The 208879-nt window shown below is 56.7% G+C and carries 177 protein-coding genes and 4 pseudogenes; 79 read left to right on the forward strand and 102 right to left on the reverse strand.

The annotated features are described in order from the left end of the window. Positions 1 to 285: 285 nt before the first annotated feature. The gene (locus TU76_RS16085) at positions 286 to 981 is read right to left on the reverse strand and encodes a pirin family protein (protein WP_048352092.1); all 696 of its coding nucleotides are present in this window, start codon (positions 979 to 981) and stop codon (positions 286 to 288) included. A gap of 266 nt (positions 982 to 1247) precedes the next feature. On the opposite strand from TU76_RS16085, the gene TU76_RS16090 reads away from it, so the two are divergent. Beyond that, complete coding sequence (locus tag TU76_RS16090) at positions 1248 to 3710, forward strand: UvrD-helicase domain-containing protein (protein ID WP_048352093.1); 2463 nt, start codon at positions 1248 to 1250, stop codon at positions 3708 to 3710. A gap of 73 nt (positions 3711 to 3783) precedes the next feature. Then, the gene (ggt, locus tag TU76_RS16095; RefSeq protein ID WP_048352094.1) at positions 3784 to 5616 is read left to right on the forward strand and encodes a gamma-glutamyltransferase; all 1833 of its coding nucleotides are present in this window, start codon (positions 3784 to 3786) and stop codon (positions 5614 to 5616) included. A gap of 134 nt (positions 5617 to 5750) precedes the next feature. Here the strand turns inward: ggt and TU76_RS16100 are convergent, their stop codons facing one another. Then, positions 5751 to 6029 carry a DUF1652 domain-containing protein gene (locus TU76_RS16100; protein ID WP_019822869.1) on the reverse strand — a complete coding sequence of 93 codons (279 nt, stop codon included), beginning with the start codon at positions 6027 to 6029 and terminating at the stop codon, positions 5751 to 5753. A 242-nt stretch (positions 6030 to 6271) separates the two neighbouring features. Between TU76_RS16100 and TU76_RS16105 the strand changes: the two genes are divergently transcribed. Genes TU76_RS16105 through TU76_RS16120 form a run of 4 tightly spaced genes read left to right on the forward strand, consistent with a single transcriptional unit; the run spans position 6272 to position 10052 of the window. Beyond that, a complete protein-coding gene (locus tag TU76_RS16105; protein ID WP_046810095.1) occupies positions 6272 to 7090 on the forward strand; it encodes a helix-turn-helix domain-containing protein in 819 nt (272 codons plus the stop codon). Between the two features lie 47 nt (positions 7091 to 7137). After that, positions 7138 to 8544 carry an NAD(P)/FAD-dependent oxidoreductase gene (locus TU76_RS16110; protein ID WP_048352095.1) on the forward strand — a complete coding sequence of 469 codons (1407 nt, stop codon included), beginning with the start codon at positions 7138 to 7140 and terminating at the stop codon, positions 8542 to 8544. A 32-nt stretch (positions 8545 to 8576) separates the two neighbouring features. Next, positions 8577 to 8918, forward strand: a complete 342-nt coding sequence (locus TU76_RS16115; protein WP_048352096.1) for a cupin domain-containing protein — start codon at positions 8577 to 8579, stop codon at positions 8916 to 8918. A gap of 54 nt (positions 8919 to 8972) precedes the next feature. Further along, on the forward strand, positions 8973 to 10052 hold the full coding sequence (locus TU76_RS16120) for a polyamine ABC transporter substrate-binding protein (RefSeq protein ID WP_019822861.1): 1080 nt from the start codon (positions 8973 to 8975) through the stop codon (positions 10050 to 10052). Here the strand turns inward: TU76_RS16120 and TU76_RS16125 are convergent, their stop codons facing one another. From TU76_RS16125 to TU76_RS16150, 6 genes are all read right to left on the reverse strand, one after another. After that, on the reverse strand, positions 10053 to 11027 hold the full coding sequence (locus tag TU76_RS16125) for an NAD(P)-dependent oxidoreductase (RefSeq protein ID WP_037031806.1): 975 nt from the start codon (positions 11025 to 11027) through the stop codon (positions 10053 to 10055). A gap of 20 nt (positions 11028 to 11047) precedes the next feature. Then, positions 11048 to 12343, reverse strand: a complete 1296-nt coding sequence (locus tag TU76_RS16130; protein ID WP_019822857.1) for an MFS transporter — start codon at positions 12341 to 12343, stop codon at positions 11048 to 11050. A 66-nt stretch (positions 12344 to 12409) separates the two neighbouring features. Further along, positions 12410 to 13363 (reverse strand): sugar kinase, encoded by a 954-nt coding sequence (locus TU76_RS16135; RefSeq protein WP_019822855.1) that lies wholly within the window; start codon positions 13361 to 13363, stop codon positions 12410 to 12412. Then, positions 13356 to 14138, reverse strand: coding sequence for a sugar phosphate isomerase/epimerase family protein (locus TU76_RS16140; RefSeq protein WP_046810081.1), 783 nt, complete (start codon positions 14136 to 14138; stop codon positions 13356 to 13358). Before TU76_RS16140 ends, TU76_RS16135 begins: the two co-directional genes overlap by 8 nt. Before the next feature lie 84 nt (positions 14139 to 14222). After that, positions 14223 to 15248, reverse strand: a complete 1026-nt coding sequence (locus tag TU76_RS16145) for a LacI family DNA-binding transcriptional regulator (protein WP_048352097.1) — start codon at positions 15246 to 15248, stop codon at positions 14223 to 14225. Positions 15249 to 15521: 273 nt separating this feature from the next. Beyond that, complete coding sequence (locus TU76_RS16150) at positions 15522 to 17156, reverse strand: methyl-accepting chemotaxis protein (protein WP_048352098.1); 1635 nt, start codon at positions 17154 to 17156, stop codon at positions 15522 to 15524. Between the two features lie 283 nt (positions 17157 to 17439). Between TU76_RS16150 and TU76_RS16155 the strand changes: the two genes are divergently transcribed. Together TU76_RS16155 and TU76_RS16160 are read left to right on the forward strand one after the other, a co-directional pair. Next, positions 17440 to 18270, forward strand: a complete 831-nt coding sequence (locus TU76_RS16155) for an undecaprenyl-diphosphate phosphatase (RefSeq protein ID WP_048352099.1) — start codon at positions 17440 to 17442, stop codon at positions 18268 to 18270. Positions 18271 to 18305: 35 nt separating this feature from the next. Then, positions 18306 to 18704, forward strand: a complete 399-nt coding sequence (locus tag TU76_RS16160; protein WP_048352163.1) for a DUF1294 domain-containing protein — start codon at positions 18306 to 18308, stop codon at positions 18702 to 18704. A gap of 3 nt (positions 18705 to 18707) precedes the next feature. Here the strand turns inward: TU76_RS16160 and TU76_RS16165 are convergent, their stop codons facing one another. Together TU76_RS16165 and TU76_RS16170 are read right to left on the reverse strand one after the other, a co-directional pair. Then, entirely contained in the window at positions 18708 to 19052 is a 345-nt protein-coding gene (locus tag TU76_RS16165) for an MmcQ/YjbR family DNA-binding protein (protein ID WP_048352164.1), read from the reverse strand. Between the two features lie 5 nt (positions 19053 to 19057). Continuing rightward, positions 19058 to 19966, reverse strand: coding sequence for a LysR substrate-binding domain-containing protein (locus TU76_RS16170; RefSeq protein ID WP_048352100.1), 909 nt, complete (start codon positions 19964 to 19966; stop codon positions 19058 to 19060). A gap of 125 nt (positions 19967 to 20091) precedes the next feature. On the opposite strand from TU76_RS16170, the gene TU76_RS16175 reads away from it, so the two are divergent. Both TU76_RS16175 and TU76_RS16180 read left to right on the forward strand, forming a co-directional pair. Further along, on the forward strand, positions 20092 to 20703 hold the full coding sequence (locus tag TU76_RS16175) for an FMN-dependent NADH-azoreductase (protein ID WP_019822840.1): 612 nt from the start codon (positions 20092 to 20094) through the stop codon (positions 20701 to 20703). A 157-nt stretch (positions 20704 to 20860) separates the two neighbouring features. Next, positions 20861 to 21892, forward strand: a complete 1032-nt coding sequence (locus TU76_RS16180; protein WP_048352101.1) for an alpha/beta hydrolase family protein — start codon at positions 20861 to 20863, stop codon at positions 21890 to 21892. A gap of 1 nt (position 21893) precedes the next feature. On the opposite strand, the gene TU76_RS16185 is transcribed toward TU76_RS16180, so the two are convergent. The 3 genes from TU76_RS16185 to TU76_RS16195 all read right to left on the reverse strand — a co-directional run bounded on the left by TU76_RS16185 (position 21894) and on the right by TU76_RS16195 (position 25602). Continuing rightward, on the reverse strand, positions 21894 to 23081 hold the full coding sequence (locus TU76_RS16185; protein WP_019822836.1) for an MFS transporter: 1188 nt from the start codon (positions 23079 to 23081) through the stop codon (positions 21894 to 21896). A gap of 161 nt (positions 23082 to 23242) precedes the next feature. Next, positions 23243 to 24478, reverse strand: coding sequence for a saccharopine dehydrogenase family protein (locus TU76_RS16190; protein WP_019822834.1), 1236 nt, complete (start codon positions 24476 to 24478; stop codon positions 23243 to 23245). Positions 24479 to 24504: 26 nt separating this feature from the next. Then, positions 24505 to 25602 carry a carboxynorspermidine decarboxylase gene (locus tag TU76_RS16195; RefSeq protein ID WP_046810086.1) on the reverse strand — a complete coding sequence of 366 codons (1098 nt, stop codon included), beginning with the start codon at positions 25600 to 25602 and terminating at the stop codon, positions 24505 to 24507. Between the two features lie 271 nt (positions 25603 to 25873). On the opposite strand from TU76_RS16195, the gene TU76_RS16200 reads away from it, so the two are divergent. After that, positions 25874 to 30580 carry a dermonecrotic toxin domain-containing protein gene (locus tag TU76_RS16200; RefSeq protein WP_048352102.1) on the forward strand — a complete coding sequence of 1569 codons (4707 nt, stop codon included), beginning with the start codon at positions 25874 to 25876 and terminating at the stop codon, positions 30578 to 30580. 76 nt (positions 30581 to 30656) lie between these two features. On the opposite strand, the gene TU76_RS16205 is transcribed toward TU76_RS16200, so the two are convergent. The 4 genes and pseudogenes from TU76_RS16205 to TU76_RS16215 all read right to left on the reverse strand — a co-directional run bounded on the left by TU76_RS16205 (position 30657) and on the right by TU76_RS16215 (position 35863). After that, a complete protein-coding gene (locus tag TU76_RS16205; protein WP_048352103.1) occupies positions 30657 to 32810 on the reverse strand; it encodes a TonB-dependent siderophore receptor in 2154 nt (717 codons plus the stop codon). A 407-nt stretch (positions 32811 to 33217) separates the two neighbouring features. Continuing rightward, complete coding sequence (locus tag TU76_RS16210; protein ID WP_082113439.1) at positions 33218 to 34804, reverse strand: ABC-F family ATPase; 1587 nt, start codon at positions 34802 to 34804, stop codon at positions 33218 to 33220. 12 nt (positions 34805 to 34816) lie between these two features. Continuing rightward, a pseudogene (locus TU76_RS25970) lies at positions 34817 to 35051 on the reverse strand (site-specific integrase); the annotation flags it as partial. Positions 35052 to 35233: 182 nt separating this feature from the next. Beyond that, positions 35234 to 35863: a YajG family lipoprotein gene (locus tag TU76_RS16215; protein ID WP_019822824.1), complete on the reverse strand. Its 630-nt coding sequence runs from the start codon at positions 35861 to 35863 to the stop codon at positions 35234 to 35236. A gap of 303 nt (positions 35864 to 36166) precedes the next feature. Here TU76_RS16215 and TU76_RS16220 point away from each other — a divergent pair, with 303 nt between their 5' ends. The 3 genes from TU76_RS16220 (at position 36167) to TU76_RS16230 (ending at position 37745) form a co-directional block, all read left to right on the forward strand. After that, positions 36167 to 36466, forward strand: a complete 300-nt coding sequence (locus TU76_RS16220; RefSeq protein ID WP_019822822.1) for a hypothetical protein — start codon at positions 36167 to 36169, stop codon at positions 36464 to 36466. 112 nt (positions 36467 to 36578) lie between these two features. Further along, the gene (locus TU76_RS16225) at positions 36579 to 37103 is read left to right on the forward strand and encodes a hypothetical protein (RefSeq protein WP_403212623.1); all 525 of its coding nucleotides are present in this window, start codon (positions 36579 to 36581) and stop codon (positions 37101 to 37103) included. Between the two features lie 297 nt (positions 37104 to 37400). Continuing rightward, on the forward strand, positions 37401 to 37745 hold the full coding sequence (locus TU76_RS16230) for a hypothetical protein (protein ID WP_037031803.1): 345 nt from the start codon (positions 37401 to 37403) through the stop codon (positions 37743 to 37745). 69 nt (positions 37746 to 37814) lie between these two features. On the opposite strand, the gene dapA is transcribed toward TU76_RS16230, so the two are convergent. Further along, on the reverse strand, positions 37815 to 38690 hold the full coding sequence (dapA, locus tag TU76_RS16235; RefSeq protein ID WP_019822818.1) for a 4-hydroxy-tetrahydrodipicolinate synthase: 876 nt from the start codon (positions 38688 to 38690) through the stop codon (positions 37815 to 37817). Positions 38691 to 39126: 436 nt separating this feature from the next. Between dapA and TU76_RS16240 the strand changes: the two genes are divergently transcribed. The 5 genes from TU76_RS16240 (at position 39127) to msrA (ending at position 44623) form a co-directional block, all read left to right on the forward strand. Then, the gene (locus tag TU76_RS16240; RefSeq protein ID WP_019822816.1) at positions 39127 to 39711 is read left to right on the forward strand and encodes a DUF6630 family protein; all 585 of its coding nucleotides are present in this window, start codon (positions 39127 to 39129) and stop codon (positions 39709 to 39711) included. A gap of 477 nt (positions 39712 to 40188) precedes the next feature. Further along, the gene (locus tag TU76_RS16245; protein ID WP_088500115.1) at positions 40189 to 42177 is read left to right on the forward strand and encodes an ATP-binding cassette domain-containing protein; all 1989 of its coding nucleotides are present in this window, start codon (positions 40189 to 40191) and stop codon (positions 42175 to 42177) included. Between the two features lie 39 nt (positions 42178 to 42216). Next, positions 42217 to 43242 (forward strand): ABC transporter substrate-binding protein, encoded by a 1026-nt coding sequence (locus TU76_RS16250; protein WP_019822814.1) that lies wholly within the window; start codon positions 42217 to 42219, stop codon positions 43240 to 43242. Beyond that, positions 43239 to 44159 carry a homocysteine S-methyltransferase family protein gene (locus TU76_RS16255; RefSeq protein WP_019822813.1) on the forward strand — a complete coding sequence of 307 codons (921 nt, stop codon included), beginning with the start codon at positions 43239 to 43241 and terminating at the stop codon, positions 44157 to 44159. The genes TU76_RS16250 and TU76_RS16255 overlap by 4 nt, the downstream gene beginning before the upstream one ends. Continuing rightward, positions 44156 to 44623, forward strand: coding sequence for a peptide-methionine (S)-S-oxide reductase MsrA (gene msrA / locus TU76_RS16260; RefSeq protein ID WP_048352105.1), 468 nt, complete (start codon positions 44156 to 44158; stop codon positions 44621 to 44623). The genes TU76_RS16255 and msrA overlap by 4 nt, the downstream gene beginning before the upstream one ends. Positions 44624 to 44660: 37 nt before the next feature. Here msrA and TU76_RS16265 read toward each other — a convergent pair whose 3' ends face one another. The 3 genes from TU76_RS16265 to TU76_RS16270 all read right to left on the reverse strand — a co-directional run bounded on the left by TU76_RS16265 (position 44661) and on the right by TU76_RS16270 (position 46526). Continuing rightward, the gene (locus TU76_RS16265; RefSeq protein ID WP_019822811.1) at positions 44661 to 44873 is read right to left on the reverse strand and encodes a hypothetical protein; all 213 of its coding nucleotides are present in this window, start codon (positions 44871 to 44873) and stop codon (positions 44661 to 44663) included. 349 nt (positions 44874 to 45222) lie between these two features. Further along, entirely contained in the window at positions 45223 to 45390 is a 168-nt protein-coding gene (locus tag TU76_RS25410) for a hypothetical protein (protein ID WP_162837096.1), read from the reverse strand. Between the two features lie 173 nt (positions 45391 to 45563). After that, positions 45564 to 46526, reverse strand: a complete 963-nt coding sequence (locus TU76_RS16270) for a LysR family transcriptional regulator (protein WP_048352106.1) — start codon at positions 46524 to 46526, stop codon at positions 45564 to 45566. 130 nt (positions 46527 to 46656) lie between these two features. Between TU76_RS16270 and TU76_RS16275 the strand changes: the two genes are divergently transcribed. From TU76_RS16275 to TU76_RS16295, 5 genes are all read left to right on the forward strand, one after another. Beyond that, positions 46657 to 46932: a DUF2798 domain-containing protein gene (locus TU76_RS16275; RefSeq protein WP_048352107.1), complete on the forward strand. Its 276-nt coding sequence runs from the start codon at positions 46657 to 46659 to the stop codon at positions 46930 to 46932. A 142-nt stretch (positions 46933 to 47074) separates the two neighbouring features. After that, on the forward strand, positions 47075 to 48112 hold the full coding sequence (locus TU76_RS16280) for a zinc-dependent alcohol dehydrogenase family protein (RefSeq protein ID WP_019822808.1): 1038 nt from the start codon (positions 47075 to 47077) through the stop codon (positions 48110 to 48112). A gap of 250 nt (positions 48113 to 48362) precedes the next feature. After that, the gene (gene hdeA, locus TU76_RS16285) at positions 48363 to 48677 is read left to right on the forward strand and encodes an acid-activated periplasmic chaperone HdeA (protein ID WP_019822807.1); all 315 of its coding nucleotides are present in this window, start codon (positions 48363 to 48365) and stop codon (positions 48675 to 48677) included. A gap of 244 nt (positions 48678 to 48921) precedes the next feature. Further along, positions 48922 to 49380, forward strand: a complete 459-nt coding sequence (locus TU76_RS16290) for a hypothetical protein (RefSeq protein ID WP_019822805.1) — start codon at positions 48922 to 48924, stop codon at positions 49378 to 49380. Positions 49381 to 49907: 527 nt separating this feature from the next. After that, positions 49908 to 50996 (forward strand): PQQ-dependent sugar dehydrogenase, encoded by a 1089-nt coding sequence (locus TU76_RS16295; RefSeq protein ID WP_231984402.1) that lies wholly within the window; start codon positions 49908 to 49910, stop codon positions 50994 to 50996. Positions 50997 to 51056: 60 nt separating this feature from the next. Here the strand turns inward: TU76_RS16295 and eco are convergent, their stop codons facing one another. Continuing rightward, complete coding sequence (gene eco / locus TU76_RS16300; RefSeq protein WP_019822802.1) at positions 51057 to 51539, reverse strand: serine protease inhibitor ecotin; 483 nt, start codon at positions 51537 to 51539, stop codon at positions 51057 to 51059. Positions 51540 to 51735: 196 nt separating this feature from the next. Between eco and pgm the strand changes: the two genes are divergently transcribed. Continuing rightward, positions 51736 to 53376, forward strand: coding sequence for a phosphoglucomutase (alpha-D-glucose-1,6-bisphosphate-dependent) (gene pgm, locus TU76_RS16305; RefSeq protein ID WP_019822800.1), 1641 nt, complete (start codon positions 51736 to 51738; stop codon positions 53374 to 53376). Positions 53377 to 53440: 64 nt separating this feature from the next. Here the strand turns inward: pgm and TU76_RS16310 are convergent, their stop codons facing one another. The 4 genes from TU76_RS16310 to TU76_RS16325 all read right to left on the reverse strand — a co-directional run bounded on the left by TU76_RS16310 (position 53441) and on the right by TU76_RS16325 (position 57403). After that, the gene (locus tag TU76_RS16310) at positions 53441 to 55312 is read right to left on the reverse strand and encodes a DUF3857 domain-containing transglutaminase family protein (protein WP_019822798.1); all 1872 of its coding nucleotides are present in this window, start codon (positions 55310 to 55312) and stop codon (positions 53441 to 53443) included. A gap of 175 nt (positions 55313 to 55487) precedes the next feature. Next, complete coding sequence (locus TU76_RS16315; protein WP_019822796.1) at positions 55488 to 55961, reverse strand: YbaK/EbsC family protein; 474 nt, start codon at positions 55959 to 55961, stop codon at positions 55488 to 55490. A gap of 80 nt (positions 55962 to 56041) precedes the next feature. After that, the gene (locus TU76_RS16320) at positions 56042 to 57052 is read right to left on the reverse strand and encodes a zinc-dependent alcohol dehydrogenase family protein (RefSeq protein WP_048352108.1); all 1011 of its coding nucleotides are present in this window, start codon (positions 57050 to 57052) and stop codon (positions 56042 to 56044) included. A gap of 54 nt (positions 57053 to 57106) precedes the next feature. Further along, positions 57107 to 57403, reverse strand: a complete 297-nt coding sequence (locus TU76_RS16325; RefSeq protein ID WP_019822791.1) for an ArsR/SmtB family transcription factor — start codon at positions 57401 to 57403, stop codon at positions 57107 to 57109. 319 nt (positions 57404 to 57722) lie between these two features. Between TU76_RS16325 and hemB the strand changes: the two genes are divergently transcribed. After that, complete coding sequence (hemB, locus tag TU76_RS16330; RefSeq protein WP_019822789.1) at positions 57723 to 58697, forward strand: porphobilinogen synthase; 975 nt, start codon at positions 57723 to 57725, stop codon at positions 58695 to 58697. 66 nt (positions 58698 to 58763) lie between these two features. Then, the gene (gene surE / locus TU76_RS16335) at positions 58764 to 59540 is read left to right on the forward strand and encodes a 5'/3'-nucleotidase SurE (RefSeq protein WP_019822787.1); all 777 of its coding nucleotides are present in this window, start codon (positions 58764 to 58766) and stop codon (positions 59538 to 59540) included. On the opposite strand, the gene TU76_RS16340 is transcribed toward surE, so the two are convergent. Further along, positions 59537 to 60472, reverse strand: coding sequence for a LysR family transcriptional regulator (locus TU76_RS16340; protein WP_019822785.1), 936 nt, complete (start codon positions 60470 to 60472; stop codon positions 59537 to 59539). The two genes, surE and TU76_RS16340, sit on opposite strands and share 4 nt — an antisense overlap. A 349-nt stretch (positions 60473 to 60821) precedes the next feature. Here TU76_RS16340 and TU76_RS16345 point away from each other — a divergent pair, with 349 nt between their 5' ends. Then, positions 60822 to 62105 (forward strand): Wzz/FepE/Etk N-terminal domain-containing protein, encoded by a 1284-nt coding sequence (locus TU76_RS16345; protein ID WP_048352109.1) that lies wholly within the window; start codon positions 60822 to 60824, stop codon positions 62103 to 62105. On the opposite strand, the gene modC is transcribed toward TU76_RS16345, so the two are convergent. The 6 genes from modC to TU76_RS16370 form a co-directional block, all read right to left on the reverse strand. Then, on the reverse strand, positions 62097 to 63182 hold the full coding sequence (gene modC / locus TU76_RS16350; RefSeq protein WP_048352110.1) for a molybdenum ABC transporter ATP-binding protein: 1086 nt from the start codon (positions 63180 to 63182) through the stop codon (positions 62097 to 62099). The genes TU76_RS16345 and modC overlap by 9 nt on opposite strands. Positions 63183 to 63184: 2 nt before the next feature. Beyond that, on the reverse strand, positions 63185 to 63865 hold the full coding sequence (gene modB, locus TU76_RS16355) for a molybdate ABC transporter permease subunit (RefSeq protein WP_048352111.1): 681 nt from the start codon (positions 63863 to 63865) through the stop codon (positions 63185 to 63187). Next, positions 63866 to 64633 (reverse strand): molybdate ABC transporter substrate-binding protein, encoded by a 768-nt coding sequence (gene modA, locus TU76_RS16360; RefSeq protein WP_048352112.1) that lies wholly within the window; start codon positions 64631 to 64633, stop codon positions 63866 to 63868. Positions 64634 to 64776: 143 nt separating this feature from the next. Further along, entirely contained in the window at positions 64777 to 65433 is a 657-nt protein-coding gene (gene alkB, locus TU76_RS16365) for a DNA oxidative demethylase AlkB (protein ID WP_048352113.1), read from the reverse strand. A 5-nt stretch (positions 65434 to 65438) separates the two neighbouring features. Further along, on the reverse strand, positions 65439 to 65606 hold the full coding sequence (locus tag TU76_RS25415) for a hypothetical protein (protein WP_019822775.1): 168 nt from the start codon (positions 65604 to 65606) through the stop codon (positions 65439 to 65441). Between the two features lie 18 nt (positions 65607 to 65624). Beyond that, positions 65625 to 65927 carry a DUF1883 domain-containing protein gene (locus TU76_RS16370; protein ID WP_003445729.1) on the reverse strand — a complete coding sequence of 101 codons (303 nt, stop codon included), beginning with the start codon at positions 65925 to 65927 and terminating at the stop codon, positions 65625 to 65627. A 208-nt stretch (positions 65928 to 66135) separates the two neighbouring features. Between TU76_RS16370 and TU76_RS16375 the strand changes: the two genes are divergently transcribed. The 3 genes from TU76_RS16375 to TU76_RS16385 all read left to right on the forward strand — a co-directional run bounded on the left by TU76_RS16375 (position 66136) and on the right by TU76_RS16385 (position 68246). After that, positions 66136 to 66489 (forward strand): hypothetical protein, encoded by a 354-nt coding sequence (locus TU76_RS16375; RefSeq protein ID WP_019822771.1) that lies wholly within the window; start codon positions 66136 to 66138, stop codon positions 66487 to 66489. A gap of 183 nt (positions 66490 to 66672) precedes the next feature. Beyond that, complete coding sequence (locus TU76_RS16380; RefSeq protein WP_019822769.1) at positions 66673 to 67323, forward strand: c-type cytochrome; 651 nt, start codon at positions 66673 to 66675, stop codon at positions 67321 to 67323. After that, positions 67320 to 68246 carry a c-type cytochrome gene (locus tag TU76_RS16385; RefSeq protein WP_019822768.1) on the forward strand — a complete coding sequence of 309 codons (927 nt, stop codon included), beginning with the start codon at positions 67320 to 67322 and terminating at the stop codon, positions 68244 to 68246. Before TU76_RS16380 ends, TU76_RS16385 begins: the two co-directional genes overlap by 4 nt. A 58-nt stretch (positions 68247 to 68304) precedes the next feature. On the opposite strand, the gene TU76_RS16390 is transcribed toward TU76_RS16385, so the two are convergent. Then, the gene (locus TU76_RS16390; RefSeq protein ID WP_019822766.1) at positions 68305 to 68586 is read right to left on the reverse strand and encodes a hypothetical protein; all 282 of its coding nucleotides are present in this window, start codon (positions 68584 to 68586) and stop codon (positions 68305 to 68307) included. Between the two features lie 33 nt (positions 68587 to 68619). Beyond that, positions 68620 to 68802 (reverse strand): hypothetical protein, encoded by a 183-nt coding sequence (locus TU76_RS16395; protein ID WP_019822764.1) that lies wholly within the window; start codon positions 68800 to 68802, stop codon positions 68620 to 68622. Positions 68803 to 69028: 226 nt separating this feature from the next. Between TU76_RS16395 and galU the strand changes: the two genes are divergently transcribed. Both galU and gorA read left to right on the forward strand, forming a co-directional pair. Continuing rightward, entirely contained in the window at positions 69029 to 69868 is an 840-nt protein-coding gene (gene galU / locus TU76_RS16400; RefSeq protein WP_019822762.1) for a UTP--glucose-1-phosphate uridylyltransferase GalU, read from the forward strand. A gap of 134 nt (positions 69869 to 70002) precedes the next feature. Then, on the forward strand, positions 70003 to 71361 hold the full coding sequence (gene gorA, locus TU76_RS16405) for a glutathione-disulfide reductase (protein ID WP_019822760.1): 1359 nt from the start codon (positions 70003 to 70005) through the stop codon (positions 71359 to 71361). 114 nt (positions 71362 to 71475) lie between these two features. Here gorA and bcsC read toward each other — a convergent pair whose 3' ends face one another. The 9 genes from bcsC to bcsE are packed head-to-tail and all read right to left on the reverse strand — an operon-like array spanning position 71476 to position 85325. Beyond that, the gene (gene bcsC, locus TU76_RS16410; RefSeq protein WP_019822758.1) at positions 71476 to 74994 is read right to left on the reverse strand and encodes a cellulose synthase complex outer membrane protein BcsC; all 3519 of its coding nucleotides are present in this window, start codon (positions 74992 to 74994) and stop codon (positions 71476 to 71478) included. After that, positions 74982 to 76094: a cellulose synthase complex periplasmic endoglucanase BcsZ gene (gene bcsZ, locus TU76_RS16415; protein WP_019822755.1), complete on the reverse strand. Its 1113-nt coding sequence runs from the start codon at positions 76092 to 76094 to the stop codon at positions 74982 to 74984. The genes bcsC and bcsZ overlap by 13 nt, the downstream gene beginning before the upstream one ends. A 4-nt stretch (positions 76095 to 76098) precedes the next feature. Beyond that, positions 76099 to 78426, reverse strand: a complete 2328-nt coding sequence (bcsB, locus tag TU76_RS16420; RefSeq protein ID WP_046809369.1) for a cellulose biosynthesis cyclic di-GMP-binding regulatory protein BcsB — start codon at positions 78424 to 78426, stop codon at positions 76099 to 76101. Then, the gene (bcsA, locus tag TU76_RS16425) at positions 78423 to 81026 is read right to left on the reverse strand and encodes a UDP-forming cellulose synthase catalytic subunit (RefSeq protein ID WP_053070223.1); all 2604 of its coding nucleotides are present in this window, start codon (positions 81024 to 81026) and stop codon (positions 78423 to 78425) included. The genes bcsB and bcsA overlap by 4 nt, the downstream gene beginning before the upstream one ends. Further along, the gene (gene bcsQ, locus TU76_RS16430) at positions 81023 to 81745 is read right to left on the reverse strand and encodes a cellulose biosynthesis protein BcsQ (RefSeq protein ID WP_019822751.1); all 723 of its coding nucleotides are present in this window, start codon (positions 81743 to 81745) and stop codon (positions 81023 to 81025) included. The genes bcsA and bcsQ overlap by 4 nt, the downstream gene beginning before the upstream one ends. Continuing rightward, a complete protein-coding gene (bcsR, locus tag TU76_RS16435; protein ID WP_019822749.1) occupies positions 81742 to 81978 on the reverse strand; it encodes a cellulose biosynthesis protein BcsR in 237 nt (78 codons plus the stop codon). The genes bcsQ and bcsR overlap by 4 nt, the downstream gene beginning before the upstream one ends. Further along, positions 81948 to 83594, reverse strand: a complete 1647-nt coding sequence (bcsG, locus tag TU76_RS16440; protein ID WP_048352167.1) for a cellulose biosynthesis protein BcsG — start codon at positions 83592 to 83594, stop codon at positions 81948 to 81950. The genes bcsR and bcsG overlap by 31 nt, the downstream gene beginning before the upstream one ends. After that, positions 83581 to 83781 carry a cellulose biosynthesis protein BcsF gene (gene bcsF, locus TU76_RS24845; protein ID WP_082113398.1) on the reverse strand — a complete coding sequence of 67 codons (201 nt, stop codon included), beginning with the start codon at positions 83779 to 83781 and terminating at the stop codon, positions 83581 to 83583. The genes bcsG and bcsF overlap by 14 nt, the downstream gene beginning before the upstream one ends. Beyond that, positions 83778 to 85325, reverse strand: a complete 1548-nt coding sequence (gene bcsE / locus TU76_RS16445; protein WP_046809370.1) for a cellulose biosynthesis protein BcsE — start codon at positions 85323 to 85325, stop codon at positions 83778 to 83780. The genes bcsF and bcsE overlap by 4 nt, the downstream gene beginning before the upstream one ends. 541 nt (positions 85326 to 85866) lie before the next feature. On the opposite strand from bcsE, the gene TU76_RS16450 reads away from it, so the two are divergent. Both TU76_RS16450 and TU76_RS16455 read left to right on the forward strand, forming a co-directional pair. After that, complete coding sequence (locus TU76_RS16450) at positions 85867 to 86103, forward strand: HP1242/YdcH family protein (RefSeq protein WP_019822745.1); 237 nt, start codon at positions 85867 to 85869, stop codon at positions 86101 to 86103. Positions 86104 to 86129: 26 nt separating this feature from the next. Continuing rightward, on the forward strand, positions 86130 to 86426 hold the full coding sequence (locus TU76_RS16455) for a putative quinol monooxygenase (RefSeq protein WP_019822743.1): 297 nt from the start codon (positions 86130 to 86132) through the stop codon (positions 86424 to 86426). A gap of 66 nt (positions 86427 to 86492) precedes the next feature. Here TU76_RS16455 and TU76_RS16460 read toward each other — a convergent pair whose 3' ends face one another. Continuing rightward, positions 86493 to 88265: an acyl-CoA dehydrogenase C-terminal domain-containing protein gene (locus TU76_RS16460; protein ID WP_048352114.1), complete on the reverse strand. Its 1773-nt coding sequence runs from the start codon at positions 88263 to 88265 to the stop codon at positions 86493 to 86495. A 41-nt stretch (positions 88266 to 88306) separates the two neighbouring features. Continuing rightward, positions 88307 to 89929, reverse strand: coding sequence for an acyl-CoA synthetase (locus tag TU76_RS16465; RefSeq protein ID WP_048352115.1), 1623 nt, complete (start codon positions 89927 to 89929; stop codon positions 88307 to 88309). 180 nt (positions 89930 to 90109) lie between these two features. Here TU76_RS16465 and TU76_RS16470 point away from each other — a divergent pair, with 180 nt between their 5' ends. Both TU76_RS16470 and TU76_RS16475 read left to right on the forward strand, forming a co-directional pair. Further along, positions 90110 to 91921 carry a PAS domain-containing sensor histidine kinase gene (locus TU76_RS16470; protein ID WP_048352116.1) on the forward strand — a complete coding sequence of 604 codons (1812 nt, stop codon included), beginning with the start codon at positions 90110 to 90112 and terminating at the stop codon, positions 91919 to 91921. Beyond that, a complete protein-coding gene (locus tag TU76_RS16475) occupies positions 91918 to 92553 on the forward strand; it encodes a response regulator transcription factor (RefSeq protein ID WP_046809374.1) in 636 nt (211 codons plus the stop codon). Before TU76_RS16470 ends, TU76_RS16475 begins: the two co-directional genes overlap by 4 nt. Here the strand turns inward: TU76_RS16475 and TU76_RS16480 are convergent. Further along, positions 92540 to 93943 (reverse strand): aminotransferase-like domain-containing protein, encoded by a 1404-nt coding sequence (locus tag TU76_RS16480; RefSeq protein WP_048352117.1) that lies wholly within the window; start codon positions 93941 to 93943, stop codon positions 92540 to 92542. The genes TU76_RS16475 and TU76_RS16480 overlap by 14 nt on opposite strands. Positions 93944 to 94090: 147 nt before the next feature. Between TU76_RS16480 and TU76_RS16485 the strand changes: the two genes are divergently transcribed. Further along, positions 94091 to 94726 carry a LysE family translocator gene (locus TU76_RS16485; RefSeq protein ID WP_048352118.1) on the forward strand — a complete coding sequence of 212 codons (636 nt, stop codon included), beginning with the start codon at positions 94091 to 94093 and terminating at the stop codon, positions 94724 to 94726. A 190-nt stretch (positions 94727 to 94916) separates the two neighbouring features. After that, complete coding sequence (locus TU76_RS16490; RefSeq protein ID WP_082136552.1) at positions 94917 to 95762, forward strand: site-specific integrase; 846 nt, start codon at positions 94917 to 94919, stop codon at positions 95760 to 95762. A gap of 86 nt (positions 95763 to 95848) precedes the next feature. Here TU76_RS16490 and TU76_RS16495 read toward each other — a convergent pair whose 3' ends face one another. Together TU76_RS16495 and TU76_RS16500 are read right to left on the reverse strand one after the other, a co-directional pair. Further along, the gene (locus TU76_RS16495) at positions 95849 to 96937 is read right to left on the reverse strand and encodes a polyamine ABC transporter substrate-binding protein (RefSeq protein ID WP_048352119.1); all 1089 of its coding nucleotides are present in this window, start codon (positions 96935 to 96937) and stop codon (positions 95849 to 95851) included. 50 nt (positions 96938 to 96987) lie between these two features. After that, the gene (locus tag TU76_RS16500) at positions 96988 to 98289 is read right to left on the reverse strand and encodes an NAD(P)/FAD-dependent oxidoreductase (RefSeq protein ID WP_048352120.1); all 1302 of its coding nucleotides are present in this window, start codon (positions 98287 to 98289) and stop codon (positions 96988 to 96990) included. Positions 98290 to 98447: 158 nt separating this feature from the next. Here TU76_RS16500 and TU76_RS16505 point away from each other — a divergent pair, with 158 nt between their 5' ends. Together TU76_RS16505 and TU76_RS16510 are read left to right on the forward strand one after the other, a co-directional pair. Next, complete coding sequence (locus TU76_RS16505; RefSeq protein WP_019822724.1) at positions 98448 to 99320, forward strand: LysR substrate-binding domain-containing protein; 873 nt, start codon at positions 98448 to 98450, stop codon at positions 99318 to 99320. A gap of 279 nt (positions 99321 to 99599) precedes the next feature. After that, entirely contained in the window at positions 99600 to 101162 is a 1563-nt protein-coding gene (locus tag TU76_RS16510; protein ID WP_048352121.1) for a TerC family protein, read from the forward strand. An 87-nt stretch (positions 101163 to 101249) separates the two neighbouring features. Here the strand turns inward: TU76_RS16510 and TU76_RS16515 are convergent, their stop codons facing one another. The 6 genes from TU76_RS16515 to TU76_RS16540 all read right to left on the reverse strand — a co-directional run bounded on the left by TU76_RS16515 (position 101250) and on the right by TU76_RS16540 (position 108322). Then, positions 101250 to 103670, reverse strand: coding sequence for a glucose/quinate/shikimate family membrane-bound PQQ-dependent dehydrogenase (locus tag TU76_RS16515; protein ID WP_048352122.1), 2421 nt, complete (start codon positions 103668 to 103670; stop codon positions 101250 to 101252). A 301-nt stretch (positions 103671 to 103971) separates the two neighbouring features. Beyond that, the gene (locus TU76_RS16520; protein ID WP_048352123.1) at positions 103972 to 104490 is read right to left on the reverse strand and encodes a cysteine hydrolase family protein; all 519 of its coding nucleotides are present in this window, start codon (positions 104488 to 104490) and stop codon (positions 103972 to 103974) included. Positions 104491 to 104718: 228 nt separating this feature from the next. After that, positions 104719 to 105201, reverse strand: a complete 483-nt coding sequence (locus TU76_RS16525; RefSeq protein WP_019822716.1) for a cupin domain-containing protein — start codon at positions 105199 to 105201, stop codon at positions 104719 to 104721. 327 nt (positions 105202 to 105528) lie between these two features. Further along, entirely contained in the window at positions 105529 to 105957 is a 429-nt protein-coding gene (locus TU76_RS16530) for an N-acetyltransferase (protein ID WP_046809381.1), read from the reverse strand. A gap of 701 nt (positions 105958 to 106658) precedes the next feature. Continuing rightward, positions 106659 to 107627, reverse strand: coding sequence for a hypothetical protein (locus tag TU76_RS16535; protein WP_048352124.1), 969 nt, complete (start codon positions 107625 to 107627; stop codon positions 106659 to 106661). Next, a complete protein-coding gene (locus tag TU76_RS16540) occupies positions 107618 to 108322 on the reverse strand; it encodes a YaaW family protein (RefSeq protein WP_048352125.1) in 705 nt (234 codons plus the stop codon). Before TU76_RS16540 ends, TU76_RS16535 begins: the two co-directional genes overlap by 10 nt. Before the next feature lie 203 nt (positions 108323 to 108525). On the opposite strand from TU76_RS16540, the gene TU76_RS16545 reads away from it, so the two are divergent. Further along, a complete protein-coding gene (locus TU76_RS16545; RefSeq protein ID WP_231984099.1) occupies positions 108526 to 108786 on the forward strand; it encodes a hypothetical protein in 261 nt (86 codons plus the stop codon). A gap of 964 nt (positions 108787 to 109750) precedes the next feature. Further along, complete coding sequence (locus TU76_RS16550) at positions 109751 to 110620, forward strand: hypothetical protein (protein WP_048654706.1); 870 nt, start codon at positions 109751 to 109753, stop codon at positions 110618 to 110620. A gap of 229 nt (positions 110621 to 110849) precedes the next feature. Here the strand turns inward: TU76_RS16550 and TU76_RS16555 are convergent, their stop codons facing one another. Both TU76_RS16555 and TU76_RS25265 read right to left on the reverse strand, forming a co-directional pair. Continuing rightward, a complete protein-coding gene (locus TU76_RS16555; RefSeq protein ID WP_048352126.1) occupies positions 110850 to 114674 on the reverse strand; it encodes a hypothetical protein in 3825 nt (1274 codons plus the stop codon). 423 nt (positions 114675 to 115097) lie between these two features. Next, positions 115098 to 115253: pseudogene (locus TU76_RS25265) on the reverse strand (IS66 family transposase); the annotation flags it as partial. Positions 115254 to 115850: 597 nt separating this feature from the next. Here TU76_RS25265 and TU76_RS25480 point away from each other — a divergent pair. Beyond that, positions 115851 to 115943, forward strand: a pseudogene (locus tag TU76_RS25480) (LysR family transcriptional regulator); the annotation flags it as partial. A gap of 15 nt (positions 115944 to 115958) precedes the next feature. Here TU76_RS25480 and TU76_RS16565 read toward each other — a convergent pair. Further along, positions 115959 to 116861 carry a LysR family transcriptional regulator gene (locus TU76_RS16565; protein ID WP_048352128.1) on the reverse strand — a complete coding sequence of 301 codons (903 nt, stop codon included), beginning with the start codon at positions 116859 to 116861 and terminating at the stop codon, positions 115959 to 115961. A gap of 150 nt (positions 116862 to 117011) precedes the next feature. Here TU76_RS16565 and TU76_RS16570 point away from each other — a divergent pair, with 150 nt between their 5' ends. From TU76_RS16570 to TU76_RS25655, 4 genes are all read left to right on the forward strand, one after another. Continuing rightward, entirely contained in the window at positions 117012 to 117209 is a 198-nt protein-coding gene (locus tag TU76_RS16570; protein ID WP_003445639.1) for a tautomerase family protein, read from the forward strand. An 86-nt stretch (positions 117210 to 117295) separates the two neighbouring features. Further along, the gene (locus TU76_RS16575; RefSeq protein ID WP_019822615.1) at positions 117296 to 117649 is read left to right on the forward strand and encodes a putative quinol monooxygenase; all 354 of its coding nucleotides are present in this window, start codon (positions 117296 to 117298) and stop codon (positions 117647 to 117649) included. A gap of 69 nt (positions 117650 to 117718) precedes the next feature. Further along, complete coding sequence (locus TU76_RS16580) at positions 117719 to 118333, forward strand: nitroreductase family protein (RefSeq protein ID WP_048352129.1); 615 nt, start codon at positions 117719 to 117721, stop codon at positions 118331 to 118333. Positions 118334 to 118740: 407 nt separating this feature from the next. Then, positions 118741 to 122178, forward strand: coding sequence for an autotransporter outer membrane beta-barrel domain-containing protein (locus TU76_RS25655; protein ID WP_231984448.1), 3438 nt, complete (start codon positions 118741 to 118743; stop codon positions 122176 to 122178). Between the two features lie 189 nt (positions 122179 to 122367). On the opposite strand, the gene TU76_RS16595 is transcribed toward TU76_RS25655, so the two are convergent. Continuing rightward, positions 122368 to 122547, reverse strand: a complete 180-nt coding sequence (locus tag TU76_RS16595; protein ID WP_019822609.1) for a CsbD family protein — start codon at positions 122545 to 122547, stop codon at positions 122368 to 122370. Between the two features lie 369 nt (positions 122548 to 122916). Next, positions 122917 to 123864, reverse strand: coding sequence for a LysR family transcriptional regulator (locus TU76_RS16600; RefSeq protein ID WP_048352131.1), 948 nt, complete (start codon positions 123862 to 123864; stop codon positions 122917 to 122919). 103 nt (positions 123865 to 123967) lie between these two features. On the opposite strand from TU76_RS16600, the gene araD1 (TU76_RS16605) reads away from it, so the two are divergent. From araD1 (TU76_RS16605) to TU76_RS16620, 4 genes are all read left to right on the forward strand, one after another. Continuing rightward, complete coding sequence (gene araD1 / locus TU76_RS16605) at positions 123968 to 124966, forward strand: AraD1 family protein (RefSeq protein WP_019822604.1); 999 nt, start codon at positions 123968 to 123970, stop codon at positions 124964 to 124966. A gap of 69 nt (positions 124967 to 125035) precedes the next feature. Further along, entirely contained in the window at positions 125036 to 126355 is a 1320-nt protein-coding gene (locus TU76_RS16610) for an MFS transporter (protein WP_019822602.1), read from the forward strand. 50 nt (positions 126356 to 126405) lie between these two features. Further along, entirely contained in the window at positions 126406 to 127962 is a 1557-nt protein-coding gene (locus tag TU76_RS16615) for a UxaA family hydrolase (protein WP_046809386.1), read from the forward strand. 116 nt (positions 127963 to 128078) lie between these two features. Continuing rightward, positions 128079 to 129665 (forward strand): aldehyde dehydrogenase (NADP(+)), encoded by a 1587-nt coding sequence (locus TU76_RS16620; RefSeq protein ID WP_048352132.1) that lies wholly within the window; start codon positions 128079 to 128081, stop codon positions 129663 to 129665. 237 nt (positions 129666 to 129902) lie between these two features. Here TU76_RS16620 and TU76_RS16625 read toward each other — a convergent pair whose 3' ends face one another. Genes TU76_RS16625 through TU76_RS16645 form a run of 5 tightly spaced genes read right to left on the reverse strand, consistent with a single transcriptional unit; the run spans position 129903 to position 135296 of the window. Beyond that, positions 129903 to 130814, reverse strand: a complete 912-nt coding sequence (locus TU76_RS16625; protein ID WP_019822594.1) for an SMP-30/gluconolactonase/LRE family protein — start codon at positions 130812 to 130814, stop codon at positions 129903 to 129905. Positions 130815 to 130829: 15 nt separating this feature from the next. Then, positions 130830 to 131792: an ABC transporter permease gene (locus tag TU76_RS16630; protein WP_048352133.1), complete on the reverse strand. Its 963-nt coding sequence runs from the start codon at positions 131790 to 131792 to the stop codon at positions 130830 to 130832. Next, the gene (locus TU76_RS16635; RefSeq protein ID WP_019822590.1) at positions 131789 to 132775 is read right to left on the reverse strand and encodes an ABC transporter permease; all 987 of its coding nucleotides are present in this window, start codon (positions 132773 to 132775) and stop codon (positions 131789 to 131791) included. The genes TU76_RS16630 and TU76_RS16635 overlap by 4 nt, the downstream gene beginning before the upstream one ends. Continuing rightward, positions 132772 to 134226, reverse strand: a complete 1455-nt coding sequence (locus TU76_RS16640) for a sugar ABC transporter ATP-binding protein (protein WP_048352134.1) — start codon at positions 134224 to 134226, stop codon at positions 132772 to 132774. The genes TU76_RS16635 and TU76_RS16640 overlap by 4 nt, the downstream gene beginning before the upstream one ends. Positions 134227 to 134273: 47 nt before the next feature. After that, on the reverse strand, positions 134274 to 135296 hold the full coding sequence (locus tag TU76_RS16645; RefSeq protein ID WP_019822588.1) for an ABC transporter substrate-binding protein: 1023 nt from the start codon (positions 135294 to 135296) through the stop codon (positions 134274 to 134276). Positions 135297 to 135572: 276 nt separating this feature from the next. On the opposite strand from TU76_RS16645, the gene TU76_RS16650 reads away from it, so the two are divergent. Both TU76_RS16650 and TU76_RS16655 read left to right on the forward strand, forming a co-directional pair. Further along, positions 135573 to 136835, forward strand: coding sequence for a GAF domain-containing sensor histidine kinase (locus tag TU76_RS16650; protein ID WP_019822586.1), 1263 nt, complete (start codon positions 135573 to 135575; stop codon positions 136833 to 136835). Then, positions 136835 to 137593 (forward strand): response regulator transcription factor, encoded by a 759-nt coding sequence (locus tag TU76_RS16655; RefSeq protein WP_019822583.1) that lies wholly within the window; start codon positions 136835 to 136837, stop codon positions 137591 to 137593. Before TU76_RS16650 ends, TU76_RS16655 begins: the two co-directional genes overlap by 1 nt. A gap of 248 nt (positions 137594 to 137841) precedes the next feature. Here TU76_RS16655 and TU76_RS16660 read toward each other — a convergent pair whose 3' ends face one another. Then, the gene (locus tag TU76_RS16660) at positions 137842 to 138243 is read right to left on the reverse strand and encodes a VOC family protein (RefSeq protein WP_048352135.1); all 402 of its coding nucleotides are present in this window, start codon (positions 138241 to 138243) and stop codon (positions 137842 to 137844) included. 17 nt (positions 138244 to 138260) lie between these two features. Beyond that, a complete protein-coding gene (locus tag TU76_RS16665; protein WP_019822579.1) occupies positions 138261 to 139004 on the reverse strand; it encodes an SDR family NAD(P)-dependent oxidoreductase in 744 nt (247 codons plus the stop codon). Between the two features lie 138 nt (positions 139005 to 139142). On the opposite strand from TU76_RS16665, the gene TU76_RS24855 reads away from it, so the two are divergent. Continuing rightward, positions 139143 to 140027, forward strand: a complete 885-nt coding sequence (locus tag TU76_RS24855; RefSeq protein ID WP_019822577.1) for an AraC family transcriptional regulator — start codon at positions 139143 to 139145, stop codon at positions 140025 to 140027. Positions 140028 to 140051: 24 nt separating this feature from the next. Here the strand turns inward: TU76_RS24855 and TU76_RS16675 are convergent. Then, positions 140052 to 140573: pseudogene (locus TU76_RS16675) on the reverse strand (LLM class flavin-dependent oxidoreductase); the annotation flags it as partial. 449 nt (positions 140574 to 141022) lie between these two features. Between TU76_RS16675 and ycaC the strand changes: the two are divergent. Next, positions 141023 to 141649, forward strand: a complete 627-nt coding sequence (ycaC, locus tag TU76_RS16680; protein WP_019822574.1) for an isochorismate family cysteine hydrolase YcaC — start codon at positions 141023 to 141025, stop codon at positions 141647 to 141649. Between the two features lie 332 nt (positions 141650 to 141981). On the opposite strand, the gene TU76_RS16685 is transcribed toward ycaC, so the two are convergent. After that, a complete protein-coding gene (locus TU76_RS16685) occupies positions 141982 to 143256 on the reverse strand; it encodes a glucarate dehydratase family protein (RefSeq protein ID WP_019822573.1) in 1275 nt (424 codons plus the stop codon). Beyond that, complete coding sequence (locus TU76_RS16690; protein ID WP_048352136.1) at positions 143253 to 144608, reverse strand: MFS transporter; 1356 nt, start codon at positions 144606 to 144608, stop codon at positions 143253 to 143255. Before TU76_RS16690 ends, TU76_RS16685 begins: the two co-directional genes overlap by 4 nt. Before the next feature lie 107 nt (positions 144609 to 144715). On the opposite strand from TU76_RS16690, the gene TU76_RS16695 reads away from it, so the two are divergent. After that, a complete protein-coding gene (locus TU76_RS16695) occupies positions 144716 to 145618 on the forward strand; it encodes a LysR family transcriptional regulator (RefSeq protein WP_048352137.1) in 903 nt (300 codons plus the stop codon). A gap of 93 nt (positions 145619 to 145711) precedes the next feature. Here the strand turns inward: TU76_RS16695 and TU76_RS16700 are convergent, their stop codons facing one another. From TU76_RS16700 to TU76_RS16710, 3 genes are all read right to left on the reverse strand, one after another. Further along, complete coding sequence (locus TU76_RS16700; protein WP_048352138.1) at positions 145712 to 146872, reverse strand: L-talarate/galactarate dehydratase; 1161 nt, start codon at positions 146870 to 146872, stop codon at positions 145712 to 145714. A gap of 27 nt (positions 146873 to 146899) precedes the next feature. Continuing rightward, positions 146900 to 148213 (reverse strand): MFS transporter, encoded by a 1314-nt coding sequence (locus tag TU76_RS16705; protein ID WP_088500116.1) that lies wholly within the window; start codon positions 148211 to 148213, stop codon positions 146900 to 146902. A 254-nt stretch (positions 148214 to 148467) separates the two neighbouring features. Then, entirely contained in the window at positions 148468 to 149520 is a 1053-nt protein-coding gene (locus TU76_RS16710; protein WP_037031773.1) for a LacI family DNA-binding transcriptional regulator, read from the reverse strand. 239 nt (positions 149521 to 149759) lie between these two features. On the opposite strand from TU76_RS16710, the gene TU76_RS16715 reads away from it, so the two are divergent. Both TU76_RS16715 and TU76_RS16720 read left to right on the forward strand, forming a co-directional pair. Further along, positions 149760 to 150200, forward strand: coding sequence for a nuclear transport factor 2 family protein (locus tag TU76_RS16715; RefSeq protein WP_019822564.1), 441 nt, complete (start codon positions 149760 to 149762; stop codon positions 150198 to 150200). A gap of 82 nt (positions 150201 to 150282) precedes the next feature. After that, positions 150283 to 151203, forward strand: coding sequence for a LysR family transcriptional regulator (locus TU76_RS16720; protein WP_048352139.1), 921 nt, complete (start codon positions 150283 to 150285; stop codon positions 151201 to 151203). A gap of 92 nt (positions 151204 to 151295) precedes the next feature. Here TU76_RS16720 and TU76_RS16725 read toward each other — a convergent pair whose 3' ends face one another. The 8 genes from TU76_RS16725 to TU76_RS16760 form a co-directional block, all read right to left on the reverse strand. After that, positions 151296 to 152399 (reverse strand): alkene reductase, encoded by a 1104-nt coding sequence (locus TU76_RS16725; RefSeq protein ID WP_048352140.1) that lies wholly within the window; start codon positions 152397 to 152399, stop codon positions 151296 to 151298. Positions 152400 to 152892: 493 nt separating this feature from the next. After that, a complete protein-coding gene (locus tag TU76_RS16730) occupies positions 152893 to 153591 on the reverse strand; it encodes a DUF4225 domain-containing protein (RefSeq protein ID WP_037031692.1) in 699 nt (232 codons plus the stop codon). A gap of 20 nt (positions 153592 to 153611) precedes the next feature. Further along, the gene (locus tag TU76_RS16735) at positions 153612 to 154097 is read right to left on the reverse strand and encodes an Hcp family type VI secretion system effector (RefSeq protein WP_019822546.1); all 486 of its coding nucleotides are present in this window, start codon (positions 154095 to 154097) and stop codon (positions 153612 to 153614) included. A gap of 309 nt (positions 154098 to 154406) precedes the next feature. Next, the gene (locus tag TU76_RS16740) at positions 154407 to 156521 is read right to left on the reverse strand and encodes an EAL domain-containing response regulator (RefSeq protein ID WP_048352141.1); all 2115 of its coding nucleotides are present in this window, start codon (positions 156519 to 156521) and stop codon (positions 154407 to 154409) included. 9 nt (positions 156522 to 156530) lie between these two features. Further along, on the reverse strand, positions 156531 to 156920 hold the full coding sequence (locus tag TU76_RS16745; RefSeq protein WP_048352142.1) for a response regulator: 390 nt from the start codon (positions 156918 to 156920) through the stop codon (positions 156531 to 156533). After that, positions 156905 to 158635 (reverse strand): PAS domain-containing sensor histidine kinase, encoded by a 1731-nt coding sequence (locus TU76_RS16750; protein WP_048352143.1) that lies wholly within the window; start codon positions 158633 to 158635, stop codon positions 156905 to 156907. Before TU76_RS16750 ends, TU76_RS16745 begins: the two co-directional genes overlap by 16 nt. 163 nt (positions 158636 to 158798) lie before the next feature. Next, complete coding sequence (locus TU76_RS16755; protein ID WP_048352144.1) at positions 158799 to 160286, reverse strand: MFS transporter; 1488 nt, start codon at positions 160284 to 160286, stop codon at positions 158799 to 158801. A 347-nt stretch (positions 160287 to 160633) separates the two neighbouring features. After that, entirely contained in the window at positions 160634 to 162529 is a 1896-nt protein-coding gene (locus tag TU76_RS16760) for a sigma-54-dependent Fis family transcriptional regulator (protein WP_048352145.1), read from the reverse strand. A 243-nt stretch (positions 162530 to 162772) separates the two neighbouring features. On the opposite strand from TU76_RS16760, the gene TU76_RS16765 reads away from it, so the two are divergent. Further along, a complete protein-coding gene (locus TU76_RS16765) occupies positions 162773 to 164596 on the forward strand; it encodes an NAD(P)/FAD-dependent oxidoreductase (RefSeq protein WP_082136551.1) in 1824 nt (607 codons plus the stop codon). 70 nt (positions 164597 to 164666) lie between these two features. Here TU76_RS16765 and TU76_RS16770 read toward each other — a convergent pair whose 3' ends face one another. Both TU76_RS16770 and TU76_RS16775 read right to left on the reverse strand, forming a co-directional pair. Then, positions 164667 to 165380, reverse strand: coding sequence for a FadR/GntR family transcriptional regulator (locus TU76_RS16770; RefSeq protein ID WP_019822535.1), 714 nt, complete (start codon positions 165378 to 165380; stop codon positions 164667 to 164669). Positions 165381 to 165487: 107 nt separating this feature from the next. Then, positions 165488 to 167224: an IlvD/Edd family dehydratase gene (locus TU76_RS16775; protein WP_048352146.1), complete on the reverse strand. Its 1737-nt coding sequence runs from the start codon at positions 167222 to 167224 to the stop codon at positions 165488 to 165490. Positions 167225 to 167414: 190 nt separating this feature from the next. Between TU76_RS16775 and TU76_RS16780 the strand changes: the two genes are divergently transcribed. The 8 genes from TU76_RS16780 to TU76_RS16815 all read left to right on the forward strand — a co-directional run bounded on the left by TU76_RS16780 (position 167415) and on the right by TU76_RS16815 (position 178310). Then, a complete protein-coding gene (locus tag TU76_RS16780) occupies positions 167415 to 168737 on the forward strand; it encodes an MFS transporter (RefSeq protein WP_048352147.1) in 1323 nt (440 codons plus the stop codon). 16 nt (positions 168738 to 168753) lie between these two features. Continuing rightward, the gene (gene araD1 / locus TU76_RS16785; protein WP_048352148.1) at positions 168754 to 169746 is read left to right on the forward strand and encodes an AraD1 family protein; all 993 of its coding nucleotides are present in this window, start codon (positions 168754 to 168756) and stop codon (positions 169744 to 169746) included. A 13-nt stretch (positions 169747 to 169759) separates the two neighbouring features. Then, a complete protein-coding gene (locus TU76_RS16790) occupies positions 169760 to 171343 on the forward strand; it encodes an aldehyde dehydrogenase (NADP(+)) (RefSeq protein ID WP_048352149.1) in 1584 nt (527 codons plus the stop codon). Between the two features lie 294 nt (positions 171344 to 171637). After that, positions 171638 to 172201, forward strand: a complete 564-nt coding sequence (locus TU76_RS16795) for a nucleotidyltransferase family protein (RefSeq protein ID WP_037031770.1) — start codon at positions 171638 to 171640, stop codon at positions 172199 to 172201. 41 nt (positions 172202 to 172242) lie between these two features. Then, on the forward strand, positions 172243 to 173247 hold the full coding sequence (locus TU76_RS16800; RefSeq protein WP_048352150.1) for an XdhC family protein: 1005 nt from the start codon (positions 172243 to 172245) through the stop codon (positions 173245 to 173247). Between the two features lie 281 nt (positions 173248 to 173528). Next, positions 173529 to 176462 carry a xanthine dehydrogenase family protein molybdopterin-binding subunit gene (locus tag TU76_RS16805; RefSeq protein WP_048352151.1) on the forward strand — a complete coding sequence of 978 codons (2934 nt, stop codon included), beginning with the start codon at positions 173529 to 173531 and terminating at the stop codon, positions 176460 to 176462. Between the two features lie 2 nt (positions 176463 to 176464). Then, positions 176465 to 177004, forward strand: a complete 540-nt coding sequence (locus tag TU76_RS16810; protein WP_231984400.1) for a (2Fe-2S)-binding protein — start codon at positions 176465 to 176467, stop codon at positions 177002 to 177004. A 10-nt stretch (positions 177005 to 177014) separates the two neighbouring features. Further along, positions 177015 to 178310: a cytochrome c gene (locus tag TU76_RS16815; protein ID WP_048352152.1), complete on the forward strand. Its 1296-nt coding sequence runs from the start codon at positions 177015 to 177017 to the stop codon at positions 178308 to 178310. Between the two features lie 81 nt (positions 178311 to 178391). Here the strand turns inward: TU76_RS16815 and TU76_RS16820 are convergent, their stop codons facing one another. Continuing rightward, the gene (locus TU76_RS16820; protein ID WP_088500117.1) at positions 178392 to 178691 is read right to left on the reverse strand and encodes an ArsR/SmtB family transcription factor; all 300 of its coding nucleotides are present in this window, start codon (positions 178689 to 178691) and stop codon (positions 178392 to 178394) included. Between the two features lie 83 nt (positions 178692 to 178774). On the opposite strand from TU76_RS16820, the gene TU76_RS16825 reads away from it, so the two are divergent. After that, on the forward strand, positions 178775 to 179866 hold the full coding sequence (locus tag TU76_RS16825) for an NADH:flavin oxidoreductase/NADH oxidase (RefSeq protein WP_019822517.1): 1092 nt from the start codon (positions 178775 to 178777) through the stop codon (positions 179864 to 179866). A 132-nt stretch (positions 179867 to 179998) separates the two neighbouring features. On the opposite strand, the gene TU76_RS16830 is transcribed toward TU76_RS16825, so the two are convergent. From TU76_RS16830 to TU76_RS16840, 3 genes are all read right to left on the reverse strand, one after another. Beyond that, the gene (locus TU76_RS16830) at positions 179999 to 180628 is read right to left on the reverse strand and encodes a glutathione S-transferase family protein (protein WP_046809624.1); all 630 of its coding nucleotides are present in this window, start codon (positions 180626 to 180628) and stop codon (positions 179999 to 180001) included. A 72-nt stretch (positions 180629 to 180700) separates the two neighbouring features. Next, positions 180701 to 181378 carry a type 1 glutamine amidotransferase domain-containing protein gene (locus tag TU76_RS16835; protein WP_019822513.1) on the reverse strand — a complete coding sequence of 226 codons (678 nt, stop codon included), beginning with the start codon at positions 181376 to 181378 and terminating at the stop codon, positions 180701 to 180703. A gap of 162 nt (positions 181379 to 181540) precedes the next feature. Then, on the reverse strand, positions 181541 to 183073 hold the full coding sequence (locus TU76_RS16840) for an MFS transporter (RefSeq protein ID WP_048352153.1): 1533 nt from the start codon (positions 183071 to 183073) through the stop codon (positions 181541 to 181543). Positions 183074 to 183189: 116 nt separating this feature from the next. Here TU76_RS16840 and TU76_RS16845 point away from each other — a divergent pair, with 116 nt between their 5' ends. Continuing rightward, on the forward strand, positions 183190 to 184077 hold the full coding sequence (locus tag TU76_RS16845) for a LysR family transcriptional regulator (protein WP_048352154.1): 888 nt from the start codon (positions 183190 to 183192) through the stop codon (positions 184075 to 184077). 99 nt (positions 184078 to 184176) lie between these two features. Here the strand turns inward: TU76_RS16845 and TU76_RS16850 are convergent, their stop codons facing one another. Then, entirely contained in the window at positions 184177 to 184935 is a 759-nt protein-coding gene (locus TU76_RS16850; protein WP_048352155.1) for an SDR family NAD(P)-dependent oxidoreductase, read from the reverse strand. 157 nt (positions 184936 to 185092) lie between these two features. On the opposite strand from TU76_RS16850, the gene TU76_RS16855 reads away from it, so the two are divergent. Beyond that, positions 185093 to 186004, forward strand: coding sequence for an AraC family transcriptional regulator (locus TU76_RS16855; RefSeq protein WP_048352156.1), 912 nt, complete (start codon positions 185093 to 185095; stop codon positions 186002 to 186004). A gap of 50 nt (positions 186005 to 186054) precedes the next feature. On the opposite strand, the gene TU76_RS16860 is transcribed toward TU76_RS16855, so the two are convergent. The 7 genes from TU76_RS16860 to TU76_RS16890 all read right to left on the reverse strand — a co-directional run bounded on the left by TU76_RS16860 (position 186055) and on the right by TU76_RS16890 (position 193388). After that, entirely contained in the window at positions 186055 to 187395 is a 1341-nt protein-coding gene (locus tag TU76_RS16860; RefSeq protein WP_048352157.1) for an MFS transporter, read from the reverse strand. A gap of 157 nt (positions 187396 to 187552) precedes the next feature. Next, a complete protein-coding gene (kce, locus tag TU76_RS16865; protein WP_048352158.1) occupies positions 187553 to 188485 on the reverse strand; it encodes a 3,5-dioxohexanoate:acetyl-CoA acetone transferase in 933 nt (310 codons plus the stop codon). Positions 188486 to 188577: 92 nt separating this feature from the next. Next, on the reverse strand, positions 188578 to 189366 hold the full coding sequence (locus TU76_RS16870) for an SDR family oxidoreductase (RefSeq protein WP_048352159.1): 789 nt from the start codon (positions 189364 to 189366) through the stop codon (positions 188578 to 188580). Further along, complete coding sequence (locus TU76_RS16875; protein WP_048352160.1) at positions 189363 to 190085, reverse strand: GntR family transcriptional regulator; 723 nt, start codon at positions 190083 to 190085, stop codon at positions 189363 to 189365. Before TU76_RS16875 ends, TU76_RS16870 begins: the two co-directional genes overlap by 4 nt. A 212-nt stretch (positions 190086 to 190297) precedes the next feature. Further along, entirely contained in the window at positions 190298 to 190957 is a 660-nt protein-coding gene (locus TU76_RS16880) for an ankyrin repeat domain-containing protein (RefSeq protein ID WP_048352161.1), read from the reverse strand. 112 nt (positions 190958 to 191069) lie between these two features. After that, positions 191070 to 192440: a metal-dependent hydrolase family protein gene (locus TU76_RS16885; RefSeq protein WP_019822505.1), complete on the reverse strand. Its 1371-nt coding sequence runs from the start codon at positions 192438 to 192440 to the stop codon at positions 191070 to 191072. 258 nt (positions 192441 to 192698) lie between these two features. Next, entirely contained in the window at positions 192699 to 193388 is a 690-nt protein-coding gene (locus tag TU76_RS16890) for a GntR family transcriptional regulator (RefSeq protein ID WP_019822504.1), read from the reverse strand. A gap of 140 nt (positions 193389 to 193528) precedes the next feature. Between TU76_RS16890 and TU76_RS16895 the strand changes: the two genes are divergently transcribed. From TU76_RS16895 to TU76_RS16925, 7 genes are all read left to right on the forward strand, one after another. Then, positions 193529 to 194614 carry an ABC transporter ATP-binding protein gene (locus tag TU76_RS16895; protein ID WP_046809627.1) on the forward strand — a complete coding sequence of 362 codons (1086 nt, stop codon included), beginning with the start codon at positions 193529 to 193531 and terminating at the stop codon, positions 194612 to 194614. 1 nt (position 194615) lies between these two features. Continuing rightward, a complete protein-coding gene (locus TU76_RS16900; protein ID WP_019822501.1) occupies positions 194616 to 195533 on the forward strand; it encodes an ABC transporter permease in 918 nt (305 codons plus the stop codon). Further along, positions 195530 to 196318: an ABC transporter permease gene (locus TU76_RS16905; RefSeq protein WP_019822500.1), complete on the forward strand. Its 789-nt coding sequence runs from the start codon at positions 195530 to 195532 to the stop codon at positions 196316 to 196318. The genes TU76_RS16900 and TU76_RS16905 overlap by 4 nt, the downstream gene beginning before the upstream one ends. Before the next feature lie 32 nt (positions 196319 to 196350). After that, entirely contained in the window at positions 196351 to 197403 is a 1053-nt protein-coding gene (locus TU76_RS16910) for an extracellular solute-binding protein (protein ID WP_048352172.1), read from the forward strand. A 106-nt stretch (positions 197404 to 197509) separates the two neighbouring features. After that, entirely contained in the window at positions 197510 to 198706 is a 1197-nt protein-coding gene (locus tag TU76_RS16915) for an amidohydrolase family protein (protein ID WP_048352162.1), read from the forward strand. Between the two features lie 11 nt (positions 198707 to 198717). Then, positions 198718 to 200205 (forward strand): amidohydrolase family protein, encoded by a 1488-nt coding sequence (locus TU76_RS16920; RefSeq protein ID WP_048352173.1) that lies wholly within the window; start codon positions 198718 to 198720, stop codon positions 200203 to 200205. A 12-nt stretch (positions 200206 to 200217) separates the two neighbouring features. Continuing rightward, the gene (locus tag TU76_RS16925; RefSeq protein ID WP_019822496.1) at positions 200218 to 200880 is read left to right on the forward strand and encodes a flavin reductase family protein; all 663 of its coding nucleotides are present in this window, start codon (positions 200218 to 200220) and stop codon (positions 200878 to 200880) included. Between the two features lie 90 nt (positions 200881 to 200970). On the opposite strand, the gene TU76_RS16930 is transcribed toward TU76_RS16925, so the two are convergent. From TU76_RS16930 to TU76_RS16945, 4 genes are all read right to left on the reverse strand, one after another. Next, positions 200971 to 201993 carry a histone deacetylase family protein gene (locus tag TU76_RS16930; RefSeq protein WP_046810736.1) on the reverse strand — a complete coding sequence of 341 codons (1023 nt, stop codon included), beginning with the start codon at positions 201991 to 201993 and terminating at the stop codon, positions 200971 to 200973. A gap of 88 nt (positions 201994 to 202081) precedes the next feature. After that, positions 202082 to 203014, reverse strand: coding sequence for a 2-hydroxyacid dehydrogenase (locus tag TU76_RS16935; protein WP_046810737.1), 933 nt, complete (start codon positions 203012 to 203014; stop codon positions 202082 to 202084). 2 nt (positions 203015 to 203016) lie between these two features. Next, entirely contained in the window at positions 203017 to 203772 is a 756-nt protein-coding gene (locus TU76_RS16940; protein WP_019822491.1) for a class II aldolase/adducin family protein, read from the reverse strand. After that, positions 203769 to 205082: an MFS transporter gene (locus TU76_RS16945; protein ID WP_019822490.1), complete on the reverse strand. Its 1314-nt coding sequence runs from the start codon at positions 205080 to 205082 to the stop codon at positions 203769 to 203771. The genes TU76_RS16940 and TU76_RS16945 overlap by 4 nt, the downstream gene beginning before the upstream one ends. Positions 205083 to 205234: 152 nt before the next feature. Between TU76_RS16945 and TU76_RS16950 the strand changes: the two genes are divergently transcribed. Then, positions 205235 to 206212 carry a LysR family transcriptional regulator gene (locus TU76_RS16950; protein WP_019822488.1) on the forward strand — a complete coding sequence of 326 codons (978 nt, stop codon included), beginning with the start codon at positions 205235 to 205237 and terminating at the stop codon, positions 206210 to 206212. Between the two features lie 129 nt (positions 206213 to 206341). Here the strand turns inward: TU76_RS16950 and TU76_RS16955 are convergent, their stop codons facing one another. The 3 genes from TU76_RS16955 to TU76_RS16965 form a co-directional block, all read right to left on the reverse strand. Continuing rightward, positions 206342 to 206950, reverse strand: coding sequence for a dTMP kinase (locus TU76_RS16955; protein ID WP_019822487.1), 609 nt, complete (start codon positions 206948 to 206950; stop codon positions 206342 to 206344). A gap of 193 nt (positions 206951 to 207143) precedes the next feature. Continuing rightward, positions 207144 to 208028 carry a homocysteine S-methyltransferase family protein gene (locus TU76_RS16960; protein WP_173667398.1) on the reverse strand — a complete coding sequence of 295 codons (885 nt, stop codon included), beginning with the start codon at positions 208026 to 208028 and terminating at the stop codon, positions 207144 to 207146. Positions 208029 to 208118: 90 nt separating this feature from the next. Beyond that, a partial coding sequence (locus tag TU76_RS16965) for an amino acid ABC transporter permease (RefSeq protein ID WP_048352174.1) occupies positions 208119 to 208879 on the reverse strand: 761 nt, incomplete at its 5' end.

Raw genomic sequence — 208879 nt, forward strand, 5'->3', positions numbered from 1 at the left:
CGGCCTTCTGTGATGGGCATTCGCGTCGTCTGGACATTCGTGTGGCTCCAGCAAAAGCAAAATGCATCGCAGACGTCACAGAACCCTACGAAAAACGGTTTAGCGCCAACATACAAGCCGCTGACGAGTGGAACGAGGCTGCGATCGGCTGCAGAGCAGTCGTAAAACCATGGTTCGCGATTCTTCAGGTAGCACGCGATTGCCGGGTTTTGCGAGGAGTGCCTCCTCGATCGCAGCCTCGCACGGCTCGTCAGCGGCTACAGGTTTGGTGGCGTAGCAGGTGGATCAGGCCACATCCACCAGCACGACTTCGCTGTCTTCAATGGCTGTCACGCGCAGTAACGACTCGTCGACGACCGCTATGCCGTCCCGTGCGTTGGCCCGCAGGCCATTGACCTCGATCAGTCCTGTGGCGGGTACGAGATAGGCCCGGCGGCCACTGTCTAGGCGGTATTCGGCAGTTTCTCCGGCCTTAAGGTTTGCAGCGACCAGTCGTGCGTCGGCGCGAATGCCCAGGCTTTCGTTATCTCCCTCTTTGCCGCTGGCCAGCGTCACAAAGCCCTCGCGCTGCCCTTGTGGGAAAGGCTTGGCGCCCCAGGCGGGTGCCTCACCTTCTTTGTTGGGGATGATCCAGATCTGAAAGATCTTGGTCGGTGTCGACTCCAAATTGTATTCGCTGTGCGCAATCCCGGTGCCCGCACTCATTACCTGTACATCGCCTGCTTCAGTTCGGCCCTTGTTGCCCAGATTATCCTCGTGGCTGATTGCGCCTTCACGGACATAGGTGATGATTTCCATGTCGCGGTGCGGGTGCTTCGGAAATCCGGTGCCCGGGGCGATGACATCGTCATTCCACACCCGCAGGTTGCCCCAGTTCATGCGGGACGGATCGTAGTACTCGGCGAACGAAAAGTGATGATGGGCATCCAACCAGCCGTGGTTTGCGCCGCCCAGGGTAGTGAAGGGTCTGAGTTCAAGCATGATAGGTCTCCTGTTCAGGTTGCCCGTGGATGTGAACGGCTACCCGATTGATGATGGGATGATTCTCTGTCAGGAACATATCGATAAAAAGCTTAAAAAGTGCGTGAATCTGATCTAATAATTAGATGTTTGATGTTGCCGCCGAATAGTCTTTACCTTCACTGCATGGCCTAAACGGCTGATGCTCAAGCAATTAGCTAGATCTCTGTGCGTAATGGCGCGACCATAGCCCATCCACCCGGACAGCCTCACACTCTGGAGTCAGCGTGCCGCAACACAATCCCGAACTGCCTGATGAACTCGCGCCCCTTACCCAATTGCCATTGTTCAAGCGCCTGGCGGCGCGATTATTTGGCAGTGGTTTGAGTCGTTTGCGTGCACAACATGCCGCGTCATGGCTACAAGGCCAGGCAGACGGCTTTCGCAGCGGGCACAGTGCCGGGGTCGATTACGGCTTTTCAGAGGGCCATGCCGAAGGGCTTGAAGAGGGGCGTCAGGTGCTGTTTATCAGCGACACGCGCCCGCGAGAGCTGCGGGCGCCCGGGATCGATGACCACCTGTTCGATGACTGGCGACTGCCGCTGGGGCCTGAGCTGAAAAAGCAGATCAAGGCGGACGTGGCCGCGATCCTGCCCGGGCACGCTCAGCCCAGTGCCGCACAGTGGAAGATGATCTTCAGCGATACGCCGTCTACCTCAGTGGTTGCGGGGGCCGGGGCAGGGAAGTCGACGTCACTGGTGTTGCGGATTCTACTGTTGACCCACTACCTGGGTTTTGAACTCGATTCGATGACCGTGGTGACCTTTACCCGGGAGTCGCGCAAGGACTTCATCAAGAAGCTGCAGGAGATTTTTGCTTTGTGGGGCCGCACCCTGTCCCTCAAGGAAGCCCGGGATGTGGTGCGCACATTCCACTCGCGGATTTTGCCCATGGTGCGCAGTTTGCCCGGCTACTCCCAGTTGCAAGCGTTCGAGACTCTGAACACCCGTAGCCTGCTCAACGACGACGATACCGACAGCAATCCGTTTGACCTGCGTATCAACGATGCTCAGCGTCAGCAGCTCAATGCCTGCTTCCACGGGCTGTACAGCCGCGATGAGCGCTTCCGTCAGACCTTGGCACCTCTGCGCATGCACGCCTTGCAACTCAAGGAACTGGAGCGCGACCATCCCGATGTGCAAAAGCGCATGGCCGTGACCGAACTGGCCGCCAAGCGCGATGAAGAACTCTGCGACACCCTGGAGGACCTGTGGTTTGCCGCCGGGGCGTGGCCGATCAAAGGCATCGAACCCAATCGCGAAACCGTCGAGATCAATGGCTCGCAGTTCCATTGCCACGGTTACATTGCCGAGCTGGATGCCTGGGTCGTGCTGGGGTTCGATCCGCGGGAAAACCCTCAGATTTGCCGTCCCGGTGCCCGGCTCAGTGTGCGTGCCGAGTGGGCAGTAAAGCGCACACTGTTTCGAGCTTTCTGCGGTAAGCCATTGATCTGGTTGGATAGCTATGAGTCTGCCAAACGCGTCATCAGCTCGATGGCGGGTGATGCCAGTGCAGGCCCGGGTTTTGATTACAAGCTCAAGGGTGAGTTGGGTTCAGCGCCGTTGCTCGACAGTTTTGTGGCGGCGGCCAGCTTTATCGAGAACCTGGGGCTCGACGTTGCGGCAGCCGTGGCCGACATGCGCTTTGCCAAGGACGATCCGGACCGTTTCTTTTTTGAGGCCTTGAGCCTCTACTGGCGGGCGCTGGAGGATCATTTGCTGGCCCAGACTCCCCCGGTCATGACCTATAACCGCATGTTCTCCCTGTTTGGCGAGAACACCCCGCAGAACTTCAAGCTGTTAAGCCATGAGCAACTGCGCCCACTGTCGCACTTGATGATTGATGAGTTTCAGGACGTCTCGCCGCAGATAGTGTCCTGGTTGCGTGCCAGCCTGCGCGAAATCCGTAGCCGAGGCCCTGCGATGCATGTGGGGCGTGGAGCCCAGCGCTCCTCGCTGCTGTGTGTCGGGGATGACTGGCAATCGATCTACGGCTGGCGGGGCAGTTCGCCCAAGTACTTCATGGAGTTCAACAAGGAATTTCCGTCCCCCGCGACCACGCGGGTGATGCTCAGCGACAACTTCCGCAGCCATCAGTACATCATCGATGCGGCCGAACATATCGTGCGCGCCGCGCCGTCCATCACCGGTAAAAAGGCCAAGGCCAGCGGAGAGCCCAAGACACCCGTCCCGGTCAATGTCCTGCATCGGGACGATCAGGGTTTGGCTGCGCGCTTGATCGAGCATTACAACGCAGGCGACAGCATCTTGATGTTGTATCGAAAAAGCAGCGATAAGCTATTGATAGAAAAGGATATACAGTTAGTAGTTAATGTTGATTCTAGGTTGGCGCCTGAAGATCGCCGGCTCAAGCAACTGACCTATCACAGCTCCAAGGGTTTGCAGGCGGATGCAGTGTTCTTGCTGGGTGACTGCCAGCACCTGACGTCTTCACCCTACAAGAATCAGGTGTATCGCATGGCCGGCCTGGGCAAGGACGCCGACCCTGAGCCGTACGATAACGCGCAGAAAGACGAAATTCTGCGTCTGGCCTATGTGGGCATCACCCGGGCAGTGACGCACTGCTACTGGTATCTGGAAAATCAGGATGCCCACGGGCCAAACGTTCCCAAGGCTTCTGATCGCGTGCCCCAGGGCAAGCCGTTCTTTGAGGATCTGCGTGTCACGTGAGTCGCAACAGGCGCCTGATGCGTCAGGCGTGAATAACAACAATGTTTGGCTTTGCCAGTAGAAGGAACTTCTTTTGATCACTACCTTGTTTGCCAAAACCAACAGCGCCCGTGTCATCGGTTTATCGGCTCTGGCCCTCTTGATCGGGGGTTGCAACAGTGGGCACCAAGCGCTTGATAAAACCCCCGAGTTGCCGCCCGCACCCGAGATATCCTCGGGCTTTCGTGCGGACATGGCCCCCGTGCATGCGCAGCGGCACATGGCCGCCGCAGCCAACCCATTAGCGACCGCTGCAGGGCAGCAGATGCTGCGCCAAGGGGGATCTGCAATCGATGCCGCGATCGCCATGCAAGCCGTGCTCGCACTGGTAGAACCTCAGGCAAGCGGTATCGGTGGCGGTGCTTTCATTGTGTACTGGGACGGTAAGCGGGTTCAGGCCTTCGATGGTCGTGAAACAGCCCCGTCCGGTGCTAACAGCCGTATGTTCCTGGGTAAAGATGGCCAGCCGATCCCTTTTACGGATGCTCAAATAGGCGGGCGTTCAGTGGGCGTCCCTGGTGTGCTCAGAGCGCTGGAAATGGCCCATCAGCAACATGGCAAACTGCCTTGGCGTGACCTGTTCCAGCCTGCCATTGAACTGGCGCGTGAAGGGTTTCCAGTCTCCAGGCGTTTGCACACGCAGATCGCTGCTGACAAATTCATTGCTACTTCGCCGCAAATGGCCAAGTACTTTTTGACCGAACAGGGGCAGCCTCTGCCGGTTGGGACTCTGCTTAAGAATCCTGAATTGGCACAGACCCTGGATGCCATCGCTACACAAGGTGCAGACGCTTTCTACCAGGGTGCAGTCGCACAGGCGATGGTTGATCAGGTCAGGTCCCACGCCAATCCCGGCACTCTGTCCCTGGCCGATATCAGCCGTTACCGGGCCAAGGAGCGTGAGCCCGTGTGTGGTGACTACAAACAATGGCAAGTGTGCGGCATGCCACCGCCATCTTCGGGTGGTGTAGCGGTGCTGCAGACCCTGGGGATTCTCGACGCCCTGCAGAGCAAATCACCAGCGCTGGACCTGGCAGCCCTGGCACCTGTGCCAAGCACCACGGGAGCACGCCTGGAACCCTCGGTTAAAGCGGTTCACCTGATCTCGGAGGCAGAGCGCCTGGCTTACGCTGACCGGGCGTTGTATCTGGCAGATAGCGACTATGTGCCGGTCAATGTGAAAGGGCTGACCGATAAAGCGTATCTGCAGGCCAGGGCATCACTTGTCAGCGAGCAAAGCATGGGGCGTGCCCAGGCGGGGACTCCAGCGGGGATGAACCTTGCGTTGGCGCCGGATCGCTCACCTCTGCGTATTTCCACCTCGCAAATTGCCGCCGTTGACGATCAGGGCGGGGCGATATCGATGACCACCTCGGTTGAGGCTGCGTTTGGCTCGCATGTGATGACCAATGGCTTCATCTTGAACAACCAGCTCACCGACTTCTCATTTGTCCCTGAAGAAAACGGTAAACCGGTGGCCAACCGAATCGAGCCAGGCAAGCGACCTCGTTCCTCAATGGCCCCGACGCTGGTATTTGATCGCAAAAGCGGCGAACTGGTCGCCACCGTTGGTTCTCCGGGTGGTTCACAGATCATCGAGTACGTGAACAAGGCAGTGATTGGGCTGGTGGACTGGAAACTCGATCCTCAGCAGGCAATCAGCCTTCCCAATTTCGGCAGTCGCAACGTGGGCACTGAAGTCGAGGCCGGTCTCGTGAGCCCTGCACTGATTCAGCAGTTGAAAGATCGTGGACACGATGTGTCTGTCATCGACATGACCAGTGGCACCCAGATTATCGCTCGAGATAAAAATGGCTGGGCCGCCGGGGCCGACCCTCGCCGAGAAGGCACTGCACTGGGGGATTGAACCCGCTGAGGGAGCGAGCCTGCTCGCGATGCAGGCGCTGCGGTCTGTCAGTCGAACCGCAGGGATGCCATCGCAGGCAAGCCAGCTCCCGCAGGTACTTTTGGGCTCATTGATGAATCCGCTGCAGGCGCAGATCAGGCCTGCGCTTGCCAGGCCTGGGGCGGTACGAAGCTCTCGAGTTCGTCCTCCACGACCTGAATGATGCGCCCCAACTGGCCCAGGCTCATGACCGTGGCGCAGGGTATGCCGGCAATGGCGATTACGGTTTCGCCACTGGCGCGGTCAAACAGTCGGGCGATCATGCTGCTCGGCGCGTCCATGGTCGCCTCGAAGCCCATCGGGTGAAAATGCCAGCGCATAAGTTGGCAGGCGTTCGGGAAGGTGACTTTATTGATGTTTCCCTGCGAGTACATAGAGCAATTCCTTTAGCTCAAGTGGCGTGCGCGGCACGGTTCTGGCCGCGTGTGTTTGCAAGTATTTCGTGTTCAAAGCTATCACCCAAGCATGATAGCGATAAGCCTTTTTTTGCCCGCTAGCCAGTTGATTGACCAGGTTTTGATGTGAATCATGCACTTAGGCTATTTATCTCCTGTGCATGCCCATTGAAGCCAGCGCGCAAACTCGGCACTCTCTGTTTTTTGCCTTCGAGCATTTTATGTCAGCCTCAGACGACGGCCCCGAGCACACCCGCGCCACTGGCGAAGCCGTGATGCGCTATCACCTGTGCTGGAAGCACCGGGACCTTGATGGGGTAATGGCGCTTTACCATCCCGATGTGACCTACAACGACTTTTTCCAGAATCGGGTCATGACCCTCGATGAGCTGCGCGAGTATGTGCAATCGTCCATGCCCAGGGAGCCGGATGAAGCGCTCGAGCACAGCGATCGCATCCGCCTGGATGGCAATACCGCCTTTATCCAGTACCGCATGACTCTGCGCGGCAGTCAGGGCCTGGTGTCTTTCCGGGCCAGCGAAGCCATTACCGTGCGTGATGGTCTGATCTGGCGGGTCAATGAGTACGCCTCTCTGGTTCACGAAACGCCAGCCAACTCTGCACGTCAGGGCTCATTGCGGCCTGCGGTCAGCCGTCTTGGGCTTTCGGCCCGGCAGTTGAGTTTTATGGCCCAGGACCTGCAAACCTACTTTGAACGCCAACAACCCTGGCTCGATCCCGATCTGGATTTGCAGCAAGTGGCCCAAGCCTGCGGCTATACCCGCAATCAGATGTCGTATTTGCTCAATCAGGTGCTGGGGCTCAGTTTTTATCGCTACGTGAATCAGGCGCGGCTGCGCCATGTATTGGCCGCGATGGATGTGGCCGCAACACCTGTCAAAGTCGATGAGCTGGCTTTTTCGGCTGGGTTTAACTCGATATCTGCGTTTTACAGCTGTTTTCGCCAGCACACGGGGCAATCGCCCAAGGCCTACGCCAAACAAATTTCTTTGCGGGTACGCACGCAAGACGCGCCTTAGGCCAACGACTAGGATCGAGCCATTCTTGGATCGGTGTGGAGTCGGTAATGCCAGCATGGCGCTCAATCAGTTTATGGATGGACCAGCTTGGGGAGGAACTCGCACCTCGGCCGTCCCTGGAGCACGACCTGGATGTCGATGTCGTCATCATCGGTGCCGGTTATACCGGGCTCTGGACGGCGTATTACCTCAAACGCCATGCGCCTGAACTGAGTATCGCCATCGTTGAAGCCCAAACAGCGGGCTTCGGCGCTTCCGGGCGCAACGGAGGATGGTTGATGGGCAACCTGCTGGGTGAGGATCGGTTGCTCGCAGGCCTGTCTATCGAACACCGGCGTGAATCCTTCGACTTACTGCACGGTATTCCCGACGAAGTTAAGAACGTCATTGATCGTGAAGGCATCGACTGCGATTACCGAAAAGGTGGCGGGTTATATTGCGCGGCACGCTATCCGGAGCAGGAAACCAGCCTGCGCCGGTATCTGGCCAGCCTTTACGCCGAAGGCTTGAACGAGTCCGACTACCGCTGGTTGAGCCCCGCCGAGCTGGCACAGCAGATCCGCATCGCCAAACCCTATGGCGGGATTTTCACGCCCCATATTGCAACCATTCACCCTGCCAAGCTGGTACGCGGTCTCGCCCGTGCCGTTGAGCGTATGGGGGTGAAGATTTTTGAACAAAGCCCGGTAACCGAGTGGCGCGCAGGGGTTGCCCGCACCCACAAGGCGCAGGTGCGCAGCCGTTGGGTGGTGCCTGCCGTGGAAGGCTATGCCAACACTCTGGCGCCTCTTGGGCGCTATCAATTACCGGTACAGAGCCTGCTGGTGGCCACCGAACCTTTGCCGCAAACCACGTGGGACGACATTGGCCTGTCCCAGGGCCAGGCCTTCAGTGAAAGCAGCCGTCAGGTCACCTATGGCCAGCGCACTGCAGACAACCGCCTGGTGTTTGGGGCCCGGGGTGGTTATCAGTTTGGCGGACGCTTGCGCGAGAACTTTGATCTGAGCAAAGACGAAGTCGAACTGCGCCGCTACCTGTTTGGGGAGCTGTTCCCGCAGCTCAAAAACGTAGAGATCAGTCACGCCTGGGGCGGCAACCTAGGAATGTCGCGACGGTTTCAGCCGCACATGCTCTGTGATCGCCAGCAGGGAATTGCGTTGGCCGGTGGTTACGGCGGAGAGGGCGTAGGTGCCAGCCATTTGGGCGGGCGCACCCTGGCTGACCTGATTTTGCAGCGCGACACCCTTGAAGTCAGGCAGCCGTGGGTGTTGACCGAAGGCGGGCTTGGCGCACTCAAGGCCTGGGAGCCCGAGCCGTGCCGCTGGCTCGGTTACAACGCGATCATTCGCAGCTTTGTGTACGAAGACAAAACCTTGGCCAATCCTGACAGCCCGCCCTGGCGTCGGCAGTTTGCCAGCCGCATGGCCGGATTTATGGAAAGTTTCATGCATTAACCAACACTGGCACGCTTAACAGGAAGCATCCCATGAGCATCACTCAGTTCAAAAATACCCTCCACGTGGCTTTGCAGGAGTCTTTTCCCGTAGCCGTGCCGCTCGGTACGCCGGTGGCGGTGACGTCAGTCACCTGCGTTGAGCGCAACGACGGCGTCGAGACCGGCATCTGGGAATGCACCCCGGGTCGCTGGCGTCGCCAGATCGTGGAGCAAGAGTTCTGCCACTTCATCCAGGGCCGCTGCACGTTCACCCCGGATGACGGTGAAACCCTGACCATAGAAGCAGGCGACGCACTGATGTTGCCTGCCAACAGCACCGGAATCTGGCATATCCAGGAAACCGTGCGCAAGACCTACGTTTTGATCCTTTGATCGCCGAAACCTGCCCATAAAAACAGCTGCCCAAAACATGCAAGGAATCGACTCATGATCCGTATGACCCTGTTGCCCCTGATGCTGGCCGGTACGCTGTGTCAGGCCGCCGAAACTGTGAAGGTCTATAACTGGTCGGACTACATTGCTCCCGACACGATGAAGAACTTCCAGCGCGATACCGGTATTGCGTTCAGCTATGACGTGTTCGACAGCAACGAGACGCTGGATGGCAAGTTGATGACGGGCTCATCGGGTTATGACGTGGTGTTCCCATCCAACCACTTCATGGCGCGGCAGATCCAGGGCAAGGCCCTGAAGAAACTCGACAAGAGCCATTTGCCGAACTGGAAGAACCTCAACCCGGTGCTGCTCAAGGCGCTGCAGGTCAATGATCCGGGCAACGAGCACGGGTTTCCCTACCTGTGGGGCAGTACCGGGATTGGCTACAACATCGCCAAGGTCAAGGCCGTGTTGGGTGACGATGCGCCGGTGGATTCCTGGGACTTGATCTTCAAGCCCGAAAATATGGAAAAGCTCAAATCCTGTGGTGTCGCGATTCTCGACAATGGCCCGGAAATCCTGCCTGCGGCGCTCAACTACCTGGGCTTGCCCCATCACAGCAAGAACCCCTCCGACTACAAAAAGGCTGAAGAGCTGCTGCTCAAGGTCCGCCCTTATATCAGCTATTTCCATTCATCGAAGTACACCAGTGACTTGGCCAACGGCAATATTTGCGTGGCAGTCGGCTTCTCGGGAGACATTCTGCAGGCCGAAACCCGGGCCAAAGAGGCCAATAATGGCGTGCAGATCGGCTATTCGATCCCCAAGGAAGGGGCTGCCATCTGGTTTGACATGGTTGCCATGCCCGCCGATGCTCCGGACGAAAAAGCCGCTTACAGCTTTATGAACTACCTGCTGCGCCCGGACGTGATGGCCGGTATCACCAACTATGTGCATTACGCCAATGGTAACGAGCAAGCCGATGCCTTGGTCAGCCCTGAAATCAAGGCTGACACCAAGGTCTACCCAACCCCTGCAATGATGGACAAGCTGTTTGCACTGGAAGCCATGCCGCTGAACATTGATCGCACCCGCACACGCGTGTGGACCACGATCAAGGCCGGCCGCTAATCAGCGCAGTGCTTGCGGGTTCACCAGGTTGGCCGGGCGCTCACCGGCCAATGCCGCCAGGAGGTTATCGACAGCGCAGCGCGCCATGGCTTCGCGAGTTTCGTGAGTGGCCGAACCGATGTGCGGGGTGGCCACCACGTTATCCAGCTTTAGCAAGGGCGAGGTCAGTTCCAGTGGCTCGCGCTCGAACACGTCGAGCCCGGCGCCCCGTATCTGGCCTTGCTGCAAGGCGTTGATCAGCGCCGCTTCGTCCACCACCTTGCCGCGAGAGATATTGATAAAGATGCTCTCGGGGCGCATCAAGGCAAATTGCTCAGCACCGATCAGGCCTTCGGTCTGGGCAGTCAGGGGCAGGGTCAGGCAGATAAAATCGGCTTGCTGCAATAACTCATCCAGGCTGCGGTACTGTGCGTTGAAGCGTGCCTCGACAGCGGGTTTGGGCGAGTTGCTGTGGTAAATCACCGGCATCCCGAAGCCAAAGTGCCCGCGCTGGGCCAGGGCTTCGCCAATACGGCCCATGCCGATAATACCCAGGGTTTTGCCATGCACGTCGGTGCCGAAATGCTCGGGGCCGACGTTTTTTTGCCATTGGCCATTACGCACCAGATTAGCCAGTTCCACCACGCGGCGGGCGCTGGCCAGCACCAGGGCAAAGCCGGTGTCGGCCGTGGTTTCGGTGAGCACGTCCGGGGTGTTGGTGAGCAGGACCTTGCGCTCGGTCAGGTAGTCGATGTCGTAGTTATCGACACCCACCGACACGCTGGCCACTGCCTCGAGCGTTGGCGCCAGATCCAGCAACTGCGCATCCAGTTTCAGGCTTGCTCCCAGTATGCCTTGCGCCTGGGGCAGGGCTGCCCGCAGTGTGTTCATGCCGTCGGCGTCCAGGCGCTCGATCAGGGTGACATTGGCGTGGGCTTCAAGGCGCTGCATCAGCGCCGGGGACAGTTCTTTGTAGAGCACGACATTCTTTTTCAAGGGAATCACCAACGTTGAATTCAAGAGTGGGCCAGGCGTTGCGAAGTACTGTGTTGCGGCGCTGCAGGATCTTTGGCAGCGGGTTTGAGCATCAATGTCAGCAGCACCGAAATCATCAGGGCACCGCTCATCAGCAGGAAGGAAGCGCCCGTTGAGCCGGTGGAGCTGTTCAGATAGCCAACCAGGTACGAGCCGGCAAATGAGCCCAGCGCGCCCATGCTGTTAATCAGGGCCATGGCGCCACCGGCCACGTTGGAGGGCAGTATTTCCGGGATGATGGCGAAAAACGGGCCATAGGGTGCGTACATGCAGCCGCCGGCAATCACCAGCAACGCGTAGGACCACCAGAAGTGTTCGGCACCCAGCATGTAGGAACCATAGAAGGCGATGGAAGCGATCAGCAGCGGTGGCCAGACAAAGCGTTTGCGCTTTTGCAGTTTGTCCGAGCCCCATGACACCACCAGCATGGCGATGACTGCCGCCAGGTAGGGAAGGGCCGAAAGCCAACCGGCCTCGACCATGTCCATCTGTGCACCCTGCTTGAGAATCGACGGCAGCCACAGCACAAAGCCGTACACCCCGATGCTCCAGCAAAAGAACTGCATGGCCAGCAGGATAACGGCAGGTGAACGAAACGCGGCCGCGTAGTTTTTTACCGGCTTCATGCCCACTTGCTCGGCATCTAGCGCGCTTTGCAGGTCCAGCTTTTCCTGGTTGCTCAGCCATTTTGCTTCGCTTGGACGGTCATCGGCCAGACGCCACCAGATAAACGCCCAGAACACGGCGGGCAGGCCTTCGACGATAAACATCCAGCGCCAGCTGTAATGTTGCACCAGATAGCCCGAAACCACGGACATCCAGAGCATGGTCACCGGGTTGCCCAGGATCAGAAAAGTGTTGGCACGGGAGCGTTCGGCACGGGTGAACCAATGACACAGGTACACCAGCATCGCTGGCATCACGGCGGCTTCAACCACTCCGAGCATGAAGCGGATCACGATCAGCCAGTAGGCACTGGACACCACGCCGGTCAACGTGGCGAGGCTGCCCCAGAGGATCAGACTGACAAAAATCAGTTTTTTGACGCTGTTTCTTTGCGCGTAAATCGCCCCGGGTACCTGAAAGAAGAAGTACCCGAGGAAGAACAGCGCGCCCAGCAGCGACGACAGGCCGGGCGTGATATTGAGGTCTTCGGCCATCCCGGAGGCAGCGGCGAAGCCATAGTTGGCACGGTCAAGGTACGCCAGGCTGTAGGTGATAAACACGATCGGCATGATGTACCACCAGCGACGGGCGGCGAGTTTTAGCGATTGCATGTGGGGTGCTCCTGAGCTTGTTTTTGTTTTTTCGCAGCAGGTGACGAGTCAAGTGAGTAACGGTGTTTAAAGGGACGCGGGCAGCGCGTTGTATTCGTTCAGTTCGGCACGGTTCGGCAAGCCTTCCATGTCGCCACGGCTCTGCACGGCACGACTGCCGATCCAGTTGGCTCGTTGTACGGCCTGGTCAAATCCGAGGTTTTCGAGCAGGGCACTGACCACGCCGACGGCAAAGCCATCACCGGCACCTACGGTGTCGATGACGTTGGCGACGGGCACAGCCGGGACAAACTGTTGATCCTGGGCCGTGCGATAGAACGCGCCTTTGGCTCCCAGCTTGATGATTACCGCTTCAGCACCCTGGTCGAGGTAGAACGCGGCAATATCAGCCGGATCGTCGTAACCGGTCAGTAACCGGCCTTCGCTCAAGCCCGGCAGCACCCAGTCGGCACTCGCGGCGAGGGCGTTGATGTCTCGAATCATCTGTTGCTCGCTGGCCCACAGCGAAGGTCTCAGATTGGGGTCAAAGGACACGCTGTTGCCTGCGGCACGCATCGACTTCATCAACTCAAAGGACAATTCATTGCAGCTCGGCGAGAGTGCAGGGGGAATGCCGGTGGCGTGCAAGTGCCTGGCACTGAGCAACTGCGGGTTGAGTGCAGAGCTGCTCAGGTGGCTGGCGGCCGAGCCGCGGCGGAAGTATTCGACCTGCGGGTCGCTGCCATCATCGACGCGGGACTTGAGCTGAAAGCCTGTGGGGTGCTGCGGATCGATCTCGACGTGCTGACAATCCAGACCTTCGGCTTGCAGCGTGTTGAGTACAAAGCGCCCCAGGGAGTCGGCGCCTACGCGGCTCAGCCAGGCGACATTGAAACCCAGGCGGGCAAGGCCAATGGCTACGTTGCTGTCCGCCCCGGCGATACGCTTGTGGAACTGCTCAACCTGCGCCAGATCGCCTGTGTGGTCGGCGACCAGCATGGCCATGGTTTCGCCAAACGACAACACATCCACCTTAGACATGGCTCAGCTCCTGTTGCTTTTGGCTCAAGCGCGCCAGCACGGCAACATGCTCTTGGGTCAGTCCTTCGAGATCTGCGCCCTGCAGCGGATATTCAATGGCCCGTGTCAGGCCGTGGGGCATGTGGGTCATCAGGTGTTGCCACTGTTGCAAGTCGATGGCGGTCGGCGGCGTAGCGACCAGCTTGCCGTCCGGGCGCCGGACCACGCCTTTACAGTGCAGGTAGGTGACGTATCGGCCCAGCAGGCGGGCGGCGGTGCTGGCCGACTGATCCTGCCACTGCCAGTTGCCGATATCGAACGTCATGCTGATGGGCGCTTGTTGCTGTTCAACCTGATCGAAAAAGCGCTGCATGGGTTCAATGCGGCCGCCGTAAGAGGTCTGGTCGTTTTCCACCAGCAGACGCACCGGTTGCTGGTTGAGGCAGGCTGCGAGGTTTTGTAAGTCACAGTGTTCAGTGAAGTAGCCCAACGACACTTTCAGCCATTGGGCGCCGAACGCATGGGCCCGCTTCAGGGTGGCCAGCAGCTGGGTATTGGGCCGTGACTGGCCGGCTTCCCACAGCTCCAGTGGCGAGGAGAATACGCACTCCAGCCCCAGTTGCTGTACGGACCGGCTGAAGGCGAGCGGATCCTCTGTGGTCAGCAGTTCTTCGCGCAGTTCGATGCGGGACACGCCCGCATTGGCCAGCAATTCAATGAAGCTGTCTTGTCCGCGCTGGCGAACCAGATCGGCGCCGTAGCTCGACAGGCTGATGGAAACGGGGAATGTAGTCATTGTTATTAATCTCTGAAACCGGTTTCATTTTATTGTGCGTTAAACGGCTGGGGACCGGTTCAAGGGTTACCAGCCGCTAAAGTGTCAGGCCGTCAGGGGTTGTGTTGAGCCGCGAATAATCAGTTGCGCTGGAAAATCCAGCGCCCGGGCCGGTGACGTATCACCGCCCAGGCGTTTGAGCAGGCAGTCAAAAGCACTTGCGCCAATCTGTTGCGTGGGCTGGGCCAGGGCGGTGATGCCGCTGCCCACCAACGGGAACCACTCCAGGTCATCGAGGGCAATCAGGCCCACATCTTCGAACAAGCGGCAGTTCAACTCGCGTAACACCTGGGTGCACGCCAGCGCGGCGAGGCCGTTGGCGCAAAAAATCGCTTTGGGGCCGTGGCCGGGTGTTTGCAGGAAAGTCTGGAGGTCGGCGCGCAGGCCTGAGCCGGTTTTAACCACGGCGCCACGCAGGGCAGGGCGTGCAGCCAGTTGCCCGGTAAAACTGTTGATACGTTCGGTCCTCGAACTCGTGCCATCAACCGGCTCGCTGACCAGCAGCACGTCGCGATAACCCTGCTGCTCAAGATGCTCCAGTGCCATGCGCACTGCTTCGGGGTTGTCGAGGCCGACCAGATCCGTGTGCAGTTGCTCGACTTTGCGATCGATCAGCACGATGGGCATTTCTTGATGCAGTTCTTTTAGCGCGTCAGGGTCATGGCCAAGGGTGTTAAGGATCAGGCCCTCGATATTGTAGGAGCGCAGTGCTGCCAGATGTTGGCGCTCCTGCTCGTCATTACGGTCGGTGTTACAGACCACCAAGTTGTAACCGTGCAAACGGCAGGCGGTTTCGACGCCGTGCATGATCGCAATTGAATAGGGGTTGCGAATATCGGCCACCAGCATCCCGATCAGCCGGGTGCGACCACGCTTCAGGCCTCGGGCCATTTGATTGGGCCGATAGCCCAAATCGTTGATTGCCCGCTCGATACGCTCGGCAATGGCTTCGGACAGCAAGGCGCGGTCTTCGCCAATAAAGCGCGACACGCTGGCCTTGGATACGCCGGCCCGCTGGGCAACATCGAGCATGGTCACGCGGGTGCGCTGGGCTGCTGAAAAACTGTTCACGGCCTGAAACCTTTTATTTGAGTTATCGCAGGCGGTTTCGCATTAGGTAGCTGAAACCGGTTTCATGGGAACTCAAAAGGGTCGGTCTAGTCAAGTCTCGTCTTTAAACAGTCATGTATTGCAATGGGGCGGTTCGAGGTGGCGCCATCTCGAGCGCGCTCGCTCCCACAGGGACTTCGGCGCCAACAGAATTTGAGCCTTGCAGGGATTATCGTGGGAGTGAGCCTGCGAGGATCAGGTTTAGAACGCTCCGAAACACCTGTGGGCGCTGGCTCACACTCTGAACTGGCGCAGCAACCCATTGAGTTGCACGCTCAATTCCTTGAGGTGGGCACTGGCGGCGCTCGACTGCTCTGCCGCCTGGGCGGTGCCCTGGGATAGCTCGGCGGCCTGGGTCACGTTCTGGTTGATGTCTTCCACCACGTGGGCCTGCTGCAAGGTGGCACTGGCTATGGACGCATTGAGATCGTTGAGATTGCTCAGCGCATGGCCAATGCTGGTCAGGCTTTGTCCCGCCTGGGTCGCCTGTTCGATGGTCAGCGCAGAGGCCCGGCTGCTGCTGCCGATCACAGTGACCGCGGCTTCGGAATGCTTCTGCAAGCCTTCGATCATGGTCTGGATTTCAGCCGTGGATTTTTGCGTGCGCTGGGCCAGCAGTCGAACTTCGTCAGCCACAACCGCAAAACCACGACCCTGCTCGCCTGCACGAGCCGCTTCGATTGCTGCGTTGAGCGCCAGCAGGTTGGTTTGCTCGGCAATCGAGCGGATCACTTCAAGTACGCTGCCAATCTCGCTGCTTTGCGTGGCCAGGGTCCGGATCACTTCCACTGCCTGATTGATGGTGCCGGACAGTTGGTCGATCTGTTGCAGGCTGCTGTCGATGTTTTGCTGGCCAAGCTCGGCTTGGGACTGGGCGCCACGCATCTCACTGGCGGCGTGTTCGGCGTTTTTAGCCACTTCTTGCACGGCGTACGTCACTTCGTTGATGGCCGTGGCGACCTGATCCATTTGCAGGGCCTGCTGCTGGCTGCGCTGCTGGGCGTCGGTCGCGTCATTGCCCAGCTCAGTGGAGGATTGCTCCAGTGCAGTGGCAGTGGACTGCAGATGGCTGATCACATTGCGCAGTTTGGCGGTAAAGGCATTGAAATGCTGAGCCAGGAGGGTGACTTCATCTCGGCCGTGGGTATCGAGGCTACGGGTCAGGTCGCTTTCGCCACTGGCAATATTGGCCATGGCCTGAACGGCCTCTTGCAAAGGTCGTACGATGCTGCGGGCAATCAGGGTGACCAGCAGCGCCATGATCAGCGCTATGCCAAGACCCGCCCAACTGGCTTTCCAGGCCTGAGCGCGAAACTCGGCCTGCATATCGTCTATATAGACACCAGAACCAATGACCCAACCCCAAGGCTCGAACAGCTGCACATAGGAGGTTTTCTGCACCGGTGCCTCGGCGCCGGGTTTTGGCCAGCGATAGTCGACCATGCCCGCGCCTCTGGTTTTGGCCAGATTTGCCATTTCGTTAAAAATCCCGAAGCCGTCAGGGTCCTTGATGGCCGACAGGTCTTTGCCGTCGAGCTTGGGGTTGGTGGGGTGCATGACCATGTAAGGGCGCAGGTCGTTGATCCAGAAATAGTCATCATTGTCGTAACGCAGTTTGCTGATAACGCTCAGAGCCTGTTGTTGGGCGGCTTCACGGCTCAAACTGCCGGCCGTTTCCAGCCCCTGGTAGTAACTGAGCACGCCACTGACGGCCTGCACCACATGTTGGGTCTTCTGGGCTTTGCCTTCATACAAATCGTCATGTATCTGCTTTAGCATCAACAAGCCCAACGCCAGCAGCATCGCCATTGCAACGATCAGAATCAGCCATAAACGTCGACTGATGGACAACCCGCGCAGGGTATTCATAAAGGGTGACTCCTTGTTTTTCTTTTTGTGGTGTTTCGTAGAACAACTTTTTTCAGACTTGCCTGTCAGACGAAACCGAAGTCATGTCATAGCAGCGAAAGTAGAACGTGTCTGATAGGATCTCGGCCGAAATTGGCAAAGCTTCATCTTTATTGATTTCTGACAGTTTTTTCACACCGTTCCGGGGAACATCCCGCACCTGAAATCGACTTCAGGGCAGCGGTGGCAAACACTAAATCAAGACTAATCAGCTCTGCATGAGGCAGGGCTTTATGGGGGAATAATGGATCTTTGGACTGCCGCTCAGGCGTTGATACTTGGCGTCGTTGAGGGCTTGACGGAGTTTTTGCCGATCTCGAGCACCGGCCACCAGATTATTGTGGCCGACTTGCTGAACTTCGGCGGCGAGCGGGCGATGGCGTTCAACATCATCATCCAGCTGGGCGCCATTTTGGCTGTGGTCTGGGAATTTCGTCGCAAGATCATCGACGTTGTCGTCGGTTTGCCCACTAAACCAGAGGCTCGCCGCTTTACCACCAACCTGATCATTGCCGTGATGCCTGCGGTGGTGTTGGGGGTGATTTTTGCCGATGTGATTCACGAGTACCTGTTCAACCCGATTACCGTTGCCACGGCCTTGGTGGTAGGTGGTGTGATCATGTTGTGGGCTGAACGTCGCCAGCACGTGATTCGTGTGGAAACAGTGGACGACATGAACTGGAAAGACGCGGTCAAAATCGGCTTTGCGCAATGCCTGGCGATGATTCCCGGTACTTCGCGCTCTGGCTCGACCATTATTGGCGGCCTGCTGTTTGGCTTGTCGCGCAAGGCGGCGACCGAGTTTTCATTCTTCCTGGCCATGCCAACCATGGTCGGTGCAGCGGTGTACTCGGGCTACAAATACCGTCATCTGTTCCAGCCTGACGACTTGCCGGTGTTCGCGATTGGTTTTGTGACCTCGTTTATCTTCGCCATGATCGCGGTACGGGCATTGCTGAAGTTTATTTCGAACCACAGTTATGCCGTGTTCGCCTGGTATCGCATTGGGTTTGGCCTGCTGATTCTGGCCACGTGGCAGTTCGGCTGGATCGACTGGTCAGCGGCTTCCGCGTGAAAAACAAGGTTAAGGATCGGCGCGAATCAGCCGGCATGCGTGAGCCCAAGGGCGCCTCGATTCGTGGTGTGAAGCTCAAGCTGCTGGTATTGGCGTTGCTCTGTGCGTTGCCGCTGGGCGGTTCGGTGAACCTGCTGTTCTCCGGGGGCAGCCGCATGCCCTTGCTGGCTTACACAGTTGCCAGCCTCGTGGCGTTTGGCCTTTATTGGTACGACAAGCAGCAGGCCAGGACTGGCCAGTGGCGCACCCCGGAAAACGTCCTGCACGGGGTTGAGCTGCTGGGCGGGTGGCCGGGAGCCTTGGTGGCGCAACAGGTGTTTCGCCACAAAACCCGCAAGGTGTCTTACCAGGTATTTTTCTGGCTGATCGTGGCTTTGCACCAGGTGATCTGGATTGACGTTCTGTTCGTGAAAATGACCTTTGCGAACCTGTAGCGACTAAAGCAACAAGCCGATCTGACGTTTTTTGGCCAGCTTGCTGACCACCAATTGATGGGAGCGGCGTAACAGGTCTTGCAGTTCTGCAGCGTCCATCGGGTAGGGCGCTTGCATGTTGATCCAGAACGCCCGCGCCAGATACGGCGACGGGCGTATGCCTGGACGGTCGACATACCCCAGAAACAACTCTTTCTCGACCTTGAACGAGAGCCCGTCACGGTTCAGGTTGAACAGGGCAAACATCTTGCTCTCGTCAACATAAAACACCTGAACACCTCCCCATTTCACGTCTTCCTTGACGCCCGGCAGGCTGCGGCAGAATTCAGCTACGTCATGTTTGGTCATCTGGGTCATAGCAGTTTGTCTCCACAGCTTTCAAATGACTCGACCAAGTGGTCGATCCAGGCCCTGACGGCAGGCATCACGCCGCGTCGATGGGGGTATACCGCATGCAGCCAGCCACCTGGCAGTGTCCATGTGGGCAAGATCTGAACCAGCTGCCCGTCTTGCAGTTCCTGTTCGCAATACATCATGGGCAGTACCGTAAAGCCCAGGCCGGACAGGGTACAGGCTTTGCGCACGACAAAATCGTCGATACCCAAACGCGCTTCGAGAACCAGGTTACAGGCCTTGCCCTGTTCATCGAGCATGCGCAAATGAACCATGCGATCCGCCTCAAGCGCCCCCAGCAGCGGGACGTTTTTCAAGTCTTCGGGGCTCTCGACAGGCCACTGACGGGCAAACTCGGGGCTAGCCACCATCACGGTGCGGGCCTGACGCAGGCGTCGCGTGACCAGCAACGGGTCTTCATCGCCTTCTTCGCGAACACGCAAGGCGACGTCAATGCCTTCAGTGACCAGATCGACGCGCCGGTTAAGCAGGCTGACTTCCAGTTGCACAAGAGGGTAGGCCTGCAGAAATGAGCTGATTACGCTGGGCATGAATTCATGTGCCAGGCCCACAGGACACGTCACGCGCAAGCGTCCCCGTGGCTCGCTGGACATACTGGCGACAGCCTCATCGGCCATTTCGGCCTCAAGCAACATGGCCTGGCAATGGCGCAGGTAGCGTTCACCCACCGCCGTAAGCTTGAGTTGACGTGTCGTACGCTGCAGCAGGCGGGCGCCAAGGCGCTCTTCAAGCTCGGCCACCCGGCGCGACAAGCGTGACTTTGGAATCCCCAGCAGCCGACCCGCCGCGGCAAAGCCACCGGCTTCGACCACCTTGGCGAAGTAATACAGGTCATTCAGGTCTTGCATGGCGGGCTCACTGTCCTATGGATGGGACGAACTATCGCACGATGGCTAACTTATCGTCGATTGCTTTCATAGGTAGCATCTCCTCCATCAGATCGCCCAGTAGCGGTCCTCATTTGGAGATCACCATGAAACTGTTGCATATCGATTCGAGCATCCTGGGCGACAACTCGGCTTCCCGTCAGTTGAGCCGTGACGTGGTAAAGGCCTGGCAGGCTGCCGATCCAGAGGTTGTAGTCAGCTATCGTGATCTGGCTGGCGAAGCGATCGAACACTTCTCGGCAGCAACTCTGGTGGCCGCGGGCACACCTGCGGAACTGCGTGATGCGGTTCAAAAACATGAGGCTCAATTGAGCGCAGACACCCTTGCGCAGTTTCTGGCAGCTGACGCCGTCGTGATTGCTGCACCGATGTACAACTTCACCATTCCGACCCAGCTCAAGGCCTGGATCGACCGCATTGCCGTTGCCGGTCAGACCTTTCGTTACACCGAAGCGGGTCCTGAAGGCCTGTGCGGCAATAAAAAGGTGATAGTGGTATCGACCTCCGGAGGTCTGCATGCTGGCCAGGCCACAGGCGTAGCCCATGAAGATTACTTGAAAGTGATGCTGGGCTTCATGGGCATCACCGATGTCGAGTTTGTTCGTGCCCACGGCCTGGCCTATGGCGACGAAGTTCGCACCAAAGCCATGAACGATGCCCAGGTGCATATTAACCAGGATCTGTTCAGCGCCGCGTAAGTAATCTGGACTGTTTCACCGACTAAACTCTGTACTCTGGATGTCTTCAAAGACCGGAGTACGGAGTTTTTTGCGTTTGGCTTGGGTTATGCAGAGCTGATGGATAGATGCCCTGCATTACCGGATTCGAGTCACGTGCCATATAAGGTGAGCCTCCATGTTACGTCTGAGTGCGGTACTGGTTTTGTTACTGGGATGTTGCCCCGCCATGGTGCTGGCCGAACCCGCCATGCAGTGGGGCGTGGGCTTTCATCGCCTGAACTTTCTCGACCCTCTGGACGATCAGCCGATGCGTGCGATCGCCTTTTATCCGTCCAATCAAGCCCGGGGGCTGACCAAAATGGGCGGTTATGAGGTCGAGGCGACAGAAGAGGCCAAAATCGCCATGGGCCATTACCCGTTGTTGATGCTGTCCCATGGCAACACCGGGACCCCACTGGCCCTGCACGATCTGGCTACATCCTTGGCGCGCAAGGGCTTTGTGGTGGTGGCGGTGTTGCACCCGGGTGACAACTACAAAGATCACAGCCGCCTGGGGACCCTGAGCAACCTGTACGGGCGGCCGATGCAGATATCAGCCGCCATCAGCGCGATGCTGGCTGACCGCGAATTGTCACCGTACGTGCATGACGATCAGGTGGGGGTCATCGGGTATTCGGCAGGTGGCGAAACAGCGTTGATCCTGTCCGGAGCCCAGCCTGATCTGGATCGCTTGCGGCGCTATTGCCAGGAGCGTCCTGAAGACCGTGATGCCTGTACGACACAAGGCGAGCTGATAGCCGATCGCGATGACCTTGTGCCCGTGGCGGATCCCCGGGTTCGTGCATTGTTGCTGATGGCTCCCTTGAGCCTGATGTTTGGCCGGCAAACCCTGGCGGATGTGCATGTGCCCGTGCTGCTGTACAGCGGCGATAACGACAAGCTGGTGTTCCCCGACAAGAATGCCGATGCACTGGCGCGCAAGCTGCCGGTTGAGCCTGAGTTCAAGGTGATTCCAGGTGCCGGGCATTTCGTGTTCATGGCGCCGTGCACCGAGGAGCAAATGGGCGCAATGCCCGGCTTGTGCACGGACGCGCAAGGGGTGGACCGCGAGGATGTCCATCGCGATCTGATTTATGAGGCGGGACGGTTTTTCAGCAAGACACTGCAAGTCGGCCAGCACTCGGGGTTGCGTACCGCCGATCACTGATTTAACGGGATGCGCGGCGCGCGAGGGTCACGCTTAGCAGCAAGCCCAGGCAGCACATCACTGCGGCGCTGAAGAAAATCCACGGGTAACCCATGTTCAACGCGATTGCGCCCATGATCGGGCCCGCGATGGCCAGCGCCAGATCGAAAAACACCGCATAGGCACTCAAACCCGCGCCCCGGCTGGAGACCGGCACCTGCTTGACCGCCTCCACGCCCAGCGCCGGGTATACCAGTGACAGGCCAAAGCCGGTCAGGCCAGCGCCTACCAGGGCGTACGTAACGGAGGGTGCCAGCCACAATAATGTCAGGCCAACGGTTTCGATCGTCATGCAGACAATCGCCACGCTATAGCCGCCAAAACGGCTGATGCTGTTGGTGAAAATCAGGCGCGCAAGGATAAAGCACACGCCGAACACCGACAGGCAATACGCGGCTCCGACCCAGCCTCGGTCGATATAGAAAAGTGTTATGAAAGTGGTCAGCGTGCCATAGCCAATTGAGGCAAGGGTCAGGCTGATGCCAAAGGGCGCGATCAGGCCAAACACAGACCAAAAGGGCAGGCGCACGCCGCTGATCACCGGGATTGAAGGCTTTTTACGAATAAGCAGCAGCGCGAACAGCGCCAGCAGCAACAGCGTCACCCCCAGACTGAAAAACCCAAGCTGATCGATCATTACCACACCCAGCGGCGCACCAATGGCGATAGCGCCATAGGACGCAATCCCGTTCCAGCCTATCGCTCGGGCGGTGTGTTGAGAGCCGACCTGAGCGATCCCCCAACTGATAGTGCCGACACCGATCAAGCCTTGGGCAATACCCAGGAAAATCCGCCCCGCAATCAAAATGCACAGGCTAAGCAGTGGCCAGTCTTGCACTGCCACTGCCAGGGAGGTGAGTACACCGCTTATGGCGATCCCGATCAGGCCATACACGATGGCGGGCTTGGTCCCGAGGCTGTCTACCAGTCGCCCGGCCGAAGGGCGGCTCAGCAGGGTTGCGAGGTATTGCGAAGCAATGGTCAAGCCTGCGATTACGGCACTGAAACCCAGTTGGTCGTGGACATAGCCGGGCAACACGGCAATCGGCAAGCCGATGCAGATAAACGCGATAAAGGTGTAAAACACGATCGAAAGGATTTGCAGGGTGACCGACAGGGAACTCTCGCAGGGGGGTTGTTGCGCAGGCATAGACAGTGAATCCGGCTGACGGTCATAGACCCTCATGATGGCGCGGCTTCAGAATAAATGAAAGCAGGCTAACGGTTTTGTCAGAAGGGCAAAAAGCCAATGCCCCGAGATGTCGGGGCATTGGCTAAAGTGTGAAACACACATTACCTGTCAATCAGGCTTCAGTTCCAGGGACGATCGCCGTTCTCATCCTTGATGCGAGTCGGCAGGCCCATCACGTCCAGCGCCTTGAGGAACGGCTCTGCTGGCAGTTCTTCAACGTTGACCATGCGTTTCACGTCCCACTCGCCGCGAGCGACCAGCAAGGCAGCTGCCACGGGCGGTACACCCGCGGTGTAGGAAATGCCCTGGCTGTCAGTCTCGGCAAAGGCGTCCTCGTGGTCGGCTACGTTGTAGATGAACACCTCGCGCGGCTGACCGTCCTTGGTGCCTTTGACCAGATCACCGATGCACGTCTTGCCCGTGTAACCGGGGGCCAGCGAGCTCGGATCAGGCAGTACTGCCTTGACCAGCTTCAGTGGCACGACTTCCAGGCCCTCAGCGGTCGTGACCGGCTGCTCGGAAAGCAGGCCCAGGTTCTTCAGGACCGTGAACACATTGATGTAGTGCTCACCGAAGCTCATCCAGAAACGTACGTTGGGCACGTCGAGGTTCTTCGACAGGGAATGAACCTCGTCATGACCGGTCAGGTACAGGTTCTGCTCGCCGACGACCGGCAGGTCGTCGGTGCGCTTGACTTCGAACATGCTATTGCTGGTCCACTGGCTGTTCTGCCAGCTCCAGACTTGACCGGTGAACTCGCGGAAGTTGATTTCCGGGTCGAAGTTGGTGGCGAAATACTTGCCGTGGGAACCGGCATTGACGTCGAGAATGTCGATGGAATCAATGCGGTCGAAATACTGTTGTTGCGCCAATGCGGCATAGGCATTGACGACACCCGGGTCGAAGCCTACGCCGAGGATGGCGGTGATGTTTTTCTCTTTGCACTCCTCGATGTGGTTCCACTCGTAGTTGCCATACCAGGGCGGCGTTTCGCAAACCTTGCCCGGCTCTTCGTGAATGGCGGTGTCAAGGTAAGCCACGCCGGTATCGATGCAGGCACGCAGCACCGACATGTTGAGGAAGGCAGAGCCGACGTTGATGACGATCTGCGATTCAGTTTCAAGAATCAGCGCCTTGGTCGCTTCGACATCCAGAGCGTTCAGCGAGAAGGCTTTGATGTCGGCGGGCTGCTTGAGGCTGCCCTTGGCGATGACGCTGTCGATGATGGCCTGGCATTTGGAGATGTTGCGCGACGCGATAGCGATACGACCAAGTTCATCGTTGTGCTGCGCGCACTTGTGGGCCACCACCTTGGCGACACCTCCTGCACCAATGATAAGAACGTTTTTCTTCAATTTGTTTAAATCTCCCTTCTGCCAGATTACGAGAGGCTGGACAGGTAGTCGTTGAAATCAAACTCGCGAACCACTTCGACTGTACCGTCGAGTTGTTTCACTACGATGGACGGCATTTTCAGACCGTTGAACCAGTTTTTCTTGACCATGGTGTAACCCGCTGCGTCGATAAACGACAGCCGATCGCCGATGGCCAGCGGACGATCAAATTGATACTCGCCGAAAATGTCCCCGGCCAGGCACGACTTGCCGCACACCATGTAGGTGTGTTCGCCTTCGCTCGGGGCCAGTTTGGCATTCAGGCGGTAGATCAGCAGATCGAGCATGTGGGCTTCGATGGAGCTGTCTACGACCGCCAGGTGCTTGCCGTTGTAGAGCGTGTCGAGCACGGTCACTTCCAGCGAGGCGCTCTGGGTGATGGCAGCTTCGCCTGGTTCCAGATAAACCTGCACCGCGTATTTTTGCGAGAAGGCCTTCAGGCGTGCGCAGAAAGCATCCAGTGCATAGTCTTCACCAGTGAAGTGGATACCGCCGCCCAGGCTGACCCATTCAACCTTGTGCAGCAGTTCGCCGAAGCGTTCTTCAATGGTGCACAACATCTGGTCGAACAGGCCGAAGTCACCGTTCTCGCAGTTGTTGTGGAACATGAAACCGGAGATCTGGTCGATGACCTGTTCGATCTTCACCGGGTCCCATTCGCCCAGACGGCTAAACGGACGTGCGGGGTCGGCCAGCAGGTAGTCGGAGCTGCTCACCTGCGGGTTGACCCGCAGACCGCGCACTTTGCCGGCAGAAGCCTGGGCATAACGCTGCAACTGACCGATGGAGTTGAAGATGATCTTGTCGCTGTTCTCGAGCATCTCCTCGATCTCGTCGTCGGCCCAGGCCACGCTGTAGGCGTGAGTCTCGCCGGCGAACTTTTGTCGACCGAGTTTGAGTTCATACAGCGACGACGACGTGGTGCCGTCCATGTATTGCTGCATAAGGTCGAACACCGACCAGGTGGCGAAGCACTTGAGTGCCAGCAGGGCCTTGGCCCCGGACTGCTCGCGTACATAGGCGATCTTCTGCATGTTCGCCAGCAGCTTTTGTTTATCAATCAGGTAGTACGGGGTTTTGATCATTTCGAGGCGCCTGCGGCATGGCCAGCCAAAAAAGGATGCGCATTGTGCCTTCACTGACCGCAGATCGAAAGAGCAGAACGCCAAGTTTGATCGGCGGCACCCGTACCGCAAGGCTCAAAGCTCAAATAATTCAGTGAACAGATGCGGCATGCAGCCATCACCCAGCCTATTTATATAGGGCATGGAGCGGCATTAAATTGTTTCAAATCCCGTCTTTGTGCATGCACAGGTTTTTCAGGCATGCCTCCTTTGACGAAGACGGATCTGCCCCATGAATTCGACCCGATTGCCCCCTGATTATCTCAGCCGATTCGATGTGCTCAGCAGCTTCAAGCACACTGAGTTTTCTGCTTTGCCGACCCTTGAAGCAGTGGTTTCGCGGACCTTTGAAGAAGTGCTCAATGAGCAGCGCCCAAGTCTGGGCATTCATCCGGGCGCGACCCTCAAGGTTGCAGTGCCGTTGCGCATTGCGCAATTGCCCGTTGATCCGGCCCGGCGCTTTCACTTTATGACCCCGGCACAACTGATGATCGAACGCTTTACCGGGCTGTCCGAGAGAACCCTGAGGCAAGGTGCTCACTGGTTGAGTACCGAAGACAATATTGAGGCGCTTAGCCTGCTGACTGTGAACATGCGCGATATTGAAGTGATTGCCAGTGAGTGGAGCCCCCAGATCCCGACACTGTTCAAACAGGCACTCGCGTGCTTCTGGGGGCAAGTATCCGGTGCAGGCCACAGCCCCTTGAGCTGGCTGGCCCGTACCTTGAAGGCCGGCCTTTACAGTGCTGCCTTGAATACCCAGCGCGTACCTGCCTTGACTCAAGAGCAGGTCAGCCTGGCGACCGAGGTCACGCTGGCGAGTCACAAGCAGCACCGTTTGCGATCACCGGGCGAGGGGGGCAATCGCGCCTATGTCGTCAATATAGATACCACCCGCCTGGGAGAACCCCGTTATTTTCGACTGCCCGGGGTGGCTGTTCTTGAGCGTTCTGAAGACCAGCAAACCACTCTTCTGGCCTGGTCGCTTGCGGGGGGGATCGAAGCGTTTGACTCGCTGCAGGCCTTCGGTGAGACCCTCGCCAGCCGGCTGGAGCCGCCTCTGTCCGAGCATGCCAGCTGGAGTCTGGACGAGCCGGAAGACGAGTTTTTTGTCGCCCTTGCACATACCCTGCTGGATAAGCAACTTGAGGACATTGATGCCATGTTTGCGACTGCCCGGGTGCAGCGATGGAGTGCCGAACGACTGGAGCACGGGCTGCTCAACCTCACCCAAATGCCTGATGTGTTCAGTGCCCGCGAACGCAGTCAGTTTGAACAGGTGGCCGATCAATTCCCGGCCTGGCTTGAGGAGGGGAGTGCCGATGATCAGTTGGCCTACAGTGCCTTGCTGGCTGCTGAGATCACCCGACAAAGTGAAGCGCGAGGCCATTCCTTTCTGGACGATGTGGCCCCGTTGCCCGATTACGCCAGCCACCAGCTGCGCACGCGCATTCTTCAGGATCACCCGCACGCCACCTCAGTGAATGTGGACGATATTGAAGTGCATGATTTAAGTATCGAGAACTTGCAAATGGCCTGGATGACCGATGACGTCATGTCTCTGGTCGACCTGTCGCTGACTTACATCGGTGGCAAACCGCCCGGGTTCCTGTCTGTCAGGGGGCGTAATGGCGTGACCCTGCCGCAGTGGATGAATGCAGGCTACGTCAAGCAACTGGTGCAGGAACTGGACGTGGGCAGTTCTTACATTGCCCTGCTCAGGCGTCTTCTGATTGAAGATGAACAGGTGGCCAGAACCCGGCGTGGATTGTTCAAGGCTCAATTGAGGAATCAACTGCCCATGCTCGCGCTGGAAAAGAAGATCAAAGGCGAGTCAGCGATCACCTCGCGCAGTGTCGAAATCATTCAGCAATTGATGCACCAGGACCGGCTCACAGCCCATGACAGTGTGGTGATCAGGCCGCTTGAGTTGTCACCCTATGAAGGGGCTAAGGTGGATACCGTGCTCAATATGTTCATCTTTGGCCCAAGGCAAAAATCAGTAGGGCCTTTCGTGCTGTACAGCCCTTTCAATAGCGAGGTACTGCGCGAATTCGTCAGTTGGCAAGCGCTGTTGACGGCGATCAAGCAAGCAGGACCCTTGAACGACCAGGTCCTGGAATGGATGCCGCAAAAAAGCCGTGGGTACTATGTGGAGGGCGGTTTTGACAGGCCCCACCTTGAGAGTGTGCTGTTGGAAGGTGAGCTCGCATTGTTGCCACGTCGCCCGGCAACGTTAAGTGAGCGGGTGTTGGAAGGTGATCATTTTGAGTTTCTGTTCGATGCCAACACGGGCGCATTGATTGCGCTGGCTGATCGACAGTCAGTCAGCGTTTCGGAAAGGCGCTGGAGCTTTTTCAAGCAATGCGCCTGGACGTTATTCAACGGCCTCACGTTTTTCGTCAGTGGCCCCCTCGCCAAAGCCGCCTGGCTTTTTCAGGTACTGCTCAGTATCGATACGGGGCTGCAGGCGCGCATCGAGCGCGACAAGGCTGCGGCTTCGCAATCGGTGCTTGATCTGTTGTTTATCATCAGCCTGACCCTGTTGCACCGCGGGCTCACGTTTCAGTCTGAACGGACTCAAAAGGCGCGACTCAAAACGGCGGTGGACGAGCCGTTGTTCAGCGTCCCTGAGCCGATAAAACCCCGTACCGCACCGGTAAGGCTTCAGCCCAGAACTCCCGGCACGGTGCCAGCCCATGGCCGAGAGGATTACTCGCCGCTGGATTTCTCATGGTTTGGTGCCAGCCCTCAAATGACGGCCAACCAGAGCGTGGCTATTGCAACCTTCAAGGTTGCTGTAGACCTGAGCAAGGCCTCGAAAATAGAGGTCGGGCCCTTCAAAGGGACTTACACCTATCAAGGCAAGTACTGGGTCAAGATCAAGGATGCTGTGTATCGGGTCAGCCGGGAGCAGGACGGTCTGGTGATCCAGGACGACAGAAATATCCTGCGCCTGGGGCCCTGGCTGATGACCGATGGACAGGGGAGTTGGGACTTTGATTTGCGCCTTCGCCTGCGCGGTGGCGGACCCAAAAAAACCGTGCAAGCCCTGCGCGCAGCGAAAGAAAAACAAATCAGTGAATTCAACACTCAACGGGTCGCCCTGATCGCCCAAAAACAAACAATACAAGGTGTGATGGAACTGACATTGACGCTATTAAAATCGGCCACTTCAAGGCGTGTCGAATTAATCGGGCGGCTGGAGCTTGAGTTTGAGCGTTGGTACAAAAAACAGGCCGAGTTACTTGAATTGCTCCATCAAATGAATAACTTCAGCCGCATTGCCAATTATGAAACTGAAAAGCTCTATGGTTTGGCGGCAGTGCTGAAGTTTGCGTTTGATGTGCAAGTATTAATTGAGGGCGAATATCGCCAGCTAAAAGGTAGCTCCCTGTCAGTCGGATTTTCCGACGCGAAGTTTCAGGCCCTGGAATCCCTGGCAGGTGGGGAAAGTGAGCCCTATGAGAAAATGATTGCCGACCTGAAAGTCACCGAGTCATGGGAAAAAAGGCTGGTGAGGACTTCCGAATTAACCTTCGATGCTTTGCAGGAAATCGGCAACGTGGATGCAGGCAATGACAGCAACTTGAAGCGTATTACCGAGATTGCGGATCTGGACCCGGCTTGGCGTTACTGGAATGTTGTGTATGTAAAGACGTTGCTTGAATTGTTGGTAAAGGATGAAGTCAGTGAGTTGACACCCCTTGAGCTGGACTGCATCAATTACTTTGATAATTCGAGGTTGGCAACCGTGGCCATGTCCCAAGCCAGTATTGTGCTGGATGGCAGGATTTCAACGGCTGAACGTATAACGTTCTTTGATAGCGCGCTGCATGCGTACGAGGTGGCAAGGTTGCAATGCCGTGGCCTTTTGGCCCTGCAATCCAATGCTTTTCGAAATGAATACGTCATCTCACTGGATCGGATGCTTGAGCGGCTAAGCCATTTTGCAGAGGTCATTTTCAGCAACGCTATCAAGGCCATCGAAAACGTTGAAGTGGAGGAACCCGCTCCCTCTTCAAGCCAGCAGGCCGCCAGAGCCGAGAGCAGACCGCATTCTTCGACCAGACCCAAGAAGGTATTCAAGACCGACAAGCAACAAGTGTTGGTCGGGGTGGTGCGCGACCCCGTTGCCGGAGAGACAGCAGAGGTGGTTGATGTTATCGATTCGATGAGCAATATGAAGGTCAGCAGCTACAGGAATACGGGAGGAGAAAGCTGGATTGAAGTTGAGAAGCCAATTCCGACAGTGCCCAGGCGCGCTAACCAGAGGCGGGCTTTGTCCCGGCTGGAATCCCAGGCGAGCGAGCAGTTGGAGCAAGTGGAAAGCACTGTCCAGCTGATCAAGTCCCAAGCCAAAACCGCGAAAATCCCGCTGGAAATCGAAGACATCCTGGTTCGCAAGTCCCAGGCGCTAGCGGATACCGCACGGAGTATGCAGGACATATTGACGGGCGCAGATGTGGCCGAGGGTCACATTTCTGACGTCAGGGCCAGCGCTGTCAGGGGGACGATTGCCGAACTGGAATTGAACGCCGAGCGGTTGAAACAGGAAGGCAGACAGATCCGGATCGAGATGATCAAGGAGCAGTATCCCACTGAGGAGCGGGTCGACTACCTGATGACCCAGGGCGAAATCGGCATATCGAGGCTGGGGCCCAGACGATCGCTGTCCAAAGGGGTGCGCAGGGACTATCTCCAGGAATATGAAATCAAGGACAAGTCGGGCGCTGTGCTCTGGTATGCACACTTTCATTACGACACCCAGGATGCCGCACCGCAGTCCTACACCGCAGCGCATTTGAAAACCCTGGAGCAACGTACGATGAGTGAGCGAGCGCTGTACATGAAAGCGAGAAACAGCACCGATGTGATTGAGGTTTACCGGGGCAAGATCAACGCCGCCTTGGCTGGCAAGTTGTTTATCAACCTTTGAGCGAATTAGGGTGGCGTGCGGCGTATCGGTACCGCCTGCCACCCTTGAGCCGGTGCAGCGCAGCAGCTGTCAGGTGTTACAGCGTCCACTTCAGCGAAAACATTAGGTTGCGCGGATCGCCGTAAGTCCCTGAACCGCTGGCGGTAGGGATGCCCTGCCAGTATTTTTGATCCAGCACGTTGTTCAAGTTAACCCGTGCATCCCAGTGCTCATCCAGGCGATAGCCAGCCATCAAGCCAACCACGGCATAAGGGTCTTGCTCGGCATGACCGTTGCCGACCCGGCCATAGGTTGCGCTTTGCGCCAGCACGTCAGCGCCAATTCGGACTTTTTGCAGATCGCCTTGCAAGTGATAGGTGGTTGCAGCTTTGAACAGATGCTTGGGCTGGTTGGGTGCGAACAGGTTGCCTTTGTCAAAAGCCTTGTCCTTGACGAACTGGCTCAGCACCAGGGTATAGGCGGCGGAAGCCTGCCAGTCAGGGGTGATGGCACCGCTGATTTCCGCGTCCAGGCCACGGCTGCGGACTTCACCTGCGGCTTCATAGCAAGTGCGGTTGGTGGCAAGGCAACTGGAGGGCTGAGTATCGAGCGCATAAGCACGGTTTTCCTGGGTCATGTCGAACAGAGCCACGGATGCGTTCAGTTCACCGTTGAAGTACTCGCCCTTGATCCCGACTTCGTAACTTTCCCCTGTCATCGGTTTGAGCACCGAACCTGCGACATCCTGTTGGGTTTGCGGCTTGAAAATTTCGGTGTAACTGGCATAGACCGAGTAAGTGTCGTTGATGTCGTAGACCACGCCCGCATACGGCGTGACTTGCTGAGTGACCTTGTAATCGCCGGTGCCCGAGCGGTTGTCGTATTTGTACCAGCTCAACCGGGAGCCGATGATCACGTGCAGCGGGTCGAACGGGTTGAAGCGAGCGGCGGCATAGACGCCTTCTTCTGTCGCGGTGTTTTGGCTCTGGTACGGGGTACGGTCAGCAATGTCCGGCTTGGGAATCACGCCCGGGTCGAAATTGTAGATGTCGATCGGCGTGGCCTTGGCCCAGAAGCCGCCTTTCTGGTCGAATTTTTCCTGACGACGGCTTGCACCCACCGTCAGCTCATGTTCGCGGCCAAACAAGCGGAATGGGCCCGAGAGCGAGCCATCGAGGTTGGTCTGTACATCGGTGGTGTCGTACTGGCCGGAGGACTGGGTAAACCCGCCGCCCTTGGCTGCGCTCAAATAGCTGGAGAACGTGTTGGACTCGGCCCAGATCTTGGCGAAGGCCAGCCTGGAGGTCCAGCCGTTGTCGAAGCGGGTGGTGAGGTCGGTGAACAGGCTGACGTTGTCCCGATCCCAATAGGCCCAGTCGTTGCTCAAGAATGTTGAACGCGACAAGTGCAGGTCTTCACCATTTGGACCTGCTGGCAGGCTGCCCCAGTCCGAGGTGGCGTCGTCGCGTTGCTTGGAGGCGCCGAGGGTCCAGGTGGTTGCATCGCTCAAGTCTGCTTCAATCACGCCGTAGAACGTTTGGCGCTGTTTATCGCGCTCGTCGATGTAGCTCTTGTCATCTTCATAGGCCGCCACCACGCGGCCGCGCAGGCTTCCCGCTTCATTGAGCTTGTTCGACGCGTCCACCTCGGTGCGGTAACGATCCCAGCTCCCGGCGCTGGTGGTGATACTGACCTGCGGCGTAGCGGTAGGGCGCTTGCGCACCAGATTCAGGGTGGCTGACGGGCTACCGGCACCGCTCATCAGGCCCGTGGCGCCGCGTACGACCTCTACGCGGTCATACATGGCCAGATCCGCCCCGGCGATGGTGTCCAGGGTGAACGTACTGAGACTGGTGGGCAGGCCGTCGTACATCAAGTTGTCAATGATAAAACCGCGTGCGAGGAACTGTTGGCGATCCCCACCGAACTTGCGAAGGGTAATACCCGGTGCGTATTTGACCACGTCGTTGAGGTCATTCATGCCCTGATCATCCATGCGCTGACGGGTAATGACGCTGACCGATTGCGGTGTTTCCCGGATCGATAACGGCAGGCCGACAGCCGTGCTCATTGCACCGGTGGTGTAGGAGCCGCTGCCTTCGGTGGTGGCGTTATCGGTTATCACGCTTTGGGCATTGATGTTCACCTCACCGAGGTTCAGCGGACCTGGACTGGTGGTGGCAGCCAGGGTTGCAGCAGAAAAACCCAGCGCCAGGGCACCGGTCAACGAAGAGGTAAAGGGAAGGGGCATCACACAGATCCTGCAGAAGAAAAGATTCGTATCGGCTTTTCAGACAAATCGCAGTGACTGAAGCTCGTTGTCTGACAACGGACTACGCTATTGCGTCGATACTAAAGACTTATTCTCATCTGTAAATAGCAATTGTTATCAGATGCGCTGGATTTGTATTTGCACTTGAGGTTAATGCGCTTGTCCTCTATGCCCATTCACTCTGGATTAGCTGGACGAAAAGGGTGGTCAAAGGAGCGATAGCCCAATGGAAGCAGGGGGATGTGTTCATAGCCCCTTGAGTTTTAGATTCCAGAAAAACAAATGCCCCGACACGTCGGGGCATTTGTTTTCGATCCTGATCAGGCTATGTTTTCACATGCTCTGGCCAGCATGGGGTATTGCGCGACGACGCGGGGTGCCTTTAATCAGAACACAACGCCCTGGCTACGCAGGTAGTCATCGTATGTGCCGCTGAAGTCAATCACGCCACTTGGGCTCAGCTCGATAATACGAGTGGCCAGCGACGATACGAACTCACGGTCATGGCTGACGAATACCAGAGTACCCGGGTAGTTCTCGAGTGCCAGGTTCAGCGCCTCGATGGATTCCATGTCCAAGTGGTTGGTCGGTTCGTCCATGATCAGTACGTTGGCTTTTTGCAGGATCAGCTTGCCGAACAGCATGCGGCCTTGCTCACCACCGGAAATAACCTTGACCGACTTGAGGATGTCATCGTTGGAGAACAGCATGCGGCCCAAAGTGCCGCGTACCATTTGCTCGCCTTGAGTCCACTGGCCCATCCAGTCGAACAGGGTCATGTCGTCTTCGAAGTCGTGGGCATGGTCCTGGGCGTAGTAGCCCAGTTCAGCGGCATCTGTCCACTTCACAGTACCGGCATCCGGGGTCAGTTCGTTGACCAGGGTGCGCAGCAGGGTGGTTTTACCGATACCGTTCGGGCCAATGATTGCAACGCGCTCGCCGGCTTCAACGGTGAAGCTGAAGTCCTTGAACAGAATCTTGCCATCAAAGCCTTTAGCCATTTGCTCGACCATAACGGCCTGGCGGTGCAGCTTTTTGTTCTGTTCAAAGCGAATGAACGGGCTGACACGGCTCGAAGGCTTGACCTCGGCCAGGGTGATCTTGTCGATCGCCTTGGCGCGGGAGCTGGCCTGCTTGGATTTCGAGGCGTTGGCCGAGAAGCGGCTGACGAACGCTTGCAGTTCGTTGATCTGCGCTTTCTTCTTGGCGTTTTCGGAGAGCAGTTGCTCGCGCGACTGGGTCGCGACGGTCATGTACTCGTCATAGTTGCCCGGGAACAGACGCAATTCGCCGTAGTCCAGGTCAGCCATGTGGGTGCAGACACTGTTCAGGAAGTGCCTATCGTGAGAGATGATGATCATCAGGCTGTTGCGCTGGGTCAGAATGTTTTCCAGCCAGCGGATGGTGTTGATATCCAGGTGGTTGGTTGGTTCGTCGAGCAGCAGTACTTCAGGATCCGAAAACAGTGCCTGGGCAAGAAGAACACGCAGCTTCCAGCCCGGTGATACTTCGCTCATCGGGCCGTTGTGCTGTTCGATGCCGATACCCAGGCCCAGGAGCAATTCGCCGGCACGGGATTCAGCGGTATAACCGTCCATTTCTGCGAACTCGGTTTCGAGCTCGGCAACGGCCATGCCGTCATCTTCAGTCATTTCAGGCAGCGAATAGATGCGATCGCGCTCGGCCTTGACCTTCCACAGCTCTTCGTGACCCATGATCACGGTGTCGATTACGGTGAATTCTTCGTAAGCGAACTGGTCCTGGCGCAATTTACCCAGACGCACGTTCGGCTCCAGCATGACCTGGCCGCCAGATGGCTCAAGATCATCACCGAGGATTTTCATGAAGGTGGACTTGCCGCAACCGTTGGCGCCGATCAAACCGTAACGGTTACCTGCACCAAATTTTACTGAAACGTTCTCGAATAGCGGCTTTGCGCCGAACTGCATCGTGATATTTGCTGTGGAGATCAATTACTTTACCTATCAATAGCTTAGAAAGCGCGAATTTGGACCGGGACCAATTTTTGACCCCTTTGGGAGCTCTTCAAGCTCACTCCGATCTGAGCTTGAGTTGATCCATCGCGCATAAGTCGACAGCAGCATCTGCACGTTATGGCCGAGCTGCTGGGAAATAAATGCGGGGGTTCATGCCAGACATATTGCGTATTGTCTCATAGGTGTGCCGGCAGTTGTACGGTGGTCTGTACCGTATCTTCAAGGCGCTGATGGTCGGCTTGCAGGGTTTGAGCCCGTCATAGGGTCGCGTCACGCATTTAATGGGGCTTTGCGCCCCGTTTTGCACTCGTTATCCATCCCGGCAGTGACCGAATACATCCATGAACAGCCGTGAGCTGGTACTTGAAATAGACGGTCACTGACCTGTTGTGTCCCGCAAGTCGCTTAAAGCTGTTTCAGGGTTTCCTGGGTAATGGCTTCAAGACCGGCTTCGGTGATTTTCTTCCAGTCGGTATCTGTCGGCACTTTCAAGTTCTCGCTGACCAGCGTTTTCACGAAGTGTTCAGGCTTGCCTGGGGTTTTTATCTGCAAAAAGGACTTGTTGCGTAGCACTTTATCGAGCACGCCTTCAGCCGTGTACCATGACCAGAATTCAATGATGTTTACGTTCACTTGTCTGACATCAAGGGCTCCAGGAGCGCTGACCACCTCATAGCCTGCCTGGCGGTAAGCGGTGGCAACGGCATCGCCTACCAACCCTGAAACTGTACGGCCCTGTGGCAACAGCACGTCGCCGATGGCCATATTGAAGTTATTGCGTTTGCGCGCAATCGCCCGCTCGGTTATCGACGTGTCGTCGATGTCGTCGTACTTCAGTGACGGTATATCGAATCTGGAAGGCTTGATCTCAAAAACACGACTATCAACGGTACTGATGTAAACCTTTTTGCCATTGCTGGGGGCCGGTGTCTCAGTATTGCCTGGTGGCAAAACATCCACATTCACTTCTGCCCTGTTAGTGGCGCAACCTGACAACAGCACCAATGCAGCAACCGCCAAAATTTTGCGAACCATCTTCAATACTCCCTCTTATAGTGCGCCTTCATAGGCATGACCCAAAACTGGCCAAAAAGAGTGTAGAAGACAAATCGCAGCTCTACTGCTGGGATATTTCACGGGGTTGAACGCAAAAAAATCGGCTCAGATTCAGGCCGTCATTGCAGTCGTTGAATCGCGTAATTGTTGTGTGTGACGCCTGTTATTGCTCAGTGAAAATACGCTTGCAACCCCATGGCAGGCACCTTGCACCGAAGCGTGATGTGTTGAAGTGAGCTAAAGCAGTGCTTTAGGCTATCGACCTATTCAGGAGGTTTTTAAATGAAACAGTTACTGTTAGGTGTTCTGCTGGCTTCGAGTGCTGGCCTTGTACATGCCGGGGTTCCGTTAGTTAACGCAACCTGTCCAGGAGGCACTGAGGTCCACGCCGATCAGGGTGGTCCCATTTATATCAATGGCAAAGAGGCCACGCTGAAGAAGTTCAGTGAAACCTATTTCGAGGCCAAGGGCAGCGGTATTACGATTTCGTTGATGATCAATCCAGACGGCTCTGCAAGTGTTTCATATACAGGTAAGGCCAGGGCTAATGGGATCTGCCAGGTAAAAGGGCAGGACACCTGACAACAGCGCCACTTCAGGTGTTTGTGGAACGCTCGCGGGATAAATCAAATGAACCCCTGAGGGAATTGGACTCTAAGTAAATTCAATCCCACGGAAATTTACTGTGTCCAAGATCATTACCGAGGATGTTCACGTTCCAAGGGAGTCTGCCGAGGACGTATTTCTATTTGGTACTCCGAAAGACCGTCTGGATTTCTATCGACGAGAGATCCAGTACGAAACCTCCTTGCTGTCCAATCGTACGAACGCCTATTTGACGGCTCAGTCGTTTCTGGTCATCGCGTTCGCTTCCTCAATGGCCAACCTGAATCCTGCGTGGGGTGAGTTGTTCACTCTGATAGTGCCCACCTTGATGGCGGTTCTGGGCGTTGTGAGTTCACTGAATGCCTGGCCAGGATTTAAAGCGTCGAATGTCATTATTGATCATTGGCATTTCAAGCAAAGCCATTTGCTCAAAAGTGATCCTGTGATGGGAAATGCCTACGATGATTCCCCTTTGTTCAACGAGACTGAGTCCAGTCACAAGGGGTATAGAAAGTCTCTGATGTTCTCCATGAGAACGCCCTGGTTATTCATGTTTTTTTGGCTGGTCCTAGGAAGCTTTTGTATCTGTGTTCAGCTCTCCAATGCCAGTTGAGGCGCTGCACACAGTGCTTTGTTCGTCGTTGCGAGGCTAGCCCTTCACGCAACGTATACGGGCCCGCTATAGGCGTACGTTCAACTGCTACGCTAATGATCTGCAGTGCCTGACGGCTCAAATAAGTCTCTGACACTCAACCCTCGATTGTGAAGCGTGCTAACAGAATGGGGTTGAGGAATGCAGGGGCTGTCGGCGAACAGGCGTGGGATGCCCTGCACGAATAACCAGTATATGAATTCAACCGAGATACAGCTCACGTCAGTTATCGAGGCTTCATTGTTGAGGTGTTCGTCCATGCAAAGACTTTGGAAGCGCTATCAGCAGTTGCTGGAGAACGATCTCAGTACGCAGATCTTCGACAACGTTAAAAACCTGGTCGTGTGCGCACTTCTTTTTGCAGCGGGGACCGATGCCCTGAGAGGCACACATGATCTGTTCATGGGGCTCCTGGCATCCAGCATGGCAGGGTGGGGCCTTGTTGCATTATCGACAATCCTTCTGGTACTGAATGTGAGTGACGGCATTCGCCGGCTCGCCACTCTTCGCTACCACTTGCTCCTCCAGGCATCCCTCATCCTGATTTACGTGGTGATCTCGATGCGTGTTGTCGAAATCGTCTGGGGCTTTCGATCTTCCTGATAACACTCCAACGGCCTGAAGACCGCCCATGTGCCGGGCGGCCATGACTGTGCCTGGGTCCTTGGCAATCTAACAGTCGCTGTTTTTCAGGACGTTCACTATGCCCTGCAAACGCAGCTTCATGGCTTCACTGCTACGTTGCATCGGCGCTCGCAACTCGTCATTGATCAGGCCAGCAAGCGCCAGGGCGGATTTCACCGGAGCAGGATTGGGTTCGATGAACAGGCTGTGAATCAACGGTACTAATCGAAAAAACGTCGCACGGCCCTCGGCCAGCTGGTTATCGCGAATTTGCTGATACAGGGCCACGAACAGCTCTGGATGGACGTGTGCAGAGGCAGCAATTGCGCCAGATGCCCCGAGGCACAATGCACTGAATATCTGGTTGTCTTCGCCGCATAACACATCCACTTTTTTACTGGCCAGAAGCGCCAGTGTGTTGGCCTGATTGCCGCCGCAATCCTTGATAGCGACAATCTGCTCATGCTCGACAATGTTGAGCAAGGTCGTTTGTTCGAAGGTCACGCCGGTGCGATAGGGGATGTCATAGAGAATGATCGGAACGCTTGAGGCATCGGCGACGGTATTGAAAAAACCTTCAAGCCCCGCTTGGGACGGGCGGATGTAGTACGGCGGCGGGACCAGTAAACCTGCCACGGAGCGCTTGAGGATTTCACTCTGAAAACACAGCAATTCGGCCAGGTTATTGCCGGCCAGCCCCATGACCACCTGCGCTGATGGTACCTGTTCGAGCACCGCATCAAGCACATCCAACTGCTCACGTTTGCTCAGCGCAGCTGCTTCGCCCGTGGTACCACAGACCACAATACCGTCGATTCCACTTGCCAGCAGATGACTGACCAGCCGCCGAAGTGCGACAAAGTCGATCGCGCCGTTATGGAAAGGTGTAACGAGTGGAATCCAGATCCCTTGAAACGATGACATGTACTTTCTCCTGAGGGTTGACCGATTTAGTCACCGCCAGAAGTGCAGAAGGGAACAAAGCAAGGGAGGAAGTCCGTAGCGCTCATGTCCTGTCAGCCCATCTGACGGGACAGCGCGCCCCGGTCAAATGAGCGACTGTTTCTTGGATTTGGAGGCGAAGCAGGCACGACCCGACGCATCAGCATTTAAGCCGATATTGCGCAGCAAAAGGTCGGTGATTAGCAACATCAGGGGGTTCGCCTTCAATCAATGACCCCTTTTTTAGAAGTTTGCCGCGCAGATGTCAACTGGCCATTGGACCTTGGCCTGAAATGGTCGGGAAGCTATCAGCAAGGCAGTTGATCGACAATTATCACCTTGCGCCCGTAAGCTCATACGCGGTACGGCACCCAGACGTGGACGTGATGGTTATCCTCAATGTGAAACAGGGAGTGACATGGGCTTTTTAGATCGGCTGTTTGGTGGACGCTTCACCATGCCTCCACCCGAGGAAACCAACCTCAGCGCTTCAAAAATCATGAAAGAACTGCGACCCGAGGGGCACGATCCCGCCCAGAAAAAAGCACTTGAGGCTTTTGCTAATGAGCTGGTAGCCCTCATTCCACAAAAGGAAGGTGCCAGGCTTGTGCGGCGTGTGATGCGTCGATACGCGATGGGAGATGACGCACCCAGCGCTCTCACAGAGGGGTTCTTGAATGACCCCAAGGGACAAAAACTTGAAACCCTCGTTCTGCTTAGCGTGGACTGGAGGGGGTATGACGTTTTCGAGTATCAGGCGCCCTATTTGGTGAACGCCAGTGGTTTGAACGAACCCTACGTCTATGTCCATGAAGGCACCTCATCCATGCCCGAGGTTCTCGGCAACCTTGATCAGTGGTTGGCCCGGTTAGGTAAGCGTTATCTTCACCTGGATTCAGGAGGGGATAATTACGACGGTTTCATTGTTGATGCTGATCGGGTACCCGTGATTATTGAGTTGGCGGGGCGTGCCGGGATCAAAGTCAGCCTTGAGAGTTTCTAGACACTTTGCAGAGTGATGATGGGCGAGGGGCTGCTGGCCCATTATTCAGTCGCGATACCTGGCGGTTTGACCTGATCAGGGTGCGTTTATAACCGCAACCGCTTGGCATATGGCTGCGCCGCCCGCTCCGCTGGTTTACCTACGCCTGAACCCAAGCCGTCGGAAGGGCTGATATAGACCTAAGCTAATTCCAAAATAGTATTTATTTGTAGTTTTTAAGATCGTTTAGCTTTATGCCTCTGCAAGGCGCCGCCCTCAACCGCGGCGCTTTTTTTTGCATCAGGCGTACCGTATTCGACGCATGGCCTGAGGCGCAGCCAAATTTCCTACTCTGGAGCGAGCGGCAAGTCCGCCTCCAGGGGGCGCTTGCTCGGAGCTACTGTGACACTTACTCAAACCTCTTTTTCAGCAGCCCGGATCGAGCCATCTCAATTGCTCGCGCATCCCTCCAGCAATCGCGCAAGGGAGGATGACGTAGTGCTTGAGTTGCGAAACGTCACCAAAACGTATCAGCGCAAAAACGCTTCTGCGTTGCTTGCCGTCAGCGATGTCAGCTTGAAGGTTCGTCGTGGAGAGGTGCTGTGCCTGATGGGAACATCCGGCAGCGGAAAGTCCACGCTGCTGCGCCACATCAATCGCTTGATCGAGCCCACCAGTGGCGAAGTCCTGATCGAAGGCCGGGCCATCAGTGGCTTGAGCCCTGGGGCCTTGCGCGATTTAAGATCCCGGCGCATCGGCATGGTGTTTCAACATTTTGGCCTGCTGCCTCATCGCACGGTGCTGGACAACGTTGCACTGCCCCTCGAGTTGCGCGGGGAGCCCGAGCCGATTCGTCATGCGGCGGCAAGCCTGCAGTTGCAGGCGGTCGGCCTGGAAGGGTGGGGCGATCATTATCCCCATGAGCTTTCCGGAGGCATGCAGCAACGTGTTGGCCTGGCACGGGCATTGGTGACCGAGCCCGACATCTTGCTGATGGACGAGCCATTCAGCGCACTTGATCCAACCATCCGACGGGATCTGCAACGTCACTTTCTCGCGCTGGTGCGTGAACGCGGTATCAGTACATTGCTGGTCACCCACGACCCAGCCGAAGCCATACGTCTTTCTGACCGCATTGCAGTGCTGCGCCGTGGGCGGCTGGTGCAACTGGGTACACCCGAAGAGTTGCTGGAGCATCCGGTGGACGCTGAAGTCGCGGATTTTTTTCGGGACTGCACCCCAACCCCGTCAGTGCTGCAGAGCATCGACAGCGCCCCTGAAAACACGCGTCGTGAACAAGCTTCCAGCGCTGTTATAAGCAACTGGCAAGCACTGTTGCTGGGCCCCGCCGCCTTGGCCGCGCAGGGCAAGGGTGGTGCTTTCTGGCTCACGTTCGTTGCAGAACTCGGCGCCTTGGCTCTAGTCGGGCAAGGCATAGCCAGTGCCTCTTGGCTGGCGATTCTGGCGGCCGTAGCGGTGTTAGCGGCCAGTCGTTATACCGCCTTATCCTTGAGTCGCCATCCTGTGCGCAGCAACGCATCGGGTTGGGCGCTGCCTTTGGCCGTGTTACTGGTCAGTCAGGCATTGGTGATCTGGCGGGTCCTCACCCCTGACACGACCAATGTGTTGCTGCAGTTCCCCAGCAATCGCCAGGCGCTGTTACTGACGGCGCAGAGCATTGATGATTTTATCAGTTGGTCCCAAGTGACGTTCGAGACAGCATTCGTGGGTGTGATCGTTGCTGTCAGGAGCGTCATCGAAGGCATCGAAAGCGTGTTGGGCTGGTTGCCGTGGCCCGTTTCGGCCCTGGCACTGGTGCTGTTGGCGTGGCGTTCGGCGGGCCTGGCGTTGGCGCTGACCAGTGGCGCGGCGTTGTTGTACATCGGTCTGTTCGGCTTTTGGGAGCGAACCATCGCCACGCTGGCGCTGGTCGGCTCGTCAGTATTGATTGCCCTGGTCATTGGCGTGCCTGCCGGCATCCTGCTTGCCAGGCGGCCGCTCGTAAGGAAGGTGATCACGCCTTTGCTGGATGTCATGCAAACCCTGCCAACGTTTGTGTACCTGATCCCTGCCGTCGCGTTCTTTTCTGTCGGCAAGACCCCCGCCGTGATCGCAACGGTGATATTCGCCCTGGCGCCGATGATTCGCCTGACATCGCTGGGTATTCAGCAGGTTCCCAAGGATGCCGTCGAAGCGGCGGTCGCACATGGTGCCAGCCCGTGGCAAACCTTGATCAAAGTGCAACTGCCTCTGGCTCGACGATCGCTGCTGCTGGGCATCAATCAAACCATCGTCATGAGTTTGTCGATGGTCGTGGTGGCGGCACTGATTGGTGCTGGCGGCCTGGGTTATGACGTCATGACGGCGTTGCGCAATATCAAGGGCGGCGAGGGCGTGCTGGCTGGGGTGGCGATCGTTCTGTGTGCGCTGATCCCTGATCGAATCATTCAATCGAGCTTGCGCAAGCAAGATCATCTGCACAACTAAACGGTGAGACTTATTGTGAAGACACACGTATTGCGCACTATGGGCGCTGCTGCACTGCTGAGCGCCCTGATTCTTCCTGCAACCGTCCTGGCCAAGGACAAAATAGTGATTGGCGAGCAAAACTGGACGGGAGCCATCGCTATTCAGCACATCCTCGGGGAAGTGATCAAAACCCGTCTTGATGGGGATGTTTCGTATCTTGCGGGGGATGTACCGGTGCTGTTCAGTGCCGCGGCGAAAGGCGATGGCTCAGTGGACGTACTGACGGATATCTGGCTGCCGAACCAGTCGGCAGCCTGGGCGAAATACGTCACGGGAGGTACCCGTTCATTGGTGGCGAACACTCATCCGTATGCCGGGGAACAGGGCTTTTATATCCCCGGTTATGTGCAAGACAAGTACGGGGTCAAATCCATCTATGACTTGAAAAAACCGGAAGTGGCCAAGCTCTTCGAGCCACTGGGCGGCGGCAAGGCTGAACTGCTGGTGGGGCCTGCCGGATGGGAGTCGACGTATATTGGCCAGATCAAGGCCAAGGATTACGGGTTTGCCGATAAGTTCGAGTCGGTATCGACAGAGGCGTCGGTGACCTACGCCAAACTGGCTTCAGCTTACAAGGGGCAGCGTGGCGTGGTGTTTTATGCCTACACGCCGGACTGGATCTTCTCGGCGTTTGACCTGCGTCGCCTGGAAGAGCCCGCCTTTGACGGCTATGCCCAGGACAACAAAAAAGAAGACCCGCTGTACAAGGCCGATGGCTGCTGGAAATTCATCAGCCCCACCGTTGATCCGGACTGGTTGAACAAGAGTCAGATCACCTGCGCCTTCCCGGATGCCAAGGTGCATGTCCTGGCGTCCACTGCCTTGCAAAAGCGCGCACCGAAAATTGCCGAGTTCCTGCGCAATGTCGCTATCGAGCCTGCACAACTCAATGATCTGATCCTGAAGATCGAAAAGGAAAAGCTGCCAGCTGATATCGCGGCCAAGGAGTGGGTCCAGGCGAACAGTGCCATCGTTGATCAATGGCTCGCTGCAGCGGCGCCGAAAGTGAGTGCAATCCAATGAGCCAGGCGTCCTTGCGTTTGCTCGACGGCGGCATGGGTCGAGAGCTGCAGCGGATCGGAGCGCCGTTTCACCAGCCTGAATGGTCAGCGCTTGCGCTGATCGAGGCCCCAGAGTTTGTGCTCCAGGCCCATCAAGCGTTCATTGAGGCTGGTGCACGAATCATCACTACCAACAGCTACGCGGTGGTGCCCTTTCATATTGGTGATGAGCGCTTTGCCAGGGATGGGCGAGCGCTGGCCGAACGGGCCGCAGACCTGGCTCGCCAGGCGGCATCCGGCAGCATCGAGCCGGTCACGGTGGCCGGCTCTCTACCGCCAGCCCTGGGGTCTTATCGACCGGATCTGTTTGATCATCAACGCTCGGTCGCTATTCATCGCGAGTTGATCGCCGGACTGCGGGCTCATGTCGATGTCTGGTTGGCGGAAACCCAGAGCTCTATCGCGGAGGTACGGGCGGTGGTGGAGGCGCTCGGCGTTGAGCCCAAGCCACTCTGGGTGTCGTTTACCCTGCTTGATGAAGCTGATGAGCCGCCACGACTGCGCTCTTCAGAGTCGGTGGTCGATGCTGTGCGCGTAGCGATCGAGCTGGGGGCGAGAGCGGTGCTCTTCAATTGCAGCCAGCCCGAAGTCATGGCTGCGGCACTTAGCAGCGCACGAGACGTAATTCGTAGCGTTGATCAAACCATTGAGCTTGGGGTGTACGCCAACGCATTCCCTCCCGTAAACACCCAGGCAAAAGCAAACAGCACGTTGCTGGAGATTCGCAGCGATCTGGGGCCTGAGTCATACCTGCACTGGTCAAGGTCCTGGGTAGCGGCAGGTGCCAGTATTGTTGGAGGGTGCTGTGGCATCGGACCTGAACATATCGCACAGTTGCACACGCATCTGCTGCCACAAAAAGAGGTGGTCAGCCCATGACTGATTTTCGAGAAGACGTGAATGTTGAGCAGGCTACTTTCGGCGCGGGCTGTTTTTGGGGGGCTGAAGCCGGGTTCAGAGTGTTACCGGGTGTGCTCGATAGTCGCGTCGGTTTTGCCCGGTCGTCGAAAGATGAATCGGCGCTGATTGAAGTGGTGCAAGTCGACTTTGATGCGCGGGTGATTTCCTACAGTCGCCTGATCGAACATTTCTGGACGCTGCATGATCCGACATCAATCGATCGCCAGGGGGCGGATATCGGGGTGAAGTACCGTTCGGCCTTGTTTATCAACTCCGATCAACAAGGCCGGCTAGCCCTGGCCGGTATCCAGCAACTGGAAGCCAGCGGCCGCTTGGGAAAATCGGTGGCCACGGTCATTCTTCCACTGGGTGAGTTTCAACGGGCGGATGAAGACCAGCAGCGGTACCTGGAAAAGCATGGTGCGGGTGCCTGCTCCCTCTGAAAGGTCGAAGGAGTACAGGGTGGGAGCGAGCACACATTCAGTGGAGAGTGACCGCCCGGCGACTTTCGCCAATCCTGATCCTGTCCAGTGCACGGTTTAGAGCATCCAGGGCATCGATCAGGGCTTTTGCTTCCGCCACTCGATCCTCCCCCCAAAGGCGCTCAGCCATTTTGTTCAGGGCCTGAATTGACCGTTCTATGTCTGCTGCCGTGACAGCCGGGTTCTCGGCGGGTTGTTTCTTCTTTGGCATTCTCAAGACTTCTTCGGTGCCTGATCGATGAGCCTCGCCGCCTGGCATGGCTCATCGATCCAGCAGCCACTAGGTGATTTCATCCCCCGTTGTCAGGCCAGGGGTTCAAATGGATGCAGGCAATTGTACTGGCTTGCTCGCGTGGTCACAGGACTTGAGTGCAATCTACGGCTGAACCTTGATGAACTCATGGGTTGAAGAGGATAGATAACATTCACGCACTTTCTGATAAGGCGACCACAGTCTCTCAAACTGCTTGACGGCGTGACGGGCTCTGCAGCGGATTGGGCGCCAGCACTTTTAAATGCTGACAGGCACGCTTGGGCACAAATAGTGATGCTGGACAGCCTCAGCGGCTAATACGGATTTTCTTGTGTGTGACATCACAGACAAAAGTGCCGGTGTCGCCTCGGAGAAAATACAGGGTTGCCCTGTAAAAAGCAGAAGGGCGCTCGCAGTGCAGATCGCGCAGCTTGCGGTAGGCCCATTTCCATCCACGTTTAGTTGTGGCGCTCATATGCATCTTCCTTGAATGGCATTTGAAACGGAGTGTAACAGTACAATAAAAAATATAACGATGCTGTGCGAATTTTTTAAATGCGTAGCCGACAGATAACCAAAGTGCAACTTTTGTGGTTTGTTTTTAGGGGATTAAGATATAAACATAGTCCAAATTAGCGTTGCACTTATTTAGTGCGTTAAAGAGCCGGTGAGTGGCTCTGTCATCATATTGTCTTTAATCCAGCGTTGTTCCAAATGCTCTGTCAAATAGCCAATAAACGCTTTGACTTTTGGTGTCATGGCTGCGCGATTCTGGACACACGCATAGATATCCAGTGGTTCAGCGTAGGACTCCGTCGATTCGTGGCTGCTTTCCAGCAGCTTCATCAGTCGGCCTGACTCAATAAAGGGAGCCGCTACGAACTCGGCAAGGCGCGCGATCCCGGCGCCGTGGATCGCCATTTGGGTGAGTGCATCGATATCATCGCTGATCGCGGTGAAGTTCAACGCCGCGTAATAGTGTTGGCCCTCCCGGATAAACCCCCAGCGTAGAAAACGTCCGTCCAGCGGGTAGCGAAAGGCCAGACAGGCATGCTTCTGGAGCTCTTCCGGGGTGCGCGGGGAACCGGCTCGGGCCAGATAGGCGGGGGAGGCGCAGATAATAAAAGGGATTGAAGCGATCTTGCGCGCGACGATGCCTTCCTCCAGTTGCGGCTTGATCCGCAGGCTCAGGTCGATACCGTCCTGGATATGATTGATCTTGCCGTCGGTGGTGCACAGTTCAAGGGTCAAACGCGGGTAACGGTCGGCAAAACCTGCGATTAGCGGGGCCAGCACATGCCGCCCGAACGCGGAGGTCGACGCAATGCAAAGCCGCCCTTGAAGTTCAGTTTCTCCAGTGCTGATGGCCATGTGTGCCGACTCAAGGTCAGACGCGATATGTCGAACTCTTTCGTAATAAATCGTGCCGTGCTCGGTGAGCGCCATGCTGCGCGTGGTGCGTTGCAGCAGGCGTGCGCCCAGATGTTCTTCAAGGCGATTGATGGTCTGGCTAACAGCGGCTGCACTGAGTCCCAGATGTTTGGCTGCACCCACGATGGAGCCTGTTTCCACCACTTTGATAAAACTGGTAATTGCGGCTAACAGATTCACGTAGGGTAAGCCCACTCAAGCTATTCGTAAGTTTTTATTTATAAAGTAACTGTGGACTGGCGTCTAGTTGCCTGTTTTTGAACTTGTTAAGGTGCATGACTCCTGAAAATGAAGCCGGACAAGGTTCCTTATGACATCAAAAGTCTCTGCTAATCCCCCGATTTTTAAACGCTTTAAGCTCACTGCTCGCGCTACGCCTTACGTTTTCGCTTTTTACATGTCGACGATCATGGCCTTCCTGATGTCGTTGGTGATTACCGCTGCGAATTCGGGTATTGAGAGCGATTACCTAAGCAATGTGCTGCATGCTTATCAACTGGCAATGCCTGTCGCTTTCCTGTGCATTCTCGTGGTGCGGCCGATTGTCATGAGGTTGGTGTCGCTCACGGTTCACCCGCACCGTTAGTCCAAAAAAGCTTTATGTGACCTGCGGCAAGGGCGCGATGGAAAAAGGCTGCTTAACTGGTTCAGTGTTTTAGGGGCGGCCACGCAGGGTGCACCTGAGTGGCCGTTGCTGATGATTTTTGATCAGGTAAAGGAAGGCCATCATGAAAGCGCTCACTTATCTGGGGCCTGGCAAAAAAGCCTGGGCTGACATTCCTCAACCGGTCATCGATAAACCGACCGACGCCATTGTGCGAATACTTCACACCACCATCTGCGGAACTGACTTGCACATCCTCAAGGGCGATGTGCCTGAAGTGACCCATGGCACTGTTCTGGGTCATGAAGGAGTGGGTGTAGTTGAAGCGGTAGGTCCCGCCATACGCAATTTCAAGCCGGGTGATCATGTCCTGATTTCCTGCATCACCTCATGTGGCAGTTGTGCAAATTGTCGTCGTCAGATGTATTCCCATTGCGCCGATGGAGGCTGGATTCTGGGTCACACGATTGACGGAACCCAGGCTGAATATGTGCGCATCCCCCATGCTGACAACAGCCTTTATCCGGTGCCTAAGGGGGCGGACGAAGAAGCGCTGGTGATGCTCAGCGATATTTTGCCAACCGGGTTCGAAATTGGCGTGCTCGCTGGCAAGGTCAAACCGGGTGACAGCGTTGTGATTGTCGGTGCGGGGCCGGTAGGTATGGCGGCACTGCTGACGGCGCAGTTTTACTCTCCGGCCCAGTTGATCATGGTGGATGGTGATACCAACCGACTTGAGGTTGCACAGCGCTTTGGCGCGACGGATGTGATCGATATCACAACCCAAAACGCGGTGGAGCGCATTTTCGAGCTGACCCATGGTGTAGGGGTAGATGTCGCAATCGAAGCAGTGGGTATTCCGGCCTCTTTCGATACGTGCCAATCGGTTATCGCCCCTGGCGGCAGCATCGCAAACGTGGGGGTTCATGGCAAAAGCGTTGAACTGCATCTCGAAAAACTATGGATCCAGAACGTTACAATCTCGACCGGGCTGGTCAATACCAATACCACCCCCATGCTGATGAAAACCGTTCAATCCGGAAAAATCGATGCCGGACAGTTGATTACTCACCGTTTTGCGCTGTCCGACATTCTCCAGGCTTATGAGGTTTTCGGGAACGCGGCAAAAGAGAAGGCCATGAAGGTCATTCTTTCTCAATAGGCTGGCACCGTAATCGCTTCGATGTAATCGAAGCGGTTACGAGAGGCTTCACATCAGTAGCGGATTTATAGATTAAATGACGCGGGCATTACTACGCCTGGTGTTTTACCCGGGCCATAAAGCGCGGTGTATTAAATGATGTTTTCATGTCGATCAGTCTGCTGTTTTTTTGACAGGCATAACATCCACTACTATGTTTTCTGCGGCACAACACATGTTATTGAATCTTTGACAATAGGGATATTTGCATATGAAGAAGCACATTCTGTTAGTGGGCGCTTTGGGTCTGGCTGCACTGTCAACCTTGGCACAGGCCGAAACCAAACAGCCCGTCGCACAATGGACGTGCGCGGATTTCCTGGCCGTGGATGAAAGCTTCCAGCCGACCGCGGTTGGTCTGGGTGAAGCCATCAACAAGAAGGGCAAAGTTGAAGATGCGGTACTGGACGTGGACGGTATCGCAAAAATCACGCCTCTGGTCGTGACCGCCTGCAAGGAAACCCCGAAAGACTCCTTCGTCTCCAAACTCAAGTCTGAGTGGGACAAAGTCAAAAAAGACGTGTAACCCGCGCCTGGCCTGTACTTCACAAGAGTACAGGCTACTTTTCTGCACGTCGGGCACTAATGTGGCCAAAAACATCCCCGCCTTTGTGAATTTCCTGCGCCGTAAACCCTCTACATAAAGACAGGCCTGCCTTGCTGGTCGGAAGGGCGTAGTAGACTACGCTGGTTTATCTATATCTGTGGGGAACCCTATGTTAATCAAGTCATTAGCCGAGCTTGATCGTATTCGTGATGAATGCAGGTCCATGGTCACCAAGCGCTCGGCAGTTTCTGCAGGTGTGGCTGCAATCCCGATACCCGGACTCGATATAGGTACCGATGTCGCCCTGCTGGTTGAAATGCTGCCGGCGATCAACAGCAAATTCGGCCTGACTCCACACCAGATCGAGCAGATGGACTCACGGTCCAAGCGCTTGATCGTCGTAGCGGTCACCGGTATTGGCAGTGAAGTCATCGGTAAATTCATCAGTCGAACCCTGGTCATGTCACTGGTGCGCAAGATGGGTGCAAAAGTGGCCACCAAATCAGTGATTCGCTTTGTCCCGTTTGTCGGGCAGGCCGTGGCTGCAACCATCAGTTTTGGTGTGATGAAGCTGGTCGGTAATGGCCATATCGAGGATTGCTACCAAGTTTGCCGCGAAGCACTTCTGGCACAAGCGAGGGAGTCCACGGTGATCGAGATTGGCCCTGAAATCGATGCCTGACACGTTTTGTTAACTTTGAAACCGAACCTGTTACGCGTATGGCCATCAAAGCTTCAGGTCGCGCAAAAGCGGAGGACGTGATGAAAGGTGTTAGATCCAGTCTGTTTTTTCTATTGATGGGGGGCGTGCTTGCCTTTCAGGCGCAGGCTCAAACGCTTTCGAGCACAGCGGACCGCTCAACGCTCCCGGCCCATGCTGAGTTGATGGCTCAAAACACCACGCCCGCCAATACGCCGCCCGCCAACAATCCCATCCGTCGCATTAACCCCAACAGCCGCCAGGGCACGGGGCCTTCTGTGCCTGGCGCAACAGGCCCCTCGACAACACCCGTGCTGCGAACCCCTTCTATAGATAACGGCAAAATAGGGAATGGCTATCCGCGTAGCCAGACACCTCCCAAAACAGTCAAACCCACAGCACCGTCGTTACAGCCCAGAGACAAACCTTAATAGAACAAGGATTAGCTAATGTTGAGAAAAACCTTGCTGGCCACGCTGTGTGCCACTTCGCTACTCAATATTGCGTTCATGGCCCATGCCGATGCGCAGAAGACGTTTACCTCCGAGTCTGGAACAGTCACCGCAACCCCTGTCGTAGAGGGGCTAGATCATCCTTGGGCGTTGGCTTTTTTGCCTGATAGACAGGGCATGCTCATCACCGAACGGCCTGGCAATCTTCGTGTCGTGAGCCCTGATGGCAAGCTGTCCGCGCCGATTTCGGGAGTGCCGCAGGTGTGGGCCAAAGGGCAGGGCGGCTTGTTAGATGTGGTGTTGTCGCCCAGCTTTGCCGAAGACCGTTTGGTGTATTTGTCTTATGCAGAAGGCGGTGAAGACGGCAAAGCGGGAACCGCCGTCGGCCGTGGACGCTTGTCGGATGATTTGACCCGATTGAGCAACTTTGAAGTGATCTTTCGCCAGGAACCCAAACTCTCAACCGGCAATCACTTTGGTTCGCGTCTGGTATTCGACCGCGACGGCTATCTGTTTATTGCCCTTGGGGAAAACAACCAGCGTCCGACGTCACAGGATCTGGACAAGCTACAGGGCAAAATTGCGCGGATTTACCCTGACGGGCGTATTCCCAGCGATAACCCTTTTGTGGGGCAGAAGAATGTGAGACCGGAAATCTGGTCATACGGCCATCGCAATCAACAAGGCGCAACGCTGAACCCCTGGACGGGCACGTTGTGGACCCATGAACACGGCCCCAAAGGAGGTGACGAGATCAACCTGATTGAGCGTGGCAAGAACTACGGCTGGCCGCTGGCAACCCACGGCATTGACTACTCGTCAAAACCTATCTCCGAAGCTCAGGGTAAAACCCTCGAAGGCACGGTGGTGCCGCATCATGTCTGGGAGAAATCCCCCGGCATCAGTGGCATGGCTTTCTACGACTCGGATCGTTTCAAGCCCTGGCAGCACAACCTGTTTATTGGCGCGCTTGCTGATAAAGACCTGATTCGACTGCAACTCAGTGACGGCAAGGTGGTGCATGAGGAACGCCTGCTTGGCGATCTCAAGGCCCGAATCCGCGACGTTCGCCAAGGTCCGGATGGTTACCTGTATGTGTTGACCGATGAGGACGATGGCGTGCTGTATCGGGTTGGGTTGCAATAACCCCAGGCTGTTATTGTGTGGGAGCGGGCAAGCCCGCTCCCTCGCCAAAAAACCTCTGTTTTACTCGGCAACCGCCTGCTTGATTTGCTTGGATGCTGACCAGATCCGGTAACGCACTTCGATATCCTTGGGGACGTAGACCACGATAGGCAGTTTGCTGTTGTAGCGCAGCATAAAGCCATCACCGACCACCGGGACAAACTCGGGATGCGCCTTGCCTTCAGGGCAGGCCATCATTGTGCTCATGGGGCCGGTCACCTTGTTCAGGCGATACATCGGGTAGCCCCAACCCTTGAGGGTTTTTTCCTCCAGCTTGCCGCCCAGACGTTGCTGGTTGCAGTCGACCTGCAATGTCTTGCCAGCAATGATTTGTACTTTGTAATCGTCTTCATTTTTCTGCTTTGGCAGATTAATGACCTGGCGGGTAAAACCCGCTTCGGCTTTAGGGTAGGGGGCGACGTCTTCCAGTTTGGCGGCGTTGGCCACGCTGCACAGCGTACTCAGGGAGATTAAAACGGCTGCGCTGATCACCAGTGGTTTCATGGTGCTTTCCTTAATTCAAAGCTGAATATGTACATCCAGTAGAGTTAAACAACGTGTCTGGATCAAGCTCAGACAACGAATAGTGCATTAAAGTGCAAAACAGACCACTTGGCGTGGATAGATTACTTCGCGCCAATGTCGAACTGCCAGTAAACTGCCTTTTTTCCTCCGAATCATTAATTTCCCGAGGTTTTGCATGACACTCAGTCCTCTTGCGGGCAAACCGGCTCCGGCTCAGTTGCTGGTCGATATTCCGCGACTGGTGACCGCTTATTACACCGGTCAACCCGATGCAGCGATCGCCACCCAGCGTGTCGCCTTTGGTACATCCGGTCACCGCGGCAGCTCGTTCGAGCTGAGCTTCAATGAGTGGCATGTATTGGCCATCAGCCAGGCCATTTGCCTCTACCGTCAGATGAAGGGCATTAATGGTCCGTTGTTTGTCGGCATCGACACTCACGCGCTGTCGACGCCCGCAGGCGCCAGTGCCCTCGAAGTGTTTGCCGCCAATGGCGTCGAAACCATGATCGCCGCTGACGATGAGTACACGCCGACGCCGGCCATCTCTCACGCCATTATCTGTTACAACCGCGGCCGCTCCACCGGGCTGGCAGATGGTGTGGTGATTACGCCTTCGCACAACCCGCCTGAAAGCGGTGGTTTCAAGTACAACCCGCCTAACGGTGGCCCGGCCGATACCGATGTCACCAAATGGATCGAAGCCAAGGCCAACGAACTGCTCGCGGCCAAGTTGGCCGGGGTCAAGCGCGTCAGCTACGAGCAGGCCCTCAACGCCAGCACCACCCACCGTCATGATTACCTGAACACCTATGTGGCCGATCTGAAAAATGTGATCGACATGGACATCCTGCGCGGCGCCAACTTGCGCCTGGGCGTTGACCCATTGGGTGGCGCCGGTGTCCATTACTGGTCCGCGATCGGCGAACACTACGGCCTGAACCTGGAAGTAGTGAACACCACAGTCGATCCGACCTTCCGCTTCATGTGCGTCGACTGGGATGGCCGGATCCGCATGGACCCGTCTTCCAGCTATGCCATGCAGGGGCTGATCGGGCTTAAAGAGCGTTTCGATGTGGCTTTCGCCTGTGACCCGGATCACGACCGCCACGGAATTGTTACGCCATCAGGCGGCCTGTTGGCGCCCAACAACTACCTTGCGGTGTCCATCGACTATCTGTTCCAGAACCGCCCGCAATGGCGTTCTGATGCCGCGGTTGGCAAGACCGTGGTCAGCAGTGGCCTTATTGACCGCGTGGCTGCACGCCTGGATCGTCGTTTGTACGAAGTCCCGGTGGGCTTCAAGTGGTTTGCCGATGGCCTGTTCGAAGGCTCGCTGGGTTTTGGCGGCGAAGAAAGTGCCGGTGCCTCGTTCCTGCGACTGGACGGCAGCGTCTGGTCGACTGACAAGGACGGTCTGATCCCATCGCTACTGGCCGCAGAAATGACCGCTCGAACGGGTCGCGATCCGTCCCAGCTGTACCAGAAAATGACCGAAGACCTCGGCCTTCCGTTCTCGACCCGTGTCGATGCCAAGGCAACCCCTCAGCAAAAAGCGCTGCTGGGCAAGTTGTCCCCCGAGCAAGTCAAGTCGACAAGCCTGGCCGGCGAAGCCATTACTCAAATTCTCAGCCATGCCCCGGGCAACAATCAGGCAATCGGCGGACTGAAGGTAATGACCGAAAACGGCTGGTTCGCTGCTCGCCCCTCGGGCACTGAAGACATCTACAAAATCTACGCCGAAAGCTTTATCGGCGACGAGCATCTGAGTCGTCTGGTTGAGGAAGCTCAAGTGCTGGTAGACACCGCCATCGCGTAACACCCGCCAAAAAAAGCCTGACCCCGCAATGGGGTCAGGCTGATTTATGGAGCGCTGACAGCTATCAGGCCTTCGCGTTGAGTTGCACCACTTGTTGCATGTTTTCGTTGCAGTCACGGGCCTGCTGGAGCATGGCTTCGAACGGCGCGCTCATGATCTCGTCATGACTCAACCAGCTGTGTTTTTGCGTGACGGAGTAGAGGTAGCGGTATTCATTCTTGCTGCGTTTTCCACTCAGCTCCATGTCAAACCACGGTGAGTTTACCTTGCAGGTTTTGATGTCCTTGCCGACCCTGGCGCCCGACAACGTGATGTCGTAGGTCATTTTCTCCGGATCCGCCATATACAAATCAGCCAGTTGCCCGGTGCGGCGATAGTTCATCAGGGTATCCCAGCGATCGCTCATGAAGGCTGGCTTGTAGATGTGCTGCCCGGACAGGTTTTCCAGTGAGCGCAGGTTCGTCAGCGTGGCGTGGACCCTGTAACGCTCAGGTACCACAAAGCCGGTGTTCTCACGGGTGATCTTGCAGTCGCTGATTTCCTTGCCGAAGTGATTGCACAGGTTCAAATCGGTGGCGGAAACCCCCGAATCAGTGTCGGCGTAACTGAGTTGCATCAGCGTCATCTGGCCCATTGCGATTTCAGCGGTTGTGCGTGCCTGGCCCTCACGATTGAAGTGTTCGTACTTCTTCACCTCCATGCTCAGGCTCGGTTGTTCTTCAGGGATGTGATCCTCACTCACCTTGCCATCGGCCCCGATGACCAACGCCCAGCGATTCTGGATGTCTGGCATGCTGCGGCCCGGCAAGAACACAGGGTTGGTCGGATCAAGCCACCAGACCTGACCATCGACTTCGGCCCGAACGATTGCGTGATTTGCAGCGCTGGTACCCGGCAATAACAGGCCCATCGGGTTGGTGCCCCGGCTGACCCAGGAGGTGTGGGCATTGATGCCGCTGGCCTTCAACATGGCCGTCAGCAGAACAGACAGGTCCTTGCAGTCGCCGTAGCCGCGGTCTTCGATTTCACTCAGGGTGAACGGCACATAACCGCGATCAGTGGCCCGCCAGTCGCCCATGTAGCGGTACTGATCATGAATGTACTGCATCAACCCGGATACTTGCTGGGCAGGCGGCAAATTCTTGAGCCCTGACACAGTTTTGGCGGCGCTCGCCGGCAGCCTGGCTGACACAATGTCGTTGTAGCGTTTGGCGAGGCTGCCAAAGTGATCCTGCACCTGGCTGGAACTGCCGATTTCAACCCGTGGTATCTGGCGGATGTAGGCGTTTCCGGCTTCATTGATGTAGTTCACGAAGAGCGGCTTTTTCTGCTCGATCACCAGGGTCTTGTTGTCGGCTGACGGGGTGAATGTGAAGTTTTCCATCAGTTCGCTGCGCCACACAATCGGCTGCTCAGCGGTAAACGTCGTTTTGAAAGCGTCCGAGCGGGCAGGGGACGGGCCGAACGTCATGAGGTAATGGAAGTGCTCCATCAGGGGTTTTGCCATCGTATGCTCGCGTACGGTGTAAGTGAGCCGGGTGCCGATGCGCAGGTTCGGGAATGCAATCGAGGTCTGACTGGCCCGCAAGAAACCTTTATCCGGGTTAGGCGCCATGCGCGTGTCAATTTGCGATTGGGCCAGTGCCACCGGCTTGGCGCCGGGTTGTGTCGATTGAGCGTCGATGATCTCCAGTTGATCCGTTTCTGGGAAGCTGAAGTCGATGCGAGACAGCATCTCCCTACCGTTGTTGGTGAGGATGGTGTAACGGTAGGTCGTGGTGCAATCGGTGCTGGTGTCTTTGTTGAAATGGCAGGTTCTCTGCGTTTCACCCGCCAAGGCTGCCTCTGACTCTGGTTGCAATGCCGCAAAAGACGGCAGGCTGATGATCCCCAATGTTGCGCAAATCAATGATTTGCTGAAAGTAAAGCGGTGCATGAGCGCCTCAGGTTATTCCCTTAAAAACAGCACCCTGCGACGTTTTATTTATCTTGATATGGAGTTGGAGGGTGCTGCGCGAACGGCGGATGATAATCGATCGCAACTGTATTTTCTACATTGTCGAACAATTAGCCGCGCTGAAAGGCCCGCGCTAGAGCATCTCACCTGCGTTTCAGGCGGCGGGAAGGGGCTGGCAGACATCGACCCATTGCGCGTTGACCAGTTCAGCCATGCGCGTTGGGCAGATTTTGACGGCGGTGTGAGTGGCCCCTGCTGCGGGCATGACTTCGGTAAAACTTTGCAGGGAAATGTCACAGTAAACAGGTAGCTCAGTGGCCAGACCAAAAGGGCAGACGCCACCCACGGGGTGACTGGTGAGTGCCACGACCGTTTCGGCATCCAGCATTTTGGCTTTGCTGCCCAATGCGTCCTTTATTTTTTTATTGTCGATGCGGGCATCGCCCCGGGCCACCAGCAATACATTGCGTTCGCCGACCCGAAAGGCCAGTGTTTTGGCAATTTGACCGGGCTCAACACCGTGGGCCTCGGCGGCCAGTGCGACGGTGGCCGTGCTCGTGGCCAATTCGATGATGTGCAGGTCGGGGGCGTTGGCGTGAAAAAATGCGCGTACGGATTCAAGGCTCATCAGGCTCGGCTCTTTAGGCAAAAGCCTGAATCTAGAGAAGCCGATGACGCACTGTCAATGCGCCACCGGTGATGAAACGGTTAAATATCCAGAATGATCTTGCCGAAATGCTGGTTGGTTTCCTGGTATTTGAACGCCTCAACCATGTCGGTCAGGGGGAAATGACGATCAATAACCGGGCGCATGCCGTTGGCATTGATTGCGCGAACCATATCCTGCTGCTGGCTGCGACTGCCTACCAATACACCTTGCAGGCGTACTTGCTTGATCAGCATCGGCACAAAGTTCATCGCGCCGCTGACACCGCTGAGGATGCCAATGATCGAGATATGCCCGCCGACCCGAATGGCAATCATTGACTGTTCCAGGGTCGCCGGGCCGCCGACTTCAATGATGTGATCAACACCACGGCCGCCGGTGAGACCCAGGGCCGTTTCGCCCCAGAGCGGGTCTTTGCGGTAGTTGATGACATGGTCTGCGCCCATGGCCTTGAGGCGTTCCAGTTTCTCGTCGCTGGAGGAGGTCGCGATCACCGTGGCACCGGCCATTTTGGCGAATTGCAGGGCAAAAATCGAAACGCCACCTGTGCCTTGTATCAGTACCGTGTCACCTGGCTTGAGGGAGTCATCGGCCATCAGCGCGCGCCACGCTGTCAGGCCTGCCGTGGTCAGGGTCGCCGCCTCTGCGTGGCTCCAGCCGGTGGGTGCCAGCGTGAACGATGTGGCTTTGGCGGTCACTTGCTCGCGGGCATAACCGTCGATGCCATCGCCGGGTACGGTGACGAAACCTTCAACCAGCGGCGTGCCGTCGATCCATTCCGGGAAGAAGGTACTGACCACCGAATCGCCAACCTTGAACTCGCTGACATCTGCGCCTACGGCAATCACTTCACCTGCGCCATCGGCCATGGGGATACGCTTTTCGCTGGGTCCCCACATACCGCTTACAACTGCGTAATCATGATAATTCAATGAATTAGCGCGTAAACCTACAGTGATTTCACCACGGGCCGGCGCACTGACTTCGCTGCTGCCAACGACTACATTGTGATAACCGCCGCCAGGTTGGACGAAGATAGTTTTAGTGCTCATGGGGCTTCCTCATGTTTTTACATTGCGCGAAATAACGAAATGTAAGGGTAAAAATTACAACTCGATTTTTAGCCTAGCTGCAAAGTCATCGATCGCCTGTTCATTGCGCCGATAGTAGGTCCACTTACCGATGCGTGTGGTCAGGACAAAACCGGCGCGTTGCAAAATGGCCAGGTGTGCTGAAGCTGTAGAAGGGGACAGCCCGGCCTTGTGTTGCAAATGGGTAACGCACACGCCAATTGCAGGATCACCGTGATCCTGAGGCGGAAAATTACTGAGCGGGTCTTTGAGCCACTCCATCATTTGCATGCGAGTGTCATTACCCAGGGCTTTGAGCTGTTCAAGAATCATAGGGGGCGATATTACGCTTTTTTCCGAAATGTTCAACCGGCGTTATGCCATCGCGGGCAAGCCCGGCTCCCACAGCGCCGTGTTGTTCACTAATGCTCAACCTGACAGGTGAACTGTGGGAGCGGGTTTGCTCGCGATTCAGGCAATGGGGTTTACCTGAAACACCGTGGTAATTAGGCCCCGTTCCCCTGTAAACACGCCCCGCGACAACCGGCCGCACGTAGGGCGGATGTTTTGCAATTGCGGGATCAATCCTGTATTTGTTGCGCCATTGAGCCCAGGCTCGTCTGTTTTTTGAATCTGCCCATCAGGAACCATGATGCCTAACCAGTTCCCCGCCGTACGTCCGCGCCGCCTGCGCCGTTCCCAGACCCTTCGAGACATGTTCCAGGAAACCGAATTCAGCCTGAACGATCTGGTGCTGCCGATTTTCGTCGAAGAAGAGATCGACGACTTCGTGCCCATCACCAGCATGCCGGGCGTGATGCGGATACCTGAGTCGAAACTGGCCGGTGAAATCGAGCGTTATGCCCGTGCGGGTATCAAGTCGGTGATGCTGTTCGGTGTTTCCCACCATCTGGACGCAACCGGCAGCGATGCCATGCGTGAAGACGGGCTGGTGTCGCGTATGGTGCGCATCAGCAAGGATGCTGCCCCCGATATGGTCGTCATGAGCGACACCTGCTTCTGCGAGTACACCTCCCACGGGCATTGCGGCGTGATGCACGACCATGGTGTCGATAATGACGCGACCCTGATCAACCTGGGTAAACAGGCTGTAGCGGCTGCCGCTGCAGGTGCGGACTTTATCTCGCCATCCGCCGCTATGGACGGTCAGGTGCAGGCCATTCGCAGTGCGCTGGACGGTGCCGGGTTTATCGACACCTCGATCATGGCGTACTCCACCAAATTCGCGTCGGCACTCTACGGTCCCTTCCGTGAGGCCGGTGGCAGCGCCCTCAAAGGTGATCGCAAGTCGTATCAGATGAACCCCATGAACCGTCGTGAAGCCATTCGTGAGTCCTTGCTGGACGAGCAAGAGGGCGCGGACGTGCTGATGGTCAAGCCCGCCGGTGCTTACCTGGACATCATTCGCGATATCCGCCAGGCCTCGCACCTGCCTTTGGCGGCTTATCAAGTCAGCGGTGAGTACGCAATGATCAAGTTTGGCGCCCAGGCTGGTGCCATCGACGAAGCACGTGTGGTGCGTGAAAGCCTGGGTTCGATCAAGCGCGCCGGTGCCGACATGATCTTGACCTACTTTGCAATGGATCTGGCCTTGCAGGGGATCTAAGCTGCATGCGGCAAGTCCAGAGTGAACGCTTTTGCTCTGGACTAACCCCACAAAAGGAATTTACCCATGCCAGACGCTCGACTCGAACGCATCCTGATCACCAACGACGACGGCATCGACGCTCCGGGCCTTGCAGTGCTGGAGGCAGTGGCCCACGAGTTGGCGGACGAAGTCTGGGTGGTAGCACCGGATCATGACCAAAGCGGCATTTCCACGGCTATCAGCATTCATCACCCATTGCGCGTAACCAAGCGCGGTGAACGGCGGTTTTCAGTGTCCGGCACACCTGCAGACTGTGTCGCAATGGCCTTGCAGCAGTTGATGGACAAACCACCACAGTTGCTGCTCTCCGGTATCAACAAAGGTGCCAACCTGGGAGTTGAAACGCTGTTTTCCGGCACCGTAGGGGCTGCCATGACCGGTTTGCTGATGGGGGTACCGTCCATAGCCTTGAGCCAGTACTTTACCCGTCGCAGCTTTGTGCGCTGGGATACGGCTCGCGCTCTGGCCCCCGGTGTGATCCGTCAGTTGCTGGGCAAGGGCTGGGAGCAATCGGCGTGCCTGAATATCAATTTTCCGGACGTTCCGGCGGATGAAGCCGGGCCGATACAAATCACTCGCCAGGGCGCCGGTCGCATGGACGGTGTGGAGGCAATCGAGCGCACCGATTTTCGTGAGGCCAAGTATTACTGGCTCAGTATCACTCGCCATCAACACCCGGAAGCGGTCGACACTGAAACCCAGGTAGTCACCCAGGGCGGGATTTCAGTCACGCCACTGGAGTTTGATCGCACTGCCGTTAGCTTGCGTGAGCAGCTGCGTACAGCGCTTAACGCTGTTTAAGCCCAATGCTCCGGGTCATCGACGATGGCCTGGTGCCCTTCAAGCACTTTCGGTATTTCCTGCTTGAGAAACTCGACCCAGGTTTTGACCTTGGCATCCAGAAAACGCCGGGACGGGTAGAGGGCGTAGATATTTTTTTCATGCAGTCGATACCGGGGCAGCAGGCGTACCAAAGAGCCACGCTGATAAGAGCCAACGGCCACATAGTCGGGCAGCAGGCACACTCCAAGGCCTGCCTCGGCCGCTTGCGCCATCGCTTCAGCCACGTTCACCTGGAATACGTTGCCGGGGCGGATCACTTGCTCGCCTTGAGCGTCGCGAAAGGTCCAGCTGTCGGTAAACAGCGGGTCAACCAGGTGCAGACAGCGGTGTTCATGCAGATCGTCCGGGTTTTTCGGAACTTCCCGTCCTTTCAGGTAGGAAGGCGCGGCACTGATCACGCTGAAGATACTGCCCAGCGGTTGGCCGATCAGTTCTGAATCCGGCAGGTTGGCAGACAGCGTAATGACCACGTCATGGCCTTCTTCCAGCAAGTCCGGTTGGCGTTGAGACAGGGTCAAATCAACGTTGACCTGCGGGTAAAGCTCTGTGTAACGAGCCACCAGCGGCGCCAGCAACTGGATGCCCAAACCGGTAGTGGACTGAACCCTTAGATGCCCGCGTGGGATCAAGTGCGCTCCTGCCGCCTCGGCATTGGCGTCTTCGATTTCTCCTAGGATCATTCGGCAGCGTTCCAGATAGCGCGCCCCGACCTCCGTCAGCGCCAGGCGTCGCGTGCTGCGTTGCAACAGTCGGGCTTGCAGTGAAGACTCCAGCTCAGACAGCAAGCGCGAGGTTTGCGCCGTGGAATATCCCAACGCTTGCGCCGCAGCGGTAAAGCTGCCCGTTTCGACGACGCGCACGAACACTCGCATTGCCTGAAAAATATCCATCCTGATTATTACCCCACACGTAAGCGTGTTTTTTCGTGGCGGCAATAATTACACAGACTACGGACGTATGCCTTCGTGAAATAGGTATTTGTCGAAGACATCGTCAGTCTATGCAGCTGTTTTCTTTATCTTTTGTAAGCAAACTCTGATAAATGAGTAGGAATCCATTTAACTTTAATAAAGTTGTCGGATATTGTTTTGTAGCGAGCGATTTTTATCGTTCCATGACCGTCATTTACAAGAGCGCGGTTTTTTCCTTGGAATAACCTGTTAGACACGGGCCATATTCCGTTGTAGGTACGCACCCAGCAACCAGCTTGACAGAGCTACAATTACAAGGTGCAGATATTTGAACGTTCGTCAGGATCAGCCCATCAAAAAGATTCACGGTGAAATAGACTTTTTTGACTTGCTTCATTCTTTTTGGCAGCAAAAAAAGTTAATCGGTGCTACTACAGCAATAGCCGGGGTGATGGCCCTTGGCTATGTTTTATTTGCGCAAGAGGTCTACCAGACCAGTAGTTTATTGCGCCCCGCAGCCATCAATGAGCTTGATGCCCTGAATCGCTCTGAGGTCTACACACTGCCGTCTGCAGACGCGTTGCTTAAAGTGGGTGCGGCGCTCGAGTCGTATGAAAACCGGCTGAATTATTTCAAGGCTCACCAGGACTTGTTCAAGCCGCTGGAAAAAAAGGGGAAGACCCTTGAGCAAAGTTTTGAAACATTCAACCGTGATGCAATTACGTTGACCCGGCCCGACCCAAACAAGGCCAATGCATTGAGCTCTTTTATAAAGCTGGAGCTTACTTATCCGGAAAATCTCAATGGTGTTGAAATCCTCAATGGTTTTGTTGAATACGCAATCAATAGCCAGCGAGAACAAATCAGTGCGGATCTGAAGGTCATTATTAATAACCGGCTTAGAGAGCTGGAAACAAAAATTAACTCTGCCCGCTCAAGCTATCGTACTGAAAAAGAAGGGAAAATTGCCGCTTTAGTTGAATCCTATGCGCTGCAACGGGCAACATTAGGGGATGAATTGAGTGCCTTGCGCATGCAACTCAAAATAGAGCGAGATGCGCGCATCAATCAGCTGAATGAAGCCATATCCATCGCCAAGTCACTGGGTATTAAACATCCGACCACGCCATCAGCGATGGCTGATGCGGCGCAAGGTTCGTCTTCCAGGCTGGTGCGCACTGAAATCACGTCCCAAGACATCCCGCAGTACTTTATGGGCTACGACGCCCTTGAGGCTGAACGGGCAGTGTTGCTCAAGCGCACAACGGACGACTTTACGGATGTGCGCATTTCGCAGATCCGCAAAGATATGCAACTGCTTGATGTCAATCGCCAGGTCGAAATGCTCGGTAAGCGCTCAAATGAAGACTTGTTTCTCAAGGATATCGAGCCTTTAAGGGCCGAGGTCTACCGTTTGGGGAATTTGCAAACTGACATGAGCAATCTGGGCTTGGTCAGCGTTGACCGCAAGGCCCTGACGCCGTCTGATCCGATCAAGCCCAAAAAAGCACTCATAGTCTCGCTTGGCGTGTTAATGGGCCTGATGTTGGGCCTGATGATTGCGACGTTTCGCAGCTTCATGAAGATCCGCCGCGAACAGACCCTAGGCTAATACTGCTACCGATTTGATCTGTGCCCAGAGCGACTGCCCTACGTACAGCCCCAACTGGTCTCGTGAATAACGCGTGATCCGCGCCAGCAAGGCGGTGCCGCCGGCATCCAGACGCACCAGGACATGGGCCTGGTTGTCGGCTGCGGTCTCGCCCACCACCGTCACATGCAGGCTATTTAGAATGCTGCTGTGCTCGCCAGAGCTGAGGCTCAGGCTGATGTCCCGCGCCTGGACCTTGACGCGTAACGTCTGGCCGACGGCCATTGAGGCGTGGGCGACTCTCAGATGCTGGCTGCTGCCGGGCAATTGCAGAGTCAGTAGCTGATAGTGGAGGTTGTAATCCGTGACCTGGCCTTCAACCACGACCCCGGCGTCATCACCCCGTGCCAGTGGCAGGTCCAGCCTGGCCAGGGTTTCGCCAATGGGGCCGCTGGCAAGTACCTTGCCTTCGCTGAGCAGCACGATATGGTCGGCCAGGCGCGCAACTTCATCCTGGGAGTGACTGACGTACAGCACCGGGATGTCCAGTTCGGCGTGCAGGCGCTCCAGGTACGGCATGATTTCACGCTTGCGCTGGCTGTCCAGCGCGGCCAATGGTTCGTCCATCAGCAGCAGCCTTGGGCTTGTCAGCAGCGCTCGGGCGATGCCCACCCGCTGGCGTTCACCCCCCGACAAGTTTTTCGGTGCGCGCTCCAGCAGGTGGCTGATACCTAGCAACTGCGTGGCGTGAGCCATATCAACCCGCCGCTCCTTGAGCGCAATCCGGCGCAATCCGAACTCCAGGTTGGCTCGCACCGAGAGGTGGGGGAACAGGCTGGCCTCTTGAAAGATGTATCCAAGCGCTCGCTTGTGCACCGGGACAAAGAGATCGTTATGGCTGTCTTGCCAAACCTCATCGTTGATCTGCACATAGGCTTTGCTGGCACGCTCTAGTCCTGCGATACAACGCAGGCAGGTGGTTTTACCAGAACCTGAGTGACCATAGAGCGCGGTCACACCCTTGCCCGGCAGTTGCAGGTCCAGGTCCAGGGCAAAGCCGGGATAGCCGTGCTGCAGCCGAAGGTTGATCGAGGACATGCTCAGCTCCAGCCGGTTTGAGATTTGCGGCTTGAATACAGCGCCAGTAGTACCAGGAAGGAAAACACCACCATTGCTCCTGCCAGCCAGTGTGCCTGTGCGTATTCCAGTGCCTCGACGTGGTCGTAGATCTGCACCGAGACCACCCGGGTTTTTTCCGGGATGTTGCCGCCAATCATCAGCACCACACCAAATTCACCGACGGTATGGGCAAAGCCCAAAATCGCGGCGGTGATAAAGCCGGGCCTTGCCAGGGGCAAGATAACGGTGAAAAAGGTATCCCACCGGTTTGCCCGCAGGGTGGCAGCCACTTCAAGCGGCCTGGGGCCAATGGCCGTGAATGCGTTCTGCAAAGGCTGTACGACAAAAGGCATGGAGTAAATCACCGATCCGATCACCAGCCCGGCAAAGCTGAAGGTCAGGGTGCCCAATCCCAGAAACTGGGTGAACTGCCCGACATAGCCGTGTGGCCCCATCGCCAGCAGCAGATAAAAGCCAATGACGGTGGGCGGCAACACCAGAGGCAATGCCACGATCGCCCCGATGGGGCCACGAAACCGTGACCGGGTATGCGCCAGCCACAGGGCGATTGGAGTGCCGACAATCAGCAAGATGACAGTGGTCAATGACGCCAGTTGCAGGGTCAGCCAGATCGCAGCAAAGTCAGCACTCGTTAGCGGCATTTAAAGATGGTAACCATAGGATTTGATAATGGCTGTGGCCTTTGGACCTTTCAGGTAGTCGGCAAGCGCCTTGGCGGCAGGGTTGCTCTCGCCTTTTTTGAGGATGACAGCATCTTGTCTGATCGGATCATGCATCACCTCAGGGACAATCCAGGCAGAGCCATTGCTGACCTTGCCGTCTTTGTAGATCTGCGACAAGGCTACAAAGCCCAGCTCAGCATTGCCCGTGGAAACAAATTGATAGGCTTGGGTGATGTTCTGGCCCTCAACGATCTTGTTTTTGACCTTGTCAGTCAGTCCCAGTTTGGCCAGTACTTGAGTGGCCGCCAGCCCGTAGGGTGCAGCCTTTGGGTTGGCGATGGACAAGTGCTTGAACTGATTGTCGATCAGCGCCTTGTCAGTGCCATCAATGTAGCTGTCTTTGGCGGACCACAGCGCCAGGGTGCCAATCGCATAGGTAAAGCGCGATCCGGGGACGATATCGCCTTCCTTTTCCAGCTTCTGGGGCGTGGTGTCGTCGGCGGCCAGAAACACCTCAAATGGCGCTCCATTTTTGATCTGGGTATAGAACTGTCCTGTGGCGCCATACGCTGCAATCAACCTGTGCCCGGTGTCTTTTTCAAAGTCGCTGGCAATGGCCTGGATCGGTGCCGTGAAGTTGGCTGCCACTGCAACCTGCACCTCATCCGCCTGGGCCGAGGTGAATGCAAGACACCCGAGCAATGCGGCTAACGCTTCAGGGATATAGGGGCGGGCACGAACATTCATGGCAAAACTCCATTGAGAGGCGAGGGCAGCCCATGGTTATCAAATTGTATTGGGCGCTGGAACGATATCCGCTATATAAAAATTTATACAGCGCTTTGTACAGCCGTACTGAAATGGGAGGGAGGCGGGGTATTAAATGGAGCTCAGTCGGCCTGGCGCAGGGTGATATTGATCCGCTGTTGGCCCAACAGTGAGTGGTGTCCGGGTTTGATGGGCATCACGCCGTGAAACCGCAAGCGATCAACGCCACCCCAGACCACGATGTCGCCATGGAACAGTGAAATACGCTGACTCGGATCGCTGCGTTCGAACCCACCGAACTGAAAAACCGCAGGGAGTCCCAAAGATACCGACACGATGGGGGCAATAAATGAACGCTCGTTTTTGTCCTGATGGAGCGACATTTTGGCGCCCGGGGCATATGAGTTGATAAGGCAGGCATCGGGCACGAAATTCTCGAACCCTGCTGCGCTGGCTGCAGCCTCGGCCAGTGCCAGGAAGACACCCGGCATGGCTGGCCAGGGACGTGCGTTCAACGGGTCGACAGGGCTGTAACGATACCCGTCGCGGTCAGTTGTCCAACCCCAATCGCCGCAACTGCTCAAACGGGCGGACATGGTGAAGCCGCCAGGCGTCTGCATCTGTCGTAAGGGAGACTGGAGCAAAACAGTATCGAGGGCCGCCAGCAGCTCTTTGATCCGGGGCAGGGCAAACCCGCGCAGCACAAACGCCTGGTCGCTGATGCGCTCGACACGGGCGGGCTGTTGCAGGTCCTGCTCGGCAAACAGGTCCAGAGACATGATGCTTAAAGTGCCTTGCTTGCCTTGATATCTGTGATCACATCGTCAGCATCGCTGTGGATCTTCTCAAGTGCTTCGCGGGCTTCCGTTTGCGAGCCAGTCTGAAGCTGGGCGAACTCAAAGCGGCGTTCGCCGTTGAGCTTGTACTTGATGACGTACTTGGTGGTTTGCACGGTAATTCCTGCCTTGGTTTAGCGAAGTTTAGAGCTGGAGCGGCGCACGATTTTAATGGTCGGCTGGAAGCTCGGCTTGCGGGTTACGCTGATCGCCCGGCTGGTGACGGTGTCAATGGTGATGTTCCAGAAACCGGTGCTCGGCGCGGTGATTCTCGCCGGGAAATCTTTGAATGCGCCGCCGTGATAGGAGTGACGCCCACCGTTTTTGAAGCTGCGAAAGTGCGCATCGCTCATCAGGCGGATGTTGCAAGGTTGGGAGCACTCGATGACAACAATGTCATCCTCGTTGAGGTGCTCACGTTGGTGAATAAATTTCATTTGCGCTCCAGAATGGGAATCTGCTTAAAAATCAGCACGATAGCATGTGCTTTAGACCAGTCAGGTGGCTAAAGGCGAGTATTATGCCGTGATGCAGGTGAGTTTGACGTAAAACGTGGATAATCCGCCACTATTGAGTATTTATTCACTATGCCCATGGAGAAATCCTGAATTTCTGCTGTCGTAGGGTCTTTAACGGAGAAAGTTTATGAAGTGGGGCGTACTAGCGGCGGTGCTGGCTTTGGGTGGTTGTGCATCCGTCACGGATATTGAGCAGACTCTGCCCACCATGAATGTGATTTCAGGCAAGAAGCCGAATGCCTACGCTCAGTGTGTGGTGCAGCAACTGTCCAAGACGCGCAAGGCGCCACAGATTGAGCCGCACAAAGAAGGATTTCGGATCATCGTCCCTCAAAAGTTGACGTCCAATCCTACAGCGGTGATTGATATCGAAGAACGCTCCGGGGGCAGCAGCATCAAGGTCTTCGAAAGCATGTCCAATGTGCCGGTTCGTCCGGGCGACATCCGCAAAGCCGCAACACACTGTATTTCTGGCGACTGAGCTGCCGCTTCGGTTAACGCTCTGCAGCCCCCGAACCTGACAACTGCCTTGCGCGGTGTCAGGTTTTTTTTCGCCTCGGGCCTGGTTCAGGCCCACTCCAATGTTGTGAGCCCCTGGGAAATCTCCTAGGATCTATATGCTTATATTTTGTAGGCCTAAGCATATAACAATAATGGAGTGGCCATGATTCCACTTAAACCAACGCTACTGAGCAGCGTGATGTTACTCGCCTTCACCAACGTTCAGGCCCAGCCGTCCCCCAACCTCTATCTGCAGGGTGGAGCCCAGCCGGGTGCTACCGCCTGTGTGGCTTGCCACGGTGCAGATGGCATGGGATTGGCACCAGCCGGTTTTCCGCGATTAGCCGGTATTTCTGCCGATTACCTGAGTAAGCAGTTGCACGATTTCCAAAGCGGAAAACGGGTCAGTCCAGTAATGCAGCCATTGGCCAAGTCGCTGACCGACCAGGAAATAACCGCTGTCACCACCGCCATCGCCGCGATGCCAGCACCTGAAGTGCCTGCCATCAATCGCAGCAGCATGCCCGCAAGCCTGGGCGAAAAACTGGCCCTGCGCGGCGCCTGGGATCGACAGATCCCCGAGTGCGTCAGTTGTCATGGGCCCGGCGGTGTAGGGGTGGGGAGCGCTTTTCCGCCACTGGCCAATCAACCTGCGATGTACCTGACGGCGCAGTTGAATGCGTGGCGAGACGGGTCTCGACACAATGATCCCAATGACTTGATGGGCCATATCGCCAAGGCCATGACCGAGGATGAAATCAAGGCGGTTGCCGAGTATTTCGCCAACGTGGGTCACAAGGAGGTCACCCCATGAACATGCTGACGCCAGTCTGTGCAGTTTCAATCCTCCTGAGCTCCGGGGCTTATGCCGCGACCATTGCGATGGAGGATCAGTCCCAGATCAAAACACCTGCAGCAGTCGATCACGGCACGGTTTACTTTCAGCCGCCACTGCAGAGCGAATTGCCGGACAACGCTTACGGCAAAATGGTGCTGGACGGCTATGCCCTGTTTGTCGATACCAAACGCCAGGCTCCGAAATTTGTGGGTAACGGACTTAACTGCACCAATTGCCACCTGGATCAGGGCCGGATGGCCAATTCGGCACCTCTGTGGGGCGCGTACCCCATGTACCCGGCCTACCGTAAGAAAAACGACAAGGTCAATACGTTTGCCGAGCGCTTGCAGGGTTGTTTTCAATTCAGCATGAATGGCGGCACACCTCCTGCGGCCGACAGTCGAGAGATTACTGCGTTGTCGACCTACGCCTACTGGCTATCGACCAAGGCGCCTACGGGGGTTGAGTTGCCTGGTCGCGGATACCCGGACGTTCCCGAGCCCTCAGGGGGTTACAACCTGGCGCGCGGTGCAGCGGTGTACCAGGCTCAGTGTGCCATTTGCCATGGTGACAACGGGCAGGGGCAAAAAGTTGGAGAGGACTACGTAATGCCGCCGTTATGGGGCAAGGACTCTTACAACTGGGGTGCCGGGATGCATCGGATCAATACCGCTGCCTCGTTCATCAAGCACAACATGCCCCTGGGCAAGGCCAACAGTTTGAGTGACGAGCAAGCCTGGGACGTGGCGGCCTATGTAAACACCCACGAACGGCCGCAGGACCCGCGTTTGGTCGAAGGATCAGTGGAAAAAACCCGGGTCAAGTTTCACGCCAATGACGGAGTCAATGCTTATGGTCAAACCATTGATGGCGTGTTGATCGGGCAAGGCGTCAAGTAAGCCCGGGTGCCGCTAAAGCCTTGCACTTTAGCGGCATCCGCTGACGCCCGTGGGCAAGCTATTTGCAAGCCACCACGATGTTTCGGCTGTTGAAATTGCCTACGTCTACGCCCAGTGTCTTGTCGCGTTCTTTGACCGCAGGCGAGCCATCAGTGCCCATGATGGTGTAGCCCGTACCGGCACAGGAGGCTTCAGCTTTTTCGTAGCACTTGGCCCACGACATGGCTTCGCCAGAGCAGTCTATGCTCAAGCCTTGCTTGCCGTCGGCCAGATAGGTACTGGACGCGGTTGCACAACCGCCCAGTGTGGCCAGTACGAGTAATGTCAGAATGTTTTTCATCGAGGTAGTGTTATCACGTAGGTAGGTTTAATTTTATTTGCTGCGTCGACGAGCGGGAGGGGCAGGCTGGTCCTGGAAAACCGAGGCAACCTCTGCGGCAACCTGTTGCGAATCGAAAGGACCTGCAACGTTTTCACCGGACGCATCAAACACGCACCACTCGCCCTTTTCATTGGGTTTGATTTCATAACCGTTGACGCTGATTGTTGCGGACATCGAAGAGCTGCCTGATTGGCTGGATTAATGGCCTGATGATAGCGCAAGAGCAACAGGGGTGTTGCTAAACACGATGGGCCAACAATCAAAATCAATCGTAAAGGAACTAACGCTCAAAATATTTATCTAGGTTGGCATCAGTTTGCTATCGAGAGGCATTGTAACGTCGATGCCGCCTGATTAGACTGCGCCAAAATTGGAACGTACAGCCCTTTAAAGGACTCATATGATCAAGAAATGCTTGTTCCCAGCAGCCGGTTACGGCACTCGCTTTTTGCCAGCGACAAAGGCCATGCCTAAAGAAATGCTGCCGGTGGTGAACAAGCCACTGATCCAGTACGGGGTTGAAGAAGCACTGGACGCTGGCTTGACTGAAATTTCCATCGTAACGGGCCGTGGCAAGCGCGCTCTGGAAGACCACTTTGACATCAGCTACGAGCTGGAAAACCAGATCAAGGGTACTGACAAAGAAAAGTACCTGGTGGGTATCCGTCGCCTGCTGAGCGAATGTTCGTTCTCTTACACCCGTCAAACCGAAATGAAAGGCTTGGGTCACGCAATCCTGACCGGCCGCCCACTGATCGGCGACGAACCTTTTGCCGTAGTGCTGGCGGACGACTTGTGCGTCAACCTGGATGGCGACGGCGTCCTGACGCAGATGGTCAAGCTGTACAACCAGTACCGCTGCACTATCATCGCGATCCAGGAAGTTGATCCTGCCGAAACCAACAAGTACGGCGTGATCGCTGGCGAAATGATCGGTGATGACCTGTACCGCGTGCGTAACATGGTTGAAAAACCGGCACCTGAAGATGCTCCGTCGAACCTGGCCATCATCGGTCGCTACATCCTGACCCCGGACATCTTCGATCTGATCAAACAGACCGAGCCTGGCAAAGGCGGTGAGATCCAGATCACCGACGCCCTGATGAAACAGGCACAAAACGGTTGCGTGATCGCGTACAAATTCAAAGGCCAACGCTTTGACTGCGGCGGCGCTGAAGGCTACATCGAAGCAACCAACTTCTGCTTCGAAAACTTCTACAAAACCGGCAAGGCTTACTAATAGCGCCGAGTTGTAGAGAGCTTCAAAAGAAAGCCACCCTCGGGTGGCTTTTTCGTTTTTTTGCCTTCGCTAACCTGCGGCGCTGGCCAATCGCGCCGAAGTGATTATGCTGATGGCCTGCCTAGGAGATAGAAATGGCCTACGAATTTGATCTGTTTGTAATTGGTGCGGGTTCTGGCGGTGTGCGTGCTGCCCGTTTTGCTGCAGGTTTCGGCGCAAAAGTGGCCGTAGCCGAAAGCCGCTACTTGGGGGGGACATGCGTCAACGTGGGTTGTGTCCCTAAAAAGCTGCTGGTGTACGGCGCGCATTTCGCCGAAGACTTTGAACAGGCTTCAGGTTTTGGCTGGAGTCTTGGAGAGGCGAACTTTGACTGGGCGACCCTGATCGCCAACAAGGATCGCGAAATCCATCGCCTGAACGGCATTTATCGCAATCTGCTGGTGAACAGCGGCGTTACCTTAATGGAAGGTCACGCCAAACTGACCGGGCCTCATGAAGTTGAGGTCAACGGTCAGCGCCACACCGCCAAGCACATTCTGATCGCCACCGGTGGCTGGCCACAGATCCCCGAGATCCCGGGCCATGAGCACGCGATCAGCTCCAACGAAGCGTTCTTCCTCAACACTTTGCCCAAGCGTGTACTGGTGGTGGGCGGTGGTTACATCGCCGTTGAGTTTGCCGGGATTTTCCATGGCCTTGGTGCACAAACCTCCTTGCTGTACCGCGGTGAAATGTTCCTGCGCGGTTTTGACGGTGCGGTGCGTAAGCATTTGCACGAAGAGCTGACCAAGCGCGGCATGGATGTTCAGTTCAACGCCGATATCGAGCGCATCGACAAACAGCCTGACGGCAGCCTGAAAGCCACGCTTAAAGACGGTCGTGAGCTGATTGCCGATTGCGTGTTCTATGCCACGGGTCGACGCCCGATGCTCGATAACCTGGGCCTGGAGCACACCGGGGTCAAACTCGACGAGCGCGGCTTTGTGGAAGTGGACGATCTGTACCAAAGTGCCGAGCCGTCGATTCTGGCCATCGGCGATGTAATCGGTCGCGTGCAGTTGACTCCGGTGGCGCTGGCTGAAGGCATGGCCGTAGCACGCCGCCTGTTCAAGCCTGAGCAATATCGCCCGGTCGATTACCAAATGATCCCGACAGCAGTGTTCAGCCTGCCCAACATCGGCACAGTGGGCCTGAGCGAAGAGCAGGCCATTGAAGCCGGGCACAAGGTGCAGATTTTCGAGAGCAGCTTCCGGCCGATGAAACTGACACTGACCGAGTGCCAGGAACGTACGCTGATGAAACTGGTGGTCGACGCCGACACCGACAAGGTGCTGGGTTGCCATATGGTCGGCCCGGAGGCGGGGGAGATCGTGCAGGGCCTGGCGATTGCCTTGAAGGCGGGGGCGACCAAGCAGCACTTCGACGAAACCATCGGGGTACACCCGACGGCCGCCGAAGAGTTTGTGACCATGCGTACGCCGGTCAAGCGCTGAACCGTATAGCTCTGTAACGCTGTCAGAGTAAGTTCAGCCGTGGGAGCGAGCCTGCTCGCGAAGAACATTTCGCGAGCAGGCTCGCTCCCACGAGACCTTCACCGGTTTGCGCTGTTACCTGAAGTCGGCATACGGCACCAACGGCTGTACCGGCAATGGCAAGTTCCCCTGCCAGACGTCGAAGGTATAACGCAGATAGAGCATCGCCCGGCTGGGTGCATAGTCATCACTGTGCTGATAAAGCACGCCGCCACCCAGCACCAGGTTGTCTGACAGCCTGCGTTCCGCCAGGGCTTGCAAGCGATAGCCAATGCCACTGCTGCTACTGCCGCTCTTGGTCAATGAGGGGTCGCTGACGATGTCATAGCCCCCCTGATTCAACACGTCAGTCAGTTGGCTCACCGAGTTGTCCAACGGGTAGAGGTCGCTGCTGCTGGTTTTGGATTTGGACCAGCTCACCGAGCTTTCCAGGGATACCGACCAGTTGGCATTACGCCAGGCATAGTTGAGCGGAACACCGATCGAGTAATACTTCTGCGGGCTGTAATAGCCGCCCTGGCCGAGGGTGTACTCGCTCAGATCCTTGTCATATCCCCAGTACATGACGGTAAGACCGGTGCGCAGACGCTCGTCAGCCCGCTCGACCAAACGGTAGTAATACCCGGCCATGGCCGTGCTCTTGTGATTGTCCTCGACGTTTTTACCGCGTAGCCAATGCTGTCCAAAACTGGCCCAGACCCCATCCTTGCCGCCTTCGTCGTGGCTCAGGCCCAAGGTCAGCCCGTTGGTCGTCACGCCGCCCCACGTGATGCCCGTAAGCGGATCCTTTGCACCGGCATAAGACAGGATGGAGTTGCTCATGGGCCGACGGGAACCGGTCAGTGTCCAGCCTACGGAGCCGATCTTGTTGCTGTACGCAATGCCGCCCAGCCAGTTGGGTACTTTGAAGGTGTCCGGGGTACGACCAAAATCGACTTCCCAGTTCGGATTTTTCCAGCCCACCGCCATCATCGTCCCCCTGGCCGATTGTGAACTGTCCTCACACCCCTCATTGCCTGAGCGAGTTTGTCCCACCTGGCACGTGCCATATGCCTCGGTAACTCGGCCCTCATCGTTAACGTCAAAATCGCCGGCATTCAGGCTCAATTGCTCAGCTCTTACAAAGCCTTTTCCGTCATAGACGGGTAAATCCAGTTGCAGGATGGTGGACTGAGTGACGGTATCGGAAGTGCCTTTGGAGGCATCATCCGAGCGCCATCCGTAATCGGTGTACAGGTGGACCGTAGGGTTTTGCCGTTGGTACAGCTCGTCCACGTCGCTGCGCAAGCTGCTTGCCAGCCACTGGTCATCGTCTTTCTCGCGACTGGCCATGGTCATGGCGCGGTTGTCCCGGGGGTTGGCCTGCTCAGGAGTAATCAGGCCCGCCGCCGCCATGCTGCTGGCGTAGTAATCCAGCGCCTGTTGCGGTTCCTTGGCCGACATCAGCCGTGCCGCATCGCGATAAACCAATGGATCGGGCTGAGGCGATTTCAGCAACTGCGCATAGATGGCCTGTGCTTTGTCGGGCTCACCCACAGCGACCCATGCACTGGCCACTCGACGTTGCTCGGAAGGCGTCAGCACAGTGCCCGGGGCTGGATTGAACTGTGCTAGCTGCTGGCGAGCTGCAGGCAGTTGCTGGCCGGCAATCAGGGTTTCGATTTGCCCCAGTCGTGCCCCGGTATTGCCAGGGTCCGTCTTGAGCACCTGGAGATAAAGGCTTTGTGCTTGCACGTAGTCGCCGCGTTCCTGGGCCCAGCCTGCGACAGTCATCAGGTCGTCGCTGTCGCCCGTTTGCATCAACAGCGCAATGGCTTGTGGCTCTTGGCCAGCTGCGCGCAGGCTTTCGGCACGAGCAACCAGTACGTTGCGCTGCAGACGGGAGTCCAGTTCACGCATGGAGTCGTTCCACTGCGCCTTGGGCAATGTCTCCAGGGCGCTCAAGGCACTGGCGTCGCGGTCGGTGTTTGAAAGATAGAGCGCGTACGCGTACACGGCTTCAGGGTTACGGCCCTGACGGGTCATCAACTGTTTGAAGCTGTCGTCGGCTGCACCAGGCTGTTTGATTTCGCGCTGGGCGTTGGCCAGGCGGTAAGTCACCCAGGGTTCATCGGGGTTCACGTTACGTATCTTGCTCAGCAACCCCGCCACTTGCGGCCAGTCCTTGCGCTCAGTAGCTGCATCGGCTTGCTGATTCAGTTCGTCCAGCTCCATGCTCTGGCGCAACCCGGAGAATTCCTTCTGGCTGGAGGCGGGCAGGCCATTGAGGAACACCTTGGCCTTTTGCGGGTCCTGGGCACTGTACAGGCGAACCAGGCCACGTACGGCGCTGCCATTACCTGGCTCCAGGCGACGGGCCTGTAACAGCAGGGCTTCAGCCTGAATATCGTCATGCTCGGCTTGGGCAACGCTGGCCAGGCCAATGAGTGGGTCGGCGTCGGCGGGCTTGGCCTTGCGGGCCTGTGAAAATGCGTTACGTGCCGCTGGCAGGTTCTTCTGCTCAAGAGCCTTGTCGCCCTGGCTGAGCAACATGCGGTACCGACTGGCGTCCATCAGGTCCTGCCACTTGCTGATGTTGGAGGTATCTTGCTCCTTGGTTCGCGCTGTGGAAAAGCTGGTGTTGGCTTCGGCATAGCGGCCCTGACGAAACAGCGCCATGCCCAGGGCACCGTAGAGGGTCGGATCGTCCGGGTATTGCTTGAGGGCGCGGCGCAATTGCCCTTCAGCGGCCACCGGATTGCGCGACTGATCAATCATCTGCTTGCCTTGGGTGCCCGCGTTCCACGCCGGGTCGCCCAGCAAACGCTGCTGTTGTTGCAGGTTCTTGTTGGCCTCACCGATCAGTGGGGAATTGGGGTAGCGGGCGATAAACCCCTGCCAGGCCTGGGCCGATGTACGGTCGATGGGCAGTGTGCCGAGGTAGGTGTATTCACGCTCGGCCGCAGCGTTACTGGCAATCGGATCGCTGGACAGTTGTTGCAACACGGCCAGGGCTTCTGGCGCGCGTTTTTCCCGGAACAACAAGTCGGCCAGGGTTTGGCGCAGGCCTGCGTTGCCCGGGTACTGTTTGTCCAGTGCGCGCAGCTGATCGATAACCTGAGGATGCTGGCCCGGGATATTACTGCGAATGCGCAGGTATTCCAGTGCCGTGGCGAAATCGGGCGGGGCATTGCCAAAGAGTCGCTCAAAGATGGCAACGGCTTCTTCTGGCCTGCCGGCGGCAGCAAACAGGCGCGCCTGCTGCAGGTCTTTCTGGCTTTGCGGGTCTTGCAGTTTCATCAGGCTCTGGGCCTGACGCAGTGCCGAAGAGTCAGGGGCTACATTTTGCAACTGCGCCAGTCGCTGGCGGGCCAATTCCGGATTTTTGTCCAGCAATGCCTGGCGAATCGAAGCGACCAGCGCCTGCGGGTTATTGGGGGAGATCAATTGCAGACGTGCCAATGAGTCGCGTACCAGATCTTCGCGGTACATGGCTTCACCGATACGTACCTGCTCCAGTAGCCACTGCTGTTGTTCCTGCACGGTAGTCGGCTGTGCAACGGCTGCAGTGGACAGTCCACCGAGCAGGAACGCCCATGTTGTTATTTTTGGCATGTGTTGATCCACCCAGGTAAAAGCTGCCCATCCTTGTCAAAGCGATAGCGTTCTTCATCCCAGCCCTGGCCGAACAGCAGCAACGACTGGTTGTAATAGGCATCGGCCGCAGGCGGCTGTTGCTGTATTCGTGCCTGTTGTACGCCCAGCGCGGGGGAATCCAGGCTTGCCAGTAATGGCAGCATGGCGGCGGAAAACCCCACCGGCCCCGTTCCGGTGTACTTGCCGGTCACTGCATTCACGCTTTCTGGTGGATAGCCCAGGGTTTGAGTGAGGTTGGCCATGGGTGCAAAGTGCTGTTGCAGGGTCTGCCGCTCGGGCGCGTCCTGAGCCAGCATCCCGACCCACAGGTAGACGCGAATGGCATCGTAGTCGCCCTGCGAACCGTCCTTGGTGTCGGGTGCCCAGCCACCCCCGGCTTTCCACAGCAGCCAGTCAGGGGCAAAGCCCTTGGGAGAGCCCTCGATCAGCATGCGTTGCTGATTGTTCGCCAGTTCAGCCCAGATCGGTGAGATACGGGCAAAGCGTGCCAACAGTTGCGGTGGCAAGTAACTGGGGTTCAGGCGCCAGCCTTTGGGGCTGTCAAAACCCACATCACCGGGCAACAACATCAGGCCCAGCCCGGGCATCTTGCGCAGGCTTTGGGCCGCACTGCGCCAGAGCATGTTTTGCCCCAGCGCCACGTACTCGGGCCATTGCCACAGTCGTCCGGCTTCAAGCAGGCTGTAGGCGATCCACAGATCTGCATCGCTGGCATTGTTACTGTCCAGGATGTGCCACTGGCCGCTTTTGTCGCGGCCCCATTGCCAGGCGGGCAGATTCTTCTCCAGGCTGCCATCTGCAAGGTTGTTGCGGGTCCATTCGAGAATAGTCGCGAAGCTTTTCTTGTCGTTGCCGAGCAAGGCAAAAAACAGCCCGTAACTTTGCCCTTCCGAGGTCGTGATCAATTGTGCCGACGAGCCATCAATGATGCGCCCGTCGCTGCTCATCATGGTTTTCTTGTAACTGTCCCAGGCGGGCCAGTCACAGGATGCCGCACTCGCCACCAGAGGCAGATAACCCAAGGTTGACGTCAGGGCGAGTGCTGCAAATCGTTTCATGGCCTTAGTCATCCTTGTGCAGACGACGGTTGGCCGCCCAGCTCAGGGCACGCCACAGCAGGAAGGCGCTGAGCAGAACACTGACCACGGCCAGTACGGCCAGCAGTACCGGGTGCTCGGACAGCTGGTACCACAACAGCAGGTACCACGGCAGGTTACCGACAAAGTACTGATCACCGACCAGTTGGCTGTAGACGCCGCTGCTGCGAACCAGTGCAACGGAGCCTGCAACTGCGTCCAGCTTGCCACTGTCGCCCATGGCTTCACGCAGCAGGTTGTAGTCCGCATCTTCATTGCCCAGCAGCGCGACGATGCTGCGCTGATTGTGGGTGGGAGACTGCATGCCCAGCATGGCTGCAATAGGTGCCTGGGCGGTCACTTCGGTTCTGTTGGCCGGTATGTTGCGCCCGTCAGTTGAGGGGCCGCGGCGGTTGTTGGCGTCAATGCCAGTGGTGCCATAGGGCTGCACCAACATGTCATGTTGACGTTGCAACAGTACGCTCAGGTCTGGATTGTCGCGCAACTCGGGGGCCATTTCTCCCAGTAACAGCAGGTCGACGTCTTCCTTGGAGGCTGCCGCCCAGTCATTGCTCAGGCGCACACCGAAGGCCGGGTAACCGGAGCGGGCAGAAATACCCGAGACAGCTTCTAGCAGTGTGCTGATTTGTGTCGGAGTAGGGTTGCCAGGCACGACCACGATGGATTCCGACATGTCGGCCATGCGGCTGAACGGGAAGCCACTGCGCACGAATGCCTTGAGGTCCGGCATGCTGATGTAGTGGTGATAACCGGACATGTCGATGGTGGAATCTTCATCGATGATTGCCTGGGTATTGGCCGGCAGGATGGTCTGGCAGCGATCACGCTGGGAGCTGCCAACGGTGCTGGCGAAGTTGAAGTCAAAACGCAGGCGGTTGCGGTCGCCGATTTTCAGCGACGGCACGATCAACTTGTCATTGACGTTGGCCGTGTCGTTGGACAAGACAGCCAGGCGCAGCTCTTCAAGGTTGCTGGTGTCCTTGCGCAACAACGGCAGGCTGGTGATGAACTGGTCGTTGAGGCTGATATTCAGACGTGAGTCATCATTGGCCGATGGCGCGGTGTAGCGGTATTGCGTTCGCAGCGGGATACCCTGGTTACGCCACACGAAAAGATCGGGTGGCAGATTCACATCCAGGGTGATGGGGCGCGGCTGCAACCCGCTGACCTGCAATTGTTGCGGGTAGGTAATCAGCTCGGCAAAACGCACTGGCCGGTCGGTACGCATCCAGGCCGGTGCATCGTAAGGTTTGCGCGGCTGCAGTTCCTGAACCTTGTCGATGGTGACGCGCGAACCGCGCAGCAGATTACCGCCCAGGGCCAGTGCCTTGGCAGCAGTGGTCAGGTCTTCTTCGTTACGGCCCATGACCAGCAGGATCTTGCTGTAAGGCGCATCCGGATGATTGATCATTTCAACCACAGGCGCGGTCACGGCCGGGAATTTCTCCAGATCGCTCATGAAAGCAGGGCGGTGATCATTGGTGGCAAACACCACGGTTGGCTGGACCGCATCTTTGTTCTGTACCCCTGGCAGGGAATCGAACGACACCGGGAAGCTGGCTCCGCGCCAGTTGGACTGACTGCCGAAGTAGGAGGCCAGGATCGCGGCCGCTTTCTGCTCGCCCAGGGTAGGGTTGGCGGCGAACACAAATGGCAGTTCGAGTTTGCTGTTGTTGCGTGGATCAAAGAATGGCAGCGGGAAAAATGCCAGATCGTTCTGCAGGCTCAGGGCCTGCTCTTGCAGGGTGATACCGCTACCGCGGCTGATATTGACCCACAAGGTATTGTTGGCCGGATCTTCGCAGATGTCGGTGTAATGGCCGACAAACTCCAGCCGTACGCGGTTGAAGTCCGAAACCAGTCGCGGATCGAGGGCCATCTTTTGCGTGGTTTTACGCCCCAGATGGTCTTTCTCGATTGGCAGCACGCCCATCAGCACATCGTTGAGGTACACCCGTATGTGTGAAAGCGTCGGGATCAATGCAGGCGAGGGCGTGTACTCAAGCTGCAGGCTGGCATCACTGGCAATCCGGTCGCGGCGCAGGCTGAATTCCACCACGTCGGAGCTGTTGATACCCAGCAGCAAGGTGTCAGTGGCACGGCCCAATTGCTCAAACGAGTAGGTCACCGGCCAACTTGGCAGCACCTGATCCGTCTGCGCAAACGCAGGCTTGGGCAGAGGGGCGGGCACAGGTGAATTGCCAGGTAAAGGCAAGGGGGCCGACATCAGCTGTGAGGCGAAGGTCATCAGCGCGAGGCTGGCGAAAATAGCTTTTTTAGATAGACGACTCATGATCTGCTCACTGGCCGGGAGATAAGGGGAGTAGCTGCTTTGGGCATGCGCGGCAAAAAGCTGCCCAGCCACTGAAAAATGCGCAAAAACGGTTTTGCCAAGACGCGTATCCACGTCGGCAGGTATTCATAGAGGCGGTAATAGCCTTTGACGCCCAGGGCCAGAATTTCCTTGAGGCTCTGGATCGGTTTGTCGGCTTCAAACCCGCTGTTATGGTCAAGCCAGGCATCAGCGCGACCAAAGGTGCACTGCACAAACTCAATCTTTTGTTCGGGCGGCAACTGGGCAAAGCTCAAACCGATGAATCGCTCGCTGGAACGGGTCAGGGTACCGGTGAACACAAATTCACGATTACCCCGCTGGAGAATCAGCGATACCTGCGTACCGACAGGCAGTTGCAGGGCCTGGCTCACTTGCACGCCGACACCACCGTCCGAGTAGTCCACCAGCTCACAAGGGTAGCTGTGACCGTCGGCCAATTTAATGGCACCGGGCAACCGGGCAAGTACGCGGTGCGTGGTACGCACCTGGCGCACCTCGGCGGCAACGGCTACGGCGGCACCGATGATCAGCAGGTTGTAAACCACCCACAGCACACTGACGAGGACAGTGAAGATCTCATCCTTTGGCCCGGTAAACAGGCGCCAGATCGCAAACCCCAGACCGACCACATTGAGCACCGACAGCACCAGGTACGGTTTGGCGGTTTGCCAGTCGAACTGGTTCTCTTCCATCATGCCGCCTTTGGCGGTCACGTTGAACTTGCCCCGCGACGGGCTGAACAAGGCCACGGTGGTAGGTCGTGCGATGTACCAGGCAAGTACGGTTTCGTACACCTCGCCCCAGAATGTCTGGCGATAAGCGCCTTGCATCCGTGAGTTGGTCAGGCTGGCGTGGATCATGTGCGGCAACACGTAGAGCAGGATCATCACGGCCGGGGCATAGATGATGTAGGCGTGAAACAAAAGAAAGGCCAGGGGCGCAGTCAGGAATACCAGCCGGGGCAAACCCACCAGGAAGTGCATCATGGCGTTGGTGTAGCAGATGCGCTGGAAGATCGTCAGGCCCTTGCCCAGCAACGGGTTGTCGGTGCGAAAGATCTGCACCATGCCCCGTGCCCAGCGGATGCGCTGACCGATATGGGCTGACAGGCTCTCGGTCGCCAGGCCGGCTGCCTGCGGGATACGCAGATAAGCCGAGGTCCAACCGTTGCGGTGCAAGCGCAGGGCGGTGTGGGCATCTTCGGTCACGGTTTCGACCGCGAACCCGCCGATGGAGTCAATTGCCGTACGCCGCACGATGGCGCAGGAGCCACAGAAAAACGCGGCGTTCCACATGTCGTTGCCGTCCTGGATCAAACCGTAGAACAACTCGCCTTCGTTGGGACGGTTACGGAAGGTGCCCAGGTTACGTTCGAACGGATCAGGTGACAGAAAGTGGTGCGGGGTTTGTACCAGCGCCAGCGTCGGGTCGCGCAGAAACCAGCCTACCGTCAGTTGCAGGAAGGAGCGGGCGGGCATGTGGTCGCAGTCAAAGATCGCCACCAGTTCGCCGTCAAGCAAAGTCAGTGCGTGATTGAGGTTACCGGCCTTGGCGTGGCGGTTGTCAGTGCGGGCGATGTAGTTGATGCCCACCTCATCGGCGAATGTCTTGAAGCTGGGGCGGTTGCCGTCATCGAGCAGGTGAATGCGCAGCTTATCTTTCGGCCAGTCGATGCCCAGTGCCGCGTACACCGTGCCACGGGTGACGGACAGCTCTTCGTTGTATGTCGGAATCAACAAGTCAACCACAGGCCATTCGTTGATGTCCGCAGGCAATTGCGCCGGTTGGCGATTGAGCGGCCAGGAGGTCTGCACATAGCCCAGCAACAGGATCAGCCAGGAGTAGGTCTCGGCGATCAGCAAAATCAAACCGCAGATCAGGTCCAGATTGTCGTTCCAGTTCAACGTCGAGGTATAGCGCCACCACAGGTAGCGGCACGAGACGATAATGGACAGCACGATCAGCAACAACGTCGGGAAGCGCCCCGGCATGCGGCGTACCAGCATGGCCAGTACCCACAGCAAAATAACAAACACCAACTGCGCCAGATAACCGAAGGGCTCGGTGATACACAGCACAATCAACGCCAGTGCCAGTATGCCGATAGCGATATACAGCACCTTGCGCATTGGCCAGCGCATGCTGTCCCACCAATGCGAGCCTTTGCTCACTTGCGGCCTGATGGTCGAAGGCAGATCGGCAAAGGTGTTGGACAGCAGGTTCCATGGCCGCTGCACGATCATCAGTACGGCCGACAGGTAGCCGCCCAGACGCTGGCGGAAACGCTGACGCCCGATCTGATCCAGGTTAGGCGTGCGTATCAGCAACAGCCACAAGGTTTGCACGACGTAACGCAGCGGGTCGCCAATGGAAGACCGCTTCTCGGCCAGGTGTGGATACAGGCGCCTGTGCTGCTCACGCAAGGCTTTCCAACTGGGCGATTCCAGGCGCAGAAAGATCCAGCCCAGGCCTTGTATCAGCGCCAGGCTAAAAGCTGTGAACCGGGTGCAGTTCTGCTCACGCCGCAAGCGTGTATAGGGAAACCAATGGGCAATCATTCAGCCCTCCTGCCGCGTAAGAGGCACCAACTGGCCAAGCTGATCACATCAAGGGCAATCAGGCTGGTGGGCGCATAACGCCCAGCGGGCTCGCTTCTGGCCAGGGCTTCACCCATGGCTTCGTCGGCGTGCAAGTTCACAGGCACCAGTGATTGGGTATAGCGGTGTTGCCAGATCAGCAGCAGGTCACGTTGCAACTGGCTGGCGGCATCGAACCGATTGACCAGAAACAGCGGCGTTTGCGCCAATTGCGGCTGCAACAGCACGTGGCAAGCAGCATCGGCATTGAGCACCATGATTGAAATACTGCACTGAGGGTTGGCCATGTGGCCAGGCAAGCGCTGTGGCAGATCGAACAGTATCCAGTCAAAAGCGTCAGCCAGCGCGGCCTGGCGTTGACTCCAGAGTTGGGGCTGCTCAAGTAGCAGGCCATCGAGCCGGATGAATTCGTCCGGCTGCAGTTGCCCGTAAGGCAACACGCAGAGGCCGGGTTCAACACTCCAGGCATGCTCATGCCAGGGTTGCTGGTCCAGCGTCGCCCGGGCCCAACCTTCGCGAGGTGCCAGGTCCATGTTGAAGTGCAAGCCAAGTGAGTTTTCCGGGCACATGTCCACCAACAGCACTTTCTGGCCCAGCTCATGCAACGCATGACCCACTGCAGCCAGGATCGAGCTGGTGCCCACGCCACCCCGCACGCCACGCAAACTCATGGCGATCATGGGGTCTGCTCCGCGTCTTTTTGCAGATCAAGGGGCGTGTTGTGGTGTGCCTCCAGATAGGCCAGCAACGGCCAGCGCTCGAATGCCTGCAATAGCTCCATGTGCGCTGACACGTCGATATATTCCAGGGCGTGCAACTCCATCATCGACTTGAGCCGTGCAATATCATCAGCACGCTCTTTGCGCGAAAGGACATCGGCGCTTATTTGAACCGCTGTGGGTAAGGCAGCCATCCGCCGTTCTCCTTGATTCGCACATAGGGCTTGCCGTTGTAATCGAGCACAACGGTCCCTGAGTTTTCAGATACTTTCGGGGTTCTTGGAAGATCAGTCAGCAGCTTGGACCAGTCCACGGTCTGGCCATTGCTCAGTGCCGGGTCGGCATACAGGCGGGCAATGATTTCAGCGACCGCCAGGTAGCTGCTGGGCTCGCTGATATGGACAGGCGAGGATTGACCGTTGTCGCCCATGTTTATCAGTTTGATGCCAACCGGTACGTGAGTGATGGAGTCGCTCGGGATTTCGCGCATCCCGGCAATCTGCATGCGGTCACCGTGCAACGCCGCACCGTGCTCGGGCACGATGGCGACAACGACACGACGTCCACTTTTTTGCAGTTCCTTGAGGAAGGCATTGAGGTCGTCGAGCAGCACCTGTGCCCGGCTGCTGTAGTCAGCTGGCTGGGTGCCGCCATCCGCCTGCACTTGCCGGTTGCCGTCATGCAGGCTGGTGGTGTTGTAAAACAGCGCCATATTGGGCGTGTCTTCGGCCATACGGTGCTGCCACCACTTGCTCAATACATCGCGGTCACGCCAGATGGGCGAACCGTCAAAACCGACGTAGGTCCGTGGCAGCCCTGCAGGAACAACGCCCAGTGCCGGAGGCGGCAGTTGGCCCTGTTCGCGAACTTCCTGGAGGAATCCGTCGAATGCGCCGGTGTGATTGAGCATCAGCTCGTCGGAGAAACCCAGCTTGCGCAAGTCATCGAACAACAGGCACTGATCCGCCGGTTGCTTGTAGAGCTGCGCATGGGAGGTCTGGCCGCAACTGGCGCGCATCAAACGAATGGCTGCCGGGCCACTGTAGGCAGTGGCCGAGTTGAAGTTATCGAAAATCACGTCCATCTGGCTGAACAGCGTGTTGTCACGCAAGCCCACCGCTTCCAGATCGTCCCAGGCCATGGAGCAAATATTGATGACCAGCAGGTCAAACGGTGGCGGCTTGACTGCAGGCTGCTTGAAGTCGACCTTGCGGGTCGACTCGCTGAGGTAAAACTTGTCCAGATAACCATTGAGCGTCGCGTCGTCCGGTTCGCCCACGCTGCTGGTTTGTCCGCCTGTTGCGGTTTGGGTACCGGCCATTTGTGGCGCCACCGAAGGCGGAAGCAGCCATTGCAGGTTGCCCATGCCCAGCCAGGCAAAACCCAGCAGGGTGAAGGTCGTCAGGCGCAACCACTGATTGAGGAACAGGTAGCCAACGACCAGCAGCAGCAACATGGCGCACACTTGCCAGTCGATGAAGCGTCCCAGCAGCTCGACAACGTAGTCAAAGGAGAAATCCAGTACGCCGGGCTGCGCCAGCAAACGGGTGAATGGCGGGAACCAGGTGTCCTGATACAACAGCGCTACGGCCACCGGGATGGCAATCAGGGTGCGCACACGGCGCAACACAGGGTTGGCGATCGGAATCAGCAGCACCGCTGCAAAGATCAGGTTGGGCAAAATCTGGATATTCAGATGCCCTGTCCAGGCCAACAGGAACTTGGCCAGGAAATACAGGTTCCAGGCTCCCAGGCCGCGCCAGGGGCCGGCAATTTTTTGCGCCGCAGCGTCAGACTTATACAGACTCATCAGGCGTTCTCTGAGCAGGGCTGGCAGGCGTGCGACGTCGAACACCGCACGATTTCATATAACGAGGTGACAGGTACTGCTCGAAATGATTTTTCAAGAACCTTCGAATGCGCTGCCAAAACAGCGTCAGCAGTACGGTGACCACACAGGTCAGGGCAATGACATCGATCAGCTCAAGGAACGTCATGACTGCGGCTCACTGATAGGAAGCGTGAATCTTTGAGGATTTAACGGCGTGCGTTCACTGACGCCCGGTGTCGGCATAATGGCTGGAGCCTCGATGGGAATATGCAGATGCGTCGGTACCGCCGGTGCTTTTGTAAAGGTCTGAGCGTTCAGATCGGAAAGCCCGCTCAGCATGCGGCGCTGGGTAAACAGGTCACGCCAGGGCAGGCGACAGATGTTGCCCAGTGCTGGCTCCAGCCCGTCAGCGCGGCAGGCAAACAGAAACAGGTACAGCTCACCGTCCAGTAAGCAGGCAAAGTCGCCAAAGCGGCGAAGGCACATCTGGTTCAAAAACAACTCTTCGCCCAGACCCGGTACCGGCTCGAACTTCATCAACTGATGGGTCACTTCGCCGGAGCTGTCCCTATAGATCTGCGACACGGCCTCATAAAATTCACGGGGGCTCACCAGTCCGCGTATCTGCGGAGGGCGCTGACGCTCAAGCAATGTGTTGAAGTCGATGCTCTGGGTGTATTGCCAGCGTTGGCCCTGGATACTTTCGATCATGCTCAGAAACCGTGAAAGCAGTGTGCCGTCAGGCACAATCAGGTTGGCGCCGCACGCCAGCAGCAGGCGTTCATCGCGATAGCGCACCGAAGGCTCCATTTCACGCACGACGATCTTCAATTCAGGACCGCAATGTTCCCGTAAATCGTGCAGCTGTTGAGCCAGGTCGAGTAACTGATAGCTATTGTCGATGCCCACGATGACGGTGGCCGCACGGGCAGTATCGGCGGCCTCAAGCAATGCCTCACGGCTTTCGAACAGATACCAGTGTTTTGACATTGACGGCGCGCCTTCAAGAACGGAGCGCTCGGCGAGGTATACGTGCTGATCGTCAGCCACCCGTGGCTGAGTATCGACAGCCGTTTGCGGGATAAGCGTCAGGGCATTGTTTTTATCGGAGAGTTTGAACTCCTGGCCTGCGGTGACGCCCAGATCGTTGTGCCAGAAGTGCAATTGGTAGCGCAGGTCGCCGTTGAAATGATAAAGACGGCTCAGACCGGACAGAGTCTGATTGAGTTGCAGCAATTGTGCATGTAACAACGCGGCTTCGCCGTGGGTGATCACCAGCAGCGTTGCGTTGCGCTCAAGAAGCCACCCACGTACGCGTTCGAGCCAGCGTTGCAACTGAGTAGCCGTAGTCGATTCGGTCCAGCTGTTTGAAGGCAGCACCAACAGGATCTGGCTTGAAGGGAGAATGCCGGCACGACCGAGATCGCGGGTCAGCGTGGCCAGTCCGGGTTCAATCACGCGCTGGGCAATTTCGAAGAGTTTGAGTTTGTCCGGACCTCGGTCGGGCGCCAGATCGCTGATGATGTCTTGCACCGAACCGGCGCCAGCAATCAGCGTGGCTGGCACGCTTTCGGGTAAAGCTTCAAGAAATTGCCTTACCAGCAGTTTTGCGTCAGTCGAGTGATCGACCGTGACCCAATACAAGCCGCCTGCACGCAAAACAATCTGTTGATCCAGCAATCCGCTGATGGCCAAACTGATATGAACCAAGCGTAAAGTCCCCCCAGGGAAAAGCATTTATTGAGGCGTCTGGCACTGTCAGCCATGCAGAACAATCACTATCGCCTGTTGGGCTAACCTTTTATGGCGCCAATAGAATGACTGTCAACATGCAACCAAGTGTTTCTGGCCGTTTATTTTTATGTTCGTGCTGTCTGTATCGTTCTTCACAAGCGTAGTACTACCGCTCATTTTGTGTCGGAAAGTGAGCAGCTTATCACCGTAAAATTATCAAGCCCATGATTTACAGTGGAAATAAGTCAAAAAAATACCGCTTGTGTGATGATAGTCATTAAATTGGCACCACGACCTTAGGGCTTGATATGCAAGGCCTGCAGGGAATGCCTGGTGCGTATGGGGGTGTAAAGTGCCTGAGACGGCTGCAAATGAGGGGGACTAAAGTGGCTACCTGGCTTTCTGATAGGCCTATTGCGTGCTATTGCTTAGGTGGGTTCATGGCGAACCGAATACTTTCGATCAGGCTCTCCCTCAGAGCCTGACCCCGTCACTGAAATGTCCATGAGGTGTATCTATGCCAGTCAAGCACGACTTGTTACAGGACTTGGGGCTCACCAAGGAAGCCATCAGCAAGTTCCGCAGCGAAAACCCTCATCTGAATCAGTTGTTTGTGCAGTACGGCGAAAAAGATGCCGAAGTCGTTGAAGCTGAAGCCAACGATGCAATAGGGGTTGCCGACGATGTGTTGCGCAAGCTCAAGGAGCAACGGCTCCTGATCAAGGATAAAATCGCGCAAATCTTGAGCGCTTAAGTCACCGTAAGTTGCGGGAAGTAGACATGTCTCAAATCATCAAAATTGTAGCTACATTGCGAGCCAAGCCAGGGCATGGCAGAACGGTCGAGCAGGCACTGCGTGCCTGTGTCGAAGGCTCACGAGCCGAGCCGGGCTGTCATTTCTATGACTTGCACGTGGATCGTACCGATCCGGAGTGCTTTGTATTTGTTGAAGGCTGGGCGGACATGGAGGCTATCGAGCACCACAAAACCACCCCGCACTATCAGGCGATGACCCACGCGGTGGGTGATTTGCTGGCCCACCGTGAAGTGTTGCTGCTGGACGAACTGAGCATCTAAGGCCCAGTTCATTAGAGCAACACCCTGCGGCGGTCCTTGACGGGGCCGCCGTTTTATTTGGCGGTTTTAAAAGCTCGCCGCATCCAGTTCGTACAGCGATTCGCTGCCTGCCCGGATGGTGTGCTCAAGGCTCAACGTGCGCGGCAGCATTCGGCTGAAGTAAAACTTCGCGGTGGCAAGCTTGGCGCTGTAAAACGCCGGCTCGGCCTCCATCGAGCGCTGTGCCACATCGGCCATGCGTGCCCATAGCCAGGCGTACGCCACATAGCCGAACAGGTGCAGATACTCGACGCATGCGGCGCCGGTTTCGTTGGGGTTGACCTTGGCCCGTGCCTGCAACCAGTCACTGACGTCTTCAAGACGCCGCACCGCGTCGAGCAACTCGCTGGCGTAAGGTTTGCCGGGGCTGGAGGCAAAATCGCGGACCTGAGCAGTAAACATGCGCAGGCTTGCACCGCCGTTGGCGATCACTTTACGGCCCAGTAAATCCAGTGCCTGAATCCCGTTGGTCCCTTCATAGATCTGCGCGATACGTACGTCACGGACCAACTGCTCCTGGCCCCATTCACGGACGTAACCGTGGCCACCCAATACTTGCTGACCCAGCACGCAGCTGTCGAACCCGTTATCGGTGAAAAAGGCTTTGGCGACTGGCGTGAGCAAGGCCACCAGCGCGCTGGCGTCCTCTTGCTCCCGTGGCTCGGTCGAGAACTTGGCGAGGTCCAGTTGTTGACCCACGTAGCTGGCGAACGCCCGGCCGCCTTCGGTCATGGCCTTCATGCTCAGCAACATGCGGCGCACATCGGGATGAACAATGATCGGGTCGGCCATTTTGTCAGGGGCGACGGCTCCAGTCGGTGCACGGCCTTGCAGGCGCTCGCAAGCATAGGCACGGGCACTCTGATAGGAGGCTTCGGCGCACCCAATGCCTTGAATGCCGATGGACAAGCGTTCGTAGTTCATCATGGTGAACATGGCTGCCAGTCCCTTGTTGGCTTCGCCAATCAGCCAGCCCTGTGCACCGTCAAAATTGATCACGCAGGTGGCCGAGGCCTTGATCCCCATTTTGTGTTCGATGGAGCCACAGCTCACTGCATTCCCTTGACCCAGGGAGCCATCGTCCTTGATCAGTACCTTGGGCACCAGGAACAACGAAATGCCCCGGGGGCCGGGTGGCGCGTCCGGCAGTTTAGCCAGCACCAGGTGAATGATGTTCTCGGTCAGGTCCTGGTCGCCCCCGGTGATGAACATTTTGCTGCCGCTGATGCTGAAACTGCCGTCCTGCTGTGGCTCGGCGCGGGTACGGATGATGCCCAGGTCTGTGCCGCTGTGGGCTTCGGTCAAACACATTGAGCCGGCCCAGCGACCTTCATACATCGGGGGCAAGTAAAGACTTTTGAGTTCTTCGCTGGCATGGGCATCAATGGCCAGGCAGGCGCCACTGGTCAGCGCGGAGTACAGGGCAAAACTTGAGTTGGCGCCGTAGAGCATTTCTTCGAATTGCACTGCGAGCATTTTCGGCATGCCAAGCCCACCGAACTCAGGGTTGCCCGACAACCCGACCCAGCCGCCTTCGATATAGGTGCTATAAGCGGACTTGAACCCCCTGGGGGTCGTAACTTGGCCCGAATGCCACTGGGCGCCTTCCTCGTCGCCACTGCGGTTGAGTGGAGCAATCAACTGAGCGGTGACTTTGGCGGCTTCTTCGAGAATCGCGTCGCAGGTGTTGGCATCCACATGATCGGCCAGGGCGGGCAGTCTGGCCCAGAGTGCAGGGGCCTCGAAGACTTCGTGCAGGACAAAACGCATGTCGCGAAGCGGAGCATTGAATTCAGGCATTGAGACTCTCTTGTGTTGGCAGTGGATATCCCGTGGGGGGATTACAGCGCTTTGGCCATGTCGCGCAGTACGTATTTCTGGATTTTCCCCGTAGAGGTCTTGGGCAACAGGGTAAACACCACCGTACGTGGCACTTTGAAGCCGGCCAGGTGATCGCGGCAAAAGGCGATGATCTCTGCCTCGCGCACCCGTGGGTGATCAGCCTTTAGGGTGATGAAGGCGCAGGGGGTTTCGCCCCACTTTTCATCCGGGCGCGCAACCACTGCGGCTTCCATCACGGCGGGATGGCGGTACAGCACGCCTTCGACTTCGATCGTGGAAATATTCTCGCCCCCGGAAATGATGATGTCCTTGAGACGGTCACGAATTTCGACATAACCGTCCGGATGGCATACCGCCAGGTCGCCGGTATGAAACCAGCCACCGTCGAAGGCTTCGGCCGTAGCGCTGGGGTTCTTCAAGTACCCCTTCATCACGGTGTTGCCACGCATGAATATCTCGCCCATGGTTTCGCCGTCACGGGGGGTTGGAATGAGGGTTTTCGGGTCGGCCACCATCACGCCTTCCAGCGTGGGGTAACGCACGCCTTGACGGGATTTGATCTGCGCACGCTCGACCAAGGGCTGCTCATCCCACTTGTCATGCCAGGCACAGATCGTCACGGGACCATACACTTCGGTCAGGCCGTAAACGTGGGTCACCTTGATGCCCATCTCTTCTACGGCACCAATCACTTTGGCCGGTGGGGCCGCGCCTGCAACCATTGCATGCACCGGATGGTCGATGGCGGCCTTGGCTGACTCGGGCATATTGACCAGCGCATTGAGCACGATCGGCGCGCCGCACAGATGAGTGACCTGATGCTCGCGAATCAGAGTGAGGATTTTTTGCGGATCGACCCGGCGCAAGAACACATGCACACCGGCCAATGCCGTAATGATCCACGGGTAGCACCAGCCGTTGCAGTGGAACATCGGCAAGGTCCACAGATACACCGGATGGTTGCCGATGGACCAGACCATCTGATTGCCCAGGGAGTTGAGGTAAGCGCCGCGATGGTGATACACCACGCCCTTCGGGTTGCCGGTGGTGCCAGAGGTGTAGTTGAGCGCTATGGCCTGCCACTCATCTGCGGGCCATTGCCACTCGTACTCGGGGTCGCCTTCAGCCAGTAGCGCTTCATAGTCCAGTGCGCTGACAGGCTGGCCTTCGCCGTACTCGGGATCATCGACATCGATGATCAGTGGCGGATGGTCCAGCATAGCGACCGCGGCATGGACCACGTCATGGAATTCGCGGTCGGCAATCAACACCTTGGCCTCACCGTGGGCCAGCATGAAGGCAATGGCTTCAGCGTCCAGGCGTACGTTCAGGGCGTTGAGCACTGCGCCGATCATGGGCGCCGCAAAATGCGCTTCAAGCATGGCCGGGATGTTGGGCAGCATCACCGCCACCGTATCGCCCTGGCCAATCCCGCGTCCTGCAAGCGCACAGGCCAGTCGTCGGCAGCGGCTGTAGGTCTGCGCCCAGGTGCGGCGAATGGAGCCGTGAATCACGGCAGGGTAGTCTGGGTAGACGTTGGCGGTGCGTTCGATGAAGCTCAGAGGGGTGAGTGCCATATGGTTTACGGCAGTCGGCTCAAGGCCGTGCTCAAAAATCGACATGAGGGTCATTCCGGTGGCTGATTGTTAGCTCTATGGCTGCCCGCCGTGCCAATGGCCAGCGGGTCAGTTTTATGTCCGGTCTGACTTATAGCCCACTCTGGGTTTGATATGGAAGTAATACCTAAGCACTATAGTAGTTGTACTATATCGATAAAATCTGCCCAGACGTCAGGATGCCGAATGCCCCTTTCCCTGCTGCTCCATGATCCTCAGCCCACTGTGGTGCTTGATGCACACGGCTTGCCGCTGACGGCGAACCGGGCTTTGACCGGTCTTTTGAAGGGAAAGATGCTGAGTCACGTGAGCACCTTGTTGCCTGGCAATTTGCCGGAGCTGGTCCGCGCTTGCCTGCAACAGGTCAGAGCCATCGAGCAGGTGGAGGCGCAATGCGATCAACACGTGTGGCTCTGGACGTTGATACCCGACCCCGACAACCACTGTGTGGTGGCACGGGGTCGCGAAGCGAGTACGGAGCTGCTGGCGGAGCGTGAGGCGGCCAAGGCGCGGCGCCTTTACCGGCTGATTACCGAAAACACCACTGATCTGATCTCGCGTCATACCCCGGACGGGCGTTTCCTGGATGCATCCCCGGTGTCCTGGACCTTGCTCGGGTACTGGCCCGAGACACTGCGTGGCACCCGGGCTCAGCGCTTGTTTCATGCTCACGACCTAAAGCTGGCGCTGCGTCAGGCACGGGATGCACTGCAAGCCGATGGCTATCACACCATGACGTACCGCATTCGCCACCACGAGGGGCATTACCTGTGGTTTGAAACCGCGAGCCGGGCAATACGTGAAACCTACACCGGCGCTGTGGTTGAAGTGGTGAGTGTGTCGCGGGACATCACCGCGCGCATCCAGGCCGAAGAAAACAAGCGGCGGCTGGCGGAGGTGGTGGAGGCCAATCCTGATCCTGTGCTGTTTATCGACCCGGCTGGCGGCGTGTCTTATCTCAATCCGGCGGCGCGGCGCATCCTCGGCCTTCTGCCGGCACAGGGCATGCCTCCATTGTCCGCGTTTTTGGCCGCCCACACTCTGGCGATGCTGGAGTCCAGTGGCTGGAGCGGTGCCGAGCAGCACGGCTTGTGGAGTACTGAAACCCGTCTGCAGCCATTGAGTGGCGAGCCTTCGGTGCCTGTGTCATTGCTGCTGCTGGCCCATCGTTCAACTGCCGGCGAGCGGTTTTTCTCGCTGGTTGCCCGGGACATGCGCGAGCGCGAATTGCGTGAAGCCCAGCAGCGTCATCATCAGGATGAAATGGCGCACACCACACGGCTGATCACCCTTGGTGAGCTGGCATCCGGGATCGCCCATGAAATCAATCAGCCGCTGGCGGCCGTGGTCAATTACGCCAACGCCAGCCAGCGTTACCTGCAGACCCTGGGCAGCAATCCAGAGGCCGTAGAACGTGTGGCCCAGGGGCTGGAGAGGATCAACCTGCATGCCAACCACGCCTCTGAAGTGATCAAACGACTGCGCGGTTTTTTACGCAAGGGGCGACGCAACCTGCAGGCGCTGGATGTCAGCGAGGTGGCTCGGCAGGCGGTAAGTTTGTGTGCCTGGGAAGCCCGGGAGCGCCATGTGGTTATCGAGCAGCAATTACCGGATAACCTCGGGCGGGTATACGTTGATCGGGTGCTTCTGGAGCAGGTGCTGCTCAACCTGTTGCGCAATGCCATCGATGCCAACAGCGAGCAACATCCGGGGCAGGCTTCGCGCATTACCCTGCTGGCGCAAACGTTGGCGGGTGGGGTACTGCAAATCAGCGTGCAGGATCAGGGGCCGGGTGTCAGTGCCGGTCAGCTTGAGCAACTGTTTACACCGTTCTACACCAGCAAAGTCGATGGGTTGGGGCTGGGTTTGTCGATGAGTCGCAGCATCATTGAAGGCTTCGGCGGTGAGCTCGATGCCCGACCACAACCCGAAGGATTATTGATGTGCTGCAATTTGCCGTTGATGGCCTCAGTCAAACCAACAAGAGAGTCAACATGACAACCCAAACCCGGTCTGTGGTGTACGTGGTGGATGATGATCAGGGCATGCTCGACTCGACCGTCTGGCTGCTGGAATCCGTTGGCCTGCATGCGCTGGCCTTTACCAGTGGGCAGGCCTTTCTGCAGGCGTGCGATCCTGCGCTCAGTGCCTGCGTGGTGCTGGATGTCCGTATGCCGGCAATGGGCGGTCTTAACGTGCAACAGGCGTTGCAGGAGCGCGGCATCAAGATGCCGGTGATATTCGTCAGCGGTCATGCCGATGTGCCGATCGTGGTACGTGCCTTCAAGGCGGGCGCTCATGACTTTATCGAAAAACCCTATAACCAGCAGTTGCTGCTGGACAGCGTGCAGCAGGCGCTCAGCGGCGGCAATGCACTGCAAACGGCAACCCGGGAGCAGGCACAGCTGGAGGCGCGACTGAGCAGCCTGACGCCCCGTGAGCGGGATGTGTTCCTGCCCTTGGTCAAGGGCTACACCACCCGTGAAATTGCCGAGCAACTGGCGGTAAGCGTCAAGACCATTGACCTGTATCGCTCCCGGGTGATGAAACGCATGCAGGCCCGGCACTTGCCGGATCTGGTGGGCATGGCCATTGCGGCCGGGCTGGTCGATCCGCTCAAGTTGCGTTAGCCAGCAAGGCCTCAACGGCGGCCATGACAGCGGGCGTGTCGGTATGGGCTACGTTGAAGCGCATGCAGCGGCGCAACTGGGGGTCGAAACCGAACAGTATGCCGGGGGCGAGCACCATGTCACGGGCAAGCGCCTTCTGCGCCAGTGTTTCTGCATCCAGCCCGGCAGGCATCGTGGCCCAGATAAACATGCCGCCCGCATAGGGCGCGCTCAAAGTGAAACCCAGCCCCTGCAGCCATGCGGCCACACGCGCACCACTGACTAGCAACCCTTGCACCACGCGCTTTCGGTGCTTGTGATAAGTGCCGTCATCGAGCATCGAGCACACTACCTGTTCGAGCATTTCCGAGGTGATCCCACCGCACATCAGTTTCATGTGGGTCAACTCGGCGGCCATTTGAGGTGTGGCTACCACAAAGCTCACCCGCAAGTTGGCACTGAGGGTTTTCGAAAAGCCGCTCAGGTAGGTCACGTGCTCTACGCCTGCCAGAGCTACCAGTCGCGGAGGCGGTTCGGGGTGCAGGTCACCATAGAGGTCGTCTTCGATAATTGAGCACTCATGGCGCTTGGCAAGTTCCAGCAGGCCGTAAGCCTGGCTCGGCGTAAAGGTGTGGCCGGTCGGGTTGTGCAGCAGTCCGGTGGTCAGGTAAAGCGTGGGCCGATGCTGAATGAACAGGTTTTCCAGCGCTTGCAGGTCAAGCCCTTGGGCGGTGCGCTCCAGCGTTACTACGCGTACGCCGTGCAAGGCCAGATTGGCGTGAAAATTGAAATAGCAGGGCATGTCCAGCAGCACCGTATCGCCGGGCCGCACGCGCAGGCGCAGCAGCATGTCCAGTGCCAGTACGGTATTGGCCGTCGTGATGATCTGCTCGATACCCACATCCAGGCCTTGGCTCAACAGCTTCTGCTGCAAAGCCTGGCGCAATGGTAGATACCCCGCCGGATCGCCATAGCCGGTCAGGCGCAAGGTTGGCGAGCGACTGAGCTGGCGCACGCTGGCCCGCAGGGCGCTGGACTCCAGCCAGCTTTCAGGCAAATGCCCGCTTCCTGGGCGCAGGGCACCGCTGGCGCCGGTCAGGGAGCGGCGCAAGACGCTGCTCAAATCCTGTGGCAACAGGTCAAGGCCAATGGCGCGTCTGGCCACAGGTGCTTTCGACGCCACGAAATAGCCCAGCCCCTGACTGGACGTAATACGGCCTTGCCCGCGCAGGCGATCAAGGGCTTCAATCAGGGTGAATTTGCTCACGCCCCAGTGCCCGGTCATCACCCGTGCAGAAGGCAGCTTGCTGCCGGGGCTGAGCAAGCCGCTGTCGATAGCCGTGCTCAGGGCATCGACGATCTGCTGGACCTTGGATAGACCAGGCTGGAACGAAACGACAGGTAGATGCATGGAAGGCCTCATACTTTGCCGGTGATGTTACCAGTAAAGATCGGTAAAGTTTGCGGGTGGTTCATCTGCCTATTGTCTGGGGTACTGCTTAGACTGCGGTGTCGCTCGCATAGGTTCGAGCGTTGATTGCGGGATGTAACGATCAAAATGGCCACACAACTCACCCTGGTTTCCTTTTCTTATTTTCTCATTTTCTGCGCCACCATGACCTTTAGTCCTGGGCCCATGACCCTCTTGCTGATGGGGTTTGGCATGCAGGAAGGCTTGAAACGTTCAATGCCGGTGCAGTTGGGGGCCAGTGCCGCGTATCTGGTGTCGATTCTGATTTTTGCCGTGGGCTTTGCAGAGTTGATCAAGGGCAATCCCTTGATCAGTCGTGCATTGCAGTACATCGGCGTGGCCTATTTGCTGTATCTGGCCTATAGGCAATGGAACAGTAACGGGCTGGCGCTGGATCGCACTGCAACCCTGGACAGCGGCTTCAAGGGCCGTTTTGGCAAGGGCTTGCTGACCGGCTTCTCTAACCCGAAAACCATCGTCATGTTCAGCGCCGTGTTTCCGCAGTTTGCAGGGCAGGGCAGTGCTACCCGGACGCAGGATCTGATCGTGCTGGGGCTGGCGTTTTTGCTGTTGCAGTTTGCCAGTGGCTGCCTGTATTGCTACTTCGGCCAGCGTATTCGGCGAGTGCTGCAAAGTCCGTCGCGCCAGGTGTTGCTGCAAAGGGCGACGGCAGTGATGCTGTTAGGTGTGGCACTGATGCTGGCGAGAGGGTTTGACCACTGAGTAAAACGCTATAAGTGCACTGAATAATTATGGGTATGGGTTATATTGAGACGTGTTTCAACCCGTATCGAGATTGGTTTTGTCGACTATTGACCCTGCAGTAACACTGGTATCAGCCATAGCGTTAAATCAGGTTCAAACACCTGTGGCGCTTTATCTGCAGCGCCTTGCGCCATCCAGCCGTCAGACAATGCGCTATGTACTGCAGGACGCAGCGGATCGCCTGGGCGTAGAAGATGTGGCCATCGATGAGTTTCCTTGGCATCACTTGCAACCCGGTCATATCACGGCTCTGGTAGCTGCATTGCGCGAGGACGGCTATGCGCCCAACACCTCATCCCTGTACGTAAATGCCATTCGCGGTGTAATGAATCAGGCATGGCAGCAGAGCCTGATTACCCAGGATCATTTACTGAAGATTCGCGCAGTGAAGGCGGGCGGTGGCTCGCGGCTGGTCAAGGGACGTAACCTGCGGCGCAACTTGATCCGTGAACTGATGGATGTGTGTGCGGCAGATCCGCGTCCGCAAGGGCTCAGGGATGCAGCGATCATTGCGATTTTGTATGGTTCGGGGATGCGCAAGTCGGAGTCGGTGAACATGGACCTGTGTCAGGTCGATGTGGAGCAGCGAAGCTTGCAGGTATTGGGCAAAGGCAACAAGGAACTGATCAAGTTCGCTCCGGCCTGGGCTTTTGAAAAGCTTGAAGCGTGGCTGGCGTTTCGTCGGGCCAATTTGCCGGAAGGCGCCAGTGACGACGCGTTTCTGTTCAATCGCATCCGCCGTGGCAATCACATCACCCGCGAGCGCATCACCAAGCATGCCATTTACTACATCGCCAAACAGCGGGGCAGGCAGGTAGGGGTCGACATCATGCCCCACGACTTTCGCCGCTCGTTTATCACCCGGGTGATTGAAGAGTACGACGTCTCCATCGCCCAAAAACTGGCTCACCACGCCAACATTGCCACCACCGTCAGCTATGACGTGCGGGATGACAATGAGCGGCGCAATGTGACAGACCGGTTTTTGTTGTAGCCAAACTCTTGTGGGATTCGGGTGCTGGAATTAGTCAGGCAGTTCCAGGTGAGGCTGTCGCGAGCATGCCCGCTCTCACAGGTTCGTCAGGTGTTGGTTTTAAGCTTGGTCCACAGGCGGGTGGTCAAGCGGGCAACCTTGGCCGGCAGGTCTTCTACGGTGAACAGGGTGTCGATCACTTCCTTGGACGGGTAGATCGCCGAGTCCTGTTTCACGTTTGGCGACAAGTTCGCATCCGCCGCCTGATTAGGGTTGGCGTAGTGGATCTGGTTGCTGATATTGGCAATCACTTGCGGCGTCAGCAGGTAGTTCATGTAGGTGTAGGCATTCTTTTCATGAGGCGCGCTTTTGGGCATCACCACCATGTCGAGCCACAGTGTTGAGCCTTCCTTGGGAATCGAGTAGGCGATATTGATCCCGTTCCCGGCTTCCTTGGCACTGGCCGCGGCCTGCACGACGTCACCGTTAAAGCCGATCACTGCACAGATATTGCCGTTGGCCAGATCGCTGATGTATTTGGACGCGTGAAAGTATTGAACGTATGGCCGGATTTTCAGCAATGCCTGCTCGGCTTTCTTGTAGTCTTCCGGGTCGTGGCTATGGTGCGGCAAACCCAAGTAGTTGAGGGTAATTGGTAGCACTTGCGTCGGATTGTCGATGATTGCGACCCCGCACTGGCTAAGCTTTTTGATGTTGTTTTCATCAAAAAACAGGCTCCAGGACTGAGTGATATCGGTAGTACCGAAAATGGCCTTGATCTTCTCTACGTTGTAGCCAATACCCGCCGTACCCCACATGTAGGGGTAACCGTACTGGTTGCCGGGGTCGTTGACTTCGAGCTTTTTCATCAAGACCGGATCAAGGTTCTTCCAGTTGGGCAGTTGGCTCCTGTCTAGCTTCTGGATGGCGCCGGCCTTGATCAGGCGAGACAGGAAGTGGTTGGAAGGGCTGACCACGTCATAACCGGTGTTGCCGGTCATCAACTTGGATTCCAGGACTTCGTTGCTGTCATGAATGTCGTACGTTGCCTTGATCCCTGTTTCCTTGGTGAAGGAAGTCAAGGTGTCGTCAGCGATATAGCCATTCCAGTTAGAGATATTGACGCTCTCGTCCGCGAGGGTGACGGTCGAAAACGCAGCGAGTATTACCGCAAGGGAAACCGGGTGGATGTACATGTGCAATCACCTTTTCAAGGAGCTTTTATTCTTTTGTGGTGTGAGAGGTTTCAGATTTCTGTCTTGGCCCTGACCGATTCCATACGCATTCGTAACACCGCGCCGATATCAAAGAACGGGCGGGGCGGAAGCCAGCCAGGCTGGGCTCTGTCCATGACCGACTTCAGCAGCTCAGAGCTGGCGCCCGATGCCAGTTCGGCGAGCAGACGACCCCACAGGGTGCCGCGGGCAACACCGGAGCCATTGCATCCGGCCACGGCATAAACGCCGTCTTCGACCTTGGCAAAGTAAGGCTGGCCGCTGCGGGTAGCGCTCAGGTGGCCGGTCCAGGTGTAGTGAATGTCCTGCTCACCAAGCCCGGGGAAGCGGCGTTGCAAGCCCAGAACATGGTGCTTGCGGCGCTGTATCAAATCACGGTCGGATAAATCCTTGGTGCGGTATTCCGCTGTATTGCGGATCATCACCCGACGATCCGGGGTCAGGCGTACCGTGGCGCCCAATGGGCGGGTCGACAGGACGCCCCAAGGCTCAACACTGCCGATGGCCTGGTATTCCTTGTCCGTCAGGGGGCGTGTCAGGCTGGCGCTGAGCTCCATCGGAAAGGTCGCGCTGTGGTCGATTCCCGCTCGGGGGATAAATGCATTCAGGCATACCAGCACCTGGCTAGCTTCGATGCTGCCCTGGGTGCCTGCGGCTCGAATCCGCCCGCCACTCAGGCGCTCAAGACCAGTGATCTCGGTGTTTTCAAACAGGGTGAGATTGGCCGGCAATGAATCCAGCAGGCCTTTCACGTACTTTGCTGGCTGCAGCAAGGCATTGCCATTGCCGCACCAGATCGCGGCCTGGTAATGCCGGGTGCCGAGCTTTTGTGCCAGTTGCGTGCCTTCCAGAAACTGCGCGCTGGCGCCCACTGCGCTCAGGGTTTTGAGCTTGGCCTCGACATGGTTCAGCTTGGCAGGGTCATTGACTGCGAAGTAATAACCCGAGTCCCGGTACTCACACTCGATGCCATGGCGTGCAATACGCATGCGTACCTCTTCGCCCGCGGCCTGGCCAATGGATGAGTCGACAGCAAATCCTGAAAATCCGCTTTTGCCGATCAGTTCATTGTCGCCAGGGTTTTCGTGGGCCACGGCGTAACCGGAATTGCGCGCTGAAGCCCCTTGGGCGGCACGTTGCCGGTCGACAACCACGATGCGCGCCTCGGGGTGCAGTTCAGCAAGTGAGTGGGCTGCACTCAGGCCGGTGATACCTGCGCCGATAATGAGCCAGTCGGCTTTCTCTGAGCGTGTGAGGTGATCACGGCAAGGGGAGCTTCCAGCAAGCGCAATCCAGCCACATTCATTTTTCACGTTTCACCTCATTTAACTGTTGTTCAGATCGTCCTCTGGCTTTAATACATGCGCTATTTGCATGGCTGCCTGGAGGTGACGCTCTCTATAGCTGGAATTTATGCCGGATCTGGTGATATAACCAACGTTATAAATTCATTGATTGATTCTGAAAACGCATGGATAAAATCCGCCACGTACCCTCGCTCCAGGGATTGCAGGCGCTGGTCGAGGTTGCAGACTCGGGCAGCTTCACTCAGGCCGCGCAAACCCTGTGCCTGACTCAAAGTGCTGTCAGCCGCAAGATTCAGCAACTTGAAGCGCATTTCGGTGTTGCACTGTTTGCCCGAACAAGCCGCAACGTGCGAATGACAGGCGAAGGTGAGCAGGTGCTGGCCAGTGCCCGCAGTATTCTTGAACAATTGAAAGTGCTTGAAGACCGGCTTTCGCCGCAAAAGCGGCCATTTAGAATTCGCATGCATGTTTCGCTGGCCGTTCGCTGGTTATTGCCAAAGCTGAGCGACTTTTACCTGCAGCATCCGGACATCGCCTTGTCGATTGAGACGGTCGCAACCGAGATAGTCGAGCCGGCTAGCGACAGCGACGCCTACATCCTTTACCTGCCAAGGCCATCGAGCGATCCAGCGTGCATGGTGCTGTTTGACGAGGCACTGGTGCCGGTGTGCGCGCCGGACCTGGGGCCGCTGACATCCATGGCAGACCTTGTGCACTTTGCGCTGCTGCATCGTTCAGCCGACCAGCAAGCCTGGACTGACTGGTTGGCGGCAAACGAAGGCAAATCGCTGCAGGCCTACAGGCATATTCCGTTCAATCTCGACGAACTGGCACTGGATGCCGCAGCGCGGGGCCTGGGTGTGGCGGTGACCGACATGACCCTGGCGGCAGAGTCCATTCAACGCGGGGTGTTGATTGTCCCGTTCGGCGAGCCGTTAAAGACCGGCGGTAACTATTCTCTGTGCCTGCAGCCGTCGGCCAACTCGCATCCGGCGCGTTCCGAAGTGCTGCAATGGTTTGCCCGGCAGGCCGAGTGATAATGGAAGACTTGTTAAATTTTGTAATAAGTCTTCTCGCAGGAATATTTATAAATCGCTGTAGGATTGCCTCCCCAATTCAATACAGGTTTGTATGAACGCCCTACAGGAACCACCCAGTCGCAGCTCTGAGCCTGCGCCCCTTCTTCGCTTGATCACCTCTGTCGAGCGTGCCTTACCTTTCTCCAGCCCTTCGTTTTGCGATAGCACATCCGTTGCTACGCTTGCCCGTGCGCGCTCGTCGTTAACCCTGAACCTTCGTGAGATTGACTGATACCTATGGAATGGATTGCAGATCCCACGGCCTGGCTCGGCCTGTTGACGTTGATTGTGCTGGAACTGGTACTGGGCATTGATAACTTGGTGTTTATCGCCATCCTGGCAGACAAGTTGCCGCCGGAGCAGCGCGATCGTGCCCGGGTCATTGGTCTTACGCTTGCACTGGTGATGCGTCTGGGCCTGCTGGCCAGCATCTCGTGGATCGTCACGCTGACGGCGCCGTTGTTTGAAGTGTTCGACAAATCGTTCTCGGGTCGCGACCTGATCATGCTGTTCGGCGGCCTGTTTCTGTTGTTCAAGGCGACGATGGAGTTGCATGAACGACTGGAAGGGCATGTGGCCGAACGCACATCAAGCATGGGCTACGCCATGTTCTGGCCGATCGTGGCGCAGATTGTGGTTCTGGACGCTGTGTTTTCCATGGACGCGGTGATTACCGCCGTTGGTATGGTTGATCACCTGTCTGTGATGATGATCGCGGTGGTGTTCTCGATCGGCTTGATGATTATTGCCAGTAAACCCCTGACCAAATTCGTCAACAGTCACCCTACGGTGATCATGCTGTGTCTTGGCTTCCTGATGATGATCGGTTTCAGCTTGACCGCTGAAGGCCTGGGCTTCCACATTCCTAAAGGCTATCTATATGCCGCCATCGGCTTCTCGATTTTGATCGAAGTGCTGAACCAGATTGCTCGTGCGCGTCGCAAGAAAAGCGTGCAGGGCCTGCGCCCGATGCGTGAGCGAACCGCTCATGCGGTGATGCGTTTGCTGGGCGGCCGGACCTTGAGTGCAGATGAAGTGGGCGAAGACATTGCTGACATGCTTGAAGGCGGGAGTGAAAAGGACGTCTTCCATCGCCGCGAACGGGTGATGATCAGTGGCGTACTGCAACTGGCAGAGCGCCCGATTCGTACGGTGATGACGCCACGGGCCGAGATCGATCATATCGATCTGGCTGATTCAGCAGACACTATTCGCACGACGCTGATGCACTCCTCGTACTCCCGATTGCCTCTGATCCGGGAAGGGCGCGTTGACGAGCCGTTGGGTTTTGTTCACAAGAAGGAGTTGCTCAAAGAGCTGCTGGCAGGTCACGAACCTGATTTAGAGGCCATGGCGCGCAAGACCATCAACCTGCTGGACAGTTTCACGATCCTCAATGCGCTGGAACAGATGCGCAAAGAGTCGACGCACATTGCGTTCGTGATTAACGAGTTCGGCGACTTTATTGGGCTGTTGACCATGACCGATATTCTGGAATCCATTGCCGGTGAGTTGCCGGATGCCAGCGAGATCGAAGGGCCAAATATCGTTGCACGTGAGGATGGTTACCTGGTCAGTGGTGCATTGAACCTGAGCCAGATCCGTCAGCACATCGGCTTTGCGGGCAAGGCTACGGATGACTATCAGACAATAGCCGGGATGGTGATGAGTTTGCTGGATCGCCTGCCGATGATTGGCGACAAGCTGGAGTGGGAAGGCTGGACCATGACTGTGGTCGAGGTAGAGGAGCGTCGGGTGACGCGGGTGTTGCTGAGCAAGCCTGCAGAGGTTTTGGCTTAGACATAGAACCTGTGGGAGCCGGGCTTGCCCGCGATGGCAACACCTCGGTCAGTCAGACCGAGGTATTGCCTCCCATAAGGGTAGTGTTTACTGGCTGTCAGGTAGCGCGTAAGCGATCACGTAATCGCCACGATCAGGCGACTGACGTGCACCACCAGCCGTGATGACGATGTATTGCTTGCCTGTTTTAGGCGACACAAATGTCATCGGGCCACCTTGGCTGCCGACTGGCAAGCGGGCTTTCCAGGCTTCTTCGCCGTTGGCGGAGTTGAAGGCGCGCAGGTAGTAGTCCTGAGTGCCGGCGATAAACACCAGGCCACCTTGAGTGGACAGCGTACCGCCCAGTGTCGGCATGCCTATTGGCAGTTGCAGACCCATTTTGATGCCCATCGGGCCGGTGTCCTGAACGGTGCCAACCGGCACTTGCCACGCGATTTTCTGAGTCTTCATGTCGATGGCAGTCAGCGTCCCGAAAGGCGGCGCCTGGCACGGAATGCCTGCCACCGACAGGAAGCGGTTTTTGTTCACGGCATAAGGCGTACCCTTGAGCGGAACTGCGCCCATGCCGGTGTTCAGGGCTTCGCCGCCGGAAGAAGCCTTGGCGTCTTTTTCTTGCGGCACCATCTGTACCCACAAGCCCAGACGCATATCGTTGACGAAGATAAAGCCGTGTACCGGGTCAGTCGACAGGCTGCCCCAGTTCATGCCGCCAAGCGATCCGGGGAAGCTCAACGACACGTCAGTGCCCGGCGCGGTGTACAGACCTTCGTAACGCATTTTCTTGAACGAGATGCGGCACAGCATTTGATCGAAAGGGGTTGCACCCCACATGTCCGACTCAGTCAGTGTTTGCGCGCCAATTTGTGGCATGCCCACGGACTTTGGCTGAGTCAGCGAGTAGGGTTCGTCAGGGATATTCGACGGTTTGACCGCAACTTCTTCGACTTTAGTCAGTGGCTGGCCAGTGTGGCGATCCAGCACAAAAATCTGTCCTGCCTTGGTACCGATCACCAGGGCTGGCACCTTGCTGCCATCTGGCTTGGCAAAGTCGATCAGGCTTGGCTGCATCGGCAGGTCGAAGTCCCACAGGTCATTGTGGACCGTCTGGTAAACCCATTTTTCTTCACCGGTGGTAGCGTTCAACGCCAACACGGATGCGCCGTACTTGTGATCCAGGGCTGTACGCTCAACGCCGTAGATGTCAGTGGACGAACTGCCCATCGGCAAGAACACCGTGTTCATCAGCGGGTCATAAGACATGGGTGCCCAGCTGTTGGGCGTGCTGCGAACGTAAGTCTTGCCGTCAGCCGGAGCTTGTTTGTCTTGCGGGTTGCCCGGATCAAAAGCCCAGCGCATGGCGCCAGTCATCACGTCGAAACCACGTATCACGCCACCAGGCATGTCGGCCTGCACGTTATCGGCAACACGGCCGCCAACTACCACTGTAGTGCCCGCCATCAGGGGTGCCGACGACAGCTGGTAGTAGGAATCAGGCACATTGCCCAGTCCAGCCTTGAGATCAACCTGGCCATTGGTGCCGAAGTCCGGGCAGAACTGGCCGGTATCCGCGTCCACAGCAATCAGGCGAGCATCGATGGTGTTGGTCAGCAGACGACGCTGACATGCAGCACCAGGGGCAACCGTTACCGCTGCTGCCGGAGTGCTGCCGTCAGTAGGCTGGGTGACGGCGCTCGTGGCGTCAAAATAGGCCAGGCCGCGGCAACGCTGCCAAACTGCCGACTGTGCATTGATGTTGTTTTTCCACAGCTCTTTACCTGTATCGGCATCCAGAGCAATGAGGTTGTTGTGGGGTGTGCAGATAAAAACCTTGTCGCCCACTTGCAGAGGGGTCATCTGGTCTTCAGCACCATTGCCGTTGCTGATTGCAACGTCACCGGTCTGGTAGGTCCAGGCTGGCACCAGTTTGGATACGTTGCTGCGGTTGATTTGGTCCAGCGCAGCAAAGCGGCTGCCACCCTCGTCGTTACCGTAATGCGCCCAGTCTTTCTGGGCTTTGTCCGGATCGACCTTGGTCAGGCCAGGGCCATTGCCGGTTGGCGCGACCGAAGCGTGGGGCTGGAACATTCCCCAGGCACCGGCAGTGATGGCTACAGCCAGCACCGCGCTCAGCCCGTATCCAGCGTTGCCGCTGAGTCCGTTGGCCTTGCGCAGGGTCGGGTAAACCAGCGCCACGACAAGGCTCAGTACGGCGAGGGCGAACAGGCGCGAAACCAGCGGCCAGAACACCAGTCCGGCATCGACCAGCGCCCAGATGACACTGGCCACCATCACGGCGGCGAACAGCCAGGCACCTGCCAGACGCTTTTTGAACAAGAGTATGGACGAAGCAACCATACCGAGGCCTGCGAGCAGGAAGTACAGGCTGCCACCCAGCGTGGCGAGGTAACCACCACCGGCTACAAAGAGCAATCCGAAGACAAGCACACCGAGAGCGGCGACCCAGATGGGCCAACGGCTTACAGCTGCCGAAGGTTGAGCATTAATCATTTTTCATGACCCTATTGATGCATGAACGGTTGGGAGGAGGGTATAGCGTTTAACTGTAGCGGCTTGCAGGCCAGGCGCAGGCGAGTCCGGAGGTTCTTCACGTCGTCGAGCTCCATGCAGGGCTGGTCAACAGCACGAGAACCGACCAGAATAGTTATGTACTAAACAGTTAGTTTCCTAACTTTAACAAAAACGCGGCCCTGCGACAAATTGTCAGTGCCGGACGACAGGAGAGGGGGAAGGGAGGGGGCGTGCGTCAGCCCAAGGCAAAGCCTGCGCACGCCCACTTTTTAGCGCTCTGCTAGAAATGCCAGTCCTCAGCCTTGATCAACTGGCAGAAAGGCCCGGCAAGGGTGGCGTTGTGATGAGCCACGATATCCTGGGCTGTCAGGGCCGGGGTGTCTGAGCAAGTATGGCCGTCGGCGATCAGCACGGCATCGAACCCCAGGTCGCGGGCAGCCCGGCACGTACTGTCGACGCAATATTGAGTCTTCATGCCTGCGATGACCACGCCGGTGGCACCGCAAGCGCGTAAGTTTTCCGCCAGCCCGGTCAGTGTGAAAGCGTTGGGGCGATTTTTTTCAAACACCACTTCGCCACCCGCTAACTTGAGTTCCGGTGCAAGCTCCGTCAACGGACTGCCGGGTTCGATGGGAGATCCGACAGGGCCTGTATGGCGCGCCAGAAATATCGTTGCACCTGCGCTACGGGCTTTGTCCATCAGGCTGTTGACCGTTTCCAGCAACTCCTCGCTGCGCCATGGCTTGTCAGGGCCGTGAACGAGTCCGACCTGGACGTCCAGAATCAAAAGGGCGTACATGGGTGCATCTCCTTGCATAGTAGCCAGCGACACAAGGGCATAAAAAAGGCCCTGTCCATCGCTGGCGGGCCTTTGAAGTTCGTTTGCTATTGGCTCACGACACCTCGCACGCTCCGCATTTAGCGGTCGTGGTCGGGGTGGTGGTCAATGTGCGGTAATAATCTGTCATCAATTCACACTAGCAATATCGCAGCAAGCTGACAAGCCAGTACTGGGGCCTGAAATCTGTCACGAATAGGGAATGCCATCTTTGTGGGTGAAATGCCATTTGCCGTCAGCCCCGGTAACGGCTTGTATGTCGTCAGAAGGATAATTCACGCGGTCCCCTGTGCTTCGATCGCCGACCTCAAGAATGACGCAGGTTACGTCAGTTCTATTCTCAAGATGGTGAGCGACACCTTTGGCAGGGAAGCCGGCAATCATTCCCGGAGCCAGTTGCAGCGACTCATCCGCCTGAAATAAGGTCGGATGACCCTCCAGTACATAGATGAACTCGTCTTGCAGCTCGTGAGAATGGTGAAGAGACGAAATACTTCCTGGAGGTAAGTGGATCAGGTTTACGCCAAAATTCTTGAGGTTGAAGAGGTCGCCCAAGGGCCTTTTCTGGCGGGCCTGCATGAGTGAAGCAAAAGGCTCAGGGTAATTGCTGGAGCGAATTCTCTCTGGCGCATCGAGCGCATAGAGGGGGCCTGAGAACGGGGTATGGGCCAATGTGTGTCCCTCCAACAAGCAGGCAATGGGAGAAAGGTTACTGCGAACTCATATAGCTTCAAATGCGCGGATCAAGCGAAGAGCATAGATGTTCATTACGCAGGACACCGGATTGAGGACGCCGATACAGCCACAAACCAGGCAATGGAGAGGGGATAAAACAGCGTGTATTATAACTATACTAAATAGTTCTTTAGTTTAGTTATAATATTTGGTTATGTTCAGGGGCTTGAAGTCATGGGCCTGAACACGGGCGGTCAAGGGAGATCGTCACAGGGCTCAACGGAGATAAGGTGCATGAATAGCCACCTTTAGCAGGCCCCATGTCTAGTGATTTTTGTACGACATCAGGTGCTCACTGTGACCTGTTTGAGTATCAACTTGCTCCTTGACCACCTCAAAGCCTTGTGACTGATAGAAGGCGATGCTGGGCGTGTTCTCCTTGTATACAGCCAGTGTCAGCTCATCCCGAAGGTTTTTTACATGCTTAAGCAATTGCTTGCCCAGGCCTTTGCCTTGATGGTCTGGATCGACAAACAGTGCGGCCAGTTGATTGCCCAGCAAACAACAAAATCCCAAAACTCCCGATTGATCTTCAACCACATACGTTTCAGATCCCGGTATGTAAACGTCACGCATAGCTTCTAAATGGGATTGCCAGTAAGAAGCATCGATAAAGTCATGGGCCTTGATGGATGCTTTCAGCCAGATGTCCAGAATGCGTTCCATATCGTCGTGCTCAAATGCTCTGATCATTTGTCCATTCCATTGCGGTTATCACTGCGGACCGGTGCGGTGCAAAGCTTGCGATTATGCCGCAAAGCAATGGGCGTGTAGTGATCCAGGCAGAAAGTGTCCAATGCTTAGAGCGGACGACCTTGAAGCACCGTAATCAGCAATCCCATTTGAGACGGCGGCATAACTACAACGCTGCGAAGAGTTGTTTAATCATCGGATCATCTCAACGGCGTGCTGCAGACTAAAGTGTTTTCGGTGAGCGATAGCCGCTGGAGGTGTTTACTAGAGAGCAGTTAAAAGGTCAGGAAGATTTCAGAGTGCTCTGTGCATTGAAATCTGACCTCCACTGACCTTGATGTTCTATTACGCAAGTACGCATAATGTATATTATGTTAAACCAGATGCCATGTTAGAAATGTTCATGATGTCACCAGCCCCCCGAAAACCAGACTTTGCCTGAATTGACCATACACCCCTCGAATCAACCCGTTACGTTCCATCTCTCCAGTACCTCCTCAGCTTCACCAGCTCTGCCATCCCTGATCGCCCGGTTTGAAAACCATAATTCAGCAGCTAGAGATCCCATCTGAAATCGCATCGTCCAGTTCAGGCAAAGCTCTCGGTCTACTATTGAAACTGAAGCTTCACTGAACTGAGCCGACGATCTCTTTAGTTTAGTCTTCTCCCGTATCGCGTTTCGTTAACGGCAACCGAATAGCTCACGCGGCTATCAGCAAAATTTCCCGCGCCTCGGTCGCATGCTGAAGCAGCCCAGGATGCTTCACTTCAAGCTCAATGAGATCAGCTTGGTAGGTCAGAGACGGCGTCATCTGTGTTCCATCCTGCAGGAAACGAGTCAGACCAGCGAATTGCTCATGAGTGATCGTTGACGCAACACTGCGATCGTTGGACAAAGCCTCTACCCGAGAAGCATTGAGACTGGTGATGTCGGTGGCAAGCTCCGTCAGGCTTTGTCGGGCGTACTTGTGAGAACCAGCCTTCAACTGAACGTGGGACATCATCAAGCCAAGGTTTACCAATCGGTTTTGCAGCAATGAAATCTGCTCGAAGAGTACAACGTTGCTGGTGGCATTCCGTGAATGCCGTTCCAGGAGAAGCCTGGTGAACTCATACTGCTCATTGAACGATCCAATCAATATCCTGAGCTGATGAGCATCGCCTTCTTCGCAGAACTGTACTGCGGTGCGTAGCAGGCCTCGAAAGCGAGCCTCATCAGCGAGTAGGTACCGTTCGTGAGCCTCACTCACCAACTGCCAAGTCTCTGCGATCGTTTTTGATTGTTTCTCCATTTCCCGGCTAATTTTGTCGAGTTTTTTGCACACAATGACAAAGCCCACGGTAGTCACCGCGAGGTTGAGCCCGCTCATTACGAGATTGGCCGACTGTAGTCCCTGGAGCACATTCATGCTCTGCTGCACTTGATCCATGCCTGTTTGAAGCGACCCCAGGCCACTGGATAGAGTGGATTGCAGGTTCTGTAGGCTCTCTTGGACATGCCCTGAGTCGCCCGGAAAAAGGAGGTGCCCGACGATCTGGCCAGCCTTCTCGGTTCCCTTTGAGTACCGGACTACGCCACCCCAAAGCGTGTAATCTCCGCTATGCAGTTTGGCCAGGACATCTGGGATATCAGGCAGGGAGCGTATAAGCGCGTCAACGTTTACAAACATGCTTTCAATTTCTCCGTGTAGACTTCGAAGTCTTGGTCGTAACGTGCGCGCCGTAGCTTAGCGACGTGCAGCACGGCAGGAATGGTGATCCGGAACGCCGGCGACGACGCCTGGTAAATCGCGAGTCCTGCGGCTCCGATAGCAAGTGGAGCTGCAACCATTGAGAGCACCCGGCCTCCTAATGCGCTGGCAAAGCCCGCCCCGCCACCAGTGGTAGCCATACCACCCAGGCTACCGGCAGACAACATCAGCGTTTTCACCATTTCATTGATGTAGCCAGCGAGATTGCCGCCGCTCAGATAATCCTTGAGCGCTTCATCTCCCATGTATTTGTCAACGGCCTGGCGGATGATGATTTCTTCAATGGCGAAGATGTCATCTTGCGCGGAGGGTTTCCCGTCCAGCTTTTTCGCGACACCCGTCGCTACCTCGAGGTAGTTGATGCTCTCCGATTTGATTGCGGAGACAATGGTATTGCTTCCGAACGCACAAATTTCCTTTTCAAGCAGGCCCGAAATAGATTGCAAGCGGCCCTGCACCTTCCGGGTCATGATGGTTCCCTTCACGTCGCTGTCGAGGGCTATCCTGCCCTTGCCACTGTCGGTGATCAGGTCGGCCAAGACTTCCAGATCCGCTGATGCGGCACGCGATAAGAGATCGGATATCGACCGGTCTCTCGGAACAATTGACTCCATGTATCCCCCTGTAAGTATTCCTAAAGTGGCCGCTCATCAAAGCAATGATTGCCTATGGCCAGTACAGGCGTGCTGATTTTAGCCACAAGACACGCGTGTGTCTTCCCGCTGGAGAGTCAGGCTGGGGCTTACTGAATAAGGAATGCAGAGCAGACGCCATGTAACGCGTTGCAGCGACGCTTGCTCCATGGGCAGGCTGCCCTATGACCTTCCCTACCGCAACAGTTTTCGCCTTCATCCCACAGCAGCCTCAAGCCCCGGATTATCCGCCACTCGATGAGAAGCTGGACAGCCAAAGTGTGTCCATTTTCCAGGCAATTGGCAGTGCTTATTCGATCCTAGACAGGATGATTGCCCGCGACTCCGGCTGTGCTAATGCAGCTGCTGAATTCTTCGTGATAACGCTGATGAAGGACGGTTGGTCATGGGAGACGTCGTACCGGTTGGTGATGGAGACCGACTAGCAGCACCGGATGTACCAGGCCTGGAATGTCTTGAATGCCGAGAACCGTGCGAACGCCGCAGCGCTCGACTACGAGGTTTACCAGAACTACTGGCCAAACTTAGACTTCTGCAGCGACGCGCGGCTAGGAGGCAGGATTTGCGGGGGCTTTTGGGGCGAAGGGGTTCAAAGGCTGGTGACACATGAGGCTCGTAAGGCACTGATTAGACAAACCCGCTATAGGCGTCCGCTCTCTCAACGGGCCATGTACTTTGTGTTCATGGCGAGTCGTTGAATGAGATGGCTGCCAATATTGGCGCGGCGGCTATCAAATCCGCAAGACTCAGGCTGGCAGGATCGAGGTCTGCAAGAGGTTGGTCAGCGTTAAAATCAGCACCGTGCTTGATGTGATAAAAGTTTTTCAGCACCTAGGACAGTCGAGACCCACAGCCAGGCGACATCTCGCGCTCAACATCGCGCAGCGGTCGCAGGTACACGGCGGGCGGCTAGCAACTGACGCACATTGACGTCCAAGCTTTGCCCTCCTCCTCCATGGCCGCTACGGACCGCGACATCAACCCAGCGACAAGCCAACTGATCGTTATTCAGTCGGCGTGCAGTCCAGTGCACATACCCCATCGTGAGCGCTGACAAATACATCCGTGTTTTCCTGTCGCAAAAGGTTTTGGCACGATACACGCTTGCAGTAGCACGTGGGCTTTAGCGAGTGGTCTCAGCATGATGGGCACCGCTTAGGTGCCTTTGCCTTTACTTCCTTGGGGTAATTATGTCACAGCTTTCGATTTTTTTATTGTTTCAGGTCGGTCACCCGAATTTCCTGTAATTGCAACTCCGACATTGCATCCACGGACATAAACCGCACTGGAGATTGCTGGTCGGCTCCCAGCAGTCTAAACATTCCGCGCAGATTGGATTGGCCATGTCCCCATGGCTACAATGCGGCACCTTCCAAATACGGGTGTGCCATGTCCCCTAAAGTAACGAGCGACCTGAAATTTTCTTTTGACAATCAACGTCTCGCTTATGATGTTGGGGAGTTTTGGGATTGGGCATTTTCGAACATCACGACTCCCGTCATCCGCGGTGTCATGATTGAATTCATTCTGGCTCGACACCTGATAGATAACGTCGACGAAATAGTGTTGGACCGGGTGCTGGACTTGACACACCAAATTCCGCGCCCAGGACAGCTGGCTAAGAGCTTGGCACCTTTTTACAGCAAACAACCCCATGGTGATGTCTTTGACTTGCAGCTGACATGGGGAGTGACGATTGAAATCAAAAGTACGAGCAATCGCGAAAAATGGAGGCTCAATAAAACGTGTAGATGGAATATGGCTAAAGACAAGAACAAGGTCGAAAAAGTCTTTCCCGCCCAATACTACATCCTCGCGGTTGTTGAAAAAGATCCCGAAGTGAGCGTGACGCACCTGAATCTTTCCGAGGCTGAATTCTACTTGTGCAGCGGCAAGACATTGGACTTGAATGTGGCGGCACCCCAGAAATCGGTGGGTTTCAAGAAGTTCTCAGAGATCTCAGTACGATGTGGCTTCAGCGAGCTGGTCCCTGTGCTCCATGAGCTCCAACGCCAAGAGCACGAGCGGGTCAGAAATCTGTTGGTTCCTGGATGGAAACAATCACGCCCTCCTTCATTTCATTCAAACTTTATGCCCTTGGCCGTCGAAGCAAATGGGAAAGTAACCGGAGCCTGGTATCAGGGAGGGAGTGGAGCATTGAGCAACCCGACCGCCATAGACGTTCGATGGGTTGACGGCGCGAATCCTGACTGGCGGGATTGGGAAGCCGTAGGCTTCAAGTATGAACCTGAAATTTAGCTGGCCATCATGCTCTCCCCAAGTGCCTTTGCGGTGAGCGACGGGCTTCACGTGATCTCGCGAAATTGGGTGGTTGCGCTGACGACCCAAAAAGATGAAAGCACCGGGTCGAACACGGCCACCCTGATATCCAGTTATACCACTACACTCCGACGCTTGTGAGTCCCTCGTAGAGAGAGAGGTTCGCCACCCCCTCTTCAAGCCACTCAACCGTTGTCAGAATCATTCATTAACTCGATCCCGTTTTCCTCCCGGTCGCCTCTTCAACATCGGGCTGACCGACGCCGAGGAGCTCGGTCTTGATCCAGGTGTCCAGGGTATCCACCTGAACAAATCGGGTGGGAACAGGGTACGGTGTATGAACCATCCAGTAGTACAGGTCGCGACTCACATAAAGCTCGACGTCTTCGCAGACTTCAACGCTGGATGGCGGCCACTCCAGCAGCTCAAGCATTCGTGACCGATGCTTTTCAAGAAACTGCCTACGCCTCAAGATTCGACTGAATTGCCCTGCCTTGTCATCTTCGGCCTTACCAAAGATGCGATCGCGCAACCGGCGACCGTCCTTGACCGTAAAGGGCGGCTGGTTGTACTTGCACTCTACGGTCGCGATCACATTGGTCTCTGGCCAATACGCCAAGACATCAAAGTCGCCCACATCTTCAAAGCCCTCTTTTCGAAAGCGCTTGAAAAAATCAATGCCCCTCCAAACGTATGGGGTATGACGAAGAAAGATTTCCTCCGTCCGGTGCTCCAGGCGTTTTTCAATGCTTTCTTTCACGCCACGGATAACGGGTTCGACGAGTTGCCAGCCGAATTCTGCGGGTAGGTAGCCATCCCGTACCGTTGACATCCAGAGGTTCATCGCTCGGCTGGCCGTCTCTGCTCCCCATCTTAGATTCTCGCCATCACGTACCAAGGGTCGAATGGTGTAGCGATGAATCCGCTTGTTATGTTCCCAATAGGGAACATCGCCTTCGTCCACGTTTTTCTCAGCCAGCCTGCGAATGCCAGAGTCCGATAACGTCAGAAAGGCCACAATTTTCTCGGCGTCGACGAGATCAAGATCGTCGATGCTGTCTACCAGCCCTTGGGCGACGTGACTGGGTGTTGCCGTGTAAGAAAGCGACAATTCACTCGCAAAGCCGTGTCGTTGAGCTTGTGACAAGACGGTGAGCGCGACAATCAAAGTGTCCAAATCGAAGCCTACGTCAGCGATGAAAGCACGTTTAAGCGGCTCAGAGGACAGCAGCTCTTCAGACTCACCTTCAACTGCATCTTGCTTGTTTGCACCCTGCCCCAGCCTGATCCTGGCGTATTCTCGTGCGAAGGTAGTCTCTCGGTCATCTGAGCCTTGTGAATAAAATACGGTGGGGATATAAGCGTCATCGATCTCGACGCCTCCCACGTCTATCCCGTTGTGAAGGGCGTTGCTGGCGCCGGTCAGCACCATAAGCCAGTCAACAAGACCAATCAGTTCCTGTAGAGCCTCCTTTGTCACTTCGCCGTCCCCCGTCATTGGCGAGCTCAGCGTTTTTTCCAGTAGGTATCGATAGTGCCGAGCCATTACGCCAAAGTCTTTGCGTGCCTCTTCGATCGCATCCACGCGATCGTAATCCACGGCATGACTAAGGCTTTGGCGTGCACGCTCGATTTTTTGCCTTTCGGCTACAAGGTGTGCGTCGTGCTGCTCCACGCACGCCTGTATCAACTGATGCCTGTCGAGCGATGCGAGCCGGCGTTCGAGATGACTGCGAAGGCTAGCTCCTGCAGGGTCAATTCTGGTTTTTGCTTCCGACAGTTCGTAACGACCTGGCACCAGTCCAAGCGACTGGATTTCTTTGGCCAGTTGTTTGCGAGCGCGCTTGTAGTCCGATAGCGAAGGTCCGATGGGAACCACGTGGTCAGGAACGTCTACGCGCCTGACGACCACGTTCAACTGATATCGAGCAGCTTGCATGGCTCGAGGGGCGAGGCGTTGCTCTAGAGCGTCTGGCAAACACAGGCCCATGGCTGCATGACACTTCTCAAGCACTTCCAGCAGGCAGCGGACCTCGAATGTGCCGTCTACGGCGCCGTTGAGGCCGGCAAGCACTGCGGCGATATCGATTTTCAGATGAAACAGGCCAGGGTGCGAGTCATCTGCTACAAGTGACGTGACCACGGATGCAAATTCGCCAAGGGGCCTGGGGACTTCAATCATCTCCACAGCGCCAAAAGCATCCGGCGTGCAAGAAAACAGGATATGCGGCTGCTGAAATAGCGCGACGTCCGGCAGCAGCTCGCCGCAGCGGTAACCGCAATCCACAAGAAGCTGTGCGAACAGATCGATAATGCGAGCCTCTTCGCGACTCATGCCGCCGGGTACTTCAAGCATGGCCTGAAAGGTACTGGCGCCAATCGAGGTTGAGTACGCGGCCACGTGATGGTGCCTCGAGTGGAGCCCGGTTACTCCAGTGGTCTGGGAGAACAGCTGCCACCCGGATGAACCATCCGGGAATATCGCCGGTGCCTGTGACCAGAAATCCGAAAGCACGATGAAGCGCCAGGAGGTTCCCCAGTGCGGATCCAGTCCGATGAAGTTCGGTGCAATAGCGCCATCGACCAATACGCCATGGGTATCCCGGTAGGACGCAAACAAATCAACCGATCCGCGAGAAAACGGGCCGACCGTAAGTGCCTGATCGTCAACGTATCGCCAGTAATGGTGCAGATCATCCAGATCCCGGAGGCTATCGAAAATGGAGATGAAGTCTGCTAACGGGATTAATCGTGTGGGTGGTTTCGGCAGGTGAATCATCCCAAAACCCGTGCCCTTCAACGTCGGGACGAGGATGATATGAAGCTTGTCAGCGGTGAGGTCTGGCCCATTCTGGGACAATTCAGCGCCCTGCTCGCCCGCGAACCGAAACGATAGAGAGGCTCTGCGCCTCACTTCGGCATAAACATCTGCTGCCGTGGCCGCAAGCCGCTCAACCGATGCGTGATCGCACGCGCAGACTAGGTACACGCCCGAATCATCAGAGACGATGCAACTGACGGGCAGATCTTTGCAAACCGTGCCGTCAACCAGCAGCGTCAAAGGTCCCATCACTGTCTCTACAAATCGCTCGGCAACGAACAATGCGAGCTTTCGATGCGCTTGAACGCTCACATTGCCTGTGCTGCTGCGAGCCCAGTGATCAATCACGACGCCTGGCGCATTGCGCACGGACATAGGAAACCAAACGTCCTGAGCATCCAGCGCGAGAAATGACAGCGCACTACCCTCCATCACAGAGTTTCCGAAACCATCCCACGTCAGTGGTGTTGTAAATCCCCCCAGTGCCGCATCCAGAAAAGTGCCTGCCTTCGCCCGCCACTTGGCAAGATCACGCCCGAGTTTATTCAGCATGGGCTCGCAAGCCAGCCAGAAAGTCTCAGGGACGATTTCGATATGCCCAGTCTCGGTCTCGGTGGCTCCCAGTTGATGAGGATATGAATGGATGATTTGCGATTGAAGAGCGATTACCAGATCCATGTATGCGAGCGCTTCAGGAGCGTGTGCATACGTGATCCGGAAAGCTTCTACAAAATCAGGCGTGCGCTCAATGCAACTGCCGTAGAACATGGGAACGAAATGGCGGCCGAGGCGCGCTTTGACCTGGCCCCAATCGGCCTCTGGCAAAAAATCTTCGAGCATTGGAAACTCAGGCCAGACCGCGTACAGCGCTTCTGTGAAATCTTTGAAATCGGCATAACTGGCGATGGCCTTTGCACTGACAGAATCCTCCTGGAGCTCCAACAGCACCCGCCAGGCGAAGATGTGTTTGACCGGGCTGGCGGTGTTGGCAGGCCATAGCTCTGAAACGCTCAACGCCAGCGCCACATCAATGCGGCTGTACTGATGAAACAACGTACGCGTTGCTTCCAACTGTTCGGAAAAGAGCTCTGCAGCCCCTTTGCGGGTGGTGTTCCGCTCTTGGAAACTGGATATTTGGCGCAAAAATGCAGTCGGGTCTATCGCTGCGCTAGCGAGCTTTCGTTCCTTTTTGGCGCGAGACTTCTTACCCATATGACCTCTTCCGGTTCACAACAACGCCACCCACGCAACAGAACAATTTTTGATCCGGCGATGTGGGTGAGAAAAGACAGCGTGATTTCATCGCATGGCCAAGTACGTTGTCATCGCGATGCGAAGCCATGGCCATGACGGTGAAGTTGTGGCCCTGAACCGTTGCCGCTCTTGCACGTTCTCTTTCAAGCGTGTTTTGCCCTCCAGTCTGCTTTATCGTTTCGCAGTTCTGATCTCATTTGCGATTATAGATGATTAATTTTCATTATCTTAGCCAGAACTCAAAACACCCGCCTGAAGGAGGTTAAGCGTCAGCAGGCTGCTCACATCAAGTTTAAGATTTTTGCATCATCTGAATCGATTCCCCTTTCCGACACAAACGCTCATCACTGTGAAGCCGATCACTTCAGTCACTTTCGCCATCTTGGGCTTCTGCTTTTTCTCAGGCGGAGTTATCACTGCTTGCAAGCTTTGAAGCTCTGCTTCAATTGCCGCGATATAGGTATCGATCAGGTCATCGAGCAAACTGGCCTGCTCGGGATCCATCTGCTCGCTACGCTTGGCAAATTTCAAACGCTTGGGCGAAGGTGAGGGGCAGGTGATAGCCGTACTGGCAGGATGCGGCATTGAGCAGCTACCAAAGTGGTTAATCAACCTTCAGTATTAGCGCGGAACGTTGGTTAATGATGAAGCCTAGCTTGACCGCCAATTGCGCGATGCTGATATTCCGAGTGAACGAATACGTCGGCTCGTGAAGCGCTTCGGATTCTCTGGAACCTCCTCCAAACCTCACACTTGAGACTTAGTAGGTGCCATGACCAACCAGCTCCGGGACGCCGCACTGCTCAATTCTGAGCATGCCAAGTTCGCCTGATTTTCAACCAGGCGCCAAAGCATGGTTTTTTGAGAACTGGCATCCACCACTCTCTGGACTGGGACCGTCCGATTGTCGGGGCGACGAGGCTCAGGACGGCGGGAAATACTAGGTCCATGAACGCCATTCGACGAACAGTCGCGCTGATTTCGAGAACATTAAGTCAGCAATCTCAGGCTCGTGAGGTGCTTATAAACATCTGACATCGCCCACTTGTTAAATCATGTATCTTGCTGTAGACGCTCACACGCTTGTAGCTCCTGACGACATCACTCGCGAGCTTTGCGAAGAACACCGACCTGATCGCCATCAATTTGTTCTGGCACGGCAAATACAACCGGGACCCCGCCAACAAATGGTTCCGACCACTGATGTTTGATCTGTTCAGTGATTAAGTAGATGCACACCCTTTACTGCCAATGAGCACACAACTTAACCAGCTCATCGACCACATACCGTACCTTGGGTCTCAGGTGCGACACCTTCGGCCAAACTGCATGCACATCCACCGCTTCAGGCTCATAGGCTTGCAGCACCTCTACCAGCCTGCCCGCTTCTATATCGTCCTGAAACAGGCTGCGTGGCATCTGGCATAAGCCGGCGCCTGCCACCGCCGCAAGAATCATGACCTCACCATCGCCAATCTGATGAGTTGAGGTTGGCGCGTAACGCACCGTTTGCCCCGCCTCTGTGACGCGCCATGTTAGCGGTTGGCCGCGTCGATGGCCGACGATGCAACGATGCTGACCCAGTTCTTCCAGGGTTTTAGGGGTGCCGAAGCGCGCCAGGTAATCAGGGGAAGCACAGATGGCCCAGCGTTGGCGGGTCAAGCGCCGTGCCACCAGGCCGCTGGTGTCCTGCAGTTCACCAAACCGTACCAACAAATCGATCCCTTCCTCGAATGGGTCCACCAGGTGATCGGAAAACGTCAGGTTCAATTGCAGCGCCGGGTATTTGTTGGCGATCTCGAACAACAAGGGCGCAACAACCCTGCGGCCGAAAGCAACCGGCACATCAACGCGCAAGCGTCCGGAAGGCTCTCCACCACCGGGGCCCAACCCGCTTTCAGCGGTGCCGATTTCTTCCAGGGCCGTGGAACACGCCACGAAGTAGGCCTCGCCATCGGCGGTCAGGGATATCCGTCGGGTAGTGCGATGAAACAACTGCGTGCCCAAACGCTCCTCCAGACGTGCGATGGCTTTGCCAACGGCAGATTTTGACACCCCCAACCGTTCAGCCGCCTGGGTAAAACTGGATGAGCGTGCAGCCACTACGAAGGTGATTACGCCCTGGAAGGAATCGATGGGTACCATGCCGACCGCTCTATTGTAGAGTTTAGATCTACCCAGATTATAGTTTTAGGTCGTTTATCGCTACAGCATTCAACAGTACGATGGATTCCAGCAAGACAACGGTGCACTTCGCGCACCTCTCCCAGATGAATGCCCTAGAAGGAATACATCATGCCCGTCGTACGTGTGAGCTGGTTCGAAGGTAAGGAACACGCGCAGAAAGCCGCTGTTGCAGCCGATATCACCGAAAGCATCGTTAAACACACCGGTACCGATGCCAATTATATCTACGTGATTTTCGAAGACGTGGCCGCATCGGATTGGGCAGGCGCCGGCAAGCTGTTCGGGGAAGCACCCGAAAAGTCCTGACACCTGCGACCTGCACCGCACGCATTGCCCTAATCCAGCGATGCTTGCGTGCAGGTTTTTGTCATCCATCTGCCGGAGACCACCCCATGCACCCCCATATTTCCTGCCTGTTCTCCCTTGCGGTCAAACCCGCAGAGTTCCCTGAATTCAAGGCGCTGATCGCCACCATCGTTGCCGCCACCCGAACCGAACCGGGCACACTGATTTACGAATACAGCGTCAATGAAGACAACAGCACCGTGCACATCCTTGAGCGTTATAACGTGGATGCCGTGGTGAGCCACGTAGATACTACGTTCGCGCCTTTCGGCCAGCGCTTCCTGGAGCTGTGCACCATTACCAGTCTGGTGGTTTACGGCACACCTGACGCTGAAATCCGCAAGCGTCTGGACCCGTTCGGCGCCGTCTACATGACCCCGTTCGATGGCTTCAGCCGCTAAGTTCAAACAAAGCGCAGGCTCTGAGCGACAACTGTGTCCTGCGTATCCCTATCCCGCACAGAGACCACCATGTCCGTTATCGCCGAAGTTATTAAGTCCCGCATTTCCGCCAACAGCTACGACACTGAACGTTCATTGACGGACGCCCAGATCGCCGAACTGATCAACCTGGCCACCCACGCGCCCTCCGCCTTTAACCTGCAAAACTGGAAGTTCCTGGCCGTGCGCAGCACCGAAGCCAAGGCGCGTTTGTTGCCATTGGCATTCGCCCAGCAAAAGATAATGGATGCAGCCGTGACCTTTATTGTCTGCGGCACCCTGAACCCGCATGTAACCCTGCCGGCAGCCTTGCAGCCGACCCTGGACGCCGGAATCATCGACCAGTCGATCTACGACATGTGGGTGGGTGCGGCGCAAGGCATGTATCAGGAAAATCCCCAGTTGCAGCGCGACGAAGCCATCCGCTCTGGCTCACTGGCCGGGATGACCCTGATGTTGGCCGCCAAGGGCCAAGGTTTGGTTTCAACTCCAATGATTGGATTCGATCAGGCCGCAGTGGCCAAGGAGTTCGGTCTGTCGGATGAAGAAGTGCCCGTGATGTTGATCACTGTGGGCTACCCTGGGTCGGCCAACTGGCCACAAAAGCCGCGCAAACCTGTGAGCGACGTGTTGCAGTTCGTTTAAGCCCTGTCGCCTTGCATGCCTGGGTAACCCAGGCATGCAAGGACATCGCTCAATTCGACGTCAGCGTTATGAACGTAGGGCTGGGTGCGCTTAAAGCTGCCTTCTATCGACGGCTCACTCACAGCAGGTACCCTTCTTCATTAAGTGAGATGCAGTTGAGCTGAAGAAACCTGGGCGATCATGAATTACAGCGCTCAGCCAGAGACTGCCAAAGCGTGCGTCATTGAAGCCGGCTGGCTGAATTCGCCTTAACCCCCTACCCGCCCTGCTAGCCAAACTGAGATGAGTGACTACGCTCGTTTAGGGAAATGAAGGAATCACCATCGAATACCAGCCCAAACCCCCTATTTGCCCTGCTCGGTGCTTCGTTATGGGCATTGGGCTAGAACCTCTGGGATAGTTCACACATGGATTTGCGTTTAACACCACTTGCACTGGCAATCTGCGCAAGCCTTATGTACAGCGCTAACGTTTGGGCGGCGGGCGGCGCAGCTGGCGCCAATGGCGACATAACGACTAGCCCTAACGAATTCAATAGTGGAGCCCCCGGTACCTCGGGAGCTTTAGCCAATGGCGGTAATGGTGCGGATTTTCTCAACCAGAACACACTAGACCTTACCCAAGACCTTGGTTCCGTAAGTGATGGCTCAGATGGCCAAGATGCTACCAATGCTCAAGGCGGCGGCGGAAATGGTGGCGCTGGCGGCGGTTCCGCGTTTGGCGCTTTCAGCCAGGGCGGCGCAGGCGGAACGTCAACAACAGATTCTAATGGCGGTAACGGCGGGGATATTGCCGGCAAAACCATCAGTCAAAGCAACGCGGTCAATATCTCCCTGGCCGGCACAGATGCCGGTAACGGTGGCAGCGGTGGTGCCGATAATGGTGGTGGTCTTAGCGGCGGCGGTGGTGGTCAGGGCGGTGCCGGCGGAGGATCGATCTTCGGTGGCCTTAGCCAAGGCGGCGCTGGTGGATTCTCCGACGACGCCACTAACCCCAGCGCTGTCTCCTTCTCCGCAGGTGGTTCTGGCGGCGCAATCTCTGATATGACCATGACCCTCAGCAACATCACACTAAACGGTGCACTTGGGGGTAACGGAGGTAGTGGCGGTAACAGTGATGGAGCCAGCGGCAGCGGCGGAGTTGGCGGCGGTTCGATCTTTGCCGGGCTTAGCCAAGGAGGCGCAGGCGGACTCTCCTTTTCCACCACTACAGCCCTCTCCTCCTCCGCAGGAGGTTTTGGCGGCGCCATCTCTGGCATCACCATGACACTCAGCGACATCACACTAAACGGTGCACGTGGAGGGGCTGGTGGTAATGCGGATTACAATTTTGGCGCCAGTGGCAACGGCGGAGCCGGCGGCGGATCGATCTTCGGTGGCCTTAGCCAAGGCGGCGCTGGCGGGTTCTCCGATTCCAACTCCAACTCCGACTCCTCCTCCGCAGGAGGTTCTGGCGGCACGATCTCTGACATCACCATGACACTCAGCAATGTCACTCTTAACGGCGCCCTTGGAGGAAATGCCGGGAATAGTAGTGGATCCGCTAGCGGCATTGGCGGTGCCGGCGGCGGATCTATCTTTGGTGGCCTCAGCCAGGGTGGCGCTGGCGGCTCCACATACTCCTTCTTCAACACCTCCTCCGCAGGAGGTTCTGGCGGCGCAATCTCTGACATCAGCATGACACTCAGCAACATCACATTAAACGGGGTACTTGGAGGTAATGGAGGGGTTGGAGGGGTTGGAGCCGGGGGCAGTGGCGGAGCCGGCGGCGGATCGATCTTCGGAGGCCTTAGTCAGGGCGGCGCTGGCGGATATTCCATCTCCAGCTCCAACCTCAATTCCTCCTCCGCAGGAGGTTCTGGCGGCGCAATCTCTGACATCACCATGACACTCAGCAACATCACACTTAACGGTGCACGTGGAGGTAATGTCGGTGTTGGAGGGATTGGAGCCACTGGCAGCGGCGGATCCGGCGGCGGATCGATCTTCGGTGGTCTCAGCCAGGGCGGCGCTGGCGGGTACTCCATCTCCAGCTTCGACGCTTCCACGGATGGTGGCAATGGTGGCAACGGTGGCGCAGTAAGCGGTAACACTCTGTTGCTGAGCGATGTCCGTTTAATTGGCGCCCCGGGCGGTACAGGCCAAACGGGCAGCGATGGGATCAATGGCGGCTCGATCTTGGGTGGCTACAGCGCCGGTGGAGCGGCGGGAGAAGTATTCTTCATTGGCCCTGCTTCACAAACCTCCGCCATTGGCGGTGCTGGTGGTGACAGCAGCAGCAACACTATTAAGTTAGGCGGCGTATCATCGCTCACCGGGGATATTTATGGTGGCTATAGCCAAGGCGGTCGCGCCAATGGTGCCAGCGCGGGTGTCACTGGCGCTGGTGGCAATGCTGAAAATAACCACGTCACCCTCACCGGCACCGAGCTCAGTATTGCTGGAGCGGTATATGGCGGCTATAGCGCTGATGGCGACGGCACCCTGCAACCCAATAGAGCGTTTAGCGGCAATACCCTTACCCTAAATGGCTACCGAGGTTCGGTTAAGGGCATCTACAACTTCGAACAGTACAATTGGTTATTGCCTAAAGATGTCGTTAACCAAGATACCCTGATTAAAATTACGGGGTCTGACAAGGTTGACCTCAACAATACCCAGCATACAGTTGCCATGGTGAGCGATGGAAACCGCCTCAATGAAGGCGACAAAGTGATACTGATCGATAAGGCGCAGGGAACTTCGAGCCCTGCAAGCGTCCAGGTCGAGCAAGGCCACTTTATTATTTATGATGCACAGCTCGGCATCGAAAATGATGCCTTCGTGTTGAACATCGACAGCAAAAGCGACACTACTCCACTGCCCCCCTCACCTGCAGGCAGGCTCAACCCAAAATCGGAGTCATTTCTGCAAGGCCGCGCAGCGGCGCTCGCCTTCACCAATCAAGGCACTGATATGATCCGCGAGAGCATCAGCTCCTGCGTCACCGATATGTTTTTTATAACGGATGGAGGCACCAACCGTTATGACACCGGCTCCCACATTCGTATACGCGACTTTAAAATGGCTCTTGGCCTGCGCAAATGTTTTGAACTCCAAAACACCAGCCAAGTAGTGTTTGGTGCCTTTATTGATCATGGCCAAGGTAACTACGACAGTTACAACAGCTTCGCGGGTTATGGCGATGTGCGCGGCAGTGGTGATTTGCGTTACACCGGTGCTGGTCTCCTCTTTCATATGGATGTGGCGGGCACTTCAATCAACAAAAATGCCAAACCCGTTGCAGGCATCAAAGAGGGCGTGTACCTCGATGCTGTAATGCGCGCAGGTAGAGTCAAAACAGATTTTTCCAGCAATGATCTGATCGATGCCGAAGGTGTACGCGGCCACTACAACTCCAAGTCACAGTATGTCAGCGCCATGGCCGGCATCGGCTATGTCTTCAACCTTGATGATCAGCAATCTGTTGATGTTTACAGCCGTTACAGTTGGAGCCACATCAACGCTGACAAGGTCACGGTGGGCAATGACAAACTCAGTTTTGACCGCGACAACAGCTCGCGCTTGCGTGCTGGTACCCGCTACACCTACGCAGTCACACAACACATTGCGCCCTATGCAGGTCTCGCCTACGAGCATGAGTTCGAAGGTAAGGTCTCCGGCAAGGTCTACGACATGTCGATTAAAGGAGCCGATCTGGGCGGCAGTACCGGGATCTTGGAAGTTGGTGTCTCGACCACCCCGATCGCTTCAGTCAGTGCCATAAAACTCGATGTGGGCGTGCAAGGTTTCTTTGGCGAGCGTAAAGGTGCGACGGGCTCGATTAATCTCTCTTACGAGTATTGATCACTGGCCTGACGCCCTCTCCTGCCTTGGACCTGGGTTGATCTTGCATCAATCCAAATGGTCAGTAGTACTACAGCTTCCCCCTCTTAACACCGCAGAAGACTGCTGTAGCCACTCGGCGTGCCGAATAAACTACTGCAATGGCTACCACCTGATAGCCATTGCAGGGAAGGTAAAAAAGGCCTGGAGCTACTTCTTGTCAACGGCGTCTTTGACCTTGCCAACCACTTGCTGGGCTTCACCTTTCTTTTCCTGGATCTTCCCTTCGACCTGCAGCTTGTCACTTCCTGTGGCCTTGCCCACACCTTGCTTCACATTACCGATTGCTTCGTTGGCCAGGCCTTTGATTTTGTCTGAAGTACCACTCATGGCTTTTCTCCCGGTTTGAAATAGGTGTCCAGTCTGGACATAAAAATTGACTGATGGTGATGAGTTGGAGTTCCACTTTTATGACAACCACTCGTCAGTGGCGCACCACAAAAACCATCAGATCGGCTTCGAGTCAGCAGACTAACCCTCTGAACATGCCACCTAACCCCTGTGCGTCTTGCTAAATCCCGAGCACAAAAAAACCGGTTAATCCCGAGGGTTAGACCGGCTGTTTGGGTGTTACGCAGTGTAGGGCGCATGGGATTCGAACCTGCGAGCAACGGGTGACCAACATAAGCACCGCTTCTGCAAAATCGTGTGAGTGAGGGGCAGCACCCTTACCGAAACGTCCCCGGGCCATAAACCGCGCTACGGTACAGATGATGCTGAACTGGAGCTTGCGCCGGTTAGTTCATCGATCAACAAAACCATAGGTGCTGTGTACTCCACATCCGCCCGGGTGACAATTTCATAGGGCTCGCTAGTCGATTGAATGGTCAGCGCCAGTTTGACCAACATACCGTGATCCAGAGCCATCTGAGCGACATCGTTAGGCATAACGGCAACCAAGTCAGGGTCTTTCAGCAACAGTGACAAAGTCGTAAAAGTCGAAGAGGTTTCGATTGCGTAGAGCGGAAAACTTAATCCCAATTGGCGAAATTCACGCTCTAACGTCAGGCGCATGGGCATATTGACCGGGAATACTACCCAGCGACTGTCCATCAGGTCAGCGAGCTGCAGCGATGCCACGCTTGCCAGTCGATGCCCCGGGTTAGCCACCACTACCAGTGGCTCCTGTGCGCGGAAGCGGGTTTGATACGCGGTCGGACGTGTGCTTACGCTGATTCGACAGATCGCTACATCCAGCCGCCCCTGGTCCAACAAGCTCAACAATCGCGAACTGGTGTCCTCAACTATGGCAATCGACAGCTCCGGCTGTTTCTCGCGCAGGCGCGCCAGGCTATCAACCAGCGCCGGTACGGCGCCCATGATGGTACCTACCGTCAGGCGTCCACCGTGTCCTTTCAGAATGCCGACCATTTCTTCACGAAGATGCTCGAGGTCGGTGTGTATCAAGCGGGCATAACGAATCACACAGCGGCCAAGGTCGTTGGCTTCCAGGCCCTTGCTCGTGCGCTCGAAGAGGCTTGAACCGAAGATTGTTTCGATTTCCTGCAATGCCTTGGTTGCGCCCGGTTGAGACAACGCCATGATCTCGGAAGCCTTGCGCACCGAGCCATGCTCGTCGAGGGCAATCAATAAGCGCAGTTGCTTGAGCCGCAGGCGAGAAACGATGGATGAGAAGGACGGAAGCATGGGTATACCTGAAAGTTATCGCTTGGGTCGTAACTCTCATTAGGCAGCAACAGCCTGGAAATTTAAAGTGGCCCCAACGATAACAACAAGCCGAGACCCCACCATGCGTTTAATCCAATTTGAAGACTCTACAGGCCAGCGACGTGTAGGCGTAGTTGAGGGCGACTCGATTCAACAGGTCAATGGTATATCCAGTACACGTGCCCTCGCCCTCGCGGCCATTGCCAATGGACGCAGCTTGCTGCAAGAAGTAAAGGCCATGGGCACCGCACTCGGCCCCGAGGGTTATACCGGGCTTTTGGAGTCTGGCCGAGTGCTTGCGCCACTCGACCATGAAGACCCGGCCCACTGCCTCATCAGCGGTACTGGCTTGACCCACCTGGGCAGCGCTTCGACTCGCGACAAGATGCACCAGAAAAATGTCGACGATCAGGCCACGCTAACCGACACCGCTCGGATGTTCCAGTGGGGTATCGACGGCGGCCGTCCCGCCGCGGGCAAGGTGGGAGCTCAGCCTGAGTGGTTCTACAAGGGCGACGGTTCGATTGTGGTACGGCCGAACCAGGCTTTCCAGTCCCCGGACTTTGCGGAAGATGCCGGTGAAGAACCAGAGCTGACTGGCCTCTACGTAATTGGCGAAGACGGCAAGCCATACCGCGTTGGCTTCGCCCTGGGCAACGAATTCTCAGACCATGTCATGGAACGTCGCAATTACCTGTATCTGGCACATTCCAAACTGCGTAACTGCTCCTATGGGCCCGAGCTTCGCGTCGGTGTACTGCCCCGGCACCTGGCCGGCACCAGCCGGATTTGGCGCGACGGCCAGGTACTCTGGGAAAAAGAGTTCCTAAGTGGCGAAGACAATATGTGCCACAGCCTGGAGAACCTTGAGTACCACCACTTCAAGTACACCCAGTTCTTGCGCCCTGGGGATGTGCATGTGCACTTCTTCGGCACTGCCACCCTCTCGGTCGCAGACAATATCAAGACTCAACCGGGCGATCGTTTCGAAGTCAGCATGAGCGAGTTTGGAGCACCGCTGTGCAACACCATCGAAGTTGCCGCCGCAGCGTTCAGCATCGGAGAAATTAAATCGCTGTGACGGATCAGGCCCTTAACCGGGCCGTTAGGAAAGGATGCATTTCATAATAAACATAAGAGTGAGATGAACATGACCACTGGCAATGTACAGGTCGTCACGGCTACTGCATCGACTGGCGCCGAAAACGCCCGTCCAACCACTGTGCGTTGGAGGATTTTCCTGCTTCTGCTACTGCTATCGGCCATCAATTACATCGACCGGGCTTCGCTGTCAGTTGCACTGCCACTGATTTCTGCTGATTTCAACATGACGCCGGCACTGGAAGGTTTGATGCTGAGTGCGTTCTTCTGGTCTTACGCGCTGATGCAGATCCCTGGCGGCATGCTGCTCGACCGTTTTCAGACCCGCAACATCGTTGGCATTGCCACCGTTGGCTGGGGGCTCTTTCAGGCCTTGGCCGGCGGCGCGCACAACTGGATCACTTTGCTCATTACACGGATCGGCCTGGGTGTTGCAGAGTCGCCGATCATGCCGGCCGGAGCCAAGCTCAACGGTGCCTGGCTTACGCCCAATGAACGCGGTCGCGGCGCAACGCTCGTCGATGGCGGCGCCCCTCTGGGGACTGCACTGGGGGCCATCCTCATCGCAGGCTTGATCACCTGGTTTGACTCCTGGCGTATCGCATTCGTAATCGCGGGTGTTGGCACCATGGTCGTAGGCATCTGGGCTTGGTGGTACATCAGGAACCATCCAAGCGAACATCCTAAAGTGAATGCTGCAGAGCTGGCTTACATCACTGATGCCAATGAAGCCGCCAGGAAAGCCACGGGTGGGCGTAAGGCGATCCTCAAGGAACTGCTCAAGAGCCGTTCGGTACTGGCAATGTTCGCGGGCTACGCTTGCTACAACAGCGTGTTCTACGGCCTGCTGACCTGGATGCCGAGCTACTTGCACAAAGCCCACAACCTGGACATCAAGGCCATGGGCGGCGCTACCTTCCTGATCTTTATGTGTGGGTTCATTGGTGAGCTGTTTGGCGGCTGGCTGTCCGATAAATGGAAGGCTGCAGGCGGTCAACCCAACACTGTCATGCGTAGCATGTTTGCAGGCTCCGCAGCGATAGCCGCCATCTGTATTCTCGCCGTGGCTTACAGCGGTGATGCAGTCGTTGTTATTTCGCTGCTGTGTGTAGCCCTGTTTTTCATTCGCTGGTGCGGCATGTACTGGTGTTTGCCAGCCATCCTCGGTGGTCAGTCCAAAGCGGGTGTGTTGGGCGGGAGCATGAACTTCTGCGGCAATATGGTCGGGGTGATCGTGCCGATCCTGATCGGTCTGATCGTGCAATACACCGGTTCATACTTCCTGGCGCTGATCTTCTTTGTCGTCATGGCGTCAGGGCTAATGCTGTTCTCCAGCCTGATTGATTATCGCGAGCGTGGATTGGCTTGACCTGCTCTGTCCGATTCCGTTGCGCTACCTGAAAAACCGAGGGAACTGTCATGCAACTCATAACTACAACAGGCAGTGAAACCGCTGCCAACGCCGTGATCAGACTCAACGTGCTGGACGATGTATTGATCGCGCGGCAACCGCTGATCAAAGGCCTTGAACTCAAAGCCGAAGGCATTCAGGTGCTTGAGCCCGTACCCTCCGGCCACAAGGTCGCTGCGCGTCATATCGACGTGGGCCAACCGGTTCGGCGCTACGGCCAGATTATTGGCTTTGCGAGCCAGCCCATCGAGGCGGGGCAACACGTGCACGTCCACAACGTGGCGATGGGCGATTTCTCTCGGGACTATGCATTCGGCATCGATGCCAAAGGCAGCCCCGCGCCCACGGCGGAAACGTTCATGGGCATCGTACGCTCCGATGGTCGAGTGGCTACGCGCAACTACATCGGCATTCTGACGTCGGTCAATTGCTCGGCCACAGTGGCACGGGCGATTGCCGACTATTTTCGCCGCGACATTCACCCTGAGGCATTGATTGAATACCCCAACGTCGACGGTGTCGTTGCACTCACCCACGGTGTGGGCTGCGCCGTCGACCCCGGCGGCGAAGCACTGGCAATGCTGCGCAGGACTCTGGGCGGTTATGCGGTTCACCCGAACTTTGCCTCGGTACTCTTGATCGGGCTGGGGTGCGAGACCAACCAGATCCCAGATCTGCTGGCGGCCCAGGGTCTGACAAGCAGCGATTCGCTGCGCACTTTCACTATTCAGGGCACGGGTGGCACGTCCAAAACCATTGCCAGTGGCATCGCGCAAGTCAAGTCACTGCTGGCAGAAGCCAACAAAGTCAAACGCGAACCCGTCAGCGCCAAGCATCTGATCATCGGTCTGCAATGTGGTGGCTCGGACGGTTACTCGGGCATCACTGCCAATCCTGCATTGGGTAATGCAGTCGATCGCCTGATAGCGGCCGGCGGCACAGCTATTCTGTCGGAAACGCCGGAGGTCTACGGCGCCGAGCACTTGCTGACCCGTCGCGCCATCAGCCAGAAAGTCGGTGAAAAGCTCATTGCACGCATTCATTGGTGGGAAGCTTATTGCAAACGCATGGATGCCGAACTGAACAACAATCCTTCAGCGGGCAACAAAGCGGGAGGTTTGACAACCATTCTGGAGAAATCTCTGGGGGCTGTAGCCAAGGCAGGCTCCACCGATCTTGTGGATGTCTACGAATACGCTGAAACAGTCCGGGCACACGGCCTGGTGTTCATGGACACCCCCGGCTACGACCCTATCTCTGCAACCGGCCAAGTCGCTGGCGGGGCCAATCTGATTGCCTTTACTACGGGTCGCGGGTCTGCTTATGGGTGTGCGCCCTCGCCGTCCATCAAGCTCGCCACTAACAGCCGCCTTTGGGAAACCCAGGAAGAAGACATGGACGTCAACTGCGGCGGGATTGCCGACGGCACCATGACCATTGAGGAGCGCGGCGAATACATTTTTCGCATGATGCTGCGTATCGCCTCGGGTGACAAAAGCAAAAGCGAACAGCACGGTTACGGCCAGAACGAGTTCGTGCCTTGGCAGATCGGTGCGATCACTTAAGACCTTTCATTCACTTCGACACTCCGGCTCCCGTCGTCCAGCACGATGTGGAGCCGCTTCTTTTATTGGGTGTCGAGCCTAGAAGTTTCTTTAATCATCCAATCAGGAAGCCTGACATGACTCAGATTCTCGGTCAGAACTACATCGGTGGTCAGCGACTCGGCGCGGGTAATGTGTATCTGCAAAGTTTCGATGCAACAACAGGCGAAGCACTACCAGGCCATTTCATACAGGCCACGCAAGATGAAGTCGACGCTGCAGCCAAAGCGGCCAGCGACGCCTGCCCGATTTATCGCAATTTACCTGCATCCCGCCGGGCGGAGTTTCTGGATGCTATCGCTGACGAACTGGATGCCTTGGGCGACGACTTCGTCAGCACCGTCTGCCGTGAGACAGCGTTGCCTGCCGGGCGTATCCAGGGCGAGCGTGGCCGCACCAGCGGGCAAATACGTCTGTTCGCCAAGGTGCTGCGTCGCGGTGACTTTTACGGGGCGCGCATTGATCGGGCCCTGCCGGATCGTAAACCCCTGCCCCGCCCCGATTTGCGGCAGTTTCGGATTGCCGTGGGTCCGGTCGCCGTGTTCGGCGCGAGCAACTTTCCACTGGCGTTTTCCACGGCCGGTGGCGACACCGCCTCTGCCTTGGCCGCTGGCTGCCCGGTAGTGTTCAAAGCACATAGCGGCCACATGGCTACCGCCGAATGGGTCGCGGACGCCATCATGCGTGCAGCGAAGCGTACCGGTATGCCCAGCGGTGTGTTCAACATGATCTATGGCGCGGGCGTCGGTGAATGGTTGGTAAAGCATCCATCTATTCAAGCCGTGGGGTTCACCGGCTCTCTCAAAGGTGGCAACGCCTTGTGCAAGATGGCTGCACAGCGTCCCCAGCCGATTCCGGTATTCGCCGAGATGTCGAGCATCAACCCGGTGATCATTCTTCCCCAGGCTCTTAAGGTGCGTGGCGAAACCATCGCCCACGAGCTCGCGGGCTCCGTGACCTTGGGGTGCGGGCAGTTTTGCACCAATCCCGGGCTAATCATCGGCGTGCAGTCGGCTGATTTTACGGCGTTTTTACAACGTTTCACTGCGCACATGAATGATCAACCGGCGCAGACCATGCTCAACGTCGCAGCCTTGGCCAGCTATAGCAAAGGGCTACAACATCTGCACGGTCATCCGGGAGTGGAACACCTGGCGGGAAGTCCGCAACAGGGTAAGCAGGCTCAACCGCAATTGTTCAAAGCCGACGCCAGCTTGCTGCTCAACGGTGACGAACTGCTCCAGGAAGAAGTATTCGGGCCGGCCACGATCGTTATTGAAGTCGCTGACCAGGCGCAACTGGTCGCAGCGCTCAATGGCCTGCGCGGGCAGTTGACGGCCACCGTCCTCGGTGAAGCGGATGAGCTGCTCGAATACAGCGGGTTGACCGAGTTGTTGCAAGAAAAGGTCGGACGGATCCTGTTGAACGGCTATCCCACGGGTGTGGAAGTCACTGACACCATGGTTCATGGCGGGCCGTACCCGGCAACCTCTGATGCGCGCGGCACATCGGTGGGCACATTGGCGATTGATCGCTTCCTGCGCCCGGTCTGCTTCCAGAACTACCCGGACGCCCTTTTGCCCGAAGCCCTGAAAGACGCCAATCCACTGGGCATCCAGCGTTTGGTCGATGGAAAACATACGGCCGGCGCGCTGGATCATTAAATAAAGCAATGCTGTTCACTTAAGCGATTTCTGCCTCTGTGGGAGCGGGCTTGCTCGCGATGGTCGCTAACGGTGACGCGTATTGACTAAGTCAATGCGGCGCCCTGAAGAGCATCGCGAGCAAGCCCGCTCCCACACTTGAGCAGCGTTGCTCTCAAGTGAGCAAAACCGCCCCATTCGGGCGGTTTTTTTATACCGATGCAACTCAGTTTGTTTAGTGTCTGGGAGCGATCAACTTCACGGCATCTGCGCGCCCGCCACCGCCACATGGATCATGTAGAGCGACGTATTGGCGGTGATAAACAAACGGTTGCGACGTGGCCCGCCGAACGTGAGGTTGGCGACTTTCTCCGGTAGCAGGATCTTGCCCAGTAATGTGCCGTCAGGAGCAAAGCATTGAATCCCGTCCCCCGCGCTCGTCCAGACGTTCCCTTGTACATCGACGCGCAAGCCATCGGGGATCCCTGGTTCGATCTCGGCGAACACCCGCGAACGACCTAAACGACAATGGTTGATCACCTCCAGCGCTCGAATGTGATGTGGGGCTGCGAGGTCATGTGTGCGTGCCGAGTCGGCAATGTACAGAGTATTGCCATCGGCCGAAAAGGCCAGGCCGTTAGGCTGAACGAAATCATCCGCCACGCATTGGACTTCACCCGAAATCGGATCGACCCGATAAACATTCTGGCTTTGCTGCTCCTGCTCAGCCTTGAAGCCTTCGTAATCAGTGAGGATTCCGTAGGTCGGGTCAGTAAACCAGATGGCACCGTCACGGTGAACCACCACGTCGTTCGGTGAGTTCAGGCGTTTGCCCTGGTAACGATCCGCGATCACCGTGATCGACCCGTCCGGCTCAGTGCGGGTCACGCGGCGTGGGCCGTGTTCACAGGTGACCAGTCGGCCCTGAAGATCTCGGGTATTCCCGTTGGCGAAGTTGGAGTCTTGACGAAACACCGACACGCCCTGCTCTGGCGTCCAGCGCAAAATACGCTGGTTGGGAATATCACTCCACAAGAGGTAACCACCGTCGTTAAACCAGACCGGCCCCTCGGCCCAGCGGCATTGGTTATAGAGCTGCTCGAGTTGAGTGTTGGGCAGTGTCAATGCGCGGAAGCGTTCATCGAGGTATACATAGTGAGGTTCGAACATGGAAATATCCTTTATTCAGGCAGTGCGTGCCGATTTGCGGCCACTGACGGCGGTGATGACCGCAATGATGATCAGGCCGGTAAGGATCAATCGCACCCCGGCGCTGGCGCCAAAGGTGTTGAGCATGCTTACCAGCAGATAGAGAAACAGCGCCGCCCCCCAGATGCCTGGCACGTTGGAAAATCCACCCGCCACTGAGGTCCCGCCGATCACCACGACTGCAATCGAGGCCAGCAGATACTCCTCGCCCATGCTCAACGAAGCCCCACCGGAAAAACCGGCCAGCAGAAGGCCGCAGAGGCTGGCAAAGACCGCACTCAGAACGTAGGTCGCGAAGCGGATCAGGTTGACATGGCCGCCGGCGAGCTCCGCAGCACGGGCGTTCTGGCCGATGGCGATCGTCCAGCGGCCGTAGATGCTGCGTGTCAGCACGTAGCCCATAATGACTGCCAACAGCACGACGCTGATCGCCAGGAACGGTACGCCCCAGATGTTCCCGGTGCAGAATTGGTAGAACATTTCAGGTGGCTGGATCCGAATGCTGCGACCGTAGGCAATCGCCATTGACTGCAACAGGAAGCTAGCGGACAGCGTGGCAATAATCGGCGGTATGCGAAGCACTCGGATCAAGGCGTAGTTGGCGCAACCGATCAGCATACCGGCCCCCAATACACCCACAACGCCCAACCAGATCAAACCCGGCTGGCCGTCCATCAACTTCATGCCAATGGCCCCGCTGAGTGCGATATTGGCTGGAATCGACAAATCGATGTTGCCCGGGCCAGTGGTAATCACAAACATCTGGCCGATACCGACTATCACGAAGAACGCCGAGAAGCTCAGTGAGCCCGACAACAGCGAACCGGCACCTTGGCCCCCGGTGAAGGCAATGGTTGCGATCCATATCAGCAAGGCGGCCAGGAACGACCATAGCCAGGGCTTGCCCATGACCGTGGTGAGTAACGGAACACGCTTCATAGTGGGCGAGCCTCAAGACGGTTGACGGACATACGCAAGGCGAGGACGAAAATCAGAATCGCGCCCTGGGCACCGATCTGCCAGTCTGGCGAAATGCGCATAAAGGACAGCAGCGAGCCTGCAAGCACCAGTGTCAGGGCTCCCAGAACTGCGCCGGTGGGCGAGACACGGCCGCCGACAAACTCACCGCCACCGAGGATTACCCCCGCGATGGACAGCAAGGTGTAACGCAGCGCGATGCTTGCGTCCGCAGAGGTGGTCAGGCCAACCAAAAACAGGCCAGCGAAGACCCCGAACGTACCGGCCAGCGCATACATGGTTATCTTGATGCGCAGCAGCGACCAGCCCGCCTTCGCAATGGCCAGCGGATTTCCACCCGCCCCCCGCAACACAACACCCAGCGTCGAGCGCATCAAAAACACATGTACGGCAATCGCCAGCACCACACAGACAATGATCGCGAAAGGCAGCAACGGTGTCTTGATGCGAACCAGGCTCTGCAGCCATTCAGGCGCACTGCCGCCCGGCGCTGGCAACAGCAGCACAGCAGCGCCCATCCACACGAACGACATGCCGAGAGTTACGACGATGGAGGGCAAGTTACGTATATGAATCAGCGCCCCCAGCAACGCGTACACCGCAATGCATCCGAGCAACACCAGGCAGCCAAGTACAGGGTGCTGGTCCAGCAACGTTGCCGCTACGCACGCGACGAAGCTGATAAAACTGCCCAGTGACAGGTCAAGATCGTTGACGGTGATGATCAGCATCTGGGCGACGGTCGCCAAGGCGATCGGCACCGCCAGGTTGAGCATCAGGTTCATGCCCATGTAACTCATGGCCCTGGGCTGCATAATGAAAATGGTGATCAGCAGCACCGCGAGTGAAACCCCGGGTAAAGCACTGCGCAGCAGGCGTGCATAGTTCAATCCGGACGATTTGACCGCAGCGCCTTTCAGGGGTAGTGAGGTAGATGCATTCATGCCGTTTGCTCCACAAAGGAGCAGCGAAGAATCTGCTCCTCGCTTAGTTGGCTGCGTGGCAGGTCAAGGACTGCCTGACCATCACGAAACACATAGATGTGGTCACAGTAATCGAGCTCCTCCAACTCGGTGGTGTACCAGATGAAGGTGCGCCCTTTGGCCGCCTCCTGAGCGATGATCGAGTACACCTCGCGCTTGGTGCCGACATCAACGCCACGCATGGGATCATCCATCAGGATCAGATCGCTGCGCGATGCTAATGCGCGGGCGAACAGTGCTTTTTGCTGATTACCGCCCGACAGCGAAAGAATGGGGTTGCGCATATCCGGGGTGCGGATTCCCATGCGTTTTTGCCATTCTTCGGCCAAGGCATGCTCTGCGTCCGGATCGATCAGGGCACCGCGTTTCAAATGGGCCAACGAACTGATCGTGATGTTCTCGGCGATAGACCACATCGCAAACACACCGTCATTTTGTCGATCCCCGGCCACTAGCGCGGCGCCCTGCCCGCTGGCAATACATTGACGCAGTATCTGAATGAGTAACTGGCTTTGGCCATGTCCTGCCAGCCCTGTGAGACCGACGATTTCGCCTGGATGCGCATTGACTGTCATTGCATTGGCTTGACGGGCCGGACGTTGAGTCACGACGGGAGAACCATGGGCGCGTCGCGAGACAAAAACGTGCTGTTCGCAAGCCGCCTTTGCGGCGCTCCCCATGCATTCCACCAGGGACGCGTGGGTAAAATTCGCCGCGGGGCGAATCTCTACCACACGTCCGTCACGCATCACGGTAATGCGGTCACAGGTGTCCAGCATCTCCCCAAGAATGTGGCTAATCAGCACGATGCTGCCGCCAGTGCAGACAAAGCGCCGGACAAATTGCAGGAGTTGTTCGGCAACCCGTGAATCCAGAGAAGACGTGGGTTCATCGAGGATCACCAAGTCCAGGCGCTCATCCACACGCACGAATGCACGGGCAATTTCGACCATCTGGCGTTTGCCGATCGGCAGCTGCGCAACGATGTCGTCGCCACGAATATCATGGCCCGGAAAAATCTGATCAAGACTGGCTTCGATCAATGCCTTGGCTTTACGTCGCCAGCCCCAGCCACGAATAGCCGGTGACATCAGCCGAGTGTTTTCGGCCACGCTGAGGTTGGGGCACAACGACAGTTCCTGAAACACACAGCGAATCCCGTGCTGGCGTGCCATCTGCACGCCATAGCTGGAGCGTACTTCCTGGTCGCCGACCAGCAGTGCACCGCAGTCGGCAAAAAGAGTGCCGGCCAAAACCTGCATCAGGGTGGATTTACCCGCGCCGTTATGGCCGATCAACCCCAAGCACTCTCCGGCCTGAACACTCAGGTCGACGTCACTCAGGGCACGAACAGCGCCAAACGATTTGCCGACACCTTGGAAGGTTACCAGCGCTCGTTGAAAGTCAGACATGACATTTTCCTCGGCATTGCCGCGCACATAGACGCGGCACACGCTGGTCAATGAGCGGATGGGCTTGTCAGAGTGGCGACGTCATCGACGCTATAGACCTGACTGACAATCCCGCCCTTCTCAAGGCCCTTGAGTGCAGGCTCCAGTGAGTCCTGAGTCACGCTGACTGCTGGCGACAACAAGTCATGGGGCATTTGCTTGCCATCAAGCAATTGCTGGGCTACCCAGAACGCCAGACTGGAGATGCTCGGAGCGCTGGAAATCGAAAAGCTCTCGTAGCCGTTGGCGTCTTTCTGCTTCTTCCACCACGACAACTCTTCCTCGCGATTACCAAAGATAATCGTCGGCGTCGGGCGTCCAGCGGACATGAACGCCTGAGCCGCGCCGTAACCGTCATCCCCTTGGGTCACCAAGGCATCAATATTTGGCAGGCTAGGCAAAATACCCGCCACCGCTTTCTGCGCGGCAGTCTGTGACCAGTTACCGTTGACCGAACCAACGATTTTCAGGTTGGGATACTTTTGCGCACCCGCAACGATCCCGGAATGGATCTGCTCATCCACCGAGACGCCTGCCAGCCCGCGAATCTCCAGTATGTTTGCACCATTCGGGAAGCGTTTGGCCAGATAATCCATCTGGTCAAGACCGCTTTGTTTAAAGTCCATGGAGATGCGATAGGCACAGGGTTCGGTGACGATGCCATCGAAGGACACGACGATAATGCCCGCATCGCAGGCCTGCTTGACGGCACCATTTAGAGCGGTCGGCGACGCTGCGTTGATGACGATGGCGCTGTAACCCTGAAGGATGAGGTTCTGGATTTGTGCCGCTTGCTCGGTGGCCTGATTTTCACCGGTTGTGAAGGCGTCTGCAGAAGCGATAACGCCTTTTTTCACAGCGTCGTCGGTGGTTTGCTTCCAGCTGCCAAGCATATTCTGACGCCAGGAATTACCCGCGTAGTTATTGGACAAGGCGATGGTTTTATCGGCCGTATCGGCCTGCACCTGCATGAAGGGAGAAAGCAACAGCGCGCTTGATAGAAACAGGCATCGCAACGGGCGAATTTTCATGGATTGACCTTTGTTATTGTTTTTGGGGTTCGGGCGGCTCAATGGATGCGTGCTCACCGTTTTACGCAAGTTCGATTTCAGTCTGCGCCGTCTCACTGCCAGCGTCTGCGCACATCAATGCAGATATGCGGCGCGACACCGCACCAAATATGCGGGATCACGCAATTTGCCTGCGAGCCTTCGCAATTCTTCAATCAGGTCACCTGATCGCCCGCGCAGAGGGATGCCCGCGATCATTGATAGCGGGTATGGTAGGGCTACAAAAATAAAAGGTGCATGACCGTGAAACGACCCAGCATCCATGCGGAGGATGTCCTCCATCACTTTCTCGGCATCTCCAGGGCCCTCGCGGGTCAGTTGGACTTCCAGTCGATGATCGACGCAATTTCCGAGGAAATTCGCATTATCCTGCCCCATGATCACCTGGACGTCAGCTTGCTGTTGCTGGATGGAGAAAACCATCTGCATGCTTATGAAACGGGGTTACACACCGCATGGAGCAACTTTGCCAATCACCCGCTGCCGATCGTGGAAAGTCCGATCCGTGCCCTGCTGTTGGGAGAGGAACCGTACATCCTCAGTAAAGACGCTACGACTGACCCCCGCTATCAGTTTGCCGGCGCGTTCAACACGCCCATTTTCGATGCGGAACTGCGTAGCAGACTTCACGTGCCGTTGCGGGCGCGAGGTGAAATTATCGGGGCATTGAGCTGTTCCAAACATGCAGCCGATTACTACACCCTGGAAGACGTGCACCATACCCAGCATGTCGCCGATCTGCTGGCGTCCTACCTCTACGCACTACGCCAGACCGATCAAGCAAAAAGACTGGCGATCGCCGAAACCCAGATTCGCGCCCGAGAAGAGGGCTTGCGCCTGGGGGCCCTGCGCTTGACCGAGGAGCTGGAAAACGAACGGCAGCGCATTGGCATGGATTTACACGACCAGACGCTGGCCGACATGACGCGCCTGCACCGCCGGATCGCTCGCCTGATGACTGTGGATACGCTGTCGGGTAATGACCTGAAACCCGTCAGTGACGCGTTGCACGAGAGCATGCAGGAGCTGCGCCTTATCATTGATGCGGTCAAACCCACAGTGCTCCAGCTTTTCGGCCTGGAAGAAGGCGTAGAGGATTTGTTGTTGCGCAGTGTGCGCAACAGTGGCCTGAGCATTGCCACTTGCCTGCGTGACACCACAGGCGGGTTAGCAAACAAGCTTGCAGAGCCGCAGAAAATTGCCCTGTTCCGCATCATCCAGGAAGCGGTTAACAACGCTATCAAACACGCATATCCGGATTCCATCGACATCGAGATCAGCCGGGCCGGGAACCGCCTGCAGCTTTCCATCGTCGATGATGGCCTGGGACTTGACCGGGATAATCTGCTGAACTGCGGCGGTATACAGAACATGAAAATCCGCGCTCGCTTGCTCAACGCCCAACTGCAGATCGAGACCGGTCCGCAAGGCAAGGGAACACACGTCTGTATAAGTCTGCCCCTGCCCGTCCCTCACATTGAACCGGAGCAAACCGTTTGATGGATGTCTTGTTGATTGAAGATGACCCCGTTCATCGCGCATTTCTCAAGGAAGTTATAGAACTGGCGCTGCCTGAATGCACCCGGTTGCTGGAAGCCGAGGACGGGCTGGCAGGAGAGCGTCTGGCCCATGAGTATGGCGTCACGGCGGTGGTCATGGATCTGCAGATGCCTAGACGCACCGGGGTCGAGGCTGCCAAGACGATCTGGCGAGACCGGCCCGATACATCGATTCTGTTCTGGTCCAATTATGCTGATGAAGCCTATGTGCGAGGCATCTCGCGTATCGTTCCTGAGGGTGCGGCTTACGGCTATGTGCTCAAGACCGCCTCGGAGGAGCGCTTGCGCCTTGCGCTGCGCAGTCTTTTCATTGAGCAACAATGCGTCATTGATCGCGAGATACGCGGCGTGCAGCAAAAGTCGCAAGACCAGGTGCTTGGCCTGACGGACACAGAGTATGAAGTCCTGCAAGACATCGCTTTGGGACTTACAGACCGTGCCATAGCCAGTCGACGCTGCCTTTCATTGCGCAGCGTCCAAAATCGATTGCAGCAGTTGTACGAAAAGCTCGGTGTCTATCAACCGACCGATGGCCATCTGGGTAGCTATACATACAATCTCAGAGCCCGTGCGGTCAGCATCGCATTGATGCGAAAGTTGCTTAATCGCAATGCGATGGAACAAGCCGAAACGGAATTACAACAATGGCTCAGCGATCCCCGGCACGTCTACCAAATGCCTGCCCGCCACTCTTCCTGAGGGGTTTTCCGGCTGAGTCCTGAGGCCGGATTGCACACCGGATCAGGGGCTCAACCTCTCTGCCTTGGTTGAGAACCATTGCATTGATGACTTTGATTTGGCTGGGCAGCCAAAGTGATCCCCCGTGGTTTGTCAGGTGCCACCGAGTGGCCCGGTTAACCCAGCGCACTTTTCATTCATCATCGCTCTGACTGACCTGCGCCTGGTTGGTTTTTTATGGCTTTGCTCGCGGTCATTGAGAAGTATGCTCATTGGGCGTGCTGCCATTTTTTGTAGACGAATTCGAGGCTGTACCCATCCGGATCCAGCACATTGGCAGCGTAGTAGTCAGGGTCGTAGTGCAAGCGTGCGCCAGGCAGGCCGTTGTCGACCGCTCCCTGGTGCATGGCAGCGGCATAGGCTGCATCAACTTCAGCCTTGCTGTTCGCGACAAAACCTACATGTACCGCGCGCCCTTCGACAGCACCTTCACGTAACCATAAAAACATCCGGCCATTGGCACCGAAGCCTTTTAGGTCCGGATGTTCCGGTGGCCCGTCCTTGCCGTCGTAATCCAGGCGTGCGGTGATTCCTAGCGGGGTCAGGGCCGCTTCGTAGAAACGGATGGACCGTGGGATATCGCTCACGGACAAAAAGATATGATCCAGCATGGCAAAATCCTCAGTATTCAGATGTTGTAGCCGCCGGAAACTTCAAGAGTCTGGGCATTGATCCAGGCGCCCTCTTCTGACAGCAACATGGCGATGACACGCGCGACGTCTTCCGGCTCGCCGACCCGGCCGAGTGCCGTTTGCGCCGCCAACATCGCCTCGAACTCATCGTTCAGTCCGCCTCCCAATTCGGTGCGGATGGCGCCGGGTGATACGGCGTTGGCCCGTATGCGCCGCTCGCCGAACTCTTTGGCCATGTAACGGGTAAGCACTTCGAGACCGCCCTTGAACGCCGCATAAGGTGCCACACCCGCGGTGGCGACGCGGGTGGTGGCACTGGTCAGGTTGACGATACTGGCGTTCTGCGCGAGAAGTGGCAGTAGGGTTTGGGTCAGGAAAAACGGCCCTTTGAGGTGCACGTTGAACAGGTCATCGAACTGCCCCTCGGTGACAGTTTCCAAGGGATTGAACAGACCGTAGCCGGCGTTGTTAACCAGGCCACTCAGGGTGGTGGCATCCCAGGTGTTCCGTAAAGTCAGCTCCACTGACTGCCGAAACGCCTCGAAGCTGCCAACATCGGCTACGTCGAGTTTGAGAGCGACAGCCTTGCCGCCGACACGCTCGATACGTCTCACGACTGTGGCTGCAGCCTGGGGATTAGCGTTGTAGGTCAGGATGACTCCCATACCGCGCAGAGCAATGTGCTCGGCGGCACTGGCACCGATTCCACGGCTGCCACCGGTAATGACGATTACGCTCATCTGATGTTCCTCTGTGGTTTATATGTGCCCCCACAGTACTCATCACGATCGCCAGGGTCGTACCCATTCCTACTCCAAATCTGCCTGTTTCTACTTTTTGCTTGCAAGGCGCCGGGTTCTACCATCAGCATGCCAGGCATGGATAATCAACTTGATGAACTCCGGTCGCTCGCGGCCAAGGCTGAAAATCGCCGGACCGAAACGGGTATCCCCCGAGTTGCCATGGTTCAGGGAAAAATCCCCGAGCATATGTTGGCGGCGGTCTATGACCCGATGATCAATGTGATTCTGCAAGGCAGCAAGAGCATGACCGTGGGAGACCAAACGCTTCGGTATGACCCTGCCACCTATTTTGTCATGTCCATTGATTTGCCAGCGGTGGGGGCTGTGCATCCTGGGGTATCCGGAGAACCTTACTTGGCAGTTAGTCTGACTCTTGACCCGATTGTGCTGTCGACGCTATTTGCCGACCTGCCTAAACCTGCCGGCCGCGTTGAGCACCGTCTTGGGTTTTGCGTAGCGCCAGTCACAACCGACCTGATGGATGCCTGGGTTCGAATGTTGCGCTTGATGGGCGACCCCGACGCCATAGCAGCCCTGGCCCCGGTGTATGAGCGAGAAATTATCTTCCGCGTGCTCCAAGGCCCCCATGGCTGGATGTTGCGAGAGATCGCGGCACCGGATACGGCAATGGCTCGAATCAACATGGCGATCCAATGGATCCGCCGTGACTTCGCGCAGCCCATTGGCGTGGACCGCTTGGCGGAACGGGCATCAATGAGTGTTTCGGCATTTCACCGCCACTTCAAGGCAGTCACCAGTCTGAGCCCTTTGCAGTATCAAAAACGGGTTCGCCTGCTCCAGGCCAGAACACTGATGGTGGCCAATGCCAAGAGCGTCATGGCGGCGGCCTTCGAGGTCGGTTATGAAAGTGCGACGCAATTCAGTAGGGATTATGCGCGGGTGTTCGGGCTTCCTCCTGCACAAGATGCCGGGAGAATCCTCGGGAAACGAGGGCCCTAAGACGCTAGCCAGCGGAACTTCAAGTTTGAGCGTGAAGTCATGGAAGCGGTAGAAGTCGCCATGAAAACTGAAGTTGTCCTGGGTCCAAATGCCCTTGAGCGCCTGGATGAACTCTTCCGAGCGACGATAGCGCTCATCGTGTTCCAGCCAAGGCTCGCCAATGGCCCGAAACTCGTCCTTGAACCAGCCCGACAGGATATTGACCGCGACCCGCCCGTTGGTGAACTGGTCGATGGTGGCCAGCTGTTTGGCCGCCAGCACCGGACTCCAGGGCCCAGGCAGGATGGCAGCGATCACTTTGAGCTTCTCGGTGGCGGCCAACAGAGCGTGGCTGATGGTCACCGACTCATGCTGATTTTCGGCGCCATAACCGGCTGTAAAAAGGATCTGTGACAAGGCGTACTCGAATCCGGCCTTTTCGGCGATTTGCGCCAGCTTGCGGTTGTAATCGATGTCCCAGCTGGTGCGTTGTTCGATCTTGCTGATCACAAGTCTCCCGCTGACGTTGGGAACCCAGTAGGCAAACTTGATATTGTCCTGACTCATTGCCCGCCCTCGTGGTGACAGAGGCCACCGCGGCACCTGCACAAGGACTGGAGTAGCAACCGTGCCACTTCTATATATCGATTTAAATCAATGGCTTATAACTTTTATGAGGCGCCAGAGTGTCGCCCACCGGGCAGATTGTTAATCAACTGTTTCGCTGACAACAGTTGCCTCTCTTTCCGTTCCCTACGCCGCCCCAGACGGATGTTTCTACCCGGCATTCCCAGGGTATTTACAACACCCGTTTAGGTGTACAGCCTTCAACTGCGCACCACCGGTTATTTCCTGTCCAAGCACCCTGCTCGCTAATCATAAGTACTGAAGTGCCACTGTCTCACTCAGGTGGACAGTTAATCGTTTTTCAGGTGCTTTTTCGTCGCTGATCAGAACATTAATCTGAACTCATCGCTGAACGACATCCACCAGCCACTTCGAAAAAGGACTCCACCATGACTAACGCAACCTACAACCGCCTGAACAAAGACGACGCCGTAGTTCTGCTGGTCGACCACCAGACAGGCTTGATCTCTCTGGTGCAAGACTTCACGCCCAATGAGTTCAAAAACAATGTGCTGGCCCTGGCTGACGTCGCGAAATTCTTCGAATTGCCTACCATCCTCACCACCAGTTTTGAACAAGGCCCCAACGGCCCGCTGGTACCCGAACTCAAGGAGATGTTCCCCGACGCGCCGTACATCGCTCGACCTGGCCAGATCAACGCCTGGGACAACGAAGACTTCGTCAAGGCGATCAAGGCAACGGGCCGCAAGCAACTGATCATCGCCGGTGTGGTAACAGATGTTTGTGTAGCGTTTCCAACGTTGTCGGCACTGGCTGAAGGGTTTGACGTGTTCGTGGTAACTGACTCTTCGGGGACGTTCAACACCACGGTGCAACAGGCATCCTGGAACCGCATGAGCCAGGCTGGCGCCCAGATGATGAACTGGTTCTCGGTAGCGTGTGAGCTGCAACGCGATTGGCGCAACGACATTGAAGGCCTGGGCAACCTGCTGTCTCAGCGTATTCCCAACTACCGGAACCTGATGAACAGTTATTCAGCCCTGACGGCTCGCTGAAAACCGGCATAGCGTTCACGGCAATGTTGTTCACTAAAGTGATTTCTGTCTCTGTGGGAGCGGGCTTGCTCGCGATGGTCGTTAACGGTGACGCGTATTTACCAAGTAAATGCGGCGCACTGAAGACCCTCGCGAGCAAGTCCGCTCCCACACTTGAGCCGCGTTGCTCTTGAGTGAACATTATTGCTGCTCTGCGGGCCTTTTTGCCTATTAGCTCGCAATCGGTCCATCAAGACTGCAAACAGAGCGCCCAGAAGCAGCAACAACCCGATCCAAAACCTGATCTCTCAGCACCTCTACGACTGCCCGCTGAACACAGCCACTCGAAGTCCTCAGAACCGAGGTTTTAGCGCTTGCCAGTCAGGCTTGTACCGCTGCATTTGTTTCACATCATCGCGCTGTCGAATGCCGCAAGTGAGGTACAGATCATTCAACTTTGCCAATTGCTCATAATCCAGCTCAAGCCCCAGTCCCGGCGCACGAGTGATTTTCACGCAACCATCAACGATGGGTATCTTTCCGCCTTTGACCACCTCTTCATCAGGCTCTTGCCACGGATAGTGAGTGTCGCAGGCATAGTCCAGGTTGGGCACTGACGCGGCAACATGGGCCATTGCCATCAGGCTGATACCCAGGTGTGAATTGGAGTGCATGGATACGCCAACACCAAATGTCTGGCACATCTTGGCCAGGTGCTGAGTATCCCGCAGGCCGCCCCAGTAATGATGATCGGCCAAAACAATTTGCACACTGTCGAGGGCAACGCTGCGCCGGAACTCGTCAAAGTCGGTGACGACCATGTTCGTTGCCAACGGCAAACCAGTGAGTCTGTGCAGCTCGGACATACCCTCCAGACCAGGGGTTGGATCTTCGTAATATTGCAGGTCGTCACCCAACAACTGCGCCATCCGGATTGAGGTTTCCAGAGACCAGTTACCATTGGGGTCAATGCGTAACGGGTAGCCCGGGAAGGCTTGCTTCAGGGCTTTGATGCACGACACTTCGTGCTCGGGGGGTAGAGTCCCGGCCTTGAGCTTGATGCTCTTGAAGCCGTAAGCCTCAATCATTCTTCGTGCCTGGGCGACGATCTGTTCCTCGTTCAGCGCCTCGCCCCAAGTGTCAGGTTGGTAAGGCGAATCCACATGCTGCGCATACTTGAAAAACAGGTAGGCGCTGAACGGGATTTCATCGCGTACTGCGCCACCCAGCAAATCCACCAGGGGCACATTCAAGGAACGCGCTTGCAGGTCCAGAAACGCGACTTCGAACGCCGAATAAGCATTGCTGACGGCCTTGCTCGCGTGAGAGCCGGGCGCCAGCTCCGCGCCAGCAATACTCTGCGGTGCGTGGGCTGCCACGGTAGCCCGGACGATTGCCCGCAACTGATTCAGGTTGAACGGGTCAAGGCCTATCAATTGCGCCTGCAACTGCTGCTGGATCGCCAGCGCAGGGGCGTCGCCATAGCTTTCACCGAGGCCGATATAGCCAGTGTCACTCTCTATTTCGATGATGGAGCGCAGGGCATAGGGTTCGTGAATACCGCTGGCATTGAGCAACGGTGGATCACGGAAGGCGATGGGGGTGACGGTCACTCGTGTGATTTTCAAGAAGCGGCTCCCGCAGGGTCGATTTTCAAGGTGTTGTGAGTAGCAGTGGATTGAGCTTGGCCAGCCGGCGTCGTGCGAACAAAAAATATCACCACCGCCGCCAGGAGCGATGTGGCTGCAAGCCCGTACAGACCACCCTCGATAGAGCCCGTGGTTTGCTCCAGAAAGCCGAACGCGGTAGGAGCAACGAACCCGCCAAGATTACCGATGGAGTTGATCAACGCGATGACAGCCGCCGCAATACGTGCGTCCAGATAGCCCTGAGGAATCGGCCAGAACAGCGCTGAAGCTGCCTTGAAACCAATCGCGGCGAAACAGATGGAGATAAAGGCGAACACAGGGCCGCCTGTAGTCGACATGAACATACCGAGCGAGGCAATCACCAGCGTCAGCGCGACCCAAGCCTGCTGGTGTTTCCATTTGCTGGCCATTCCGGCAAAGCCATACATGGCAACAATGGAAATCAACCACGGAATCGAGTTGAACAGCCCAACCTGGAAATCATCAAAACTGCCCATCTTTTTGATCATGCTGGGCAGCCAGAATGTCGCGCCATAAATGGTCAGGGCAATGGAGAAGTAGATGAAGCAAAACAAGGCGATCTGCTTGTCGGCCAGCAGCCTTAACATCGAAGGCTTGACTGTCAGCACCGCCTCACGGGCTTGTTGCTCCAGAGCAATCTCGTTGATCAATGCGCCCTTCTCTTCTTCGCTCAACCATTTCGCGTCACGAGGATGGGATTGCAGCCAGAACCAGACGAACGCGCAGAGAACAATCGAGGCAAAACCTTCTATCAGGAACATCCATTGCCAGCCGTGCAGGCTAAAACCACTTACGTGTAACAGGGCACCGGACACCGGGCCGGAGATCACCGAGGCAATCGCCGAGCCGCTCAGGAAGATCGCCATCGCCTTACCCCGCTCAGTCGACGGCAACCACTGAGTGAAGTAGTAAATGATCCCCGGGAAGAAGCCCGCCTCTGCCGCGCCCAGAATAAAGCGCAGCACATAGAAACTGGTTTCACCGCGCACAAAAGCCATCGCCATTGCCGCCGCGCCCCACGTGAACATGATGCGGGTCAACCAGGCTCTTGCACCGTAGCGCTGCAGCAGCATATTGGAAGGCACTTCGAAGATCGCGTAACCAATGAAGAACAACCCGGCTCCCAGACCATAAGCGGCGGCGCCAATGCCCAGATCGGTTTCCAAATGACTGCGGACAAAGCCAATATTGACCCGATCGATGTAGTTGACGATGAACATCACCACAAACAAGGGCAGAACATGACGCTTTACCTTGGACGCGGCCCGGGCAAGTACCGTAGCGTCAGGCATCGGGTGAAGGGTATTCAAAGGGGCAACTCCCAATCATTGTTTTTTTAGGGACAGCCCGATGATGGACGCGCACATTGTTCCCGTCTAATCTAACTTGGCATTCGATTGATACCAGGATTAGATCAATGTTCGAATTGACCCAGCTGCGCTGCTTCACCACGGTGGCCACAGAACTTAACTTTCGGCGCGCGGCTGAACGGTTGAACATGACCCAGCCGCCCCTCAGTCGGCAGATTCAATTGCTGGAGCACCACCTGGGCGTGGAACTGTTTACCCGCACCACCCGTAGCGTGGCCCTGACCGCAGCGGGCCGGGCTTTTTTCATCGAAGCACAAAACCTGCTTGAGCGTGCCCAGCAAGCGGCGACCAACGCCCGACGCTTCGCAGAGGGTGATATCGGTTCGGTCAACATCAGTTTTGTAGGCAGCGCCGTGTATGAGTTTTTGCCAAAGGTCATTGCCGAAGCCAGGCTCAAGCAACCCCAGGTCAAAATTGACCTCTCAGAGATGAACACCTACCAACAGCATGAAGCGTTGCGCGCACGCCGAGTCGATCTGGGCATCGCCCGGGCACCGCTGCTGGAGCCCGGTTACGCCACCGAGTGCCTTGTTCGCGAACCCTTTGTGCTGGCGCTGCCCCGGCATCACCAGTTAGCCCAGGCCAGCGATATCTCAGTCAAAGACTTGGATGCCCAGCCCTTCCTGATGTATTCCCACGCAGCGTATCCACCGTTCAACGAACTGCTGACGGGCATGCTGCGATCAGCTCGCGTGGCACCGGAGTACGTGCAATGGCTCGGTTCATCGCTCACCATTCTGGCGCTGGTCAATGCCGGGATGGGCTTGGCCCTGGTGCCGCGCTGTGCAAGCAGTGTGGTGTTCAAGAACGTGATTTTTCGCGATATCGATCTGGGCGAAGGGGTGCAAAGTGAATTGCACCTGATTTGGCGAGAAAATAACGACAACCCCGCGTTTGCCATGTTGCTCGAAGCCATACGCCGGGCAGTGCGCGAAGGTTGGGGTGAGTAGCGCCTTTGGGCGCGAGGTAAATCGCCAGTGCTGCGGTTGATCGCAGCACTGGCGCTTACGTTAAGTGGCAAACGCCACCCGGGTTTGCGTCATTCAGGGCCGTGCGCCGACCTCGCAGGTTTGAGCGGTCCACGGTTTCACCTGCTCGCTCAGCGTCAGTCCCAGGCCCGGGCGGGTCGGTACCATCATCCGGCCGTCGCGGGTTTCCAGGCGTTCGTTGAACAGCGGCTCCAGCCATTCAAAATGTTCCACCCAAGGCTCGGTCGGATAGGCCGCCGCCAGGTGTACGTGCAACTCCATGGCGAAGTGCGGCGCCAACATGAGTCCCGCCTGCTCGGCCATTGAAGCAACCTTCAGGTACGGCGTAATACCGCCTACCCGTGGTGCATCGGGCATCAAGAAGTCCGCACCGCGCAGTTTGATGAATTCGGCATGCTCGGCAACGCTGGTGAGCATTTCACCGGTGGCGATCGGCGTATCGAATTGTTGTGCCAACGCGGCATGACCTTCGGCGTCATAGCAGTCCAGCGGTTCTTCGATCCAGATCAGGTTGTACTCTTCAAACTGACGGCACATGCGCTGGGCCGTCGGCCGATCCCATTGCTGGTTGGCATCAACCATCAGGGGGAAATGCTCACCCAGGTGCTTGCGGACCGTACTGACGCGCTTGATGTCGAGCGCACAGTCCGGCTGCCCGACTTTTAGCTTGATCCCGCCGATGCCTTTCTCACGGGACAGGTCGGTGTTCTTCATCAATTGTTCAAGCGGAGTATGAAGAAAACCACCCGAGGTGTTGTAGCAACGCACCGAATCACGTTGGGCGCCAAGCAATCGGGCCAGTGACAGATTGGCGCGCTTGGCTTTCAAATCCCAGAGCGCCACGTCGAAGGCACCAATGGCCTGGGTCGACATGCCGCTGCGCCCGACCGACGCGCCCGCCCAGCACAGCTTGGTCCACAGTTTTGAAATGTCACTCGGGTTCTCGCCAATCAGCGCCGGTGCGATTTCCTTGGCGTGGGCAAACTGGCCTGGCCCACCTGCCCGTTTGGAGTAACTGAAGCCAAGGCCGCTGTGACCATCGACCGTTTTGATTTCAGCAAACAGGATGGCGATCTCTGTCATCGGCTTTTGCCGACCGGTCAGCACCTTGGCATCACTGATGGGGTTGGCCAGCGGCAGAATGACCGAAGATACCCGAACCCAGGCAATGCGATCATCGTCGGAGGATTTGACTGGAAGTGGTTGTGCGAGCATGGCGCTCTCCTTGAAGGTGAAAAGAGATCAGGTACGAAGGTGTGAGGAAGGCGTTACTGGCGCGTCATCAACAGCAGTGGCTGGCGATTCTTGACAGTCATCCAGTTGCAGGCGCTTGAGGGGCCCGACGATAAACAGATAGGAAAACGCGCCCAGCAACCCCATGGCCGCGACATACATCAGCGCCACATCGAAAGAGCCCAGCTGGTTGATCATTACGCCGATGGCAATGGGCGTGACGATGCTGGCCAGGTTGCCGCAGAAGTTGAACATCGCGCCGCTGACCCCCATCGCCTTCGCCGGAGAGACGTCTCCAACGATGCACCAGCCCAGGTTGCCCACGCCCTTGGCAAAGAAGGCAACCGACATCACGAGGATGACCAATGTGATCGACTGGGTGTAGTTGGCGACCATGATGCTGCTGGAGAGCAACAGGCCACAGATGATCGGCGTCTTTCGTGCGGCGGTGAGGCTGAAGCCTTTGCGCAACATCCAGTCCGACCACACACCGCCAATCATGCCGCCCAGGCAGCCGGCGATCGGTGGAATGGCCGCGACCAGGCCGACCTTGAGCATGGTCATGCCTTTGGCTTCGATCAGGTAAGTGGGGAACCAGGTCAGGAAGAACCAGGTAATCGATGTCAGGCAAAACTGCCCCAGATAGATCCCCGCCATCATTCGGTTGCCACCGATGGCCTTCATGCGCTTCCAGCTGAACGGAGTTTTCACGTCACCGATGGTTGGCAAGCCACCCCCGGCTTCGATGTAGTCGATTTCAGCCTGGTTGGCGCGCTTGTCTTTACGCGGTTCCTGAACCATGCGGAACCACAGGAAGCCAATCAGGATACCGGCGCCCCCCGTCACCCAGAACACGTGCTGCCAACCCCAGGTGCTGACCAGCCAGACCATCAACGGGGTGAACACGGCCAAGGCAAAATACTGCGCAGACTGGAACACCGCCGTCGCCAGGCCCCGCTCATTGCGCGGGAACCACATCACGGTCAGACGGTTGTTTGCCGGAAACGCCGGCGCTTCCGCCACGCCCATCATGAAGCGCAATACAAACAGCGCGAGAAACGCCGAACTGAACAGGTCAACGTAGCCTTGCAGGAAGGTAAACAGCGACCAGATGATCAGGCTCAGCCCCAGGACAAGGCGTGAGCCGAACCGGTCGAGGATGATGCCGCCAGGCAGTTGCATCGAGGTATAAGCCCAGCCGAAGGCCGAAAAGGCGATACCCATGGTCATGGCATCAAAACCGAGGTCTGCGCGCATGCTTGGGGCCGCGATAGACAGCGTGGCCCGGTCAACATAGTTGAATACGGTGACGATGAAGATCATCACCAGGATGAGATAGCGGACATTTGTCTTCGCTACCGATTGCGTAGGGTTGATCACTATTATTTTCCTTATTGTGAGTACAGCGTTGAATCTGCGTTGCCCTTACAGCTCCTGATAGCGTGGTGATTGAGCAATGATTGCGCAATCATACGTGGACTGGAAAAAGGCCCTGTCCAGTAGGGCCTTGGGCGGATATTACACTGATTGCGCAATCATTCAACAGTGACCTTAATCAAAATATGCACATTCCGGGTTCAGGTGCTGGCGCGATCGATGAGGGTGAAACCGGTATCGATTCGCACGGGGTCATGGCTGCCCAGTGGGTGTTCAAAGCGCTCCAGCAGCGCTTGCGCCACCTGCAGGCCAATCTTCTTGCCATCGACGCTGACGGTCGACAATGCCGGGTAAACCTGAGCCGCACTGCTCAAATCCCCGAAGCCCATGACCGCAAGATCAGCAGGCACCTGCATCCCGCGACTGGCGGCTTCAGCCAGCACCCCTTGCGCAACAGTATCCGAGCTGCACACCACGATATCCGGCTGCACTGGGCGCCCAAGCAGGCGTCGCAGCCCTTCCCTGCCGACTTCAAGTGTGGCGGGTGGCGCCAAGACTTCCATAGGCACTTGTTCAATACCCAGGCGTTTCAGTTCGCCAATCAGACTGTTGCAACGGCGCAGGCCACGGGGGTCACTGATTGTGACCACGGAGAAACGCTTATAGCCCTTCTTGACCAAATGGCGTGCGGTCTCCTCCCCCACCTTTTCGTGGGAGAAACCGACGAGCATGTCCAGAGGATCTTCACTCAGATCCCACGCCTCAACCAGCGGGATGCCCGCCTGCGCCAGCCGCAAACGGCTGGACTCGGTGTGGAGTGTGCCGGTCAGGACAATGCCATCCGGGCGCCGCCCGAGCACCGCTTCGAGCAGCCTTTCTTCTTCTTCGGCAGAGTAGCCAGTCAAACCCAGCAAGGTCTGGTAGCCCGCTTGAGTCAAGCGATCCATCAGTGCCTGCACGGTGTCGGCAAAAATCGAGTTGGCAATGGTCGGCAGGAAAATCGCCACCAGTCGGCTTTTATTGCTCGCCAGCCCACCCGCCAGCATGTTCGAGACGTACCCGGTCTGTCGCACGGCTTCACGCACTTTGTCTCGCGTCTGTTCGGTGACCAATTCCGGTCGATGCAGTGCCCTTGAAACGGTCATGGGCGAAACGCCGGCAACCTTGGCAACATCGATCAAGGTAAGGCTGGCCCCCTTCTTGGGTGCTGTGATCGATCGCTCGGTAGCGGGTGCTGCTGGTTTTTTTGCCATGAAGATTTCCGAATCTGAAGCCCAGAAGAGGATGCTACGTGCGATGCATGCTGTTTGCTGGGCGAATTTACCAAAGGCCGCCACATAATCAATCATTTCATCCTTAGGGGATTAAATGATTGGAATAGAACCTGGATTATCTTCCATTCGAACTCTGTCTAGAGTGGCAGCAATACTGTTTGCCGGTTTGGATGACCCGGCAGGCGCAAACCATTCATTAACGACAGAGGCTTCTGATCATGGACATCTACCTCAAAGAACTGTTGGACCGCGAACAAATCCGCAACCTTAGAACGCTCTACGCGCACTTGCTCGACGGCAATAACATTGCCGCACTCGACCAGGTCTTCTCCGCGGATGCGGTAGTGGAGGTCACTGTCGGCAAGATGGAGGGTATCGAGGCCATACAGTCCGGTCTCAATGACGCGTTCAAATTGTACGATCGAGATCATCGAGAAAATTATCCCTTCATGCATGCGATCACCAACCACTGGGTCCAGCTCACGGGGCCGGATACCGCACAAGGCCGCTGCTACTTGATCGACTTCGAAACGGCCTCAAAACCTGACCCTAACCCGTTGTTGCTGCTCGGTATCTACGCGGATGAGTACACACGTATCGACGGCGAATGGCGCATTACCCACACCCGCCTGGAAGTCGTCTGGCCGGCAGGCAGCTGACTGCGTTAGCAAAGGCATTATCTGTGTATGATCGGGCGATAAAACGGGTTGAATCCCATGTATTACAGAACTGGACTCCATAATGACGGACAACACCTTTGACGGTATTCGGGAGTTCGTAGCCGCCGCACAGCTACTCAGTTTTACAGCCGCCGGGCTTGAACTTGGCGTGACCAGCTCCGCAGTGGGAAAAAGCGTGAGCCGCCTGGAAGCGCGACTGGGGGTCAAGCTGTTGCATCGTACAACCCGCCGTTTGACGCTCACTCAAGAAGGAGAAACCTACCTGGCGAGCTGCTTGCGGGTGATGGACGAACTGGCTGAAACCCAGGGCCTGCTGACTACAGGACAGCAAGAACCCATCGGTCGCCTGCGGGTTGATCTGCCTGCGACCTTTGGCCGACGTCACATCCTGCCTACCCTGATCGATATGTCTGTTCGATACCAAAAGCTCGATCTGTCGGTCAGCTTCAGTGAGCGGCTGGTGGATATCGTCAACGATGGCATCGATCTCGTGGTGAGAATCGGAACCTTGAAGGACGATGGGGACATAGTGGCTCGAAAACTGGGCAGCCAACGTTTGTTGATCTGTGCAACGCCAGACTACCTGGCCAGACACGCAGCACCTCAAAATCGAAACGACCTTCTGCAACATGACTGCATCGTAGGCTGGCGTAACGGCACCCGAAAAACCTGGATGTTGATTGATGAAAACGGCCAGACATTTGAGCAAGAGGTGCGCGTCAAACATGAGATAGGGGACGGTGAGATGATGCTGAAGATGACCCACGCAGGCGGAGGACTCGCCCAACTCCCCACCTGGCTGGTTCAGGACTCAATCGAACAGGGTGCACTGGTTCCTGTTCTTGAACGTTACGCTGGCGCCGAGATGCCCATCCATGTGATCTGGCCACGAACACGGTACATTCAACCGAAGATCAGAATGATCGTTGATGAACTGTTGGCACTAGCCCAGCGGGACTCAATCATTTTCAGGCCCGACTAGGTGTATCCGATGGAGACACCCTGCCTGCTGCCGGACAACACTTCCCGGATGAAACCCGAGAAATGTTGTCCCGCATGCATCATGAATCGTGACTATTCGACAGATTCATACACTGGATAATCGACATAGCCTTTTTTACCGCTGCTGCCGTAGAACGTTGATCGATCAGGTGTTGCAAGGGGCCAGCCGTTCTTCATTCGCTCCACTAGGTCGGGGTTTGCAATGAACGGTCGACCGAAAGCGATTAAATCCAGCTCCCCGGATTCAAGGGCACGTTCTGCAGACTCGCGATCAAAGCCGCCAGCAGCGATCAACGTACCCCGGAATGTTTCACGAAAACTCCTCGCAAATCCGTCAGGCATGCCCTCGGCACCAATGGTCAACTGATCGCTCAAATGGACGTAGGCGATATCCCGCTGTTGAATCCCACGGGCGACTTCAACCCAGGTTTGGGCCTCATCGTCGAACGGAGCCATGTCGAAGAGACGGCCAAATGGAGAAATACGCACACCTACTTTGGCGCGGCCTACCTCCTGGGCAACCGCATCAATGGTTTCCAGCAGCAAACGGATTCTGTTCTGAATCGAACCGCCGTAATGGTCTGTGCGATCGTTGACCGTTGGGTTGATGAACTGTTCGAACAAATACCCGTTAGCGCCATGAATTTCGACGCCATCGAAACCGGCTTCCATCGCTTTGCGAGCAGCCTGGACAAAGTCATTCGTGATGCCCGGGATTTCCTCTGTAGAAAGCGCTCGCGGAGCACTGGCCTGGATCTGACCTGGCTCGTGTTCCTCGTTGTAGGCATAGGCCAGGGAGTTGGCCGCGAGTTTATGGCTCGATGAAACAGGCGCCCCGCCGTCTGGCTGTAACGTCGTATGGGACACACGGCCCACGTGCCAGAGTTGGGCGAAAATTTTCCCGCCTTCTTCATGGACTGCCCGGGTTACGCGCTTCCATCCCTCAACCTGTTCCTGATTGTAAAGACCGGGGTTGAAGAGATAGCCCCGTCCCTGAATAGAAACAGGAACACCTTCACTGACGATAAGGCCGGCGCCAGCTCGCTGGCGGTAGTAAAGCACTGTCAAGTCATCGGGAATGTCATTCAGCGCACGCGCGCGAGTCATCGGAGCCATGACGACGCGATTTTTCAACGTAAGACCGCAAAGCGTGAAGGGCGAAAAAAGAATACTCATGGAGGCCTCTGAAGTGGAGCGCTTCGAAGCGCCGGGAGGAGCCAATATACTCAGTCTCTCCTGTTCGATAATCCACGTTGAATTCCAATCATTGTGGAATGTGGGTCTGAAATCTAATAGGCGTTACGGCAAGCCGGGCTCACGTGGAACGGTTACTCTGAGCGGGACTGATCAGATGTGAGTTTTCTTTCGTGAAAACCAGCGCTTAGGCTCGTATTGGGTGGGAACACAGCATGTGTGCAGGAAAATACTTACAAATGCGATCCATCCAACTGCATCATTATTTTGAAGGATAGGTTTTAGTGCAGGAAAAATAAGATCATATCCATATTTAACGGTACTCATATGAAATGACCCGAAGAAGATAGTCAGAGATAAGCATATAAAAAACCATCTCCATTTGAACCGTTCGCCAGAATAAAATCTCGATAGAAAATATAAGGAAGTGAGTGCCGCCAAAGAGAGCACTAGATACACGACTGACGTTACAGTGCTATTTATCATTAGCCTTGTACTCCATGTACATTGATCTGCCTGTAACGCTATCACTAATCCCTTCAAATGCAAGTGCGCTACTGCCCATTGTCTTATACGCCCTTATATAATCAGTGTTGATATATCTAAACAGGCACCAAGCATCTGGCTTTAATGCCATTCTCACGACGCCATATGCAGAAAGTCCTAAATCAACAGTGCCATAAGCCATATTTCCTTCAAATGCGCCGCCACCGAGTAGCTCTGCACCCTCCTGATAAACTTTCCTGATAGGACCTCGGGTGTCAGAACGGTTTTTTATAAGGTTACGTCCGTTCTCATAGAGGTTATTAGCGCCATGTGCGATCAAGGGGACACCTACTAATAGGCACAACGTACCGGCTGAACCGTAGCAGATGCCTGCTCCTGTTGCGATTTGAAATGCCCCGGCAATAGCTCCCACGCCTTTTTGAGCAATCTCAAATGACTGGCTCAGCAGGCTACTCTGTTCGTTTTTGAGTTCCAGTAGACCCTGCTCAGGGCTTTTTTTACCCTGTGAAACATCATCAACAATGCTTTTGGCATAATAAGCGACTTCGCGGTTGAATTGTAAACGCAGCGTGCCGTCTTTAATGTGTCTTACGCCTAATGTACTGGCTTGGCTTCCAAGTTTTCCAGCTGCGGCACTGACCATCCAATAGTCACAGCTACCAGGCATGCAACTTTCGGGTGTTGGTTTTATTCGTTATTTCCCCACGTGCTATATCCACTGGTACCAGCAACGTGGTGGATCCACGTGATGTCTCGGTAACGGATTGCTACATGTTCTTGTGGCTCGGCGTCGTGCTCCAAAATAGCGTGGGGCATTTCAAGTGTCAGGTTGGCTATAATTCCGCCTGTGATCGAAACAGAATAGAATTTTTCCTGCAGGCCAAAAGAGGACACTCGATAAAAACTGATTGTGCAGTTTATTTCCTCTCTGGATGAGAGTGCTTGAGCTAACAGTGGAGATGATTTGTCAACATTTTTGGTGATAAGAATTGGGCTGTGTGTTGGCTTATCGATATTTCCAATGTTGATCATGTTGTGGGTGTAAGACAACACCATAATTTCGTCGGCATAACCGGTCTGACATTTATTGCCAATAGATTCCTGGGTTGAACAACCTGCTGAAATAAGTCCTTGAGCCTTGCCGGTGATCGTCATGTAACCATGATTAGCCATATATATCGCTCCTTTTAGTCAGCCGAACATCTTATTGCAAGAGTTTCAGGCGCGCCGTAGGACATTTCTTAAAGTCATATCAGAAATATGCCAAATTCTTACCGGCGGCTTGGCTAAATTCCTGACTAGATAACTCTGCGGGTTCATCGCGAAACCGAGATACGCAATTGTTCTATCCAGGAAAAGTCCAGGAGCAGGGCTATCTGCGCAATTCCAAGTATTCTGAAATGTTGAATCTGAATTACAGGTATGAATCATGGATGCGCCCTGCTGGGAGGCGCATTTTTGGATTGCACTGCCTGCAGTGATCTAAGTAAAACACCCTCGCGCGCGCAAGAAAGCTTCTAGCTCAAGAACCGGCAGTGGCTTGCTGAAAAGATAGCCTTGCACCTGATCGCAGCCGTTTTTCGTCAGAAAATCCAGCTGATCAGGGGTCTCCACACCTTCGGCGATCACTTGCAGGTTGAGGCTATGGGCCAATTCAATAATTGTCTTGGCAATGGCTGCGTCCTGGGGGTTAGTGGTCACTTCGCGGATGAAGGCGATGTCGATCTTTAGTTTATCGATCGGGAATCGTCGCAGGTACGCGAGGCTCGAATATCCGGTACCGAAATCGTCTATGGACACCTTCACCCCCAGTTCTTTCAGGGTCTGCAAGCTGGCGATGGTGTGCGAAGTGTTCTCCATCAGCGAGCTTTCCGTCAGCTCGATTTCAAGCCAGTGCGCATCGATCTGATGCTCGATCAGCGCCTGCTGGATGATGGCGATCAGATCGCCCTTGATGATCTGCTGGAAGGACACATTAACCGCTACCTGAATACCCCCCTCGCCTGTCCGTTGCCAATCGGCGATTTGCTTACACACACGATTGATCACCCAATTGCCGACCTGGGTAACCAGTCCAAGGTGTTCCAGCATTGGCACAAACACCGCTGGCGAGATAGTGCCCTGCCCCGGCTGTTCCCAGCGCAACAAGGCCTCCACCCCACATACACTGTCATCGAGCAGACTGATCTTGGGTTGGTAAAACAGCTCAAAGGTCTGTTGTTTCACCGCCTCTCGCAAGGCGGTTTCCATCGTTTGGCGCGCTGACGCGTCGTCATTCATTTGCGCCGTGTAGAAACGGTAATTATCCCTGCCGATCTTCTTTGCACGGTGCATGGCGGTGTTCGCGTGCCTGATCAACCCGTGCGCGTCGTTCCCGTCATCCGGGTACAGTGCAATGCCAAAACTGGCGGTCATCGCAGTCGACTGACTACCGAGCTTAAAAGGCTCACGCAGTGTTTCGCGTATGCGCTCGACGGTTTGCAGGGGGTCTGCCTGGCCCTCGCGAATCATCAGGATCAACGCAAACTCGTCACCATCCATGCGCCCCAATGTGTCGCTCACATTAAGGCAGTTGGTCAGTCGCTGCCCCACCTGCGTCAACATTCGATCACCCAGTTGGTGGCCCCAGGCTTCGTTGACGCTACTAAAGTCGTCCAGATCAACCGTCACCACCGCCAACTGCCAATCACTGAGGGAGGCTTGGGTCAATCCCATCTGCAAGGTGGTGAAAAACAGCTTTCGATTCGGGAGCCCGGTCAACGTATCGTAATGGGCCATTTTCAATATGCGCTGATCGGCTTCCTTGCGCTCAGTGATGTCATGGGCAATACCGACGATGATCCAGTCGTCCCCCGTTTTGTAGGCCTGGCGATGAATTTCTACCGGGAGCAAACTCCCGTCCTTGCAGCGGATCTGCGTTTCCGTGGCTTCACTGGGGCCCTTGCCCGCGATGATCTGGTCATACAACACCTTTAGGTGTTCGATGGAGTCATCGCTGAGGTCGGCGGGTGTTTTGCATAGCAGTTCTTCGACGGTGTAGCCCAGTACCTGGCAGGCGCGTCGGTTGAACTCGATCAAGCGCATGCTGCTGCGATTGATCAAAAAAATGGCATCTCCCGAGGCGTCCATCGCCGAGCGAAAACGCTCAAGGTCGATGGTGCGTTGTTGCAGTTGCTCTTCCAGCATCAGGCTATGGCTTTTCAGATAATCGCCAAAAGCCTTGAGCCGCAAGAGGTTGCGCACCCGCAGCCACAACTCTGCACTTTCCACAGGTTTGCTCAGGAAATCTTCAGCGCCAGCTTCCAGGCCTGAAATACGCGAACTTTGCTTATCAAGAGCAGACAGCATAATGATCGGGATGTTGGAGGTGGCCTTGTTCGTCTTGAGCTGGGAGGCCACTTCGAAACCGTCCATGCCCGGCATCATGATATCGAGCAGAATCAAGTCTGGCGGTTGTTCTGCGACCACGACAAGGGCCTCTTCGCCCGAACTGGCGGTTAACGTGTGATAGCCCTGGTTCTGCAGCAGGATCTTCAGCAGTTTGCGGACATGGTCTTCATCATCGACTATCAATATGGTCGCGGCAGAGTTAGGCATGTGGAGAGCTCAGTCAGAGGGCTGTTGAGGCAGATTGTCTTGCAGCAACGTGTCGATGACCCGGTAAAGTTCCCTGTAGCGCAGAGGTTTGATGATGTAAGCGTTACACCCCGCCTGACGGGTTTTTTCTTCATCCTCCTTCATGGCCATGGCGGTGAGTGCGATCACCGGGATGGCGGCGGTCAACGCGTCGCTTTTGAGCAAGGAAGTGGCTTTGAGCCCGTCCATACCCGGTAACTGGATGTCCATCAGAATCAGCGCAGGCTGAAGCTCGCGTGCCAGTTTCAGACCGGTTTCAGCATCAGCCGCACAAATCACGCTGTGGCCGGCGCTGGTCAGCAGCAAGCGAGCCAGTCTCATGTTGGCGGCGTTGTCTTCGACAATCAGGATCTCGGCCATGGCGCCTCCACAGTGGTTAAACGGCGTATCGGCAGCCAAACCACGAATCGTGCGCCTGCCCCTTCCCTACTGGCTACCGCGACACTGCCGCCATGCAATTCGGTCAACTGTTTGACCATTGCCAGGCCCAGGCCGGTGCCCTCGAATTTACGCGCCAGACTGCTGTCGATCTGACTAAAAGCCTTGAACAACTTGTCCATATTGCTCTGGGCAATACCGATACCGGTGTCACTGACGCTCAACTCCAGGAAGGCGTCGTAATCGCTGTCGTGAACCTCGAAGCCATGCACGGGCCAATCCCCTTCGAGAATCCCTACGTGTTCGCGCGTTACTTGGCGTACCGCCAACGTCACCACCCCTCCTGGCGCGCTGAATTTCACGGCATTGGCCAGCAGGTTGTAGACGATCTGTTTGGTTTTGCGCAGGTCGAGCTCAAAGCTGCCGAGTTCGACATCGGTGTCGAGTTTCAACTGAATGCGTTGCAATGCGGCTTTTTCGCGCACGATCAATAAGCTGTTGCTCAGCACGCTTTGCAGTTCGACGGGTTCCAGCTCCAGTTCCATCATCCCGGCTTCGACTTTGGACAGGTCGAGGATGTCATTGATCAGCGACAGCAAATGTTGGCCGCTGTTGAAAATGTCGCTGATGTACTCGCGCTGGGTCTCGGTCATGTCGCCGACCATGCCGTCCTTGAGCGCTTCGGAAAAGCCGATGACGGCGTTCAGCGGCGTGCGCAGTTCATGGGACATGGTGGCGAGGAATTCGGACTTCATGTGGCTGGCGTGTTCAAGCTCGATATTCTTCTCTTCCAAGGTCCGCTCAAAGCGCTTGCGCTCAGTCACGTCACGGGCTGCCGCGAATACCCCTTGCAGCTTGCGATCCCGGTCGTGAAAAGTCGCTGCATTATAGGAAACAACGGTTTCAGTGCCGTTGTAAGCGCGCACGGTGAGTTCATAGTCGCTGACTTTGTTTTCACTGAGCACACGCTTGATTGCAGCATCGGCGCGGGCCGGATCGGTGAAAAAGTTCTTGCACGGCGCGCCAATCAATTCGTCCCGGGTACGGCCGGTAAGCGCCATCATTTGTTTGTTTACGTCGGAAATGATGCCCTGAGGATCCGTCATCATCAGGGCGTCGATGTTCGATTCGATCAACGAGCGCGTGTAAAACTGCTGGTCGCGCAAACGCTGATCCAGCAAGGCCTGGGTCGCTTCCTCTTGTTTGCGCGCGGTGTTATCGGTGCCGATCAGCAAATAACCGATGATGGTTTCTGCGCTGTCGCGCAACGAGGTCACCGACACCATTGCCGAGAGGCGACTGCCATCCTTGCGGATATAGGTCAGCTCATAGATGTCTTCAATCCCGCGAGAGGCCTTGAACACCAGTGCTTCGAAGCCAGGTGTGATCGGCGTGTTGAGCTCAAGGCTCAGGGCGGCTGCGCGAGCGATCAATTCTGTTGGGTCGGAGATATCGGCCGGAGTGATCAGGTTAACCACGTCTTCAGACTGGTAACCGAGCATACGTTCGGCGCCGACGTTGAAGATCTGGATAACGCCTTTTTCATCGGTAGCGATGCTGGAAAAGTAGGCACTGTTGAAGATTGCGTCCTGGAGGGCGCCGGTCTTGAGCAAGGTTTTCTGTCGGCGAAACTCGACGATTTTCTCCGCACGTGACAGGGGTTCGTTGGGCGGACGGTCTACAGGCGGAGTGTCCATTGGTTCGTTTCCCGTTAACTCGCAACCTGACCGTCATGACGGTGCCGTAAAGCGTGCTTACGCAAATCACCCGAATGAGCGACTAGAGGTTTGTACACGATAGCAGAGGTGCTGGGATGAGGCTAAGCAGGGACGCTTTCGTCGTTTACTCAGCCTTCAGGTTTCAACTGACTGTACGCGAATTAGCCGATCTGCTTTTGTGATGTCTCAATACGAACCAGACCAATATGCTCAACGCCCCGACCAGCGCAGCCGCTGTTAGCAAGACCAGGCTGTGAGAAGCACTAAACGCCTTTTGCCCTGCTGCAATGAGCTGCTGCCCTTGAATGCCGCCAATACTGTGTGCGGCAACCAGCGTTTCACCAATTGAGCGCCCGGCAGTCTCGGCAATGGCTGTTGGAATGCCGTCAGGCAAAAGTATTGATTTTTCATAAGTGGATACCAGAAGAATACCGAACACGGTTATACCCAATCCGGTGCCCAGGTCGTAACTCGTGGCTTCAAGGGCTCCGGCAGAGCCAGCCTTCTCCATTGGAATACTGTTCATGATCGCTACCGACGATGCGGTCAAGCCAATGCTGAGCGAGAGCCCCAATGCTACCAACATCACAACAACGCTAGCCCCGCCGCTTCCCAGGTGTATTTGGGCCAACCCGACCAGACTTCCAGCCGCAACCAACAATGAGCAACTCGCAACCCACCTCAGGCCAATTGCCCGGAGGATGGCGCCCGCAAGAGGCCCGCCGACTGCTGCTGCAATCATTAACGGCATCATGAATATTCCGGCTTCCAGGGGGGTACGGCCCATAACGAACTGTAGTTCCTGGGCCAGCAACAATTCGAACCCGGCAAGTGCCCCCATTGTGACCACAGCCATGACGATACCCGTGCTGACCGCCGGAATAGAAAAAAGGGTCAGGTCAAGCATTGGTGTCGAAGTGTGAAGCTGTTTGCGTACAAACCAGGCAAGCATCAGTGCTCCGAATAAAAAGCATGCACCGGTTACTGCCAGGGAGCTGTTGGTCTTGAAACCCGACTTGAGGGCGTAAACACTTGCCATGACACCAAGGATCAGAATCACAGACTGCCCGATGGTCCAGTTTCCGTTGCCGACCACACTTCGGCGCGGGATGTAGGCGATGACTAACGGTATGACCAAGAGCATCACAGGCACGTTGATCAGGAACACCGCCCCCCACCAGAAATGCTCAAGCAATGCGCCGCCAACCAAGGGTCCAATGGCGGCGCCGGTTGAAGCAACAGCGCCCCATATTCCAAGAGCGACAGCCTGATCGCTTTCATCTTCAAAAGTTTGTCGAATAATCGCGAGGACGCTGGGCATCACCATGGCGCCGCCAAATGCCATGAATGCTCGTGCTCCTATCAGCGCTCCGACATTGGGCGAGAAGGCAGCCAGGATCGAACCGGTACAGAAGATACCCAGTCCAGCCAACAGCATACGGCGGTGACCGACCCTGTCCGCCAGCGTGCCCATGGGGATGAGCAGGCTGGCCATCAATAAAGGATAGATGTCGATGATCCACAGAATCTCGGTACCTGTCGCTTGCAACGCAAGGGTAAGTGACGGAACCGCGACATGAAGAATGGTGTAATCCAGGACTATCGGCATAAAAGCCAGAATGACCGACATGAGGACTAACCAACGGTTTGAATGACCACTAGACACAATAGAGACCTTTTAATCGGGATCCCGGCTCTCAAACGCTTGTACGCCATTTAAGCCGTTGTTGTTACCACGCTTGCGGCCCCAAGGCTGCGCCGCGATGCTAACCGATATCCCCCCGCTTTCCCGCCGTCCAAATGTGAAGCTTTGTTAAGTCCCGGGTTTGAACCAGGACGATCCTTGCCCGCCTTGGAATCTGCGGCTTGGCCTGATGTACCCGGGTTGATGAAAAGACACTGCCTGCTCCCGGCTTGCCCTTTATCCCCGAGCCAAATGCCACCGAGGCATGAAGACTCGGTGATGCCACTCTGCATTCAACCCGGTCGTGAAATACCGTGTTGGCGCAGTTTGCGATAGAGCGTATTGCGGCTAATCCCCAGGCGAGCGGCAACATGGGCGATATGCCAGTGCTCTGCCTCAATCAACGTGAGCAGCGTCTGGCGTTCGGATTCTCCCAGGGGATCTTCGGCCAACGCGACTGTCGCAGGCACTGACGGCAGCAACTCCGCCAAGTCCTCCAGTGTGACCATCCCGTCCAGCGACAACGCTACCAGCGTGCGCAGACACGTACGCAGCTGGCGGACATTGCCTGGCCAAGGGTGGCTCAGCAAGCACTCTCTGACGCCCGCCTCCAGCCGAATCCCTGTGCCTTTTGTCTCTTCGAGCACCAGAAGATCCAGCAAGCTGCCCTTGTCGGATCGTTCGCGCAGCGGCGGGAGCTGCACGGTGAATCCGGCAATGCGATAAAAAAGATCTTCGCGAAAGCGCCCTTGCGCCACACAGACCTGCAAATCCTGGTGGCTGGCACTGATAATGCGTACGTCGAGCGCACGTGCCGTCGCGCCACCCAGCGGCACCACCTGGCGCTCCTCAATCACTCGCAGCAGGCGAGTCTGTAACGCCAGTGGCATATCCGCGATCTCATCGAGAAACAGAATGCCGCCATGGGCCTGCTCCAGCTTGCCGATCATCCCGTCCTTGCGTGCTCCGGTGAAGCTTCCGCCGCGATAGCCGAACAGCTCGCTCTCGATCAGCGTTTCGGGTATGGCCGCGCAATTGATCGCTACAAACGGTTGGCGCCTTCTGGAGCTCGCACGATGCAACGCCGCAGCAAACGCTTCTTTGCCAGTACCGGTTTCACCCTGTAAGAACACCGGCACATCGTGCTCCATGACACGCAGTGCGCGGGCAATGCCGCGTTGCAGGCGCGGGTCTTCGAGGCACACATGCACGTCATTGATTGTTGGGGATGCAGGCGTGCCTAAAGGCACCGGGCGTACAGGTTCTCGTAACTGTCCGTAGAGCAGACGTCCGTCCGCCAGCCGCAGCGGCCAGCACACACTCGGCTGAGAACTGGCCTGACTCATCAGATGATCGATAGGTGTTTGCAGCAGCATAGTCAGAGACTGCCCAACCACCTGGTCACGACTCAGGCCCAGTAGCTCCAGCGCAGCACGATTGACTGAGCAAATATGCGCACCTTCATCGAAACTGAGCAGGCCTTCACCCAGCAGCCCTACGAAGCCTGCCTCTGGGTGGAAGCGCAGCAAATAGCGTTGAGGATCATGCCCCAGGAAAAAACAGCTTTCGATCAGATTGGCTGACAATTGAGTCAAAGCCATGGCTTTGAAATATTGCTGCTGGCTGTGAGTATCCCGTACAGACGAAAGATTGAGCACCGCCAGCAACGCTCCACTGGCATCAAATATCGGGCTTGCCGAACAGCTCAGACCGACGTGCTTGCTACGAAAATGCTCATCACGACGGATGGTGACCTGTTGTTGCTCGACCAAGCAGGTGCCCACACCGTTGGTGCCTTCGCAATCTTCACTCCAGACCGAGCCGAGCCACAGCCCTGCGCGTTGAAATTCGGCTCGTTCGGATTCGTTGAACACACTGTCGATTGCCACACCGCGAGCATCGGTGAGTAGCACCACGTGGCCATCGCGTCCGAGCTGCTGGTGCAAGTGGGTCATCTGCCAGTGCGCTACACCGATGATGTGTTCAAGGGGTGCGCGATGATCCTGCAAGCGCGGATGTTCAACCACGTTAGGTGCGCGGCGACTGGCAGGATCGAGCTGATACTGATCCAGGCACCGGCGCCAGGATCGTGTGATGGCAAGGTCATTAACAGGGTCATGGCTGGTGTGAGTGCCCTGGACGGCTTGCAGCACGTGTTGTGCATGGTCGTTGATCAAGGCCGGCTTCATTATTCTTGTTCTCCGTTAGGGGTAGAGCTCGGGTCTGTTTGCAGCTTATACGAAAAGATCGCAACCAGCGCTTTAGGCACCGAGTGACACTCTGTCATCCACCCTTCCCGAAATCGTGACAAAACTCCGAAGCAAAACCTGAGCAATACCACAGCAACAGCTCTGCAATGGGGCTTTCGCGAAGGTGGCCCGAGCCTTGCTCTGGAGCAGGTTGTACAAAAACAACAAGATCGGAGAAGCCCAATGAACATTGCTGTTGAAACACCTTTGCACACGCCTACTGCCCAGCTCGCGGCCTGGATCGAAAACCTCGGTGAACGGCTCGCCCAGCATGACGTGGACGGCGCGCTTGAGCTGTTTGCCGAAGAGTGTCACTGGCGTGACCTGCTACTTTTCAGCTGGAACCTGGTGACCCTGGAAGGCAAGCCTGCCATCCGCGACATGCTCGAAGCACGCCTTGAGCAGACTCGACCTCAGCAATGGAAACTGGAAGGTGAGGCGACGCTCAATAACGGTGTACTCGAAGGCTGGATCAGCCTGGAAACCGATGCGGGACGGGGTAAAGGCTATGTGCGGCTAAAAGAGGGCCTGTGCTGGACGTTGCTGACGACCATGCGCGAGCTCAAGGGCTTTGAAGAGCCCAGCGGCCGCCGTCGGCCGATGGGGGCCAATCATGATCACGCCCACCCTGACAAACGCAACTGGCTGGAACGTCGTCGTGATGAAGAAGCTGCATTAGGCATCACCACCCAACCGTACTGCCTGATCGTGGGCGGCGGCCAGGGCGGGTTGGGACTCGCTGCGCGGCTCAAGCGAATGGGGGTGCCAACGCTGATCGTCGACAAGGCCGAGCGCCCTGGTGATCAGTGGCGCGGGCGCTACAAGTCGCTGTGCCTGCACGACCCTGTCTGGTACGACCACATGCCTTACCTGCCCTTCCCCGATCACTGGCCAGTCTTCACCCCAAAAGACCAGATTGGCGACTGGCTGGAAATGTACACCAAAGTCATGGAGCTCAATTATTGGCCACGCACAGAATGTGTGAACGCAAGCTTTGACGAGCAAGATGGCACCTGGACGGTTGAGGTGCTGCGTGACGGAGAGCCCATGACTTTACAGCCTACCCAGTTGATTCTCGCCACCGGCATGTCTGGCGTGCCCAATGTTCCACGTTATCCGGGTGCCGGAGCGTTCAGTGGCCAGCAGCATCATTCCAGCAGACACCCTGGCGGGGACGCCTGGCGCGGCAAGCACGCGGTTGTCATCGGTGCCAACAATTCGGCTCATGATATCTGCGCCGACCTGGTAGAGAACGGTGCGCAGGTAACCATGGTGCAACGTTCCAGCACCCACATTGTGCGTTCCGACAGCCTGATGGATCTCGTCTTCGGCGGGCTCTACTCTGAAGACGCCCTGGAAACGGGTTTGACCACCGACAAGGCTGACATGCTGTTCGCCTCGATCCCCTACAAAGTCATGCCGAGTTTTCATAAACCCATCTTTGATGCGATCAAGGAGCGTGACAAAGACTTCTACGAACGTTTAGGCAAGGCCGGTTTCATGCTCGATTTCGGTGACGACGAGTCTGGCCTTTTCATGAAGTACGTACGCCGTGGTTCTGGTTACTACATCGACGTCGGCGCCTGTGAACTGATCGCCAATGGCACGATCAAGCTTAAAAGCGCACCTGGCCTGGGTGTCGAACGCATCGAAGCAGACGCTGTGGTACTCAATGATGGCACCCGGCTACCGGCAGATCTGATCGTCTACGCCACGGGCTATGGCTCAATGAATGGTTGGGCGGCGAAGCTGATCTCCCAGGAAGTGGCTGACAAGGTCGGCCGCTGCTGGGGCTTGGGTTCCGGAACCACGAATGATCCTGGCCCGTACGAAGGTGAACTGCGCAACATGTGGAAGCCGACACAACAGGAAAACCTCTGGTTCCATGGTGGCAACCTTCATCAGTCACGGCATTACTCGTTGTATCTGGCCCTGCAGTTAAAAGCGCGATTCGAAGGCATCGACGCGTCTGTCTATAACCTTGCCGAGAGTCACCATACTGGCTGAGTCAAACGGCGCCTGGCCCAGGGTTGGGCGCCGCTCCCCTTCGAATCATATTCGCCAGTATCAAACACCCTCATCCTTGACCCAGCACCACATCCAGCGCTGTACGTGCGTCTTCGAGCTGTACCAGCGTGGCCTGGCGTGCCCCCAGGGCGTCGCGACTTTCGATCGCGGTCAAAATTGCCTTGTGCCGTGGCAGGGCAAGTTCGTGCAGGTTGGGCCGACGGTTGGAGTGTTTCATGGCTTCGCGCAAGGCCAATGACAGCATGTTGCACAAGTTGGCCAGCAGGTCGTTATGGGTTGCATCGGCAATCCGGCTGTGAAAATCCAGATCGGGCTGCAACAGCTCTTCAGGGGTGGAGGCACTCTCCATGCGTTGGTAGGCTTCATGAATCGAAGCCACATCGTCTGCGGTTGCATGCTGGGCTGCGAGAGCCGCCACGGCGGGCTCAATAATGCTGCGCACGGTGGTCAGCAAGCCAAAAAATTCGTTTTGGGGCGAGGCTTGGAGCAACCAGTGCAGCACGTCAGGGTCGAGCATGTGCCACTCGCGCCGTGGCTTGACCACGGTCCCAACGCGTGGCTTGGAGTACACCAGGCCTTTGGCGACCAAGACCCGGGTGGCTTCGCGCAATACCGGGCGGCTGACCGCATATTCTGTGCAGAGCAATGCTTCGGCGGGCAGTTTGTCGTCGGATTTGAAGCGCCCGGAGACAATCTGCAGGCCGAGTTCCTGAACGATGCGCGTATGCATGCTTTTGCGGTCGGAGGGCTGACGATAATCCATGGGGCGCGGGGCGATCCTTTCGGTTGAAAGCGCGGATCATAGCAGGCGCGGGTTGAATCGCGCCCGCTCTGATTGTCAGGGTGGGCTCGCTTTACCGGTGTGGCCACTTAATGGGAATGGCGTGGTACTTCCGATCCTCGGCAGCCCACCAGGAAATCGAAATCGCAACCTTGGTCGGCCTGCATGACATGGTCGATGTAGAGCTGGCGATAGCCGCCAATCAACAGGTTTTTTGGCGGTTCGATATCGGCCAGGCGAGCGGCCAGCTCGGCATCAGAGATGTCCAGGTGCAGGCGTCCGCTGGCGCAGTCGAGTTCAATCCAGTCACCTTCCTGCACTGCCGCCAATGGTCCGCCGGCTGCGGCTTCCGGGGCTACGTGCAGCACCACTGTGCCGTACGCCGTGCCGCTCATGCGGGCATCGGAAATACGCACCATGTCGGTCACGCCCTGAGCCAGCAGCTTGGCCGGCAGACCCATGTTGCCTACCTCTGCCATGCCCGGGTAACCCTTGGGACCACAGTTTTTCATTACCAGAATCGAATCGGCAGTGACCGCCAGCTCAGGGTCATTGATGCGGGCCTTGTACATGTCGAAGTTCTCGAACACCACTGCCTGGCCGCGATGCTTCATCAGGGCCGGGGTCGCAGCGGATGGCTTGAGTACCGCGCCCAGAGGCGCCAGGTTGCCGCGTAACACGCAGATACCACCGTCGGCGACCAGCGGGTTATCAATCGCCCGAATAACTTCGTCTTCGCCATAGATCGGTGAGTTTTTAACGTTTTCCCAGAGACTCTTGCCGTTGACGGTTAATGCTTGCGGATTCGGGATCAGGCCGTTCTCACCCATGCGTCGCAGCACGGCAGGCAGGCCCCCGGCGTAGTAGAACTCTTCCATCAGAAAGCGTCCCGACGGCTGCAAGTCCACCAGGGTCGGGGTGCCCCGCCCGATACGGGTCCAGTCATCAAGCTCCAGGTCCACGCCAATCCGGCCGGCAATGGCCTTGAGGTGAATCACGGCGTTGGTCGAACCGCCAATGGCAGCATTGACCCTGATCGCGTTTTCAAAGGCTTCCCGGGTCAATACCTTGGACAGGCGCAAATCCTCGCGGACCATCTCGACGGCGCGCATGCCCGACATATGGGCCAGCACGTAACGGCGTGAATCCACCGCCGGGATGGCCGCGTTATGGGGCAGCGAGGTGCCCAGCGCTTCAGCCATGCAGGCCATGGTCGAGGCCGTGCCCATGGTGTTGCAGGTACCTGCCGAGCGAGACATGCCGGCCTCGGCCGAGAGGAATTCGTCGAGACTGATCGTGCCGGCTTTGTAGGACTCGTGCATCTGCCAGACGATGGTGCCGGCGCCGATGTCTTTGCCTTTGTGTTTGCCGTTCAGCATTGGCCCGCCGGTGACCACAATGGCCGGGACATCACAGCTGGCCGCGCCCATCAACAGAGCCGGAGTGGTTTTGTCGCAGCCGGTCAACAGCACCACGCCATCAATCGGGTTACCGCGAATGGCTTCTTCCACATCCATGCTCGCCAGGTTGCGCGTGAGCATGGCGGTAGGTCGCAAATTGGATTCGCCGTTGGAAAACACCGGGAACTCCACCGGGAAGCCACCGGCCTCGATGACACCGCGTTTGACGTGCTCGGCGATGGTCCGAAAGTGGGCATTGCAAGGCGTCAGCTCCGACCAGGTGTTGCAGATGCCGATGATCGGTTTGCCCTGGAACTGATGATCGGCAATGCCCTGGTTCTTCATCCAGCTGCGGTACATGAAACCGTTTTTATCGGCGCTGCCAAACCATTGGGCGGAACGCAGAGGAGGAGTTTTGTCTGTCATGATGGCGGGCTCTTATTGTATGACTAATTATTTTACGTACCCCTAAATTAGCTTTAAAAAAGCCAGTTTGGAAGAGTTGTTGGGTAAATAGTATTACTATATAGTCGATTCAACTGAGAGCTGATCCTGGCGATAACCCGCTTGAGGCCACTCCAGAGGTGCCATAACAAAAACAATGGGAGACCGTCTCATGAGCCAGGAACTCCGGCTTATTCGTCGCATTACGCTCAAACTCATTCCGTTCCTGATCCTGCTATACCTGATTGCTTACGTAGATCGTTCGGCAGTGGGCTTTGCCAAGCTGCACATGGGCGCCGACATCGGTATTGGCGATGCTGCCTACGGCCTGGGCGCTGGACTGTTTTTTATCGGCTATTTCCTGATGGAAATTCCCAGCAACCTGATGCTCGAGCGTTTCGGCGCACGGCGCTGGTTTGCCCGGATCATGCTCACCTGGGGCGCTATCACCATCGGTATGGCGTTTGTGCAGGGACCGCACAGTTTCTATGTCATGCGTTTCCTGCTGGGGGTCGCCGAAGCGGGGTTCTTCCCGGGCGTGCTCTACTACATCACCCAATGGTTTCCGGTCCGCCATCGCGGCAAGATCCTGGGGCTGTTTATCCTGTCGCAACCTATCGCCATGATGATCACCGGGCCAGTGTCCGGCGGCTTGTTGGGCATGGATGGCGTCTTTGGGCTGCATGGCTGGCAATGGCTGTTCATTGTGATTGGCATGCCCGCCATTCTGTTGACCTGGCCGGTGCTGCGTTACTTGCCGGACGGCCCGCAACAGGTCAAGTGGATGGATCAGGCGGAAAAGGACTGGCTGCAAGGCGAGCTGGAAAAAGACTTGCAGGCCTACGGCCAGACCCGTCATGGCAACCCGTTGCACGCCTTAAAAGACAAGCGCGTATTGCTGCTTGCACTGTTCTATCTGCCCGTCACCCTGAGCATTTACGGGCTTGGTTTGTGGCTGCCAACGTTGATAAAACAGTTTGGCGGCAGTGACTTGAGCACCGGGTTTGTGTCTTCGGTGCCCTATGTCTTCGGCATTATCGGTTTGCTCATCATTCCTCGCAGTTCCGACCGCCTCAATGATCGCTACGGCCATTTGGCAGTGCTCTATGTGCTGGGCGCCATCGGTCTGTTCTTCAGCGCCTGGCTGACGGTCCCGATGCTGCAGCTGGCGGCCTTGAGCCTGGTGGCGTTCTCGTTGTTTTCCTGTACGGCCATCTTCTGGACATTGCCGGGACGCTTCTTCGCCGGTGCCAGCGCCGCCGCCGGGATTGCCCTGATCAACTCGGTGGGCAACCTGGGCGGCTACATCGGCCCGTTCGTGATCGGTGCACTCAAGGAGTACACCGGCAACCTGGCCTCGGGCTTGTACTTCCTGTGCGGGGTGATGCTGTTCGGGCTATTCCTGACGTTCGTGGTGTATCGCACCCTCGAGCGTAAACACATGCTCAAGTCGAGCGAATTTGCCGCCAGCGCCCGCGCGGCGACTCATCTTTAATCAAGGGACACCCGCTATGCGTTTAGTACAGTTTGAACTCAACACCGGCGAACGCCGCGTGGGCCGGGTAGACGGTGACCTGGTACGTGAAGTACTGGGGGCCTTCAGCGTGCGTGATTTGGCCCTCGCCGCCATCAAGGCGGGCGTGAGCCTGGCGCAACAGGTCGACCAGCAAGGCTTGGGCATTACCCATGACTACCCCGCGTTGTTAGCCGAGTTGCGCATCCTGCCGCCTCTGGATCACCCGGACCCGGCGCACATGCTGATCAGCGGTACGGGTCTGACCCACCTGGGCAGCGCTTCGACGCGCGATAAAATGCACCAGCAGGCCGGTGACGAAGCCGTCTTGACCGACACCATGCGTATTTTCAAATGGGGAGTGGAAGGCGGGAAACCCGCCGCCGGTCAAGCGGGCGTGCAACCGGAGTGGTTCTACAAGGGCGATGGCAGCATCGTTGTGCGCCCCGGCGCTGCGTTCCCACTGCCACCGTTTGCCGAAGACGCGGGCGAGGAGCCGGAAATCGGCGGCCTGTATGTCATTGGCCATGACGCAAAACCCTATCGCCTGGGATTCGCAGTGGGTAATGAATTCTCCGATCACGTGATGGAACGCAAAAACTACCTGTACCTGGCTCATTCCAAATTGCGCAGCTGCTCGTTTGGTCCGGAACTGCGGGTCGGTGCATTGCCCCGGCATTTGTCGGGCCGTAGCCGGATCCTGCGCGATGGCGAAGTGTTGTGGGAAAACGAGTTTCTCAGTGGCGAAGCCAACATGTGCCACAGCCTGGAGAACCTTGAATACCATCACTTCAAATACAGCCAGTTCCTGCGTCCAGGTGATGTGCATATCCACTTTTTCGGCACGGCGACCTTGTCGTTCGCCGACGGCATTCGCACCCAGCCGGGTGATCGCTTCGAAATCAGCCAGACCGAGTTCGGCGCGCCATTGATTAACGGCATCACCCCGGTCGATGGGGTATTCGCTCCCGGCGGCATCGGCACACTTTAAAGGAGACCCCCCAATGACTCAGATTCTCGGTCACAACTACATCGGTGGCCAACGCAGCGCCCTGGGCAGCGTCATCGTCAAAAGCGTCGACGCCAGCACCGGCGAGACACTGCCCTACGATTTTCACCAGGCCACCCCTGAGGAAGTTGACCAGGCCGCCACAGCGGCTGCGGCGGCCTACCCGGCCTACCGCGCGTTGAGTGCTGAACGCCGCGCCAGGTTCCTGGACGCAATCGCGGATGAGCTGGATGCCCTGGGCGATGACTTCGTGGCGGTTGTCTGCCGGGAAACTGCATTGCCTTCGGGTCGTATTCTGGGTGAGCGTGGGCGCACCAGCGGACAAATGCGCTTGTTCGCCAAGGTGCTGCGCCGTGGTGATTTTTATGGCGCACGCATCGATCAGGCTCTGCCGGATCGCGCTCCGATGCCCCGTCCCGACCTGCGCCAGTACCGCATTGGCCTGGGGCCGGTGGCGGTGTTTGGCGCCAGTAACTTCCCTTTGGCGTTCTCCACAGCGGGCGGTGACACCGCCTCGGCGTTGGCGGCCGGCTGCCCGGTAGTGTTCAAGGCCCACAGCGGGCATATGGCTACTGCGCAATGGGTCGCTGATGCGTTGATGCGTGCCGCCGAACGCACCGGCATGCCCGGCGGAGTATTTAACATGATCTACGGCGCAGGCGTTGGTGAGGCGCTGGTCAAGCACCCGGCGATTCATGCCGTGGGCTTTACCGGCTCGCTCAAGGGCGGCCGCGCGTTATGTGATATGGCAGCGGCACGTCCGCGGCCGATCCCTGTGTTCGCCGAGATGTCGAGTATCAACCCGGTGATCATCCTGCCCCAGGCCCTTGCCGTACGCGGTGCGACCATCGCCCGCGAACTCTGTGCCTCGGTTGTGCAAGGTTGCGGGCAGTTCTGTACCAATCCAGGGTTGGTCATCGGGGTGCGCTCGGCTGCGTTCACGGCCTTCATTGAGCAGTTGGCCGGGCACATCAGCGAACAGCCTGCGCAGACCATGCTCAACGCCGGCACGTTGCGCAGCTATGGCCAAGGTCTGGACAAGCTGCTTGCCCATCACGCCATCCAACGCCTGGCCGGGCAGGCTCAGCAGGGTAATCAGGCATGGCCACAGCTGTTTAAGGCTGATGTCAGCTTATTGCTCGAAGGGGATGAGGTGTTACAAGAAGAAGTCTTCGGGCCGAGCACAGTGGTGGTAGAAGTTGATGATCAGGTACAGCTCAGTGCCGCGATAAACAGCTTGCATGGCCAACTTACGGCCACCTTGATCGGCGAAGTGACTGACTTTGAACAGTTCGGCGAATTGACTGCGCTGCTGGAACATAAAGTCGGGCGTGTCCTGCTTAATGGTTACCCGACCGGCGTGGAAGTCTGCGACTCGATGGTCCACGGCGGACCTTACCCTGCCACCTCCGATGCCAGGGGCACTTCAGTGGGTAGCTTGGCGATCGACCGTTTCCTGCGCCCGGTGTGTTTCCAGAACTACCCCGACAGCCTGTTGCCTGACGCATTGAAAAACGCCAACCCTTTGGGCCTTCACCGCCTGGTGGATGGCCAATGGTCGGACCGCTCGCTGGGTTGATCCTGCCGCGATGCCGTGTGCAGATACCAAGGTGTCTGCGCACGTAACCTTGGGTATCAAACCTGTGCAGGCGCGATGGCCATCTGCACCGATGGCATGGCGCCCTCCTCCTCCAATTAAATCCCCGGAGCTTCGATAGCGAGCTATCGTGATGCACTGTGTCGCGTCGACAAAGCGGCTTTGAACGATGAGGCCGCCCTGAAGGATATCCAGAGCGGCCTGACCAATCGAACCAATTGCCGGGGTGGTTTCAACAATGTTTTCAAGCATCTGCGAGAGCAGTGGTTTTGGTCCATGAACATGAACGTAACGGTGTTAGTGCTGGCAGCAGGTAAAGGAATGCGCTTTGCTAGCAGTGGTGGCCATACACATAAACTGCAAGCGCTACTGGCTGGAAAACCGGTCATGAGCCATGTGCTGGAAGCCGTGGAAAAGGCTGGCTTGCAGTGCTATGTAGTCAGTCCTGCGGGAGCAGAGACTGAAGGTATGGGAGACTCCATTGCCTGCGGTGTGCGTTCTACGCAGGGTGCGGCGGGTTGGTTGATCTTGCCTGCTGATATGCCACTGGTGTGCTCTACAACACTTCGCGCCGTTGCGCAGGCTTTAATCACTGACGAACCCTATCAGGCCGTCGTGCCGTACTGGGAACAGCGCCAAGGCCACCCTGTCGCTTTCGCAGCGAGTTGTGCTGAGGCGTTGCTGGGCTTGCGGGGTGACCAAGGGGCTCGCTCAGTACTGCAAGCCCTGGACAGTCAAGGGCAAGTCAAAGCCCTGTTGGTTGATGACCCAGGCATCGTGCATGACATCGATACCTTAGAAGATTTGCAACGAGCCGAACTCTGGCTTAGTACCCATTGATTACACCTCACATGTGTCACAACGTTGTTGTCGGAGAAGCCATGGATGCTGTCGATATAACAGTTTTGCGTGCTCTGCACGCATGGCGCCAAGCAGGGCAAGCCGCGTTGCTCATCACTGTTGTAAAGACCTGGGGATCATCGCCTCGTCCAGTCGGAGCGATGCTGGCCCTGCGAGTCGGGGCAGAAATGGTGGGTTCAGTCTCGGGCGGGTGCATTGAGGATGACCTGTTTGATCGCTTTAAAGAGATTGAAACGACGCCATCAACCACTGTGGTTCGTTATGGCGTGACCGCAGAGGAAGCCAACCGTTTTGGCTTGCCTTGCGGGGGCACCATTGAGTTGATGGTGGAGCGCAACCCTTGTGCAGAACGGCTTGAACAGCTACTGGAGTATCTGGATGGCGGGGCCTTGGTGCGGCGTACCGTGGAGTGCGAAACCGGGGATGTGCAGTTAACCGTCGTCAACAAGTACGCACCATTGTTTTTAGATAATCAGCAACTGGCAATGTACATAGGCCCGCGATGGCGCATGTTGCTGATCGGTGCCGGGGTACTCGCAAGGTATCTAGCGGCAATTGCCCAGAGCACGGGATTTACGGTCACGGTATGCGACCCTCGTCCTGAACATACATTCAGCTGGAACGAGAACGAAGTTCCCCTGTTACGGTGTATGCCAGATGATGCAGTCACCGCTTTCAGGCCAGACCCAAGCTCATGCGTGGTGACGCTTAGTCACGATCCTAAACTGGATGATTTGGCGATAATAGAGGCGCTCCAGAGCCCCGCTTTTTATGTCGGTGCCATTGGTTCGCGTCAGAACAATGAGGCTCGGCGTGCACGATTGATTGAGCACTTTGAGATTGAAAAGGAAACAATGCAACGGCTGCATGGCCCCATTGGTTTATTCATCGACAGTAAAACCCCTGCTGAAATAGCGGTGAGCATTATGGCGGAGATTATTGCCATTAAAAACGGTGTCATCCTTGAACCTGCGATGCAGATCAGCGTGGGCAAACTAAAAAAAGAGCAGTTTGAGCGCAGCTGACTTAGTTTGGTCACATGAAAGCCTTTCAAAAGCAAGTCTTTTACCCTCGATATCAAAACTGGCGTGCGGGTAACTCTTCGCGACTGTTTTTAGAGAGAACGATCGGTGCGTTTATTTAACTTTCAGGTGGATTTCTATTATTTGAATCTGGCTTTCTATCGCTTTTTATCTAAGCTATTTATCTGGGATTTTTAGCGCTCACCTAATGATTTTTTTCTTGCGCTTGCATCTATGCTCAATGACTACTTAAACCGGTATGACTGTGTTTAGAGGAAGCAAACATGGCATCAGGCATCAATCGACGCGACTTTATCAAGCTTGGAACGTTTGCGGGTATCACTGTTATGTTCGGCCGCTTGCCTGCGCTTCAGGCGCGTGAAGTTCATTCAGGAGCGCAAACATCCGAATGGATGGCGCCCGATGGCAGTGTGAAATATCGATGGGATGCGATACGAAAAGTCACGGGGGAAAAAGTATTCGCCCGTGACTTCCGCTCCAAAAACCTGCCTGGCTGGCCAGAAAAACAAGCCCATGGTTTTTTCCTCAAAGCAACCGACGTCGAACATGCATTTGACGATATTGACCTGTCGATGCTTGGACCAGACTTGCAGCCAGATCGGGTTTTAAAGCATGCCGATTTGGAAAAAGACGGTGTCCGGGTCCCCGAACTGGCAGATCTAGGCGTTGGGTTTTACGGTCAGGACTTTCTGCTGCCGGCGGGTAACACGGCCCCACTGTACGGGCACCCTGTGGCTTTATTGATCTTCCATGACTTTGACCGTTTTGAAGCGGCCAAGCGGCGTTTGCGATTCGAAACCACTGCAGTCAAATATGGCAGGAAGACGGGATTGATCCAGCCTCCCAATTATGGGGCGGCGCGTTATGTGAGAATCGCTGGTGAGACGCCATCCGCCCCTCCTGCCTTTGCACCTATTCAGGATGCTGTTATTTGGGGGGATTTTGACGGTGATACGCCGACCTGGCCCAAAGCCGATCCTGACGGCATCTTTGTTCCGCGCTCAGTCTTGTTGCCTCATCGCGGCGGTGGCGGTGTTCGCGATCCATTAAAAGTCGCTCAGCAGACCGATGAGCCGATGCGCCGGGGTATGGCCGCTGCGGGCATTATTGAGGCAGAAATTGAAGCTGCACGTAACAACCCTGCAAAACTTGTTGTGCAACGCCAGGGTTTTTCGCAGTCCATTGACCCCAGTGCCATGGAGCCTGATAACGGTAATGCTTGGTACGATGCATCGACGCGCACCTTGCATGTACTGATTGCTGCGCAGTCTCCGTATGAAGTTGCGCGGGTTGCCGCGTTCATGGTCAAAGATAACAAGCGCTTTCCCGTCGAAAAGATTGAACTGGTGTCTGGCACCACCGTTGGATATGGCTCCAAAGATCACTCCATTTTCCCGTTCTACACGATTGCCGCTTGTTTTTATGGCGATGGCCTGCCCGTGCGCCTGGCAAATGACCGCTACGAGCAGTTCCAGTTGGGCATGAAGCGCCACAGTATCGAGATGGATCTAACGCTGGTCGCTGATCGCAAGACCGGGAAGTTCGAGGTGCTTAAAGCTTTCTATAATTGTAATGGGGGTGGTCGCGCCAACTTTTCTTTCTCAGTGGCGCAAGTCGCTGCCACCGCAGCACAGTCCATCTATTACTTTCCCAAGTCCGATCTGGCCACTGCTGCGATTGCAACTGCCGCAGTCGAAGCGGGCTCGATGCGCGGGTACGGCACTCTCCAGGCCATGTCTATCACAGAGTTACTGATTGACGAAGTTGCTGCGCAGTTGGGGATGGACGCCATTGAGTTGCGTAAGCGAAATGCATTGCAGGCAGGCGATCCCAACACTCAGGGTGCGGTCCAGCTGGGTGACCCACGTAATCTAGAGATGCTTGACCTCGCCTCGAGTCATCCACTGTGGCTGAACCGCGAGCAGGCAAAAGTTAAATACGAGGCAGCCAATCCCGGCCGTCGCTACGGCGTGGGCTTTGCACAAGTTCAGAAAGACTATGGAACGGGTGCAGATACCACGGCGCTGTTATTAGAGTTCGATGCAGCAGGCAAGATTACAATGCGCCACTGCGTACAAGAAATTGGTACCGGTGCTACGACGGCGCAGCAAGTCATGGTGCAGCGCTTGCTGGGCAAGGCACCTGATATCGCAATTTTTGGTGAAACCAACTTCGCTCAGTTGCCGCTCAAGAGTAATTTCGAACCGTTCTCCATTACACAGGAACAACAGGACGAGCTTGCACGGGACCCTTTCTGGGTGCCCGCTATTTTGCCCGCGATGAGCGCTTCAAACAGTGTCTACTTCATCGGATTTGGTACACGTCAGGCTGCTCAATTTCTACTTGAAAATACTGTTTGGCCTGCTGCGCAGGCCATTTGGAGCAGTGGTCCGGCAGGAGGCCAACTGGCGAGTGGCTATATGACCGCCAAAGACCTGCGGGCAGTGCCTGGCGGCATCGGCGGCGGTGGTATGGCGCCAATAGCATTCGAAGCAATCGCCCGTAAAGCCCATGAAATGGGGCTTGTCACAGGCGTTGCCCTGCACTGCTTCAGCCGTTGGCAATGGGCTCGTGCCGATTTCGAGATTCCTGGACTGGGGATCAAGAATCTACCCGCAGATGCAATCGCAGTGCGCTATGGAGATGCTGCTCCCGAGTCGTTGAAGGCAAGAATGTCTACCGGCGGCTATGACTTCATCAAGCGCAGTAACGTTCAGTTTCCGTCTGCCCAGCGCAACAACGCGGGTGTCACCACCTATACACCCGCAGCCTGCCTGGTAGAACTGAATGTCAACACCTTCACAGGGCACGTTGAGATCATGAATCATCACAGTTTGCTCGATCCCGGCAATATCATTGTGCCTGCTCTGGTGTCAGGCCAGCAGCAAGGCGGTATCGCCATGGGTATTGGTCACGCGCTGATGGAAGAACTCCCTTTGTACGGTGATGGCCCGGGGAACGGCACCTGGAACTTCAACCGCTACAGGTTGCCACGGGCCAAAGATGTCGCCGTGTGGACGCAAACCGCCACCTATCTTGATCCTCTCACTGAAACATCTCCACCCAAAGGGTTGGCCGAGGTGGTGATGATCCCGGTTGTAGCTGCGACGGGTAATGCCATTACTCATGCCATAGGAACGCGCTTCTATCACCTTCCAGTGACAGCCAACAAAATTAAAAAGGCGTTGATGCTATGAGTATTGAGAAACGCTCACTGACCCTCACCATAAACGGGCAGAAAGTAGGTCCGGTAGACGCGCCTGTGGGCATGCCCATGATCGATTTTTTGCATGATCACCTTGATCTGACAGGCACTCGTTTTGGTTGCGGGCAAGGTATTTGCCATGCGTGCACCGTCATGGAAATTCAACCCGACGGAATCCCCATAGAGACGCGCACGTGTATCTTTGACGCCCATTTTTTTAATGGCAAAACGCTGATTACCATTGAAGGCCAGGCCAAGCGGGATGAGCATGGCGAGGTGAGCGACCTGACCCCGATACAGCAGGCATTTATCGAGCACTTTTCATTTCAGTGCGGTTATTGCACTCCGGGGTTCGTGACTGCGGCCACCGTATTTGTTGAATCTTTAAAACGCCAACCTGTAAAACGTGCCGACTTACAAAGTCGAATCGAAACAGCGCTCAATGACCATATCTGTCGTTGTACCGGGTATGTCCGTTACTACCAGGCTGTTCAGGACGTCGCGCTGAAGACTCCTGGCTGTGTGATCGACTAAGGAGCAGGCGATGAAACGTAATCGTTTACGCAATGGCTTGGCGGGTTTCATTGTTGTCGCGGTTTTGCTTGCTCTGGCCGTACTGCTGGGTGTGTTCCGTCCCTCAACGGTTGCACCTGGTGTACAGCAACCGCTGACGGATGCGCAGACCCGGGAGTTGCTCCCCCGTGGCCGTGAGTTGGCCCTGGCTGGAAATTGCATGGGCTGCCATTCGCTGCCTCAGGGGCCAAGAGGCGCCGGCGGTGTACCTATTGATACACCGTTTGGAACCCTCTATTCGACCAACATAACCCCTGACAAGACCCATGGCATCGGCAACTACACCCGTGAAGACTTTCATCGTGTGCTGCGTGATGGCATTGCACCCGGCAACAGGAATCTGTATCCGGGCATGCCTTTTGTATTCACGCATATCACACGCTCCGAAGACATTGATGCCTTGTATGCCTACATCATGAGCCTGCCGTCTATTGCTGAGCCCAATGTTGCTAACACCGGAGTGTTCAGGCTGCCTGTGCGGCCATTCATGAACTTTTGGGCATTGATCAACTTTCCAGACCGTCAACCGCCTGTACGGGAGGGGGCATCGGAACAATGGTTGCGCGGCGCTTATTTAGTGGAAGGTCTGGGGCATTGCGGGGCCTGTCATACGCCACGCAATATCACGATGGGTGTTTCTTTTGCACGCTCCCTGGAGGGAGGTGACGTCGTTGATGGCCTGGTGGTCCCAGACATCACTGCACAGACGCTGGCAAAGCGAGGCTTCAACACGACGTCATTGAGCGAGTATCTGAGCTCCGGCATCTCTGCCCAAGGCACAGCCTTTGGCAGTATGTATACCGTGACGCACTTCTCTACCAGTGCGATGCAAGCGGCTGATGTGGATGCTATCGCCTCATACCTGATGACCGGTAAGGATGGTCAACTGCTTCAGCCGGCAAAAGGACCTGAGCCACTCCCTGCTGCCAGTGATACGCCGTTGCAGCGTGGCCGACTCAGTTACCTCTCCGTATGTGCCGGATGTCACGGGACGAATGGGGAAGGCATTCCAAATGTTGCGCCACCAATGAATGGCAATATTGCTGTCGTCATGGACAGCCCGGTTAATCTGCTGACCGTTATTTTGCAGGGGGTTCCCACACAAACATTCACCGGGAATCAGCGCATGTATGCCATGCCGGGATTTGCGGATCGCATGAGTGCTGAGGAAGTGGCGGGGTTAGCCTCCTGGATGCGTGCTCAATGGGGCGGCCAGGGCAAGGCAATTACGGCAGAGCAAGTCGAGGGAATCGCTTCTGGCAAATAGGCAACTCAAAACCCTGGCGCGGGCTAAATCGGTCGGGATCATTGTGACAATGATCCCTGCCCTCGCCGCACTGTTTGGCACTCAGGCCTGGGACAAGATGCAGTCCAGCAAGCCCGGAAAGCGCAGATTGAGCTCCTGGGAGCGCAGTGAATTCATGTGCGTGGTGCCCACATTTCGCGTATGAACCAGCCCGGCGTCACGCAAGACCCGGAAATGATGGGACATGCTGGACTTGGGTCGACCGCCGTCCAGCTCGCCGCACGAGGCTTCAGTGACGCCTGCAAGGTAGCGGACAATCTCGAAACGGACGGGGTCGCTCAGGGCGTAAAGCAAACGCTCGAGAATGAAGTCAGGGGGAACAGGATGTTTGAAGGTACGCATGTGCCGATGATAACCAAGGCTTTCAATGAATGCCATATTTCGATTACTATCGAACAAGCGAATCAATCTCCCGGAGCCTGCACATGTCTGCCCTGTTCGAACCGTACACCTTAAAAGACGTCACCTTAAGAAACCGTATCGCCATTCCGCCGATGTGTCAGTACATGGCAGAAAACGGCATGGTCAACGATTGGCACTTGGTCCACCTGGCCAGCTTGGCAAGGGGCGGTGCTGGCCTGGTTGTCGTTGAGGCGACGGCCGTTTCTCCTGAGGGGCGTATCACCCCAGGATGCGCCGGCATCTGGAGCGATGCCCATGCCCAGGCTTTCGTGCCCATGGTTAAAGCGATCAAGGATGCCGGTTCTGTGCCTGGTATTCAGATTGCGCACGCCGGTCGCAAGGCCAGCGCTAACCGTCCCTGGGAAGGCGATGATCACATCGCTGAGGGCAATCCGAATGGTTGGCAGACCATTGCGCCCTCGCCTGTCGCGTTTGGTGCCAATCTGCCGAAAGTCCCCCGGGAAATGACCCTGGAAGATATTGCCCGTGTGCGCCAGGACTTCGTTGATGCTGCACGCCGGGCCCGTGACGCCGGTTTTGAATGGATCGAATTGCACTTCGCCCACGGTTATCTTGGCCAGAGCTTCTTCTCGGAGCACTCCAATCAGCGCACCGATGCCTACGGTGGCAGCTTTGAAAACCGTAGCCGCTTCTTGCTTGAAACTCTGGCAGCTGTGCGTGAGGTGTGGCCGGAGAATCTGCCTCTCACTGCTCGTTTCGGGGTCATCGAGTACGATGGGCGCGATGAGCAAACGCTGACTGAATCCATCGAATTGGCGCGCCGCTTCAAGGACGGTGGGCTTGACCTGCTGAGCGTCAGTGTGGGTTTCACTATCCCGCAAACCAACATTCCATGGGGGCCCGCTTTCTTGGGTCCGATCGCCGAGCGGGTGCGTCGTGAGTCGGGTCTGCCAGTGACGTCTGCATGGGGCTTCGGCACTCCGCAACTGGCAAACGCTGCAGTCGAATCTCGTCAGCTGGACCTGGTATCTGTGGGCCGGGCTCACCTGGCGGATCCGCACTGGCCGTATTTTGCAGCCAAAGAGCTGGGCGTTGAAAAGGCTTCCTGGACACTCCCCGCGCCCTACGCTCACTGGCTTGAGCGCTACAGGTAAGTTCGATTTCTGACTCTGTGGGAGCGGGCTTGCTCGCAATGGTCGTTACGATAACGCGTATTTACTGGGTAAATACGGCGCTCGGAAGATCATCGCGAGCAGCCCGCTCCCACATGACCAGCCACCACTCAACTATTCGTCGAGTTCACTCTCCAGCTTCAATGCTCGCTTCCAGCTGTCCAGTTCCGCCAGACGTTGCAGGTAAGCCTGCAGATGAGGGTACTGCGCCCCGCTCTTCATCTGCTCGACGACTGTGATTGCAACAAAAGCCAGCATGAAATCTGCCCCTGACAATGTGTCTCCCACGATGAACGTTCTGTTCGCAAGCACACTGTCCAGATACCCCAGGACCTTATCAAACTCAGTCTGGGTATAGCCGTCCAGGAACTTGAGTTGAGTGCCGGCATTGATCTCAAATTGAGTGAAGAGCTTAAGAAGCACAGGCACCATCGCCGAACTTTCCGCAAAGTGAATCCATTGCAGGTACTGAAGGTAATCCGGTGAGTTGAATGCGGGTTCCAGCTGGGGCGCAAACCGGCGGATCAGGTATTCGACGATGGCGCCGGACTCAACGAGCACTTGTCCGTCCAGCTCAATCACCGGTGACTTGCCCAACGGATGAATGTTTTTCAGTGAGGCCGGGGCGAGACGAGTGGCCGGATCGCGCTGATAACGAATCAGGGTGTAAGGCTCTCCGATTTCTTCTAGTAGCCAAAGAATACGCAGCGATCGGGAGGCGTTGAGGTGGTGAAGTGTGATCATGAAGACTCTCTCAAATGAGGGGTGGCACCCAGGGCGCCCGAGGGTTTCAACACGCCCGGACGCCTGAAGCAATTACTTCAGTTGGGCGACAAGTGCTTTGGCCACGGCTTCAGAGCTCGCAGGGTTCTGGCCCGTGATCAGCTTGCCATCTTCGATGACAAAGGGTGCCCAGTCTGGCCCTTTTTCATAAAACCCACCCAGACGTTTGAACTCATCCTCGATCAGGAACGGTACGACATCGGTCAGTTCTACTGCCGCTTCCTCACCATTGGTAAAGCCGGTGACTCGGCGGCCTTTAATCAGCGGCGCACCGTCAGAGGCCTTCACATGACGCAGCACCCCAGGCGCGTGACAGACAAAACTGACGGGTTTGCCAGATCGCTCGAAGGACTGGATCAGTTCGATAGAGGTCCTGGACTCGGCCAGATCCCACAGAGGGCCATGCCCACCAGGGTAAAACACGGCGTCAAAATCTTTGCTGCTGACCGAATCCAGCTTGACCGTGCTCGCCAAAGCTCGCTGAGCCTCAGGATCAGCGTTAAAACGGTGGGTCATGTCAGTCTGGAAATCCGGCAGTTCACTCTTTGGGTCCAGAGGCGGTTGACCACCTGCTGGCGATGCCAAAACCACCTCGGCCCCTGCATCCTTGAAGACGTAGTAAGGCGCTGCGAACTCTTCAAGCCAGAACCCTGTTTTCAAGCCTGTATCTCCAAGTTGATCGTGGGACGTCAGAACCATCAAAACTTTCATGTCATAGCCCTCATTGCTGCGGTTTGGCCTTTGGCAACGAGATTTGCCTCGGGCTTATGCTGGATGCACTGTCCTGACTATGTACGACCACCGGTTTATGAATACGTGCTACGACGAAAGCCGTGGTTGTCATGCTTTTTGCTGTCCTGAGCTACCTCGGGTTCATACCGCTGCGGGCACTTCTTCATGCGCACGGGATTTACCCAGTAAGGCGAACACAAGCAACGCAGTCAGTGCCGAAGAACCCGCCAGGCTGTACAAGACCCAACGCAATGCCTGATCGTAGGTCGCCAGCAGCACGGCGCGCTCGCCGCTGACGAGGGCGCTGGCATAGGCCAGATCGCCAAGCGCGGCGCGATTGGCGGCCTCGATGACAACGGCTGGATCAGTCCCGGCCAGAGTGCCGAGCAATCCGCCCTGAATCAAGAACGCCAGCAGCGCGCCTGCCACCGCGATAGCCAAACCGTCGGCTGAAACACGCACGCAGTTGAAGATGCCGGTCGCCATGCCTGCTCGTTCTGTGGGCGTCACGCTCACGGCCATGCCATCCATCAGCCCCCAAGGCAGGCCAATGCCTGCGCCGATCATCACCAGCGGCGCTACCAGCGCAGGGCCTGCCCCGCCTGACACTACCTGGCCCAACCACACCAGTGCGACCGCCACCACCATCAGCCCGATGCCGGACAGCACCCGGCAGGTGAACCAGCGCGACAGCAACGCGGCAACGAACGGCACGACCAGCAGCGGCGCAGCCAGGGCTATCATCATTTGACCTGCTTCCAATGCGCTCAATCCGTCAATGCCGATGAACCGCCCCGGCAGCATCACGATCAATGTCACAAAGTAGAAGGCCGGAGATGCGGCCAACACCTGCACGCCGACGAAGCGCCCGCTGTCGAATAACGACAGGTCGAGCATCGGGCGCGCGACGCGGCGTTCGATGCGGACGAATACGATGAACAACACGACTGAAGTCAACAGCATGCCAAGCACCCACGCGCTGTGCCAGCCCTCTTCCGGTGCCAGCAGGATGGCGTAAGTGAACACGCTCAGCGCGGCGGTGAAACTAAGGGCACCGGGCCAGTCCAGTCCGCTGGACTCCGGGTCTTTGGACTCCGTGGCGCTGATCCATACCAGCAGGAAACCGGCCACACCGATCAGCGCTGTCGCCAGAAACACCCAACGCCAGTCCGCCACCTCCACCAGCCAGCCTGCCGCCAGGGGGCCGAAAGCCAGACCGATACCAAAGGTGGTGCCGAGCAGGCTGAATACACGTGTGCGGATGGGGCCGTGGAAGGTCTGTGCCAGCGAAGACATGGCCCCCGCAAAGGCGGCTGCGCCCCCCAGCCCTTGGGCCAGACGCAACCCGTCGATCCAGCCAACCGTCGGTGCCAGCGAGATCAAGAATGTCATCAACACGAATAGCGCAAGGCCGACCAGCCACACGCGCTTGCGACCATAGGTGTCGGTCAGGCTGCCGGCCGCCATCATGGCGCTGCCGTAGGTCAGGATGTAGCCGTTGACTACCCAGTTCAGTTGCACCGCCGTGCCGCCCAGTTCCTGGCTGATGGACGGCAGCACCACGGCCGGACCGGTGAAGCACAGCGGGATCAGGATGCCGGTCAGGCAGGCGGCAAGCAGTAGCAGCCAGTCACGTCCGGTGGTACTGCGAGTGGCGGTCAGGGCATGTGTCATGGGGGGGAACATCCGCAAAGAGTCATGTGAAGACGCCAGAGTAAGTGCGGGCTCGCTTAAGAAAAATAAGCTAAGGTTCCGAACATATCGGACAAATTTTCTTATAGTGGACAAGCATGGACTCACTCAGCGGCATCGCGTTCTTCGTCCAGGCGGCACAAGACCGTAGCTTTTCGCAAGCCGGGCGCGTGCTTGGGGTCTCGTCATCCGCCGTGGGCAAAAGCGTGGCACGGCTCGAGGAGCGGTTGGGTGTGCGCCTGCTCCACCGCAGTACGCGCAGTATCACGCTGACCGCCGAGGGCACGCTGTTTTTGGAGCGTTGCCGGCGCATCCTCTGCGAAGTTGAGGCGGCGCAACTGGAACTGTCGGAAACCCGACAGGCCCCCCAAGGCAAACTGCGGGTGAGCATGCCGCTGGTCAGCAGCCTGGTTATGCCGGCGCTCACGGCCTTCATGCACCGCTACCCCGCCATTGAACTGGATGTGGATTTCTCGGATCGGCTGGTCGATGTCATCGAGGACGGATTCGATGCCGTCATTCGCACCGGAGAACCGACTGATTCCCGGTTGATGTCCCGCGCACTGGGTACCTACAAGCTGCTGCTAGTGGCCTCCCCCGGGTATCTTGCTGCGCGCGGCACTCCGCTCGTGCCCGCCGACCTGACGGGCCATGCGGGCTTGCAACACAAGTTCCCGAGTTCCGGCAAGTTGGAGTCGTGGCCTTTGCGCAAGCAGACAGGCGAGGCAGAGCCCGTCCTCTTGGCCACGATGGTATGCAGCACCACCGAGGCCCTCCTTCACGTGGCCCGCGATGGCCTTGGCATCGCCTGTCTGCCGGACTTTATGGTCCGTGATGCCATTGCTGCCGGTGAGCTGGTAACGGTGCTGGACGACTTCAACCAGCATCAGGGTACCTTCCGCATGCTGTGGCCATCGAGCAAGTATCGCGCGCCGAAGCTGCGGGTGTTCATCGACTTCATGAGTGCGCAGCTGTTCAAAGGTTGATCCGGTCGGGGTCAGGGAGTGTCTACGAGCGTCAGTTGAACGTCAGGCATGATCGCTACTCGTCTGAATAACAACGCAATGTCATAAATGCGGGTGTGGCTAGAGCAACTGGCCACCCGAAATATCAAACGTCGTCCCGTTAGCCCAGGCCATGTCATCAGAGAGGATGGCCGCAACTGCACCGCCTATATCGTCTGGCAGACCGACACGACCCAGAGCGATCCCTTGTGCGACATAGGCATTCACATCTTTGTTGTCGCGCACCGTACCACCCCCAAAATCGGTTGCGATGGCGCCTGGGGCAATCGCGTTCACCCGAATTTGGCGCGAACCGAGTTCCACGGCCATGTAACGGGTCAGAACCTCGACTGCTGCCTTCACCGCTGCGTAAACGCTGTATCCCGGCAGAGTAAAGCGCACGAAGCCGGATGAAACGTTCACGATACGACCGCCATCTTCCATGAGGGGTAGCAGCTTTTGAGTCAGGAAAATCGGGCCACGAAGGTGTGTGGCAACCAGTGAGGCAAACTGGTCTTCGGTCGCGTCATTAAAAGGTGCAAACAGCCCATTACCGGCGTTGTTGACGAGGAAGTCAAAGCGATCGCGGCGAAAGTCGGTCTTCAGGGTATTGGTTACTGCGTTCGAAAAACCTTGATAGCTGGCAGTGTCGGTGATGTCGAGCGCCAGCATCGAGGCCTTGCCGCCCTGCGCTTCGATCTCCTGCTTCAGCGTCTCGGCTTGTGCCGCGCCACTGCGGTAGGTACCTATGATGTGCACGCCACGCTTAGCGAGGTGAAGCGCCATGTTGCGGCCAAGGCCGCGGCTGGCGCCGGTGATAAGTGCGATTTGATTGGTCATTAACTGTCTCTGCCCGGTTGGTCGCGCCTTTCGGTGCGTTCTTGAGTGGCTCAAGATAGACAAAGACCTGTTTGCAACCCACGCCCAATACGCTCAGTTTATTGCCTGATTGTCTCAATCACCTTGCGGGGTGACGCGGCATTGGCATAATCGTTTCATGAAAAACGATCTTACAGCGCACCTTGACATCGCCCTGCGCCATGCGCCACCGGGTTTAAATACCACTCGGATCCCGCGGGTAGACATCTGTGTCGGACACGGCTCTACAATCAAGGCGCCATGTCTGTACCGCTCGATGATCTGCTTCATCCTGCAAGGCTCGAAGCGCGTTGCAATCAACGACCATCTTTTGAGCTACGACAGTGAGCAGTACCTCATCAGCGCCCTGGATTTACCCTTGATAGGGCAAATTCTTGATACCGAAGATGGGCAGCCCTACGTGGCGGTATCACTTGTGTTGGATCCGGCCATATTGGCGGAGCTGGCCGCGACCATGCCGCTGATTCGCGAGAGCGAGCAAAAAGGGATTGGCATCACCATAAACCCGATGACCGCTTCGCTGCGCGACACATTACTGCGCTTATTATCATTACTCGACACCCCTGACGATATTCCGGTTCTCGGCCCCATGGCCGAACGGGAACTGATCTATCGCCTGCTACAGGGGCCGCAGGGCCGACTTCTGCGCCAGATAGCCCAACCCGATGGCGCACTGGACAGCATTCGGCGGGCTGTTGCCTGGATCAGGGATAACTACAACGCCCGACTTCGTATCGAGGCGTTGTGCGATGCGAGCGGAATGAGTCGGGCAAGCCTGCATCGCCATTTTCGGTCAATGACAGGTCTTAGTCCTGTCCAGTATCAAAAACAGCTCAGATTGCAGGAAGCTAGGCAGCTTTTACTCACGGGCGAGCATCGCGCCTCTGACGTGGCCTACGTTGTAGGCTATGAAAGCGCATCGCAGTTCAGCCGCGAATATCACCGTCAATTCGGCACACCGCCCGCCCGCAATGTGCGGGAGATACGCCAAGCGATTGCTACTTCAACCAGGACACCAGCGGCAAACTGATGCCGATGGATATCGACGTTGCTCAACGTCGATATCCCGTCAGTGGATACTCATACAGGCTGTCTACGGCCTTGCAGTCTTTGCTTGTCCACCTTGCGTTCATGCCCCTGACGCAAGCGCATTGCTGCAATCGCCGCGATCACCAGAACAATCGCTATGATTTTCATGCCATCCATTGCATTGCCTGTACTTTGCTCGATCAACCCCATGACAGAGGGCCCCACAAAACCGCCTAGCAAACCGCATGAGTTGACGAAACCCAGGCCACCTGCAAGTGCCGCCCCCTTGAGCCGCGAAGCGGGATACAGAAAAATGATCGACTGCACCACGAAGAACATGACCGCCGAAATGCAGAAGCCCAGCAGACTGACCGCTGGACCCGCAAAGGATGCGATGCCCAACCCGGCAGCCATTGTCAGCAAGCCCACTACCAACATCTGTCGGGAACGCTGCGGTGTTGTAGCGAATCGAGGCAAGGCAATAGCGCCTACGGCTGCTGCCAACCACGGCAAGGACGTTAACAATCCGATTTGCAAGGTGCTCAGATCACCGTATTTGCCAATGATGCCGGGTAGAAAAAAGATCACTGTGTAGACAGTGATCTGGTGGCAGAAGTAGACCAGGATCGCCAACAGAATCTGTGGGGTCAGGCATTGCTTAAAAGCGTTGCCACCCTGACCTGCACCCTCCTGAGCTTCCGCCGCCAACGTCCGTTCGATCTGCTCGGCTTCAGCCACGCTCAGCCATGGCGCCTTGGACGGACGATCGGGCAATTTTTTCCAGACCACCACGGCAAAGAACACCGCCGGCAGCCCTTCAAGCATGAACATCCATTGCCAGCCACGCCAGCCCCATACGCCGTCCAGTTGCATGAGCGCGGCGCCCAGCGGACCGCCAATGATGTTGGCAAAGCACACGCCTAACAGAAAATAACCCGTAGCACGGGCCCGCTGCTCTCTGCCAAACCAGTACGTCAGGTACAGCATGACACCGGGAAACAGACCTGCCTCAGCGATGCCCAGCAACAGACGTAGTACGTAGAACGACGTTTCGCCCTGAACAAAAGCCATTGCCGCTGAGATCAAGCCCCAAGTCACCATGATCCGCGCTATCCAGAATCTAGCGCCGACTTTGTGCATGATCAGATTGCTGGGCACTTCCGAGAGCGCATAAGTGAGAAAGAACAACCCTGCTCCCAGCCCGTAAGCGGCAGCAGAAATACCCAGATCGATATCCAGCTGATGCTTGGCCAGCGCGATGTTGGTGCGGTCAAGAAAGCTCAGTACGTATGCCGCAATCAACAACGGCATGAGTTTCACAAACATCAGTTTGTTCAACGTCGCCGCATCGCGGGGTTCGGAAAGCGCGTCGGTTTTATTTATTATTGTCATCGGACTAACCTTTTCGAGTATTCATTAGCAAGTTCCGGGCCCGGGGGTTGAGACATGGAGCGAAGGGGCTCAACTGCGCCGCAACTCTTTAGGGCTGACGGAAAACCACATGCCTAACGCCCCGCTCAGCCCTCAGCCGAGCGAGAAAAATGCGACCCTAGAAATCGACCTTGTCCTTGCCCTTAAGGTCGAGCAGTTCCCGAGCCTCATCCGGGGTCGCCACGCGCCCTCCAAGGGCTTCGATAACTGTGCGAATGCGCTTGACCTGGTCGGCGTTTGACGCCGCCAGCTTGCCGGGCCCGTCCCATAGCGAATCTTCAAGACCGACGCGCACATGGCTGCCCATAGACAGCCCCATGGTGCCAAGGGGGATCTGATTACGCCCGGCACCGAGAATTGACCATTGGTAAGCGTCGCCGAACAAGCGGTCGGCCGTTCGCCGCATGTGTGCCAAGTCTTCCGGGTGCCCACCGATGCCGCCGCGCAGACCAAACACCGACTGAATGAATATCGGGGCCTTGAGCAATCCGCGCTGAAGGAAGTGCGCGGCGGTATACAGATGACCGATGTCGTAGCATTCAATTTCAAAACGGGTACGGTTCTCGGCACAGGCATTAAGAATGTGGGTGATGTCGCGAAAGGTATTACGGAAGATCCGGTCATCGCTCTCGGCGAGGTACGGCCGCTCCCAGTCGTGCTTGAACTCGGTGAAACGATCAAGCATTTCGTACAGCCCGAAGTTCATCGAGCCCATGTTCAGCGACGCCAACTCCGGCTTGAGTTGTGCCACGGGCTGCAAACGCTCTTCCACGCCCATGGTCGGTGCACCACCGGTGGTAATGTTGATCACCACGTCACTTTTGGCTTTGATTTGGGGCAGGAACTGTCGAAACAGATCAACATCTTGGCTCGGTCGCCCATCAACTGGGTCGCGAGCATGCAGGTGAACAATCGACGCGCCGGCTTGGGCAGCACCGATGGCTGCATCGGCAATTTCCTGCGGCGTGATAGGTAAATGGGGGGACATCGAAGGTGTATGAATGGCGCCAGTGACTGCGCACGTGATGATGACCGGGCGTTTTTTGGACATGAGTATTCTCCGTTCTTGTTCTTGGCGAGAAAGTTGGTGAGGCATTGGACTCAGATTAATTGCGGTCCATTTTGGGATTCAGGTCGAGACGCTTAGAGGTACTCGACGTTGCCATCCACACTGATGGCCTGGCCGGTCACATTGCGTGCGGCGGGTGAGCACAGGAACAGTGCCATGGCGGCGACGTCCTCGGCGGTGACCATGCGTTTGAGAGAGATTTTTTTCAGGTACTCCTCACGCATTTCGGCTTCAGGCACGTTCATCTGTTCAGCGCGTGCCCGAATTACACCGTCCATGCGCGGGCCTTCGACGATACCGGGTAGCAAAGCATTGACGCGGATATCGCTTTCGCCCAACTCGCACGCCAGTGATTTCATCAGGCCAATGATGGCCCATTTTGTCGCGGCGTACGGTGTGCGCCAAGCGTAACCCAGTCTGCCTGCGACCGAAGCGATGTGGATCAGATGTGCGTTGGGTGACGCCCTGAGCAGTGGCACCGCATGATGAGCAAAGCGGTATTGACCCGTGAGGTTAATGTCTACGGTGCGCTGCCACTCCTCGTCGGTGATCGCGTCGATCCCGGCGGTTGGCCCAGCAATACCTGCGTTATTGACCAGTACGTCAAGCCCACCGAACATTTCGCACTGGATCTTGAACACCGCTTCGATTTGCGCGGGATCACCCACGTCCGCACGGGTAGCAATGCTGTTCGGGTAACGGTCTCGGTACGCTGCAATGGCCGCTTCGCTGACATCACACACATGTACTTTGGCACCTGCTTCCATGAAAGCCGCCGCCAAGACTTCACCGATCCCGGCTGCACCACCAGAAATCAATACCCGCAAACCGGTGTAGGGAATCAGTCGATTGAGAACGCTCATGCTTTTTTTACTCCAGAGACAGGCGACCTCGAACGGCCGCTCTTGACGATCAGGCGCGCCAGAGAATCGGCGGCCTGCATGATGTCGTCGATAACTGCCGCTCGGGCCGCAGCCCCGTCACGCACAGCAAGAGCCTCAACGATGCGGTTGTGAGCTTCCATTGAGCGCTGAAGATGCGACTCGTCGGGAGCTACCAGCGCAAAGCAAGGGCCCATGTGCAGCCAAAAATTCTCTACGGCCGCGACGGTCAGCTCAGCTTTTGCAACCGCGTAGATACGCCGGTGGAAGGCGAAGTTAGTCCACAGATAACGGGCCACATCCACACTGTCGGCGGCCTGCTGCATCTGGTCGCACAGGTGGCTTATCTCTGTAAGGTCGTTATCGGTGAGTTTCAGCACCGCCTTCTCGGCAAGAAGACCTTCGAGGGCTACTCGCGCGTCGCGAATCTCGCGCAGCCGTTCGGGGGTCATCATGGGAACACGTAGGCGGGAGGTCTCGGTGACTTCAAAAGCGTTCTCTGCGCTCAGGCGATTGAGTGCTTCACGCACTGGCATCGGGCTGGAACCCAGCGCTTCGGCCAGACCCCGGATGGTCAATTTCTGGCCTGGTTGAAAGCGGCCGCTCATCAGCGCTTCACGGATCTGACGGTAGACCTGATCTTGAAGGGTATCGCGGGACACCTGACGCATCGTGGGCAGGAGGATCGGCTGATCTGTCATGGGTGACGCTCACATTGGACGTTTTGTGCCTCCAATATGTGATCACAAATAACATATGTCAAATTGTTTTAGCCCGGACATCGCAGGCAAAACACAACGGCTCAAGCAGCATCCCATTTTTGCAAGGGGCATTGCGGATTCAGCCAGCAGACGGGTGTTGGCGAGCAATCGCGCAGTTGTTGTGCAAAATTAGCCGGATCCTCGACACTGAATCAGTGCGCGCCCGCGTCCAGCAGCAATTGCGCAATTGCGGTCTGACCGCGTTTTTGCGCGTGTTGCAACGGGCTCACGCCCTTGTCGTCAGGCAGGTTCAGGTCTGCGCCGGCCTCGATCAACTGGCTGACAATCTGTTGATGTGCCGGTCCGCCGTCAGAAAGCACGATGGCTTCCATCAAACAGGTCCAGCCCAGACGATTGACATGGTTCATGTCAACGCCTGCCGCGATCAGCAGGCGCACGGTTTCGACATGCCCACGCTCGCACGCCGGGATCAAGGCCGTGCCGCCATAGCGGTTGGTGCTTTTAAGATCGGCACCATGGGCCAGGGCAAGCTTAAGGATTTCATTACGCCCGCTTGCACCCGCCAACAGATAGGGGCTGTCCTGAATCAGATTTTTCTGGTTAACGTTGGCACCGGCTTCGATCAATGCCTTGGCAATGTCTATCTGGTTCGCACGGGTTGCAAGCAGGAGCGCACTGCTGCCATCGATCGTACGTTCGTCGAGCTTCGCTCCTTCAGCGATCAGTTGCTGCACCCCGGCCAATTCACCGTCCCTCACGGCGGTGAGCAGTGTCTTGTCATTTGCCATCACCACTCCAGTCATCAACAGTGCGACCGTCAACAGGCCGTATTTAAGCATCCGGGAACCCATGTCACGCCCTCTTCTCCATCCCATGAAGAGCCAGTATGGTCAGCGCGGCAGGTATTCGGAAATTAAATATGCCCATGCTTTTCAGTGGCTTTGTGCATGGTCCTGCTGAGGACTAGAAGTTCTGTTTATAGATTTTCCCGCCTTTCATGATCATGCTGATATTGATCTCGGGGTCCTCCAGAAATGCGAGGCTTACCGTGGGGTCGCCTTCGACAACCAGCAGATCTGCCAATGCACCGGCCTCTATCCGGCCCACTTTACCGGGATAAGGATTGCGCGCTCCCGACAGCCCCAAAAGCTCTCCATTGATCTTTGTCGCCATGTTCGCAACATCGTGCGCGGCGTAAAACCGGGTCAACTTCGCCAGTTGTCTTCCCTGAGTCGGTGTCTTTAGCGGATTGAATAAAATATCAGTCCCCCAAGCGGTTTTTATATTGAAGCGCTGCGCAAACTCATAGGCTTTCGCGGTGCCCTCGGCCACCACGCGCTGACGCTCTCGGCGTACAGGATCAGGGTAAACATTGGCATCTTCATCCTGCAGAAAAGGCTGAAGACTCCACCAGATATCGTTGTCGGCCATCATGCGCACGGTTTCTTCATCCGCCAGTTGCCCGTGTTCGATTGATTTCACGCCGGCTCGAATGGCGCGCTGAATACTTCTGGGCGTGTACGCATGCACCATGACATAGGTGCCCCAATCAGCAGCGGCTTCAACCGCCATTCTTAATTCTGACTCCAGAAACTGGGTGCTATCAAGATGATCATAAGTAGAGGCCACTCCGCCTCCGGCCATCAGTTTTAACTGTGAGGCCCCGAGCATGAGCTGCTCTCTTGCGCGCCTGAGCACTTCGGCATCGCCATCGGCGATGGCGGCAGCACCCAGTTGTTCGGTAACGCTCAGTGGTCTGAGAGAGCTGCGGGGGATCTCGGATCGCATCCTGAAATCACCGTGGCCCGAAGTCTGTGAAATCATGGCGCCGGATGGATAAATACGTGGCCCCGGGATAACGCCCTCATCAATTGCACGCTTCAAGGCAAACGAAGGTCCACCAGGATCGCGCACCGTCGTAAAGCCGCGCATCAAGGTGCTTTCTGCTTCGCGGGCGGCGACTAAATGGATATATCCCGGGTCTGCACTCATCGCGTCAAGTTGCGTGATGCCCGCCAACGTAGTGTGCCAATGGGCATCAATCAGTCCCGGCATCACCACCCTTCGCCCGCAATCGATAACCACGGCCCCTTCGACATCCGTATTGGCAGGTAGCAGTGAGTCGATCACGCCAGCCTTGATCAGGATGCAGACGTTATCGTCAAGCACAACGCTACCGTTGAATAAACGAAGATTCTTGAGCAATACAGTGCTCACGCTGGACTCAGCGTTCGTGCCCTGCCCTGAAGTACTTGAGGTGCGCACTTCTGACAGCGGTGCGCCTTTGGGCCTGATCCCGCTATAGACATCACGTCGAGACAGATCGAGCATCATCCTGGCGTGAAAATCCTGTATGTCCGGCGAGCTACAGGTGCACAGGTCATGGGCTTCAAGCTCAACACGATGACTGGGTGTAAAGCGCGAACAAGCCGTTGCAGATTTATGCCTCATAGCGAGCGTTCCGTAAGCATTTTCAGGAACAGAGACTATAGATCGGATTAAAAACGCTGATCGAAAAACGGCAGGCACACTGAAAATCCTTGGCAAAGTTGCCCAAGGATTGGGTTCGGTGAAGGGGGAGCACGCTTTCCCTTACAGTGATATCAGGTGTTTAAGCGGGTGGTAGTCCGTTTTCAGCGTGGCCGCGACGTCGAGAATCGCCTTCTCGATGCCATTTAGATGAATGCATGTCAGCTCGATTGCAGCGCTCTGGTTGCCGGCCTCGATGTACTCGATCAGGCGCAAATGCTCATCGTCGCGACAGGCTTCGTGGCTGTCATCATCGAGCGCCGCAGCATACAGCGAGGCGCGGGAAATCAGCTTCTGGAACCAGTCCAGCAACACCGGGTTGTTCAGGCTTCGCGCAAGTTTGATGTGGAACTCGCCGAGTAAATGAATCAGCCGTTCATGGTCGCCGTTACGGTGCGCTTCGTCTTCGAGCAGCAGGTGATCGCGCAAGTCGCGGGTTACCGCAGTATCGCGTCGGCGACAGAGTTCACTGACGATACCGATCTCGACCAGACGCCGGGTTTCAAACAGCGATCGAATCTCCTCGTCACTCGGTAGCGATACGGATGCACCTTTATTGGGCTCTGTGGTGACCAGTCCATCGGCCTCCAATTGCTTGAGTGCAGCACGAACCGACGTTCGGCTCACGTTAAAAAGTTCGGCCAACGACGCCTCTCCCAACTTCATTCCCGGTCTTAGCGAACGCTTGCTGATCGCCTCGTAAACCCCTTGATAGACGCGGTCGACCGTTGTTTCGAGTTTCTTCTCGGTCATTTCAACACTCCTTTAGCGCAAAACAACCGGCCCCAGGCGATGAACAGCCTTAAAAAAAGGGGGTTGCACGGGCAGATTAATCCGGTTATCTCTAGATTGCATCCAGACATTGCATACAATAATTAGAGGAATGCACCATTATGGGTCATCCAGTCGCAATTGAAGTGCGTAACGTCTCAAAACGGTATTCCGACGATCCGGGGCTGGCTCCAGCCCTCGACAACGTTTCAGTCGACATTGCCGACAACGAGTTCTTTACCCTGCTGGGCCCTTCCGGCTGCGGCAAAACCACCTTGCTGCGCACCATCGCCGGTTTCGAACATGTCAGCGACGGCGAGATTCGTCTCGCGGGCGAACCGGTCAATGACTTGCCGCCGTTCAAGCGTCGGGTCAATACCGTCTTCCAGAGCTACGCGCTGTTTCCCCACATGAGTGTCGCGCAGAATATAGCCTTCGGCCTCGAGATGCTGGGTCTCGATCATAAACTCGTTCCCAAGCGTGTGGATGAGATGCTCGCGCTGGTACAAATGCAGCATCTGGCCAAGCGTAAACCTGCCGAGTTGTCCGGCGGTCAGCAGCAGCGGGTCGCCCTTGCCCGGGCCCTGGCCCCCAAACCCAAAGTACTGCTGCTGGACGAACCATTGTCGGCGCTGGACCTCAAGCTGCGCAAAGAGATGCAGGTCGAACTCAAGCGCGTGCAAAAGGAAGCCGGGATCACTTTTATCTTCGTGACCCACGACCAGGAAGAAGCCCTGACCTTGTCTGACCGGATTGCCGTGATGTCCGCAGGCAAGATTCTGCAGATCGGTACGCCCAATGACATTTACGAGCGGCCGCAGCACCAGTTCGTTGCCCAGTTTATCGGTGACATCAACTTCCTTCCCGGCCATCTGAAACGCGGCCAGCACGACCAAAACCTCTTTGTGCCCAACGGCATGCCGGTGGAAATCCCCTGCCCGGCCCAAGGCTTCAATGGCACTAACGTGCAACTGGCTTTCCGCCCGGAGCGCTCGCAGCTGGTCGAGCCGGGGCAGCCCCATCATTTGCGCGGCGTGATCGAAGCGGTGCTGTATGTAGGCACCGCAACGCTTTATCAGTGCCGGTTGAATAACGACATCAAGGTCATGCTGCGCGAAAACAATGAAGGCCTGAACCGCGGTCGTGTGGTCGGTGATCGCGTTGCGGTCAACTTACCGCCCCATGCCTGCCTGTTGATGGAGGCCTGAGATGAGCGTCAGCAGCACTTCCCCCGCTATCAGCCGCGCCCTGTTGCTCAGCCCGGTGGTTCTGACTTTACTGGCGCTGATCGCCATTCCACTCGGCATCATGGGCTACATCAGCTTGCTGCCGCGCAACGTGTACGGTGGCGTCGACTGGCAGGCCAACTGGCAATTGCAAAGCTATGTGCAGCTGTTTTTCCAGGAAGGTTTCGACGGTGAAATGGAACTCAACTGGGTGTACGCCCAGGCGCTGCTGCGCTCGGTGTTCCAGGCCGGCGGCACCACGTTGTTGTGTTTTCTGTTCGGCTTCCCGGTGGCGCTGTGGATGTCCAGCCTGACCCCGCGTCGGCGCAACCTCATGGTCTTGCTGATCACCATCCCGTTCTGGACCAACCTGCTGATCCGTAACTACGCGTGGCTGATCATTCTGCGCGAGCACGGGTGGGTCGCCCAAAGTCTCAATGCCCTGTTCCCCCAGGCGGGCGGCATCACCCTCCTCTACAACGACTTTGCCGTGAGTGTAGGGCTGGTCTACAGCTTTCTGCCGTTCATGATTTTGCCGATCTACTCGACCCTGGAAAAACTCGACTGGCGCCTGGTGGAAGCGGCGTACGACCTCGGAGCCAACCGCTGGCACGCGCTGAAGCGGATCATTCTGCCGCTGTCGATGCCCGGCGTGATTGCTGGCGCGCTACTGGTGTTTGTGCCGAGCCTCGGCGCCTTCATCACTCCGGCGATTCTCGGTGGTGGCAAGACGTTGATGATTGGCAACCTGATCCAGCAACAGTTCGGCACCGCGCGCAACTGGCCGCTGGGCAGTTCACTGTCGTTCCTGTTGCTCGGGATTCTGCTCCTGTCGTTGATGCTTTACGCCCTCTATACACGCAGAACCGCCCAAACTCTTCGTCGGGGAGCCTCCGTATGATCGCCCTGCACCTGAAAAAACTGCCGTTGACCCGCGAAGTCAGTCTGCTGATTCTCGCGTACCTGTACGTGCCGATCTTTGTGCTGATCGCCTACAGCTTCAATGCCAACCGCTCCGCAACGGTCTGGACCGAGTTTTCGTTCGCTTGGTACGGACGGATTCTGGCCAACCCTTCGATTCAGACCGCGGCATTGAACTCGATCATCGTGGCGAGTATTGCCACGGTCTGCGCCACGACCATTGCGCTGCTCGCCGCGCTGGCGACGTATCGGCCGTTCTACGGGCAGAAAGTGGTCGAGGGTGGGATCAACCTGCCGCTGATCCTGCCGGAGATCGTTACCGCGGTCGCCACGTTGCTGCTGTTCATGGCGCTGGGGATCAAGCTCGGTCTGTTGACGGTGATCGTGGCGCACATCGGCTTCTGCATTCCTTTCGCCTACCTGCCGATTCGCGCTCGCTTGAATGACCTGGACAAAAGCCTGCTGGAAGCGGCCAACGACTTGTACGCCAACCCGTGGCAGGTGTTTCGCCGGGTGACCTTGCCGCTGCTGTGGCCGGCGGTGTTGTCCGGGTCGGTACTGGCATTCGTGGTCAGCCTCGACGATTTCATCATGACGTTCTTCGTGGCAGGGCCTGGCTCGACGACCTTGCCGGTGTACATCTTCTCCGCGATCAAGGCCGGCGTGACGCCTGAGATCAACGCAATCTCGACCCTGATGCTGGTGATTTCCATCGTGCTGGTGGTGCTGGCCTTCTGGCTGGGACAACGCGGCAAACAACAATGAGTCTGGAGCCTGCTGTCATGATTAAAAAAAGCATGAAATTGAAACATATCGGTTACGGCGTCGCCGGTCTGGCCCTCAGTTGCTTCACCGCACTTGCTGCGCAGGCTGCCGAACCCAAGGAATTGTTTTTCTACAACTGGACCGATTACTACCCGGTAGACCTGCTGGCCAAATTCGAAAAGGAAACCGGCATCAAAGTCACCATGGACGGCTACGACAGCAACGAAACCCTGCTGGCCAAGTTGCAGGCCGGTGGCGCGGCCTATGACGTGATCGTGCCATCGCAATCGATCATGCGCACCCTGATCAACCAGGACTTGCTGCTGGAAATCGACACGCTGACCCTGCCCAACTTCCAGTACGTCAAACCGGCTTTCCGCGACCCGAGCTTCGATCCCGGGCGCAAGTTCTCAGCGCCTTACTTGTGGGGCACCACGGGGTTTTCTTATGACAGCGCGCGGGTCCCCGGCGGCAAGCTGGACGACTCGTGGAAGGAATTCTTCGAACCGCGCAAGGAGCTCCAGGGCCAACTCGCCGCACTCGATACCTCCAGCAGCGTGATCAACGCCGCCAGCCACTACCTGAACGTCGACGAGTGCACCGAAAATCCACAGGATGCCAAGCGCATCCTTGAGTTGCTGCAAAAACAAAAACCGTTCTTGAAGATGTACAGCTCGGACAACACCGTCGACCGCATGGCCTCCGGTGAAGTGATCATGATGCAAAACTGGAACGGCTCAACGGCCCGCGCCACGTTGCAAAAAAGCAGCATCAAGTACGTGTACCCCCGTGAAGGCCTGGCGATGTTCCAGGACAACTTCGCCGTGCCAAAAAGCGCGCCTCACCCCGGCAACGCCAAGATCTTCATCGACTGGATGATGAAACCGGAAAACGCCGCTGCCGTGTCCAACGCCATCGCCTATGACAACGGCATTCAAAGCGAAAACCTGATCGACGCGAAATGGCGCGTGATGGACGCAATCAACATGCCCGAAGAGTTCGCCTCACGCCTGCGGCCTGAAAAGGAATGCAGCAACAAGGCGCGTGAGCTGCAAGACCGGATCTGGTCAAAGCTCAAGGGCTGATCCAGCGCTAAGGAGCCGCCTTCGCCAGCCAGACCGCGAGCATTGTGGCAGCAGCTTGCTGGCGAAGAGGCCCGGTCAAACACCCTAGAATTCCAAGAGGTTTGCCATGACCCAACCCCGCTGGCTGCGCAACGTGCGGCCCTACGGACTTGCTGCACAAGACCTGCTTGTGGACAACGGCCTGTTCATACAACGACGCCCCGCGTCTAACGCAGCGCTGACGGCTACCGACATTGACGGCCAAGACCAGCTCCTCACGCCGGCCCTGGTCGAAAGCCACGTTCATCTCGACAAAACCCTCTGGGGCCAGCCCTGGCATTCGAACAGCGCTGGGCCGACGCTCAAGGATTACATCGCCAACGAACGCCGTGTACTGCGTGAAGTGCAGAGCCCCATCGCCGAACGCGCCGGTGCGCTGCTTGAAAACTGCATTGCCCGTGGGTCGCTGACCATGCGCTGCCACGTAGACATCGACCCGGATTTCGGCCTGCGTCATGTTGAAGCCATGCAACAACTGCGCGAACGCTACTGCGACCTGATTGACCTGCAACTGGTGGTATTCCCGCAAACCGGCCTGATCAGCCGCCCCGGTACCGCCGAACTGATGCGCGAAGCCATGGCACTGGGTGTGGAGAACGTCGGCGGCCTCGACCCCTGCGGTATCGATAATGACCCCGTGGCCCAACTCGACTTCGTGTTCAAGCTGGCCAGCGAATTCGACCGGGGCGTCGACATACACCTGCATGACAAAGGTGAACTGGGCCTGTGGCAGATCGCGCTGATCGCCGATTACACCGAACGCTTCGGGCGTCAGGGCCGGGTGATGATCAGCCACGCCTATTGCCTGGGCATGTTGCCCTGGAGTCAGGTCCGGCCGGTGGCTGATCGCCTGGCCAGGTTGGGCATTTCGCTGATGAGCTCGGCCCCGGCCGATTGCGCGGTGCCGCCGTACCTCGCGTTGCGCGAAGCCGGAGTCAACGTGTGCCTGGGTTCGGACGGTATTCGTGACGCCTGGTCGCCCATGGGCAACGGTGACATGCTGGAACGGGCAATGCTGCTGGCGTTCCGCTTTGACATGAACAAGGACGAGGAACTGGCAGCGGCGTTTGCCGCCGCCACAGTGAATGGAGCCCAAGCGCTGGGCTGTGACGATTACGGGCTGGAGATCGGGCAGCGGGCCGACTTCTTGTTGATGCCAGTACAAACCCTGGGTGAAGCCGTGGTGTCGCGGCCAGTGCGGCAGGTCTATCGCGGCGGCGAGTTGATCGCTTCCGGCGGTCGTTTGCTGGAAAGCCGACTGTGAAGCCCGGGCCTATTAAAATAGTCGCCCTGAAAAGCAGCTGCGTGGTCGGTTTCGACGGCACGCAGCACGTGCTATGGCGCGACGGCGAAGTGGTGTTCGAAGGCTCACGTATCGTGTTTGTGGGGCGTGGATATGCAGGTCCGGTGGATCAGTGGATCGACTATGGCAACGCGTTGATCGGCCCGGGATTCATCGATCTGGACGCACTCGCAGACCTGGATTCTACGGTGCTGACCCTGGACAACGGTGATGAGCGGGATATGGGCCGGATGTGGTGCGAAGATTATCTGGCGGCCGGTCCCCGAGAGAGTTACAGCGCAGACGAAGAGGTTTTCAAATACCGCTACGCCTTTACTCAGTTGATCCGCAACGGCATCACCACGGCCATGCCGATCACCTCGATGTATTACCGCCAGTGGGCTGAGACCTACGATGAAATGGCTGCTGTGGCGGATGTGGCCGCTGAGCTGGGCCTGCGCACATACCTCGGCCCCTGCTACATGAGTGGCATGAGTTACTGGCGCGCCGATGGAAACCTGGCCCATCACTGGGATGAAGCACGTGGCCTGGCCGGGCTCGATGGGGCCGTGCGCTTTTTCGATGATTTCGACGGGGCACATGACGGCTTGATTCGCGGAGCGCTGCTGCCTGATCGCATTCAAACCTGCACACCCGCGCTGCTGCAACGTACCGCCGATCTGAGTCGGGAGTTGAACGCGCCCATGCGGCTGCACTGCTGCCAGGGGCTCGGCGAAATCGAGATGGTCAAACAACTGCGCGGAGTTTCGCCGTTGGCCTGGCTGGAGCAACTGGACCTGTTGACCCCGCGCAGTCTGCTGCCCCATGGCATTTACACCGAGGGTGATGAAGACCTGCAACGGCTGGTGGACGGCGGTACAAGCCTGGTGCATTGCCCGGTGGTGTTTGCCCGGGATGGCGAGGCGTTGAACTCGTTCGGTCGTTATCGGGCAAAGGGCATCAACCTGGCTCTGGGCACCGACACCTGGCCGGCGGATTTGCTGGAGAACATGCGCCAGGGACTCAACATCGCCCGCCTGATGGAGGGCGGTACATCGATGACCAGCACGCTGGACCTGTATAACGCCGCCACGCTGGGGGGCGCCAAGGCTTTGGGTCGTGACGACATCGGCCGTCTGGCCCCCGGGGCCAAGGCCGATATCACCGTGTTCAGCCTGCGTGGCCTGCACCTCGGGCCGCTGTTCGACCCGCTGAAAAATCTGGTACTGGCCGGCCGCGGTGACGATTGCATTGCCAGTTACATCGACGGGCGCTGCGTGATGCATGACGGTCAGGTTCAAGGGGTCGACTACCCCGCTCTGCAACGCCAGGCCCAACGACAATTCGAAACACTGATGCGCAGTCACAGCTCTCGGGCCTTTGGCCAACCCGACTGGAAAACCCTGTTCACACCGGCCATTCCTTTCGCCGACCACTACAGCGCACACGCGCCGCTAAGTGCGATTGATCCTCTTCTCTAGAGATTTGTGCCCATGCAAAGCTTCGATTTCAGCACCCTGAGTGCCCGCGACAAATACAAGATCCTGATCGGCAGCGTCGTGCCTCGACCGATTGCGCTGGTCACGACCATTGATGGCGAAGGACGGATCAATGCCGCCCCCTTCAGCTTCTTCAATGCGTTATCCGCCGACCCGCCGATTCTGGCGCTGGGCGTGGAAAACTACGGCGACCTCAGCCCCAAAGACACCACGCGCAATATCCAGCTCAATCAGGAGTTCACCGTCAATATCGTCAGCGATGCGCTGGTGGAAGCGATGAATATCTGCGCCGTGCCCTTCGCCCCGGGCTTTGACGAACTGACCGCCGCCGGCCTCACGGCGATTGCCGGCACCACGGTCAAATGCCCGCGCATTGGCGAAGCCCCGGTGGCGCTGGAGTGCCGCCGAATGATGGCACTGTCCATCGGGCAGTCGCGGGAGATCATCTTCGGTGAAGTGCTGATGGCCCATGTACGGGACGAACTGATTGACCCCCACACCCTGTACATCGATCAGTTGGGGCTCGATGCAATCGGGCGGATGGGAGGGCATGGGTATGCCCGTACCCGGGACTATTTTGATTTGCCGACACGCACGTTGCAGGCATGGACGCAGGCACCGGGCGCAGGGGAACGGTCCTGGCCACAGGCTAAATAATGAAATGCTCAGCAATGCACCTGGTTAGTGGCTGTTCGGTATGCCCAGGCTGAGGACGATGAATCGTGAACTCGCCTGGGCAGATGAAGCTCAGCGCGTAGCGGTCAGGCCTTCAAAGAACCGTGAGGCGTTTTCATCGAGGGTCGCAATGTCATAGCCGCCCTCTTGAACCACCACGCACGGCAGCCCCAGCGCCTTGATTCGCTGGCCCAGCAAACGGAAGCCTTCATGGCTCACGGAGACCTTGGACTGCGGATCGTTTTCGTAGATATCGAAACCGAGCGACAGCACCAATACATCTGGAGCAAAGGCGCGCAAGGCAGCTTCTGCTTGATCCATACAGGCGAAGAAGTCAGCTTCGCTGGAGCCGTGCGCCATTGGCAGGTTCAGGTTGTAACCTTTTCCGCATCCCGCACCCGTCTCATCGTCGAAACCGGCGACTACCGGGTAGAAGTTAGTGGGATCGCCATGAATCGACACATACAGCACGTCATCGCGGTCGTAGAAGATTTCCTGAATGCCCTGGCCGTGGTGCATGTCGGTATCCAGCACTGCGACCTTGCCGAATTTGCCCCTCAACACTTGAGCGGCAATGGCAGCGTTATTGAGAAAACAGAACCCCCCCGCCGCTTCTGCGCGGGCATGGTGCCCGGGTGGTCGGCACAAAGCATAAGCTGAAGTGTCGCCTTCGATCACCGCATGCGCGGCGGCCACCGCACTTTGTGCTGACCAGTAGGCTGCATCCCAGGTGTGCTCGCCGATCGGACAGCTGCCATCCGCCAGGTAACGGGCGGTCTTGCCCAAAATCCCCCGCAGCGGGTTGCCTTCACGGATGTAGATGTTGGATATCACTTCATCACCCCAGTCATCCGGCACCTCATGCCACTGCCGATAAGCCGTGCGCAGATACTCCAGGTAGGCGCCACTGTGCACTGCGGCTAGCGGTGCCTGCCCGTGATCGGTGGGTTCGAACACGGGGTACCCGAGCTTTTCGACCACTGCCAGCAGCGGGTCGATACGGGATGGAATTTCTTGCGGCTCACGCATCTGCCCTCGCGACAGGTAGGAACGAGGGTGATGCTGACGTTGCGCCGGGTGGAAAAATGTTTTCATTGATGACCTCTTCGTACGGCAACTCATGCCGTGGGCGCCTCGCCCGGTAATAACGAACGTTGCGCTGAGTGATTAATCCGCTGTTCGGTCAATAGCCCAATTCGGTGTTGACCCGGTTGTTCAATGCCTGCCCTGCCTCAAGGCGCGACACGTTTTCGGCCACCTGCTGTGCGATACACGAGTCCGACGCGGCTGATGCCATGTGCGGCGTCACCCATACCCCGGGCGTACGCCATAGCGGCGAGTCGACAGGCAACGGTTCTTGATCGAATACGTCCAGCAGAGCCCCACGCAACTGCCCATCCGCCAGGGCCTGGCATAGGTCGGGCTTATTGAGGTGTTGGCCGCGGCCGCAATTGATCAGTGCACCGCCTTCAGCCATGCGTTGGAACACTTCACGACACAACAAGCCCTGGGTAGCGGCTGTCAGCGGCAATAGATTGACCAGAACATCCAGACCATCCAGAAACTCGTTCAACATGGACGGCCCGCTAAAGGTGGTCACGGAATTGATTTCCCTCGGCGTTCGCGCCCAGCCGCGCACGTTATAGCCCGCCTCTGCCAGCCGCACGGCTACGGGGGCACCAATCGCCCCGAGCCCCATCACGCCGACCTTGAACGCTTGGGCACGCCGCTGTACCGGGCGCTGCCAGCGTTGGGTGGTGTTACCGGCGATAACTTGGTCGAAGCCTCGGTGAAAGTGCAACACGCCCCAGTGCACGTATTCACTCATCCCCAAGGTATGGTCTGGGTCGACCACCCGGCACACAGGAACCCTGGTATTGCGAGAAGTGTCCTGGGCCAGATGGTCGACGCCTGAGCCAACCGAGTACACCAGCTGCAGCTGTGTTAAGGCACCAAGGCTACCGGGTGGCGGAAACCAACATACCGCCACCTTGGCTTCTTGCGCGCCGGCATCACCAGGGCGTAGCACCTTCAAGTGCGGTGCATGGCGAGTGAACAGCGTGGCCAGCCAATCCGTCAGAGCGGGGTCCTGACAAAGCAAAATGAGGTTGGTCATGGTCAACTGCACCAATCAGCGCGCTGATCGTCGATCAGGCTCAGCGCGGCCTTCCAGGCCATATCAATGATTCCGTCTATTCCGTCGCGGTCGAACTGGGCGGCGGTGTGTCGGCACACCTCTTCGCTTGGAATGCTCAGCGCCACGCCAGCGGACATCGCCTGGATTTGCGCCTGGCAAGCACGCTCCAGGAAGTAGATCTCGTGGAATGCCGCTGCCACGCTGCCTCCGGAGGCCAGCAAACCGTGGTTACGCAGGATCATCGCCTTGTGCAAACCCAGATCTGCGACCAGACGCTCGCGCTCCTCCAACGATAGGGCGATGCCTTCGTAGGTGTGATAGGCCAGATTTCCGTAGAATTTCAAGGCGTGTTGGGTCAGCGGTAACAATCCATCGCGCTGGGCAGCCACCGCCATGCCCGCGACGGTATGAGTGTGGATGATGCAATGCAGGTCCGGACGCGCATCGTGAATGGCCGAATGGATGATGAACCCGGCAGTGTTAACGCGTCCGCCGTTATAACTGCTCTCAACCACCTTGCCGTCCAGGTCGATTAGCACCAGATCGCTTGCCCGCATTTTTTCGAACGCGACGCCGTAGCGATTGATCAGAAAATGCCGCTCCGGCCCTGGCACACGCAAGGTGATGTGCGTGTCGATCAGATCAGTCATGCGGTAATAGGCAGTCAGGCGATACAGTGCTGCCAGTTCACATCGCGACTGCCACTCTATCTCCGGCATCGAAGTTGGCTTGCTCATGAGATGACTCCTTGTGAAGGTGCGAGCACGTAAGACTTGGCGTTTTGACTACGCAAACGTGACAGTCCAATAACACCGGTCAATGACATAAAGGCCAGCACGCTGAAGAAAACTGCCAACGGCCACCACTGCCCGGCGAAATAACCTGCCAGGAAGGTGCCGAGCAACGGTGTCAGGCCGCCGGTCAAGCCGCTGCCCAGTTGATAAGCTATAGAAATACCCGAGTAGCGCACTCGTGTCGGAAAAGCTTCAGCCATGTAGCCCGCGATCACTGCGTACAAAGCAGCCAGCAGTATTACGGCCAGGGCAATACCGGCAGTCATGTAGAACAGATTGCCGGTTTGCACCAACAGGAACATCGGGTACGGCACCAGGATGCAAAGCGATGCCACCCATTTGAGGAATCGGCCTTCGCCCAGTCTTTCAGCGAGCAGTGCTGAGCAAGGCTGAGACAGAAATTGCAGGATGGTGACCACAAACAGACAGTCCAGGATCGTAGTCTTGGCAATGCCCTGGTACTGGGTGACATAGGTAATCATGAAGGTGTTGGTGAAGAAAAATCCGCCCGAACCTATTGTGACCGCCAGTGCTGCGAATAATATTTGTCGCCACCCGGTACGAATGACTTCGCTCACTGGGTTCTTTGAGGTTTGATCGCTGTCTTTGACTTTGGTGAACTCTGGCGATTCGGGCACACCGAAGCGGATCACCAAGCCAACGATCATCAGTACGCCGCTCATCAGGAACGGAATACGCCATCCCCAGCTCATGAGCGATTCCTGCTCCATTTCACTGATGCAACGAAATGCGATCAATGCGAGAAGCAAGCCCGCAGGACTGCCCCACTGGGCGAACGAAGCAAAGAATACCTTGCGTCCTTTGGGAGCATGCTCACTGGCCATGAGTACAGCACCACCCCACTCACCACCGACTGAAATGCCCTGCAGCAGACGCAGGAAAATCAGGCCTATGGGTGCCCATACACCTGCTTGAGAGTAAGTAGGCAAGAGGCCGATACAGGTGGTCGCTATCCCCATTAAAAGGATCGTGACCAACAGCATTTTCTTCCGGCCCAGGCGATCACCCAAGTGACCAAACACCATGCCCGCAAACGGTCTGGCTATAAAACCCACGGCAAAGCTGCCGAACGCGGCCATTGTGCTTAACATCGGGTTTTCACTGGGGAAGAACAGTGGTCCCAGCACTAACGCTGCAGCAAATGCATAGATATAGAAATCGTAGAATTCAATAGTGGTGCCAATAAAGGCCGCCGCCGCGGCACGCCGTGGTGTTGAAGTAGTACTCGTCATCTGAGGCCCCTGTAAGAGTCTTTGTTATTGGCAGGAGAGCTTGTGTCTAAGCGTTGCTATCGCACTCTATCGGTGCCTTGCTCGATCATGCGCTAACACCTATGCTCAGCAAAGCTTCTAATATAAATACTCAAGTATAAGCCTGACAAATAATGACATCCTCTGTTTCCCCCCCTGTTCGAGACCCCGAAACCAAGCGCTTCCTCAACGATCGCCTGGACTGGAATTTGCTACGCACGTTTCTGGTGATAGGACAGGAAGGCAGCATTAGCCGGGCTGCCGCGCGCCTGCATTTGAGCCAGCCGGCGATAAGTCAGGCTCTCAAGAGGCTGGAAGAACAGTTGGACAGTGCCTTGGTGGTACGCCGCGGGCCGCGTATCAGCCTTACCAAGACTGGTGAAGAGGTCATACAAATTGCCGCAGAACTCTACGGAACAATCTCGCGTCTGGGCCCTGCCCTGGAAAACCCCGCTGAGAAGGTGGCAGGCAAGGTCCGGATACTGACCATCAGTCGGGTCCAGTCACGCTGCTATGACGACTTCCTGGCGCAATTTCACCTCGATTACCCACATGTTGAACTGGAGGTCGATGTGCTGCGCAGCTCGGACGTAGTCAGCGCAATGTTGCAAAAAACCGCATCATTTGGCCTGGGTCTTTGCCGCACGCCACAACCCAGACTCGAACAGCGAGTATTGCTGCAGCAGCGCTACGCGTTTTTCTGCGGCAAACGGCACCGGCTGTTTGGCCGCAAAAACCTTACCCTGGCTGACTTACAGAGCGAAAACTTCGTGAGTTTCACCAGTGACCAGATCGGCGGCAACCTGTCTCCACTCACGGTGTTTCGTGATCAGCAAGGCTTTACCGGTCGGATTGTCGCCTCCTCACCGAGCCTGGATGAAATCCGTCGACTGGTGGGGGCCGGCTATGGCATCGGTTGTCTACCGGAACACATCGTTGCTGCCGATGTGCTGGCTGAAGAGGTTTGGCGTCTGCCACCATGGGAGGGAGTCATAGACGTGAATGTCTACTTGCTATGGAACCGTGAACAAAAAATGACACGAGCAGAGTCAGTGTTTCTAGAGAGGTTCCAGCAGATGCTCATGACCACGGATCTGGCGGAGCGATTCTAGGCCCCTCACACAATCACGAGCAACTGACTGCATGGCATACCGTTTCAGCTGGACCTGCCACTGCAGGTTGATTGCACAACGGCTCAAGAAACAGGAAAAGCGGGACCCGCGAAATTTGCCTACCGGCATCTAAAGAACGCTATAGATCCCGGCAACCACCTGCATCGTTGCGTCCTCGATCGACCCTTCGTTACGGCATAAAACCCAGCCTTGGTCTGTGGCCGCTTGCTCGAATGCTTTCGTGCTCGCGACATGTTCTTGCAGCGCGTGCATCACCGTACTGCCCAGCCCACGGGTTCGTGCCGCCGCCCTCGCCCATGACATTTCAGGGGCGGTGACGACCCCGACATGCAGGTCTGGCACTCGCACGTTTCGATCCATGTTCAACTGCAGGATTTCTGCAAACGGGACTATCCGGCGAAATGCGGCATCAGACGGGTACCAGCGATCAATCAAAATAATGCTGTCGGGTGGCTGTTTCGTCAGCACGTGCTGGCTAATCCATGCACGACTATCAGCAAGACGCTCACACACGGCCCACTCCAGATCCCTAGAGGGATCTCTGACAAGTCTGTTCACGAGGGCCATTGTTTCCCCCCTGTAGGGATCACTTTTTTTCTCGCAAAGCCGGATCACCTTTTTGTTGTCTGACCGCAGTACTTTCGTAACGGCCTCCAACAGGGTGGTTTTGCCGGTCCCCTTGGGTCCATCCAGAGCAATAAACAGCGGACGATTCATTTTCAAGCAACGATTGATCTACGTTTTTTTCTGTCCCGTTCGTTCGCGGTCAGCGCTTGGCGCTACCCGGCAAGTCGAGTGCAGGACCCGTGCGCATGAACCAAAAAAGCGGCTGATGTCCCATGCTCTCAGGGCATGGTAATCGACATCAGCCGCTTTGTAGGCACTTGATCTTGGAAGGTCTGTTACCGGGTCACTTCAGGCTTCGTTTAAGCTCAGCAATATGCTGCGGCCCGATACCACAGCACCCGCCGATCATGCTTGCCCCTCTCTGTTGCCAATCCTTGGCCCACTCCAGGTAGCCCAGGGGATCGAGGTCTTCGCGCAGTTCGTCCAGACCGTCATTCGCCGTCGCTTCCTTCGGTTGCGGCGGGAAGGCATTGGCGTAGACACCAATGGCGATGTCGGCACCCAGACGTCCGGTAATGGATCGCGCCACATCCACGGCAGCACCGATCACTTCCGGCTGGCTGCAGTTGAACAACACCGCGGCAACCCCCATACCTGCGACCGCTTCGATGGCGTCGGCCACGGGTTCGCCTGAACGAAGGCGAGGCACACCGTCAGTCTCTTCATCTTGAAGGGTGAAGGATACCCAGAATGGTTTGCCGTCTGACGGCAGATGCGCGTGGATCGCCTGCACTTCGGCCAGTGAACTCTGCGTCTCTGCCAACCACAGATCCACGTGGGCGCCCAAGCCTTGAAGCAGAGGGGTCAGAACCTCTGTCACCCGCTCCGGCTGGAACAGGTCAGGCCGGTAGGAGCCGAACAACGGCGGCAGGGAACCCGCGACCTGGACGGGGTGGGCGCTTGCGTCAGCCGCTTTGCGCGCCAGTCGGCCTGCAATCGAGGCGAGTTCCAGCCCCTCACTGGCAAAGCGCTCCTCACCTATATGGAAGGGAACCACCGCATAACTGTTGCTGGTAATGACTTGAGCGCCGGCTTCTATGAACGCGGCATGAACGGCCACCACGACTTCCGGAGCTTCGCTCAATGCCAGCGCCGACCACTCAGGCTGCCTGAAAGGTGCGCCACAACGTTGCAACTCCCGGCCCATGCCACCATCAAGAATAACCATTGATCGTTCCTTCATGTCTTGTCTCTGAATGTGTGAGGTTTAGCTGAGCCTGTTTATTTCTGACACTCATTGGGTCGTACATAAACGGGCTTACCGCTGATTTATGAACCCTTTGCCGTAGTGGCGCTCGAGGCGGTTCTGCACCAGTTCGAGACCAATCGACATCAGCCAATAGATAACGGCGGCGGTGGTGAGCATTTCGATGTAGCGATACGACGAACGCCCATAGGACTGCGCCAGGAACATCACTTCCCAAACCCCCATCACCGAAATCAGCGAGGAGTCCTTGAGCATTGAAATGAACTGGCTGGTGGTCGGCGGCAAAATCGTGCGCATGGCTTGCGGCAGGATGATGTGCAGGAATGTCGCCGTCGGCGATAGCCCTAGCGCCATCGCCGCCTGGCGTTGCCCGGGGGCCACAGCCATGATCCCGGCGCGAAAAATCTCGCTGAGGTAAGCGCCATAATTGAGCGACAGGGCAATGATCCCGGCGCTGATTGCCCCCGGAACAATGCCGATCTGGGGCAGGCCCAGGTAGATCAGCAGGATCTGGATCAGCAGCGGCGTGCCGCGAAAAAATGACGCGTAGAAGCTCGCGACCCCAAAGGCCACGGCGCTGCGTGACAGGCGCGCAAGCGCCGTCACAAAGCCGAGCAGCAAGGACAACCAGATCGAACAAAAGCACAGGAACAACGTCAGTGCCGCGCCTTGCAGGAAACCGTTCGGGCCCAGGTGCAGGCCCATCAGGTTCGGCAATTTATCCAGAATGATCGACAGCTTCAGGTCGAAGCTCATGAAGAACATGACGCACAACGCGAACAGCACCGCCCACGTCAGATAGAGTCGGGTGC

The sequence above is a fragment of the Pseudomonas psychrophila genome, assembly GCF_001043005.1.
Classification (GTDB): Bacteria; Pseudomonadota; Gammaproteobacteria; order Pseudomonadales; family Pseudomonadaceae; genus Aquipseudomonas; species Aquipseudomonas psychrophila.

Bases quoted from the DNA above. Each gene is read 5' to 3' on its own strand.
- TU76_RS16085 (WP_048352092.1), bottom strand. From the start codon at position 981: ATGCTTGAACTCAGACCCTTCACTACCCTGGGCGGCGCAAACCACGGC.
- TU76_RS16100 (WP_019822869.1), bottom strand. From the start codon at position 6,029: ATGTACTCGCAGGGAAACATCAATAAAGTCACCTTCCCGAACGCCTGC.
- TU76_RS16105 (WP_046810095.1), top strand. From the start codon at position 6,272: ATGTCAGCCTCAGACGACGGCCCCGAGCACACCCGCGCCACTGGCGAA.
- TU76_RS16110 (WP_048352095.1), top strand. From the start codon at position 7,138: ATGCCAGCATGGCGCTCAATCAGTTTATGGATGGACCAGCTTGGGGAG.
- TU76_RS16115 (WP_048352096.1), top strand. From the start codon at position 8,577: ATGAGCATCACTCAGTTCAAAAATACCCTCCACGTGGCTTTGCAGGAG.
- TU76_RS16120 (WP_019822861.1), top strand. From the start codon at position 8,973: ATGATCCGTATGACCCTGTTGCCCCTGATGCTGGCCGGTACGCTGTGT.
- TU76_RS16130 (WP_019822857.1), bottom strand. From the start codon at position 12,343: ATGCAATCGCTAAAACTCGCCGCCCGTCGCTGGTGGTACATCATGCCG.
- TU76_RS16135 (WP_019822855.1), bottom strand. From the start codon at position 13,363: ATGTCTAAGGTGGATGTGTTGTCGTTTGGCGAAACCATGGCCATGCTG.
- TU76_RS16140 (WP_046810081.1), bottom strand. From the start codon at position 14,138: ATGACTACATTCCCCGTTTCCATCAGCCTGTCGAGCTACGGCGCCGAT.
- TU76_RS16150 (WP_048352098.1), bottom strand. From the start codon at position 17,156: ATGAATACCCTGCGCGGGTTGTCCATCAGTCGACGTTTATGGCTGATT.
- TU76_RS16155 (WP_048352099.1), top strand. From the start codon at position 17,440: ATGGATCTTTGGACTGCCGCTCAGGCGTTGATACTTGGCGTCGTTGAG.
- TU76_RS16160 (WP_048352163.1), top strand. From the start codon at position 18,306: ATGCGTGAGCCCAAGGGCGCCTCGATTCGTGGTGTGAAGCTCAAGCTG.
- TU76_RS16165 (WP_048352164.1), bottom strand. From the start codon at position 19,052: ATGACCAAACATGACGTAGCTGAATTCTGCCGCAGCCTGCCGGGCGTC.
- TU76_RS16170 (WP_048352100.1), bottom strand. From the start codon at position 19,966: ATGCAAGACCTGAATGACCTGTATTACTTCGCCAAGGTGGTCGAAGCC.
- TU76_RS16175 (WP_019822840.1), top strand. From the start codon at position 20,092: ATGAAACTGTTGCATATCGATTCGAGCATCCTGGGCGACAACTCGGCT.
- TU76_RS16180 (WP_048352101.1), top strand. From the start codon at position 20,861: ATGTTACGTCTGAGTGCGGTACTGGTTTTGTTACTGGGATGTTGCCCC.
- TU76_RS16185 (WP_019822836.1), bottom strand. From the start codon at position 23,081: ATGCCTGCGCAACAACCCCCCTGCGAGAGTTCCCTGTCGGTCACCCTG.
- TU76_RS16195 (WP_046810086.1), bottom strand. From the start codon at position 25,602: ATGATCAAAACCCCGTACTACCTGATTGATAAACAAAAGCTGCTGGCG.
- TU76_RS16200 (WP_048352102.1), top strand. From the start codon at position 25,874: ATGAATTCGACCCGATTGCCCCCTGATTATCTCAGCCGATTCGATGTG.
- TU76_RS16205 (WP_048352103.1), bottom strand. From the start codon at position 32,810: ATGCCCCTTCCCTTTACCTCTTCGTTGACCGGTGCCCTGGCGCTGGGT.
- TU76_RS16215 (WP_019822824.1), bottom strand. From the start codon at position 35,863: ATGGTTCGCAAAATTTTGGCGGTTGCTGCATTGGTGCTGTTGTCAGGT.
- TU76_RS16220 (WP_019822822.1), top strand. From the start codon at position 36,167: ATGAAACAGTTACTGTTAGGTGTTCTGCTGGCTTCGAGTGCTGGCCTT.
- TU76_RS16230 (WP_037031803.1), top strand. From the start codon at position 37,401: ATGCAAAGACTTTGGAAGCGCTATCAGCAGTTGCTGGAGAACGATCTC.
- dapA (WP_019822818.1), bottom strand. From the start codon at position 38,690: ATGTCATCGTTTCAAGGGATCTGGATTCCACTCGTTACACCTTTCCAT.
- TU76_RS16240 (WP_019822816.1), top strand. From the start codon at position 39,127: ATGGGCTTTTTAGATCGGCTGTTTGGTGGACGCTTCACCATGCCTCCA.
- TU76_RS16250 (WP_019822814.1), top strand. From the start codon at position 42,217: ATGGGCGCTGCTGCACTGCTGAGCGCCCTGATTCTTCCTGCAACCGTC.
- TU76_RS16255 (WP_019822813.1), top strand. From the start codon at position 43,239: ATGAGCCAGGCGTCCTTGCGTTTGCTCGACGGCGGCATGGGTCGAGAG.
- msrA (WP_048352105.1), top strand. From the start codon at position 44,156: ATGACTGATTTTCGAGAAGACGTGAATGTTGAGCAGGCTACTTTCGGC.
- TU76_RS16265 (WP_019822811.1), bottom strand. From the start codon at position 44,873: ATGCCAAAGAAGAAACAACCCGCCGAGAACCCGGCTGTCACGGCAGCA.
- TU76_RS25410 (WP_162837096.1), bottom strand. From the start codon at position 45,390: ATGAGCGCCACAACTAAACGTGGATGGAAATGGGCCTACCGCAAGCTG.
- TU76_RS16275 (WP_048352107.1), top strand. From the start codon at position 46,657: ATGACATCAAAAGTCTCTGCTAATCCCCCGATTTTTAAACGCTTTAAG.
- TU76_RS16280 (WP_019822808.1), top strand. From the start codon at position 47,075: ATGAAAGCGCTCACTTATCTGGGGCCTGGCAAAAAAGCCTGGGCTGAC.
- hdeA (WP_019822807.1), top strand. From the start codon at position 48,363: ATGAAGAAGCACATTCTGTTAGTGGGCGCTTTGGGTCTGGCTGCACTG.
- TU76_RS16290 (WP_019822805.1), top strand. From the start codon at position 48,922: ATGGTCACCAAGCGCTCGGCAGTTTCTGCAGGTGTGGCTGCAATCCCG.
- TU76_RS16295 (WP_231984402.1), top strand. From the start codon at position 49,908: ATGGCCCATGCCGATGCGCAGAAGACGTTTACCTCCGAGTCTGGAACA.
- eco (WP_019822802.1), bottom strand. From the start codon at position 51,539: ATGAAACCACTGGTGATCAGCGCAGCCGTTTTAATCTCCCTGAGTACG.
- pgm (WP_019822800.1), top strand. From the start codon at position 51,736: ATGACACTCAGTCCTCTTGCGGGCAAACCGGCTCCGGCTCAGTTGCTG.
- TU76_RS16310 (WP_019822798.1), bottom strand. From the start codon at position 55,312: ATGCACCGCTTTACTTTCAGCAAATCATTGATTTGCGCAACATTGGGG.
- TU76_RS16315 (WP_019822796.1), bottom strand. From the start codon at position 55,961: ATGAGCCTTGAATCCGTACGCGCATTTTTTCACGCCAACGCCCCCGAC.
- TU76_RS16320 (WP_048352108.1), bottom strand. From the start codon at position 57,052: ATGAGCACTAAAACTATCTTCGTCCAACCTGGCGGCGGTTATCACAAT.
- TU76_RS16325 (WP_019822791.1), bottom strand. From the start codon at position 57,403: ATGATTCTTGAACAGCTCAAAGCCCTGGGTAATGACACTCGCATGCAA.
- hemB (WP_019822789.1), top strand. From the start codon at position 57,723: ATGCCTAACCAGTTCCCCGCCGTACGTCCGCGCCGCCTGCGCCGTTCC.
- surE (WP_019822787.1), top strand. From the start codon at position 58,764: ATGCCAGACGCTCGACTCGAACGCATCCTGATCACCAACGACGACGGC.
- TU76_RS16340 (WP_019822785.1), bottom strand. From the start codon at position 60,472: ATGGATATTTTTCAGGCAATGCGAGTGTTCGTGCGCGTCGTCGAAACG.
- modC (WP_048352110.1), bottom strand. From the start codon at position 63,182: ATGTCCTCGATCAACCTTCGGCTGCAGCACGGCTATCCCGGCTTTGCC.
- modB (WP_048352111.1), bottom strand. From the start codon at position 63,865: ATGCCGCTAACGAGTGCTGACTTTGCTGCGATCTGGCTGACCCTGCAA.
- modA (WP_048352112.1), bottom strand. From the start codon at position 64,633: ATGAATGTTCGTGCCCGCCCCTATATCCCTGAAGCGTTAGCCGCATTG.
- alkB (WP_048352113.1), bottom strand. From the start codon at position 65,433: ATGTCTCTGGACCTGTTTGCCGAGCAGGACCTGCAACAGCCCGCCCGT.
- TU76_RS16370 (WP_003445729.1), bottom strand. From the start codon at position 65,927: ATGAAATTTATTCACCAACGTGAGCACCTCAACGAGGATGACATTGTT.
- TU76_RS16375 (WP_019822771.1), top strand. From the start codon at position 66,136: ATGAAGTGGGGCGTACTAGCGGCGGTGCTGGCTTTGGGTGGTTGTGCA.
- TU76_RS16380 (WP_019822769.1), top strand. From the start codon at position 66,673: ATGATTCCACTTAAACCAACGCTACTGAGCAGCGTGATGTTACTCGCC.
- TU76_RS16385 (WP_019822768.1), top strand. From the start codon at position 67,320: ATGAACATGCTGACGCCAGTCTGTGCAGTTTCAATCCTCCTGAGCTCC.
- TU76_RS16390 (WP_019822766.1), bottom strand. From the start codon at position 68,586: ATGAAAAACATTCTGACATTACTCGTACTGGCCACACTGGGCGGTTGT.
- TU76_RS16395 (WP_019822764.1), bottom strand. From the start codon at position 68,802: ATGTCCGCAACAATCAGCGTCAACGGTTATGAAATCAAACCCAATGAA.
- galU (WP_019822762.1), top strand. From the start codon at position 69,029: ATGATCAAGAAATGCTTGTTCCCAGCAGCCGGTTACGGCACTCGCTTT.
- gorA (WP_019822760.1), top strand. From the start codon at position 70,003: ATGGCCTACGAATTTGATCTGTTTGTAATTGGTGCGGGTTCTGGCGGT.
- bcsC (WP_019822758.1), bottom strand. From the start codon at position 74,994: ATGCCAAAAATAACAACATGGGCGTTCCTGCTCGGTGGACTGTCCACT.
- bcsZ (WP_019822755.1), bottom strand. From the start codon at position 76,094: ATGAAACGATTTGCAGCACTCGCCCTGACGTCAACCTTGGGTTATCTG.
- bcsB (WP_046809369.1), bottom strand. From the start codon at position 78,426: ATGAGTCGTCTATCTAAAAAAGCTATTTTCGCCAGCCTCGCGCTGATG.
- bcsA (WP_053070223.1), bottom strand. From the start codon at position 81,026: ATGATTGCCCATTGGTTTCCCTATACACGCTTGCGGCGTGAGCAGAAC.
- bcsQ (WP_019822751.1), bottom strand. From the start codon at position 81,745: ATGATCGCCATGAGTTTGCGTGGCGTGCGGGGTGGCGTGGGCACCAGC.
- bcsR (WP_019822749.1), bottom strand. From the start codon at position 81,978: ATGGCTGCCTTACCCACAGCGGTTCAAATAAGCGCCGATGTCCTTTCG.
- bcsG (WP_048352167.1), bottom strand. From the start codon at position 83,594: ATGAGTCTGTATAAGTCTGACGCTGCGGCGCAAAAAATTGCCGGCCCC.
- bcsF (WP_082113398.1), bottom strand. From the start codon at position 83,781: ATGACGTTCCTTGAGCTGATCGATGTCATTGCCCTGACCTGTGTGGTC.
- TU76_RS16450 (WP_019822745.1), top strand. From the start codon at position 85,867: ATGCCAGTCAAGCACGACTTGTTACAGGACTTGGGGCTCACCAAGGAA.
- TU76_RS16455 (WP_019822743.1), top strand. From the start codon at position 86,130: ATGTCTCAAATCATCAAAATTGTAGCTACATTGCGAGCCAAGCCAGGG.
- TU76_RS16460 (WP_048352114.1), bottom strand. From the start codon at position 88,265: ATGCCTGAATTCAATGCTCCGCTTCGCGACATGCGTTTTGTCCTGCAC.
- TU76_RS16465 (WP_048352115.1), bottom strand. From the start codon at position 89,929: ATGTCGATTTTTGAGCACGGCCTTGAGCCGACTGCCGTAAACCATATG.
- TU76_RS16470 (WP_048352116.1), top strand. From the start codon at position 90,110: ATGCCCCTTTCCCTGCTGCTCCATGATCCTCAGCCCACTGTGGTGCTT.
- TU76_RS16475 (WP_046809374.1), top strand. From the start codon at position 91,918: ATGACAACCCAAACCCGGTCTGTGGTGTACGTGGTGGATGATGATCAG.
- TU76_RS16480 (WP_048352117.1), bottom strand. From the start codon at position 93,943: ATGCATCTACCTGTCGTTTCGTTCCAGCCTGGTCTATCCAAGGTCCAG.
- TU76_RS16485 (WP_048352118.1), top strand. From the start codon at position 94,091: ATGGCCACACAACTCACCCTGGTTTCCTTTTCTTATTTTCTCATTTTC.
- TU76_RS16490 (WP_082136552.1), top strand. From the start codon at position 94,917: ATGCGCTATGTACTGCAGGACGCAGCGGATCGCCTGGGCGTAGAAGAT.
- TU76_RS16495 (WP_048352119.1), bottom strand. From the start codon at position 96,937: ATGTACATCCACCCGGTTTCCCTTGCGGTAATACTCGCTGCGTTTTCG.
- TU76_RS16505 (WP_019822724.1), top strand. From the start codon at position 98,448: ATGGATAAAATCCGCCACGTACCCTCGCTCCAGGGATTGCAGGCGCTG.
- TU76_RS16510 (WP_048352121.1), top strand. From the start codon at position 99,600: ATGGAATGGATTGCAGATCCCACGGCCTGGCTCGGCCTGTTGACGTTG.
- TU76_RS16515 (WP_048352122.1), bottom strand. From the start codon at position 103,670: ATGATTAATGCTCAACCTTCGGCAGCTGTAAGCCGTTGGCCCATCTGG.
- TU76_RS16520 (WP_048352123.1), bottom strand. From the start codon at position 104,490: ATGTACGCCCTTTTGATTCTGGACGTCCAGGTCGGACTCGTTCACGGC.
- TU76_RS16530 (WP_046809381.1), bottom strand. From the start codon at position 105,957: ATGATCAGAGCATTTGAGCACGACGATATGGAACGCATTCTGGACATC.
- TU76_RS16535 (WP_048352124.1), bottom strand. From the start codon at position 107,627: ATGTTTGTAAACGTTGACGCGCTTATACGCTCCCTGCCTGATATCCCA.
- TU76_RS16540 (WP_048352125.1), bottom strand. From the start codon at position 108,322: ATGGAGTCAATTGTTCCGAGAGACCGGTCGATATCCGATCTCTTATCG.
- TU76_RS16545 (WP_231984099.1), top strand. From the start codon at position 108,526: ATGACCTTCCCTACCGCAACAGTTTTCGCCTTCATCCCACAGCAGCCT.
- TU76_RS16550 (WP_048654706.1), top strand. From the start codon at position 109,751: ATGTCCCCTAAAGTAACGAGCGACCTGAAATTTTCTTTTGACAATCAA.
- TU76_RS16555 (WP_048352126.1), bottom strand. From the start codon at position 114,674: ATGGGTAAGAAGTCTCGCGCCAAAAAGGAACGAAAGCTCGCTAGCGCA.
- TU76_RS16565 (WP_048352128.1), bottom strand. From the start codon at position 116,861: ATGGTACCCATCGATTCCTTCCAGGGCGTAATCACCTTCGTAGTGGCT.
- TU76_RS16570 (WP_003445639.1), top strand. From the start codon at position 117,012: ATGCCCGTCGTACGTGTGAGCTGGTTCGAAGGTAAGGAACACGCGCAG.
- TU76_RS16575 (WP_019822615.1), top strand. From the start codon at position 117,296: ATGCACCCCCATATTTCCTGCCTGTTCTCCCTTGCGGTCAAACCCGCA.
- TU76_RS16580 (WP_048352129.1), top strand. From the start codon at position 117,719: ATGTCCGTTATCGCCGAAGTTATTAAGTCCCGCATTTCCGCCAACAGC.
- TU76_RS25655 (WP_231984448.1), top strand. From the start codon at position 118,741: ATGGATTTGCGTTTAACACCACTTGCACTGGCAATCTGCGCAAGCCTT.
- TU76_RS16595 (WP_019822609.1), bottom strand. From the start codon at position 122,547: ATGAGTGGTACTTCAGACAAAATCAAAGGCCTGGCCAACGAAGCAATC.
- TU76_RS16600 (WP_048352131.1), bottom strand. From the start codon at position 123,864: ATGCTTCCGTCCTTCTCATCCATCGTTTCTCGCCTGCGGCTCAAGCAA.
- araD1 (WP_019822604.1), top strand. From the start codon at position 123,968: ATGCGTTTAATCCAATTTGAAGACTCTACAGGCCAGCGACGTGTAGGC.
- TU76_RS16610 (WP_019822602.1), top strand. From the start codon at position 125,036: ATGACCACTGGCAATGTACAGGTCGTCACGGCTACTGCATCGACTGGC.
- TU76_RS16615 (WP_046809386.1), top strand. From the start codon at position 126,406: ATGCAACTCATAACTACAACAGGCAGTGAAACCGCTGCCAACGCCGTG.
- TU76_RS16620 (WP_048352132.1), top strand. From the start codon at position 128,079: ATGACTCAGATTCTCGGTCAGAACTACATCGGTGGTCAGCGACTCGGC.
- TU76_RS16625 (WP_019822594.1), bottom strand. From the start codon at position 130,814: ATGTTCGAACCTCACTATGTATACCTCGATGAACGCTTCCGCGCATTG.
- TU76_RS16630 (WP_048352133.1), bottom strand. From the start codon at position 131,792: ATGAAGCGTGTTCCGTTACTCACCACGGTCATGGGCAAGCCCTGGCTA.
- TU76_RS16635 (WP_019822590.1), bottom strand. From the start codon at position 132,775: ATGAATGCATCTACCTCACTACCCCTGAAAGGCGCTGCGGTCAAATCG.
- TU76_RS16640 (WP_048352134.1), bottom strand. From the start codon at position 134,226: ATGTCTGACTTTCAACGAGCGCTGGTAACCTTCCAAGGTGTCGGCAAA.
- TU76_RS16645 (WP_019822588.1), bottom strand. From the start codon at position 135,296: ATGAAAATTCGCCCGTTGCGATGCCTGTTTCTATCAAGCGCGCTGTTG.
- TU76_RS16650 (WP_019822586.1), top strand. From the start codon at position 135,573: ATGACCGTGAAACGACCCAGCATCCATGCGGAGGATGTCCTCCATCAC.
- TU76_RS16655 (WP_019822583.1), top strand. From the start codon at position 136,835: ATGGATGTCTTGTTGATTGAAGATGACCCCGTTCATCGCGCATTTCTC.
- TU76_RS16660 (WP_048352135.1), bottom strand. From the start codon at position 138,243: ATGCTGGATCATATCTTTTTGTCCGTGAGCGATATCCCACGGTCCATC.
- TU76_RS16665 (WP_019822579.1), bottom strand. From the start codon at position 139,004: ATGAGCGTAATCGTCATTACCGGTGGCAGCCGTGGAATCGGTGCCAGT.
- TU76_RS24855 (WP_019822577.1), top strand. From the start codon at position 139,143: ATGGATAATCAACTTGATGAACTCCGGTCGCTCGCGGCCAAGGCTGAA.
- ycaC (WP_019822574.1), top strand. From the start codon at position 141,023: ATGACTAACGCAACCTACAACCGCCTGAACAAAGACGACGCCGTAGTT.
- TU76_RS16695 (WP_048352137.1), top strand. From the start codon at position 144,716: ATGTTCGAATTGACCCAGCTGCGCTGCTTCACCACGGTGGCCACAGAA.
- TU76_RS16700 (WP_048352138.1), bottom strand. From the start codon at position 146,872: ATGCTCGCACAACCACTTCCAGTCAAATCCTCCGACGATGATCGCATT.
- TU76_RS16705 (WP_088500116.1), bottom strand. From the start codon at position 148,213: ATGATCTTCATCGTCACCGTATTCAACTATGTTGACCGGGCCACGCTG.
- TU76_RS16710 (WP_037031773.1), bottom strand. From the start codon at position 149,520: ATGGCAAAAAAACCAGCAGCACCCGCTACCGAGCGATCGATCACAGCA.
- TU76_RS16715 (WP_019822564.1), top strand. From the start codon at position 149,760: ATGGACATCTACCTCAAAGAACTGTTGGACCGCGAACAAATCCGCAAC.
- TU76_RS16720 (WP_048352139.1), top strand. From the start codon at position 150,283: ATGACGGACAACACCTTTGACGGTATTCGGGAGTTCGTAGCCGCCGCA.
- TU76_RS16725 (WP_048352140.1), bottom strand. From the start codon at position 152,399: ATGAGTATTCTTTTTTCGCCCTTCACGCTTTGCGGTCTTACGTTGAAA.
- TU76_RS16730 (WP_037031692.1), bottom strand. From the start codon at position 153,591: ATGCCTGGTAGCTGTGACTATTGGATGGTCAGTGCCGCAGCTGGAAAA.
- TU76_RS16735 (WP_019822546.1), bottom strand. From the start codon at position 154,097: ATGGCTAATCATGGTTACATGACGATCACCGGCAAGGCTCAAGGACTT.
- TU76_RS16740 (WP_048352141.1), bottom strand. From the start codon at position 156,521: ATGCCTAACTCTGCCGCGACCATATTGATAGTCGATGATGAAGACCAT.
- TU76_RS16745 (WP_048352142.1), bottom strand. From the start codon at position 156,920: ATGGCCGAGATCCTGATTGTCGAAGACAACGCCGCCAACATGAGACTG.
- TU76_RS16750 (WP_048352143.1), bottom strand. From the start codon at position 158,635: ATGGACACTCCGCCTGTAGACCGTCCGCCCAACGAACCCCTGTCACGT.
- TU76_RS16755 (WP_048352144.1), bottom strand. From the start codon at position 160,286: ATGTCGGTCATTCTGGCTTTTATGCCGATAGTCCTGGATTACACCATT.
- TU76_RS16760 (WP_048352145.1), bottom strand. From the start codon at position 162,529: ATGAAGCCGGCCTTGATCAACGACCATGCACAACACGTGCTGCAAGCC.
- TU76_RS16765 (WP_082136551.1), top strand. From the start codon at position 162,773: ATGAACATTGCTGTTGAAACACCTTTGCACACGCCTACTGCCCAGCTC.
- TU76_RS16770 (WP_019822535.1), bottom strand. From the start codon at position 165,380: ATGGATTATCGTCAGCCCTCCGACCGCAAAAGCATGCATACGCGCATC.
- TU76_RS16775 (WP_048352146.1), bottom strand. From the start codon at position 167,224: ATGACAGACAAAACTCCTCCTCTGCGTTCCGCCCAATGGTTTGGCAGC.
- TU76_RS16780 (WP_048352147.1), top strand. From the start codon at position 167,415: ATGAGCCAGGAACTCCGGCTTATTCGTCGCATTACGCTCAAACTCATT.
- araD1 (WP_048352148.1), top strand. From the start codon at position 168,754: ATGCGTTTAGTACAGTTTGAACTCAACACCGGCGAACGCCGCGTGGGC.
- TU76_RS16790 (WP_048352149.1), top strand. From the start codon at position 169,760: ATGACTCAGATTCTCGGTCACAACTACATCGGTGGCCAACGCAGCGCC.
- TU76_RS16795 (WP_037031770.1), top strand. From the start codon at position 171,638: ATGAACATGAACGTAACGGTGTTAGTGCTGGCAGCAGGTAAAGGAATG.
- TU76_RS16800 (WP_048352150.1), top strand. From the start codon at position 172,243: ATGGATGCTGTCGATATAACAGTTTTGCGTGCTCTGCACGCATGGCGC.
- TU76_RS16805 (WP_048352151.1), top strand. From the start codon at position 173,529: ATGGCATCAGGCATCAATCGACGCGACTTTATCAAGCTTGGAACGTTT.
- TU76_RS16815 (WP_048352152.1), top strand. From the start codon at position 177,015: ATGAAACGTAATCGTTTACGCAATGGCTTGGCGGGTTTCATTGTTGTC.
- TU76_RS16820 (WP_088500117.1), bottom strand. From the start codon at position 178,691: ATGCGTACCTTCAAACATCCTGTTCCCCCTGACTTCATTCTCGAGCGT.
- TU76_RS16825 (WP_019822517.1), top strand. From the start codon at position 178,775: ATGTCTGCCCTGTTCGAACCGTACACCTTAAAAGACGTCACCTTAAGA.
- TU76_RS16830 (WP_046809624.1), bottom strand. From the start codon at position 180,628: ATGATCACACTTCACCACCTCAACGCCTCCCGATCGCTGCGTATTCTT.
- TU76_RS16835 (WP_019822513.1), bottom strand. From the start codon at position 181,378: ATGAAAGTTTTGATGGTTCTGACGTCCCACGATCAACTTGGAGATACA.
- TU76_RS16840 (WP_048352153.1), bottom strand. From the start codon at position 183,073: ATGACACATGCCCTGACCGCCACTCGCAGTACCACCGGACGTGACTGG.
- TU76_RS16845 (WP_048352154.1), top strand. From the start codon at position 183,190: ATGGACTCACTCAGCGGCATCGCGTTCTTCGTCCAGGCGGCACAAGAC.
- TU76_RS16850 (WP_048352155.1), bottom strand. From the start codon at position 184,935: ATGACCAATCAAATCGCACTTATCACCGGCGCCAGCCGCGGCCTTGGC.
- TU76_RS16855 (WP_048352156.1), top strand. From the start codon at position 185,093: ATGAAAAACGATCTTACAGCGCACCTTGACATCGCCCTGCGCCATGCG.
- TU76_RS16860 (WP_048352157.1), bottom strand. From the start codon at position 187,395: ATGACAATAATAAATAAAACCGACGCGCTTTCCGAACCCCGCGATGCG.
- kce (WP_048352158.1), bottom strand. From the start codon at position 188,485: ATGTCCAAAAAACGCCCGGTCATCATCACGTGCGCAGTCACTGGCGCC.
- TU76_RS16870 (WP_048352159.1), bottom strand. From the start codon at position 189,366: ATGAGCGTTCTCAATCGACTGATTCCCTACACCGGTTTGCGGGTATTG.
- TU76_RS16875 (WP_048352160.1), bottom strand. From the start codon at position 190,085: ATGACAGATCAGCCGATCCTCCTGCCCACGATGCGTCAGGTGTCCCGC.
- TU76_RS16880 (WP_048352161.1), bottom strand. From the start codon at position 190,957: ATGGGTTCCCGGATGCTTAAATACGGCCTGTTGACGGTCGCACTGTTG.
- TU76_RS16885 (WP_019822505.1), bottom strand. From the start codon at position 192,440: ATGATGCTCGATCTGTCTCGACGTGATGTCTATAGCGGGATCAGGCCC.
- TU76_RS16890 (WP_019822504.1), bottom strand. From the start codon at position 193,388: ATGACCGAGAAGAAACTCGAAACAACGGTCGACCGCGTCTATCAAGGG.
- TU76_RS16895 (WP_046809627.1), top strand. From the start codon at position 193,529: ATGGGTCATCCAGTCGCAATTGAAGTGCGTAACGTCTCAAAACGGTAT.
- TU76_RS16900 (WP_019822501.1), top strand. From the start codon at position 194,616: ATGAGCGTCAGCAGCACTTCCCCCGCTATCAGCCGCGCCCTGTTGCTC.
- TU76_RS16905 (WP_019822500.1), top strand. From the start codon at position 195,530: ATGATCGCCCTGCACCTGAAAAAACTGCCGTTGACCCGCGAAGTCAGT.
- TU76_RS16910 (WP_048352172.1), top strand. From the start codon at position 196,351: ATGAAATTGAAACATATCGGTTACGGCGTCGCCGGTCTGGCCCTCAGT.
- TU76_RS16915 (WP_048352162.1), top strand. From the start codon at position 197,510: ATGACCCAACCCCGCTGGCTGCGCAACGTGCGGCCCTACGGACTTGCT.
- TU76_RS16925 (WP_019822496.1), top strand. From the start codon at position 200,218: ATGCAAAGCTTCGATTTCAGCACCCTGAGTGCCCGCGACAAATACAAG.
- TU76_RS16930 (WP_046810736.1), bottom strand. From the start codon at position 201,993: ATGAAAACATTTTTCCACCCGGCGCAACGTCAGCATCACCCTCGTTCC.
- TU76_RS16935 (WP_046810737.1), bottom strand. From the start codon at position 203,014: ATGACCAACCTCATTTTGCTTTGTCAGGACCCCGCTCTGACGGATTGG.
- TU76_RS16940 (WP_019822491.1), bottom strand. From the start codon at position 203,772: ATGAGCAAGCCAACTTCGATGCCGGAGATAGAGTGGCAGTCGCGATGT.
- TU76_RS16945 (WP_019822490.1), bottom strand. From the start codon at position 205,082: ATGACGAGTACTACTTCAACACCACGGCGTGCCGCGGCGGCGGCCTTT.
- TU76_RS16950 (WP_019822488.1), top strand. From the start codon at position 205,235: ATGACATCCTCTGTTTCCCCCCCTGTTCGAGACCCCGAAACCAAGCGC.
- TU76_RS16955 (WP_019822487.1), bottom strand. From the start codon at position 206,950: ATGAATCGTCCGCTGTTTATTGCTCTGGATGGACCCAAGGGGACCGGC.
- TU76_RS16960 (WP_173667398.1), bottom strand. From the start codon at position 208,028: ATGGTTATTCTTGATGGTGGCATGGGCCGGGAGTTGCAACGTTGTGGC.